The 221,552-nt window shown below is 64.9% G+C and carries 209 protein-coding genes, 1 tRNA gene, 1 other RNA gene, 5 pseudogenes and 1 riboswitch; of the genes and pseudogenes, 101 read left to right on the top strand and 115 right to left on the bottom strand.

Features of this window, described 5'->3' with window-relative positions:
* Positions 1-180: 180 nt before the first annotated feature.
* The 19 genes from recN to rsmH form a co-directional block, all read right to left on the bottom strand.
* Positions 181-1,851, bottom strand: a complete 1,671-nt coding sequence (recN, locus tag BRA1253DRAFT_RS30785; RefSeq protein WP_007600870.1) for a DNA repair protein RecN — start codon at positions 1,849-1,851, stop codon at positions 181-183.
* A 13-nt stretch (positions 1,852-1,864) separates the two neighbouring features.
* Complete coding sequence (locus tag BRA1253DRAFT_RS30780) at positions 1,865-2,770, bottom strand: outer membrane protein assembly factor BamD (protein ID WP_007600868.1); 906 nt, start codon at positions 2,768-2,770, stop codon at positions 1,865-1,867.
* Between the two features lie 298 nt (positions 2,771-3,068).
* A complete protein-coding gene (gene lpxC / locus BRA1253DRAFT_RS30775; protein WP_007600866.1) occupies positions 3,069-4,031 on the bottom strand; it encodes a UDP-3-O-acyl-N-acetylglucosamine deacetylase in 963 nt (320 codons plus the stop codon).
* Positions 4,032-4,392: 361 nt separating this feature from the next.
* Positions 4,393-6,198 carry a cell division protein FtsZ gene (ftsZ, locus tag BRA1253DRAFT_RS30770; RefSeq protein WP_007600865.1) on the bottom strand — a complete coding sequence of 602 codons (1,806 nt, stop codon included), beginning with the start codon at positions 6,196-6,198 and terminating at the stop codon, positions 4,393-4,395.
* 87 nt (positions 6,199-6,285) lie between these two features.
* Entirely contained in the window at positions 6,286-7,608 is a 1,323-nt protein-coding gene (gene ftsA / locus BRA1253DRAFT_RS30765; protein WP_007600863.1) for a cell division protein FtsA, read from the bottom strand.
* A complete protein-coding gene (locus BRA1253DRAFT_RS30760) occupies positions 7,605-8,645 on the bottom strand; it encodes a cell division protein FtsQ/DivIB (RefSeq protein ID WP_007600861.1) in 1,041 nt (346 codons plus the stop codon). The genes ftsA and BRA1253DRAFT_RS30760 overlap by 4 nt, the downstream gene beginning before the upstream one ends.
* A gap of 350 nt (positions 8,646-8,995) precedes the next feature.
* Positions 8,996-9,982 carry a D-alanine--D-alanine ligase gene (locus tag BRA1253DRAFT_RS30755; protein WP_007600859.1) on the bottom strand — a complete coding sequence of 329 codons (987 nt, stop codon included), beginning with the start codon at positions 9,980-9,982 and terminating at the stop codon, positions 8,996-8,998.
* Between the two features lie 110 nt (positions 9,983-10,092).
* Complete coding sequence (gene murB / locus BRA1253DRAFT_RS30750; protein WP_007600855.1) at positions 10,093-11,013, bottom strand: UDP-N-acetylmuramate dehydrogenase; 921 nt, start codon at positions 11,011-11,013, stop codon at positions 10,093-10,095.
* Positions 11,014-11,203: 190 nt separating this feature from the next.
* Positions 11,204-12,607: a UDP-N-acetylmuramate--L-alanine ligase gene (gene murC, locus BRA1253DRAFT_RS30745; protein ID WP_007600854.1), complete on the bottom strand. Its 1,404-nt coding sequence runs from the start codon at positions 12,605-12,607 to the stop codon at positions 11,204-11,206.
* A gap of 122 nt (positions 12,608-12,729) precedes the next feature.
* Positions 12,730-13,830 (bottom strand): undecaprenyldiphospho-muramoylpentapeptide beta-N-acetylglucosaminyltransferase, encoded by a 1,101-nt coding sequence (gene murG / locus BRA1253DRAFT_RS30740; RefSeq protein WP_007600853.1) that lies wholly within the window; start codon positions 13,828-13,830, stop codon positions 12,730-12,732.
* Positions 13,831-13,999: 169 nt separating this feature from the next.
* Positions 14,000-15,151 carry a putative lipid II flippase FtsW gene (gene ftsW / locus BRA1253DRAFT_RS30735; protein ID WP_035994241.1) on the bottom strand — a complete coding sequence of 384 codons (1,152 nt, stop codon included), beginning with the start codon at positions 15,149-15,151 and terminating at the stop codon, positions 14,000-14,002.
* 210 nt (positions 15,152-15,361) lie between these two features.
* Positions 15,362-15,574: a hypothetical protein gene (locus BRA1253DRAFT_RS30730; RefSeq protein WP_007600850.1), complete on the bottom strand. Its 213-nt coding sequence runs from the start codon at positions 15,572-15,574 to the stop codon at positions 15,362-15,364.
* 41 nt (positions 15,575-15,615) lie between these two features.
* Positions 15,616-17,016, bottom strand: a complete 1,401-nt coding sequence (murD, locus tag BRA1253DRAFT_RS30725) for a UDP-N-acetylmuramoyl-L-alanine--D-glutamate ligase (protein ID WP_007600848.1) — start codon at positions 17,014-17,016, stop codon at positions 15,616-15,618.
* A gap of 7 nt (positions 17,017-17,023) precedes the next feature.
* On the bottom strand, positions 17,024-18,127 hold the full coding sequence (gene mraY, locus BRA1253DRAFT_RS30720) for a phospho-N-acetylmuramoyl-pentapeptide-transferase (RefSeq protein ID WP_007600847.1): 1,104 nt from the start codon (positions 18,125-18,127) through the stop codon (positions 17,024-17,026).
* A gap of 163 nt (positions 18,128-18,290) precedes the next feature.
* A complete protein-coding gene (gene murF, locus BRA1253DRAFT_RS30715) occupies positions 18,291-19,670 on the bottom strand; it encodes a UDP-N-acetylmuramoyl-tripeptide--D-alanyl-D-alanine ligase (protein WP_007600846.1) in 1,380 nt (459 codons plus the stop codon).
* On the bottom strand, positions 19,667-21,124 hold the full coding sequence (locus BRA1253DRAFT_RS30710; protein WP_007600845.1) for a UDP-N-acetylmuramoyl-L-alanyl-D-glutamate--2,6-diaminopimelate ligase: 1,458 nt from the start codon (positions 21,122-21,124) through the stop codon (positions 19,667-19,669). The genes murF and BRA1253DRAFT_RS30710 overlap by 4 nt, the downstream gene beginning before the upstream one ends.
* 84 nt (positions 21,125-21,208) lie before the next feature.
* Positions 21,209-22,963, bottom strand: a complete 1,755-nt coding sequence (locus tag BRA1253DRAFT_RS30705; protein ID WP_007600844.1) for a penicillin-binding protein 2 — start codon at positions 22,961-22,963, stop codon at positions 21,209-21,211.
* On the bottom strand, positions 22,960-23,352 hold the full coding sequence (locus BRA1253DRAFT_RS30700; RefSeq protein ID WP_007600843.1) for a hypothetical protein: 393 nt from the start codon (positions 23,350-23,352) through the stop codon (positions 22,960-22,962). The genes BRA1253DRAFT_RS30705 and BRA1253DRAFT_RS30700 overlap by 4 nt, the downstream gene beginning before the upstream one ends.
* 3 nt (positions 23,353-23,355) lie before the next feature.
* Positions 23,356-24,345: a 16S rRNA (cytosine(1402)-N(4))-methyltransferase RsmH gene (gene rsmH / locus BRA1253DRAFT_RS30695; RefSeq protein ID WP_007600841.1), complete on the bottom strand. Its 990-nt coding sequence runs from the start codon at positions 24,343-24,345 to the stop codon at positions 23,356-23,358.
* Positions 24,346-24,868: 523 nt separating this feature from the next.
* Between rsmH and BRA1253DRAFT_RS30690 the strand changes: the two genes are divergently transcribed.
* A complete protein-coding gene (locus tag BRA1253DRAFT_RS30690; RefSeq protein WP_007600840.1) occupies positions 24,869-25,651 on the top strand; it encodes an N-acetylmuramoyl-L-alanine amidase in 783 nt (260 codons plus the stop codon).
* A 119-nt stretch (positions 25,652-25,770) separates the two neighbouring features.
* On the opposite strand, the gene BRA1253DRAFT_RS30685 is transcribed toward BRA1253DRAFT_RS30690, so the two are convergent.
* Both BRA1253DRAFT_RS30685 and BRA1253DRAFT_RS30680 read right to left on the bottom strand, forming a co-directional pair.
* Positions 25,771-27,003: an RNA polymerase sigma factor gene (locus tag BRA1253DRAFT_RS30685; RefSeq protein WP_007600838.1), complete on the bottom strand. Its 1,233-nt coding sequence runs from the start codon at positions 27,001-27,003 to the stop codon at positions 25,771-25,773.
* 22 nt (positions 27,004-27,025) lie between these two features.
* Positions 27,026-27,379 (bottom strand): YciI family protein, encoded by a 354-nt coding sequence (locus BRA1253DRAFT_RS30680; protein WP_007600836.1) that lies wholly within the window; start codon positions 27,377-27,379, stop codon positions 27,026-27,028.
* Between the two features lie 149 nt (positions 27,380-27,528).
* Here BRA1253DRAFT_RS30680 and rnpB point away from each other — a divergent pair.
* Positions 27,529-27,959: RNase P RNA component class A (rnpB, locus tag BRA1253DRAFT_RS40715), an RNA gene on the top strand.
* A gap of 56 nt (positions 27,960-28,015) precedes the next feature.
* Here the strand turns inward: rnpB and BRA1253DRAFT_RS30675 are convergent.
* The gene (locus BRA1253DRAFT_RS30675; RefSeq protein WP_007600834.1) at positions 28,016-28,729 is read right to left on the bottom strand and encodes an alpha/beta fold hydrolase; all 714 of its coding nucleotides are present in this window, start codon (positions 28,727-28,729) and stop codon (positions 28,016-28,018) included.
* A gap of 72 nt (positions 28,730-28,801) precedes the next feature.
* A complete protein-coding gene (locus BRA1253DRAFT_RS30670) occupies positions 28,802-29,266 on the bottom strand; it encodes a DUF983 domain-containing protein (protein WP_083869967.1) in 465 nt (154 codons plus the stop codon).
* 49 nt (positions 29,267-29,315) lie between these two features.
* Here BRA1253DRAFT_RS30670 and BRA1253DRAFT_RS30665 point away from each other — a divergent pair, with 49 nt between their 5' ends.
* Positions 29,316-30,686 carry a PLP-dependent aminotransferase family protein gene (locus tag BRA1253DRAFT_RS30665; protein WP_007600832.1) on the top strand — a complete coding sequence of 457 codons (1,371 nt, stop codon included), beginning with the start codon at positions 29,316-29,318 and terminating at the stop codon, positions 30,684-30,686.
* A 6-nt stretch (positions 30,687-30,692) separates the two neighbouring features.
* Here the strand turns inward: BRA1253DRAFT_RS30665 and BRA1253DRAFT_RS30660 are convergent, their stop codons facing one another.
* Positions 30,693-30,953, bottom strand: a complete 261-nt coding sequence (locus BRA1253DRAFT_RS30660) for a hypothetical protein (RefSeq protein WP_007600831.1) — start codon at positions 30,951-30,953, stop codon at positions 30,693-30,695.
* Positions 30,954-31,184: 231 nt separating this feature from the next.
* Between BRA1253DRAFT_RS30660 and BRA1253DRAFT_RS30655 the strand changes: the two genes are divergently transcribed.
* Positions 31,185-31,928: a sulfite exporter TauE/SafE family protein gene (locus BRA1253DRAFT_RS30655; RefSeq protein ID WP_007600830.1), complete on the top strand. Its 744-nt coding sequence runs from the start codon at positions 31,185-31,187 to the stop codon at positions 31,926-31,928.
* A 71-nt stretch (positions 31,929-31,999) separates the two neighbouring features.
* Here BRA1253DRAFT_RS30655 and BRA1253DRAFT_RS30650 read toward each other — a convergent pair whose 3' ends face one another.
* From BRA1253DRAFT_RS30650 to BRA1253DRAFT_RS30635, 4 genes are all read right to left on the bottom strand, one after another.
* Positions 32,000-33,406 carry an MATE family efflux transporter gene (locus tag BRA1253DRAFT_RS30650; protein WP_007600829.1) on the bottom strand — a complete coding sequence of 469 codons (1,407 nt, stop codon included), beginning with the start codon at positions 33,404-33,406 and terminating at the stop codon, positions 32,000-32,002.
* A gap of 58 nt (positions 33,407-33,464) precedes the next feature.
* Positions 33,465-35,264: an ABC transporter ATP-binding protein gene (locus BRA1253DRAFT_RS30645; RefSeq protein WP_007600828.1), complete on the bottom strand. Its 1,800-nt coding sequence runs from the start codon at positions 35,262-35,264 to the stop codon at positions 33,465-33,467.
* Positions 35,265-35,591: 327 nt separating this feature from the next.
* A complete protein-coding gene (locus BRA1253DRAFT_RS30640; protein ID WP_007600827.1) occupies positions 35,592-37,178 on the bottom strand; it encodes a DHA2 family efflux MFS transporter permease subunit in 1,587 nt (528 codons plus the stop codon).
* Positions 37,179-37,203: 25 nt separating this feature from the next.
* A complete protein-coding gene (locus tag BRA1253DRAFT_RS30635) occupies positions 37,204-38,523 on the bottom strand; it encodes an HlyD family secretion protein (RefSeq protein ID WP_007600826.1) in 1,320 nt (439 codons plus the stop codon).
* Positions 38,524-38,720: 197 nt separating this feature from the next.
* Between BRA1253DRAFT_RS30635 and BRA1253DRAFT_RS30630 the strand changes: the two genes are divergently transcribed.
* Together BRA1253DRAFT_RS30630 and BRA1253DRAFT_RS30625 are read left to right on the top strand one after the other, a co-directional pair.
* Positions 38,721-39,356 carry a TetR/AcrR family transcriptional regulator gene (locus tag BRA1253DRAFT_RS30630; protein WP_007600824.1) on the top strand — a complete coding sequence of 212 codons (636 nt, stop codon included), beginning with the start codon at positions 38,721-38,723 and terminating at the stop codon, positions 39,354-39,356.
* 44 nt (positions 39,357-39,400) lie between these two features.
* Positions 39,401-39,736 carry a DUF6665 family protein gene (locus BRA1253DRAFT_RS30625; protein WP_007600823.1) on the top strand — a complete coding sequence of 112 codons (336 nt, stop codon included), beginning with the start codon at positions 39,401-39,403 and terminating at the stop codon, positions 39,734-39,736.
* 41 nt (positions 39,737-39,777) lie between these two features.
* Here the strand turns inward: BRA1253DRAFT_RS30625 and BRA1253DRAFT_RS45550 are convergent, their stop codons facing one another.
* The 3 genes from BRA1253DRAFT_RS45550 to BRA1253DRAFT_RS30615 all read right to left on the bottom strand — a co-directional run bounded on the left by BRA1253DRAFT_RS45550 (position 39,778) and on the right by BRA1253DRAFT_RS30615 (position 42,327).
* A complete protein-coding gene (locus tag BRA1253DRAFT_RS45550) occupies positions 39,778-39,888 on the bottom strand; it encodes a hypothetical protein (RefSeq protein WP_245285996.1) in 111 nt (36 codons plus the stop codon).
* Positions 39,889-39,967: 79 nt separating this feature from the next.
* Entirely contained in the window at positions 39,968-41,173 is a 1,206-nt protein-coding gene (locus BRA1253DRAFT_RS30620) for an extensin family protein (protein ID WP_007600822.1), read from the bottom strand.
* Positions 41,174-41,478: 305 nt separating this feature from the next.
* On the bottom strand, positions 41,479-42,327 hold the full coding sequence (locus BRA1253DRAFT_RS30615; RefSeq protein ID WP_007600821.1) for a DUF2147 domain-containing protein: 849 nt from the start codon (positions 42,325-42,327) through the stop codon (positions 41,479-41,481).
* Positions 42,328-42,522: 195 nt separating this feature from the next.
* Between BRA1253DRAFT_RS30615 and BRA1253DRAFT_RS30610 the strand changes: the two genes are divergently transcribed.
* Both BRA1253DRAFT_RS30610 and BRA1253DRAFT_RS30605 read left to right on the top strand, forming a co-directional pair.
* The gene (locus BRA1253DRAFT_RS30610) at positions 42,523-43,296 is read left to right on the top strand and encodes a DUF2147 domain-containing protein (protein WP_007600820.1); all 774 of its coding nucleotides are present in this window, start codon (positions 42,523-42,525) and stop codon (positions 43,294-43,296) included.
* 320 nt (positions 43,297-43,616) lie between these two features.
* Positions 43,617-45,089, top strand: coding sequence for a FecR domain-containing protein (locus tag BRA1253DRAFT_RS30605; protein WP_035995532.1), 1,473 nt, complete (start codon positions 43,617-43,619; stop codon positions 45,087-45,089).
* A gap of 181 nt (positions 45,090-45,270) precedes the next feature.
* Here the strand turns inward: BRA1253DRAFT_RS30605 and BRA1253DRAFT_RS30600 are convergent, their stop codons facing one another.
* Both BRA1253DRAFT_RS30600 and asd read right to left on the bottom strand, forming a co-directional pair.
* Positions 45,271-45,834 carry an NUDIX hydrolase gene (locus BRA1253DRAFT_RS30600; RefSeq protein WP_007600816.1) on the bottom strand — a complete coding sequence of 188 codons (564 nt, stop codon included), beginning with the start codon at positions 45,832-45,834 and terminating at the stop codon, positions 45,271-45,273.
* A 66-nt stretch (positions 45,835-45,900) separates the two neighbouring features.
* Positions 45,901-46,764, bottom strand: a complete 864-nt coding sequence (gene asd, locus BRA1253DRAFT_RS30595) for an archaetidylserine decarboxylase (protein ID WP_007600814.1) — start codon at positions 46,762-46,764, stop codon at positions 45,901-45,903.
* 35 nt (positions 46,765-46,799) lie between these two features.
* Here asd and BRA1253DRAFT_RS30590 point away from each other — a divergent pair, with 35 nt between their 5' ends.
* Complete coding sequence (locus BRA1253DRAFT_RS30590; protein WP_007600813.1) at positions 46,800-48,464, top strand: aminotransferase class III-fold pyridoxal phosphate-dependent enzyme; 1,665 nt, start codon at positions 46,800-46,802, stop codon at positions 48,462-48,464.
* Positions 48,465-48,739: 275 nt separating this feature from the next.
* Here BRA1253DRAFT_RS30590 and BRA1253DRAFT_RS30585 read toward each other — a convergent pair whose 3' ends face one another.
* The 3 genes from BRA1253DRAFT_RS30585 to BRA1253DRAFT_RS30575 form a co-directional block, all read right to left on the bottom strand.
* Positions 48,740-49,399: a hypothetical protein gene (locus BRA1253DRAFT_RS30585; RefSeq protein ID WP_007600812.1), complete on the bottom strand. Its 660-nt coding sequence runs from the start codon at positions 49,397-49,399 to the stop codon at positions 48,740-48,742.
* A 124-nt stretch (positions 49,400-49,523) separates the two neighbouring features.
* The gene (locus BRA1253DRAFT_RS30580; protein ID WP_007600811.1) at positions 49,524-50,213 is read right to left on the bottom strand and encodes a methyltransferase domain-containing protein; all 690 of its coding nucleotides are present in this window, start codon (positions 50,211-50,213) and stop codon (positions 49,524-49,526) included.
* A 36-nt stretch (positions 50,214-50,249) separates the two neighbouring features.
* On the bottom strand, positions 50,250-51,302 hold the full coding sequence (locus tag BRA1253DRAFT_RS30575; protein ID WP_007600810.1) for a glycosyltransferase family 1 protein: 1,053 nt from the start codon (positions 51,300-51,302) through the stop codon (positions 50,250-50,252).
* 273 nt (positions 51,303-51,575) lie between these two features.
* Between BRA1253DRAFT_RS30575 and BRA1253DRAFT_RS30570 the strand changes: the two genes are divergently transcribed.
* Both BRA1253DRAFT_RS30570 and BRA1253DRAFT_RS30565 read left to right on the top strand, forming a co-directional pair.
* Positions 51,576-52,277, top strand: a complete 702-nt coding sequence (locus tag BRA1253DRAFT_RS30570; protein WP_007600803.1) for a L,D-transpeptidase — start codon at positions 51,576-51,578, stop codon at positions 52,275-52,277.
* Positions 52,278-52,378: 101 nt separating this feature from the next.
* Positions 52,379-52,810 carry a cytochrome c family protein gene (locus tag BRA1253DRAFT_RS30565; protein ID WP_035994237.1) on the top strand — a complete coding sequence of 144 codons (432 nt, stop codon included), beginning with the start codon at positions 52,379-52,381 and terminating at the stop codon, positions 52,808-52,810.
* Between the two features lie 13 nt (positions 52,811-52,823).
* Here BRA1253DRAFT_RS30565 and BRA1253DRAFT_RS30560 read toward each other — a convergent pair whose 3' ends face one another.
* Positions 52,824-53,219 (bottom strand): nuclear transport factor 2 family protein, encoded by a 396-nt coding sequence (locus tag BRA1253DRAFT_RS30560; RefSeq protein ID WP_007600801.1) that lies wholly within the window; start codon positions 53,217-53,219, stop codon positions 52,824-52,826.
* A gap of 132 nt (positions 53,220-53,351) precedes the next feature.
* On the opposite strand from BRA1253DRAFT_RS30560, the gene BRA1253DRAFT_RS30555 reads away from it, so the two are divergent.
* Complete coding sequence (locus BRA1253DRAFT_RS30555; protein ID WP_007600800.1) at positions 53,352-53,831, top strand: Lrp/AsnC family transcriptional regulator; 480 nt, start codon at positions 53,352-53,354, stop codon at positions 53,829-53,831.
* A gap of 2 nt (positions 53,832-53,833) precedes the next feature.
* Positions 53,834-54,355: a GNAT family N-acetyltransferase gene (locus BRA1253DRAFT_RS30550; protein WP_007600799.1), complete on the top strand. Its 522-nt coding sequence runs from the start codon at positions 53,834-53,836 to the stop codon at positions 54,353-54,355.
* Here the strand turns inward: BRA1253DRAFT_RS30550 and BRA1253DRAFT_RS30545 are convergent.
* Both BRA1253DRAFT_RS30545 and BRA1253DRAFT_RS30540 read right to left on the bottom strand, forming a co-directional pair.
* Entirely contained in the window at positions 54,352-54,627 is a 276-nt protein-coding gene (locus tag BRA1253DRAFT_RS30545; RefSeq protein ID WP_007600798.1) for a hypothetical protein, read from the bottom strand. The two genes, BRA1253DRAFT_RS30550 and BRA1253DRAFT_RS30545, sit on opposite strands and share 4 nt — an antisense overlap.
* Positions 54,620-55,414 (bottom strand): DUF899 domain-containing protein, encoded by a 795-nt coding sequence (locus BRA1253DRAFT_RS30540; protein WP_035994234.1) that lies wholly within the window; start codon positions 55,412-55,414, stop codon positions 54,620-54,622. Before BRA1253DRAFT_RS30540 ends, BRA1253DRAFT_RS30545 begins: the two co-directional genes overlap by 8 nt.
* A 147-nt stretch (positions 55,415-55,561) precedes the next feature.
* On the opposite strand from BRA1253DRAFT_RS30540, the gene BRA1253DRAFT_RS30535 reads away from it, so the two are divergent.
* From BRA1253DRAFT_RS30535 to BRA1253DRAFT_RS30500, 8 genes are all read left to right on the top strand, one after another.
* A complete protein-coding gene (locus BRA1253DRAFT_RS30535) occupies positions 55,562-56,794 on the top strand; it encodes a hypothetical protein (protein ID WP_007600796.1) in 1,233 nt (410 codons plus the stop codon).
* A gap of 30 nt (positions 56,795-56,824) precedes the next feature.
* Entirely contained in the window at positions 56,825-57,463 is a 639-nt protein-coding gene (locus tag BRA1253DRAFT_RS30530; protein WP_007600795.1) for a PQQ-binding-like beta-propeller repeat protein, read from the top strand.
* 138 nt (positions 57,464-57,601) lie between these two features.
* The gene (locus BRA1253DRAFT_RS30525) at positions 57,602-59,170 is read left to right on the top strand and encodes a DUF4403 family protein (protein WP_007600794.1); all 1,569 of its coding nucleotides are present in this window, start codon (positions 57,602-57,604) and stop codon (positions 59,168-59,170) included.
* A gap of 132 nt (positions 59,171-59,302) precedes the next feature.
* Positions 59,303-60,442: an ABC transporter ATP-binding protein gene (locus BRA1253DRAFT_RS30520; RefSeq protein ID WP_007600793.1), complete on the top strand. Its 1,140-nt coding sequence runs from the start codon at positions 59,303-59,305 to the stop codon at positions 60,440-60,442.
* 87 nt (positions 60,443-60,529) lie between these two features.
* Entirely contained in the window at positions 60,530-61,579 is a 1,050-nt protein-coding gene (locus BRA1253DRAFT_RS30515) for an ABC transporter substrate-binding protein (RefSeq protein ID WP_007600792.1), read from the top strand.
* 286 nt (positions 61,580-61,865) lie between these two features.
* Complete coding sequence (locus tag BRA1253DRAFT_RS30510) at positions 61,866-63,128, top strand: ABC transporter permease (RefSeq protein ID WP_035995528.1); 1,263 nt, start codon at positions 61,866-61,868, stop codon at positions 63,126-63,128.
* The gene (locus BRA1253DRAFT_RS30505; RefSeq protein WP_007600787.1) at positions 63,125-63,952 is read left to right on the top strand and encodes an ABC transporter permease; all 828 of its coding nucleotides are present in this window, start codon (positions 63,125-63,127) and stop codon (positions 63,950-63,952) included. The genes BRA1253DRAFT_RS30510 and BRA1253DRAFT_RS30505 overlap by 4 nt, the downstream gene beginning before the upstream one ends.
* Positions 63,953-64,245: 293 nt before the next feature.
* Positions 64,246-65,460: an ABC transporter substrate-binding protein gene (locus BRA1253DRAFT_RS30500; RefSeq protein ID WP_007600785.1), complete on the top strand. Its 1,215-nt coding sequence runs from the start codon at positions 64,246-64,248 to the stop codon at positions 65,458-65,460.
* Positions 65,461-65,630: 170 nt separating this feature from the next.
* On the opposite strand, the gene BRA1253DRAFT_RS30495 is transcribed toward BRA1253DRAFT_RS30500, so the two are convergent.
* Together BRA1253DRAFT_RS30495 and BRA1253DRAFT_RS30490 are read right to left on the bottom strand one after the other, a co-directional pair.
* On the bottom strand, positions 65,631-66,170 hold the full coding sequence (locus BRA1253DRAFT_RS30495; protein WP_007600783.1) for a PRC-barrel domain-containing protein: 540 nt from the start codon (positions 66,168-66,170) through the stop codon (positions 65,631-65,633).
* A 227-nt stretch (positions 66,171-66,397) separates the two neighbouring features.
* A complete protein-coding gene (locus tag BRA1253DRAFT_RS30490; RefSeq protein ID WP_007600781.1) occupies positions 66,398-66,976 on the bottom strand; it encodes a hypothetical protein in 579 nt (192 codons plus the stop codon).
* 180 nt (positions 66,977-67,156) lie between these two features.
* Between BRA1253DRAFT_RS30490 and BRA1253DRAFT_RS30485 the strand changes: the two genes are divergently transcribed.
* On the top strand, positions 67,157-67,912 hold the full coding sequence (locus BRA1253DRAFT_RS30485) for a response regulator (RefSeq protein ID WP_007600780.1): 756 nt from the start codon (positions 67,157-67,159) through the stop codon (positions 67,910-67,912).
* A gap of 13 nt (positions 67,913-67,925) precedes the next feature.
* The gene (locus tag BRA1253DRAFT_RS30480; RefSeq protein ID WP_007600779.1) at positions 67,926-69,251 is read left to right on the top strand and encodes an ATP-binding protein; all 1,326 of its coding nucleotides are present in this window, start codon (positions 67,926-67,928) and stop codon (positions 69,249-69,251) included.
* Between the two features lie 2 nt (positions 69,252-69,253).
* Here BRA1253DRAFT_RS30480 and BRA1253DRAFT_RS30475 read toward each other — a convergent pair whose 3' ends face one another.
* Positions 69,254-69,484 carry a hypothetical protein gene (locus BRA1253DRAFT_RS30475; RefSeq protein WP_007600778.1) on the bottom strand — a complete coding sequence of 77 codons (231 nt, stop codon included), beginning with the start codon at positions 69,482-69,484 and terminating at the stop codon, positions 69,254-69,256.
* Between the two features lie 244 nt (positions 69,485-69,728).
* On the opposite strand from BRA1253DRAFT_RS30475, the gene BRA1253DRAFT_RS30470 reads away from it, so the two are divergent.
* The 8 genes from BRA1253DRAFT_RS30470 to BRA1253DRAFT_RS30435 all read left to right on the top strand — a co-directional run bounded on the left by BRA1253DRAFT_RS30470 (position 69,729) and on the right by BRA1253DRAFT_RS30435 (position 76,966).
* Positions 69,729-70,277, top strand: coding sequence for a lytic transglycosylase domain-containing protein (locus BRA1253DRAFT_RS30470; protein WP_007600777.1), 549 nt, complete (start codon positions 69,729-69,731; stop codon positions 70,275-70,277).
* Between the two features lie 51 nt (positions 70,278-70,328).
* Positions 70,329-70,457: riboswitch (TPP riboswitch) on the top strand.
* Positions 70,445-71,470, top strand: coding sequence for an FAD-dependent oxidoreductase (locus BRA1253DRAFT_RS30465; protein ID WP_007600776.1), 1,026 nt, complete (start codon positions 70,445-70,447; stop codon positions 71,468-71,470). Its footprint overlaps the riboswitch before it by 13 nt.
* Complete coding sequence (gene thiS, locus BRA1253DRAFT_RS30460) at positions 71,461-71,658, top strand: sulfur carrier protein ThiS (protein WP_007600772.1); 198 nt, start codon at positions 71,461-71,463, stop codon at positions 71,656-71,658. Before BRA1253DRAFT_RS30465 ends, thiS begins: the two co-directional genes overlap by 10 nt.
* Positions 71,659-71,848: 190 nt before the next feature.
* A complete protein-coding gene (locus tag BRA1253DRAFT_RS30455; protein ID WP_007600770.1) occupies positions 71,849-72,631 on the top strand; it encodes a thiazole synthase in 783 nt (260 codons plus the stop codon).
* A complete protein-coding gene (locus BRA1253DRAFT_RS30450) occupies positions 72,618-73,226 on the top strand; it encodes a thiamine phosphate synthase (RefSeq protein WP_007600768.1) in 609 nt (202 codons plus the stop codon). The genes BRA1253DRAFT_RS30455 and BRA1253DRAFT_RS30450 overlap by 14 nt, the downstream gene beginning before the upstream one ends.
* 165 nt (positions 73,227-73,391) lie before the next feature.
* A complete protein-coding gene (gene thiC, locus BRA1253DRAFT_RS30445; protein ID WP_007600764.1) occupies positions 73,392-75,290 on the top strand; it encodes a phosphomethylpyrimidine synthase ThiC in 1,899 nt (632 codons plus the stop codon).
* A gap of 235 nt (positions 75,291-75,525) precedes the next feature.
* Positions 75,526-76,308 (top strand): hypothetical protein, encoded by a 783-nt coding sequence (locus tag BRA1253DRAFT_RS30440; protein ID WP_035994232.1) that lies wholly within the window; start codon positions 75,526-75,528, stop codon positions 76,306-76,308.
* Between the two features lie 88 nt (positions 76,309-76,396).
* Positions 76,397-76,966 carry a mismatch-specific DNA-glycosylase gene (locus BRA1253DRAFT_RS30435; protein WP_007600761.1) on the top strand — a complete coding sequence of 190 codons (570 nt, stop codon included), beginning with the start codon at positions 76,397-76,399 and terminating at the stop codon, positions 76,964-76,966.
* A 121-nt stretch (positions 76,967-77,087) separates the two neighbouring features.
* Here BRA1253DRAFT_RS30435 and BRA1253DRAFT_RS30430 read toward each other — a convergent pair whose 3' ends face one another.
* The gene (locus BRA1253DRAFT_RS30430) at positions 77,088-77,525 is read right to left on the bottom strand and encodes a VOC family protein (RefSeq protein WP_007600759.1); all 438 of its coding nucleotides are present in this window, start codon (positions 77,523-77,525) and stop codon (positions 77,088-77,090) included.
* A gap of 264 nt (positions 77,526-77,789) precedes the next feature.
* Between BRA1253DRAFT_RS30430 and BRA1253DRAFT_RS30425 the strand changes: the two genes are divergently transcribed.
* The gene (locus BRA1253DRAFT_RS30425; protein WP_007600757.1) at positions 77,790-78,452 is read left to right on the top strand and encodes a glutathione S-transferase family protein; all 663 of its coding nucleotides are present in this window, start codon (positions 77,790-77,792) and stop codon (positions 78,450-78,452) included.
* Positions 78,453-78,456: 4 nt separating this feature from the next.
* Here the strand turns inward: BRA1253DRAFT_RS30425 and BRA1253DRAFT_RS30420 are convergent, their stop codons facing one another.
* On the bottom strand, positions 78,457-79,185 hold the full coding sequence (locus BRA1253DRAFT_RS30420; RefSeq protein ID WP_007600747.1) for an SDR family oxidoreductase: 729 nt from the start codon (positions 79,183-79,185) through the stop codon (positions 78,457-78,459).
* A gap of 175 nt (positions 79,186-79,360) precedes the next feature.
* Here BRA1253DRAFT_RS30420 and BRA1253DRAFT_RS30415 point away from each other — a divergent pair, with 175 nt between their 5' ends.
* Entirely contained in the window at positions 79,361-80,053 is a 693-nt protein-coding gene (locus BRA1253DRAFT_RS30415; protein ID WP_007600744.1) for a glutathione S-transferase family protein, read from the top strand.
* A gap of 83 nt (positions 80,054-80,136) precedes the next feature.
* Here the strand turns inward: BRA1253DRAFT_RS30415 and BRA1253DRAFT_RS30410 are convergent, their stop codons facing one another.
* Positions 80,137-80,571, bottom strand: a complete 435-nt coding sequence (locus BRA1253DRAFT_RS30410) for a hypothetical protein (RefSeq protein WP_007600742.1) — start codon at positions 80,569-80,571, stop codon at positions 80,137-80,139.
* Between the two features lie 447 nt (positions 80,572-81,018).
* On the opposite strand from BRA1253DRAFT_RS30410, the gene BRA1253DRAFT_RS30405 reads away from it, so the two are divergent.
* The 3 genes from BRA1253DRAFT_RS30405 to BRA1253DRAFT_RS30395 all read left to right on the top strand — a co-directional run bounded on the left by BRA1253DRAFT_RS30405 (position 81,019) and on the right by BRA1253DRAFT_RS30395 (position 82,699).
* Positions 81,019-81,405: a RidA family protein gene (locus BRA1253DRAFT_RS30405; protein WP_007600740.1), complete on the top strand. Its 387-nt coding sequence runs from the start codon at positions 81,019-81,021 to the stop codon at positions 81,403-81,405.
* Positions 81,406-81,556: 151 nt separating this feature from the next.
* Entirely contained in the window at positions 81,557-81,817 is a 261-nt protein-coding gene (locus BRA1253DRAFT_RS44655; RefSeq protein WP_007600739.1) for a hypothetical protein, read from the top strand.
* 246 nt (positions 81,818-82,063) lie between these two features.
* Positions 82,064-82,699 (top strand): hypothetical protein, encoded by a 636-nt coding sequence (locus BRA1253DRAFT_RS30395; RefSeq protein WP_007600737.1) that lies wholly within the window; start codon positions 82,064-82,066, stop codon positions 82,697-82,699.
* A gap of 72 nt (positions 82,700-82,771) precedes the next feature.
* Here the strand turns inward: BRA1253DRAFT_RS30395 and BRA1253DRAFT_RS30390 are convergent.
* Both BRA1253DRAFT_RS30390 and BRA1253DRAFT_RS30385 read right to left on the bottom strand, forming a co-directional pair.
* A pseudogene (locus BRA1253DRAFT_RS30390) lies at positions 82,772-83,315 on the bottom strand (transposase).
* A gap of 61 nt (positions 83,316-83,376) precedes the next feature.
* A complete protein-coding gene (locus tag BRA1253DRAFT_RS30385; RefSeq protein WP_035994230.1) occupies positions 83,377-83,862 on the bottom strand; it encodes a molecular chaperone DnaJ in 486 nt (161 codons plus the stop codon).
* 111 nt (positions 83,863-83,973) lie between these two features.
* On the opposite strand from BRA1253DRAFT_RS30385, the gene BRA1253DRAFT_RS30380 reads away from it, so the two are divergent.
* From BRA1253DRAFT_RS30380 to BRA1253DRAFT_RS30370, 3 genes are all read left to right on the top strand, one after another.
* Entirely contained in the window at positions 83,974-84,741 is a 768-nt protein-coding gene (locus tag BRA1253DRAFT_RS30380; RefSeq protein WP_007600732.1) for an SDR family NAD(P)-dependent oxidoreductase, read from the top strand.
* Positions 84,742-84,963: 222 nt separating this feature from the next.
* Entirely contained in the window at positions 84,964-85,212 is a 249-nt protein-coding gene (locus BRA1253DRAFT_RS30375; RefSeq protein WP_027519697.1) for a helix-turn-helix domain-containing protein, read from the top strand.
* Positions 85,213-85,324: 112 nt separating this feature from the next.
* On the top strand, positions 85,325-85,834 hold the full coding sequence (locus BRA1253DRAFT_RS30370) for a collagen-like protein (RefSeq protein WP_007600730.1): 510 nt from the start codon (positions 85,325-85,327) through the stop codon (positions 85,832-85,834).
* A gap of 15 nt (positions 85,835-85,849) precedes the next feature.
* Here BRA1253DRAFT_RS30370 and BRA1253DRAFT_RS30365 read toward each other — a convergent pair whose 3' ends face one another.
* A complete protein-coding gene (locus BRA1253DRAFT_RS30365) occupies positions 85,850-86,065 on the bottom strand; it encodes a hypothetical protein (RefSeq protein WP_007600728.1) in 216 nt (71 codons plus the stop codon).
* A gap of 96 nt (positions 86,066-86,161) precedes the next feature.
* The gene (locus BRA1253DRAFT_RS30360) at positions 86,162-86,428 is read right to left on the bottom strand and encodes a DUF2277 domain-containing protein (RefSeq protein ID WP_007600726.1); all 267 of its coding nucleotides are present in this window, start codon (positions 86,426-86,428) and stop codon (positions 86,162-86,164) included.
* Positions 86,429-86,553: 125 nt separating this feature from the next.
* On the opposite strand from BRA1253DRAFT_RS30360, the gene BRA1253DRAFT_RS30355 reads away from it, so the two are divergent.
* From BRA1253DRAFT_RS30355 to BRA1253DRAFT_RS30340, 4 genes and pseudogenes are all read left to right on the top strand, one after another.
* Entirely contained in the window at positions 86,554-87,630 is a 1,077-nt protein-coding gene (locus BRA1253DRAFT_RS30355) for an alpha/beta fold hydrolase (protein WP_007600725.1), read from the top strand.
* A 171-nt stretch (positions 87,631-87,801) separates the two neighbouring features.
* Positions 87,802-88,146, top strand: coding sequence for a hypothetical protein (locus BRA1253DRAFT_RS30350; protein WP_007600723.1), 345 nt, complete (start codon positions 87,802-87,804; stop codon positions 88,144-88,146).
* Between the two features lie 60 nt (positions 88,147-88,206).
* Positions 88,207-88,419, top strand: a pseudogene (locus tag BRA1253DRAFT_RS45545) (hypothetical protein); the annotation flags it as partial.
* Between the two features lie 31 nt (positions 88,420-88,450).
* Positions 88,451-89,053 carry an MSMEG_1061 family FMN-dependent PPOX-type flavoprotein gene (locus BRA1253DRAFT_RS30340; protein WP_007600722.1) on the top strand — a complete coding sequence of 201 codons (603 nt, stop codon included), beginning with the start codon at positions 88,451-88,453 and terminating at the stop codon, positions 89,051-89,053.
* Between the two features lie 130 nt (positions 89,054-89,183).
* On the opposite strand, the gene bfr is transcribed toward BRA1253DRAFT_RS30340, so the two are convergent.
* From bfr to BRA1253DRAFT_RS30325, 3 genes are all read right to left on the bottom strand, one after another.
* Complete coding sequence (gene bfr / locus BRA1253DRAFT_RS30335) at positions 89,184-89,672, bottom strand: bacterioferritin (RefSeq protein WP_007600720.1); 489 nt, start codon at positions 89,670-89,672, stop codon at positions 89,184-89,186.
* A 132-nt stretch (positions 89,673-89,804) separates the two neighbouring features.
* Entirely contained in the window at positions 89,805-90,077 is a 273-nt protein-coding gene (locus tag BRA1253DRAFT_RS30330; RefSeq protein ID WP_007600718.1) for a bacterioferritin-associated ferredoxin, read from the bottom strand.
* A 161-nt stretch (positions 90,078-90,238) separates the two neighbouring features.
* On the bottom strand, positions 90,239-90,538 hold the full coding sequence (locus BRA1253DRAFT_RS30325; protein WP_035994228.1) for a hypothetical protein: 300 nt from the start codon (positions 90,536-90,538) through the stop codon (positions 90,239-90,241).
* Positions 90,539-90,673: 135 nt separating this feature from the next.
* Between BRA1253DRAFT_RS30325 and BRA1253DRAFT_RS30320 the strand changes: the two genes are divergently transcribed.
* Together BRA1253DRAFT_RS30320 and BRA1253DRAFT_RS30315 are read left to right on the top strand one after the other, a co-directional pair.
* On the top strand, positions 90,674-91,018 hold the full coding sequence (locus tag BRA1253DRAFT_RS30320) for a hypothetical protein (RefSeq protein WP_007600715.1): 345 nt from the start codon (positions 90,674-90,676) through the stop codon (positions 91,016-91,018).
* A 212-nt stretch (positions 91,019-91,230) separates the two neighbouring features.
* Positions 91,231-91,515, top strand: coding sequence for a hypothetical protein (locus tag BRA1253DRAFT_RS30315; protein WP_007600714.1), 285 nt, complete (start codon positions 91,231-91,233; stop codon positions 91,513-91,515).
* A gap of 89 nt (positions 91,516-91,604) precedes the next feature.
* Here BRA1253DRAFT_RS30315 and BRA1253DRAFT_RS30310 read toward each other — a convergent pair whose 3' ends face one another.
* Positions 91,605-92,828: a lytic murein transglycosylase gene (locus BRA1253DRAFT_RS30310; protein ID WP_007600713.1), complete on the bottom strand. Its 1,224-nt coding sequence runs from the start codon at positions 92,826-92,828 to the stop codon at positions 91,605-91,607.
* A gap of 7 nt (positions 92,829-92,835) precedes the next feature.
* Positions 92,836-94,485, bottom strand: coding sequence for an energy-dependent translational throttle protein EttA (ettA, locus tag BRA1253DRAFT_RS30305; RefSeq protein ID WP_007600707.1), 1,650 nt, complete (start codon positions 94,483-94,485; stop codon positions 92,836-92,838).
* Between the two features lie 232 nt (positions 94,486-94,717).
* Here ettA and BRA1253DRAFT_RS30300 point away from each other — a divergent pair, with 232 nt between their 5' ends.
* Positions 94,718-94,933, top strand: a complete 216-nt coding sequence (locus BRA1253DRAFT_RS30300; protein ID WP_007600706.1) for a hypothetical protein — start codon at positions 94,718-94,720, stop codon at positions 94,931-94,933.
* A 104-nt stretch (positions 94,934-95,037) separates the two neighbouring features.
* Complete coding sequence (locus BRA1253DRAFT_RS30295) at positions 95,038-96,000, top strand: D-2-hydroxyacid dehydrogenase family protein (protein WP_007600705.1); 963 nt, start codon at positions 95,038-95,040, stop codon at positions 95,998-96,000.
* Positions 96,001-96,004: 4 nt separating this feature from the next.
* Here the strand turns inward: BRA1253DRAFT_RS30295 and BRA1253DRAFT_RS30290 are convergent, their stop codons facing one another.
* Both BRA1253DRAFT_RS30290 and BRA1253DRAFT_RS30285 read right to left on the bottom strand, forming a co-directional pair.
* The gene (locus tag BRA1253DRAFT_RS30290) at positions 96,005-96,973 is read right to left on the bottom strand and encodes an NAD(P)-dependent oxidoreductase (RefSeq protein WP_007600704.1); all 969 of its coding nucleotides are present in this window, start codon (positions 96,971-96,973) and stop codon (positions 96,005-96,007) included.
* Positions 96,974-97,129: 156 nt separating this feature from the next.
* A complete protein-coding gene (locus BRA1253DRAFT_RS30285; RefSeq protein ID WP_007600703.1) occupies positions 97,130-98,317 on the bottom strand; it encodes a L,D-transpeptidase in 1,188 nt (395 codons plus the stop codon).
* Positions 98,318-98,639: 322 nt separating this feature from the next.
* Between BRA1253DRAFT_RS30285 and BRA1253DRAFT_RS30280 the strand changes: the two genes are divergently transcribed.
* Positions 98,640-99,482 carry a hypothetical protein gene (locus BRA1253DRAFT_RS30280; protein WP_007600702.1) on the top strand — a complete coding sequence of 281 codons (843 nt, stop codon included), beginning with the start codon at positions 98,640-98,642 and terminating at the stop codon, positions 99,480-99,482.
* Between the two features lie 2 nt (positions 99,483-99,484).
* Here BRA1253DRAFT_RS30280 and sseA read toward each other — a convergent pair whose 3' ends face one another.
* The 3 genes from sseA to BRA1253DRAFT_RS30265 form a co-directional block, all read right to left on the bottom strand.
* Positions 99,485-100,342: a 3-mercaptopyruvate sulfurtransferase gene (gene sseA / locus BRA1253DRAFT_RS30275; RefSeq protein WP_007600701.1), complete on the bottom strand. Its 858-nt coding sequence runs from the start codon at positions 100,340-100,342 to the stop codon at positions 99,485-99,487.
* Between the two features lie 222 nt (positions 100,343-100,564).
* On the bottom strand, positions 100,565-100,978 hold the full coding sequence (locus BRA1253DRAFT_RS30270; protein WP_007600700.1) for a rhodanese-like domain-containing protein: 414 nt from the start codon (positions 100,976-100,978) through the stop codon (positions 100,565-100,567).
* A gap of 217 nt (positions 100,979-101,195) precedes the next feature.
* A complete protein-coding gene (locus BRA1253DRAFT_RS30265; protein ID WP_007600698.1) occupies positions 101,196-102,371 on the bottom strand; it encodes a VWA domain-containing protein in 1,176 nt (391 codons plus the stop codon).
* A gap of 123 nt (positions 102,372-102,494) precedes the next feature.
* On the opposite strand from BRA1253DRAFT_RS30265, the gene BRA1253DRAFT_RS30260 reads away from it, so the two are divergent.
* From BRA1253DRAFT_RS30260 to BRA1253DRAFT_RS30245, 4 genes are all read left to right on the top strand, one after another.
* Positions 102,495-102,740, top strand: a complete 246-nt coding sequence (locus tag BRA1253DRAFT_RS30260) for a GlsB/YeaQ/YmgE family stress response membrane protein (RefSeq protein WP_007600697.1) — start codon at positions 102,495-102,497, stop codon at positions 102,738-102,740.
* A 92-nt stretch (positions 102,741-102,832) separates the two neighbouring features.
* Positions 102,833-103,675, top strand: a complete 843-nt coding sequence (locus BRA1253DRAFT_RS30255; protein ID WP_007600695.1) for a MoxR family ATPase — start codon at positions 102,833-102,835, stop codon at positions 103,673-103,675.
* Positions 103,676-104,362: 687 nt separating this feature from the next.
* Positions 104,363-105,667 carry a nicotinate phosphoribosyltransferase gene (gene pncB / locus BRA1253DRAFT_RS30250; RefSeq protein WP_007600693.1) on the top strand — a complete coding sequence of 435 codons (1,305 nt, stop codon included), beginning with the start codon at positions 104,363-104,365 and terminating at the stop codon, positions 105,665-105,667.
* Between the two features lie 245 nt (positions 105,668-105,912).
* The gene (locus BRA1253DRAFT_RS30245; protein WP_007600691.1) at positions 105,913-107,220 is read left to right on the top strand and encodes a GGDEF domain-containing protein; all 1,308 of its coding nucleotides are present in this window, start codon (positions 105,913-105,915) and stop codon (positions 107,218-107,220) included.
* 14 nt (positions 107,221-107,234) lie between these two features.
* On the opposite strand, the gene BRA1253DRAFT_RS30240 is transcribed toward BRA1253DRAFT_RS30245, so the two are convergent.
* Positions 107,235-107,855: a TetR/AcrR family transcriptional regulator gene (locus tag BRA1253DRAFT_RS30240; protein WP_007600688.1), complete on the bottom strand. Its 621-nt coding sequence runs from the start codon at positions 107,853-107,855 to the stop codon at positions 107,235-107,237.
* Between the two features lie 534 nt (positions 107,856-108,389).
* Here BRA1253DRAFT_RS30240 and BRA1253DRAFT_RS30230 point away from each other — a divergent pair.
* Positions 108,390-111,794 carry an acyl-[ACP]--phospholipid O-acyltransferase gene (locus BRA1253DRAFT_RS30230; protein WP_007600686.1) on the top strand — a complete coding sequence of 1,135 codons (3,405 nt, stop codon included), beginning with the start codon at positions 108,390-108,392 and terminating at the stop codon, positions 111,792-111,794.
* Between the two features lie 5 nt (positions 111,795-111,799).
* Complete coding sequence (locus tag BRA1253DRAFT_RS30225; RefSeq protein ID WP_007600685.1) at positions 111,800-112,474, top strand: triacylglycerol lipase; 675 nt, start codon at positions 111,800-111,802, stop codon at positions 112,472-112,474.
* Between the two features lies 1 nt (position 112,475).
* Here BRA1253DRAFT_RS30225 and tcuB read toward each other — a convergent pair whose 3' ends face one another.
* Genes tcuB through tcuA form a run of 3 tightly spaced genes read right to left on the bottom strand, consistent with a single transcriptional unit; the run spans position 112,476 to position 116,035 of the window.
* Positions 112,476-113,582, bottom strand: a complete 1,107-nt coding sequence (tcuB, locus tag BRA1253DRAFT_RS30220; protein WP_007600684.1) for a tricarballylate utilization 4Fe-4S protein TcuB — start codon at positions 113,580-113,582, stop codon at positions 112,476-112,478.
* Between the two features lie 4 nt (positions 113,583-113,586).
* Positions 113,587-114,615, bottom strand: a complete 1,029-nt coding sequence (locus BRA1253DRAFT_RS30215; RefSeq protein WP_007600682.1) for a hypothetical protein — start codon at positions 114,613-114,615, stop codon at positions 113,587-113,589.
* Positions 114,616-114,643: 28 nt separating this feature from the next.
* Positions 114,644-116,035, bottom strand: coding sequence for an FAD-dependent tricarballylate dehydrogenase TcuA (gene tcuA / locus BRA1253DRAFT_RS30210; RefSeq protein ID WP_007600680.1), 1,392 nt, complete (start codon positions 116,033-116,035; stop codon positions 114,644-114,646).
* Positions 116,036-116,195: 160 nt separating this feature from the next.
* On the opposite strand from tcuA, the gene BRA1253DRAFT_RS30205 reads away from it, so the two are divergent.
* Positions 116,196-116,891, top strand: coding sequence for a GntR family transcriptional regulator (locus tag BRA1253DRAFT_RS30205; protein ID WP_007600679.1), 696 nt, complete (start codon positions 116,196-116,198; stop codon positions 116,889-116,891).
* Between the two features lie 13 nt (positions 116,892-116,904).
* On the opposite strand, the pseudogene ybaK reads toward BRA1253DRAFT_RS30205, so the two are convergent.
* From ybaK to mobB, 8 genes and pseudogenes are all read right to left on the bottom strand, one after another.
* Positions 116,905-117,380 (bottom strand): annotated as a pseudogene (ybaK, locus tag BRA1253DRAFT_RS30200) (Cys-tRNA(Pro) deacylase).
* A gap of 234 nt (positions 117,381-117,614) precedes the next feature.
* Positions 117,615-120,383 (bottom strand): formate dehydrogenase subunit alpha, encoded by a 2,769-nt coding sequence (gene fdhF, locus BRA1253DRAFT_RS30195; protein ID WP_007600675.1) that lies wholly within the window; start codon positions 120,381-120,383, stop codon positions 117,615-117,617.
* On the bottom strand, positions 120,380-122,089 hold the full coding sequence (locus BRA1253DRAFT_RS30190; protein WP_007600674.1) for an NADH-ubiquinone oxidoreductase-F iron-sulfur binding region domain-containing protein: 1,710 nt from the start codon (positions 122,087-122,089) through the stop codon (positions 120,380-120,382). The genes fdhF and BRA1253DRAFT_RS30190 overlap by 4 nt, the downstream gene beginning before the upstream one ends.
* A 245-nt stretch (positions 122,090-122,334) precedes the next feature.
* On the bottom strand, positions 122,335-122,622 hold the full coding sequence (locus tag BRA1253DRAFT_RS30185) for a hypothetical protein (protein WP_007600673.1): 288 nt from the start codon (positions 122,620-122,622) through the stop codon (positions 122,335-122,337).
* A gap of 91 nt (positions 122,623-122,713) precedes the next feature.
* A complete protein-coding gene (locus BRA1253DRAFT_RS30180; protein ID WP_007600672.1) occupies positions 122,714-124,369 on the bottom strand; it encodes an OFA family MFS transporter in 1,656 nt (551 codons plus the stop codon).
* Between the two features lie 318 nt (positions 124,370-124,687).
* Positions 124,688-124,951 carry a sulfurtransferase TusA family protein gene (locus tag BRA1253DRAFT_RS30175; RefSeq protein ID WP_007600670.1) on the bottom strand — a complete coding sequence of 88 codons (264 nt, stop codon included), beginning with the start codon at positions 124,949-124,951 and terminating at the stop codon, positions 124,688-124,690.
* A gap of 66 nt (positions 124,952-125,017) precedes the next feature.
* Positions 125,018-126,274: a gephyrin-like molybdotransferase Glp gene (glp, locus tag BRA1253DRAFT_RS30170; protein ID WP_007600668.1), complete on the bottom strand. Its 1,257-nt coding sequence runs from the start codon at positions 126,272-126,274 to the stop codon at positions 125,018-125,020.
* A gap of 9 nt (positions 126,275-126,283) precedes the next feature.
* Positions 126,284-126,811 carry a molybdopterin-guanine dinucleotide biosynthesis protein B gene (gene mobB / locus BRA1253DRAFT_RS30165; protein ID WP_007600666.1) on the bottom strand — a complete coding sequence of 176 codons (528 nt, stop codon included), beginning with the start codon at positions 126,809-126,811 and terminating at the stop codon, positions 126,284-126,286.
* A 208-nt stretch (positions 126,812-127,019) separates the two neighbouring features.
* On the opposite strand from mobB, the gene fdhD reads away from it, so the two are divergent.
* Genes fdhD through BRA1253DRAFT_RS30150 form a run of 3 tightly spaced genes read left to right on the top strand, consistent with a single transcriptional unit; the run spans position 127,020 to position 128,822 of the window.
* A complete protein-coding gene (fdhD, locus tag BRA1253DRAFT_RS30160) occupies positions 127,020-127,910 on the top strand; it encodes a formate dehydrogenase accessory sulfurtransferase FdhD (protein WP_007600665.1) in 891 nt (296 codons plus the stop codon).
* Complete coding sequence (gene mobA, locus BRA1253DRAFT_RS30155; protein ID WP_088941160.1) at positions 127,891-128,532, top strand: molybdenum cofactor guanylyltransferase MobA; 642 nt, start codon at positions 127,891-127,893, stop codon at positions 128,530-128,532. Before fdhD ends, mobA begins: the two co-directional genes overlap by 20 nt.
* Positions 128,533-128,588: 56 nt before the next feature.
* Positions 128,589-128,822: a hypothetical protein gene (locus BRA1253DRAFT_RS30150; RefSeq protein ID WP_245285994.1), complete on the top strand. Its 234-nt coding sequence runs from the start codon at positions 128,589-128,591 to the stop codon at positions 128,820-128,822.
* Between the two features lie 26 nt (positions 128,823-128,848).
* Here the strand turns inward: BRA1253DRAFT_RS30150 and BRA1253DRAFT_RS30145 are convergent, their stop codons facing one another.
* Genes BRA1253DRAFT_RS30145 through BRA1253DRAFT_RS30135 form a run of 3 tightly spaced genes read right to left on the bottom strand, consistent with a single transcriptional unit; the run spans position 128,849 to position 132,805 of the window.
* Positions 128,849-130,798 carry a molybdopterin biosynthesis protein gene (locus BRA1253DRAFT_RS30145; RefSeq protein ID WP_007600662.1) on the bottom strand — a complete coding sequence of 650 codons (1,950 nt, stop codon included), beginning with the start codon at positions 130,796-130,798 and terminating at the stop codon, positions 128,849-128,851.
* Positions 130,799-130,810: 12 nt separating this feature from the next.
* Positions 130,811-131,917, bottom strand: coding sequence for a molybdopterin-binding protein (locus BRA1253DRAFT_RS30140; RefSeq protein ID WP_007600661.1), 1,107 nt, complete (start codon positions 131,915-131,917; stop codon positions 130,811-130,813).
* A gap of 54 nt (positions 131,918-131,971) precedes the next feature.
* Complete coding sequence (locus BRA1253DRAFT_RS30135) at positions 131,972-132,805, bottom strand: substrate-binding domain-containing protein (RefSeq protein ID WP_007600660.1); 834 nt, start codon at positions 132,803-132,805, stop codon at positions 131,972-131,974.
* Between the two features lie 406 nt (positions 132,806-133,211).
* Here BRA1253DRAFT_RS30135 and BRA1253DRAFT_RS30130 point away from each other — a divergent pair, with 406 nt between their 5' ends.
* Positions 133,212-134,105 carry a helix-turn-helix transcriptional regulator gene (locus BRA1253DRAFT_RS30130; RefSeq protein WP_007600659.1) on the top strand — a complete coding sequence of 298 codons (894 nt, stop codon included), beginning with the start codon at positions 133,212-133,214 and terminating at the stop codon, positions 134,103-134,105.
* A gap of 98 nt (positions 134,106-134,203) precedes the next feature.
* Positions 134,204-135,430 carry an ABC transporter substrate-binding protein gene (locus BRA1253DRAFT_RS30125; RefSeq protein WP_007600658.1) on the top strand — a complete coding sequence of 409 codons (1,227 nt, stop codon included), beginning with the start codon at positions 134,204-134,206 and terminating at the stop codon, positions 135,428-135,430.
* Positions 135,431-135,559: 129 nt separating this feature from the next.
* Here the strand turns inward: BRA1253DRAFT_RS30125 and BRA1253DRAFT_RS30120 are convergent, their stop codons facing one another.
* A complete protein-coding gene (locus tag BRA1253DRAFT_RS30120; RefSeq protein WP_007600657.1) occupies positions 135,560-136,537 on the bottom strand; it encodes a TAXI family TRAP transporter solute-binding subunit in 978 nt (325 codons plus the stop codon).
* A 107-nt stretch (positions 136,538-136,644) separates the two neighbouring features.
* On the opposite strand from BRA1253DRAFT_RS30120, the gene BRA1253DRAFT_RS30115 reads away from it, so the two are divergent.
* The 7 genes and pseudogenes from BRA1253DRAFT_RS30115 (at position 136,645) to BRA1253DRAFT_RS30090 (ending at position 142,037) form a co-directional block, all read left to right on the top strand.
* A complete protein-coding gene (locus BRA1253DRAFT_RS30115) occupies positions 136,645-137,619 on the top strand; it encodes a tripartite tricarboxylate transporter substrate binding protein (protein WP_007600653.1) in 975 nt (324 codons plus the stop codon).
* Positions 137,620-137,964: 345 nt separating this feature from the next.
* Positions 137,965-138,040: transfer RNA gene (locus BRA1253DRAFT_RS30110), tRNA-Ile, on the top strand.
* A gap of 110 nt (positions 138,041-138,150) precedes the next feature.
* Positions 138,151-138,800 (top strand): annotated as a pseudogene (locus BRA1253DRAFT_RS30105) (hypothetical protein).
* A 244-nt stretch (positions 138,801-139,044) separates the two neighbouring features.
* Positions 139,045-140,811, top strand: a complete 1,767-nt coding sequence (locus BRA1253DRAFT_RS30100) for an amidohydrolase (protein ID WP_245285993.1) — start codon at positions 139,045-139,047, stop codon at positions 140,809-140,811.
* Between the two features lie 100 nt (positions 140,812-140,911).
* Complete coding sequence (locus tag BRA1253DRAFT_RS30095; protein ID WP_007600648.1) at positions 140,912-141,145, top strand: hypothetical protein; 234 nt, start codon at positions 140,912-140,914, stop codon at positions 141,143-141,145.
* 107 nt (positions 141,146-141,252) lie between these two features.
* Positions 141,253-141,381: a hypothetical protein gene (locus BRA1253DRAFT_RS45920; RefSeq protein ID WP_007600646.1), complete on the top strand. Its 129-nt coding sequence runs from the start codon at positions 141,253-141,255 to the stop codon at positions 141,379-141,381.
* 422 nt (positions 141,382-141,803) lie between these two features.
* Positions 141,804-142,037, top strand: coding sequence for a hypothetical protein (locus BRA1253DRAFT_RS30090; RefSeq protein ID WP_007600644.1), 234 nt, complete (start codon positions 141,804-141,806; stop codon positions 142,035-142,037).
* 472 nt (positions 142,038-142,509) lie between these two features.
* Here BRA1253DRAFT_RS30090 and BRA1253DRAFT_RS30085 read toward each other — a convergent pair whose 3' ends face one another.
* The 5 genes from BRA1253DRAFT_RS30085 to BRA1253DRAFT_RS30065 form a co-directional block, all read right to left on the bottom strand.
* Positions 142,510-142,800: a hypothetical protein gene (locus BRA1253DRAFT_RS30085; RefSeq protein ID WP_007600642.1), complete on the bottom strand. Its 291-nt coding sequence runs from the start codon at positions 142,798-142,800 to the stop codon at positions 142,510-142,512.
* Between the two features lie 154 nt (positions 142,801-142,954).
* Positions 142,955-143,446 carry an Hsp20/alpha crystallin family protein gene (locus BRA1253DRAFT_RS30080; protein ID WP_007600641.1) on the bottom strand — a complete coding sequence of 164 codons (492 nt, stop codon included), beginning with the start codon at positions 143,444-143,446 and terminating at the stop codon, positions 142,955-142,957.
* Positions 143,447-143,613: 167 nt separating this feature from the next.
* Positions 143,614-144,486: an RNA polymerase sigma factor RpoH gene (gene rpoH, locus BRA1253DRAFT_RS30075; protein ID WP_007600640.1), complete on the bottom strand. Its 873-nt coding sequence runs from the start codon at positions 144,484-144,486 to the stop codon at positions 143,614-143,616.
* A gap of 25 nt (positions 144,487-144,511) precedes the next feature.
* A complete protein-coding gene (locus BRA1253DRAFT_RS42075; RefSeq protein ID WP_157158649.1) occupies positions 144,512-144,694 on the bottom strand; it encodes a hypothetical protein in 183 nt (60 codons plus the stop codon).
* Positions 144,695-144,815: 121 nt separating this feature from the next.
* Complete coding sequence (locus BRA1253DRAFT_RS30065; protein WP_007600638.1) at positions 144,816-145,367, bottom strand: TetR/AcrR family transcriptional regulator; 552 nt, start codon at positions 145,365-145,367, stop codon at positions 144,816-144,818.
* 115 nt (positions 145,368-145,482) lie between these two features.
* Here BRA1253DRAFT_RS30065 and BRA1253DRAFT_RS42070 point away from each other — a divergent pair.
* A pseudogene (locus BRA1253DRAFT_RS42070) lies at positions 145,483-146,341 on the top strand (oxidoreductase).
* 47 nt (positions 146,342-146,388) lie between these two features.
* On the top strand, positions 146,389-147,390 hold the full coding sequence (locus tag BRA1253DRAFT_RS30060) for an NADP-dependent oxidoreductase (protein ID WP_035995517.1): 1,002 nt from the start codon (positions 146,389-146,391) through the stop codon (positions 147,388-147,390).
* A gap of 28 nt (positions 147,391-147,418) precedes the next feature.
* On the opposite strand, the gene BRA1253DRAFT_RS30055 is transcribed toward BRA1253DRAFT_RS30060, so the two are convergent.
* From BRA1253DRAFT_RS30055 to BRA1253DRAFT_RS30040, 4 genes are all read right to left on the bottom strand, one after another.
* On the bottom strand, positions 147,419-148,216 hold the full coding sequence (locus BRA1253DRAFT_RS30055) for an adenylate/guanylate cyclase domain-containing protein (protein WP_007600635.1): 798 nt from the start codon (positions 148,214-148,216) through the stop codon (positions 147,419-147,421).
* A 133-nt stretch (positions 148,217-148,349) separates the two neighbouring features.
* Entirely contained in the window at positions 148,350-149,534 is a 1,185-nt protein-coding gene (locus tag BRA1253DRAFT_RS30050; protein ID WP_007600633.1) for an adenylate/guanylate cyclase domain-containing protein, read from the bottom strand.
* A 143-nt stretch (positions 149,535-149,677) separates the two neighbouring features.
* Positions 149,678-150,262, bottom strand: a complete 585-nt coding sequence (locus tag BRA1253DRAFT_RS30045; RefSeq protein WP_007600631.1) for a HutD family protein — start codon at positions 150,260-150,262, stop codon at positions 149,678-149,680.
* Positions 150,263-150,365: 103 nt separating this feature from the next.
* Complete coding sequence (locus tag BRA1253DRAFT_RS30040; RefSeq protein ID WP_007600629.1) at positions 150,366-152,456, bottom strand: adenylate/guanylate cyclase domain-containing protein; 2,091 nt, start codon at positions 152,454-152,456, stop codon at positions 150,366-150,368.
* A gap of 319 nt (positions 152,457-152,775) precedes the next feature.
* On the opposite strand from BRA1253DRAFT_RS30040, the gene BRA1253DRAFT_RS30035 reads away from it, so the two are divergent.
* From BRA1253DRAFT_RS30035 to BRA1253DRAFT_RS30020, 4 genes are read left to right on the top strand one after another with little or no spacing between them, the layout of a single operon-like run.
* Positions 152,776-153,081, top strand: a complete 306-nt coding sequence (locus tag BRA1253DRAFT_RS30035) for a DUF2282 domain-containing protein (protein WP_007600627.1) — start codon at positions 152,776-152,778, stop codon at positions 153,079-153,081.
* 46 nt (positions 153,082-153,127) lie between these two features.
* Entirely contained in the window at positions 153,128-154,042 is a 915-nt protein-coding gene (locus BRA1253DRAFT_RS30030; protein ID WP_007600626.1) for a DUF692 family multinuclear iron-containing protein, read from the top strand.
* Complete coding sequence (locus BRA1253DRAFT_RS30025; RefSeq protein ID WP_007600625.1) at positions 154,032-154,811, top strand: DNA-binding domain-containing protein; 780 nt, start codon at positions 154,032-154,034, stop codon at positions 154,809-154,811. Before BRA1253DRAFT_RS30030 ends, BRA1253DRAFT_RS30025 begins: the two co-directional genes overlap by 11 nt.
* Positions 154,811-155,320 carry a DoxX family protein gene (locus tag BRA1253DRAFT_RS30020; RefSeq protein WP_007600624.1) on the top strand — a complete coding sequence of 170 codons (510 nt, stop codon included), beginning with the start codon at positions 154,811-154,813 and terminating at the stop codon, positions 155,318-155,320. The genes BRA1253DRAFT_RS30025 and BRA1253DRAFT_RS30020 overlap by 1 nt, the downstream gene beginning before the upstream one ends.
* A 15-nt stretch (positions 155,321-155,335) precedes the next feature.
* Here the strand turns inward: BRA1253DRAFT_RS30020 and BRA1253DRAFT_RS30015 are convergent, their stop codons facing one another.
* Genes BRA1253DRAFT_RS30015 through BRA1253DRAFT_RS30005 form a run of 3 tightly spaced genes read right to left on the bottom strand, consistent with a single transcriptional unit; the run spans position 155,336 to position 157,422 of the window.
* Entirely contained in the window at positions 155,336-156,181 is an 846-nt protein-coding gene (locus BRA1253DRAFT_RS30015) for an SDR family NAD(P)-dependent oxidoreductase (RefSeq protein ID WP_007600623.1), read from the bottom strand.
* 1 nt (position 156,182) lies between these two features.
* On the bottom strand, positions 156,183-156,743 hold the full coding sequence (locus BRA1253DRAFT_RS30010) for a carboxymuconolactone decarboxylase family protein (protein ID WP_007600619.1): 561 nt from the start codon (positions 156,741-156,743) through the stop codon (positions 156,183-156,185).
* Positions 156,721-157,422 (bottom strand): TetR/AcrR family transcriptional regulator, encoded by a 702-nt coding sequence (locus BRA1253DRAFT_RS30005; protein ID WP_007600617.1) that lies wholly within the window; start codon positions 157,420-157,422, stop codon positions 156,721-156,723. Before BRA1253DRAFT_RS30005 ends, BRA1253DRAFT_RS30010 begins: the two co-directional genes overlap by 23 nt.
* Before the next feature lie 89 nt (positions 157,423-157,511).
* Here BRA1253DRAFT_RS30005 and BRA1253DRAFT_RS30000 point away from each other — a divergent pair, with 89 nt between their 5' ends.
* The 3 genes from BRA1253DRAFT_RS30000 to BRA1253DRAFT_RS29990 all read left to right on the top strand — a co-directional run bounded on the left by BRA1253DRAFT_RS30000 (position 157,512) and on the right by BRA1253DRAFT_RS29990 (position 159,994).
* The gene (locus BRA1253DRAFT_RS30000) at positions 157,512-158,501 is read left to right on the top strand and encodes a tripartite tricarboxylate transporter substrate binding protein (RefSeq protein ID WP_007600616.1); all 990 of its coding nucleotides are present in this window, start codon (positions 157,512-157,514) and stop codon (positions 158,499-158,501) included.
* A 25-nt stretch (positions 158,502-158,526) separates the two neighbouring features.
* Complete coding sequence (locus BRA1253DRAFT_RS29995; protein WP_007600615.1) at positions 158,527-159,063, top strand: VOC family protein; 537 nt, start codon at positions 158,527-158,529, stop codon at positions 159,061-159,063.
* A gap of 115 nt (positions 159,064-159,178) precedes the next feature.
* On the top strand, positions 159,179-159,994 hold the full coding sequence (locus tag BRA1253DRAFT_RS29990) for a class I SAM-dependent methyltransferase (protein ID WP_007600614.1): 816 nt from the start codon (positions 159,179-159,181) through the stop codon (positions 159,992-159,994).
* Between the two features lie 24 nt (positions 159,995-160,018).
* Here BRA1253DRAFT_RS29990 and BRA1253DRAFT_RS29985 read toward each other — a convergent pair whose 3' ends face one another.
* The 3 genes from BRA1253DRAFT_RS29985 to BRA1253DRAFT_RS29975 form a co-directional block, all read right to left on the bottom strand.
* Positions 160,019-161,575 (bottom strand): L,D-transpeptidase, encoded by a 1,557-nt coding sequence (locus BRA1253DRAFT_RS29985; protein ID WP_007600613.1) that lies wholly within the window; start codon positions 161,573-161,575, stop codon positions 160,019-160,021.
* A gap of 357 nt (positions 161,576-161,932) precedes the next feature.
* Complete coding sequence (locus BRA1253DRAFT_RS29980) at positions 161,933-162,958, bottom strand: fatty acid desaturase (RefSeq protein WP_007600612.1); 1,026 nt, start codon at positions 162,956-162,958, stop codon at positions 161,933-161,935.
* A 167-nt stretch (positions 162,959-163,125) separates the two neighbouring features.
* A complete protein-coding gene (locus BRA1253DRAFT_RS29975; RefSeq protein WP_007600611.1) occupies positions 163,126-164,562 on the bottom strand; it encodes a lipopolysaccharide biosynthesis protein in 1,437 nt (478 codons plus the stop codon).
* A gap of 305 nt (positions 164,563-164,867) precedes the next feature.
* Here BRA1253DRAFT_RS29975 and BRA1253DRAFT_RS29970 point away from each other — a divergent pair, with 305 nt between their 5' ends.
* Positions 164,868-165,935 (top strand): endo-1,4-beta-xylanase, encoded by a 1,068-nt coding sequence (locus BRA1253DRAFT_RS29970; RefSeq protein ID WP_035994220.1) that lies wholly within the window; start codon positions 164,868-164,870, stop codon positions 165,933-165,935.
* Positions 165,936-165,947: 12 nt separating this feature from the next.
* Here the strand turns inward: BRA1253DRAFT_RS29970 and BRA1253DRAFT_RS29965 are convergent, their stop codons facing one another.
* From BRA1253DRAFT_RS29965 to BRA1253DRAFT_RS29955, 3 genes are all read right to left on the bottom strand, one after another.
* Positions 165,948-166,898, bottom strand: a complete 951-nt coding sequence (locus BRA1253DRAFT_RS29965) for a DUF6492 family protein (RefSeq protein ID WP_007600608.1) — start codon at positions 166,896-166,898, stop codon at positions 165,948-165,950.
* 95 nt (positions 166,899-166,993) lie between these two features.
* Positions 166,994-167,788, bottom strand: a complete 795-nt coding sequence (locus BRA1253DRAFT_RS29960; RefSeq protein ID WP_007600607.1) for a protein-L-isoaspartate O-methyltransferase — start codon at positions 167,786-167,788, stop codon at positions 166,994-166,996.
* Between the two features lies 1 nt (position 167,789).
* Positions 167,790-171,254, bottom strand: a complete 3,465-nt coding sequence (locus BRA1253DRAFT_RS29955) for an AAA family ATPase (protein ID WP_007600601.1) — start codon at positions 171,252-171,254, stop codon at positions 167,790-167,792.
* Positions 171,255-171,396: 142 nt separating this feature from the next.
* On the opposite strand from BRA1253DRAFT_RS29955, the gene BRA1253DRAFT_RS29950 reads away from it, so the two are divergent.
* The 4 genes from BRA1253DRAFT_RS29950 to BRA1253DRAFT_RS29940 all read left to right on the top strand — a co-directional run bounded on the left by BRA1253DRAFT_RS29950 (position 171,397) and on the right by BRA1253DRAFT_RS29940 (position 180,118).
* The gene (locus tag BRA1253DRAFT_RS29950) at positions 171,397-177,852 is read left to right on the top strand and encodes a non-ribosomal peptide synthetase (protein ID WP_007600600.1); all 6,456 of its coding nucleotides are present in this window, start codon (positions 171,397-171,399) and stop codon (positions 177,850-177,852) included.
* A 141-nt stretch (positions 177,853-177,993) separates the two neighbouring features.
* The gene (locus BRA1253DRAFT_RS44645; protein WP_007600599.1) at positions 177,994-178,167 is read left to right on the top strand and encodes a hypothetical protein; all 174 of its coding nucleotides are present in this window, start codon (positions 177,994-177,996) and stop codon (positions 178,165-178,167) included.
* A gap of 245 nt (positions 178,168-178,412) precedes the next feature.
* On the top strand, positions 178,413-179,144 hold the full coding sequence (locus BRA1253DRAFT_RS29945) for a 4'-phosphopantetheinyl transferase superfamily protein (RefSeq protein ID WP_007600598.1): 732 nt from the start codon (positions 178,413-178,415) through the stop codon (positions 179,142-179,144).
* On the top strand, positions 179,141-180,118 hold the full coding sequence (locus BRA1253DRAFT_RS29940; RefSeq protein ID WP_007600597.1) for an LLM class flavin-dependent oxidoreductase: 978 nt from the start codon (positions 179,141-179,143) through the stop codon (positions 180,116-180,118). Before BRA1253DRAFT_RS29945 ends, BRA1253DRAFT_RS29940 begins: the two co-directional genes overlap by 4 nt.
* Positions 180,119-180,288: 170 nt before the next feature.
* Here the strand turns inward: BRA1253DRAFT_RS29940 and BRA1253DRAFT_RS29935 are convergent, their stop codons facing one another.
* From BRA1253DRAFT_RS29935 to BRA1253DRAFT_RS29925, 3 genes are all read right to left on the bottom strand, one after another.
* Positions 180,289-181,314 carry a histone deacetylase family protein gene (locus BRA1253DRAFT_RS29935; protein ID WP_007600596.1) on the bottom strand — a complete coding sequence of 342 codons (1,026 nt, stop codon included), beginning with the start codon at positions 181,312-181,314 and terminating at the stop codon, positions 180,289-180,291.
* A 126-nt stretch (positions 181,315-181,440) separates the two neighbouring features.
* The gene (locus BRA1253DRAFT_RS29930; RefSeq protein ID WP_007600595.1) at positions 181,441-182,382 is read right to left on the bottom strand and encodes an SMP-30/gluconolactonase/LRE family protein; all 942 of its coding nucleotides are present in this window, start codon (positions 182,380-182,382) and stop codon (positions 181,441-181,443) included.
* Complete coding sequence (locus tag BRA1253DRAFT_RS29925; RefSeq protein WP_007600594.1) at positions 182,339-184,411, bottom strand: PQQ-dependent sugar dehydrogenase; 2,073 nt, start codon at positions 184,409-184,411, stop codon at positions 182,339-182,341. Before BRA1253DRAFT_RS29925 ends, BRA1253DRAFT_RS29930 begins: the two co-directional genes overlap by 44 nt.
* Before the next feature lie 206 nt (positions 184,412-184,617).
* On the opposite strand from BRA1253DRAFT_RS29925, the gene BRA1253DRAFT_RS29920 reads away from it, so the two are divergent.
* The 3 genes from BRA1253DRAFT_RS29920 (at position 184,618) to BRA1253DRAFT_RS29915 (ending at position 186,888) form a co-directional block, all read left to right on the top strand.
* Complete coding sequence (locus BRA1253DRAFT_RS29920) at positions 184,618-184,851, top strand: hypothetical protein (protein ID WP_007600593.1); 234 nt, start codon at positions 184,618-184,620, stop codon at positions 184,849-184,851.
* Between the two features lie 9 nt (positions 184,852-184,860).
* A complete protein-coding gene (locus tag BRA1253DRAFT_RS44640) occupies positions 184,861-185,037 on the top strand; it encodes a hypothetical protein (protein WP_007600591.1) in 177 nt (58 codons plus the stop codon).
* Positions 185,038-185,298: 261 nt separating this feature from the next.
* Complete coding sequence (locus BRA1253DRAFT_RS29915) at positions 185,299-186,888, top strand: gamma-glutamyltransferase family protein (RefSeq protein WP_035995514.1); 1,590 nt, start codon at positions 185,299-185,301, stop codon at positions 186,886-186,888.
* Positions 186,889-187,112: 224 nt separating this feature from the next.
* On the opposite strand, the gene BRA1253DRAFT_RS29910 is transcribed toward BRA1253DRAFT_RS29915, so the two are convergent.
* Genes BRA1253DRAFT_RS29910 through BRA1253DRAFT_RS29895 form a run of 4 tightly spaced genes read right to left on the bottom strand, consistent with a single transcriptional unit; the run spans position 187,113 to position 190,589 of the window.
* Positions 187,113-188,399 carry an FAD-binding oxidoreductase gene (locus BRA1253DRAFT_RS29910; protein ID WP_007600587.1) on the bottom strand — a complete coding sequence of 429 codons (1,287 nt, stop codon included), beginning with the start codon at positions 188,397-188,399 and terminating at the stop codon, positions 187,113-187,115.
* A gap of 12 nt (positions 188,400-188,411) precedes the next feature.
* Positions 188,412-189,143, bottom strand: coding sequence for an amino acid ABC transporter ATP-binding protein (locus tag BRA1253DRAFT_RS29905; protein WP_007600586.1), 732 nt, complete (start codon positions 189,141-189,143; stop codon positions 188,412-188,414).
* The gene (locus BRA1253DRAFT_RS29900; RefSeq protein WP_007600584.1) at positions 189,140-189,793 is read right to left on the bottom strand and encodes an amino acid ABC transporter permease; all 654 of its coding nucleotides are present in this window, start codon (positions 189,791-189,793) and stop codon (positions 189,140-189,142) included. Before BRA1253DRAFT_RS29900 ends, BRA1253DRAFT_RS29905 begins: the two co-directional genes overlap by 4 nt.
* A 31-nt stretch (positions 189,794-189,824) precedes the next feature.
* Complete coding sequence (locus BRA1253DRAFT_RS29895) at positions 189,825-190,589, bottom strand: ABC transporter substrate-binding protein (protein WP_007600582.1); 765 nt, start codon at positions 190,587-190,589, stop codon at positions 189,825-189,827.
* Positions 190,590-190,770: 181 nt separating this feature from the next.
* Here BRA1253DRAFT_RS29895 and BRA1253DRAFT_RS29890 point away from each other — a divergent pair, with 181 nt between their 5' ends.
* Positions 190,771-191,445 carry a helix-turn-helix domain-containing protein gene (locus tag BRA1253DRAFT_RS29890; RefSeq protein WP_007600580.1) on the top strand — a complete coding sequence of 225 codons (675 nt, stop codon included), beginning with the start codon at positions 190,771-190,773 and terminating at the stop codon, positions 191,443-191,445.
* A gap of 106 nt (positions 191,446-191,551) precedes the next feature.
* Here BRA1253DRAFT_RS29890 and BRA1253DRAFT_RS29885 read toward each other — a convergent pair whose 3' ends face one another.
* Together BRA1253DRAFT_RS29885 and BRA1253DRAFT_RS29880 are read right to left on the bottom strand one after the other, a co-directional pair.
* Positions 191,552-192,817 carry a D-amino acid dehydrogenase gene (locus BRA1253DRAFT_RS29885; protein WP_007600579.1) on the bottom strand — a complete coding sequence of 422 codons (1,266 nt, stop codon included), beginning with the start codon at positions 192,815-192,817 and terminating at the stop codon, positions 191,552-191,554.
* A gap of 69 nt (positions 192,818-192,886) precedes the next feature.
* Positions 192,887-194,215, bottom strand: coding sequence for an aspartate aminotransferase family protein (locus BRA1253DRAFT_RS29880; RefSeq protein WP_007600575.1), 1,329 nt, complete (start codon positions 194,213-194,215; stop codon positions 192,887-192,889).
* Between the two features lie 149 nt (positions 194,216-194,364).
* Between BRA1253DRAFT_RS29880 and BRA1253DRAFT_RS29875 the strand changes: the two genes are divergently transcribed.
* Both BRA1253DRAFT_RS29875 and BRA1253DRAFT_RS44635 read left to right on the top strand, forming a co-directional pair.
* Positions 194,365-194,913: a cupin domain-containing protein gene (locus tag BRA1253DRAFT_RS29875; RefSeq protein ID WP_007600574.1), complete on the top strand. Its 549-nt coding sequence runs from the start codon at positions 194,365-194,367 to the stop codon at positions 194,911-194,913.
* 140 nt (positions 194,914-195,053) lie between these two features.
* Complete coding sequence (locus BRA1253DRAFT_RS44635; RefSeq protein WP_007600573.1) at positions 195,054-195,206, top strand: hypothetical protein; 153 nt, start codon at positions 195,054-195,056, stop codon at positions 195,204-195,206.
* A 43-nt stretch (positions 195,207-195,249) separates the two neighbouring features.
* On the opposite strand, the gene BRA1253DRAFT_RS29870 is transcribed toward BRA1253DRAFT_RS44635, so the two are convergent.
* Genes BRA1253DRAFT_RS29870 through BRA1253DRAFT_RS29860 form a run of 3 tightly spaced genes read right to left on the bottom strand, consistent with a single transcriptional unit; the run spans position 195,250 to position 199,047 of the window.
* Positions 195,250-197,505 (bottom strand): xanthine dehydrogenase family protein molybdopterin-binding subunit, encoded by a 2,256-nt coding sequence (locus BRA1253DRAFT_RS29870; RefSeq protein WP_007600572.1) that lies wholly within the window; start codon positions 197,503-197,505, stop codon positions 195,250-195,252.
* Positions 197,498-198,553 carry a xanthine dehydrogenase family protein subunit M gene (locus BRA1253DRAFT_RS29865; protein ID WP_007600571.1) on the bottom strand — a complete coding sequence of 352 codons (1,056 nt, stop codon included), beginning with the start codon at positions 198,551-198,553 and terminating at the stop codon, positions 197,498-197,500. The genes BRA1253DRAFT_RS29870 and BRA1253DRAFT_RS29865 overlap by 8 nt, the downstream gene beginning before the upstream one ends.
* Positions 198,550-199,047 carry a (2Fe-2S)-binding protein gene (locus BRA1253DRAFT_RS29860; RefSeq protein WP_007600564.1) on the bottom strand — a complete coding sequence of 166 codons (498 nt, stop codon included), beginning with the start codon at positions 199,045-199,047 and terminating at the stop codon, positions 198,550-198,552. Before BRA1253DRAFT_RS29860 ends, BRA1253DRAFT_RS29865 begins: the two co-directional genes overlap by 4 nt.
* Positions 199,048-199,287: 240 nt before the next feature.
* On the opposite strand from BRA1253DRAFT_RS29860, the gene BRA1253DRAFT_RS29855 reads away from it, so the two are divergent.
* Entirely contained in the window at positions 199,288-199,929 is a 642-nt protein-coding gene (locus BRA1253DRAFT_RS29855) for a TetR/AcrR family transcriptional regulator (RefSeq protein ID WP_007600563.1), read from the top strand.
* Positions 199,930-199,983: 54 nt separating this feature from the next.
* Positions 199,984-200,391 (top strand): DUF4864 domain-containing protein, encoded by a 408-nt coding sequence (locus BRA1253DRAFT_RS29850; RefSeq protein WP_007600562.1) that lies wholly within the window; start codon positions 199,984-199,986, stop codon positions 200,389-200,391.
* Here the strand turns inward: BRA1253DRAFT_RS29850 and BRA1253DRAFT_RS29845 are convergent.
* Positions 200,388-201,653 (bottom strand): MFS transporter, encoded by a 1,266-nt coding sequence (locus BRA1253DRAFT_RS29845; protein WP_007600561.1) that lies wholly within the window; start codon positions 201,651-201,653, stop codon positions 200,388-200,390. The genes BRA1253DRAFT_RS29850 and BRA1253DRAFT_RS29845 overlap by 4 nt on opposite strands.
* A gap of 152 nt (positions 201,654-201,805) precedes the next feature.
* On the opposite strand from BRA1253DRAFT_RS29845, the gene BRA1253DRAFT_RS29840 reads away from it, so the two are divergent.
* From BRA1253DRAFT_RS29840 to BRA1253DRAFT_RS29805, 8 genes are all read left to right on the top strand, one after another.
* Positions 201,806-202,252 carry a hypothetical protein gene (locus tag BRA1253DRAFT_RS29840; protein WP_035994215.1) on the top strand — a complete coding sequence of 149 codons (447 nt, stop codon included), beginning with the start codon at positions 201,806-201,808 and terminating at the stop codon, positions 202,250-202,252.
* 79 nt (positions 202,253-202,331) lie between these two features.
* Positions 202,332-202,616, top strand: a complete 285-nt coding sequence (locus BRA1253DRAFT_RS29835; RefSeq protein WP_007600560.1) for a hypothetical protein — start codon at positions 202,332-202,334, stop codon at positions 202,614-202,616.
* Positions 202,617-202,626: 10 nt separating this feature from the next.
* Positions 202,627-204,048, top strand: coding sequence for a TolC family protein (locus BRA1253DRAFT_RS29830; protein ID WP_007600559.1), 1,422 nt, complete (start codon positions 202,627-202,629; stop codon positions 204,046-204,048).
* Positions 204,049-204,061: 13 nt separating this feature from the next.
* The gene (locus BRA1253DRAFT_RS29825; RefSeq protein WP_007600558.1) at positions 204,062-205,399 is read left to right on the top strand and encodes a copper oxidase; all 1,338 of its coding nucleotides are present in this window, start codon (positions 204,062-204,064) and stop codon (positions 205,397-205,399) included.
* Between the two features lie 35 nt (positions 205,400-205,434).
* Positions 205,435-205,890, top strand: a complete 456-nt coding sequence (locus tag BRA1253DRAFT_RS29820; protein WP_007600557.1) for a cupredoxin domain-containing protein — start codon at positions 205,435-205,437, stop codon at positions 205,888-205,890.
* Between the two features lie 14 nt (positions 205,891-205,904).
* Positions 205,905-206,207 carry a copper-binding protein gene (locus tag BRA1253DRAFT_RS29815; protein ID WP_007600556.1) on the top strand — a complete coding sequence of 101 codons (303 nt, stop codon included), beginning with the start codon at positions 205,905-205,907 and terminating at the stop codon, positions 206,205-206,207.
* A 374-nt stretch (positions 206,208-206,581) separates the two neighbouring features.
* Entirely contained in the window at positions 206,582-208,723 is a 2,142-nt protein-coding gene (gene flhA, locus BRA1253DRAFT_RS29810) for a flagellar biosynthesis protein FlhA (protein ID WP_007600555.1), read from the top strand.
* Positions 208,724-209,017: 294 nt separating this feature from the next.
* Positions 209,018-209,218: a hypothetical protein gene (locus tag BRA1253DRAFT_RS29805; RefSeq protein ID WP_007600553.1), complete on the top strand. Its 201-nt coding sequence runs from the start codon at positions 209,018-209,020 to the stop codon at positions 209,216-209,218.
* A 996-nt stretch (positions 209,219-210,214) separates the two neighbouring features.
* Here the strand turns inward: BRA1253DRAFT_RS29805 and BRA1253DRAFT_RS29795 are convergent.
* The 5 genes from BRA1253DRAFT_RS29795 to fliI form a co-directional block, all read right to left on the bottom strand.
* Positions 210,215-211,174, bottom strand: a complete 960-nt coding sequence (locus tag BRA1253DRAFT_RS29795; RefSeq protein WP_007600550.1) for an AraC family transcriptional regulator — start codon at positions 211,172-211,174, stop codon at positions 210,215-210,217.
* Positions 211,175-211,525: 351 nt separating this feature from the next.
* Positions 211,526-212,581, bottom strand: a complete 1,056-nt coding sequence (locus tag BRA1253DRAFT_RS29790; RefSeq protein WP_007600548.1) for an anti-sigma factor domain-containing protein — start codon at positions 212,579-212,581, stop codon at positions 211,526-211,528.
* A 37-nt stretch (positions 212,582-212,618) separates the two neighbouring features.
* Complete coding sequence (locus BRA1253DRAFT_RS29785) at positions 212,619-213,164, bottom strand: sigma-70 family RNA polymerase sigma factor (protein WP_007600547.1); 546 nt, start codon at positions 213,162-213,164, stop codon at positions 212,619-212,621.
* Between the two features lie 179 nt (positions 213,165-213,343).
* Positions 213,344-213,763, bottom strand: coding sequence for a flagellar export protein FliJ (gene fliJ, locus BRA1253DRAFT_RS29780; RefSeq protein WP_007600546.1), 420 nt, complete (start codon positions 213,761-213,763; stop codon positions 213,344-213,346).
* A 121-nt stretch (positions 213,764-213,884) separates the two neighbouring features.
* Complete coding sequence (gene fliI, locus BRA1253DRAFT_RS29775) at positions 213,885-215,210, bottom strand: flagellar protein export ATPase FliI (protein ID WP_007600545.1); 1,326 nt, start codon at positions 215,208-215,210, stop codon at positions 213,885-213,887.
* 415 nt (positions 215,211-215,625) lie between these two features.
* Here fliI and ctrA point away from each other — a divergent pair, with 415 nt between their 5' ends.
* The 4 genes from ctrA to BRA1253DRAFT_RS29755 all read left to right on the top strand — a co-directional run bounded on the left by ctrA (position 215,626) and on the right by BRA1253DRAFT_RS29755 (position 218,450).
* A complete protein-coding gene (ctrA, locus tag BRA1253DRAFT_RS29770) occupies positions 215,626-216,327 on the top strand; it encodes a response regulator transcription factor CtrA (protein ID WP_007600544.1) in 702 nt (233 codons plus the stop codon).
* 166 nt (positions 216,328-216,493) lie between these two features.
* Positions 216,494-216,898 carry a DUF350 domain-containing protein gene (locus BRA1253DRAFT_RS29765; protein WP_007600543.1) on the top strand — a complete coding sequence of 135 codons (405 nt, stop codon included), beginning with the start codon at positions 216,494-216,496 and terminating at the stop codon, positions 216,896-216,898.
* A gap of 1 nt (position 216,899) precedes the next feature.
* A complete protein-coding gene (locus BRA1253DRAFT_RS29760) occupies positions 216,900-217,286 on the top strand; it encodes a hypothetical protein (RefSeq protein ID WP_007600542.1) in 387 nt (128 codons plus the stop codon).
* 3 nt (positions 217,287-217,289) lie between these two features.
* Positions 217,290-218,450: a glutathionylspermidine synthase family protein gene (locus tag BRA1253DRAFT_RS29755; RefSeq protein ID WP_007600541.1), complete on the top strand. Its 1,161-nt coding sequence runs from the start codon at positions 217,290-217,292 to the stop codon at positions 218,448-218,450.
* Between the two features lie 50 nt (positions 218,451-218,500).
* On the opposite strand, the gene BRA1253DRAFT_RS29750 is transcribed toward BRA1253DRAFT_RS29755, so the two are convergent.
* The 4 genes from BRA1253DRAFT_RS29750 to BRA1253DRAFT_RS29735 all read right to left on the bottom strand — a co-directional run bounded on the left by BRA1253DRAFT_RS29750 (position 218,501) and on the right by BRA1253DRAFT_RS29735 (position 221,550).
* Entirely contained in the window at positions 218,501-219,373 is an 873-nt protein-coding gene (locus tag BRA1253DRAFT_RS29750; protein WP_007600540.1) for a protein-glutamate O-methyltransferase CheR, read from the bottom strand.
* Positions 219,370-220,566: a chemotaxis response regulator protein-glutamate methylesterase gene (locus BRA1253DRAFT_RS29745; RefSeq protein ID WP_007600539.1), complete on the bottom strand. Its 1,197-nt coding sequence runs from the start codon at positions 220,564-220,566 to the stop codon at positions 219,370-219,372. Before BRA1253DRAFT_RS29745 ends, BRA1253DRAFT_RS29750 begins: the two co-directional genes overlap by 4 nt.
* 74 nt (positions 220,567-220,640) lie before the next feature.
* On the bottom strand, positions 220,641-221,006 hold the full coding sequence (locus BRA1253DRAFT_RS29740) for a PleD family two-component system response regulator (RefSeq protein ID WP_007600538.1): 366 nt from the start codon (positions 221,004-221,006) through the stop codon (positions 220,641-220,643).
* 73 nt (positions 221,007-221,079) lie between these two features.
* Positions 221,080-221,550: a chemotaxis protein CheW gene (locus BRA1253DRAFT_RS29735; RefSeq protein WP_007600531.1), complete on the bottom strand. Its 471-nt coding sequence runs from the start codon at positions 221,548-221,550 to the stop codon at positions 221,080-221,082.
* Positions 221,551-221,552: the final 2 nt, after the last annotated feature.

The following is a 221,552-nucleotide window of genomic DNA, read 5'->3' as shown; positions in this document are numbered from 1 at the left end:
TCATGCAGTCTTTGATGAAAGGCAAAGACTTCATGTAAGTGCTCGTCTTCAAAAGAATTAAGAATGGCGACCAATTGAGCTTTTCGAAGATGCGGATCAACGAGAAGCCAATCGTCGGCAATGTAATTTAGCGCGATGGCTTTATTATAGTTGCTTCGCTTTTGTGCCATGAGAGTCGTACTAGCTCGCCGCCTTGAGCAGCCGGTCCGCGGCAGCCCTCGCCTCGGCGGTGATCTCGGCGCCGGCGAGCATCCGCGCGATCTCCTCGCGGCGGTGGTCGGCGGCGAGCGCATTGACGCGGGTGGCGACGCGCTTGCCCTTGTCCAGCGCGTCCTTGGAGATCAGCAGATGCTGGTCGGCACGGGCGGCGACCTGCGGGGCGTGCGTCACGGCCATCACCTGGACCTTGCCGGCGAGCCGCGCCAGCCGTCCGCCGATCGCGTCCGCGACCGCGCCGCCGACGCCGGTGTCGATCTCGTCGAACACCAAAGTCGGCGCCGAGCCGCGGTCGGACAGCACGACCTTCAGCGCCAGCAGGAAACGCGACAGCTCGCCGCCGGAGGCGACCTTCATCATCGGCCCTGGCTTGGTGCCCGGGTTGGTCTGCACCCAGAACTCGACGCGGTCGAACCCTTGCGGCCCTGGAGCTGCCTCGTCGGTCTGGACCTGGGTCATGAACTTGGCGCGTTCGAGCTTGAGCGGCGCGAGCTCGGCATTGACCGCCTTGTTGAGCTTCTCCGCGGATTTCTGCCGCGCCATCGACAGCTTCTTGGCCGCCGCCGCATAGCGCGCATCGGCCTCGATCGCGGCCTGGTCCAGCTTCTTCAGCCGTGAGGCGCCGGCATCGATCAGAACGACATCGGCGGCATATCTGGCGGCAAGCGCGGCGAGCCCGTCGACCGGCGTCGAATATTTGCGCGAGGCGGCGCGCAACGCGAACAGGCGCTCCTCGATGCGTTCGAGCTCTGAGGGATCGAAATCGGTCGCGGCAAGCGCCGCCTGCAGATGCTGGTCGGCTTCCTCCAGCGCGTTGATCGCGATGTCGATCGCCCTCACCGCGGGCTCGACCAGCGCCGGCGCGTTGACGCCGCGGCGCTCCAGCCGGCGCACGGCGGCCGAGAGCGAGGCGACCGGCGAATGGTGGCCGCCGACCGCCTCCTGCGCCTCGCGCAGGTCGGAGGCGATCTTCTCGCCCTGCATCATGGTGGTCCGACGGGACGCCAGCGAGGTCTCCTCGCCATCCCTGGGCGCGAGCTGCTTCAATTCGTCGGAGGCGTGACGGAGGTAATCGGCTTCGCGCGCAGCGCGCTCCATGCCGGCGCGATGCTCCTCCAGCGCGGTGTTGGCGGTGCGGCGGGCGTCCCAGAGCGCCTCGACCGCCGAGACATCCTTTTCGAGACCGGCGAAGGCGTCGAGCAGGCGGCGGTGGGTGGCGGCATCGACCAGCGCGCGCTCGTCGTGCTGGCCGTGGATCTCGACCAGGGCAGCACCGACCGCCTTCAGCGTCTGCACGCTGATCGCCTGGTCGTTGATGAAGGCGCGGGTGCGGCCGTCGGCGAGCTGGACCCGGCGGAGAATCATCTCGCCGGTATCCTCCAGCCCGTTCTCCGCGAGGATCTTCGCTGCAGGGTGATTCTTGGGGATATCGAACACGGCAGTAACCTGCCCCTGCTCCGCGCCGTGGCGCACGAGGCCGGCATCGCCGCGGCCGCCGAGCGCCAACGCAAAGGCATCGAGCAGGATGGATTTGCCCGCACCGGTCTCGCCGGTCAAAACCGCGAGGCCGGTTGCGAATTCGATATCGAGCCGTTCGATCAGGACGATGTCACGGATCGACAGACGCGCCAGCATGGAACTCTATTTCCTAGCCGAGACCCATTTTCTTGAAGGTCTTGCTAATCCAGGACCCCTGATTCTCGCTCGGTTCGAGACCGCCTGATTTTACAAGATTATAGGCGTCCTTGTACCAGCGACTGTCAGGAAAATTGTGCCCGAGCACGGCGGCAGCCGTCTGGGCCTCGCCGACGATGCCGATCGCCATATAGGCCTCGGTCAGGCGGTACAGCGCCTCCTCGACATGGCGGGTGGTCTGGTACTGCGTCACCACGGCCTTGTAGCGGTTGATCGCCGCCGTGTAGTCGCGCTTCTGCGCGTAATAGCGGCCGACGTTCATTTCCTTGCCGGCGAGCTGGTCGCGCGCACCTTCGATCTTGGCCTTGGCCGAGGTCGCATATTCGGAGGTCGGATATTTGCGCACCACCTCTTCCAGCGAGGCGATCGCCTTCTCGGTGCGGGTCTGGTCGCGGCTGATGTCCGGAATCTGGTCGTAATGCGAGGCGGCAATCAGATATTGCGCGTAGGCCGCATCCGGGCTGCCGGGATGCAGCGTGACGTAGCGGGTGGCGGCGCCGATGCAACTGTCATAATCGCCGCCCTGGTAGGACGCGTAGGCCGACATCAACAACGATTTGCGGGCCCAGTCGGAATAAGGATGCTGGCGGTCGACCTCTTCGAACTTTTTGTTCGCCGCCTTCATGTCCTTCTTCTCGTTCATGAGGTACAGGCCCTCATTGTAGATCTTGTCAGCGGGCTCCTCGACGAAGGTGTCGTCCTTGGCGGTGAACTTGTCCCAAAGCGCGCCGGTGCCGCAGCCGGCCAGCGGCAGCGCGAGCACGAAGAGGGCGACAACCTGAAGCAGCCCGCGGACTCGAGACGAGACTTCTCGAGACGGAACTTGACGATATCCGCGCGTCATACGCTGTGCCGACATGAGTATTGCCCTGACGCCCTGTGGTGCGGTGTCCGCCAGCCCATGAACCCCGTCCTGGGCGCGAAATATAGCCGTGGTGCCTGCCGTGCGACCACGCCGGTGTAACCGAAAAACGATCTTCAACCAACCCGGATAGGCAGGCATTCCGCCCGGATTAAGGCGAACGCGCCGCAATCCTAGCCGATCATCGTTACCAGGAGTTTCCCGGGGAAAGCCGCCGCCAAACGCCTGTGGCGACGGGTCTGTTCAGGACCCGTCTCTCTTTTAGGAAACGTTCGCTTCAGGATCCGTCTCTCTTTTAGGAAACGTCTGGCCCGTAGACCGCGGCGACCCGGCCACCGACGATGCCGCGACCGGTTTCGGCCACCGGACGCGTGGTGCGGCGGGCTGCTTCGCCCTCGACCACCCGCCAGGCGGTGCGGTCGGCGAGCAGCGCGGTCAGGACGGCGTGATTGAGCTTGTGGCCGCCACGAACCGAGCGGTAGGCGCCGAGCAGCGGCAGACCCGCCAGAGCAAGGTCACCAATCACGTCCAGCACCTTGTGGCGGGCGCATTCGTCGGCGTAGCGCAGGCCTTCGGTGTTGAGCAGCCGCTCCTCGTCGAACACGACGGTATTGTCGAAGGAGGCGCCGAGCGCATAGCCGGCGCTCCAGAGCCGCGCAACGTCGCACATCAGACCGAAAGTCCGGGCCCGGCCGACTTCGCGGCGGAAACGCTCCGGGTTGAGGTCGAAGGCGTAGCTCTGCTGGCCGATGACAGGATTCGTGAAGTTAATCTCGACCTCGGCGCGGAACCCGTCGGCATAGGGCCGGATCTCGCCGAAGGAGTCGCCGATCTTGACCGAGATCGGCTTCAAAACCTGAACGAAGCGGCGCTGTGCCGGCTGGGTCACGATGCCGGCCTGGTCGATCGCCGCAACGAAGGCCGCGGCGCTGCCGTCCATGATCGGCACTTCCGGCCCGTCGATCTCGATGATTGCGTTGTCGACGCCCATGCCCCGCAGTGCAGCAAGCACATGCTCGGCGGTGGAAACCAGCGGACCGTCGCGATCACCGAGGACGGTGGCGAAATCGGTCGCGATCACCTGCTCGGCGGTGGCCTGAACTTCGCGGTCGCTTCCCTCAAGCCCGGTGCGGATAAAAACAAAGCCCGCGTCGACAGGCGCGGGTCCAAGCGTGAGCGTGACGGGAAGACCGGAATGAACGCCGACGCCTGCCACACTGGCTTGCGCACGAAGCGTTGTTTGCCGGCTAAATTTCATCAGGAACCGCCCCACTACGACCACCGCGACTTATACTGAACCCGACTGAGCGGCTGAGACCGCTCGCTTCCGAATCCGTATCCCCAAGTCACGGCAAACCATAGTCACTGCCTCAAACAGCGCCAACTCACGCTTTTTTACCGATTGTTACCCCAAACCCGCCGTATTAGCGCCAAGGCTTAACCAAATTGGACCGGAGTTCGGGACCGTTTTCGGTAGTTTTACTGAACCATCGAATATGTAATTAATTATTTAAAATCAGTTGCTTGGCTACGCAATCCGGGTATGCACGGGGCAAAAGAAAAGGTCCCGGCAAGCTTCCCGCCGGGACCTTTTTTCGTCGGCCTTATTGTAACAATCCTCAGGTCGCCTGCCGTCGCAGGAAGGCCGGGATATCAAGATGGTCGTCTCCCTGTGGCGCCGGGGCAACAGGCGCGGGACGGCCGTGCATGTCCAGGCCCTGCGGCGCGGGACGACGGGCATACTCGGACACCGGCTCGGCGGAAGCGATTTGCTGCGCCACGGTCTTCTGGGGGCGGCGATCGGGCAACGGCGGCATCGCGGGACCGGCGGTGCGGGCCGCGATCGGCGCTTCGCTCTCCTCGTCACGACGGCCGAGGCCGACATTGGCGAGGCGCTGCAGCAGCGACAGCCGGGTCTTCTGCGGGGTCTCTTCCTCGACCTCGCCGCGGGCCTGGCGAAGCTCAGCCTGGGCCGGCATCGGAAGTTCCTCGATCCGCGGCATCCGCGGTGTGCGGACCGGCGCACGCTCGGCCTGCGGCGGGATGAAGGTTTCCGGCGTCATGGGCTCATGCATGGCCATCGGCGCCTGCTCGGGCTCCGGGAACAGCGTGGGCTTCTGCGCGATCGGCCGCACGGTGACGTCGCCATAGGTCTGCATCGGCGCGGGAGCCTGCGGTACGTCGGCAACGGCGGCGGCGATGGCGGCAAGCGCAGCGCGCTCTACGTTCGGACGCGGAGCCGTGGGAGCGGCGGCAAACTGACCCGTTCCGGCGGCCGGGGTCTGCGCTTCGAACTTCTGGGCGCGCTCGGCCATGCGCTGATTGTCGGCGCGCAGCCGTGCGGTCAGATCGGCAAGACGGCTCTCGGCAGCCGCGGCCGGAGCAGCGGGAGCCTGCTGCGCCTGCGGAGCAGGATTCGCGACGGGAGCGCTGGTGGCCTGGCTGTTGCGCGCGATCGCGGCCTGTTCGATGCCGGTCGCGACGACCGAGACGCGGATCAGGCCGTCGAGGGCTTCGTCGAAGGTGGCGCCGACGATGATGTTGGCGTCCTGGTCGACTTCCTCGCGGATGCGGGTCGCAGCTTCGTCGACCTCGAACAAAGTGAGATCCTTGCCGCCGGTGATGGAGATCAGGAGGCCCTTGGCGCCCTTCATCGAGCTATCGTCGATCAGCGGGTTGGCGATCGCGGCTTCGGCGGCGGTCAGCGCGCGCTTGTCGCCGGAGGCTTCGCCCGTGCCCATCATCGCCTTGCCCATCTCGCGCATGACGGCGCGGACGTCGGCGAAGTCGAGATTGATCAGGCCTTCCTTCACCATGAGGTCGGTGATGCAGGCAACGCCCGAATAGAGCACCTGGTCGGCCATCGCGAAGGCGTCGGCGAAGGTGGTCTTCTCGTTGGCGACCCGGAACAGGTTCTGGTTCGGGATGATCAGCAGCGTATCGACGACCTTGTGCAGCTCGTTGATGCCCGCTTCCGCGGTGCGCATGCGGCGGCCGCCCTCGAAGTGGAAGGGCTTGGTCACGACGCCGACGGTGAGGATGCCCATCTCGCGCGCGATCTTGGCGATCACGGGAGCCGCACCGGTGCCGGTGCCGCCGCCCATGCCGGCGGTGACGAACACCATGTTGGCGCCCGAGAGATGGTCGCGGAGCTCGTCCATCACCTCTTCGGCTGCGGCCGCGCCGACGACCGGCTGCGAACCTGCGCCCAACCCTTGCGTGGCCGCCGTGCCCATCTGCACGATGCGCTGCGCCTTCGACATCGTCAGCGCCTGCGCGTCGGTGTTGGCGACCACGAAGTCGACGCCCTGGAGGCCCGCCGTGATCATATTGTTGACGGCGTTACCACCGGCGCCGCCGACGCCGAACACGGTGATGCGGGGCTTCAGTTCGTGAATATCAGGAACATTGATGCTGATGGTCATGTTTGCCTCTCGATCACGCGCGCGTGGGTTCGCCCCGGCCGGCGGCCGCGGGAGTTGGTGAAAATCGAATATTGCGGGAAGGAGTCATCAGAAGCCCTCGCGTAGCCATCGTCCGACCTTTCCGAAATACCCGCCGGTCCCCGTCCTGACCTGCTGCCGCGTATGCCGCGGTTCGACATGTTCGTGGTGAACATATTGCGGGTAGACGAGCAGTCCGGCCGGCACCGCGAAGGCGGCGTTCTTCGCCTCGTTGGGCAGCCGGCCGAAACCGAGCGGACGTCCGACCCGCACGGGCCGGCCGAGAATCTGCGTTCCGAGCTCAACGAGACCGGTGAGCTGCGAGGCCCCGCCTGAGAGCACGACGCGGCCGTTGGGCTCCGAGGCGAAGGGCGAATCCTTCAGCTTGTCCCGAACCATTTCGAAGACTTCCTCGGCACGATGCTTGACGATGTTGGCGATGGTAGCGCGGGAGACGATCTGCGGCAGATCCTGCTCGTCACCGGCTGTCGGTACAGACATCAGCTCACGCGAGTCCGATCCGCCGGTGATGACGGTCCCGTATAACGTCTTGATTCGCTCGGCATCGGCAATGGTCGCGGAGAGTCCGCGCGCCAGATCCATCGTGATGTGTTGCCCGCCGACCGCAAAACCCGCGGCATGCACGAAGCGGCCGCCGGAAAAGACCGCGATCGTGGTGGTGCCCGCGCCCATCTCGACGACGGCAGCGCCGAGGTCGGCCTCGTCGTCGGTCAGCACCGACAAGCCTGCCACATAGGGACTTGCCGCCATGGCTTCGACGTTGATGTGGCAGCGTTCCACCGCCAGCATCAGGTTCCGCGCCACCGTGGCGTCGCAAGTGACGACATTCATGTCGATGCCGAACTGATGCGCGACCATCCCGCGGGGATCGCGGATGCCCTTGACGCCGTCGAGCGTGTAGCCGATCGGCAGCGCGTGCAGCACGGTGCGGCCTTCGCCGGTGGCGTGGCGCATGCCGGTGGAGGTGACCCGGCTGACATCGGCCGGCGTCACGGCGCCGCCGCGGATGTCGGCCGCAGCTTCGACCAGCTGACCGGAGAGCCGGCCGCCGGACACCGACAGCAGCACGGACTCGACCCGCACCTTGGCCATTTTCTCCGCAAGCCCGACGGCCTGTCGCACCGCCTGCTCGCATTCGCCGAGATCGATCACGGCGCCGGCCTTCATGCCGCGGGACTGGATCTGGCTGTAGCCGATCAGCTCCACCGCATGGGTCCGGTCGCGCAGGGCTTCGCTCGGCGCCGACGGCTTCAGCCGCGCGATCATGCAGGCGATTTTGCTGGTGCCGATGTCGAGGCAGGCGACGAGGCCGCCGCGCTTGTGCGGCATCGGGCGTGTCTTCGGTGTCTGGGTGCGATCAAGACCGGTCATGCAGCGTCCCCGGCCTTTTTCTTCTTCTTGTCCTTGAACAAATCGTCGCGCGCCTTGGCGGCGTCCTCGGACAGCTGCACCACCAGCCGATCGGGCAGGCGCAGGTCGACCGCGACGATGTCGCGGGAGAACAGCTTGTCCTCCTTGTCGAGCCTGGACAGCGTCGCAAGCGCGTTGCCGACGTCTTGTTCGGGCAGGCGGATGTCCAGGCCGTCCTTAAGCCTCAGGTTCCAGCGCCGCTCCCCGACGAAGATCGCGGCCTTGGTGATGGAATTGACCTGCGGATAGCGCGCCAGCAAAGCGAGGAAATCGCGAGCCTGCGTCTCGGCACCCTTGCCGACCACGAGCGGCAGCGACAGGAAGCGGCGCGAGACATAGGGTTCGAGCACGGCGCCGTCATCGGCGATGACGGAGAGCCGGCCGGCCTCCTGCCACAGCGCGAACGCCTTGCGCTCGGTGAGCTCGATCATGAGCTGGCCGGGATACAGCTTCAGCACGGTCGCATCCGCGATCCAGGGATTGGCCTTGAGCTTGTCGCGCACGGCGTCGGCGTCGAGGAACAGCAGCGAGGATCGGCCGCTGACGCCGCCGATCGCAAGGATCTCGTCCTGGCTGAGCTGCTTGCGGCCGTTGATCACGACGGAGGTGATGCGGAAGCCGGCGGAATTGGCCAGCGCGTTACGGGTGTCGTTGACCGCCGTGATGAAATCCTGGAGATGGCCGCCTTTGACGATACCGAAGCCGCAGCTTCCGATCAGGAGCAGCACCGTCATGCTGATCCCGACCCGGCGCGGCAGATAGCGCTCGACCAGCGCGACCAACCGCGGCGGAGGCTCGCGTTCGATGACGGCTTTGGCCCGGGCTTTGGTTTTAATCTTTTCCTCGGCTGCAGCACGCGCGCCGTGAACTCGTTCCAGACGCTTGTCCTGCACCCACTCGCGCAGAAGCACGACCGCTCCGATAGCGGCCGCCTTCAGGTCAGCTTGGGGCCTCAGCGATCTGAAAAGCGACCGAGTGAGGCTTCCTGCTCCATCCATTGCACGAGCTCGTCAACAGTTTGCCCGCGACATCGCGCGGGTCCTGGCGAACATGACGTCTCGGACTTGCCGGGCCGGGTGCTGGTCTTCAGCAGAAGAAAACCTCTCCCCTTCAGAGCGTTCGCCGGAGGTGACAACACCCGCAACGGTCCACGCGCCGGCAGCCAAAGCGTCATATACGCCGCCAGCGTTAACCTTCGGACGTCCTGGTAAACAAAAGGTAAAGTTCGTTAACGACGTGAGCTTTTTGCCCAGGCCTGTGAGGCATTTATGCCGCAATATCCGGCATTTTACCGGTTTTGGGTTCCAAAACCGGCCGTTTCGCCGGTTCGGCCGTTAACCAGTCCTAATTATTTTCGCACACCGGCCACAGCGAGCTCGACCAGGCCGCGCAGGAAGTCGACGAACGCGATGCCCTCGGCCTTCAGCGCCTTGGGGTAGAGCGAGGACTTGGTCAGCCCGGGCAGCGTGTTGGTTTCGAGATAGATCAGCCCCTTGTCCGAGACGATGAAATCCGAACGGGAATAGCCGGTACACGACATCGCCCGGTGCGCCAGCATCGCCTGCTGCTTCAGTGCGGCGGTGATTTCGGGTGCGAAGCGGCCGGGACAGATCTCCTGGGTCGACTTCAAAAGATATTTCGCCGCGTAGTCGAAACTGCCCTCGCCCGGAATGATCTCGATCGGCGGCAGCGAGATGATCGAGCCATCCGGCCGCTCCAGCACGCCGCAGGTCGCCTCGACGCCAGCGATGTAGGGCTCGATCACGTACTCTTCGTGCTTGGCGGCATTGCGGACGGCGACGAGATCCTGCCTGGCGTTAACGAAGATCAGGCCGTAGCTCGAGCCATCCCTGGCGGGCTTTGCGATCAGCCGGCCGTATTCGGCGAAGGCCTCGTCGATCTGGTCCAGCGCAATGTTGGCCGGCGGCGACACGCCGCCGAGCGCGGCGAAATGTTTGGCCGCGAACTTGTCGAACGCGAGATGCGAGGAGGCCGAGCCCGATCCGGTGAACGGCACGCCGCGCGCCTCGCACATCACCTGCAATTCGCCGTTCTCGGCGCGCCCGCCGTGCAGGCCGAGCACCAGCACGCGGTTCTCCGCCCTGGCCTGGTCGAGCGCCTGCTGCAACGGAATGCCTGACGTGCCCGGCTTGAACTCGTCCTCGAATGGGCGGGCATGTTCGAGCAGCTGTCTGGACTGCACGACATGCACCTTGTCCTCCACATCCCACCACCAGAGATCGGCCTCGGGCAGCGCCTGATGCAGCGCCTGGGCTGAGGCGACCGAAACCAGACGTTCGCGATTGGAGCCGCCGAAAAGGATGGTGATGCGCATGTTCTTTGGTCCGTCACCTGTCTGTGTTCGTCATTCCGGGGGCGATGCGAAGCATCGAACCCGGAATCTCGAGATTCCGGGCTCTCGCTTCGCGAGCCCCGGAATGACACTCACGCGGGAATTCCGATCCGCTTGATTTCCCAGTGTAGCTCAATTCCGGAATTTGCCTTCACCCGTTCACGCACGGTCTCGCCCAGCGTCTCGATGTCGTGCGCGGTGGCGTCACCCGTGTTGATCAGGAAATTGCAATGCATCTCGGAGACCTCGGCACCGCCGACGCGCAGGCCGCGGCAGCCGGCAGCATCGACCAGCTTCCAGGCGGAATGGCCGGGCGGATTCTTGAAGGTCGAGCCGCCGGTCTTTTCGCGGATCGGCTGCGCGGTCTCGCGATGGGTTTGCACTTCCGCCATGCGTGCGCGGATCGCGTCGGCATCCCTGATCTCGCCGCGGAAACGCGCGGAGGTGAAGATGATGGAGGGATCGACGCCGCTGTTGCGGTAGACGAACTTCATGTCGGCATTGGAGAAGACGTGCTTGGTGCCGTCGCGCCCGACGCCTCGCGCCTCGATCAACACGTCCCTGGTCTCGCCGCCATTGGCGCCCGCATTCATGCGCAACGCGCCGCCGATCGTGCCGGGAATGCCGAAGTAGAATTCGAGCCCACCGATATTGGCCGACGCGGCGACTTCCGCCACGCGCTTGTCGAGCGCGGCCGCGCCCGCAGTGACGACATCGCCGCTAGCGCTCGCCTCGCCGAAGGCGCGCGGCGCCAGCCGGATCACCACGCCCGCAATGCCGCCGTCGCGCACGATCAGGTTGGAGCCGACGCCGACGACGTAGACGGGAATGTCGCTTGCGAGATGCGCGAGGAAATAAGCGAGGTCGTCCTCGTCCGCCGGCGTGAACAGCACCTGCGCCGGGCCGCCGACGCGAAACCAGGTGAGCTCGGCGAGCGACTGGTTCGCCAGCAGCCGGCCGCGAAGATCGGGCATCGCGGCTTTGAGGTCGGGTGTGATGTCGGGGAAGCTCATGCGAGCATGCTCACTGCGGGTGAGGAGCGCACACTTCTTCCGTTCCCTCCCCCCTTGTGGGGGAGGGTCAGGGAGGGGGGTAGCCCCAAGCGAGATCGGAGTTCGCGGCCACCCCTCTCCCCCGCCCTCCCCCACAAGGGGGGAGGGAGCGCAGCTTGCCGTGCGGCTGACTGCGGGCCCCTCAGCATCATCATTCCAGCGCCTTCAACTCGCCGGGCAAGGCATAGGCCCATTGCGTGATGTTGCCGGCGCCAAGGCACACCACGAGATCGCCCGATTTCGCTACGCGCTTGACGATGCCGGCGAGATCGGACGCCGCCGGTAGCGGGATCACCTCGCGGTGGCCGTGGGCGCGCAGGCCCGCGGCGAAATGGTCGCGATCGATGCCCTCGATCGGCGTCTCGCCTGCGGCATAGACCTCGGCGACGATCACCACATCCGCGTCGTTGAAACAGGTGCAGAATTCCTCGAACAGCGACTGCAGGCGGGTATAGCGATGCGGCTGCACGACGGCGACGATCTTGCCGTTGGTGGATTCCCGCGCCGCCTTCAGCACCGCCGCGATCTCGACCGGATGATGGCCGTAATCGTCGATGACGGTGACGCCGTTCCATTCTCCGGTCTTGGTGAAGCGGCGCTTGACGCCGCCGAAGCCGGCGATCGCCTTGCGGATTGCCTCGTCCGACACGCCGAGCTCGCGCGCGACCGCAATCGCGGCCGTCGCGTTGGAGGCGTTGTGGCGTCCCGGCATCGGCAGCATGAGATCGGAGATCTCGTGCACGGCGCCCGTCTTGCGATCGCGGAAGGCAACCTTGAACTTCGATCCGCCGCCCATCGGGGTGAGGTCGACGAAGCGCACATCGGCCTGCGGATTCTCGCCATAGCTGATGATGCGCCGATCCTCGATCTTGCCGACGAGAGTCTGCACCACGGGATGATCGATGCACATCACGGCAAAGCCGTAGAACGGCAGGTTCTCGACGAAATGCCGGAACGCGTCCTGCACCGCCTCGAAGGTCTTGAAGTGATCGAGATGCTCGGGATCGACATTGGTGACGATCGCGACCTCGGTCGGCAGCTTCAGGAACGTGCCGTCGCTCTCGTCGGCTTCGACTACCATCCAGTCGCCCGCACCGAGACGTGCGTTGGAGCCGTAGGCGTTGATGATGCCGCCATTGATCACGGTGGGATCAAGGCCGCCGGCGTCGAGCAACGTCGCGACCATCGTGGTCGTGGTGGTCTTGCCGTGGGTGCCGGCGATGGCAACGCAGCTCTTCAGCCGCATCAGCTCGGCCAGCATCTCGGCGCGGCGCACCACAGGGATGCGCCGCTCGCGCGCCGCCGTCAGTTCCGGATTATCGCGCTTGATCGCGGTAGAGACCACGACGACCTCGGCGCCGTCGACGTTCTCCGCCTTGTGGCCGACCGAGACCCTCGCACCGTTCTTGCGCAGACGATCGAGATTGTAATTGTCGGAAGCGTCCGAGCCCTGCACGGAATAGCCGAGATTGAGCAGCACCTCGGCAATGCCGCTCATGCCGATCCCGCCGATCCCGACGAAGTGGATGGGTCCGATCTCGCGCGGCAGTCTCATGCTCTATTCCCTGACCTCGCCGCCGGAGAAGGCGGCATCTGGCGAAGGTCACGGCAAATCAGCCGCGCGCCTTTCCTACTGGATGCCCCGCTTTAGAAGGCGAAGACAAGGGCTTTTTCGCGTCAGATTCCCGCGATTTTGGCCACCAGATCGGCCAGCCGCTCAGCCGCATCGAGCCGGCCGGCGCCGCGGGCGGCCTGCGCCATGGTGGCAAGGCGCGCGGGCTCGGCGGCGAAGGCGGAGATCTCGGCGGCGAGGCGATCGGAGGAAAACTCGGTCTGCGGAATGCGGATCGCACCGTCGACTTTGGCCAGCACGCCGGCATTGGCGAACTGGTCCTGGTCGATCGCGCCCGGTAGCGGCACCAGGATCGAGGGCCGCCCGATCGCGGCGAGTTCGGCCACGGTGCCCGCGCCTGAGCGCGACACCACCAGATGGTTGGAGGCCAGCCGTGCCGGTAGATCGGTGAAAAACGGCGCAAGCTCGGCCTTGATCTTCAGCCTGTCGTAGACCGCACGCACGCGCGCCATGTCCTCGTCACGCACCTGCTGGGTGAGGACGAGCCGGCCCCACAGTGCGGGCTCGAGGCGCTCGATCGCGCCCGGAACGATGTCGGCCATGATGCGCGCGCCCTGGCTGCCCCCAACGACGAGCAGCCGCAGCGGGCCGTTCACTTCAGGCGCAGCGTATGGCACGCCAGCTGCGGCGAGAATCGCCGGACGCATCGGCGTGCCGACCGTCGTGGTCTTGCCTGATAGCGCCGGATCGCGATCGAGCACGCCAGGCAATGAAGTGGCGATGGCGCGGACGCGGCTCGACAGGAACCGGTTGGCGCGGCCGAGCACCGCATTGGCGTCATGGATGATGCCGGGCACGCCCGCGAATTTTGCCGCGACCAGCGGCGGCAGCGTCGGATAGCCACCGAAGCCGACGACAGCGACCGGCTTCAATCGCTTGATCAAGCTGTAGGCGGACAGCGTGCCGGCCGCGAGCGTCAGGCCGGCATAGGCGAGCTGCAGCGGATTGCGTCCACGCGCAGTCTCGCTCGAGACGACGTCGATCATGTCCTTGGTGAACAGCCCACTGTAGCGCAGCGCGCGCTCGTCGGTGACGAGGCGGACACGGAATCCGCGCCGGATCAGCTCGACGCCGAGCGCCTCGGCCGGAAACAGATGGCCGCCGGTGCCGCCCGCGGCGAGAAGAATCAGGGGGGAGGTGTCCATGGAGAGGAGTTTTACAGGGACTTTCCCGCCATTGCGAGCCGGTGCTCGTGCCCCGGGCGCAGCGCAGCGCGCCGCCCTTCGCGGCGTGGTGCGCTGCTGAACCGGGGCCCATGGCTGCGGCATTCTGGGTCCCGGATCTGCGCTTCGCTTGTCAGGGACACGAGAGCAATCACGCGTAGCTGCGCATCGCCTCGGCGTGGCCGCTTGCCTCGACCTCGGTGCGCGGGCGCAGCCGCGTCAGCGCCAGCATCATGCCGACACCATAGGCCAGCGACACGATCGAGGAGCCGCCATAGGAGATGAAGGGCAGCGTCATGCCTTTGGCGGGGATGAGCTGGAGATTGACCGACATGTTGATCGCGGCCTGCACGCCGAACAGGATCGCAAGCCCCGAGGCCGCGAAGCGCGAGAACATGTCTTCGTTGGCATAGGCGCGCGACAGCGTGCGGATGACGACGAAAGCAAACAGTGCCAGCATTGCGAGGCACAGGATGATGCCGAACTCTTCGGCGGCAACCGCGAACACGAAGTCGGTGTGGCTGTCCGGCAGGCTGCGCTTGGCGATGCCCTCGCCCGGCCCGAGCCCGAACCAGCCGCCGTTGTAGAAGGCTTCCATCGCGGTATCGACCTGGAAGGTGTCGCCCGAGGCCGGATTCATGAAGCGCTTGATGCGGCCGGCGACGTGAGGAACAAAAAGGTAGGCGCTGAACAGTCCGGCGGCGCCGAGGCCGGCGAGCCCGAACACCCAGATCATCCGCATGCCCGCGATGAAGAACAGCGAGCCCCACACCATCAGGATCAGCATGGTCTGGCCGAAATCCGGCTCCATCACCAAAAGCGAAACCAGCATCAAGAGCAGCACCAGCGCCATCGAGGTCGCCGGCATTTCTGGCCGCCGAGTGGATTCCGCGAACAGCCAGGCGGCCATGACGACGAACGACGGTTTTGCGATCTCGGAGGCCTGGATGTTGACGCCGATCAGCGTGATCCAGCGCCGCGAGCCCTTCACCTCGGGACCGATCGCGAGCGTCAGCACGATCAGGATGATGCTGGCCGCAAAGATGATCAGCGCGCTGCGGCGGATCGCGCGCGGCGACAGGAAGGAGACCCCGAGCAGCACGATGCAGGAAGGCACCAGGAACAGCACGTGACGGCTGAAGAAATGGAAGGGATCGAGCCCGATGCGGGTCGCGACCGGCGGGCTCGCCGCCAGCGACAGGATCACGCCGGTCAGCATCAGCGCCAGGATGGCACCCATCAGCGGCTTGTCGACGGTCCACCACCACTCGGAAAAGGGGGTGCGTTCTTCACGGGAGAGCATGGCGGCCGCTTTCGGACAGAGGTCGGTCCATTGGTCGCCGAGGTTGGTTACCGGGTGGTTAAGGGAATCGATGAAGTTTTCGGGAGTCGTGCCCCGGACGCAGCGCAACGCCCTTGCGGTGCGCTGCTGAGCCGGGGCCCAGCAGGCTTCTGGGTCCCGGCTCTGCGGAGCGTCACTTCGTGCCGCACCGCGTCCGGGACACGAAGGTCATCATACCGGCGACTTCCTATCCGAAAGCAAACTGCGAGTCCTCTCCAGCGCTTCGATGAGCTGGTCGAGCTCTTGCGCACCGAAGAAGACCTCAATGTCTCCGTTCTTTCTGAGGGACAGCGCGAGGCCGGCGACCTCGCCAGCAGTGCGTACCACTACGACGGCGTCATCTCCGGAATCGCGATCAGGAAAACAAATTGTGGCAACCTGCATCGTCACCTCATCACCCTCTCAGCGCGTCGGGTTATAAACCGTCACACCACCGGCTTCACGCCAGGCAGCGCCTGCACCAGCTCGCGGAACTTGGTGCCGCGGATCTCGAAATTGCGATACTGGTCGAAGGAGGCGCAGGCGGGTGACAGCAGGACGACCGCGTCAGCGATGCCCGACGCCTCCGCATCGCGTGCGGCTTGCTCGACCGCCACATCGAGGGTCTGGCTGATCTCGTGCGGCACTTGGGTGCCGAGCGTGCCGGCAAACTCCTCCGCGGCCTCGCCGATCAGGTAGGCTTTGCGGATGCGCGGGAAGTAGCCGGTGAGGCCCGTGATGCCGCCGGCCTTCGGCTTACCGCCGGCGATCCAGAAAATGTCGGCGAAGGACGACAGCGCATGCGCTGTGGCGTCCGCATTGGTGCCCTTGGAGTCGTTGACGAACAGCACGTTGCCGCGGCGGCCGACCTGCTCCATGCGATGTGCAAGGCCCGGAAAGCTGCGCAGGCCGTTCTGCAAGACATCGAGGCTGATGCCCATCGCGAGCGCGGCGGCGGCCGCACACGCCGCGTTCTGAGCATTGTGCAGACCGCGCAGAGAACCGATGCCGCCGAGCTTGGCGACTTCGCTGCGGGCACCACCGGAGGTCCGCACGATATTGCCATGCTCGACATGGATGCCGCTGGCCAGCGGATTCCTGACCGAGATGCGCACGATGTTCTTGCCGGTGCGATCGAGCCGGTCGGCGATATCGCGGCAAAAACCGTCGTCGACGCCGACGATCGCGGTGCCGCCGGCCTGCACACCGGCAACGAGGCGTTCCTTCACCGCAGCGTAATGCGCGATGGTGCCGTGGCGATCGATGTGGTCCTCGCTGACATTGAGCAGAATGCCGACGGAGGGATCGAGCGAGGGCGTGAGGTCGATCTGGTAGGACGACATCTCGATGACGTGGACGCGGCCCATGCCCGGCGGCTCCAGCGACAGGATCGCGGTGCCGATATTGCCGCCCATCTGGGTGTCATAGCCGGCCACTTTGGTCAGGTGCGCGATCAAAGCCGTCGTGGTCGATTTACCATTGGTGCCGGTGATGGCGACGAACGGCGCATCCGGCGCGTGGCGGCGCCGCTCGCGGCAGAACAACTCGATGTCGCCGATCACCTCGATAGCGGCCTCGCGCGCCTTCAGCACGCTCCAATGCGGCACCGGGTGGGTCAGGGGAACGCCGGGCGCGAGCACCAGCGCCGCGAAATTCGCCCAGGAGACGTTGCGTAGATCCGCCGTGATGAAGCCCGCTTGCGCGGCCTTGGCGACGTTCTCGGCATTGTCATCGGCGGCGATCACCTCGGCGCCACCCGCTTTCAAGGCGTAACAGGAGGCGAGCCCCGAGCCGCCGAGGCCGAACACCGCGACCGTCTTGCCGGCAAAGGACGTGACCGGGATCATCGAGGGCTCACCGCAGCTTCAGCGTGGACAGGCCGGCGAGCGCCAGCATCACGGAGATGATCCAGAAACGGATCACGATCTGCGGCTCGGTCCAGCCGAGCTGCTCGAAATGGTGATGAATCGGCGCCATCCGGAAGATGCGCTTTCCCGTCATCTTGAACGACACCACCTGCACGATGACGGAGACCGCCTCCAGCACGAACAGGCCACCGATCACCGCGAGCACGATCTCGTGCTTCACCGCCACCGCGATCGCACCCAGCATGCCGCCGAGCGCGAGCGAGCCGGTGTCGCCCATGAAGATCGAGGCCGGCGGCGCGTTGAACCAGAGGAAGCCGAGGCCCGCGCCCAGCAGCGCGCCGCAGAGCACGGCGAGTTCGCCGGTGCCTGCGACATATTTGATCTGGAGATAATCGGCGAACACCGCGTTGCCGGCGAGATAGGCGATCATCGCAAAGCTCGCGGTCGCGATCATCACGGGCACGATGGCGAGGCCGTCGAGACCATCGGTGAGGTTCACCGCGTTGCCGGCGCCGACGATCACGAAGGCGCCGAACACGACGAAGAACCAGCCGAAATGCAGCACGGTGTCCTTGAGGAAAGGAATCGTCAGCGCGGTCGACGCCGGATCGCGGTTCAGCCGCACCAGCGCGTAGCAGGCAACCAGCGCGATTGCCGCCTCGATCAGCAGGCGAAGCTTGCTGCCGAAGCCGGTCGTGGTCTGCTTGGTCACCTTGAGATAATCGTCATAGAAGCCGACGAAGCCGAAACCGAGCGTCACCGCCAGTACGATCCAGACATAGGGGTTGAGCGGATTGGCCCACAGCACCGTGCCGACCGTGAGGCCGGACAGGATCATCAGCCCGCCCATGGTGGGCGTGCCTTTCTTGGCGAGATGCGATTGCGGACCATCGGCCCGGATCGGCTGGCCCTTGCCTTGCCGGATGCGCAGATGGTCGATGATCCAGGGGCCGAACAGGAACACGAACAGCGCGCCGGTGACGACGGCGCCGCCGGTGCGGAAGGTGATGTAGCGGAAGACGTTCAGGAAGGTGCGAACGGCACCGAAGCCCGGAAATGTGTTGGAGAGCTCGATCAGCCAGTAAAACATTCAGACGGTCCTATGGCGCCTTTGCACGCGCCTTGATCTTGGCCTTATCAACCTGCCTCACGCGCATTCGCTGGTCTTCATCATGGGTCGGGCGACCTCTAAAGAAAACGAACGGCTTCGCGCCGGAAAGGGTGGGATTCGGGAACAGCGCCTTCCAAGCAGTTTACGCCCTTGCCTGCAAGGCGGCCACTAGGCCCGGCACAAACTTGTTGACCCAGAACATCTTCTTGCTGCCCTTGACAACCACGACATCGCCTGCCCTCAGCAGATTTGCGACCTCGCCCGGCTTCAGCGTGACGGGGTCGTCGTGCCAGCCGAGACCCTTGCCTGCTGGAAGCACCTCGAACAGGTGACGCATCAGGGGTCCGACGCAATAGACGCCGTCGATGCCGTCGAGATGCTTGGCGAGGCCGGTGTGATAGCCGGGCGCGCCATCGCCCAGCTCCAGCATGTCGCCGAGTACCGCAATGCGGCGGCCGCCGGTCGTGTTGCGCGCTTGAAGGCTTTGCAGCGCGGCAGCCACGCTGGCCGGATTGCCGTTGAAGCTGTCGTCGATCACGGTGATACCGCCGACCGCCTGCTCGACGCCACGGCCGGTCATGATGCCGACCCGGTCGAGCTTGATCGCAAGCGTCGCCGCATCGAGGTTCGCCGCACGGATCGATGCGAGCGCGGCGAGCGCATTCTGCACGCGGTGCGGCGCGCCCGGCGTCAGGCTGAACGCGATCTCTTTCTTGCCGAGCGCGGCCACGACCTGCCAGCTGTCGCCATGCGGCGCGTGCGCGACCTCGTGCACCTCGGCTTTGTCGCCGAAGCGTATGACCTTGCCCTTCCAGTCCGGCGCCTTGATCCCGGCGGGCAGCACCAGCACGCCTTCCGCGGGCAGACCGAGTGCAATCGACACCTTCTCGCGACGGATGGCTTCGAGCGAGCCGAGCTTCTCCAGATGCACCGGCTGGACGTTGACGACGAGCGCGACTGTCGGCCGCGTCAGTTCGCTGAGCCGCGCGATTTCGCCGGCCTGGTTCATGCCCATCTCGACGACCCAGAGACTGGCATCGGGCCGCGCATTGCATAGCGTCAGCGGCACGCCCCAGAAATTGTTGAAGCTCGACGGGCTGGCATAGGCATTGGGGTAGGCCGCGAGGAATTCCTTGGTGCTGGTCTTGCCTGCGCTGCCGGTGAGCCCGATCACCGGTCCGTTGAAGCGCGCACGTGCCGCGCGGGCAAGACCCCAGAGGCCGTCGATCAGCGTGTCCTTGACGACGATCTGGGGAACGCGGACGCCCGCGATCTCGTGCGGCACGATCATCGCGACTGCGCCGGAAGTTTCCGCCTTTTCCGCGAACTCCCAGCCGTCACGCGCGCTGGCGAAGGCTGAGATGAAGCCGCCGCTCGGCGTGCCGCTCAGCGCGACGAACAGGCTGCCCGGTTTCACCAGCCGGCTGTCCTGGGTGACGAAGTCGATCGGCGTGTCCGGGAACGATCCGGCGGCGCCCAGCGCGCGCGCCACTTCGGCCACCGTCCATATGGGCGCGCTCATGCAATCCTCGACGCTAATGCGGCGGCGACCGCCTCGTGATCACTGAAGGGCAAAACCTCTCCGCCGACGATCTGCCCGGTCTCGTGGCCCTTGCCGGCGATGAGCAGCGCATCGCCATCTTCCAATTCCTCGATCGCCGTGCGGATCGCAACGGCCCGGTCGCCGATTTCGCGCGCGCCCCTGGCGGCGGCGAGGATTTCGGCGCGGATCGACTCCGGCTTCTCGCTGCGCGGATTGTCGTCGGTGATGATGATGCCGTCGGCGTTGCCGGCCGCGATCTCGCCCATGATCGGACGCTTGCCGGCATCGCGGTCGCCGCCGGCACCGAACACGACGACCAACCTGCGCTTCGCGTAGGGACGCAGCGCCTGCAGCGCCTTCGCCAGCGCATCGGGCTTGTGCGCGTAGTCGACGAAGATCGGCGCGCCGTTGCGCTCGCCGACGCGCTCGAGCCGCCCCTTGGCGCCTTCGAGGTGTTCGAGGCTCGCAAACACATTTGCGGCGTCGCTGCCGGTGCCGATGGCGAGACCGGCCGACACCAGCGCATTCTCGATCTGGAATTCGCCGACCAGCGGCAGCCGGATCGCATATTGCTTGCCGCGATGTTCGAGCGCGAGCACTTGCGAAAACCCTTCGACCTCCGCACCGGCGAGACGAATGCCCTCGCCTGCCCCGTCGCCCTTGCGACCGACCGCCATCACGCGCAAGCCGCGCGAATTCGCAGCGCTGATCGCCTCGGCCGAGCAATCATGATCGGCGGAGATCACGGCCGCGCCTCCCGGCGGAACAAGTTCGCGGAACAGCCTGAGCTTGGCCGCAAGATAATGCGCGACGGTCGGATGGTAATCCATGTGGTCGCGCGAGAGATTGGTAAAGCCGCCCGCCGATACGCGCACGCCGTCGAGGCGATATTGATCGAGCCCGTGCGAGGAGGCCTCGAAGGCGAGATGCGTGACGCCCTCGCGCGCGATCTCGTCCAACTGCCGGTGCAGCGCGATCGGATCGGGCGTCGTCAGCGAGCCGTAGACTGTACGTTTGGGCGAGACTAGGCCGATGGTTCCGATGCTGGCGGAGGCGTGCCCGAGCCGCTCCCAGATCTGCCGGGTGAATGCGGCGACCGAGGTCTTGCCGCTGGTGCCGGTCACCGCCGCAATGGTGGCGGGTTGCGCGGGAAAAAATCTTGCCGCGGCGAGCGCCAGCGCGCGGCGCGGATTGGCGACTGTGATGAACGGCACCTTGCAGCCATCAGGCACATGGTCGCCGACAACCGCCACCGCGCCTGCGGCAATCGCGGCATCGACGAAGCGCGCACCGTCGGTCTTGCTGCCCGCAAGTGCGAAGAAGAGATCACCCCGCTTGACCGCGCGGCTGTCGAGGGCAACGCCGGTCACATCGAGGGCCGCGATGGCGGGCTCGATTGCGGCGTCATTGCCTAGGAGGTCACGCAGCTTCATGGTCTTCCAGTCGACATGCCGGACCGGAACACCGAATCTGCAGGGAAATCCCGACTCAGCAGCGGCAACGGCCCACCCGGTTGATTACTGGGTTGTCCTGGATGCTGCAAGAATAAGGCGGTCCGCAGGCGGCAGGTCGAAGCGCGGCTCGATGCCGAGCAGCGGCGCGATCCGCTCAATCACCTTCCCGCCGGTCGGCACAGCATTAAAGCCGGACGTGATGAAGCCGTAGGTCTCCTTCAGCGGCTGCGGCTCGTCCAGCATGATCAGGATCTGATATTTCGGATCGTCGCAGGGCATGATCGCAGTGAAGGAGTTGAGCACGCGTTTCTTGGCATAGCGGCCGTTGATGACCTTCTCGGAGGTGCCGGTCTTGCCGCCGACATAGTAGCCGTTGACGTTGGCGGTCTTGGCGGTGCCGATCTCGGCATTGAGCCGCATCAGGAACCGCATCTTGTCGCTGGTCTCCGTCTTGACCACGCGCTTGGCCAACGCTGCCGCTTCGGACTCGCTGCGTTTCATGAAGGTCGGCGGAATTAGATAGCCGCCGTTCACGAGTGCGTTAATCCCCATCACCGCCTGGAGCGGCGCCACCGACAGACCCTGGCCGAACGCGATGGTGACCGTGTTCAGCTCACCCCAGCGGCGCGGGATCAGCGGAGCCGCGCTCTCGGGCAGCTCGGTGCGCAGCCGCGTCAGCTGGCCCATCTTGGCGAGAAACGCCTTGTGCGCCTCGACGCCCTGGCCGAGCGCGATCCGCGCCGCACCGATATTGGACGAGAACGTGAACACTTCCTTGGTGTTGATGAAGCGTCCGAGCGAGTGGCTGTCGTGGATGGTGAACTTGCCGTAGTGCAGGTTTCCGCGCGCATCCCACATCGAGTTCAGATTGATCTTGCCGGAATCGAGCGCCATCGCCAACGTAAACGCCTTGAAGGTCGAGCCCATCTCGTAGACGCCGGTGGTCAGGCGGTTGATGCGGTCGGGGTCGTGCGCTTCCTTCGGATTGTTGGGATCGAAATCCGGAAGCGAGACCATCGCCACGATCTCGCCGGTCTTGACGTTGGAGACGATGCCGGAGGCGGCCTTGGCGTGGTATTTCTCCTTGGCCTTCAGGAGCTCGTCACGCAGGGCGTGCTCGACGCGCAGATCGACCGAGAGCTCGATCGGCTTTTGCAGCCGGTCGGTGGCAAAGCCCGCGCGGTGGAGATCGGCGAGCCCCTGATTGTCGAGCCACTTCTCCATGCCGGCGATGCCCTGGTTGTCGATGTTGACGAGACCGATGAGGTGGGCGACCTCGTTGCCGGTCGGATAGACGCGCTTGTTCTCGCGCAGGAAGCCGATGCCGGGAATGCCGAGCTTGTGGATATCCTGCTGCTGCTTCGCCGTAATCTCGCGCTTGAGCCAGACGAAGCCCTTGCGCGTCTTCAGGCGCTCGCGCACCTCGGCCTCATCGAGGTCGGGCACGGTGGCGGTCAGAAGCTCGATCGCCTCGTCCTTGTCGATGATGCGGCGCGGCTCGCCGAACAGGCTCGACGCCTTGACGTCGGTCGCGAGAATTGCGCCGTTGCGATCGACGATATCGGGCCGCGCGGTCGCGACCACCTCCTGCGCCGCGGCGCGGCGTGCGCCGTGGGCGTCGGCGCCGATCGCGAACATCACGAGCCGGCCGCCGATCAGGGCGTAGACCGCGCCGAAGGCGAGCATCGCCAGGCCGACGCGCGCCCGCGCCTTGGCGGCGCGATCGACGTTGCGCCCGTACAGCAGACTGCGGATCAGCCGTTGCCGCCAGGGCTCGGTCGGCTTTCCTACAGGTTTGGCCGGGGTCACAGCACTCATGGCTTGTCCTCGGGCTGAGGCACGGAGCCCGTCACGTTATCGGGATCGCTCGCGGCTTCGATGGTATTGAGCATGGCGCCGATCGGATCCGGCTCGCCCGGCCTGAACATCCGCGGCGGACGCTCGGGCAAGTTCTTCAGTGAATCATATTGCGTGCCGTTGACCGGCTTGAGCTGCAGATGCCGGTCGGACAGGCCCTGCAGGCGCAGCGGCGCATCGAGCTTCGCCCATTCGGAGCGCAGCGCCGCGATCGCATCGCGCTGCTCGCGGATCTCCGCATGCAGCCGCAGCACCTTTTCGGTGCGCGCCGTGGAGTCCATCTTGATCCTATAGACATAGGCCGCCGCGAAGATCAGCGCGCCAATGACGAGCAGGTGGATGAAGCGCATGCGCTAGCCACCTCTCATGACGTCGGAGAGTTTTGGCCAGGACGATTGCTCGCGATCGTCCTGCGCAGGCGCCGAGGTGCGCTCGGCGGCGCGCAGCTTTGCCGACCGCGCCCGCGGGTTATGCGCGACTTCGTCCTCGCCCGCGATCACCGGCCGCCGCGTCAGGAGCTGGAAGCTCGGCACCGCCTGCGACACTTCCGGAAGATGGCGTGAACCGCCACCCGTCTTGCTGCGCTCGGCGAAGAAATTCTTGACGATGCGGTCTTCCAGCGAATGGAACGAGACGACCACGAGTCGACCACCGGGCTTGAGCACACGCTCGGCAGCGATGAGCGCGTTCTGGAGTTCCTCGAGTTCTTCATTGACGAAGATGCGCAGGGCCTGGAACGTCCGCGTCGCCGGGTGAATATCGCCGGGCTTGGAACGAACCACCCTGCCGACGAGATCGGCGAGCGCGCGTGTGGTCGTGAACGGCGTCTCCTGCCGGTCGGCGACGACGGCGCGGGCGATCCGGCGCGACTGCCGCTCTTCGCCGAGGAGATAGATGATGTCGGCGAGATCGCCTTCCGAGGCGCGCGCGACGACATCGGCCGCAGTCGGGCCCGCCTGCCCCATCCGCATGTCGAGCGGACCATCGAGGCGGAACGAGAAGCCGCGGCCGGCCTGGTCGAGCTGCATCGAGGACACCCCGACGTCCATCACGACGCCGTCGATGCCATCGACGCCTTGAGCCGCGCAGATTTCGGCGAGGTTGGAGAAGCGATCTTCAACCAGCGTCAGCCGGCCCGCCGAGCGTTCGACCAGCTCGGCGCCGCCTGCGATCGCAGTACGGTCGCGATCAATGGCAATCACCCGGGTTCCCGGCATGTCGAGGATCGCGCGGCTGTAGCCGCCCGCGCCAAAGGTCGCGTCGATGTAAAGGCCGCCCTCGCGTGGGGCGAGGTGGTCGATGGCCTCACGGCCAAGAACGGGGATGTGCGGAGCCGAGCTCATGCGCCAAGCCTGCCGATCGCCCCGCCGGACTCCCAAGTGAGATCGGGGACGAACAAGCTCATAACGCCTCGAATAATTCCGCGTCGCGGCGGTTCCACGACCCAATCCCCGTCCAGCATGGTTACCGTGCCCGATCGTCCCGGGCCACCAACCCAGTATTCCCTTTGGAATTTGTCGGGCAGCCATGGGATTTCGAGCCAAAATACGCTTTGGCCGCCTCCGGACGCGGGTCGGCTCTTCATCTCTCAGTAACGGCCCTTAGCGTTAAGAAAGCGTTGATCGGCTCGCGACAAGTCGAAAAGCTGACGCGGCGGTGATGCTTCATCCACACACATGCGCCAAAATGCATCCGTTAACCTCGTCGCGCGGTTGCGCACGGTGGAGGGTAAAGGAATAGTAAAGAGAAGGGCTTGGCCCACTCTCTGTCTGTCTCGAGCTGTTTATGTCGTCCGGTTCGTCCACGCCGTCTGGATCTGATTCGAAGCGTCAACGCGTTCTCCCGGTTCCCAAGGCCGCCGCGAACATGCGGACGTTCGAGCCGGATTCCTCGATCGTCTCCGACATCATCCCCTCACCGAACCACGGCGACCGCAACAAGGGCCGGCAGCCCGACATGATCGTGCTGCATTACACCGGCATGCCCGACGTCGAAGGTGCGCTGGCGCGGCTCTGCTCGGCTGGCACCGAGGTGTCGGCACATTATGTCGTGCTGGAGGACGGCCGCATCGTGCAATGCGTGCCGGAGGCCAGGCGTGCCTGGCATGCCGGCGTCTCGTCCTGGTCCGGCGAGGACGACATCAATTCCTGCTCGATCGGGATCGAGATCGTCAATCGCGGCCACGATTGGGGCTATCCGGAGTTTCCGCTGCGCCAGATCGCCGCCGTGATCGCGCTGTGCCGCGGCATCATGCTCCGCCGCAAGGTGCCCGCGCACCGGGTTCTCGGCCATTCCGACGTGGCGCCTGCGCGCAAGAAAGATCCCGGCGAAAAATTTCCGTGGCATTCGCTGGCCAATTCCGGGGTCGGCCACTGGGTCACGCCCGCGCCGGTCGTACGCGGCGAGAGCCTGATGCTCGGCACCATCAGCGACGAGGTGCTGAGCCTGCAGCAGGCGCTCGCCAGATACGGCTACGGCGTTCCCCTCACCGGCAAATACGACGGCGCGACCATGGAAGTCGTCACCGCGTTCCAGCGCCATTTCCGCCCGGCGCGACTGGATGGGGTCGCGGATCACTCGACGCTGTCGACCTTGCAGGCACTGTTGGGAAGCTTGCCGGCGGAGGGAACGACGGTCGCGTCGAAGTGACGGCGACTGCCACGCACCCCGTCATTGCGAGCGAAGCGAAGCAATCCAGACTGCCTCCGCGGAAGCAGTCTGGATTGCTTCGTCGCAAGCGCTCCTCGCAATGACGGAGTATGTGGCGACTACTCCATCTCCCGCATCCTTCGCGCATAAAGTCGTCGCAGCGGCTCGAGCTGCGTCGCTTCCGTCGCCGCGCGATAGGCCTCGCGCGCCTCCTCATTGCGGCCGAGCCGCCGCAATAGATCCGCCCGCACCGCTGGCAGCAGCTCGTAGCCATGAAGCCCGCCGCGTGCGGCGGTCGCATCCACGAGATCGAGTGCGCGCGCGGGCCCATCGACCATCGACACCGCCGCCGCGTGGTTAAGCTCGATCACCGGAGATGGGTTGATCCGCAGCAGGACCTCGTAGAGCCCGGCAATCTGCGGCCAGTCTGTCTGCTCATAGCTCGGCGCACGCGCATGCAGCGCGGCGATCGCGGCTTGTACTGCGTAGGGCTGCGGCCGGCCGGGCACGCGCAGCGCGTCGTCGACCAGGCGCAGACCCTCCTCGATCTGTGCATGGTCCCACCGCGAACGATCCTGCTCTTCCAGCAGCACGATGTCGCCGGCGGGGGTCTGGCGCCCTGCGCGGCGCGCATCGTGCAGCAGCATTAGCGCCAGCAGGCCCTTGATCCCGGCGCGATCGGGTAACAGCCGGTCGAGCAAGCGGCCAAGCCGGATCGCCTCGGCCGCAAGATCGGGCCGCATCAAATCCGCACCCGACGTCGCCACATAGCCTTCGGTGAAGACCAGATAGATCACGGCAAGCACACCGTCGAGCCGCGGCACCAGCGTGTCGCGCTCGGGGACCTCATAGGGAATGCCGGCGAGCCTGATCTTCTGCTTGGCGCGGACCAGACGCTGCCCCATCGCCTCCTCGCTGACGAGAAAGGCGCGCGCGACCTGCGCCGTGGAGAGCCCGCAGACGGTGCGCAGCGTCAGCGCGACCTGGACTTCGGGCGCAAATGCAGGATGGCAGCAGGTGAAGATCAGCCGCAGCATATCGTCGTCGAGCGTCGCCGGCGGCTCGGCGGGCGCTTGCGCGTTCAGCTCGAGCTCGTGCACGAGCGCCTGCTCCTTGCCGCGGAAGACGGCCTGGCGCCTGATACGGTCGATCGCCTTGTGCCTGGCGACATTGACCAGCCAGGCACGCGCATTGTCGGGGACCTCGCACGCCGGCCAGCGCTCCAGTGCCACCGCAAAGGCGTCCTGGAGCGCGTCCTCGGCAAGATCGAAATCGCCGACGAGGCGGATCAGCGTGGCCAGCGCCCGCCCCGCCTCGTCGCGGAAAATCTTGTCGATCTCGGACAGTGTCATGCGCCGATGCGCGGCTGCGCCGTCACTTGTCGTAGACCCAGATCGGCCGCACCTCGATCGAACCGATACGCGCCGACGGAATCCGCGATGCAATCTCGATCGCGGTATCGAGATCCTTGGCCTCCACGAGGTAATAGCCGCCGAGCTGCTCGCGCGTTTCGGCAAACGGGCCGTCGGTCGTCAGAGTCTTGCCGTCGCGCACGCGGACCGTCGTCGCAGTCGTGGTCGGCTGCAAACGGTCGCCCGCCTTGAAATTGCCGCTCTGAATGATGCCTTGCGTGAAGGTCTGATATTCCGCCGTCATCTGCTGGCCGGCCGCCGGACGCATATTCGCGTACTCGGCTTCGTTCTGGTAGATCATCAGCAAATATTGCATCGCTTAACTCCTGTTGTTCGGCGGGATCGCCGACATCCAGTCGAACGGGACACACACCAAACGACATCTTCAGGATAAATTATTTGCAGGCCGCATGCGCGGCGATATCAGCTTGACGGAACCGTCATAAATGCCCCATGCCTGCCCCGTCAGTCGGCCGGACGGCCGCTCCGGCAGGTGCCGAAAGGCCGCCGGGGAGGAAAGTCCGGGCTCCCTTGACATACGGTGCCGGATAACGTCCGGCGGGGGCGACCCCAGGGAAAGTGCCACAGAGAACGAACCGCCCGCCTTCGCAGCGCAAGCTGCGTAGGCAGGTAAGGGTGAAAAGGTGCGGTAAGAGCGCACCGCGGCTGCGGCAACGGAGCCGGCATGGTAAACCCCACCGGGAGCAAAACCGAATAGGGACGGCGTAGCGGGCTGTTCGCGAAAGCGATAACGCCGCGGGGCGATGTCAGGCCCGCCGTCCGGGTAGGTTGCTCGAGGCCATGTGCAAACATGGTCCCAGAGGAATGGCCGTCACGTATCGTTCGCGCAAGCGGACGGTGCCTTACAGAACCCGGCTTACAGGCCGGCTGATATCTTGCAACGAGGGGTTCGATGCTGACCGCATCGAGCCCCTCACCATTTGGGCGCTCACTATCCGACGATCTCTTGCAATACGCCCATCAGCGCGTCCGGCGCTGTCACGTTCGGCGCGTGGCTGGCGTCGAGCTCGACAAAACGCCAGCCGTCCTCGCTCCTCGTGCGCCTCGCGAATTGCCCGAACACGTCGCCCGGCGGAATGCGCGTGCAATAGATGTAGCTGCGCGGCATCGCCGGCTCGCTACCTTCGAGCTTCAGCTTTGTCTCGAAACATTTGATCGGCATGTTGATCCGGCGGGCGTTGAGCCAGTCGAGATCGGCCTGCGGCGTGTCCGGCGGCGGCGGGTTCGGCGGGATGCGGTAGCCGTCGCCTGAGCTTGCCGCCTTGCGCATCGGCTCGCGCCCGCCCTCATGGAGATCGAACAGCGACTGGCCGTCACGCGGCACGAAGGCGTCGAGGTAGATCAATTGCGTCACCCGCTCGCGCGCGCGATCGGCGACGCCGGTGGCGACCATGCCGCCATAGCTGTGGCCGAGCAGCACGATGTCGCTGAGATCCTCGAACCTGATGACGTTGAGAATGTCCTGGATATGCGTGTCGAGATCGATCGCGGCACTGGCCAGATGCGCGCGCTCGCCGAGCCCGGTATAGGTCGGCGCAATCAGGCGGTGGCCGGCCTGCGCCATCAGCGGATGCATCTTCTTCCAGGCCCACCCGCCAGACCACGCGCCGTGACAGAGCAGGAAGGTTTTTGAGCGTGCGGCCATCGCCGTTTCCATCGTTCTTGTTTGTACGATGGAGTGTAGCGGGCGAGCGCGCGATGTAAACGCTATGGCTTCTTAAGCCGCGCGAGTGGTCACCTTCACGAGGGCGGGTGCAGGCCGACCAGCTTCGCGCCGCAGCTTGCCCGTCTCAAAACCGTGCATGCCGATCTGCCATTGCAGCCCGACGATGGCACCCTTGGTCGGCTGCAACAGCGCGAGCGAAGCGAACAAGGTCACCGGCAGCCACACCGCCAGTTGCAGCCAAACTGCTGGGGCATAGGCGGTCTCCACCGCGAGGATTGCCGGGACCACGAGATGGCCGACGACGACCATCACGAGATAAGCCGGAAAATCGTCGGCGCGCTGGTGGAACAGCTCCTCGCCGCAATGGTCACAGGTATCCGCCACCTTCAGGAAACGGCCGAACGCATGGCCTTCGCCGCAGTTCGGGCACTTGCCGCGAAATCCGCGCCACATCGCTTTTGCCAGAGAGACTGAACCGGTCGCCATGACCCCACCTCTTCCTTTTCTACGATCCATACAATAATATCTTGTATCCATACATTCAAAGGATATAGGCCTTAATTGCATGGATTGGACCCCTACAATCTCGGAGCTGAGCGGGCCGCGCTATCAGCGCATCGTCGAGGCCATGGAGGCCGACATCGCCGCCGGCCGGCTGGTGCGCGGCCAACAATTGCCGACGCAGCGGGCGCTGGCAAAGGCGCTCGGCGTCGACCTCACCACGGTGACGCGCGCCTACACCGAGGCGCGGCGCCGCGGCATCATGGAGGCCCGGGTCGGCCAGGGCTCGTTCGTGTCGGAGACCAGCGCGCGCCGCGCGGTCGACCTGCCGCATCCCGTCGCGATTGACCTCTCGATGAACGTGCCGCCGCAGCCTCTCGAAGCGCAGCTCGACGAGCGCATCATCGCCGGGATGGACGCCATCCGCGCGCAATCGGGTCTGACGGCGCATCTCAACTACCAGCCGCCCGGCGGCAGCGCACATGAGCGCGAGGTCGCGGCGCGGTGGATGCGGGCACGCGTGCCGCATGCGCATGCCGACAGGCTCGTGATCTTTCCCGGCGCGCAGACGATTCTGTTCAACCTGCTCGCCCATCTCGCCCGGCCCGGCGACGTGGTGCTGACGGAGGCCCTCACCTTCCCCGGCATCAAGGCCGCCGCGGCGCGGCTCGGAGTCAAGCTCGTCGGCGTCGCCATGGATGACGGCGGCATCCTGCCCGACGCGCTGGCGGAAGCTTGCCGCACGCATAGACCGAAAGCGGTCTATCTCATTCCGACGCTGCACAATCCGACCACCGCGACGCTTCTTCCCGAGCGCCGCGGCGCCATCGCAAAAATCATCAACGATGCCGATACGATTCTGATCGAGGATGACGCCTACGGGCTGCTCGATCGCTCGGCATCGCCGATCGCCAATCTCATTCCGGAACGGACATATCTCGCGACCACGCTGTCGAAATGCATCGCGCCCGCGCTACGGGTCGCCTATCTGGTGACGCCCGACAGCAGCTCGCAGCGGGAGATGCGCAACTCTTTGCAGGCGACGGTGCAGATGCCGGCACCGCTGATGGTCGCGCTGGTGACGCATTGGATCGAGACCGGGATCGCCGACCGCATCATCACCGCCATCAGGAGCGAGGCGGTCGGCCGCCAGCAGCTCGCGCAACGGGCGCTCAAAGGATTCGAGTTCCAGGCCAAACCCGCCGCTCACCATCTGTGGCTACGGCTGCCTGAGGGCCGCGCCGACGTCGCGGCGCATCTCCTGCGGAATGGACTAGCCGTCGTCGCCGGCGAGGCCTTCACCGTCGACGGAACGCCGCCACACGCGGCACGCGTCTCGCTTGGCGCGGCGCGCAACAGGGCGGAATTGACGGAAGCGCTACGCATCCTCGTGAGCGCGCTGCACAGCCCCGCCGACACCAGACAGATCGTCTAGCAATACTTATCGATGCTGACGGCGATGCCGCGAGCGAACGACTGGTGCGACGGGGGACGGATAGGCCGCATAGGCTTCGCTCGGCGCGACGGACTCGCCGCGGGCCCCGCGCGCGGCGGGTGTGAGCTGGCCGCCATTCAGAACGTCGCGGTCGGGATGGGCAGCCTGATAGGCCGCGGGCTCGGAAAACTGCGCCTGCGCCATCGTCGGCATCAAGGCCGCCGCCGACACCAGCGCGGCCGCGACGGCAATCTTCGTGCGGATCATCGTCCTTCTCCATATGCTCAGCCGGGATGCTGGCCGATCGGACCGCATGATGGCGTCGAGCGGGCCCCCAGGTGGAAGTACGAGCATCATCTAGACCTGTCTTTCGCGAACGCCCGCCGCTGGGGATCACGCTTGCGTGCGGTTTTGAAATTGACCTGCACGGCCGCAGCTGTGCTATGCGAGCGATGGGGATCAACAATTCGGGATCGCCCAGGCGACAGGGACAATCTGTTGGAAATACTCACCTACGCGCTGCTGCTGCTCGGCGCACTGGCCGGGGGCTTCGTCTCGGGCCTCGCCGGATTCGGCACCGCGCTGATGGCACTCGGCATCTGGCTCTACGTGCTGCCGCCCTCGCTCGCGGTGCCCCTGGTGCTGATCTGCTCGGTGATCGCGCAGAGCTCGACGCTGCCGTCGATGTGGAAGAGTTTTGATCTCTCGCTGGTCTGGCCGTTCCTGATTGGAGGACTGATCGGCGTGCCGCTGGGCACCATGCTGGTCGCCTCCGCCGATCCAAAAGTGTTCAAGCTGAGCGTCGGCGTGCTGCTGCTGATCTTCTCGACCGCGCTGTACCTCAACAAGAAGCCGCTCGCCATCACCTTCGGCGGTCGCATCGCCGACGGCGCGATCGGGTTTGCCGGCGGCATTCTTGGCGGTCTCGCCGGATTATCGGGGCCGCTTCCGATCCTGTGGGCCAACATCCGCGGCTGGAACAAGCACGAGCGGCGCGGCATCTTCCAGCTCTTCAATTTCACCGTGCTCGCCACCGCTTTGGTGTTGCAGACGGCCTCGGGCCTCGTCGCGTTCAAGGTGGTCTGGCTCGCGGTGGTCGCCTTTCCGGGCACGCTGATCGGCGCATGGGCCGGCGCGCGCGTCTATCACGCGCTGAGCGACAAGCATTTCGGCGATGTCGTGCTCGGTCTGTTGTTCCTGTCGGGCCTCGGCCTCGTCTGGAACAGTCTTGGCACGCACTAACTCCGTATTTTCTTCACGGTGAGCGCCACGCCGCCGGCAACCCCGACGCCAAGCACGCAGATAAGCGATCGCTACGCGGGCGCGCGTACAGGAGTCGCCACAGGCTCGGGTGCAGCCTGCTCGGGGGGCTCCTCGTGCCGGAGCACCACAAGGCGCTTTCCGAACTCGCGGCGCAACAGCCACACGCTCAGGGCAGCCTGCAGCGTGGTCGTCGCGATCGACAGGTACCAGACATGCTCCATCCGGAAGCCCGGCCACGTCGAGAGCCAGATCGACGGCAGGGAATAGGTGAGGACCCGCGTTGCCGAGGTCAACAACACCGGCTTGGTATTGCCGAGCCCCTGAAACATGCTGGAGCAGGTGAAGATCAGCCCCTGCGCCACCATGTTGAGCGAGACGATGCGCAGAAAAAGCGACGCAACCGCCATCGTCTCCTGATCCTTCGAGAAGCCGGTAAGCAACAGACCAGGCACGAGCTGCGCCGGGATCAAGAAAACAATCATCACGGCGGTCGCGACAAGCGCCGCCTTGACAAAGGTCTCCCTCACGCGCGCTCCATTGCCGGCACCGAAATTCTGCCCGGCGATCGGCCCCGCCGCAAGAGCGATGGCGAGCGCCGGCATCTGCATCAGGCCGAGGAGACGCGTCCCGATGCCAAATCCGGCCTGTGCCGCCGAGCCGAAAACGCTCAGCACGTAATAGCCCACGGCCATGATGATGAAGACCATCGCGAACTCGCCGCCTGCAGGCAGGCCGACATTGAGGATCCTCTTCCACTGTCGAAGCTGCGGCCGCCATTGCGCGGGATTAAAGGCGACATAGCGTTCCAGTTTCAGGAAATACACCAGCAGCATGAGCACACCGATGAAGACGGCAATCGAGCTTGCGAGGCCCGCTCCGGCAACACCGAGCGCGTGCCCGGTGCCCCAACCCGAGATCAGGACCGGCGCCAGCGCGATGTTGATGGCCACTGCAAGCGCTTGAACCAGCATGCTCGGCCGCACGATTCCCGTGGCCCGCAACGCAGACGCCATGACCTGCGACGCAAACTGCAGCGCCAAAGCCGGCATGAACCAGAGCAGATAAATCGCGCCGGCTTCGACCGTGGCCTCATCGGCCGCGACCGCGCGCATATATGGACGCGACAATGCGAAGCCCGCGCCCAAGGTCAGGAGCCCGAACAGCACCGACAGGAGGACCGACTGGTTGAAGACGAGGTTGGCGTCGCCGCGATCCTTGCGCCCCACCGCGTGCGCCATCAGCGCCACGGTGCCGACGCCAAGCACCTGCATCAGCGCATTGACGAGAAAGCCGGCATTGCCGGCCGCGGCGACACCCGCGATTGCCGCATCGCCCAGTCCCGACACGAAATACAGGTCGACGAGCTGGCAGATCATGATCGTGATCATGCCGACCACGATCGGTGGCGCCATGCTCAGGATGTGGCCCACGATGGAGCCGCGTGTCAGGTCTTTCATGTCATTCATCCTCTGGCGGCGCGACGGCGGGACTTTCGTCCCGCCAGCCGCGCGCCACTCACTCCGCTGCTGCGATATGTCCGAGCTCCACCACCTGGCGCTCGAACAGGCCGCGATAGATGCCGCCGGGCTTGGCCGCGAGCCTGGCATGCGTGCCTTGCTCGACGATCTCGCCGCGGTCGAACACCAGGATGCGATCGAGGCTCTTCACCGTCGACAGCCGATGCGCGATCACGATCGAGGTACGGCCTCGCATCAGCCGCTCCATCGCCTGCTGGATCAGCGCCTCGGATTCCGAATCGAGGCTCGAGGTCGCTTCGTCCAGAATCAGCACCGGCGCATCGGCCAGGAAGGCGCGCGCCAGCGCCACGCGCTGCCGCTCGCCGCCGGAGAGCTTGACGCCGCGCTCGCCGACCAGCGTCCCGTAACCCTTGGGCAGGCGCAGGATGAAGTCGTGCGCGTTGGCCAGCCGTGCCGCCTGCTCGATCGCCTCCAGGCTGGCGCCGGGCCGGCCATAGGCGATGTTCTCGGCGAGCGAGCGGTGAAACAGGATCGGGTCCTGCTGCACGATCGCGATCTGGCTGCGCAGCGAGTGCTGGGTGGCCTTGGCGATGTCTTGCGCATCGATCAGAACGCGGCCGCCGGTCACGTCGTAGAGCCGCTGCACCAGCTTGACGAAGGTGGTCTTGCCGGAGCCGGAGCGGCCGACGAGACCGACGCGCTCGCCGGCACGGATCGTGACCGACAACCCGTCATAGAGCGGCGCGTGATGACCGCCATAGTGAAACGTGACGTCGTCAAAGAGGAGCTCTCCGCGCTCGATCGCGATCGGCCGCGCGTCCGGCGCATCCGCAATCCCGATCGGCTCGTCGTGGATCGCCACCAGCTCCTCCATGTCGTTGACCGAGCGCTGCAGGTTGTTGATGTGCATTCCGACGTCGCGCAAATAGGCATGGATGACGTAGTAGCTCGTCAGCACATAGGTGACGTCGCCGGGCGAGGCCCGCCCCGACATCCACAGCAGCACCGCGCCGCCGATCACGGAGGCGCGCAGGGCCAGCAGCACCGAGAGCTGCGCCAGATTGGTGTAGTTGTAGCGCAGCCAGGTCCGCCGCACGCGCACGCGCCAACGATTGACGACACGGGCAAGCCGCGCATCCTCGCGCGCTTCCGCGCCGAAGGATTTCACCACCGCGTTGCAGGTTAGCGCGTCCGCCAACGTGCCGCCGACCTTGGTGTCCCAGGCATTGGAGACGCGCGCGGCTGGCGCGATATAGCGCGTCGAGAACAGCACCGTCATCGTGACGTAGGCCAGCGCGCCCAGCGCGATCACCGCGCCAAGCGAGGCCCAGTGCACGCCGAGCAGGATCATCGACCCGATCAGCACCAGCAGCGACGGCGCCAGCGCCATCAAGATGGTGTCGTTCAACAGGTCGAGCGCCCACATGCCGCGGGTCACCTTGCGCACCGTGGATCCCGCGAAGGAGTTGGCGTGCCAGTCGGTCGAGAAGCGTTGCACGCGCATGAAGGCTTCCTGCGCGACCTCGGACATGATCTTGAGCGAGAACGGCACGATGGCTTGAAGGCCGGTCAGCCGCAGCACCATGGACGCAGCGCCCAGCGCCACGATACCGCCCAGGGCCATCAGCGCCGCGTGACGCGCGGCGAGATCTGATGGGCCGCGCGTCAGGGCGTCGACCAGATGTCCGGAGAAGACCGGCATGAACAGGTCGGCGACGGTTGCGCCCAACAAGCCGCCGGCCACGACGAGGGTACGCCCCGGCTGCTTCAGCCAGTGCCGGAACACGAATGGCAGCACCACGCGTATCGCCGCGGGCCTTTTTGACAGAGCGGTCATGGCGTCATCCGGCCGCTTCTGGCGCGGGCCGGCTCCATTGATGGACGCAGGCCGGCCGCGAGGGCCGAGACGGCGTCACTTAAAGTTGGCTTTGGACTTGGGGAGCGGAGCGATCGGGACTGGAAGCCCAATCGAAGCTGGCGGAAGAGGCCTCTAGGAGGCCGAGCAGATACCGAGCCAGAACATCATCGAGCGCGGGCGTGCGATCTGCGAATGCGACGAAATCATGCAAATCCTCCCAGTTCGATGGAATGAGTTGCGCTTTATAGATGTGTCACTGGTGATTTGCAACGGGGCTCGCGCGAGATCACGCACGAGTGTTGCAAATTAGTGCGCGTCGCCGCTGGCGCCGAACGGCGAGGCCGGCTTCTTCAACAGCGTGACGAGCAGGGTGAGGCCGAGATAGAACACCGTCAGGATGAAGAAGGCATCGCCGAAGCCCATCACCACGGCCTGGCGATGCAAGAGCTGCGACAGCTGCTTCATCGCCATCAGCGTGGAATCGCCGAGCCCCTGGAACTTCTGCATGAACATGGTCAGGGTTTCGGTCGCGGTCGCGTTGCCCCAGGTCACGCGCTCCTGCAGGCGCGAGATGTGCAGGTCGGTGCGGTCGTTGAGCACGGTGTTGATGACGGCGAGGCCCACGGCGCCGCCGAGATTGCGCATCAGGTTGAAGAGCCCCGAGGCGTTCTTCACCCGGTCGGGCGCGAGCGTGCCGAGCGCGATGTTGTTGGTCGGCACCATAGCGAACATCATGCCGACGCCGCGCAGGATCTGCGGAATCAACAGCTCGTAGAAATCGTAGTCGCGCGTGATCCAGGTCATCTGGTAGGAGCCGAGCGCGAATACGACGAGCCCGAACGCGATCATGTAGCGCATGTCGTACTTCGCCATGAGGCGGCCGACCACCGGCGCAACCAGGAACATGGTGATGCCCGAGACGAACAGGGTATCGCCGATCATCAGCGCGCTATAGCCGCGCACTTCGGCGAGATAACGTGGGTAGATGTAGGTCAGGCCGTAGAGGCCGATGCCGATGCAGAACTGAAGGACGCAGCCGATCGCGAAATTGCGATTGGAAAAGGTGCGCAAATTGACGATCGGCTCGGCCGCCGTGAAGACGCGCCAGAAGAAGGCGATCGCCGAGATGCCGCAGATCCAGGCGCAGATCGCGACCGAGGGGTCCTGCATCCATTCATATTGCGGGCCTTCCTCCAGCACGTATTCCAGCGTGCCCAGGAAGCTGGCCATGAACAGCAACCCCCACCAGTCGAAACGATCGAGCAATTCGAAATGCGGCTCGTCGAAATCGACCAGCGCCAGCACGCCGATTGTGATACCGATGCCGGGCACGATGTTGATGAAGAACAGCCAGTTCCAGGACATCAGGTCGGTGATGTAGCCGCCGACGGTCGGCCCGATGGTCGGAGCCAGCGTTGCGACGAGCCCGATGATGGGACCGACGATGTGGAATTTGGTGCGCGGGAAAACGGTGTAGGCGGAAGCGAACACCGTCGGGATCATGCCGGCGCCGAGAAAACCTTGCAGCGCGCGCCAGACGATCATCTCCTCGATGGTGGTGGCGAAGCCGCAGAGCAGGCTCGATACGGTAAAGCCGGCCGCCGAGATCGCGAACAACAGCCGCGTGCCGAACGCGCGCGACAGAAACCCCGACAGCGGAATCGCGATCACTTCGGCGATCAGATAGGCGGTCTGGACCCAGGAGACTTCACTGGAGCTTGCCGACAGGCCGGCCTGGATTTCACTCAGGGACGCCGAGACGATCTGGATGTCCAGGATCGACATGAACATCCCGAACGCCATGATGATGAAGGCGAACAGCCGCTTCGGCGCGATGCGCTCCGAAGCGGGGTCCGCCATCATGGCAGGTGAAACGGTCGTGGCGTTCGCCATCGTCTGACCTCGCGGCGCAGGCGCGCTACTGCGGATGGATCATGGTGGCGTCGTCGAGATCGACCTCGCTGTCGGCGTCGGCCGCGCCCTTGTTGGTATCGACGGTCGCAGTGACCGACATGCCGGCGCGGAGCAGGTTTTGCTTCGCGACTGACTTCGGCACGCGGATGCGGACCGGCACGCGCTGCACGATCTTGGTGAAGTTGCCGGTGGCGTTGTCGGGCGGCAGCAGCGTGAACACCGAGCCCGCGCCCGCCGCGATGCTGTCGACGACGCCGGAGAACTTGCGCATGCCGTAGGCGTCGACCTTGATCGTCACCGGCTGGCCGGGGCGGATGCGCTTGAGCTGGGTCTCCTTGAAATTGGCGTCGATATAGACGTTGTCGAGCGGCACGACGTTGCCGAGCCGCTGGCCAACCGCGACGAAATCGCCGGCACTGACGAGGCGGTTCGAGAACGTGCCGTCGACCGGCGCGCGCACCGCGGTGAAGGCGAGATCGCGCTCGGCCTTGGCCAGCGTGGTCTTGAGCTCGGCGAGCTGCGCCTGCGCTTCGGCCTGCTGCGCCTTGGCAACGTCGACATTGCTGAGCGCGACATCGTAAGCGGCCTGCGCAGCCTTGACGGCGGCGGCGCCCTGATCGCGTCCGGCTTCGGAGCTCTCGAAGGTGGCGCGCGAGGCAAAACCCTTGTTGCTCAGCGCCTGCTGGCGCTCGTAATCGAGGTCGGCGCGCTTGAGACCGGCTTCGGCGGAGACGAGTTGCGCCTTGGCCTGCGCGACCTGGCTGTCGAGCGCCACGACCTGGCGGCCGATGCGATCGATGGTGGCCTGCTGGGTCGCGATCCTGGTCGCGGCGGCGTCGACCGCGATCTTGTAGTCGCCGTCGTCGATGCGGAAGACGATGTCGCCGGCGCGCACCGTCGTGTTGTCGCCGGCGAGGATCGAGGAGACGTGGCCGGCAACGCGCGCGCCCAGCATGGTGTTGTTGGCGCGGACATAGGCGTCGTCGGTCGCGACGTAGAAGCGGCCAACCAGCGTGTAATAGCCGGCATAGCTCGCGGCCGCGAGCGCCAGCACCAGCCCCACTCCCATCATCACGAATTTGCGCTTGCCGGACTTCGGCGCGCCGGCGGCGGCAGGCGCGTCTGGGGCTGCGGCCGGCTTGTCGGTCACGGGCTGCTCCGGCGCCTCGCTGGGGCGGCGCTTGGTTTCCTCGGCCACATGAGAGCGCAACTGCTCGGCGAGAGCTACAGACGTCTCGGTGGCAGCATCACCACCCGCGGGCGTCGGCGTCTCCACGGCGTCCGGGCGAAGGACGCGCGCAGCCTGGTCTCTCACTACGGCCATGGAGGCCTCCCCCAACAAAAAAGCGCGATGAGGGACAGCCGCGTGCGGCCCGGTCCCTCTCGCTTATCCCAAATATCATTGACCGAACGGTTCGGTCAATATAGATAATATTCCCGGGCAGAGCCTACTGGCCCGAATCCTTTATTTCGGTTTCATGATCCTGGACCGATGCAAAAACCTTCCGAGACCCTGAACCAATGGTTGTAGCCGACCGCGAACATCTGCACGTCATCCAGGAGGAGGACAGCTCCAAACGCCGCCAGATCCTGGACGGGGCCCGCAAGGTGTTCATGGATCTCGGGTTTGACGGTGCCAGCATGGGCGAGATCGCTCGCGCGGCGCAGGTCTCGAAGGGCACGCTTTACGTCTACTTCGCGGACAAATGCGCGCTGTTCGAAGCCATCCTCGAGCAGGAGGCGCTCCAGCACGGTCAGGTCGCGTTCAACTTCGATCCGGTCCGCGATGTTGAAACCACGCTGAAGGATTTCGGCCGGGCCTACAACCGTCTGCTGTGCCGGACCGGCGGCGGATCCGCGATCCGCACCGTGATGGCGATCGCCGAGCGCATGCCCGATCTCGGCCGCCGCTATTATGCGCGGGTGCTGGACAAGTCCATCAACCGCCTCTCCGACTATCTCAACACCCATGTCGCCTGCGGCGATCTCGCGATCGACGATTGTGATCTGGCGGCGTCGCAATTCATGGAACTGTGCAAGGCCTCGCTGTTCCTGCCCTTCGTCTTCCAGGCTGCGCCCGCACCGTCGGAAGAGCGCATGAGCGAAGTCGTCGACAGCGCGACGCGGATGTTCCTGGCGGCGTACCGGGCGAAGTAACGGCACGCGTTGCAGGCCGTTCCGTCGGTCCTATATTGGGGCTCATGTCCCGTGATCTTCGCCCGCCGGTCGATATCCTCCATTACGAGATCGTTCAGGAACAGGCCTCCGCACTCGGACGGATGGGCCGCACGCTTGAACGGGCGCTGGCGCGCTTGCGCGAGTTCGACGCCGCTCACGCAAGCTCGGAAGTGCCGGCCGCGATGCAGCCGGCCAGGCGAAAGCTGGTGATGGAAGCCGGCCACGCGCTCTGGATGTTCGTGGTGCAGCGTGAGGCAACCGGCCTGCGCGACAGCCGCCACATCATGCGGACCTACAATGTCCCCGCCGAGGTACAGCTGTGCATGGGACTGGTCCCAGCACCGTCGAAGTCGACCTGAAATTTTTCTACGGCGCGGGCTCTAGTCGGTCACCTGCTTCCTCAACGCGGCGAGATCGTTGACGGCCGTCTTGGTCGGCCAGTCCAGACGATGCCGTCGTCCTGGAGGCGGCTGAGGATCAGGCTGATGGACAGGCGCGTCGCGCCGATCATGCGCGCGAGTTGGCCTGGCGTGATACGGCCGAGCGAGATCGGGCCCCTTTCCTCCTGGGCTACGCATCACGCGCAAGCCTCAATCGTCGGCGTACTCGTCCTCTTCGTGTTTTCGCGCCATGCTCTTGCGCGTACCCAGCGAGCCGGTCACGGAGGGATCACGCGCATTCGCATAGGGATTGCGCCCGCCCGCCCGCGCGGCGACCTCTTCGCCGGAGACGGCAGCGGGCTGGCAGATCAGGCGGCGGCTGGCGCGGCGCATCAGATCGACGTGGATGTGATCGTAATGATAGACGTTCGAGCCCGGCGCCAGCACCGTGGTGAAATGCACACACGCGCCCGACTGCACGTCGCGCAAGAACCCCTGCTCTTCCGGCATGCCGCGCCAGCCATCCTTCACGGTGACGCGGCGGCCGTCGGCGAGCACGAAGGCGGCGATGTCGAGCGCGTTGCCGAAGGCGTGCTCGGAGATATGGGCGTGCGAATTGCCGTTCATGCCGCGGCAGGAATAAGCGGAGATCTGCTTGATCTCCGCGACGCGGGTGCCGAACCACCGCATCGCCGAGGGCTGCACGGTGTCGGCGAGCCAACGATCGAGCTCGGACACGATCGGACAGGCCAGCGTCGCAACCGGCTTGATCGCAACGGGGCCAACGGCGGTGACGGGATTGCCCTGTGCCGGACCAAGGCGCGGCAGCGGTTGCTGCGCGGGCGCCTGCGAGTAGGGCGCCGGCCGTGCCGGATAGCTCGGCGCATTCATGTAGCGCGACGCGCCCGCGGCATCGGTGCCCTCGGGCGGCAAATCGATCTCGTCTTCCTGCTGCGCCACGCCGGGCGCATTCAGAGGCATTGGACCAGGGGAAGCGCCATAGCCGGACGGCTGACGCACCGCGCTCTCGGGATAGTTCGAGCGTTGCGGATAGGACGATGCCGGAGTGTTCTGGCTCTGCGGGTAATTCGATCGCGGCTGCGTCACCGGCCAGCGCGGCTGGCTGCCCACGCTCCCGGGCGGACGCAGTTCCTCATCGGCAAAGCCGTAGCTGCTCGAGCCTTCGCCGAGGGCGGCGACCTTGAGCGGAAACTCTGCGCCGCACATGCCCGGCCCGGAGATCGGGTCGATGCGGACGAGATCCGGCCCCTCTTTCACCGCGCCGGATTTCAGGCATGCGGCTTCGGCCTCGGCCCGCCACGGTTCACGTTCGGCCTGGAAGACGCCGCGTCCGCAACCTGCTAACGAAACAAGGACGATGGAGCCGACGAGATACAAACGAACTCCGCGCGTCATGCACGCACGTTCGGTGAATTTACTTAAAGACTCTTCAACGTGTGGATTTCAGTGTTCTTTAACCATATCGGCTCGCGCCAGCAGGAGCACCTGCCCGTGGCGAGTGACAGCAAGGCTGACTTTTTCGGAAAGAGACTTTCTGTTAACCATGACGCTCTCGCGCAAGGCGGCGCGACAGCGGGAGCGACATCATGACGTTCGCCGGGAGACTGAGCGTTATCACCGCGTACCTCGCCATGGCCTTTGTCGGTGCCATCGTGCTCGGCATGATCTAGCGGCTTCAGCCGAGGTATCGAACGCTTCCCTTACGACCGCGCGCTCCACTGCCGCGACGTCGTGATCAGCTTCTCCGGCCGCTCTTCGGCTCGCGTCCAGTCGTTTCCGGAACACCAGAAATGGCTGACTGCGCAGGCTTCCACGTGGAGCTTGCCGGAGCTCTTCAGCGTCATCGTCGCATAATAAGTGCTGCCGCTGGAGCGGCTGTAGATGTTGCCGGTCCAGACGTCGTGCGTTTTCGGCTTCATGTTGACGAGCACGCTCTCGCCCCTGGCCGACGCTTCAGTCAGCGCGAAGCCACACAGTGCCGGTCCACAGCGTTCGATGCGGACCGTGCCCTTGGCGCCTGCGCTCTCCCATTCGCCCAGCGGCAAATAGGCGGGCTCGTCGTCGCCACGCTCAGGGCTCGTCACGGGTTGCTCGAGCTCCGGCCTTGGCGCGACGACAGGTGCCTCCATGCGCGGCGGATCGAGCGCGACGGTCTTCGGCGGATCCATCCGCGGTAGCTCGACCCGCGGCGGATTGGAGCTTGGCGCCTGCGGCAGGACAATTGGCTGCGACGTCGTTGAGGCAAGGACAGGAGCCGTCTGCGCCGCCGCAGGCGCTACCGCAATCGCTTGCGCTGGCCTGACCGGAGCCGCGGGATAGAGCGGCTGCGGCGGCGGAAGCACCGGCGCAGGGGCCGGCGTCGTGTCATCGTCCGGCCGAAAGCTGCGATGGGAGGAAACCGAAACACAGGAAGCCGATCGGCAATGGCTGGGCGAGTCGACCTGGAATCGATGACCGCCGATCGAGAACGCGAAGGACCCGGCCTCGGCTGCGGGCGCAATCGCCATCAGCGCGATCAATGTGCCAAGCGAAGTCACAAGCCGCATCATCGGCGCCTCCCTCTCTGTGGCGACGACATTACACAGATGCAATCGCGGCTGAATGTGCGCGGCGTCACCCAGCACCGGGGAGCCGTTGTGACGCCCATCACAGAAGGTCCGACCGGCCCGGCGTAGGGTCGAACCACGCTTCATCCACCCGCGACTTCAGTCCCATCGGGACCCACACATTCTTCGGAGGTTGTCATGAACAAGCTCACCATCGCCGCCACCGCTCTCTTCCTCGCGTCCACCGCCGCCGCGCATGCCGGCAATGCGATCTCGTTCCAGATCGAAGGCCAGAACATCCGCATCGAGACGCCGCGCAACTGCGCCTCGCTCAATTGCGTGACCATCGTCGCGCCGGGCTTGTCCGACAAGCCGATCAAGCTGAACAACATCAACCTCAAGGGCCTTGGCTCGAAGGATGATGACGTCGACACCACGCCGGCTCCGGCCACGACCGCGCAGCCGGCGCCGGCTCCGGTGCAGCAGCAGCAGCCCGTGCAGCAGGCCCCCGTGCAGGCGACCGCGCCGGCAGCGCCGGCTATCGCGGTACCCAGCACGACGGTTGCCGCTGCTCCGTCCGCTGGCTACGACTCCACGACGCAGACCGCGCCCGCTGCGGCTCCCGCGCCCGTCGCGGTTGCTCCGGCCCCCGCTCCGGCGCCGGTGCCCGCCGCGCCTGTCGCGGTTGCCAACACGCCGATCGGCGTCTGGGCGACCGAAGAGAACAAGGGCAATGTCCGCGTCGAACAGTGTGGCGTCAATCTCTGCGGCTACGCCGCGAAGACCAACGAGCGTATCCTGATCAACATGAAGCCCGACGGCGCGAAGTGGAGCGGCCGCATCCACGATCCCGACTCCGGCCGCAACTACGACTCGACGATCGCGATGAAGGGCCCGAATGCAATGCGCGTGCAGGGCTGCGCCTTCGGCGGCATGTTCTGCGGCGGCCAGACCTGGAAGCGCGTGAGCTGACGCACCACCATCGTCCCATTCTATAGTCATCCCGGGCGATGCGAAGCATCGACCCGGGATCATGCGCGACAGTCTCAGTTTATCCCCTCACCCTGAGGAGCCTGCGAAGCAGGCGTCTCGAAGGGCAAAGGCCCGGATCGCGAGCGGGCCTGCATGGTTCGAGACGCGCGCAAGGGCGCGCTCCTCACCATGAGGGGAAAGAGTTGGATTTGAACGTTCACCGCCGCCGTGCGATAGACATTCATCCGCCGTTCAGCTGTACCCGGCTGATATCGGTCGATCTCGCCTCGCGTTTCTCACCGGGACTCTTCGTGACATTTATCGTGGCCTGGCGCCGCTTCATGTTCGCGCTTGTGCTGCTGGCGTTGCCGCCGGCCGGCGCGAGCGTTGCGTTCGCATCCGATGCGATCGAGCTTGCGCAGGCGCAGCCACAAGCGCAGCCGTCGCCCGCCCCCTCGCCGACGCCATCGGCTTCACCCGTTCCCGCGACCGAGGCGCAGCCCGCCGCCATCGAGCCGATCGGCAACGTCGCGACGGTGACGGGCATCGCGACCGTGATCCGCGACAAAAATTCCTATCCGCTGCGGGTACGCGACGACATCTATCTCAACGACGTCGTGCAGACTTCGTCGAACTCCTCGCTCGGCATCACCTTCAACGACGCGACCACGTTCAACCTCTCGGCCAGCGCCAAGATCACCATCGACACTTACGTCTATGAGGACGGCGGCAAACAGAACGCAGGAATCTTCGACATCGGCAAGGGCACGGTCGCCTTCGTCGCGGCGGCGGTGGCAAAGACCGGCGACATGAAGATCACGACGCCGACGGCGACGCTCGGCATCCGCGGCACCACCGGCGTCGTCGAGGTGCCGGAAGGCCCGGCCGCGAACAACGCCAACAACGTCAACATCAAGCTCTATCCCGACGCCGACGGCCGGGTCGGACACATCGACGTCGACGACCGCACGAGCGGGACGCGGCTCGGCGCGCTGACGCAAGGCGCGAGCGGTTTTGCGATCCGGCCGGGCGCGGCCGCGGCAGGCGTCATGCGCTTTGCCGCGGTGCCGATCACGATCGCACCACAGCAGATCGCACGCGACCGCGGCTTCGTCAGCCAGGTGCATCTGGCGCAGACCACGGGCCGGCAGATCGTCACCGAGCAGCGCGACTTCCGCCGTGCCAATCCGACCGCGAGCCCGCGCATTCCGCGGCCGTTCCAGCCGCCGCAACAGCAACAATTGCGGCCGAATACGGCGCCAGGACAACAGCCGCAACAGCCGCAGCGGCCGAACGGTCAGCCCGGTCAGAACAACCGTCCAGGCCAGCAGCAGCCCGGCACGCCAGGCCGCCAAGGCGCCCAGCCCCAGCGGCAGGGCCAAGGACAGGGTCAAGCGTCGGGCCAAGGCGGCGCCGTCCAGCCCGGTACGCCGAGCGCGGGTCAGGGTCAGCAACAGCAAGGCCAGAAGCAAGGCGCGGGACGTCCGGCAGGCCCACCGCGCACCGGTCAAGGCACGCAGCCTGACGGCACGCCGCAAACCCGGCCGCAACGCGGTGGGCAGATTCCGACCCAGCCCGGCGGAGTCGCGCCGCCGCAGCCGGGCGGAACGCACCAGCAGCCGGGCCTGCAGCCGCAGCTTCCGCGCACCGGCATGCAGCCCGGCCAGCCGCCCGCTGCTCGACAGCCGGGCATGCAACGCCCGGGCGGATTCCAGCAGCGCCTCCCCGCCGCGCAACGCCCCGCAGCGCCGCGAAGGCCAGCACCAGTTCCGAAGGAGAAGGAGCGGCGGTGACTTTCTTCCTTCTCGCCTTGCGGGAGAAGGCGGCGCGAAGCGCCGGATGAGGGGTTCTATCGGCGAAAACTCATCGACAGCTTGACGCGTGGAGAGAGACCCCTCACCCGGCTTTGTTTCGCAAAGCCACCCTCTCCCGCAAGGGGCGAGGGTGCACCGTCACGCTGCGCGCGAGGAGAACTCACGCCTCGCCGCGCAGCCAAGCCTTCACCTTCTGCAAGAGACCATGCCGCAACTCGTCCGAAGCCGCTTCGGCTGGCGTCAGCGTCTGCAAGGCTGCATCGACATCCTCGGTCGCGAGCGGCGGTGTGACGTCGGTATCCACCGGCGCAAGCCCTGCCGCCGCGAGCGCGATCGGGCCGACCTGGGTCAGAAACACGCGCTCGTACTCGCGCGACAGGCGCGCGAGCGCGTCTTCCAGCGTCAACCAGTCGACCGCCTTGATGTCGTTCATCAGCTTGCGGACGGGACCGTCCCCGGCCTCCATGCGCCAGAAATGCACGACCTTGGAGCGCCCGCCGGACTGATAGACGAGCGTGCCCAGAAATTCGTGGATGGCGACCTCGTGACCGGTCTCTTCCAGCACTTCGCGATGCGCGGCTTGCTTCGGCGTCTCGCCGTCGTCGAGCTTGCCCTTGGGCAAAACCCATTCGTTGCGCTTGCGCTGGCGCACGACGGCGATCAGCGGCGGCGCACCTCGCCGCAGCACAATACCACCCGCCGCCATCACCGGCGCCTGTGCCATCACCAAATCCGTCGTCGCAGAAACGTCCCAGGGACGATATAGGCGGCCGACGCGGCTGATTGAAGGCTAGTTTTTTCTCAGCAGCGCTTGACCTGCGCGAATGCGCGTGCCCTCGGCGATGTCGTCGCAGAAGGTGAAATCGCCGGGCGCGAGGATGATGATGGTCGAGCCATGCTCGAACCAGCCGAGCTCCTCGCCCTTGCTCACGTTGACGTCGCAGGGAAAATTGACCGGCCCTCTCGTCTGGGCATTCAGCACCATGTCGAGGAAATGCAGACGGATGCTCGCGACCAGGATCGCGGCGACCGGTACCAGCGTCACGGCTTCGCCCGTCGGCAAATGCGTGCGGATCACTGCGCGCTCGTTCTTGCAAAACAGACGCTCGACCCGTTTCAGCGCGATCGGGTTGACGTTCCAGACGTCGCCATGGATCAACGTGACACGCTCGATATGCGCGTCAAAGGGCGCGTGGAAGCGGTGATACATGCTCGAGGTCAGCCGCAGGGTGACGAAGGAGCCGTTGCGGTGCTGATCGACAAGGGCGGAATCGCCGAGCAGATCGAGCAGCGAGTACGGCGCGCCTTTGACCTGGAACAGCTCGGTGTCCGCGATCCGGCCATGGGCGCCGACAATGCCGTCGGACGGGCTGGCGACAATGGAGGGGTCCGGATCAAAGGGGCGCAAGCCGGGCTTGAGCTCCCGGGTGAAGCAGTCGTGCAGGCTCTTGAAATGCGTTTTCCGCGCCTCCGACAGATCGAGGTCGGAGAACAGCTTCCACAGCGCGATGGAGCCGTCCCGCACCAGCGGGTTCTCGATCTTCGAGAACCAGCCCATGAAGCGGGTTAGCGCCGCGCGAGGGATGCGGTTGGTCAGCAGGAAGTTGAGGTCTTCCTGCTGGGTGAAAGAGGCGATCAGGGCTTTGACTGTCATGAATCTGTCAGCTCGCAGTATTAGCGCTTGTTGTCATGGAAACGACACTCCCGATTCTTTCTTTGTCCGTGGCCGCCGCAGCGTCCGCTGCCGTCGCCTTCCCGAAAATCAAGGCGCGGATCGCATTGTCCCGCGCCAAGCACCGCTCGCTCGCCGGACACTCCAAGATGTCGCGCCGGGTGGCAAAGCTGCTCCCGTTCTACGAATTCGAAGGCGATGCGTACTTCGCCTGCGACGGCGCGCCGGCGAACGTCGCAACGCAGCGCAAGGACGGCTTCTTCCGTCTCGCGCGTCTCTACGCCGAGCGCTACCCCAAGGGCCGCGCGATGACGAAGGAAGCGGCGGAAAAGATCTCCGATTTGCACTTCACCGAAACCTACCGCGTGCCGTTCCAGTTCTCGCGCCTCGTCCGCGAGCATTTGGGCACCTCGACCTTCTTGGAGTCGTCGCGCGGCGTCACCGTCACGGATGTCGACGGCAACACCTCCTACGACCTCACGGGGTCCTACGGCGTCAACATCTTCGGCAACGACTTCTACAAGGAATGCATCGAGGGCTCCGAGAAGCGCGCGCACGCGCTCGGACCGGTGCTCGGCCCCTACCATCCCGTCATCCTCGAGAACGTGGCGCGGCTGTGCCAGATCTCGGGCCTCGACGAAGTCTCCTTCCACATGTCCGGCACCGAGGCCGTGATGCAGGCGGTGCGGCTCGCGCGCTATCACACCAGGCGCACCCATCTCGTTCGTTTCGCCGGCGCCTATCATGGCTGGTGGGGCGACGTGCAGCCTGGAGTCGGCAATCCGATTCCCGCGCACGAGACCTACACCCTCGCCGAGATGTCGGAGAAGACGCTGCACGTGCTGCGGACGCGCAAGGACATCGCCTGCGTGCTGGTCAACCCGCTGCAGGGGCTGCATCCGAATGGCAACGCGCCCGGCGACTCCTCGCTGGTTGATTCCTCTCGCGGCGGCAATTTTGACCGCACCGCCTACACCGAGTGGCTCAAGACGCTGCGCGAGGTCTGCGACCAGCGCGGCATCGTGCTGATCTTCGACGAGGTCTTCGTCGGCTTCCGTCTCGCGGCAGGCGGCGCCCAGGAGTATTTCGGCGTCAAGGCCGACATGGTGACCTACGGCAAGAGCCTCGCCGGTGGCCTGCCGGTCGGCGTGGTCTGCGGCAAGAAGGAGTTGATGCGCCGCTTCCGCGACGACCGCCCCGCCGACGTCTGCTTCGCCCGCGGCACCTTCAACTCGCACCCCTACGTCATGACGGCGATGGACGAGTTTCTGAGCCGGCTCGCCAGCCCGAACCTCCGCGCCATCTATGACGGATTGGACGAGACCTGGAACGGCCGCGCGCAAAAGCTCAACCAAATGATGGGCGATGCCGACCTGCCGGTGCGGTTCGCGAACTTCTCGTCGATCTGGACGGTGAAATACACCACGCCGTCCCGCTACAACTGGATGCTGCAATATTATCTGCGCGCCGAAGGCCTGTCCTTGAGCTGGGTCGGCACCGGCCGGCTGATCTTCAGCCTGAACTACACCGATGCCGATTTCACCGAGGTCGCCGAACGTTTCGTTCGCGCCGCCGAGAAGATGAAGGCCGACGGCTTCTGGTGGCACGATGGCGTCCTCACCAACAAGACCATCAAGCGGCAGATCCTGAAAGAGATGCTGGCCAAGCGCTTCGGACGCTAAGGTCGATTCTCCGCTCCAACACACAGTCGTTCCGGGGCGGCTCGAAGAGCCGAACCCGGAACCTCGAGATTCCCCGGTGCGCAATGCGCACCTGCGGTCTGGTCCTTCGGACCATCCCGGAATGACGGCGTCTGTGGCGGCGCTCAATTCCACTTCCCCGCACGCTGGGCGAGGCGAAGAAAACGCAGCGGCCGGGCCCAACACGTGGATGCCCGGGACGAGCCCGGGCATGACGCAACCATCAGACATCGGAGGCCTTGGTGAGAACGGCGCGCTCAGGCGTGCTGCTCTTCGAGTGTGGGCTCGCCGATCAGGCCCAGCGTGTGCTCGGGCTTGAGGTGCAGGCCGGGGTCCATCAGCTCGCCGCGCATCAGCGCCAGCGGCGCGTTGCGGTAGAGCATCAGATCGTGGAAGGGGTCGGTCAGGATCTTCGTCATCCAGACGAGGCCGGTCTCGACGTCGCGGATGAAGAACAGGTGCACCGTGCGGAACATCAGACCGCCGCCGCCGACCACGAGCCAGATCTTGGCGACCTGCCGCATGAAGTCGGTCGCGCCCGCCCAGGGCGTGAACAGTCCGAACAGCGTGGGATCGACCAACAGCACCACCGGGGACAGCGCCCAGATCGACATCAGCACCACCTTGCGCTGAAGATTGTAGCCGACCTTGATCTCTTCCTTGTGCTCGTGCGTCGCCTGGTTGATCTGGTCGTAGCCGTGCGGCTCGAAGAAGAAGTGACCCGCCTGGCGCGAGGTCATCGAGACCAGCCAGCCGACCAGCGCCGAGATCATGGGGTCGACGAACAGCCAGACATAGGCGAACAAGAAGCTCAGCGCGCTGACGAAGTGCAGGCTCTGATTGATGCGGCTGTGGTGATAGTAGCGGTGGTCGTCCCAGCGCTGGATCCGCAGCTGCTCGAGATAGTTCTTGATCATGCTCTCCCCCAAATGCTTTCGGGTTCAGGATTTACAGAGATTCGATGTAGGCCGTGTGACATCATCATTTTGTCATGTGACGATGCGCAGCGACGCCGTGACGCATGCGACGCGTGAGCTTGGGTTACGCCGCCTTGGCGACGTCGACCTTGCGGAAGCGCACCAGCGAGAAATGACCGAGCGGCGGGATCAGGCGGCGCTCGGCAAGCTCGATGCCGTTGGCGCCGGCGAGCCATTTGGCGTAACGCGACCAGGCGAACTCGGCGGTGCGGAAGCCGAGCGGACGCACCACCGGCTGCAGCTTCTGCTCGATGAAGCGGCGCATGCCGGTATCGGCGCTGACGCGGGTGAGGATGATCAGCTCGCCGCCGGGGCGCAGCACGCGGGCGAATTCGTCCAGCGCGACTTCCGGATTCGGCACGGCCGTGACGACGTATTGCGCCATCACGACGTCGAAGGAATTGTCGGGGAATTCGAGCTTCTCGGCATCCATCACCGCGAGGCCTTCGACGTTGTTCAGCTTGCCCTCGGCGACGCGCTGGCGCGCCTTGTCGAGCATCGCCTCCGAGATGTCGGTGCCGAAGATGCGCAGATGCGGCGCGTAGAGCGGCAACGAGATGCCGGTGCCGACGCCGACTTCGAGCACCCGGCCGCCGATCTTGTTGGTGGCCGCGATCGCAGCCTGCCGGCCCTTGGCGAACACGCCTCCGAACACCAGGTCGTAGACCGGCGCCCAGCGGTCATAGGCCTGCTCAACCGTGCCGCGGGTGAGGTCGAGCTGCTGGGTGCCGTCAAGGTTCATGATCTTAGCCATCGATGAGGTTCTCGCTGTGGTTCGAAACGTTTTGGGTCAACCGCGCACCGGCCGACGCGCCATGATCGGCGAGGCGCGCAAGGCACGGCTGGGCTGAAGTGAAGTGAGGTTGCCGACGAACTGGCGCGCGCTGTTTTCCCAGGAGCGCTCCAGCGCGAAATTGCGGCAGGTCTCGCGCGACATGGTGAGCGCGCGCAGGCACGCGGCGCGCAAATCGTGGTCGATCGCGCCGATCGGGTGATCCGCGATGACGTCCTTCGGACCCGTCACCGGAAACGCCGCAACCGGCGTGCCGCAGGCGAGCGCTTCGAGCTGCACCACGCCGAACGTGTCGGTCAGGCTCGGAAACACGAACACGTCGGCGGCGGCGAGATGCGCGGTAAGGTCAGCACCCTTCTTCTCGCCGAGAAACACAACGTCCGGATATTTCTTTTCGAGCGCAACCTTCTGCGGGCCGTCGCCGACGACGACCTTGGTGCCGGGCAGGTCGAGCGAGAGGAACGCTTCCAGGTTCTTCTCCACCGCCACGCGGCCCATCGTCATGAAGATCGGCCCGGGCAGATCGAGCTTCGCCGGAGAGTCGGGATGAAACAGCTCGGTGTTGACGCCGCGGGTCCAGAAGCCGAGCCGCTTGAAGCCGCGCTCGGAGAGCTCCTGCCGCAACGAGGGCGTCGCCACCATGGTCATGGCGGCGGCATCGTGGAAGTGGCGCAGCACGGCGTAGCCGACGCTCGCGGGGATGCCGGTCCGCACCGAGACGTACTCGGGAAAGCGCGTGGTGTAGGAGGTGGTGAAGGCGAGCCGGTTGCGACGGCAATAAGCCCGCGCCGCCCAGCCGATCGGCCCTTCGGTCGCGATGTGCAGCGCCTCGGGCGCCGCCCTCTCGATCCGCCGCGCAATCTCCTTGCCGCTCGGCAGCGCAATGCGCAGCCCCGGATATGTCGGTAGCGGCCACGACCGAAAACCGTCCGGGGTGAGGAAGTCGATCTCGACATCCAATGCCTTGGCCGCGCCAGCCAGCGAGGTCAGCGTCCGGACCACACCGTTGACCTGCGGATGCCAGGCGTCAGTCGCGATTAATACCCGCATGGGGAAATCCCGAGATTTTTATGATTCTCGGCTTTGGACCATCAACCACGGATATTTCAGGCGTGTGACGTCATGGAAGTGTCGGCCCGCTGTTTTGTTCGTTAACGGGTCCGCGCAGCCACGAAACCGTCATGAAACAATCCTTGCCGCCATGAAGCCGTTTTCGGTTTTCCGCGCAAACGTCCCGAAACTTCTTTCCGTTAGTGATTTCCGCAACAGAGCACCGAAATGGTGCCGGGTGACCAAAAAACACCGCGCAAACAGGGGCGACCAATGATCAATCCGGAGACGTTGAAGACTTATTCGCGCGCCGTTGCGTTTGGCGCAGTGGCTGTCACCGCGATCGCGTTCGCCGGCCCGGCCAAGGCCGCGCCTGTGCAGCTCTTCCCCTTCTTCCAGCCGCTGCCGCCGATCGCGGCGCCATACCAGCCTTATCAAGCCACACCCTATCAGGCCGCGCCGTCCGAAGATCAGGACGCCGTCGAAACGCCGGCCCGCTTCCGTCGCCAGACCGTCTCCTACGCAACGCGTGAGGCGCCCGGCACCATCATCATCGATACACCCAACACCTACCTCTATCTGGTGCTCGGCAACGGCCAGGCGATACGCTACGGCATCGGCGTCGGCCGCGACGGCTTCACCTGGTCCGGCACCCAGTCGGTGACCAAGAAGGCCGAGTGGCCGGATTGGACCCCGCCGCCGGAGATGATCGCCCGCCAGCCTTATCTGCCGCGCCACATGGCCGGCGGCCCCGGCAATCCGCTCGGCGCCCGCGCCATGTATCTTGGCGGCACCATCTACCGCATCCACGGCACCAACGCGCCCGACACCATCGGCAAGCACGTCTCCTCCGGCTGCATTCGCCTGACCAATGACGATGTCGCGGACCTCTACTCCCGCGTCAACGTCGGCACCAAGGTGATCGTGCTGCCGATGACGGAACGCCGCGCGGATCTCGGCGCCGCGACGCGGTAAGCGACAGGACATTGTGACGCAAACGGCCCCGGAACCCACCGGGGCCGTTTTCGTTTGCCCTCGGCATCCCCAAGCGCGCGCGTGCTGCGACGCGATCCCCGATGGAGGCGCGAGTGCAATCAAATCCGCAAACGCCGCAAGGCACTTGGCTGCGCGCGATCGTCGGAGCTGGCGCAGTGGCACTGCTGCTGACCGCGCCCGCTTCGCTCGCACAACAGCCGGCGAGCGACGACGCAGCCCAGCAGGCCTTCAACAATTCCTGCCGAACCTGCCACTCGGTGAAAGAGGGCGACAATCGTCTAGGCCCCAACCTCAATAAAATCGTCGGACGCAAGGCCGGCTCGCTGCCGAACTACAACTATTCCGCGTCGATGAAAGAAGCCGGCTTCGTCTGGGACAAGGACAAACTCATCCGCTTCATGGTCAAGCCGGACGAAATCGTATCCGGCAACAAGATGCAGCCCTATGGCGGCGTCTCGGCGGAGGAAGCGGCGAAGGTGATTGCCTATCTGGAGGCGATGGGCAGCCAGTAGGATCGCGGTGGCGCTACGTATCCGCCGGCTCATACCGTCGCTCCACGTGGAACGATTTCGCGGTAATCAGCCAGGTCCCATTGATGCAGTGGTACGCCAGATAGTCAACGTATTGGAGCACATCGATCCGAATGCGAACTTTCACCATGGCTTGCGCTGACGACGCCATATCGACCAGCAATATCTCCTGAAGGCGCGGGGCATTCTTCGATTTGGGCGACGCAGTCGACGCCAGCATCGTCCTGTAGTCGCGAACGGGCAGGATCCGCAATTCGGCGTCGCGAAATCCATGGAGTTGCGCAGTCGGCGCAAAGACGCGGTCGAATTGCGAAACGTCATTGTCGTACATCAGCACAAAGTAGCGTTCGACGGCCTCCAGCAGAGGCGCAAGGTTCGGGCTCTCGGTCATGGCTCGCTCCATCAGCAGCAAAGTCCGAGCAATCCATCCCACGGAAAACCGAGGCGTGTCCTTGCGAACTAGGCTAATCTCGAAGCCTCCGGCGCAACATTGCGCCCTTCTTGATCAAACGGGATGCGGTTCATGCCAAAATGCGAGCTGGATGCGATCGACCGGCGCATCGTCACCGAACTCCAGACCAACGCGCGACTGAGCAACATCGAACTGGCAGATAAGGTCGGATTGTCCCCGTCACCCTGCCTGCGACGGGTGCGACGGCTGGAGCGCGACGGCTATATCGACGGTTACCGCGCCGCCCTCCGGCGCGGCCGCCTCGGGCTCGGCTTCTCGGCCTTCCTCGGCGTCAAGATCAACGGCCATGCCAACGACCAGGCGCTGAGCTTCGAAAGGACAGTCGTTGCCATGCCCGAGGTCGTTGCCTGTCACCTCGTCTCCGGTGAAGCTGACTACCTCCTCGAAATCGTCGTGCCCGAGCTCGAGGACTACCAGCGCTTTCTCGTCGACAAGCTGCTCAACCTGTCCATCGTGCGAGAGGTTCGCAGCAGCATCGCACTCCAGACGCTCAAGGCCGGCGCACCCCTGCCGCTGGCACATCTCGCATAACCATGATCAGACTGCTGACACCAGCCGACGCCGCGCTCTACCGCCCCGTCCGGCTGGAGGCGCTCGCGAGCAATCCCGAGGCTTTCACCAGCACGCTTGAACGCGAACAAGACAAGCCACTCGCATGGTTCGAGGAGCGCCTCGCGATATCGGACGTGTTCGGCGCGTTCATCGCGGGCGAGCTCGTGGGGACCGCCGGCTTCCGCCGGGAGGACGGCGCGAAGACCGCACACAAGGGGGTGCTCTGGGGCATGTATGTGCGGTCGCGGGCACGGAAGTCCGGCACAGGGAGGCTCCTCGTCAACGCGGTCGCGGCGCATGCCGCAAAGCGCGTCGAGCAGCTTCATCTCGTCGTCGTCAGCGACAACGAGGCCGCGTTGCGGCTCTACGTGGCCGCAGGATTTGTCGAATACGGCCGCGGGATGAAGGCGCTGAAATACAATGGCCGATATTACGACGAGACCCTGATGGCCATGTTCTTCGACGGAAGCGACGCGGCCGCGGTGACGCGGCGGCCGTCTTAACGACCAACCGCCCTCCACCGCTCCGCAATCAGCCTCAGCCACGCCGCCGAATGAAACGCGCTCATCAGCAGATACATCGGCACCATCCCGCCGAGCATCGCCCCATGTCCGGAGCCGCACAGCATGTCCGCCGGGCCATCGACCATGGCCGTCAGCACGGCCATGATCGCGAAGGTCGGCGTCGCCGCCAGCGCCAGCCATCTGGCGAGGTGACGCGCGGCCACCACACCATTGCGGCTCGCGCCGGCCGTTGCGCTGACGGGGCTAGTCACGTCCTTCAGCCGCCTCCTCGCGAAACGCCTTCTCGCCGGCGGTCGAGATCTCGACCCATTTCTTGTCGGGCGCCGCGCCTTCGGTGTAGCTGTCGTGCCAGTTCCACCATTTGTAGGTCGGCGTTTGCGGATAGCCTTTCGGCGAATCCTCCCAGACCTCCTGCCGTCCCAGCGGCGTGATGTCGAGGTAATTCCAGGTGCCGCCCATCTGCTCGTCGCCCCGGCTCTTGACGAAATAGGTGCGGAAGATGCGCGTCCCGTCGCGGAAGAACACGTTGGTCCCGTGCCATTCGTCGACGCCGAAATCCGCATCGAAACTGTCGGTGACGGTGACCCATGGCATGGTCCAGCCCATCCGCTGCTTCAGCCTGATGATATCGCCCTGCGGCGCGCGCGAGGCGAACACCAGCGTGGTGTCGCGGGCATTGAGATGCGCGACATGGGCGACCTGGTCGGCGACCATGGAGCAGCCGCGGCAGGCATGATCCGGCCAGCCGAACACGCCCGGCTCGAAGAAGGCGCGGTAGACGATCAGCTGCCGCCGGCCCTGGAACAGGTCGTACAGACTGACCTTGCCGCCGGGCCCCTCGAACGCATAGGTTTTGGTCACTTCCATCCACGGCATGCGCCGGCGCTCGGCCGCCAGGGCGTCGCGGGCACGGGTATGCGCCTTTTCCTTCACGAGCAGTTGCTGACGGGCAGCCTCCCAGTCCTGCGGCGACACCACCGGCGGTGTTTGCATGGCGGCCTGTCCGTTATTTCCTGCGTTGTCAGCTGATGTCATCATGGCTCTCCAACTTTTCCCGGGCGGCCGTTCCGTATCTCGCTGTGCAAGATGCGGAACCGCTCGCCCCTCGCCGCACATTGTCGGCCGTCAACGATCTCTCGCACCGGACGGTTGCGTGGTGGGAGTAACAAGTGTGGCGGGATTTGAATGGAGTCGCTGATCACGGCCGCGGCGCGCGCGCTCCAAGCCGGCGATCCGCTCGGCGCGCTGAACCGCGTTGCGCTGCGCAATGATGCACCTTCGCTGGCGCTGCGCGGCATCGCGATGGCGCAGCTCGGCGATCTCGCCAAGGCGAAGACGTTGCTGCGCAGCGCCGCACGCGCCTTCGGCCCGAGAGAGGCGGTCGCGCGCGCCAGGTGCGTGGTCGCGGAAGCCGAGATCGCGCTCGTCTCGCGCGACCTGAATTGGCCGGCTAAGACGCTCGCGGCGGCGCGAGCGACGCTCGCAAGCCACGGTGACCTCGCCAACGCCGCCCATGCGGGTCACATCGAGGCGCGCCGACTTCTCCTTCTCGGGCGCCTCGAAGAGGCCGAGCGCACGCTGGCCGAGATCAACACCACGCCGCTGCCCCCGGCCGCGCAGGTCGCCCGCGAGCTCGTGATTGCCGGCATCGCCATCCGGCGGCTCCGAACGAAGGACGCGCGCGCGGCGCTCGGCCGCGCGGCGAGCGCAGCACGGCAGGCCGGCATTGCAGCGCTTGCAGCCGAGGTCGAAAGCACGAGCCGCGTGCTCGACACGCCCGCAGCGCGCCTGATCACGCGCGGGCACGAACGGCCGTTACTGCTCGAGGAGGTCGAGGACCTCGCGACATCGGAGGCGCTCGTGGTGGACACGTTCCATCACGCGGTTCGCAGGCAGGGCATCCTCGTGCCGCTCGGAACGCGGCCGGTGCTGTTCGCGCTGGCCCGCATCCTGGCGCAGGCCTGGCCCGCGGACGTCTCGCGGGAAACGTTGATCACGGGCGCGTTTCAGGCAAGGCACGTCGACGAATCGCATCGCGCCCGGCTGCGCGTCGAAATCGGACGGCTCCGCACCAAGCTCGAGCCTCTCGCCGACGTCAGCGCGACGAAGCAGGGTTTTGTGCTGGCGCCGCGCAAGACACCGCGCAAGACGCGGGAGGTTCTCGTGCTGGCACGACCCGTCGAGGAGAAGCACGCCAATGTGCTCGCCTTCCTCTCCGACGGCGAGCCCTGGTCGAGCTCGGCGCTCGCGTTGGCGCTGGGAACGAGCGCGCGCACCGTGCAGCGGGCCCTCGAAGAGCTGGCGCGATCGAACAAGGTACAGTCCTTCGGACACGGACGGGCGCGGCGCTGGATGACGCCGCCCGTGCCGGGTTTCCCGACAGGCTTGTTACTCCCCGGACCGCTCCTGAAGACGTAAAGTGGGATTCACACTACAGGGACCGAGCAGATGAAACGTTCAGCCGCCGAGATCGTCAGGGAATACGGGCCCTATGCTGGCGTCGAAGCCGTGCACGGCGTCACCTATGACGGCAGCCATATGTGGTTCGCATCCGGCGACAAATTGAACGCAGTCGACCCGGCCGATGGCAAGATCACCCGCTCCATCGATGTCGCTGCGCATGCGGGAACGGCGTTCGACGGCCGCCACCTGTTCCAGATCGCCGAGGACCGCATCCAGAAGATTGACGCTGCGACCGGCAAGGTGCTCGCCACCATCCCTGCACCTGGCGGCGGCGGCGATTCCGGACTGGCCTGGGCCGAGGGCTCGCTCTGGGTCGGGCAGTATCGGGAACGCAAGATCCATCAGGTCGATCCCCAGACGGGAAAAATTCTCCGCACCATCGAAAGCAAGCGCTTCGTCACCGGCGTGACCTGGGTCGAGGGCGAGCTCTGGCACGGCACCTGGGAAGGCGAGGACAGCGACATCAGGCGGATCGACCCTGATACGGGCAAGGTGCTGGAGCAGCTCGACCTGCCCGCCGGGACGATGGTGTCAGGATTGGAGTCCGATGGCGGCGACCGCTTCTTCTGCGGTGGCGGAGATCGCGGCAATGTGAGAGCGGTGCGCCGTCCGAAGCGCAGCTAGGGTGCGCCATGACGAATGCGCGACAATTGCGCGTTCGCAGCCGTTAATATGTTTGCCCCAATTCCACCCCATCGGTGGGCTCTAGCGCCCTCCTCGCCTGCCCTGTAGACTTCTGCCCTGGGGCGGCCTGGGGGATTGATGCGACTGACGCTGAACTTGAAAACTGTCCTGATCGCCGTCGCGGTGCTCGCGGCGTCGTTTTTCATCAGCCTCAAGGCGATGGACTGGCTGTCGCCGCGGGCGACGAATTCCGCGCCGCCGGTCGCGCAATTGCCGCCGCTGCCGCCGGTCTCGAAGAGCTCGATCGTGGTGGCGCCGGTCGCCATCGCGCTGTCGGCGATCCGCGAGCAGGCCGAGAAGGCCGCTCCGCGCAATTTCGCCGGCAAGGCCGAGAACCCGATCTCGCAAATCCTGGAGAACGGCGACATCGGCTGGTCCGCCGTGCGCGGGCCGATGTCGGCTGTCGGCGACAAGGACGTGCTGACGATCTCGACGCCGCTCACGGGCAAGCTGAACGTGACGGGCTCGCTGTCGTCGAAAGCCACCGGCGCGCTCGGCGAGGCGCTCGGCAGCGTGCTCGGCGGCAATGCCGCGAAACAGATCGGCGCGGTCAACATCAAGAATCTGAACGCCAGCGCCGAGATCAAGGGCAACGTCGTCGTCACCTCGCGGCCGAAGCTCGCGGCCAACTGGCATCTCGAGCCCAATCTCGGCGCCCAGGTCAACCTTGGCGACACCAACCTCAACATCTCCGGTGCCAAGGTCAACGTGCCGGCGCAGGTAAAGCCGCTGATCGACAAGACCGTCAGCGAACAAATCAACGCCGTCTCCGAACGGATGCGCAACGATCCGACCTTGCGGGAGAACGCGAAGCTGCAATGGGCCAAGGCCTGCCGCTCGATCCCGCTGCAAGGCTCGGACTCCTCGGCCGCACTGCCGCCGCTCTGGTTGGAGATGAAGCCGATCCGCGCCATCGCCGCGCAGCCGCGCGTCGACGCGCAGGCCGTGACGTTGCTGATGGGCCTGGAAGCGGAGACGCGCGTCACCTCCACGCCGACCAAGCCCGACTGCCCGTTCCCCGACAAGATCTCGATCGTGCCGCCGACCGGCACCGGCGTGAACATCGGCGTACCCATCGACGTGCCCTTCACCGAGATCAACAAGCTGATCGCGGCGCAGATGGTCGGCCATACCTATCCCGAGGATGGCTCCGGTCCCGTGGACGTCACTGTGAAAAGCGTCAACGTGATCCCGTCGGGCGAGCGCCTCCTGATCTCGCTGCTGGTGCGCGCCAAGGAGAAGAAGAGCTGGCTTGGTCTCGGCGCCGAAGCGACCGTGCACATCTGGGGCCGGCCGATGCTCGACCAGGCGCAGCAGACGCTGCGGCTCGCCGACATCCAGCTCGCGGTGGAGTCCGAGGCGGCCTTCGGCCTGCTGGGTGCCGCGGCGCGCGCGGTGGTGCCGCAGATGCAGCAGGCGCTGGTGCAGAAAGCGACAATCGATCTGAAGCCGATTGCCGCCAATGCACGCGAGAAGATCGCAGCCGCGATCGCCGATTTCCAGAAGAGCGAGGACGGCGTCAAGGTCGAGGCGAAGATCGACAGCCTGACGCTGGCCGACATCGCCTTTGACTCCAAGACGCTGCGCGTGATCGCGGAAGCTGGCGGATCGCTGAATGTGTCTGTGACGAAACTGTCGGGAATGTAGCGCGCCTTTCCTCGACGGGTCCGTGCGCGTCGTTACTTGCGCCGCTGGCATTCTGGTCGGAGGATGCTAAGCTGTTCCTCGCACACTCGGACGAGGTGCCGACAGCACTGTGGCTGATAACGCGAGGACGACATGGAAGCCGGCATGGTCACGCCTGCGCCGGCACTGGTGCGCTTTTCCGGCATTCAGAAGACCTACGATGGCGAGCACCTCGTGGTGAAGAACCTCGATCTCGACATCAGGAAGGGCGAGTTCGTCACCCTGCTCGGTCCGTCGGGCTCGGGCAAGACGACCACCCTGATGATGCTGGCGGGTTTCGAGGTTCCGACCCATGGCGAGATCTACCTCGCGGACCGGCCGATCAAGAATGTGCCGCCGCACAAGCGCGACATCGGCATGGTGTTCCAGAACTACGCCTTGTTTCCGCACCTGACGATTGCGGAGAATATCGCCTTCCCGCTATCCGTCCGCAGCACGAACAAGGCCGAAGCGCAGGATCGTGTCAAAGCGGCATTGCGCATGATCAAGATGGAAAACCTGGCACAGCGCCGGCCCGGGCAGCTGTCCGGCGGTCAGCAGCAGCGCGTGGCGCTGGCCCGCGCCCTGGTTTTCAATCCGCAACTCGTGCTGATGGACGAACCCCTGGGCGCCCTGGACAAGCGCCTGCGGGAGCAGATGCAACTGGAGATCAAGCAACTGCACGAGACGATGGGCATCACCGTCGTCTACGTCACCCACGATCAAAGTGAAGCGCTCACCATGTCGGACCGCATCGCCGTATTCAACGACGGCATCGTGCAGCAGATCGACAAGCCCGACAGGCTGTATGAGCATCCGGTGAACAGCTTCGTCGCCCATTTCATCGGCGAGAACAATGTGCTGGCCGGCACCGTCGAGACGGTCGAGAAAGATTATTGCCGCGTTGCGCTGGCTGGCGGCGGCGCCGTGACCGCACGAGCGGTCAACGTATCAGGCGCGGGCGCATCGACCTCGCTGTCGGTGCGGCCGGAGCGGATCGCTATTATCCCGAATGGCACCTCCAGCGACGAACCGAACCGACTGCCGGCCAAGGTGCAGAACACCATCTATCTCGGCGACCACGCGCTGGCCGTGCTCGACGTCGCCGACAACAGGGAGTTTATGGTCAAGCTTCAGCCGGGGACGCATGACAGCCTGAGAGCTGGCAGCCTTACAGCTGGCAGCCTGAGACCTGGCGATGACGTGTTCATCACCTTCCGCCCGGAGGACTGCCTCGCCCTCGATCCCGTCTGATCCAACCATGCAGCAACGCTCCAACGCGGGCGGACCTACATCGACCAAGCTCAACGCAAGTCACGTGAAGAAGAAGGAACAAAGACCATGCTGAAGCGCAAGATTGTACTGGGGTTCGCCGCGGCATTCGCCGCCAGCGCGGCGCTGGCCACGGTCGCGCAGGCGCGTGACCTCACCGTCGTGTCGTGGGGCGGCGCGTATCAGGATGCCCAGAAGAAGGTCTATTTCGAGCCGTTCAAGAAAGCGACCGGTGTTGCGATGAACGACGAGTCCTGGGACGGCGGGGTCGGCGTGTTGCGCGCCAAGGTGCAGGGTGGTGCCGCCACCTGGGACGTCGTGCAGGTCGAGAGCGACGAACTGGCGGTTGGCTGCGAGGAAGGCCTGTTCGAAAAGCTCGACTATTCGAAGATCGGCGGCGAGGCCGCCTATATCCCACCGTCAGTCAACGCTTGCGGCGTCGGCGCCATCCTCTACGATTTCGTTCTCGGCTACGACAAGGACAAGCTGAAGGAGGCTCCCAAAGGCTGGACCGACTTCTTCGACACCAAAAAGATTCCGGGCAAGCGCGCCTTGCGTCAGGGCCCGAAGACCACGCTCGAGATCGCCCTCATGGCCGACGGCGTCGCGCCAAAGGACGTCTACAAGGTGCTGGCGACCGACGAAGGCGTCGAGCGCGCGTTCAAGAAGCTGGACACCATCAAGGGCGACATCGTCTGGTGGAAGGCCGGCGCCCAGCCGCCGCAATTGCTCGCCTCCGGCGAGGTGGCGATGACCTCGGTCTACAACGGCCGCATCGACACCGCGAACAAGAACGAGAAGAAGAATTTCGGCATGGTGTGGGACGGAGCCCTCTTCACCATCGACACCTGGGTGATCCTGAAAGGCAGCCCGAACAAGGACGCGGCCTACAAGTTCCTGGACTTCGTCGGCAAGGCGGAGAACCAGTCGAAACTGTCGGAGAACATTGCTTATGGCACCTCGAACAAGGACGCAGCCGCTCTGCTCGCGCCTGCCGTTCTGAAGGATTTGCCGACAGCACCTGACAACATCAAGAACGCGGTCGAAATCAACGTTGCCTTCTGGCTCGAGAACATCGACCGCCTGACCGAGCGCTTCAACAAATGGGCAGCGAAATAGCGCGCGGCCGAACCGGCGTGCGGCGCGCATTGACAGCAGTTTCGTCGCGGCCATCCTTCGAGACGCCCACCTTAGGCGAGCTCCTCAGGATGAGGACGTGCGCGGCAGCGACTTCGGAGAGCCTCATCCTGAGGAGACCGCCACCGGGTCCGCGCAAAGCGCGGCCCGATGACAGGCTCCGCGGTCGTCTCGAGGGACGAGGCGCTTGCTCAGATCGCTCCGAAAGGCCGCACGCGATTGCCACAGCCAAAATGACGAGAGATGTCCAGTCACAATGGGGCTCCCGATGACGGCAGCCTCCTCAATCGGCGCCGACGCGTTGGCCAAGGTGCCGCTCAAGCGCCGGCTGAAGCAGGCGGAGCGCGCGCGCCAGACCAAGGCGCTGGCACTCATTCTGCCGCTTCTCATCTTCCTGCTCTTCACCTTCGCTGGGCCCATCGCCGGCATGCTGTGGCGTGCCGTCGATGACCGGGAGGTGCGTCTGGTTCTGCCTCAGACCATCGCGGCTCTCGCTAGTTGGGACGGCAGGGATCTGCCGGACGAAAAGGCCTACGCGGCGCTGGCAGGCGACATCATGGCGGCGCGCGCTTCCGGCACCATTGCGATTGCGGCCAAGCGGCTCAATTACGCGCTGAACGGGTTCCGTACGATCCTGACCAGCACCGCACGCAATCTGAAGACCGTGCCCGACCCCGGCACGGCGAGGGAGACACTGGGCAAGATCAACCCGGCCTGGCGCGAACGCGCCACCTGGACCACGATCAAGGACGCCAGTGGTCCCATGACCGGCTTCTATCTTTTGTCGGCGCTCGATCTGACGCGGAACGCGGACGGCACGATCGTCGCAGCCCCGCCGGATCAGGCCATCTACCGCGACGTTTTCGTCCGCACCTTTCTCATCAGCCTCAGTGTCACGGTGCTGTGCCTGATCCTCGGCTTCCCGGTCGCTTACTTGCTGGCGGCGCTGCCGCCCGGCCGGTCGAACCTGCTGATGATCTTCGTCCTGCTGCCGTTCTGGACGTCTCTGCTGGTCCGCACCTGCGCCTGGATCGTGCTGCTGCAGAGCAAAGGCGTCGTGAACGACAGCCTGCTCTGGCTTGGCATCATCGACGCGCCGTTGCGCCTGATCTACAACCGCTTCGGCGTCTGCGTGGCCATGACCCACGTCCTGCTGCCGTTCATGATCCTGCCGCTGTACAGCAGCATGAAGGCGATCTCGCCTGCTTACATGCGTGCCGCCGCCTCGCTCGGCGCGCCGCCGCTCACCGCCTTTCTGCGGATCTACCTGCCTCAGACGCTGCCCGGCATCGGCGCGGGAAGCCTGCTCGTCTTCATCCTGGCGCTCGGCTATTACATCACCCCGGCCCTCGTCGGGGGCGCCGCCGATCAAATGATCAGCTACTTCATCGCGCTCTACACGACCGAGACGGCCAATTGGGGTCTTGCTTCGGCACTGGGTGCGGTGCTGCTGCTCGCCACTATTCTGCTCGCGCTCGTCTACGGAAAGCTGGTGCAGGGACAGCAGGTGACGGGAGGGATGAAGAATTGAGCGACAATTCCTCCATCCGCACGCCGAGCCAGCGTATCGCGTGGACCGCGACCATCGTTATCTCCACGCTGGTGTTCATCTTCCTGATCGCGCCTATCCTTGCGATCATGCCGCTGTCCTTCAGCTCGGGCTCGTACCTCACCTATCCGCTGCCGGGCCTCTCCCTGCGCTGGTACGACGACTTCATCAATTCGCCGCGCTGGATGAATTCGCTGAAGAACAGCATGATCATCGGTGTGGCCTCGACCTTGCTGTCGATGGTGCTCGGCACGCTGGCGGCGCTGGGGCTGGCGCAGTGGAAGAGCCGGTTCAAGCCGCTCGTGCTGGCCTTCGCGCTGTCGCCGGTCGTCGTGCCCGGCGTTATCACCGCGGTCGGCCTGTATTTCTTCTTCGCGCCGATCGGACTGACCGGCAGTTATCTCGGCTTGATCCTGGCCCACACCGCGCTGGCGACGCCCTTTGTGGTGATCACGGTCGGTGCGACGCTGCAAAGTTTCGACACCAATCTGGCCCGCGCCGCTGCCTCGCTCGGTGCCTCACCGCTTGACGCGTTCCGCCGCGTGATCCTGCCTCTGATCCTGCCCGGCGTGGCATCGGGAGCCCTGTTCGCCTTCGCGACCAGCTTCGACGAGGTGGTGATCGTGCTGTTCATGGCAGGTCCGGAACAGCGCACCCTGCCGCGCGAGATGTTCAGCGGCATCCGCGAGAACATCAGCCCGACCATCACGGCAGCGGCGGTGATTCTGACAACGGTCTCGGTGATCCTACTCGCCACGCTGGAAGGCTTGCGCCGACGCAACGAACGGCTGAGGGGCGGCGCGTGAGCGCGCGGTGTCTTCTCCTTCTCCCCTTGTGGGAGAAGGTGGCGCGAAGCGCCGGATGAGGGGTCTCTCTCCGCACCTTCGATTACAGTGAGACTCGCGGAGAGAACCCCTCACCCGTCTCGCCGCTAGCGCGGCGAGCCACCCTCTCCCACAAGGGGAGAGGGCAAAAACACCGCCGCGCCCTGCTTATTTCTCAACCCTCATCTCGCATCCCGGGCTTTGCTCCCGCGTCCGTTTGTCGCTAGAACGTGCCCGCAACAACGCCCAAACAACAACGCAAGGGAGAAAAACAAATGCAAAAACTCATCGTCGCGATCGCGGCCGGTCTTGCTCTCGCCGCCACGTCGGGCGCCGCGCAGGCGCAGATTTCCGACGACGTCGTCAAGATCGGCGTGCTCACGGACATGTCGAGCCTCTATGCGGACGCGACCGGCAAGGGCTCGCTCGCCGCCGTGGAGATGGCGGTCGCCGATTACGGCGCCAAGGTCGCGGGCAAGCCTGTCGCAGTGGTCTCCGCCGATCACCAGAACAAGCCCGACGTCGGCGTCAACATCGCCCGCAACTGGTACGACAACGACAAGGTCGACGCGATCTTCGACGTGCCGACGTCGTCGGTGGCGCTGCCGATCTCGGCGCTGACGCGCGAGAAGAACAAGATCCACATCAACTCGGGCGGCGGCTCATCCGATATCACGGGCGTCGCCTGCTCGCCCAACACGGTGCACTGGACCTACGACACCTATGCGCTGTCGAACGTCGCCGGCAAGGCGATGGTCAAGCGCGGCGAGGACACCTGGTTCTTCGTCACCGCCGACTACGCCTTCGGCATGGCGCTGCAACGCGACGCCGCCAACGTCGTCAAGGAGAGCGGCGGCAAGGTGCTCGGCGAAGTCCGCCATCCGCTCAACTCGTCGGACTTCTCCTCGTTCCTGCTCCAGGCCCAGGCCTCAAAGGCGAAGGTGGTCGCGTTGGCCAATGCCGGCGGCGACACCACTAACGCCCTGAAACAGGCGGCCGAATTCGGCCTGACGCAGGGCGGCCAAAAGATGATCGCGTTGCTCATGGAGATCACCGACGTTCATTCGCTCGGCATCAAGTCGACGCAAGGCCTGATCATCACCGACGCGTTCTACTGGGACACCAACGAGGAGACGCGCGCCTTCTCCAAGCGCTTCAACGAGAAGGTCGGCCACATGCCGACCATGATCCAGGCGGGGCTCTATTCGGCGACCATGCATTATTTGAAGGCGATCGACGCCATCAAGTCGGACGAGGCACCGAAGGTGATGGAGCAGATGCGCAAAACGCCGGTCAACGACTTCTTCGCCAAGAACGGCAAGATCCGCATCGACGGCCGCATGGTCCACGATATGTATCTGTTCGAGGTCAAGAAGCCCGAGGAATCCAAGGGCGAGTGGGACCTCTACAAGCTGATCGCTACCGTGCCCGGCGACGAGGCCTTCCGCCCGCTCGACAAAGGCGGCTGCCCCCTGGTGAAGGGAAATTAGGGATATTCTCCGTCATTGCGCGCGAAGCGAAGCAATCCAGAAATGCATCCGCGGTGACAGCCTGGATTGCTTCGTCGCAAGAGCTCCTCGCAACGACGGCAGACGAAAAAACGCACGACAGCGCGCCCGGCAAAAACCGGGCGCGCTTCGTTTAGCCGTTCAGAACCGCGTTACTCCGAGTATTTGAACTCGGGCATGTTCTTCAGCTCGTCCTTGCTCGCATTGAACACGGCGTGGTCCGGATACCATTTCGACGAGGACGTGGCCGTCGTCGCGGGCTTGTTGTCGGTGCCGGTCGCGGCACCCGTCGTGGTGGTCGCCGCGGGCCGGTTGGCCGCGCTGTTCGGGTTGTTCCCGGCAGCGCCGGTGTAGGCAACGGCCTCGTTGACGAATTTCAGCTTCTCATAGGGCACCGCGACCAGATGCTCGCCCAGGCCGAGGAAGCCGCCGACGCCGATCACGGCGATCTTGATGTTGCCGCTCTTGTCCATCAGCAGATCGTTGATCGAGCCGATGTTCTCGTTGGCGTCGTTATAGACCTTGATGCCGTTCATCTTGGACGTACGCCACTGTCCCGACGCGGTCGTGGTCGTCGTCGAGGCGGCGGCAGCCGGCGCCTTGTCGGTGGTGGCGGTCGGATTTTGCGCGAACGCAACGGTTGCGAGCAGTGCGGTACCGGCGAGACCGGCCGCGATCGATTTCATCAACATATTGTCCTCTCCTTCAGCAGAAAACTCGTGCGGAGAAAACAGCTCGGATCAGTCCCAGTTCCGCGCGTGCTGCAATTTCGTCGCGTGCTGCGCGAGGATTGGAGCCGCGTGCGATTGTTCCTAAGTCACTCAGGAACATTTTGCAGCGCACTGTTCCTCGCGGACGATCGTGCGCCCTGGGTGAAGCAAGACCGCAGCGAGGAACGCGCCGATCTGCGTCACGCAGATCAGCTCCTGTAGTCGATCAGAAGCGCGGCGAAGTCCGAGCCGCCTGATGAGCTGCCGTTGGCGCCGTAAGACGACGACGACGATTGCGACTGCTGCAGCGCCTGGAGAAACTGCTGAAGGATCTCGGCCGTGGTGGAGGCGGTTGACGTGCTGCTGGTCGCGTCCGTTGACGACGAATCCGACGAGCTGTCGTCCGGCGGCGGACCTGGCGGGGGGCCGCCCGCACCCCCGGGACCGCCCGCACCACCGGGACCGCCGGCGCCATTGGCGAAGGCGGATTGGAATACGTTCTTCAGCTCGTCGGCCTGGTCTGACGTCAGCGTCCCGTTCGACACCTCGTTGGAGATGAGGTCGTCGATCTTCGAGTCGATGTCATCCTTGGAGGGACGCGCGCCGCTCGACTGATCGCTCGACCGGCCCTGCTGAAGCGCCGTGTCGATGTCGGTCAGCGCCGTCGAAAGCGCCGACTGGTCCGACGACGAGACCGTGCCGGCGGACACGTCCGATTGCAATTGCTGCTGCAGCCTCTGCAACGGCGACTGGTGGTGACCGGCGGAGGCCGCCGAAATCGAGGTCATGATGGCTCTGTGAGTTCTGCAGGGTTTCGTGGCCGACCAAGCCACGGTATGGTTAGCGCGCTTAACGAGACCTTGCCGCTTCCCTGCCCGGTGATGTCCTGCTGTTGCGGCATGGGCCATGGAAACAATCTGAAACAAATCTCTTCGCCATTTGGCCCGAACCTTGGACAAACAAAGCGCATGGCCCTTCCCAATCCCAACATCCTTGTCGTCGAAGACGACCGTGAAACCCGGACGTTGATTGCGAAATACCTCCGCAACAACGCCTGCAACGTCACCGCCGTGAGCGACGGCCGCGAGATGTCGCGCGCGATGGCCGATCATCGCGTCGACCTCATCATCCTCGACGTCATGCTGCCCGGCGAGGACGGCCTCAGCCTGTGCCGCAAGCTGCGCGCGGAAGGACAGACGCCGATCATCATGCTGACCGCACGCGGCGAGGACGTCGACCGCATCGTCGGCCTCGAAATGGGCGCGGACGACTATCTGCCGAAACCGTTCAACCCGCGCGAGCTGCTCGCCCGCATCAACGCGGTGCTGCGCCGCCAGGCGGCCGCGCAGGCGGCGAGCTCGATCGAGGGCGCCAGCACGCTCGCCTTCGAAAGCTGGCGCATCGATTTGCGCCTGCGCGAGCTGCGCAATCCCGACGGCGCGCGCGTCGCGGTGACCAGCGCCGAGTTCGACCTGCTGCGGACGTTCTGCGAGCGTCCCGGCCGCGTGCTCTCGCGCGACAGCCTGCTCGACCTCACGCAGGGGCGCAGCACAGGCTCGTTCGAGCGCTCGATCGACGTGCTGGTCAGCCGCATCCGCCGCAAGATCGAGCCCAATCCGGCCGATCCGACCATGATCAAGACGGTGCGCTCCGGCGGCTATCTGTTCACGCCAAGAACTGAAGCGGTCAGGACTGAAGCGGTCGCGGCGTCCCTGAGCAGCTGAGGGAACGCCGACGATGAAGCCGTTCGGGTTCTTCCACCTCAGGGGTATCGGCGGGCAGATCGCCGCGCTGGTGCTGGCTTCCACCGTCGCGCTGCATCTCGTCGTCACCGCCGCCTTCCTGATCGGCCGGCCGGACCGCCCGGACACGGCGCCGGACGGCGCGCCTCAATTGGCGGACGCCGCGGTGCTGCTCGGCTCGGCTGAGCAGGCCGAGCGGCCGCGCCTCATCGCAGATCTCGCGCGCGCCTTCCCGAAGCTCAACATCGAGACGTTCGCGCCCGGCACCGCGAACGTCGTCGACGACAGCGAAAGCCAACATTTGCACGGGATCCGCCGCCATCTCGGCCGCGGCTACAAGGTGGTGCAGCTCGCCCCCCAAGCCGGCGAGCACCGCATCGGCGTACAGCTGCCCGACGGCACTGTGATCGCCGGCCAGGTCCGTGGCGGCCCGCGGCCGTGGTTCTGGGGCGCACCGTGGCTGATGGCGCTGATGACCACCTTCATCTGCGTCACCGTGCTCGGCCTGTGGGCGGCGCGCGCGCTGGCGGCGCCGCTGTCGTCCTTTGCCAGGGCTGCCGAGAATTTCAGCCTGGACGGCGGGGCGGATCCACTTCCCGAGCGCGGCCCGGAAGAGATCCGCTCGGTCGCGCGCGCGCTCAACCGCATGCACGAGCGGATCGCGCGACTGATGTCGGACCGCACGCGGATGCTTGCCGCGATCAGCCACGATCTGCGCACACCGATCACGCGGCTGCGCCTGCGCGCCGAGTTCGTCGAGGACGAAGGCAACCGCAAGCGCATGCTGATCGATCTCGACCAGATGCGATCGATGCTGGAATCCGTTTTGTCGCTATTGCGCAACGACCGCCAGATCGAGGCGGTGACGCTGGTCGACATCGCGAGCACGCTGCAGCTCATCGCCGACCAGTTCGGCGACATGGGTCATGTCGTGCACTATGCCGGCCCGCAATCCGCGACCGCCGCCGCGCGTCCCGACGATCTGCATCGCGGCGTCACCAACCTCGTCGAGAACGCAGTGCGCTTCGGCGCCGAGGTGACGATCCGGCTCGACATCTCGAACGCCAAACTCGTCATCGACGTCGAGGACGACGGTCCCGGCATTTCGGATGCGCGCAAGCAAGAGATGCTGGAGCCGTTCGTGCGCGGCGACGACGCCCGCACCATGGACGAGTCCACCGGCTTCGGCCTCGGTCTGTCGATCGCACGCGCGATCGCCCTCGCCCATGGCGGCGAGCTGTCGCTGCACGACCGCGAGCCGCATGGGCTGATCGTGCGGATGCAATTGCCGGTATGGCAACAGCCGCGGCTTGCGGCCTAACTTCAGGCCGCGAGCGGCGGGTGCTCGAGGGCAGCCTCGTCGAAGATCGCAATCGCCTCGAAGCGATAATTGCAGGCCTGACAAGTCCAGAGATAGGAGACGCGCCCCTCGCCCGGCTCGACCCAGTCGGGCGTCGGGATCAGCGTGCCGCATTGGGCACAGGGATTGTTTCTGGGCAAATCGTGTTCTGACATGTCGCCGCTGTGGGCTTTGACCATGGTTGATTTTGTCATGGCACCTCTCCCGATTCGCTGGCCGTGACATACTCGCTTTCGTGCGCCCATGCGAATAGACAGGCCTGCTGTCGCGAGTTGTCCGCCTGAGGAAACTCTGACGCCAGCATTGAGTCGTCACAGCGGCTCGGCACCGCGAAAAAATTAACGGCGGCGTTTGGTCACATCATTGCCGCGTTCGGGAGGCCTAAACGGCAGCCGGGCGCAGGCCTTCAATCAGTCTCAGGGACCTCCGGGATATCTGATGAAAATTTTACGTATCGCCGCGCTGCTCGCGGCCGGACTGACGTTGCCACAGGCCGCATTCGCGGGCCAAGCGGAGTACGCCGAGATGGTCGCGGCCCACGCGCGCGCCAACGGCGTGCCGGAGGCGCTGGTGCATCGGGTCATCATGCGCGAAAGCCGCTATCAGCCCGGCCTGGTCGGCCATGGCGGCACCATCGGGCTGATGCAGATCAAGCTCGCGACCGCCCGCGGGGTCGGCTACACCGGCGACGCCGCCGGCCTGCGCGATCCCAACACCAACCTCACCTATGCCGTGAAATATCTCGCCGGCGCCTATCACGCGGCAAATGGCGACCACGCCCGGGCCGTTCGTTATTTCGCCGGCGGCTATTACTACGCCGCAAAGCGGCAGCGGCAGGAGGCCGTGCAAGTCGCCAATACGAACGAGGCCAATATGAGCGCCCCTTGGCTCGAGCCGAACGGCAATCCGCAGCCGATATTCGGCGCCGCGCCGCACCGGAAGCTCGCCCAGCGCGTTCGCAACGCTCGGGCACAGACGCCCAGGTAAGTGCGGTTCCCGCCAAACGCGTTGACACAGCCTGTCACTGGCATACATTAGAGCCGTTCCGAGGGGTGCTCCGAGGAGGAGCTGAGATACCGCTAAATGGGCAAATCCGCCCAGGACCGCGGTGACCCTTTGAACCTGATCCGGGTCATGCCGGCGAAGGGACAGGGATGTTGCAGACGACCAAGCGACCGGATTCCCCGGTATCCATCATCGGCGCAGGCATTGCTGGCGCCTGGCAGGCCTTGCTGTTCGCGCAGGCCGGCCACGCCGTCATCCTGCACGAGCGCGGTGACGCCGACATGACCGATGCCACCAGCCATTGGGCCGGCGGCATGCTCGCGCCTTATTGCGAGGCGGAGGTTTCCGAACCCATCATCTCCAGGCTCGGCCTGCGCTCGCTCGACATCTGGCGGCGCGAGCTGCCCGACACGCCCTTCAACGGCTCGCTGGTCGTCGCCCACCCGCGCGAGCGCAACGATTTCGAGCGTTTTGCCCGCATGACCGAGGGCCATTGCCGGCTCGATGCCGCCGGCCTTGCCGAGCTCGAGCCGTCGCTCGAAGGCCGCTTCCGCGACGCGCTGTTCTTCCCGACCGAGGGCCACGTCGAGCCGCGCCGCGTGCTGCCTAAACTGCACGAGCGCATCCGCGCCGCCGGCGGCACCATCAAGTTCGAAAGCGACGTCGCCGCGGCCGAACTCGCAAAACTTGATCCTAAAGGCATCGTGATCGACTGCCGCGGCCTTGCTGCGCGCGACGAGCAGCCTGGCTTGCGCGGCGTCAAGGGCGAGATGATCCTGATCGAAACCGCCGAGGTGCAGCTCGCGCGCCCGGTGCGGCTGATTCATCCGCGCTGGCCGCTCTATGTGATCCCGCGCGAGGACAATCTGTTCATGCTGGGCGCGACCTCGATCGAGGCCGAGGACACCGGCGTCAGCGTGCGTTCCGCGCTGGAGCTGTTGGGCGCGGCCTATGCCGTGCACCCCGCCTTCGGCGAGGCCCGCATCGTCGAATTCGGCTCCGGCCTGCGCCCTGCTTTCCCCGACAATCTGCCGCGCATCGGCATCCGCGGCAACACGATCAGCGTGAACGGCCTCTACCGCCACGGCTTCCTGATCGCGCCTGTTCTGGCCGAGCTGACGCTTAGCTTTGTCGAGCGCGGCCAGATCGACAATGAGGTGATGCAATGCGCGTGATCGTTAACGGCGAGCAACGCGAGATCAATTCGGCCAGCGTGGACGCGCTGCTCAGCGAGCTCGACTACGAGGGCACCCATTTCGCGATCGCGCTCAACTACGACGTCGTGCCGAAGAGCCGCTGGGCCGAAACCGCGCTGAAGGCCGGCGACGAGATCGAGATCATCACACCGCGGCAGGGAGGGTGAGGATGGCTCTCCATTTATCGCCTAGGCGCGCGCCACACATTCCGCTGTCATCGCCCGGCTCGACCGGGCGATCCAGTACGCCGCGGCGTCTCGGTTCTAGCCGCACCGCCTCTGGAATACTGGATCCCCGCCCCCCGTGCGCAATTTGCGCACTAGGCGGGGATGACAGTGTCATTTGGAGAGACACCACATGGTGACCTTCTACGGCAAAACCTTCCCCTCCCGCCTGCTGATCGGCAGCGCGCTTTATCCCTCGCCTGCGATCATGCAGTCGGCGATCCGCGCCTCGGGCTCGAACATTGTCACGGTGTCGCTGCGGCGCGAATCCGCCGGCGGCAAGACTGGCGATGCGTTCTGGAATCTGATCCGCGAGCTCGACGTCACCGTGCTGCCGAACACCGCCGGCTGCCGCAGCGTGCGCGAGGCGGTGACGACGGCCAAGCTCGCACGCGAATTGTTTGGCACGAGCTGGATCAAGCTCGAAGTCATCGCCGACAACGACACGCTGCAGCCCGACGTGGTCGGACTCGTGGAAGCAGCAAGCCTCCTGATCAAGGACGGCTTTGAGGTGTTCCCCTATTGCACCGAGGATCTCTCGGTCGCCAACCGCCTGGTCGACGCCGGCTGCAAGGTGGTGATGCCGTGGGCCGCGCCCATCGGCAGCGCGAAAGGCATCACCAACCGCGACGCGCTCAAGCTGATGCGCGAGCGGCTGCCCGATATTACGCTGGTGGTCGACGCCGGCATCGGCGCGCCCTCGCATGCGTCCGAGGCGCTCGAACTCGGCTACGACGCCGTGCTGCTCAACACCGCCATCGCCAAAGCCGCCGATCCCGTCGCGATGGCCAACGCCTTCCGCCTCGGCATCGAGGCCGGCCGCACCGCTTACGAAGCCGGGCTGATGAACGCCCGCGATTTCGCCTCTCCTTCCACCCCTGTCGTTGGGACACCTTTTTGGCATGCCGTATCCTGATCGTTTCTATCCCGTCGTCGACAGCCTCGCCTGGGTCGAGCGCCTGACCAGGCTCGGTGTCGGCACCATCCAGCTGCGCGCAAAAGACCTCGACGATTCGCAATCGCTGCAGATGGTCACCGATGCGCTGGCGATCACCGCGGGCACGCAAGCCAAGTTGGTCGTGAACGACTATTGGCGCGCGGCGATCGTCGCCGGCGCGAAATATCTTCATCTCGGCCAGGAGGACCTTGCGGACGCCGACCTCGCTGCGATCCGCGAGGCCGGCCTGTCGCTCGGCGTCTCCACCCATGACGATGCCGAGCTTGACACCGCGCTCGCCGCCGAGCCCGATTATGTCGCGCTGGGCCCGATCTTCTTCACCACGCTCAAATCGATGCGCTTCGAACCGCAGGGCATTCCGAAGATCACGGAATGGAAGAAGCGCATCGGCAATATCCCGCTGGTCGCGATCGGCGGCATCAAGTTCGAGCACGCCGCGGAGATCTTTGCCGCCGGCGCGGATTCCATCGCCGTCGTCAGCGACGTCACCCAGAATGCCGACCCGGATGCGCGGGTGCGGCAATGGCTCGGCCTGTCCGCGGAGGCGGCGTGATGCGCACTCTCTCCACCCGTCATTGCGAGGAGCACTTGCGACGAAGCAATCCAGACTGCCTCTGCAGAGAGATTCTGGATTGCTTCGCTGCGCTCGCAATGACGGAGCAAGAATTCACCGCCGTCGCTCAAACGCACGCACAACAGAATTAAACCGGAGGATCCCATGAACATCCGCTCCAACCCCGACAAGACCGTTCCCGCCGTCACCACCGGCCCGCTGCCCTCGTCGCGAAAAATCTTCGCCTCGCCCGATGCCGCGCCTGAGCTGCGCGTGCCCCTGCGCGAGATCATCCTGTCCGAGGGTGCCGGCGAGCCGAACCTGCCGGTGTACGACACCTCCGGTCCCTACACCGACCCGTCCGTGACCATCGACGTCAACGCCGGTCTCGCGCGCGGCCGCAAGGGCTGGGTGCTCGAGCGCGGCGGCGTCGAGGAATATCAGGGACGGCAGATCAAGCCGGAGGACAATGGCAGCGTCTCCACCGACAAGGCCGCGCGCGCGTTCTCGGCCTATCACCAGCCGCTGCGCGGCCTCGACGGCCACAAGATCACCCAGCTCGAATTCGCCCGTGCCGGCATCATCACCAAGGAGATGATCTACGTCGCGGCACGCGAAAACCTCGGCCGCAAAGAGCAGCTCGAGCGTGCGGAAGCAGCCCTTGCCGACGGCGAAAGCTTTGGCGCCGAAGTGCCCGCCTTCATCACCCCGGAGTTCGTCCGCAGCGAGATCGCGCGCGGCCGCGCCATCATTCCCTGCAACATCAACCACTCAGAGTTGGAGCCGATGATCATCGGCCGCAACTTCCTCACGAAAATCAACGCCAATATCGGCAACTCGGCGGTGACGTCATCGGTCGAGGAAGAGGTCGAGAAGATGGTGTGGGCGATCCGCTGGGGCGCCGACACCGTGATGGACCTCTCGACGGGCCGCAACATCCACACCACGCGCGAATGGATTTTGCGCAACGCGCCGGTGCCGATCGGCACCGTTCCGATTTATCAGGCGCTGGAGAAGTGCGACGGCGATCCGGTCAAGCTGACCTGGGAGCTCTACAAGGACACGCTGATCGAGCAGTGCGAGCAGGGCGTCGACTATTTCACCATCCACGCCGGCGTGCGCCTGCAATACATCCACCTCACCGCCAACCGCGTCACCGGCATTGTTTCTCGTGGTGGTTCCATTATGGCGAAATGGTGCCTGGCGCATCACAAGGAGAGCTTCCTCTACACCCATTTCGACGAGATCTGCGACCTCATGCGCAAGTATGACGTCTCGTTCTCGCTCGGCGACGGCCTGCGTCCGGGCTCGATCGCCGACGCCAACGACCGCGCCCAGTTCGCGGAGCTGGAGACGCTCGGCGAGCTGACCAAGATCGCATGGGACAAGGGCTGCCAGGTCATGATCGAAGGCCCCGGCCACGTGCCGATGCACAAGATCAAGATCAACATGGACAAGCAGCTCAAGGAGTGCGGCGAAGCGCCGTTCTACACCCTCGGGCCTCTGACCACCGACATCGCGCCGGGCTACGACCACATCACCTCCGGCATTGGTGCGGCCATGATCGGCTGGTTCGGCTGCGCCATGCTCTGCTACGTCACGCCGAAGGAGCATCTCGGCCTACCCGATCGCAACGACGTCAAGGTCGGCGTCATCACCTACAAGATCGCCGCGCACGCCAGCGATCTCGCCAAGGGTCACCCGGCCGCCCAGCTGCGCGACGACGCGCTGTCCCGCGCCCGCTTCGACTTCCGCTGGAGCGACCAGTTCAACCTCGGCCTCGACCCCGACACCGCCAAGAACTTCCATGACGAGACCCTGCCGAAGGAAGCCCACAAGGTCGCGCATTTCTGCTCGATGTGCGGGCCGAAGTTCTGTTCGATGAAGATCACCCAGGACGTGCGGGACTACGCGGCGACGCTGAACGATCCGAACGGCGTCGGCATGTCGATGAGCGGGACCGCCGAGGACGGCATGGCCAAGATGAGCGCGAAGTTCAAGGAGATGGGCGAGAACTTGTATCTGGATGCGGAGAAGGTGAAGGAGAGTAATCGGGTGTTGTGAGGATGATCGAACTGAACTTGCGTTGAAGGCCGGGCGAAAGCCCGGCCTTTTTGTTAAGACAATCGGCCATAGTTCGAAGAGCGAGGGCAGTATCATCAATCGCTTTCTTCTCCAACATGGAGGTTACACTTCGCTAACCTACCTTGTGAAGTCTCCACCTCCGTTGGTTGCGAGTTCGCTTCATATCGCTGTAAGATAGACAGCAGGCCCCTGTGGCGCGAGCGGTATCGCACCTTTGAAGTACAGATTACATGATCTGATATTCTTCTTCCTACTCGCCGAGATTTCAGGTGCGCCGGCGCAGGAGCAGCCACGCGTGGCCGGCGGGCCGATCGCGCCTGCAGAGGTCGTGCTTTACATCCAATCAGACTTGAAGCGCACCGAGTTCGTTCATCCGCTGGTTTGCGCGCTTCAGCGCGTGCTCACCGCGCCCGTCACCGTGCGGGCTCTCGACCTTCCACTCGGACCCGAATTGCGTGCAACGCCCACGCAGTTCGAGGTCACCAGGGTGGCAGACCGCTTCATCCAGCGAACAGAAAACGAAGGAAATTCGCCTTCGTTCAAGTATCTTCTTATTCCGGTCGATATGAAGGTCGAGGCTTGGAATTGGCGCTATGCATTTTCTACGAGCTTTGGCGACCCAACGACGTCCTACCACGCCGGCGTCGTCTCTACCGCGCGGATCGTTGCCGGCAATTGGTGGCTGCAATCCCCTTGGGACCACCAGATAACGGCGACGCGCGCTTACAAGTTGATACTCAAATCAATCGCACAGACCGCAGGACATCGCGGTACCGGCGCCTGCATTCTCGCAACTTCACTCAGCCTTGAGGAGTTGGATCGAAAATCTTCCGAATTTTGCCCGGATGATCGCGCCGCACTTGTTGCTGCCGGCATTCTCAAGGAGAAAGAAGAGCAGAATGGCCCCGGCTGCATGACCGTTGCAGGGCGATTGCTTATGCCGATGCTCGTGACAGCACGCAGGATGCTGGACGATTGGTGGGCTACGCTGCACTAACCTACCCTGCGCAGCGAGCAAGCGTAGCCCAGATGGAGCGCGAGCGAAGCCCAGCTCCCGCATTCCGCTTCGCTTCATGCGGACTACAATGCTGACGATCCTCCCGAGGCCTGATTTGCCCGACCCCGCCCTCCACCGCCTCCCCGACCAACTCCGCCCCAACCTCCGTCTCGTCTTCGTGGGCACCGCTGCCTCGACGCGTTCGGCCGAGCTGGGGCACTACTACGCCCATCCCGGCAATCGCTTCTGGCGCGCGATCGATGAGGCAGGGATCACGCCGCGGCGCTATCAGCCGGGCGAGTTCGCAAGCCTGCTCGAGCTCGGGATCGGCTTCACTGATCTGTCGAAGTCGGGCGCCGGAATGGATCACCAGATCGCGGCTGAGACAATCGACGTGCCGGGGTTCAGGGCCAAGATCGAAAAGTTTCGCCCGAGGACGATTGCATTCACGAGCAAGAAGGCGGCGAGCTTGTTTTATGGCAGGCCGTCGAGCGGGATTGCGCTGGGGCGGCAGCCGCGGGATGAGAGCTTGCCCGAGGTGTTCGTGCTGCCGTCGCCGTCGGGTGCGGCGTCCGGGCATTGGACGCTGGAGCCGTGGCGCGAGCTTGCGGCGTGGGTCGCTGCACTGGACACTCAACACCCACAGACCTCATCCTGAGGAGACCGCGTAGCGGGCGTCTCGAAGGATAGCCGCGGCGGGATGTGGGCCTGCATGGTTCGAGACGGCGCTACGCGCCTCCTCACCATGAGGAGTTGGCACCGTCACCACGGCCCGCCCCTCACCCCGCATACGCCCTGTCCAGGTCCGCAATCACGATCTTTCTCATCTGCATCATCGCCTGCACGACGCGGTTCGCCTTGCTGCGGTCGGGGTCGCCGAGATAGCGGCCGAGCGCTGATGGGATCACCTGCCAGGACAGCCCGAACTTGTCCTTGAGCCAGCCACAGCGGGATTCCTCGCCGCCGTCGGCGGTGAGCCTGTCCCAGAAATAATCGACTTCCGCCTGCGTTTCCACGCTGATGAAGAACGACACCGCCTCGTTGAACTTGTATTGCGGCCCCCCGTTGAGCGCGTTGAAGCGCTGGCCTTCGAGCTCGAACACCGCCATGAAGTCGCTGACGGTCTCAACCTTGGCATTGGGAAACACCGATTTGTAGAAGGCGACGGCCTCCGGCACGTTGTTGTCGAACCAGAGAAACGGCGTGATGGAGGTCATGAATGGAAATCCTTTTGTCTCGCGCGGACGCGCGGCGGCGCGCCGATGTTCCAAGGACGAGGCAGGAGGCAACGATCCGACAGTGGCGGCGGGTTTTTCTTGTAGCCCGGATGAGCGACAGCGACATCCGGGGCCGGCAGCTGCCCCGCATATCGCTATCGCTCATGCGGGCTACGGGGTCCACGAAAACCCATTAACCTGTCGGAATCCACTCATTCCATTCGTCCTCCGAACGCAAAACGCGATCAACCCCGGAGACCTCCGATGCCTCCCACCATCACCGCCTTCGCAAACTCGCCCGACCGCGGCCGCGGACAGGCCCGCGACATGCGGGTGCGCTGGGCGCTCGAAGAGGTGGGGCAGCCTTACGAGGTCCATCTGGTTTCGTTCGCGGACATGAAGGGGCCCGCGCATCTCGCGCTACATCCATTCGGGCAGATCCCGACCTACGAGGACGGCGACCTCGCCTTGTTCGAGACCGGCGCGATCGTGCTCCATATCGCGGAGCGCCATGCCGGGCTGCTGCCGACGGAGCCGCAGGCCCGGGCCCGCGCGATCGCGTGGATGTTTGCCGCGCTCAGCACACTGGAGCCGCCGATCGTCGAGCTCGGGATGGCCATGCTGTTCGAGCGCGACCAGAGCTGGTACGCGGAGCGGCTGCCCACGCTGCAGGATCGCGTCCGTGTCCGGCTCGGCGAATTGTCCCGCCGCCTCGGCGATGCCGACTGGCTCGACGGTGCGTTCAGCGCCGGCGATCTCATGATGGTGACGGTGCTGCGCCGGTTGAACGCGTCAGGCCTGCTGGACGAATATCCAGAAATCGCCGCCTATGTCGCCCGCGGCGAAGCGCGGCCGGCCTTCAGGCGCGCTTTCGATGCGCAATTGGCGATATTCACCGCTGCATCGAAGGGTTCGCAGGACCGTTAGCGCCCTAAAGATCGAAATTGGTCGGCAGCATGACCACGTCACGAATTGTCATGCCGCGTGGCCGCGTCAGCATGAACATCACGACCTCGGCCACGTCGCCGGCCTCCAGCAGGCTTCCCGAGTCCCTGGCTTCCTTCAGCTTCTCGGGTGGCCAGTCCGCAAGCAGGGCGCTGACGACCGGGCCGGGCGAGATCGAGCCCACGCGGATACCGTGCTTGAAGACCTGGCGCCGCACTGTCTGGACGAAGCAGTTGACCGCCCATTTGGACGACGCGTAGACCGGCTCCCATGGCGTCGGAAAATGCGCCGCCAGCGAGCTCGTGACGATGATGTCGCCGGTCCCGCGCGCGATCATGTGCGGCAGCACGTCGTGCACGTTCTTCATCACGACGTTGACATTCAGGTTCAGCATCCGGTCGATCGCCATGGTGTCAGCATCGACCAGATCGCCACCGACATACGTGCCGGCATTCGCATGCAGGATGTCGAGCTGGCCGGCCTGCTCCAGAACGCGCGGCAGCAGCGTTGCGCAGTCTTTTGGGTCCAGCAGGTCGACGAGCAGCGGGATCACGGCGTCGCCGTGCTTGTCGCAGAGCGACTTCAGCGCGGCCTCGTCGCGGTCGACCATCACCACGCGCGCGCCCGCGGCCAGCATCGCCTCGGTGCTGGCCAATCCGATGCCCGACGCGGCCCCGGTCACGGCCGCAACCTTGCCTTCCAACTCTCTCGCCATAGGGTCACCATCGCTGACGTCACGGGGATGCGGAGTATAACAATCCCGGATGGCGTTGTCGGGGCAAACCAGCAACGATGCAATCGTCCTCCGATCGAAGGAGGCGGCGCACAAAGCGCGGAACTGTTGCAAGCGCGTCACGGCGGCGATACGACTTCAGCGCGAGGAGCGTCCCATGCTGACCCTCTACTCCTATCCAGACCTGTTCGGTGTCGCCGACAACAACGGTTACGGCCTCAAGGTCTATGCCTTCCTGAAGCTCGCGGGCGTACCGTTCGCGCATGAGCATGTGTTCGATGCCTCCGCCGCGCCGCGCGGGCAGCTGCCCTATGTCGTGGATGACGGCGAGACGATCGGCGACAGCGAGACCATCATCGCGCATGCGACCGCGAAATACCGCCTCACCATCGACGCCGCGCTAACTGCGGAGCAGAGGCGGACCAACCACTTCGTCACGCGCATGCTCGACGATCTCTATTGGGTGATGTCGTATTCGCGCTGGAAGGACGAGCGTTATTATCCCGCGTTTCGCGACGCCTTCATCGCGCAGCACAAGCAGATCGATGCGGCAGGATTCGAGAAGGCGAAGGCGTATAATGCGCAGCGTTATCACTTCCAGGGCATCGGCCGCTACACGCCCGAGCAGGCCTATGCGCGGGGGCTCGCAGATCTGCAGGTGCTGGCGGAGATCGTGCCGGCGGCCGGCTTCGTGCACGGCGCGGCGCCGACTAGCGTCGATGCCGGCATCTACGGCTTCATCGCCAACATTTTCTTTCCGATCCCGACACCGCTGAAGGCGTTCGTCGATGCGCACGCAAATCTCGTCGCACATTGCGAACGGATTCACGCGGCGGTGACGGGAACGTAGCCCGGATGAGCGACAGCGACATCCGGGACCGAGGGTTGACCCGCATGTCGCTCTCGCTCATGCGGGAATTGAGCTGATCGCCCCTACCGCATCGTGATCGCGAGCCCGCTCAGATCCGCATTCGCCATCAGGCCGACTTGCGTGCCGGACAGCTCGAGCACGGCGCCCTTCTGGTTGGTCAGCACGATCGCACGCGCGCCGCGGCCCACTGCGATGCCGGCACCGGCGGCGCCGTAGACGCCGGCGATATCGGAGGGCCGGTTGATGTTGGAGACGCGGCCGCGCAGCACGGTCTTGGAGCCGCCGAAGACGAGGCCGTAGTCGAGACCGCCGGTCGAGAGCGAATAGGCGCGGCCGCGGAAGTTCAGTACGCCCGAACCGCCGGAGCCGCCGATGATCCAGCCCGCCTTGTAGATCGTCAGCACCACGGTGCCGCCGTCGGCCAGCGCCGAGGTCGAGAGGCCGGCAAGCGCGGCAATGCCGACCAGCGCGGCGCGGAAGGTGGATGCGAACTTCATGAGGGTCTCCGGGGGCTATTCTTCAAGGGGGAAACGAATCAGACGCGAATGTATCCGATGCATCGCGGCGGCAACATGATGGGCGCGGACGTGAGTCGGGGTCTGTAGCAACACACTCAACTGTCATCGCCGGTTTAACCGGGCGATCCAGTATTCCAGAGAGGGCGATGGTGAACCGAGAAGCCGCAGCGCCCTGGATGCCCCCGGTCAAGCCGGGGCATGACGGCGGAGTTTGGCGCGACAAGACGCTCACCCGCCATCATGCCATTCTGCCCCTGTTTTGCCCGACGGAGCAACGGTTATTTTGCTTTTCCCGAAGTCAAAAAGAAAGCTCAATGATTCCCGCCGGATGCCTACTGTGCATGGGGTTGTTTTCGCGTTTTTTGTTGGAGGCGCCCCGACCTGCCGCTACGCTTGCGCTTCCTGCCGTCCATCCGAGGTGATCTCATGCCGATCCAGCATTTCGCGCCCCCGCCCCACATCAAGGCGCCGCCGCTGTCCTTTGCCACGCGCACCGGCGATCTCCTGTTCGTCTCCGGCATTCCCGGCTTCGACGCGAGCGGCGCGCTGCCCGATGGCTTCGAGGCGCAGTTCGCCAACGTCGCCGTCAACATCAAGCGCGTGCTGGCAGAGGCCGGCGCCGCGATCCGCGATCTCGTCAAGGTCAACGTGCTGCTGACCCGCGCCTCCGACGTCGCCGCCATGAACGCGCTCTATGCCGGCGCCTTCGGGCCGCCGCCCTACCCTGCCCGCACCACCTGCGTGGTCCACGCACTGCCCGATCCGAAGATGCTGATCGAGATCGAGGCGGTCGCGTCGCTGGCCAAGGGGTAGACGTGTGATAGTCCGGCGACAGTCAAGGCATAAGGGGCATCCGAACAGCCGACCAACGACTGACATGTCCGTGAACGGTCGCCGCCCCGCTTGCCAGCCGCACCATTTTGCCGCACCAGTTTCCTCTCACGTTCCCATCAGGAGATATTTCATGCGTCGCGTTCTCGCCCTCTGTGCCGTTGCCGGCATCGCCACCTCCGTGTTCGCCGTGCCGGCGTCGGCGGCGGTCGGTTATTACGTGATCCGCTGGGACAACACCGGCATCTGCCAGGTCTGGAACGAGGACCTGAAGTACAAGCCGTTCCAGTGGGGCGTGTCGACCTACAAGGTCGTCAGCAAGCCGCTCCCGACCTTCACCGCCGCCTCGGAGCTCCAGATCAAGCTGCGCGGGGAGCGCCGCTGCACGCTCTAGGCCTGAGGCGACAGATCGGATTTCAAAGGGCGGATCGCGCGAGCGGTCCGCCTTTTTTCTTTTCGACGCGCCACTGGTTTTTCGGCCGAGATCGCGCATTTTCCGCGCACCCGCTTTGAACCTGGCCAGCTAGCGGACCTACTCACATCTTGTTCGGGGCGCCTCCCAGCGTCCCGCGCCAACCAGCATCCTTGCCCGCTTGTTTTTGCCCGCTTGTTTTTCACCTCGCGGCTTTGGAGCCAATCGATGCGCGCGCCGACGAAAGCCACGGTTCTGGCCGCATCGCTGCTGATCGCCGCAACGGCAAACGCACAGGCCCCGCAATCCTTCCGCGTGATCTCGCCGGTGTTCGGCCAGTTGGTCAGCTTCGCGATGCCGTCGAATTTTTCCGCGGTGTTCGAGAACACCAAGGGCGGCCACTACATCCGCGAGGCCGTACTGAAGGGCGAGACGCCTGAACGCTGGACCGAGATGATCACCGTGACCGGCGAGAAGGGCATGACGCTCACTCCAGGTTCATCGCCCGAGAAATTCGCGGGCTCGATCGCAAGCGGTTTCAAATCCGCCTGCCCCGACAGCTTTGCGGCAAGGCCGCTTGGCGCCACCACGTTCGGCCGGTTCGAAGGTTTCGTCGCCGTGATCGGCTGCGGCCGCGTCGACAGCGGTCCGACCCGGCACAGCGAAACCGCACTGCTGGTCACGCTGAAGGGCACGAGCGACTACTACACGATCCAATGGGCCGAGCGCGGCCCCGAAACCGACCAGCCGCCGGTGAACGACGACCGCTGGCAGGCCCGTCTGCGCGCGCTCAGCCCGATCGAGCTCTGCCCGATCGTAGCGGGCGAAGCCGCGCCCTATCCGAGCTGCGTGAACAAGAGCTGAGGCTCGACTCCAAGTCCGACGTCCGTAGCCCGGATGAGCGAAGCGATATCCGGGAATTCAACCTACGCCCGGTCAGCCTCCCTCGGCTCGCTCACCGAAAGCAATCCCGCTTTCGCCGGCATCGCCCGCCCAATCTTCCGGGAGCAATCCCGCCCGCACATATCGGTGAAAGGACGAATGCGGCCAATCACAAACGCGCTGGACGTAGCGATGTTTAATTGGGTTGAAGTGAATGTAATCCACGTGGCGGGCGAAATCATCTTCGTCGCGAACCGTGTGCTCCCAGTAGCGTCGTTGCCACAGAGCCAATTCTCCATTGGACTGGCGGGCTACGTCGATACCCGCATGCAGTAGTGCGCTGCTGAAATGCCCCTTGATCCTTCGCCAACGTCCCGCGAAATCGGCGTCATGCGGCGGGAGGTTCATGACGACATGCAAATGGTCCGGAAGGATCACAATCGCATCGACCTCGGACGGGCGCTCCCTGCGAGCGGCCCGAAAAGGCATCGCGCAGGGCGTCAACGTTCTCAATCAAAATGGTCGATCGGCGGTCGAAGAGCGCTACAGTAAAAAAGTAGGTGCCGCCGGGAAGAAAATTTCTGCGATACAGAACCATGGGCTAGACCCGTCCCGGATGTCGCTTCGCTCATCCGGGCTACAGGATAGCACATGAGCTCTCACGCGTCCTTGTAGGCGCGGGGATGGATCAGGATATCGCGCGCGGCGGCAAGGTCGATGAACGCTTGGGCGCTGCCGCCGTGGTCGGGGTGCATGCCCTTGGCGGCGCGGCGATAGGCCTGGTTGATGTCCTCGCAGGTGAGCTGCACCGCGAGCGGCAGGCCGAGCACCTTGCGGGCGCGATCCTCGCTGGACAATTTTTTCGGCGCAGCATTGCGGCGGCCGAAGCGCGGCGCGGTCAGGTCGTGGACAACGTCGAGCACCACGCCGAGACGGCGCCGGGCCGCCAGCGTGACGCTGTGATCGTCATTGTCCACGGCCTGGCGCAGCACCGGAAGCGCCTGCTCGGCGGCCTGACGCAGCATGGTATCGGTGCTCATCCGCGCGACCTCGGCGACCAGCCGGCCCGCCTCGGCCCAATCGGCGCCGTCCGCCGACCGCAGGCGTTCGAGTGCGAATTTCCAGGATTCGAGCTGTTCCATCATGCGCGCAACGTTTAGCAATCAAGACCAGTATGCCAAGGCCGCCGTTTCCGACCCCTTAATTTCGAGTTAGCCTTTCATGAAACTTCGAAAAGAAATCGGGAGGAAATTGTCATGGCATTGCTCGCGAACCACATCGCAATCGTCACGGGCGCCGGTTCGGGCATCGGCCGGGCCATCGCGGCCGGCTACGCCCGCGAGGGCGCGCAAGTGGTGCTGCTCGACGTCAACGCCGACACGGTCGCGGAAGCCGCCGAGGGGATCCGCAAGTCCGGCGGCAAGGCCGAGAGCTTTGCGCTCGATGTCACCAAACGCGACGACTGCTTCGCGCTCGCCAAGCAAGTCGCCGACGAGGTCGGGCAGGTCTCGATCCTCGTCAACAATGCCGGGATCACTCGCCGCAACGCCTTCACCGCGGAGACGGAGACGGTGGCGAAGGACTGGAACGACATCATCTCGCTCAACCTCAACGGCGTCTTCAACATGACGCAGGCGTTCCTGAGCCCGTTGCGCGTAGCGAAGGGCCGCATCGTCAATATCGGCTCGATTCAGTCCTTCGTGCATCTGCGCACGCCGAGCTCGGCGGCCTACACCACCTCGAAACACGGCGTGCTCGGCTTCACCAAGGCGCTCGCGGTCGAGCTCGGCAAGGAGGGCGTGCGCGTCAATGCGATCGGGCCGGGCTTCATCGAGACCAACATCAACGCCAATGTGCGCGCGACCAATCCGGCGCTGGTGCAGGCCTTCGTCGATCACACCCCGCTGGCGCGCACCGGCAAGCCCGAGGACATCGTGGGTCCCGCGATCTTCCTTGCGTCGGACATGTCGGCCTACGTCACGGGAACGATCGTGATGGTGGATGGCGGATACCGGACGGTGTGAGCGGGATGATGCCTGCTTGGCAATGCGGAGTATGCTCGCGGGAACATGCAATCCGTGCCAATCGCGGCGGTGCGGCGGCATTCCCAAGGTCAATTGGTGCGATCGCCCCGCGGTTAACCTTTCGTTAACCAAACCCGCCCACCGTAGATTTACGGCTTGGGGGTCGTTTGTTCTCGATCCGCTTCCAAAGAGGGAGGCGGGCGTTGATCGGGGAGTGTGTCGATGACCACTGTTCATGTCGCTGCGTCCGAACCGGGCGCATATTTCCTTTCACCGAACCAGATCGTTCCGCTGCTGATCGGCGCGACCGTCGACGAGGTCGAGCGTGAGCTCGTCCTGCAGACGCTCGCCCGTTGCGACGGCAATCGCACGCGCGCCTCGCGCGTGCTCGGCCTCTCGGTGCGCACGCTGCGCAACAAGATCAGGCTCTACGCCGCCTCCGGCATCGAGGTGCCGGCCTATCACGACTAGCGCGCGACGTGCGGCCGATTGGTGTTGATCAAGCCCAGGCGCGAGCCCGGCGGAATTGCCGCTGTCGTCAAACGCCGCTAATTAGCTTGCTTCCGGTCAAGGGAGCAGCGGCGTGGCAGACGAACAAAAACGGCAGGGACCTCAGGGACCGCGCGGACGGCAGGGCGAACCGGGGCGGCCGGGACCACAGGGCCATCCGGGCAAGCGGGGCCCCGATGGCGCGCGTGGCAAGCCGGGGCCGCAGGGCAAGCCGGGTCCGATCGGAAAGGCCGGACCACTGGGCAAGCCCGGCCCGCAAGGCAAGCAGGGCGAAGCCGGACCGCGCGGGGCAGCCGGTGCACAGGGACCTGTCGGACCGCAAGGGCCGGCGGGGCCGCAAGGCCCGCGTGGTGAGGCCGGTCCGCCCGGCCCATTGCCGTCGATCGAGCAGGTGCTGCCGTGGCTCGATCAACTGTTCGACGCCTGGGACGAGCGCCGTCGCCAGCGCGAGCGTGAAGCCGCCGAGCGCGAGGCGCTGGAGGCAGCCGTGCAGGAGACCGACGACGCGCCCCTCGGTGACGAGGACGAGGACAGCGAAGGCGACAATCACAGGAAGAAGAAGAAAAAGAAGAAGCACGGCTAGGACTGACAGACGAATCTATTTCGTCCCATTCTCGCGTCGCGGCAGCATGCCCATACGCTCGAACTGCCAGCGCATGGCGCGGTACCAGAGATAACCGACCGCTGCGCCGCACAAGGCCAGGATCACGACGTTCGCGCTCGAGAACGAACCGCTCCACCACGTCATCCACGCTGTCCACAGCAGCGTGAAAACGACGGCACCTGCTTTCAGCGGAAGAAGAGGGCGGCTCATGGTCGTGCTCCCGGGTGTCAAAAGCCCGGCGAACATCATCGCGCGTTGCGACCGCTTTCACCGTGAGCCAGATCACGGAACGGACCTTCGAGCCGCCTAGCCGAAGCGCAGCCGCGAACGTTCCTTGGCCTTTTCCGCCTCGGCCTCACGGTCGCGTGCCGGGGCGTGGGTGTGCAGCGACGTCAGGAGTTTTCGCGCAGCCTCCGCGACCTCCGCCACCGCACGATCGAAGGCCGCCTCGTTGGCCTGCGAAGGCTTGTTAAAGCCGGACAGTTTCCGAACGAACTGGAGCGCGCTGGCGTGGATCTCATCCTCCGTCGCCTCCGGCTCGAAGTTGAACAGCGTCTTGATGTTGCGGCACATGCACTCTCTCCTGACCTTTCCCTCAAGGACGACCGGCGAAAACGAAATCCTACATCCTTCCGGACAGTTCTGCTAAGTTCCGCCGCAACGCGGCCGCCGACCAGAGCCGCACGGGGGAAATAGACATGAAAGCTTCTTGCGCGGCGCTGTCAGCCATCCTGTTGTCCGTCTCTGTGTCGGCCATCTCGACGTTCGCATGGGCGGCCGATTATCCGGCACCGAAGCAGGGCGACTGGGTCGTCAGGGATTTCAAGTTCCACACCGGCGAGACCATGCCGGAGCTGAAGCTGCACTACACCACCGTGGGTGAGCCGAGCGGCCAGCCGGTCCTGGTGCTGCACGGAACCGGCGGCTCGGGCGCGAGCATGCTGTCACCAGCCTTTGCCGGCGAGCTGTTCGGCGCGGGGCAGCCGCTGGATGCCTCCAAATATTACATCATCATCCCCGACAATATCGGCCATGGCAAATCGTCAAAACCGTCCGACGGGATGAAGACGAGCTTCCCGAAATACGATTACGAGGACATGGTCGAAGCCCAGTATCGCCTGGTGACGGAAGGGCTTGGCGTCAAGCACCTGCGGCTCGTCATCGGCAATTCCATGGGCGGCATGCACACCTGGTTGTGGGGCGAGAAATATCCGAAGGCGATGGACGCGCTGATCCCGATGGCCTCGCAGCCGACCGAGATGGCGTCGCGCAATTGGATGCTGCGGCGGATCATGCTCGACACCATCCGCAGCGATCCCGACTACAATGGCGGCAATTACACCGGCCAGCCGCGCATGATGAAATACGCGATCACCGCCTACGGCATCGCGAGCATCGGCGGAACGCTGGCCTATCAATCGCAGGCGCCGACGGCAGCGAAGGCCGACAAGATCGTCGACGAGCGGCTGGCCATGCCGATCACGACAGATGCCAACGACTTCGTCTACCAGTGGGAGTCCTCGCATGACTACAATGCCCGCGAGAAGCTGGAGGCGATCGAAGCGTCGCTGCTGCTGATCAATTCCGCCGACGACGAACGCAACCCGCCTGAGACCGGCCTCACGGACGCTGCGATGACGCGGGTCAAGAACGGCAAACTGTATCTCATCCCAGCAAGCACGGAGACGCGCGGCCACGGCACCACGGGGAACGCCAAATTCTACAGCGAGCAGGTCCGGCAGTTTCTGCAAACCGCGCCGCAGCGGACGATGTAGGATTGCCAGGCTTGCCGCCATGTTCGCCATGCATCATATGCGGCGCCTCGACGCCGCATATTATTTGAGCATGCATTGCGCTGACAGGTCGGGCTTAATCGCATCAACGATACGAATCGACGCGCGGGGCAATCGCGCGCCAATGGCACGACACGCGATGAGGAGGATCGCATGCACAGGCTCGTACTGTGCGTTTGGCTGGCGGCGCTGACGGGCGCAGCGTTCGCGTTCGACAACGGGCAATATGATCACGTCCCGCCTGACATCCGCGCCTGGTTCAAGAGCGTGATCGCACCGAACGGCGTGCCCTGCTGCGACGTCTCCGACGGCCATCGCACTGAGTACGACGTGCGCAGCGGCGCCTATTGGGTGCCGATCGAGGGACAATGGATGGAGGTGCCCGAGCGCGCCATCATCCGCGACCGCGGCAATCCGGTCGGCCAGGCCGTGGTGTGGTACGTCCATCACCGCGGCGCCATCATCATCAGTTGCTTCGTGCCGGCGGATGCGGTGTAGCGCGATAGCGCCTCGACGCGGTGCTAGCTCGGCCGATGGTTCCTGTGAACGACAGAACGCGCGCTTGCGCTCTATGCGCTTTGCGTGTGGGCGGCAAACATCAAGCATGTCCTGGAGGGCATCGACCTTCCACGCATCCCCAACAGCTGGCTCTACCACGGGCCGCGGCTGGCGCTTCAGCCGGTCCTGATCGGGCGGGCTCTGTATTGCGCTGGCGTGATCGAGTGGCCGCGGCGGCGTGACAAGGGGGATAGCGATCGCGCTGGGAGATGATATTCTCAGGCATTCCACCAGGGAGACCTTCGTGACTGATCTTTGCGCCGAAGACCTCGCCACCATCTATGCCCAGCCGAGCCCACGCGTGATCGCGAAAGCGCGCCCCGCGATCGATGCGCATGCGAAGAAATTCATCGAGATGTCACCGTTCTGCGTGCTCGCGACGTCGGGAGCGGACGGCAGCGTCGATGCCTCACCACGCGGCGGCGGCGTTGGCTTCGTCCACGTCGCCGGCCCCAACCAGCTGCTGATGCCTGATCGCTCCGGCAACAACCGGATCGACAGTTTTCGAAATGTCGTCGAGGGCTCGGGCTTCGTGCATCTGTTGTTCTTCGTCCCCGGATTCGACGAGACGCTGCGCGTCGGCGGCCGCGGCACGCTGTCCGCCGATCCGGACCTGCTCGCCTCGATGGTGGAGTTTGGCAAGCCGCCGCGCGCGGTGCTGAACCTCGCCGTCAGCGAAGTCTATTTCCACTGCGGCAAGGCCCTGATGCGCTCGAAGCTGTGGTCGTCCGAGAAGGTGCCGCGCTCGGTGATGCCGAGCATCGTCGAGGTGGTCCACGAGCAAACCGGCCTTGGTGAGCCGCAGAGTCAGGAGATCGTGGAAGAGCTCTACAAGACGCAGTTGTAGCCGGCTTTCGAACCGCACACGGGCGTCATGCCCGTGCTTGTCCCGGGCATCCACGTCTTCGTTGCAGGGTAGCACGTGGATGGCCGGGACAAGCCCGGCCATGACGAATGGAGAGTGCGGAGTGAGGGACCTAGTGTCCCTCGCCCTCGAGCCCGCCAACGTGCTTCTGGGTGTAGAGTTCGAGGCCGATGCGGCCGATCAGGTCGAGCTGGGTCTCGAGGAAGTCGATGTGGTGCTCCTCGTCGCTCATCAGCTTCTCGAACAGGTCGCGCGTCACATAATCCTTGACGCTGTGGCAGTAGGTCGCCGCTTCCTGGTAGAGCGCCCGCGCGCTCATCTCGGCAGCGAGATCGCACTCGATGATCTCCTTGACGTTCTGGCCGATACGCAAGGGATCGAGCACCTGCATGTTCGGGAAGCCGTCGAAGAACAGGATCCGCTCGGTCAGCTTGTCGGCGTGCTCCATCTCCTCGATGGACTCCTTGCGCCAGACCTTGGACATATCCCGCAGGCCCCAATTGTCGAGGAAGCGGTAGTGCAGCCAGTACTGGTTGATTGCAGTCAGCTCGTGACGCAGTGCCTTGTTGAGATAATCGATAACTTTTGCGTCGCCCTGCATGGTTCACTCCAGCTCTTGCAGTCCAAATCGGCCGTAAACCGAATTTAGAACGCTTCTAAATGAGTTTGAAGACTGGAGCAACCGGCTACGGGACGCAGCCGGTGAAATGCTCAGCCATGGTTGCGGAAGATTTCAGCAGGCCGCGAGGGCGAACTCGGCCGGCTGGGCCGTCTCGTCATTGGCCGCCACAGTGTGGTTGTGCGGACAGCCGGAGCAGCAGGACGTGGCACAGGGGCCGAGTGCTTCGTCGATAATGGTCTTGATCGTCCGAGCGCAGCGGCCGCATTCGGCGCTACAGCCGAGACACCCATACACCTGCTTGGCATGGCGCACAGCGTCGTCGGACTCGGCGACGGCGGCGCGGATGTCGTCATCGCTCAGCACGTTACAGGAACAAACGATCATGGAAGCGGCAGGCCCTTTGGTGATGCGCCATCATCGATATTTAAGGGGCCGGCCGGATGCAAAAGGAAAAAGCGGAATTTGAAGCTATTCCAAACTAGCCCGGAAACAGCCTAGAACGGCTCTAAAATAGGGCCTTGCGCTGGATCAAGATTGCGGCGGATCTAGTCGCCCCCGCCGCCTCCACCATCGCCGCCGCCCCCGCAATCTCCGCCACTACTGCCGCTATCGCTGCTGGAACAGCTGCCGCCGTCGGTCGAGCTGCCGGAACTATCGCTGGAAAACCAGCTCCCCCACGAGAAGCCGTCGCTCGAGCCGGTGGCGGTGTCGCCACCGCCACTGCCGCCGGCCCCGGCGCGGGAGCGCCGCTGGCTGCGGTTCTGAAGATGGGTGATCCAGCCGTAGCCGATCGCGAAGACGACCCCGGCAGCGATCAATGCATTTATCATCGCGCTACCCATCATCGCCCTCCCCTGGCTGAGCTGCGGTCCATGTTAATTGGTCGCCCCCGGCAAAGGTGCCGTTCATTGATCATTCAATCGAAATATGGAACTTTACCCTCAAAGAGTTCCCGTGTGCTTTGTTCGAAAGGTCAGCCAATGAAGAAGTCGCTCCTGGCAATCGCTGCCGTCGCCGCGGTGGCCCTTAGCGCCGCTACACCAGCCCAGGCGCAACGCGGCGTCGCGGCGGGCGTGGCAGCCGGAATCATCGGCGGCGCCATTGTCGGCGGGGCGCTGGCCTCTCCGTATTATTACGGACCGAGCCCCGGCCCCGGCTACGCATATGGTCCGGGATATAGCCCGGGCTACTATCCGCCGCGCTACTACGCACCGGGCCCGGGCTACGTCGCCGACGACTATTATGGCGACGGCTGCGTCTGGCAGAAGCAGCGCTTCTGGGACGGTTATGCCTGGCGCGTCCGCCGCGTCAGAGTCTGTGGCTGAAGTCGCCCCAAGCAGATTCATTCCAGATGCGCCGTTCATCTCCGGGCCTGAAAAAGACCGCTTTTTCTCGTCACAGCTCCGTGTGCGTTTACCGGGGATTGACCATTTGCGCGCTTCCTAACTGCAAGGCCAATTCCATCAGAGTCTGCGTGAACCTTTGAACCCCGGACGCTCCTAACAAGGAGCATCCATCTCTCAGGAGAGCCAAGAGTATGAAGAAGACTTTAGTTGCCGCCCTTACGGTTGCGACGATCGCCGGTTCGCTGGTGACCGCCACTCCGTCCGCCCAAGCCCATGACGGCGTCGGCGCCGGCATCGCAGCCGGCCTGATCGGCGGCGCAATCGTCGGCGGTGCCATCGCATCGAGCCGTCCCGCCTATGGCGGACCGGTTTATGTGGCCGAGCCCGGCCCGCCGCCGCCGCCCTGCTACTGGCAGCGCCAGCGCTACTGGGACGGCTACGGCTGGACCGTCCGCCCGGTTCGCGTTTGCTACTGATCTGATCGCACGGCGTTCATGAGCGCCGCGATCGAAGCCCGGCCGAGCACCTCGGCCGGGCTTTTTCTTTGGCGAAGAACTGCGGCTCGCTATCGCGCCTGGATCGAGCGCAGCACCTCTTCGCTCGGCCAGCAATCAACCTTGAGGCCTGCCGACTTCTGGTAGGTGCCGAGCGCAGCGCGCGTCTGCATGCCGGCCTTGCCGTCGATCTTGTCCTTGTAGAGCCCGACGCGCGTGAGCCCGCGCTGCATCGCCTCGACATCCTTGGTGCGCAATTGCTTCGAGGCAGACCACGGCGTCGCGAACGGCTGCGTGCTCGTCATGCGGTCGGCGAGATGGCCGACGAACAGCACGTAGAGATCGGAGAAATTGTATTCCTTGATCACGAAGTAGTTCTTCGTGGTCAGGAAGGACGGGCCGTAGATGCCTTCCGGCTGCAGCAGCGAGGCCGGCTGCGCCTGCTCGGCGGCAGTGAGCTTTTGTCCGCGCACCGGCACAAAGCCTTCGCGCAGCCACTGGCCGATCGGCTTCGTCACCTCGGGCACGCCGGCGGTGCAATCGACCTTGGCCGGAGCTTGCACCTCGTAAGCCCAGCGTACGCCGCTCTGCCAGCCCTTGTTGACGAGCTGCTGCGCGGCGGAGGCCAGCGCATCCGGCACCGAATGCCAGATGTCGATGCGGCCGTTGCGGTCGAAATCGACGCCGTGCTTGTAATATTCGGACGGCAGGAATTGCGTGAGCCCGGTCGCGCCGGCCCACGACGAGCGCATGTCCTTGCGTGTCACCACGCCGTCACCGAGAATTTTCAGCGAGAGGATGAACTCGTTGCGATAGGTGTCCTTGCGGCGGCCGACATAGGCCTGCGTCGCCAGCACGCGCACGAGATCGTAAGGCAGCGTGTAGCGGCCATAGTCGGTTTCGCGGCCCCAGATCGCCAGCATGACGGTGGCGGGCACGCCGGAGTTTTTCTCGATCTCCGTCAGCGCGGGACGATATTTTTGCAGCAGCCGCTGCCCCTCGCCCGCGAGGCGCGCGATCGAGGCTTCCCTGACATAGTCGGCCGGCACCTGCACGAACTCGGCCTGCGACGGCGCCCCCGTTGCGGGCCGCCCCGGCAGGATCAGATCCGGCAGCTTGTAGTCAGGCTCGAGCCCGCGCGTCTCTCGCTCGAACGTCGCGCGCGACACGCCGGCGGCCTCCGCGTCCGGCCACAGCGAGGCGATGAACTGCGCGAAGGCGGCGTCGGCAGCGCGGGCGGGCGACAGGCCGCAGGTGATAGCGATCACCGCAGCTATGAGCACCCGCCGCATCATGCTGAGATCACCGCGTCAGCTTCTTGTACTTCACGCGATGCGGAATGATGCTGTCCTGGCCGAGCCGGCGCATCTTGTCCTTCTCGTAGTCCTGGAAGTTGCCCTCGAACCATTCGACATGGCTGTCGCCTTCGAAGGCCAGGATGTGGGTCGCGATGCGATCGAGGAACCAGCGATCATGGCTGATAATGACGGCGCAGCCGGCGAAATCCTCCAGAGCCTCTTCGAGCGCACGCAGCGTGTCGACGTCGAGGTCGTTGGTCGGCTCGTCGAGCAACAGAACGTTAGCGCCGGATTTCAGCATTTTCGCAAGGTGCACGCGGTTGCGTTCGCCGCCGGAGAGCGCGCCGACTTTCTTCTGCTGGTCGGCGCCCTTGAAGTTGAACGACGAACAATAGCCGCGTGAATTGACTTCCCTCTTGCCGAGCAGGATCAGCTCATTGCCGCCGGAGATCTCCTCCCATACGTTCTTGCTGCCATCGAGCGCGTCGCGCGACTGGTCGACGTAACCGAGATGAACGCTCTCGCCGACCGTGATGGTGCCCTTGTCCGGCTCTTCCTGCTTGGTGATCATCCTGAACAGCGTGGTCTTGCCGGCGCCGTTGGCGCCGATCACGCCGACGATTCCGCCGGGCGGCAGCTTGAAAGTGAGATCGTCGATCAGCATGCGATCGCCGAAACCTTTGCTGAGCCCTTCGAAGTCGACCACGTTCTGACCTAGGCGCTCGGCCACTGGAATCGTGATCTGCGCAGTCTGTGTCTGCTTTTCGCTCGCCTGCTTCAGCAGTTCGTCATAGCGCTGATAGCGCGCCTTGGATTTGGCCTGGCGGGCTTTCGGCGAGGACGCGATCCATTCCTGCTCGCGGGCCAGCGTCTTCTGATGCGCAGCGTCCTCGCGGCCCTCCTGCTCGAGCCGCTTCTGTTTCTGCTGCAGCCAGGACGAGTAATTGCCCTCGTAGGGAATGCCCTTGCCGCGATCGAGCTCGAGAATCCAGCTCGTGACGTTGTCGAGGAAGTAGCGGTCATGGGTGACGATCAGGATCGCGCCGGGATAGTTGCGCAGATGGCCTTCCAGCCACGACACCGATTCCGCGTCGAGATGGTTGGTCGGCTCGTCCAGCAGCAACAACTCAGGCTGGTCGAGCAGCAGCTTGCACAGCGCGACTCGGCGGCGCTCACCGCCAGAGAGTTTCGACACGTCGGCATCGTCAGGCGGACAACGCAGCGCGTCCATGGCCTGGTCGACCTTGCTGTCGAGATCCCAGAGGCCCTGGGCCTCGATCTCGTCCTGCAGCTTGGTCATCTCGTCGGCGGTCTCCTCGGAGTAGTTCATCGCCAGTTCGTTGTAGCGATCGAGGATAGCCTTCTGCTTGGCGACGCCCAGCATGACGTTCTCGCGTACGCTGAGTGCCGGATCGAGATGCGGCTCCTGCTCGAGATAGCCGACGCGGGCGCCCTGGGCGACCCAGGCCTCGCCGTTATATTCCTTGTCGAGGCCTGCCATGATCTTGAGCAGCGTCGACTTGCCCGAGCCGTTGACACCGAGCACGCCGATCTTGGCGTCCGGGTAGAAGCTCAGATGGATGTTATCGAGCACCTTCCGGGTCGGGTAGCTCTTGGTCAGGCCCTGCATGAAATAGATGAACTGGCGCGCCATCGGTCCCGAAAACCTTCGATTTGAGGAAATTTGCTTGCCGCCGATGTAGCGATCCCGCCCCCAAAGGGCAATGTTTTCCCTCCGTTCACCACGGATGAATACGGGCCGGACACCATCCCGCCACCGATCCGGACAATTGAAACTATCTTTTAATAAATCAGGCCAAAGCTCGGTTTCGCGCGGAAACAGCGCCACCCGCTCAGAATGAACGGGAGCACAGCGAGACAGCGTCATGGCCGTGATCGAGACCCATTCCCTTCCCGTTCCGGCGGAAGCCGGCAGCGCCTCCGCATTTGCCTCGGAGATCAAGGGCTTCTGGAAGCGCTTCTTCGCCACCGCTTTCAACCCCTACCGGCCCGAACTGCATTACATGCGCGGCCCCGGCCCCGCCTGGCGCGCCAAGCACGGCATGAATGCGCCGTTCCGGCTCAAGCCCCGCGACCTCTGAGCCCTTATCACCTGTCGGATTTTTGAAGACGCGAACGGCTTGCGCACGGTCCTGATTGCGCGCAACCATGGCCTGGTTCCACCTCTCGCCATGGAAGAACGCTGATGACGCGGCTGCGCTGTGCAATTCTGGACGACTATTTCAATCTCGCCCTCGAAGTCGCCGATTGGCAAAGCCTGTCCGACCGCATCGACGTCACCGTGTTCAGCCATCCCTTCGCCTCCGAGCAGGCCGCGGCGAGCGCGCTGGCCGATTTCGAGATCGTCTGCGCGATGCGCGAGCGCACCGCGTTCCCGAAGAGCCTGTTCGAGAGCCTGCCGAAGCTGAAGCTGCTGCTGACATCAGGCATGCGCAACGCCTCGATCGACATGGAGGCCGCCAAGGCGCGCGGCGTCACCATCGCCGGCACGCAATATTCACGCGATCCGACTGCGCCCCTCACCATGGGCCTCATCCTGGAACTGACCCGCGGCATCGGCCGCGAGAACGCGCGCATGCATGCGGGCGAGCCCTGGCAGACCTTTGCCGGCGTTGAGATCGAAGGATTGACGCTCGGCGTCGTCGGGCTCGGCAAGCTCGGCAGCAAGATGGCCGGCATTGCGAAGGCGTTCGGCATGAACGTGATCGCCTGGAGCCCGAACCTGACCCCGGAGAAGTGCAAGGATGCCGGCGTCGGCTACGCTACCAAGGAGGAGCTGTTCGCCAAGGCCGATATCGTCAGCATCCATGTGGTGCTGAGCGAGCGCTCGCGCGGGCTGGTCGGGGCTGCCGATCTCGCGCGGATGAAACCGACGGCCTTCCTCGTCAACACCGCGCGCGGGCCGATCGTGGACGAGCAGGCGCTGCTCGAGGCGTTGCAGCAGAAGAGGATTGCAGGCGCCGGCATCGACGTATTCTCGGTCGAGCCGCTGCCAACAGACCATCCCTTCCGCAAGCTCGACAATCTCGTGCTGACGCCGCATCTCGGCTACGCCACCGAGGACGGCTTGCGCATCCACTACAGCCAGATGGTCGAGGCGATCGACGCCTTCACCAAGGGCGGCGAGCTGCCGCGGAAGCTGGCGTGATGCCTCAGGCCGCCGAGCGGTGGCTGGTGGGCTGCCGTGCCGCATCGGCAAAGCCGTCGCGCCAGGAGGCATGCGCCGGCAGCCAGCCGAGCTCGCGCTTGGCCTTGCCGTTGGAGGCTCCGCGCACCTCCGTCATCATCGCAACCATATGCTCGCCCGCAAGCAGGCGGCCGAGCCAGGCGGGAATGTGACGCGGCGGCTTGGCACCGAGCAATTCGGCCAGCGCGGGCAACCAATCCTTCACCTGCGCCGGATGATCGTCGACGATATTGTAGATGCTGCCGGCGCGCCCGCGTTCGAGCGCGGCAAGCGTGGCAGAGGCGGCATCTTCGGTGTGAATGAACGACCACGTGCCGCCGCCATCGCCGATCACCGGCACACGCCGGTGGCGCAGCTGGTCGATCATCGCAGGCGAGAGCGTGCCCGTGCCGGGTCCATAGAAGAATCCATAGCGCAGCACGATACCCTCCGGCTTCGTCGAAGCGGTGACGCTTCGCTCCAGATACCGGATTGCCTCAAGCGTGCGTCGCAGCTCTCGCGGCGGATGCGGGTCGAGCTCATCGGTCTCGGTCTTCACCGTTCCCCCGGCGCGACTGAAGGTCCAGCCGCAGAAGCTTTGCGCGATGAAGCGCCTGGCGCCGGCCTCGCGTGCGGCATTCAGCAGAATGTCGGTTCCGCGGGTGCGGAGCTCGTTGGTTCGCGCGAAGGCCCGATCGAAATGCCGGAGGTCCGTGGCGGCCGCGAGATCCGTCATCTGGTGAATGACGGCGTCGGGCTTTGCCGCAATCACCGCAGCGTGCATGCTGCCGGCATCGAGGCCGTCGGCGACGACCGGCTCTGCACCCAATCGACGCACCAAATCTGTTTTTGCCGCATTCCGTGTCGTGCCGATCACCGAATGACCCGCGGCGACCAGCGCCGGAACAAGATACCGACCGACCGCGCCGGTCGCGCCCGCAACAAAGATGCGCATCCTGTGCTCCTCAATTCGTTGCAATCCTCCCGGACGTAATCGAGGTGCGGAGCCGTTCAAGTATGCGCAAGTAGGACTTGCGCGCATGCGTCAAATGATGACGGCGCGTGACCGAAGGTCACGCGCCGTCATCAGATCAATTCTTGCGAGGCCGATTCAGCGCACGGTGACCGGTGCGGGCAGCGGCGGCACCACTGTCGGCTGGGTGCCTCCGACCGGGCCGGCCTGCGCGGCCATCGGAGCGGGGCCGGCAGCGCCGGGCACGGGCGCGGCGGATGCGGTCGCAGTTCCCGGCGGCGGACCACCCGGCATCACGACCACGCGGGTGCCGACCTTGACGCGATCGAACAGGTCGGAGACGTCCTCGTTCAGCATGCCGATGCAGCCGGAGGACACGAACTTGCCGATGGTCGAGGGCTGGTTGGTGCCGTGGATGCGGTAGACGGTCGAGCCGAGATACATCGCGCGGGCGCCGAGCGGATTGCCGGGACCGCCGGCCATGAAGCGCGGCAGATAGGGCTGTCGCTCGATCATCTCGGTCGGCGGATGCCAATCCGGCCACTCGGCCTTGCGGGTGATCTTCTGCACGCCCGTCCAGGTGAAACCGTCGCGGCCGACGCGGACGCCGTAGCGGATCGCACGACCGTTGCCGAGCACGTAATAGAGGTAGGTATTCGGGGTATCGACGATGAGCGTTCCGGCCGGCTCCTTGGTCGCCAGCGAGACTTCCTGGCGGCGCAGATTCTGCGGCAGCTGCGCCGGAGCAGCGTCAGGCTGCTCCTCGGGCGGGAGCGAGGCGATCGCCATCGGCCGGCCGTCGGCACCCACGGGCGGCTGCCCGGCCTGGACCGTTCCGGTCGCGCCGGGACCACCGACTGCCTCGGGCGGACGCAGGCCGTCACTGCCGGGCGCCTGTGCCGGACGATCGGCGTAGATCACCGCAGGCGGGCCGGCAGGGCGGCCGTAGCGCGGATCGTCGGGTGATGTCACGGGACCCTGCGGCGGCGCGGCCGAGTAGACGGGGGCGCCGGCGGGACGGCCATAACGGGGATCATCGGGCGACATCACCGGCCCCTGCGGCGGCGCGGCGGAATACACCGGGGGAGCGCCGGGCGGACGGCCGTAGCGCGGATCCGGGCCGGGCGGCGGCAGCGCTGCCTGCGGCATCGCATCGTCTTCATCGTCCATAGCGTCGAAATTCGGCGCGCGGTCGCCGGGCCGATATTCGGCCGGCGCGCCATAGCTCGGCGCCTGCTGGACCGGATAGCTCTGGGCCTGCGCGAGCGAGGTTCCCGCCGCAGCGACTGTTGCGGCAGCGCATATCGTCAGAAAATGTTTGATCATCATCGCTCTTGTATAGTCCCCGGGCCCCGTCCGGACCGTTAACGGCCAGATGACGGAAGATAGCGGCACATTCAAGACATTACAGGCGGATTTGTGCCCGATTTGCCGATTTGTGATCCGCAAGACTACCGTTGCCTCCTTGCATCACGGGACGAAAATCAGCCCACGCCCGAGATTGCTGGACTAGCCGGCTCTGTTTTTTACGGAACGGCGCGGAATCGTTGCGGTATGTTCGAATCAGCCTGATTCGCCGCCGCTTTGAGCTTCGATCCCCCGCGTGGCGAACGCGGCAAGCAGTACAGTCACCGCGTTCAGATGGCTCATGGGCCCTGGCCACTTCGCCGCTGGGGCGGAAATTCGCAATCCCTCGATGCTTCCCGGCTTTCGCTTTCTGTTTGCCGCGATCCTGCTGTCAGCCTCCATCCTGGTATTCGGCCTGGGCGCCGCCGCGCTGCTGCGGGCGAGCCACGAGCAGTATGTCAGCAACCCCTCCTGGCGGAATGGTCCGCAGGAGCAGGTGTTTGCACAAGCTCCCGAGCCGGCCCAGCCGGTGCTCGCGGTCCTCCGCGCCGAGCCGGAGGCGGCCACCGATCCGACGCCGTCGCTGCGCGATCAAGTCCCGACCATCGCGCTGCCGATGAGCGAGCCCGAGCCGGTCGTCGTGGTGACAACCGAGACCGACGGTCAGCCGCAGGTCGTTGCAGCTCCGGCTGACGTCCCGGCCGAACCGGCCAATGTCGAGGCCAAGGCCGAGACGACGACGGACGCCGCGGCGCCGGCCTCAAGCAACACGCTTACTCCGGCCGACGCCAGCGCATCCATCGCCGAGGCCAAGCCGGTTTCGATCGCTCTCACAAGCAAACCAACACCTGCCGCCCCCAGCGCAGCCTCGGCTTCGTCCACGTTCGACATGGCGAGCGCGAAGTTCGCCGCATTGAATAACCTGGCGACCACGGCCTGGAAGGATCCGCCGGCGAAGGCCAAGGCCGACGCTAAGGCCGACAGCAGTTCGCCGGAGAGCAAGGCGACTAAGCCGCGGGCGCACCGGGTGAAGAAGCGCCGCCGCATTGTCCGGCGTCCGCCGCCGCCGGTTCAGCAACTCGATCCGTTCGGGCAGCCGCAACCCACGCTCGCCGCAACGACGACCGCGCGCGCACGCCAGTAGGGTTACGCCGGCCCCGTTGCGATTGGCGGTCCCTTTTCCTGGCCCCATTCTGACCATGAGCCGTCGTAGAGCGCGGTGTCGGTGATGCCGAGGCGATAGAGCGCCAGCGTCAGCACGCCGGCGGAGACGCCGGAGCCGCAGCTCGTCACGATCGGCGCATCGAGCCTGACGCCGGCGTTCGCGAAGGCCGCGCGGAGATCATCGAGCGGCTTCATCGTGCCGGTCGCGGCGTCGAACAGCAGGTTATAGGGCACGTTGCGAGCGCCCGGGATATGGCCGGAGCGAATGCCCGCGCGCGGCTCGGGCGCCCGGCCCTCGAACCGGTCGGCGGCGCGCGCGTCGATCACCTGCTCGACACGGCTTTCGACGTTGGCGATCAATTGCTGCATGCTACGCACGCGCTTGGAATCGTAGCTCGCCTTGAACGTCGCGGGCTTCGGCTTCGCCTCGCCACTTTCGACCGGACGCCCCTCGGCGCGCCACTTCTTCAGGCCGCCATTGAGAATGCGCACATTGCCGTGGCCGAAGGCCAGGAACATCCACCACGCGCGGGGAGCAGCGACCCAGCCGCCGGCATCGTAGAGCACGACAGTATCGGCATTGGAGATGCCGAGTTGGCCGACGTCGCGGCCGAACTGCTCGGCGCTCGGATACATGTGCGGCAGCGGGTTGGAATGGTCCGAGACCGCATCGACGTCGAAGAACAACGCGCCCGGCAGATGCGCGGCGAGGTAATCGTCCTTCGGCAGCGGCAGCACGCCCGGCAGCTTGAAGCTGGCGTCGAGCACCTTGACGTTGGCATCGTTGATGTGGGCGGCGAGCCATTCGGTGGAGACGAGGGGATCGGTGGGGGTGGTCATTGGCTTTTCCTTGCAGTCATTACGGTGCGCGCGCAGCGCGAGAGAGTTTGATACGGCGCGCGGCAAATTCCGCTGTCATCGCCCGGCCAGTGCGCAATTGCGCACTAGGAACGGGCGATCCAGTACGCCGAGACGATTGTGCTTCAATCGATAGGCCGCGGCGTACTGGATTCCCCGCCTTCGGGGAATGACGCCGAAAATTGGAGCGGCAGCGCAGGACCCTCACCCCTTCTTCTTCGGCTCCCATTGCTCCACCGGCCCGCCGGCGTCGCGCCAGGCGGCGTAGCCGCCGGCGATGTGGGCGACGGGCTTGAGGCCCATGTCCTGCGCGGTCTTGGCGGCGAGCGCGGAGCGCAGGCCGCCGGCGCAATGGAAGACGAACTTCTTGTCCTCCTGGAACACCGGCTTGGCATAAGGGCTCTGCGGATCGATCCAGAATTCGAGCATGCCACGGGTGCAGGCGAACGCGCCGGGGATGCGGCCGTCGCGTTCGATCTCGCGGGGATCGCGGATATCGACGATAACGACGTCGCCGTTCTTCGAGATCTCGATGGCGCCCTTGGCGGTGAGCGTCTCGATCTCGGCATTGGCCTCGTCGATCAGCGCCTTGATGCCGCGGGTGATGGTCTGGGGCATGTGGCTCTCCCTCTTGTTCTGTCGCCGATCCCAGGCGATCTGCCGGAGGCGGTGGTCACCTCTCCCGCTTGCGGGAGAGGTCGCGGAGCGAAGCGACGCGGGTGAGGGCTCTCTCCTCTAGGGGAGCGTCGCCCGTGGAGAGACCCTCTTCCCGACCCTCCCCCGCAAGCGGGGGAGGGAGCGCGATCCCATCGCCGATGGAGCGCCTCGTCATCAGCTAGTGCGTCAATTCCTTCATCGCACCCTCGAGCCCCTCGATCGTGATCGGATACATGCGGTTGGCGAAGATGCGTTTGATGATGGTGGTGGATTCCGAATAGTCCCAATGCTTCTGCTGCACGGGGTTGAGCCACACCGCATGCGGATAGGTGCGGATGATGCGGTCGAGCCAGACCGAGCCGGGCTCCTCGTTGACGTGCTCGACCGAGCCGCCGGGTACCATGATCTCGTAAGGCGACATCGAGGCGTCACCGACGAACACGATCTTGTAGTCGTGCGGGTATTTGTGCAGCACGTCCCAGGTCGGGGTGCGGTCGGTGAAGCGGCGCTTGTTCTGCTTCCACACGCCTTCATAGAGGCAGTTGTGGAAGTAGAAATATTCCATGTGCTTGAACTCGCTCTTCGCCGCCGAGAACAACTCCTCCACCTGCTCGATATGCGCGTCCATCGAGCCGCCGATGTCGAAGAACACCAGCAGCTTCACCGCGTTGCGGCGCTCGGGCCGCATGTGCACGTCGAGATAGCCGTGATTGGCGGTTTCGCGGATGGTGGTGTCGAGGTCGAGTTCATCAGGCGCGCCGGTGCGCGCGAATTTGCGCAGGCGCCGCAGCGCCACCTTGATGTTGCGGATGCCGAGCTCGACATTGCCGTCGAGGTCTTTGAACTCGCGCTTGTCCCACACCTTCACGGCGCGGTTGTTGCGGTTCTTGTGCTGGCCGATGCGTATGCCTTCGGGATTGTAGCCATGGGCGCCGAACGGCGAGGTGCCCGCCGTGCCGATCCATTTCGAGCCGCCCTGATGGCGGCCCTTCTGCTCCTCGAGGCGCTTCTTCAGGGTCTCCATGAGCTTGTCCCAGCCCATGGCCTCGATCTGCTTCTTCTCGTCGTCGGTCAGGTATTTCTCGGCGAGCTTCTTCAGCCATTCCTCGGGGATCTCGGCCCCCTCCATGGCGTCGAGCAGGCTTTCCAGTCCCTTGAACACGGTGCCGAAGACGCGATCGAACTTGTCGAGGTTGCGCTCGTCCTTCACCAGCGAGGTGCGCGACAGATAATAGAAATTCTCGACCGAATAGTCCGACAGATCAGCATCGAGCGCCTCCATCAGCGTGAGGTATTCGCGCAGCGTCACGGGGACCTGCGCATCGCGCAGAGAAGTGAAGAATTGCAGGAACATGGGTGACAGATTGCCCGTCGGGGGGCGAACGTCAAGGGGCGGAGGCCACTGCTCTGCGCTGGACCGGGAGGCTTTTTGCTCTAGAATTGGCGGTCTCACGGGGTTGTTTTGGGGACGTTTGCAATGGGAATTCTCGCAGCGCTCATCATTGGCGCGATCGCAGGCTGGCTTGCCGGCAAGATTGTCCACGGGGCGGGATTTGGGCTGATCGGCAACATCGTCGTCGGCATCATCGGTGCACTCGTGGCCGGCTGGATTCTGCCTCAGCTGCACATCCAGCTCGCAACGGGCACGGTCGGAGCCATCGTGGATGCCACGATCGGCGCGGTGATTGTGCTCGTCATCCTTTCGCTGATAAAACGGGTCTGAAAGCCTGACCGAACCAGGAACGGCCGCCACGCGCGGCCGTTCCCATGTCGCGACCGGGGCAATGCCGGGACGACGACCAACAAGGACGCGCGATGAAATTTACCGGCACCAAGGACTATGTTGCGACCGACGATCTCAAGGTCGCGGTCAATGCCTCGATCGTGCTGGAGCGCCCGCTGCTCATCAAGGGCGAGCCCGGCACCGGCAAGACGGTGCTGGCGGAGGAAGTGGCGAAGGCGCTGAACGCCCCGCTTCTGACCTGGCACATCAAGTCCACCACCAAGGCACAGCAAGGCCTCTACGAATACGACGCGGTGTCGCGCCTGCGCGACAGCCAGCTCGGCGATGCGCGCGTGTCCGACATCAAGAACTACATCAAGCGCGGCAAGCTGTGGGATGCCTTCACCGCCGAGCAGCGCCCGGTGCTGCTGATCGACGAGATCGACAAGGCCGATATCGAATTCCCGAACGATCTCTTGCTCGAGCTCGACCGCATGGAATTCCATGTCTACGAGACCGGCGAGACGATCAAGGCCAAGCAGCGCCCGATCATGATGATCACCTCCAACAACGAGAAGGAGCTGCCGGACGCGTTCCTGCGCCGCTGCTTCTTCCACTACATCAAGTTCCCCGATGCCGATACCATGACCCGGATCGTCGATGTCCACTTCCCCGGCATCAAGAAGCGGCTGGTCGAGGAAGCCCTGCGCATCTTCTTCGAGGTCCGCGAAGTGCCCGGGTTGAAGAAGAAGCCGTCGACCTCGGAGCTGCTCGACTGGCTCAAGCTGCTGCTCAACGAAGACATGAGCGTCGAGCAGTTGCGCGAACGCGATCCGCGCAAGCTGATCCCGCCGCTGCACGGTGCGCTGCTCAAGAACGAGCAGGACGTGCATCTGTTCGAGCGGCTGGCGTTTCTGAGCCGACGGGAAGTGTAGACAACGGCTCTGCACGCTCGCAATCGCAAGGCGAACGCGCGACGAGCGAACCTGCCAGGACCGGGGGCCCGATCACAGCAGGACAATTCCGTAGTCCTGGCGATCGCTGCTGTTTCGCAACGGGCCAGAAATCCGTCGCGGGCATATGCCGCAAGCCTTCGCGTTGCCGAATTCGTCACCCGGAGCTCAAGCTCGGACGTCCGGGCTGCGACGAGCCCTGGTGTTGCGTTGCCTGGCTTTCCGGCGATCACCAGCTTTTCCACAACGCTCTCGACATTGCGCGATACGCGCGCGAGCTTCCTTGGCGCCGGACCACTCATCGGTGTCGAAGGCCCGTTCCCATTTGCCGGCAAATGGTCGTTCGATATGCCGGCGACGCCGCCCTGCTCCTCGGCCGGCAACGGTCGGCGACCAGTTCGTCGAACCTGTTCTCGGTAACGCCGTCGGTCCTTTCTCTCCTCGTTCCAATCGCGAATACGCTCAACACGGGCAACGATCGGCACGGCCCCCGCGTCACGCTCGCGGGAGGTCCGAGGCCAGGTAGGCCACCCGGCCATCCGCAGACCGGTACGCGAACGGGATCTCTGGGCGATTTCGAGCCGCCCTCGCGCAACCGGATGCTCGGCGGTGACCTGCCCTTCGCCAAATCCACTGGTTGCGCACCGGGAGCCACGCTAGAATTCCCCCATGACAGTGACCGACATTGCGAGCCGAACCTATAATCACAGCTGGCGGCTGGATCCCATCATCCGCAGCCTGCTTGATACCGACTTCTACAAACTATTGATGTTGCAAATGATTCGGGAATCTTACCCGCATCAGCAGGTGACATTCTCGGTCATCAACCGATCGCGCCATGTGCGGCTCGCCGAAATCATCGACGAGGGCGAGCTGCGCGCCCAGCTCGACCACGCCCGCACCATCCGCTTCACCAAGAAAGAGCTGATCTGGCTTGCCGGTAACACTTTCTACGGCAAGACCCACATGTTCTCGGCGGACTTCATCCGCTGGCTCGCCGAATTCCGGCTGCCCGAATACGAGCTGCGCAAGGTCGAAGGCCAGTACGAGCTGCACTTCCACGGGCCGTGGAGCCATACCACGATGTGGGAGATTCCTGCGCTCGCCATTCTCAACGAATTGCGCTCGCGCGCAGCGATGAAGGGCCGCGGCCGCTTCGAGCTCGACGTGCTCTATGCCCGCGCCAAGGCCAAGCTTTGGACCAAGGTGGAGCGGCTGCGCAAACTGGATGGCTTGCGGCTCTCCGATTTCGGCACCCGTCGCCGCCATGGCTTCCTTTGGCAGCGCTGGTGCGTGGAGGCCGTGAAGGAAGGCCTGGGCCCGTCCTTCATCGGCACCTCCAACGTGCTGCTCGCGATGGACAATGATCTCGAAGCCATCGGCACCAATGCCCATGAACTGCCGATGGTCGCCGCGGCGCTCGCCAAGGACGACGAGGAATTGCGCTGGGCGCCCTATCGCATCCTCGACCAGTGGCGCCAGACCTATGGCGGCAACCTCCTGATCGCGCTGCCCGACGCTTTTGGCACCAAGGCGTTCCTGCGCGATGCGCCGGAATGGGTTGCAGACTGGACCGGCTTCCGCCCCGACAGCGCGCCGCCGATCCAGGCCGGCGAGGAGATCATCAAATGGTGGGAGCAGAAGGGCCGCAATCCCAGGGACAAGCTGCTGGTGTTCTCCGACGCGATGGACGTTGGCTCGATCGAGGAGACCTACCACCACTTCACCGGCCGGGTGCGGCTCTCGTTCGGCTGGGGCACCAATCTCACCAATGATTTCGTCGGCTGCACGCCGGACGGATCGTTCAATCTCGATCCGATTTCGCTGGTCTGCAAGGTGTCATCGGTCGACGGACATCCGGCCGTCAAGCTCTCCGACAATCCCGAGAAGGCGACCGGCCTGCCTTCGGAGATCGAGCGCTATTTGCGCGTCTTCGGCGACGCCGGCCGCGTGCGCAAGCCGGTGCTGGTCTAGCGGCAGGGCAATCTCTCCATCGGGTAAACCACTTGGGGCGAATGCGCGACATCGGCTCGCCGATGTCGCGTCAGTTCCGGTTCGACGGCATTTGCAACGATCTGCCAGCATCCGCTTCACAACGCCTTCACCCTGCGACGCAGTCTCCCGGCATTTTCAAGTCGAGTTAAGCACCTTTCGCGCGTAATCCGCGTTATGAGCGGATCGCTCCGCTGGGGTCGTTGAGCGACTTGGGGAAACGCAACGTGTTTCGCAGAACAGCGCCGTCAACGAAGGGACGCAACTTCCTTCACGTCGTCAAACTCGTCTCGCCTTTCGTCACGGTCGTTCTGCTGCAGGCGGCGATCGCCGGATTCAGCCTGGAGGTTATGTCCTCGGTCCGCGCCTATGTCGCGGGCGAAGCGCTATGGTCGCGCTCGCAGAAGAACGCCGTCTATTTCCTCAATCTCTATCTGCATTCGGGCGACGCCAGCCAGTTTGCGCAATATCAGACCTCGCTGGCCGTTCCCATCGGCGACGAGTTCGCGCGCTGGGCGCTCGAGCGCGATCCGGTCGACGTCGAGGCCGCTCGCATCGGCTTCCTGCAAGGCGGCAACCATCCCGATGACGTGCCGGGACTGATATGGCTGTTTCGCTACTTCAAACAGGTCAGCTTTCTCAAGGAAGCGATCCGTGAGTGGGCTGCCACCGACCCCATGCTGCTGGAGCTGAGCGTGTTCGGCGAGGTCATCCGGTCAGAGTCGAAGAACGGGCCGGTTCAGGACGGCAAGCGCCGGCAATTGTTGTCGTCGCGGCTGTCGGAGCTCAACACTCAGTTCACGGTGCACGCCAAGCGGTTCTCCACCGTTCTCGGTGAAGGCTCGCGCGCCATCAAGATGACGCTGACTGGCGTCAATATCGTCACAGCCGCGACGCTGATCCTGCTCCTGATCTGGCACACGCGGCGATTGGTGCTGCAACGACAGGCGTTCGAGGATGCCCTGCATGCCGAGAAAGAGCGCCTGGCCTGGCAGGCGTCGCACGACTGGCTGACCGGCCTGTCCAACCGTCGCGCCTTCGAGGCCCGCCTGCAAAGCGAGTTGGACGACACCGCGGCGGGTTCGGTGGGCCTGATCCTGCTCGATCTCGACCAGTTCAAGGACGTCAACGACAGTTGCGGTCACCTCGCCGGCGACCGTCTGCTCCGCCAGATTTCGCGCCTCCTGCTACAGGAGCGGCGGCCGCATGACCTGGTGGCCCGGCTCGGCGGTGACGAATTCGGCTTAATCCTTCCCCGATGCACGCCGTACGACGCCGTGGATATCGCCGAACGGCTGCGCCGGTCGCTCGAGCTATCCGTCTTCGCCTGGGACGATCGTTGCTTTGCAGTGACGGCCAGTATCGGCGTTGCCTGCATCACCGACGGCAACGCCACGCTCGAGGACGCGATGCGGCGCGCGGATGCCGCCTGCTATCGCGCCAAGGAGAACGGACGCAACCGTGTTCAGGTCGACAACGGGACGACGGACGTCGTCGTCGTCACCTCGCGGCAGCGCAAGGCCGCCAGCGCATAGCAGCGCTCAGCACGTTATCGCATTGGCAGAATCCCGAGCCCCGCGAGATGCGCATCCAGAAATTGTTCGACCTGCTGGCGCAGCATCTGCGGCGGTACGGCCACCATGCGCTCTTCGAGGCCGAGCGAGATGATCCCGTGCACGGCGGAAAACAGTGTGCGTGACAGCAGCGCGATCTGCACGTCGTCTGCCTTCGGAAGCAGCCGCACCAGGGGCGCATGCATCAGCGCGAAGGCCTCCATCACCATCTGAAGGATGTCATCGGGGTAAGGGCGGTCGTCCTCCATCCGATGTTCGAACAGCGAGCGCAGCAGATTGGCGTGCTCCGCGAAGAATTCGAGGTAGGTCGCAGCCAGCCCATAGAGCTGGCGAACCGGATCCTCGGCTGGAACTTGGCCCAGCCGCACCGTTAGGGCATTAACGGTCTCCCGATTCACGGTCAGGATTACGCCGTCGAAGTCGCCGAACTCGTTATAGACACTTCCAACCGAGCAGCCGGCGGCGTCAGCGACGTCCCGGACTTTCAACGATTTCAGCCCTTTAGTGGCAATAATGCTGCGAGCGATCTCCACGATCTGCTGCCGCCGTCGAGATTTTTTTCGGTCTCGCAACGATTCGTCTTGAACATTGTTCATTTTCAGGCTACTCATCTGAACAATGTTCAAGTTAGTCGGGAGACCTTCAAAATGCAAACCCTCGCTGTTGATATCGCCTCCACCTTCGTCGATGACGCCACAGCTCTCGTGACCGGATTTGGCCGCGCCCTCCTGCGGCTCGCAATGGGGCCGATCGATCGCATCGCAAATGCCTGCGACATTGCCGGCGTCCTGACCGAGCGCCGCGCGACCTTCCGGATGTGGCGGGCCAACCGCCGCGTTCGTCGTGAGGGCCGCCGCTTTAACCTGCTCGGCCGCCTCTCGCCCTTTCGCCGCCTCGCCCATCTCACCTGAGGCGCGCACGCCTCCTTGCCGGAGCGTGATAGAGCCGCGACCAACCATTTGCGAACCAAATGTCGCCACGCGGAGACCAACAGGATCGGAAGGCAAAGGCGTAGAGCAGGCCGGGGACGATCGTCGTCAACCCGCAAATGCCCGTCGCATCTCCTCCGGTCCCGACGCCCATCGGACAATGAAACAACCTCAGACAGCGTTTCCAAAACAGGACTAGTCATGATCAGGGATTTGATGTCGTCACGCCGCTTCGCGCCGCTGTTCTGGGCGCAATTCTTCTCGGCGCTGAACGACAACGTGCTCAAGAACGCACTCGTCATCATCCTGCTTTACAGTGCCGCGACCGGCCACGGAGATGCGCTGGTGACGGTCGCGGGCGCCGTCTTCATCTTCCCCTACTTCATCCTGTCCGGGCTCGGCGGCCAGCTCGCCGACAAATATGTCAAATCCGTCGTCGCAAGGCGGCTCAAATTCGCCGAGATCTTTGCCGCGGGCTTTGCCGCGGCCGGTTTCTTCCTGCACTCGGTGCCGCTGCTGTTCGCAGCGCTCGCACTGTTCGGCGTCATCGCCGCGCTGTTCGGTCCCGTGAAATATTCGATGCTGCCGGACCAGCTCGAGCTCGGCGAGCTCGCGACCGGCAACGCGCTGGTCGAAGGCGCGACCTTCATGGCCATCCTGCTCGGCACCGTTGCCGGCGGCCAGTTCGTGGCCGGCTCCGCGCATATGGGCTGGGTCGCATCGGCCGTGGTCGTGCTGGCCCTGCTGTCCTGGGCCTTCGCCTCCCGCATTCCCGCGACGACGCCGTCCGCACCCGATCTGCCGGTCAACGGCAATCCCTGGACCTCGACGCTCGGCCTGTTGAAGACCTTGCACGCCGACCATCGGCTGTGGGACGGCACCGTGATCGTCTCCTGGTTCTGGCTGGTGGGCGCCATCGTGCTCTCGCTGCTGCCGGCGCTGGTCAAGGAGGTCATCGGTGGCACCGAGGGCGTGGTGACGTTGTGTCTCGCGATCTTCGCAATCGGCATTGCCATCGGCTCGCTGTTCGCCGCGAATCTGAGCCATGTTCGCCCGAACCTCGCGCTGGTGCCGATCGGCGCCATCATGATGGGGTTTGCCGGCCTCGACCTCGCCTGGGCGATCGGCGTGACCGCCAAGGGCCAGGACATCACCGCCGCCGACTTCGCGACCTCGTTCGCGGGCCTGCGCATGCTGGTCGATTTCGTCGCCTTCGCATTCGGCGGCGGGCTGTTCGTCGTGCCTTCCTTCGCCGCCGTCCAGGCCTGGTCCGCCCCCTCCGAGCGCGCCCGCATCATCGCCGCCGGAAACGTGCTGCAGGCCGCCTTCATGGTAGCCGGCTCGCTGTTCGTCGCGCTGTTGCAGGCCGGCGGATTGCACATCGGCTGGATTTTCTTCGGCCTCGGCGTCGCCAGCTTCGGCGCAGTCTGGTTCGTGCTGACGAAGTGGGGCAAGGAAGGCGTTCGCGACTTTGGCGGGCTGCTGTTCCGCGCGCTGTTCCGCACCGAGGTCCGCGGGCTGGAGAACCTGCCGCCTGCTGGCACGCGCATGCTGATCGCGCCCAACCATGTCAGCCTGATCGACGGCCCGCTGCTGCACGCCGTGCTGCCGATCGACGCGAGCTTCGCGGTTGATACCGGCATCGCCAAGGCCTGGTGGGCCAAGCCGTTCCTGCGGGTGGTCAAGCACTACACCATGGACCCCAGCAAGCCGCTGGCCGCGCGCGACCTCATCAAGCTCGTCGCCGCCGGAGAGCCGGTGGTGATCTTCCCGGAGGGACGCATCACCGTCTCCGGCTCGCTGATGAAGGTCTATGACGGCACCGCGATGATCGCGGACAAGGCCGACGCGGTCGTCGTCCCGATCCGCATCGAAGGCGCCCAACGCTCGCATCTCAGCTATCTCAACGGCAGCCAGATCAAGCGCACGTGGTTTCCGCGGGTGACCGTCACCATCCTGCCGCCGGTTAAGCTGCCGGTCGATCCGTCGCTCAAGGGCAAGACGCGCCGCAATGCCGCGGGCGCAGCACTTCAGGACGTGATGATCGACGCGATGGTGAAGAACGCCATGCTCGATCACACTCTCTTCGAAGCGCTCGGACACGCCTATCGCGACCGCGACACCGGCAAGGTCATCGTCGAGGACGCGCTCGGCACCAAGCTGACCTATCGCAAGCTGATCCTGGGCGCCCAGGTCTTGAGCCGCAAGCTGGAGAACGGCACCGCTGTCGGTGAGAATGTCGGCGTGCTGCTGCCGAATTCCGCAGGCGTTGCCGTCGTCTTCATGGCGCTGCAAAATATCGGCCGGGTGCCGGCGATGCTGAACTTCTCGGCCGGCCCGGTCAACGTGCTCGCCGCCATGAAAGCCGCACAGGTCAAGACCGTGCTGACGTCGAAAGCTTTCATCGAGAAGGGCAAGCTCGACAAGCTGATGGCGGCAATCTCCGCGGAAGTTCGCGTCGTCTATCTCGAGGATGTCCGCGCCTCGATCGGCGCGGCCGACAAGATCAAGGGCCTGCTCGCCGGCACTGCGCCGCGCGTCGTCCGCCAGGCGAGCGATCCGGCCGTCGTGCTGTTCACGTCGGGCTCGGAAGGCACGCCCAAGGGCGTCGTGCTGTCCCACCGCAATATCCTTGCGAACGCTGCACAGGCGCTGGCGCGGGTCGATGCCAACGCCAATGACAAGGTGTTCAACGTGCTGCCGGTGTTCCACTCGTTTGGGCTTACAGGCGGAATGATGATGCCGCTGCTCGCGGGCATTCCGATCTACATGTACCCCTCGCCGCTGCACTATCGGATCGTGCCCGAGCTTATCTACCAGACCGGCGCCACGATCCTGTTCGGCACCGACACGTTCCTCACCGGCTACGCCCGCTCGGCGCATGCCTACGACTTCCGTACGCTGCGCCTGGTGATCGCCGGCGCCGAGGCGGTCAAGGATCGCACCCGGCAGGTCTTCATGGAGCGCTACGGCATCCGCATCCTCGAAGGCTATGGCGTCACCGAGACCGCGCCGGTGCTGGCGATGAACACGCCCATGGCCAATCGTCCCGGCACGGTCGGCCGCCTGTCGCCGCTGATGGAAAGCCGCCTCGACCCCGTCCCCGGCATCGAGGAAGGTGGACGCCTGTCGGTGCGCGGACCGAACGTGATGCTCGGATACTTGCGGGCCGAAAATCCGGGCGTTCTCGAACCGCTCGCCGAGGGTTGGCACGACACCGGCGACATCGTCGCGATCGACCCGGCCGGCTTCATCACCATCAAGGGACGCGCCAAGCGCTTTGCCAAGATCGCCGGCGAAATGGTCTCGCTGTCGGCGGTCGAGAACATCGCGACGACGCTGTGGCCGCAGGCCGCATCGGTCGCCGTGTCGATCCCGGACCCGCGCAAGGGCGAGCGCATCGTGCTGCTGACGACGGAAAAGAACGCCGAGCGTAGCGCCATGCAGGGCCACGCAAAGACGATCGGCGCGTCCGAGCTGACCGTTCCCGCAGCGATCATGGTGGTCGACAAGGTGCCATTGCTCGGCACCGGCAAGACCGACTACGTCACCGCAACGACGATGGCCCGCGAGCAGGCATCCGCGCCGGAGCGCGAGGTGGCGTAAGAGAGATGCACGAGGCGTCTCAATCAAGCGAGGCGCGATGCCCTGGAGTGGTTCTGCTTCACGGCATCGCGCGCACCTCGGCGTCCCTGATCAGACTGGAACGGGCGCTCCGGGCCAGCGGCTTTGCAACGCTCAACATCGACTATGCCAGCCGCCGCAAGACGATCACGGCGCTCGCGGACGATATTCACCTGGAAGTCGCCCGCTTCGCCGAGCGTGAGGCGCCGCTGCATTTCGTCGCGCATTCGATGGGCGGTCTGGTGACGCGCGCCTATATCGCGAAATATCGTCCGGACCGGCTTGCCGGCGTGGTGATGCTGGGCACGCCAAACGGCGGCAGCGAGGTCGCCGATCTCCTGAGCGGATATCGCCTCTACAGCGCATTCTACGGACCCGCCGGACTCGAGCTCACCACCACGTCCACGCCCCGGTCTGACGCCCTGCCCGCGGTGGACTATCCCGTCGGCGTGATCGCGGGAAACCGCTTCATCGATCCCGTCGCCGGCCTCTTGGTTCTGCCGAAGCCAAATGACGGACGGGTCTCAGTGCAAAGCGCGATGGTCGCCGGCATGGCCGACCATATCGTCGTGAAGGCGTCCCATACCGGACTTCCGCGTCACGCCGCCGCCATCGAACAGACCATCGCTTTCCTGCGCGATGGCCGCTTCCGCACCATCTGAATCAAGAACCGGCATCGCTGCGTCGCTCCTGCGCGTAACGCACCAGTGCCGCGAAGCGATAGATGCCGTGCACGAACTTGCCGTACGGCATGGTGACGAACAGCGCGAACACTGCACCCAAATGCAGCGTCAGCAGCGGCCCCATGGCTGCAGTCTCGCGCAGAATCAGAAGCAGCATGCCGGTGAAGCCGGTGAGGAACAACATGGCGATAAAGCCGACATCCATGCCATAGCGCTGCTCGTCGAGCAGCGCCGGATCGCGCCGCATCTTGGCGACGAACAGGCCGATCGGCCCGATGATCAGACCGATGCCACCGAGCGTGCCGAGCACCACCGGCAGATCCCACCACGGATACGGCGCCTCGCGCCCGAGCAGATAGTGATACAGCGTGGCGACCGAGGTCGCGGCGAAGCAGAGCAGGAAGCCGTAGAAGGTCAGGTGATGGAAAAGCTTGCGCCGGTCGGTCGGCTTGTCATCCTCATTGTAGCAGCCGACGCCGCCACCATGGAGATAGCGCAACTCACCAGCGTCCCGCATCGCCTGAAAGATCGAGCCACCGTCCGGACGGCCGCCGATCGGTGGACCGATATCCCGCCAGAACGCGCGCACGCTCATCACCAGCGCGAAGATCGCATAAAGGAAGGCCGCGCTGAACAACGCCGCCATCGCGTTGTGCGGCATCAACTTGTAGAAAGCGCCGGGGCCGGTGTGCACGCCGAACAGCACGGTGCGGTCGTTCAGGGCCGCGAAGCCGAGGATGAAGGCGGCCATGCTGAGCGCGGCGACGATGCTGATGACGAGACCGTTACGCGCGAAGACACCGGACAGCGCCTGTGGCCAGGCATAGGCCGCGTAGGATTCCGCGCGCGCGATCGCCAGCGTCTGCGGAACGTTGACGTTGAATTCGTGCGGCGGCGAGAACTGGCAGTCGACGTAGCAGGCGCCGCAGCCATGGCAGAGATTGGCGAGATAATTGAGGTCGCCGTCGGAAAAGGCGCGACGCATCTCCATGGCGGGAAATACCGCGCAAAGACCCTCGCAGTAACGGCAGGAATTGCAGACCGTCATCAGGCGGTCGGCTTCGTCCAGAATTTTGGTTCCGTGCATGGCTTTACTTCGTCAGGCCTTTGCTCTCGAGCCATTTCTGGATCAGGGCTGCGACCTCGAGGTTGTTCTTGTCCATCATCACCATATGCGAATTGCCCTTGATGCCGGCCTGCGGGAGATCGACGATGCCGACGCTGCCCCCGGCCGCCTTGACGGCGTCCGCAAAGGCGATGCCGTTGGCGCGGATCTTGGGCCAGCGCGAATCGCGCTCGATATAGTCGCCGTAGATGATGAGGGTCGGAATGTTCTTCAGCACATCCGCTTTGGCGGGATCGCCGATGCCGGCCGGCTCGATCGCAATCAGCGCCTTCACCTTGTCGGGGCGGGCTTGCGCGACCTTGAAGCCGAAGGTGCCGGCTTGGCTGTGGAACAGCAGCACCGAGGGGCCGACGCGATCGATCTCGGCGATATAGGCGGCGATGGTCGCATCGTCGGTCGTGGTCCAGCGGGGCACGTTCTGCTTGACGAAATTCTCGTAACCCTCGACGGGGAATTGGTTGCCCGGCAACAATTTTCGCTTGGCGGGATCGGGATCGTAGGAGTTCGGTCCATCGCCGATGCGGAAACGCTCGAACGGATTGGCCGTGGTCAGGAAGACCGGCTCGCTCTTGAAAATATCGGGGTACTGCGCCCAGCCCGCGCGTCCGCGCTCTACCGCGTCGGAGTTATAGACCGCCCACCCCTTGCGCAGAAAATAATTCAGCCAGCCTTCGCGTCCGTCAGGCGTGGTCTCGTAGGTGACGCCGGTCAATCCGCCGCCGTGCCACATCAGCAAAGGATAGGCACCCTTCTCGTTTGCCGGCAGGAAATACTGCACGTACATCTGCTCGACCTGATACGTGCCGTTGGGATCGACCTTGGCCGGCACTCCGCCGGGCGCGAACACGACCTCCCTCACCGGCTTGCCGGAGATTTCGACAAGACGCCCACCGACATGGAACGAACCCATGTCTCGCAGCGTGATCGGCTCGGCCGCGTGGGCGTGGCCGACGATCAGCAGCGCCGCGATCGAGGCAATGGCAATGCGTGACATGGTTCCTCCCTCGTGTCTTTTCTTCGTCCTAGTTCTTGGCGTGGCGTGCCGCTTCCCGTCCTGCGATCCGCCCGAACACGCTGCCGATGGTCATGCCTATGCCGGCGGCATAGCCCTTGCCGAGCACGTTGCCGGCCATGATCTCGCCGGCCGCGAACATGTTGGCCGACGGCTTGCCGTCAGCCATCAGCATCCGCGCCTCCCTGGTCACGCGCGTGCCGAGATAGGTGAAGGTGATGCCGGGCCGCACCGGATAGGCAAGGTAGGGCGGCGTCTCGATCCGCCGCGCCCAATGGGTCTTCGGCGGTGTGATGCCTTCGGTGCGGCAATCGTCCAGAATGGTGTGGTCGAAGGTGCCGGGCCGCACCGCGGCATTGAATTCGGTGATGGTCTTTTCCAGCGCGGCCGGATCGAGCTCGAGCTTGCCGGCGAGCTCGGCAATCGTCTGCCCTGCGATCGGCGGGAACAGCGTCGGCATGAAGCTCGTGACCACGGTGGAATCGAATATGATGTAGGCGATCTGGTCGGGTTGCGCGGCCACCAGCCGGCCCCAGATCGCGTAACGCTTCGGCCAGATGTCCTCACCTTCATCATAGAAGCGCTGCGCGTGCTTGTTGACGACGATGCCGAACACAACGGAGTCGTGGCGCGTGATGATGCCACCGTCGAATTTCGGCGCGCGCGCGTCGATCGCGACCGCATGGCATTGGGTGGGATCGCCGACCTCCTGCACGCCCTTGGCGAGCAGCATCTTCAGGATCGAGCCGCGGTTATAGGGCGTGCCGCGGATCAGGAAATTGTCGGCGGCTTCGCCCCAATATTGCTTCAGCCATTCGATGTTGGCCTCGAATCCGCCGGCGGCGGCGACCAGCGACGTCGCGCGGATCTCGGTGTCGCCCTTGATCGGCCGCTTGAGGCGGGCGGCGAGAAACATGCCATCCTCGATCACGAGGTCGGTGACCTCGGCGTCGTATTCGATTTCGACGCCGAGCCGCTCGGCGGTCAGATACAGGGCGTTCAACATCGCACGGCCGCCGCCGAGGAAGAAGGAGTTGGTGCGGCCGAGGCTCAGCGTGCCGCCCAGCGAGGGCTGCCAGCGCACCCCCTGCTCGACGATCCAGTTCAAAATGTCCTTGGACTCGCGGATCATGTGCCGGGCGAGTATCTCGTCGGTCTGGCCGCCGGTGACGCGCAGGAGATCCTCCCAAAACTCCTCCTCGGTGTAGGGCCCGGTCAGGATTTCGGTCGCCTCGTCATGGGCGCAGCGCATGTTGCGGGTGTGACGCGTGTTGCCGCCGCGATAGAATTTTGGCGCGCCTTCGAGCACCAGCACCGACGCCCCACCACGTCGGGCGCTGATCGCCGCACACAGCGCCGCGTTGCCGCCGCCGATCACCAGCACATCGTATTTGCTGCTCATGCCGTCTGCCCGATGCGACGAAGTTGGAGACATTCTGCCCCGCAGGCGGCCCCGGTCAATCCGGTTCGCCATTGCGCACTTTTGTATACAAAGATATACAGAAATCCAGCAAGCGCCATCGCTGCATGGGCAGGATGCGCGTGGCGAGCACGAGGATTGCATGGCAAGGCGCCCGACAAAGGCAGGCGGCTCGGTCGCGCGCGGCGGCGGCGTGGCGCTCGGCGAAGCCGTGTTCCGCTCGCTCTGCGAGGCGCTGCAGGCCGGCAGCTATCGCGCTGGCGACCGCCTGCGCGAGGAAGAGGTCGCCCAGCGGCTGAAGGTCAGCCGCACGCCGGTGCGGGAGGCTCTGGGCCGGCTTGCGGCACGTGGGTTCGTCGAACCTGCCGGCGGCCGCGGCCTGATCGTACGCAACCTCGACATCTCCGAGGTACTCGAACTCTATGCGATGCGCGAGATCATGGAGGGCGCCGCCGCCCGACTTGCCGCCGAGCACGCGTCTGCGCCCGAGATCGATGCGCTCAGGGACATCGAGCAGGCCTTTGTCGAAGCGTCCGGGGCCGACGCGACCGACATGGCAGGAGAAATGGCAAGGCTCAACCGCGCCTTCCACGAAGCGATCTGCCGCGCCGCGCGCAACCGCTATCTCGACAACGCTTCGCGGGAATTGCAGGACTGGATCGCTCTGCTCGGTCCGACTACGTTCACCGTATCGGGCCGCCCTTCGACCAGCCACGGCGAGCACCAGGCCATCATCGACGCCATCGCGGTTCGCGACGGCGGCAAAGCGGAGCAGCTTGCGCGTGCACACATCGGCGAAGCGCTGCGCTGTCGGCTGAAGCTGTTGCAAAAGCAGTAGCAGAACGCCGCGCTCAGGCGACCAGTTCCGCGACGATCGCCTTCAACACGTCCCGCACATCGCCTGGACTGAGCCGCACCTGCAGTCCGCGCTGACCGCCATTGACGTACACTTGGTCATGTGCGAGCGCGCTCTGCTCGATCACGGTGCGTACGGGCTTCCGCTGCCCGAACGGGCTGATGCCGCCAACCTTGTAGCCGGTGAGTCGCTCGGCCTCCGGGGCGGCTTCATCATCTGCGCTGACTTGCCGCTAACAGCAGCGGCAAGCTTCTTCATCGAGACTTCCTGGTCGGATGGGACGATCACGCAGACCGGCTTGCCGTCGACCAGCGCCATCAGCGTTTTCAATACACGCGCGGGGTCTTCGCCAAGCGCAGCAGCCGCCTGGAGGCCGATGCTCTCGGCATCGGAATCGTAGTCATAAGCGTGGACGGTGAAGGCAACCTTTGCGGCTGTGAGCGCGCGTGTGGCTGGGGTGGCTTTGGACATATGCGATGTCTAGCACCGCCGCTGCGAGGAGCGAAGGGACGAGTACGGCGCAGTCTCTCCCCGAGTCGTCCTGGCGAAAGCCAGGACCCATTACCCCAGGGAGGCGTTGGCGAAGACCTGTCGTTCGATACTACTATCACCCGAAATCGATAGATTCCGCGGTATGGGTCCTGGCCTTCGCCAGGACGACACTGAGGGTTGGCAACGCCGTGCCGCCACAACACCACCGAGCGCCTACTCGGCCGCGTCCCGCAACTCGGCGCGCTCGGCTCTCGCCGCGCAGAACTTGAACTCCGGGATCTTGCCGAATGGATCGAGCGCCGGGTTGGTCAGGAGATTGGCCGCCGCCTCCGCGTAGCAGAACGGCATGAACACCATGTTCTCGGGAACGTCGCGGTCGGAGCGGACCTTGACCTCGACCGCGCCGCGGCGGGTCTCGAGCCGGATGAAATCGCCCGGCGCGAGCTTCTTCCTGTGCATGTCCTTCGGCGACATGAACGCGACCGCCTCCGGCTCGATCTGGTCGAGCACCTGCGCGCGGCGGGTCATCGAGCCAGTGTGCCAATGCTCGAGCACGCGGCCGGTCGAGAGCACCATCGGATACTCGGCGTCGGGAATCTCGTCCGGCGGGATGACGTGGGCCGGAACGATCTTGCCGCGGCCGCTCGCGGTCGGAAATCCCGTGGTGAAGATGATCTCGTTGCCGGGCACGTCGGGACCGTCGACGGGATAGGTGACCGCGCCCTCGCGGACCAGACGTTCCCAGGTGATGTTCTTCAGCGACGGCATCAACTCCGCCATCTCGGTGAAGACCTCGCCGGGACCAGCATAATTCCACGGCAGCCCCATGCGCTTGCCGATCTCCTGGATGATCCAGAGATCCTGCCGCGCATCGCCCGGCGGCTTGATCACCTGGCGCGCGAGCTGCACGCGACGATCGGTGTTGGTGAAGGAGCCTTCCTTTTCGGCAAACGCCGAGGCCGGCAGGATGACGTCGGCGTGGAATGCGGTCTCCGTGACGAAGAGGTCCTGCACCACGAGATGATCGAGCATGGCAAGCGCCTGGCGCGCGTGCTGGAGATCGGGATCGGACATCGCGGGGTTCTCGCCCTCGATATACATGCCCTTGATCTCGCCGGCATGGATCGCGTTCATGATCTCGACCACGGTCAGGCCGCGCACGGGATCGAGATCCTGGCCCCACAGCTTCTCGAAGGCACCGCGCATGTCGTCGCGGCCGACCGGCTGATAGTCCGGCAGGAACATCGGGATCAGACCGGCATCGGAAGCGCCCTGCACGTTGTTCTGGCCGCGCAGCGGATGCAGGCCGGTGCCGGGCCGGCCGACCTGGCCGGTGATCAGCGCCAGCGCAATCAGGCAGCGCGCATTGTCGGTGCCGTGGACATGCTGGCTGATGCCCATGCCCCAGAAGATGATCGACGATTTTGCCCGCGCATAGGTTCGCGCGACCTCACGCAGGGTCTGCGCCGGGACACCGCAGATCGGCTCCATCTTCTCCGGCGTGAACTCCTTGATCTTCTCCTTGAGGTCCTCGAACCCCTCGGTGTAGCCGGCGATGTACTGATCGTCGGTCAGCCCTTCGGTGATGATCGTGTGGATCATCGCGTTCAGCATGGCGACGTCCGAGCCCGGCTTGAACTGCAGATGCTTGGTCGCATGACGCGACAGCGTCTGACGGCGCGGATCCATCACAAACAGTTTCGCGCCGTTCTGCTTGACCGCGTTCTTGATGAAAGTCGCAGCGACCGGATGGTTCACGGTGGGGTTGGCGCCGATTACGATGATGACCTCGGCGTCCATCGCCGCCGAGAACGGCGCCGACACGGCGCCCGAGCTCAGGCCTTCGAACAGCGCCGCGACCGACGAGGCGTGGCACAGGCGGGTGCAATGGTCGACGTTGTTGGAGCCGAAGCCGGTGCGCACCAGCTTCTGGAACAGATAGGCCTCCTCGTTCGAGCCCTTGGCCGAGCCGAAGCCGGCCAGCGCCTTCACACCCTTCTCGTCGCGGATCTTGACGAGGCCCCTGGCCGCGATGTCGAGCGCTTCTTCCCAGCTCGCTTCGCGGAAATGCGTGAACGGATTGGCGGGATCAACCTGGTCGTTGGAATCCTTCTTCGCATTCGGCAGCCGCACCAGCGGCTTGGTCAGTCGATGCGGATGGTGGATGTAGTCGAAGCCGAAGCGGCCCTTGACGCAAAGACGGTTGCGGTTGGCCGGGCCATCGCGGCCCTCGGCATAGATCACCTTCTCGTCCTTGACCTCATAGGTCACTTGGCAGCCGACGCCGCAGAACGGGCAAAGCGAATCCACCTTCTTGTCGGCATAGACGACACGGGTCTGCTTCTCGTCCAGCATTACGGCCGGCATCAGGGCCCCGGTCGGACAGGCCTGAACGCATTCGCCGCAGGCGACGCAGGTGGACTCGCCCATGGGATCGTCGAAATCGAACACGATTTTCGAGCCGTGGCTGCGATAGGCCATGCCGATGACGTCGTTGACCTGGACCTCGCGGCAAGCGCGCACGCAGAGGCCGCACTGGATGCAGGCATCGAGATTGACGCGCATCGCCGGATGGCTGGCGTCGGTCGCCCAACGCTCGGCGGCGGGGAAGCGGCTCTCGGTGACCCCAGTGGTTTCGGCCCAATGCCAGAATTTGGACTCCGGATCGTGCGAGGTCTCGCGCGCCGGCTGATCGGCAACCAGCAGCTCCATGACCATTTTTTGCGCGGAAACCGCGCGCGCGCTCTCCGTCTTCACCTTCATGCCGACCGATGGCGTGCGCTTGCAGGACGCCGCGAGCACGCGCTCGCCCTCGATCTCGACCATGCAGGCGCGGCAATTGCCGTCGGGACGATAGTCCGGCGCGGGCGAATAGCACAGATGCGGAATCTCGCGACCCTGGCGTTTTGCGACCTGCCAGATCGTCTCGCCTGCATTGGCCTCGACCTGCTTGCCGTCGAGCTCGAACGTAATCTTCGTCATTCGGCCGCTTCCTTGAACTCGTCAGGGAAATATTTAATCACGGTGGCAAGCGGATTCGATGCCGCCTGTCCAAGCCCGCAGATCGAGGCATCGCGCATCGCCTGGCTCAATTCGTCCAGGAGAGCGCGGTTCCAGACCGGTTGCTGCATCAGCAGTGCGGCCTTCTGGGTTCCGACGCGACACGGCGTGCACTGGCCGCAGCTCTCGTCCTCGAAGAACTTCATCAGGTTCAACGCGGCCGCGCGCACGCTGTCCTTTTGCGACAGGATCACGATCGCGGCAGAGCCGATGAAGCAGCCGTATTTTTCAAGCGTGCCGAAATCGAGCGGGATGTCGTCCATCGCCGCCGGCAGGATGCCGCCGGACGCACCACCCGGGAGGTACGCATAGAATTGATGGCCGTCGGCCATGCCACCGCAATATTCGTCGATCAGCTCGCGCACGGTGATGCCAGCAGGCGCGAGCTTCATGCCGGGGTTCTTGATGCGGCCCGAGACCGAGAAGCTGCGTAGGCCGTGCCGCTCATGGCGGCCGTGGCCCTTCCACCAGTCGGCGCCCTTCTCGACGATATCGCGCACCCACCACAAGGTCTCGATATTGTTGATCAAGGTCGGCAGGCCGAACAGGCCGACCTGGAATGGATAAGGCGGCTTGTGCCTCGGCAGGCCGCGCTTGCCCTCGATGCTTTCCAGCAGCGAGGATTCCTCGCCGCAGATATAGGCGCCGGCGCCGCGGCGCATATGCAGCGTCGGACCGCCCGGCGGCAGCTTTGCTATCTCGCGTTCGAGGATTTCGCGCGATGCCGGATATTCGTCGCGCAGGTAGATGTAGATATCCGAGGCCTGCACCACATGGGCGCCGATCAGCATGCCCTCGAGGAAGCGGTGCGGATCGCTTTCGAGATAGACGCGATCCTTGAACGTGCCGGGCTCGCCCTCGTCGCCGTTGATCGCCATCAGCCGCGGGCCGGGTTCACCAAGCACCGCGCGCCATTTGCGTCCCGTCGGGAAGCCGGCGCCGCCGAGACCGCGCAACGAGGCGTCGTCGAGCGCCTTCAGCAGGTCGTCCGTCGGCAGCACGCCCGAGCGCAGGCGATTGAGCAGCTTGTAGCCGCCGCCGGCGACATAGGCGTCATAGCCGATATAGTCGGGCAGATGCGCGTGGGTGTCGCCAGCCTTCGCCGCCGCCATGACATTGGCCACCGTCGCGTGGTCAACAAAGTTGTGTCCGACCTCCGCGGCAGGCGCCGTATCGCAGCGGCCAACGCAGGGCGCACGCACGACGCGAATGCCGGGGCCCGACGCGTCCTGCAAATCGGCGAGCAGCTTCTCTCCGCCGAGCATCGCGCAGGTCAGCGAATCGCAGACGCGGATCGTCAGCGGCGCGATATCGGGCTCGCCTTCCTTCACCACGTCGAAATGCGCGTAGAAGGTTGCGGTCTCGAACACCTCGGCGAACGCGAGCTTCATCTCGTCGGCGAGCGCGGCGAGATGCGCGGCCGAGATCTGGCGGTACTTGTCCTGGATCAGGTGCAGATATTCGATCAACGGGTCGCGACGCCGCGGCCTGTCGCCGAGCAGCTGCGCGATCTCATGCGCGGCGGTGGGATCAACCTGCCGTCCCTTGGGGGTGGATTTGGCGCGCTTCCGTCCCTGGCCCGGATGCTCGAATTCTCTGACCTTGTGAACGTCGTCGTTGCTGCTCATGGAGACGTCGCGTTCTCTTCAAATGCGTAATGACTTTAGGCCGGATCGCCAAGCGATGCGCCTTCGTTTCCTGATTCGATCAGCGGAACGACCGGTTCCCGCGTCGCGCCACCAAGCCAAATTCGAAGCAACTCTAGTCTCTGGTATGCCAGATGCAAGACAATTTAGAGCGTGTCTAGAGTGATTTAGGAGGCAGGCGGTCGCCCGCCATGCCCCTTTACGCAAGCGTCGGACGGAACCCGATCTCAGGTCTTGCTCATGCACTCTTCGATGTAGAACCAGCGGTCATCGCCGGCGAGGCCTTTGGCTTTCACGTCGGCGCGACAGGCCTTGAGCTTCGGTTTGTTGGCCGCCCATTTCGCCTTCATGTCTTTCAGCTTCTGCATGGTGAGCTTCATCTTGCCAGGCTTTGCTTCCGTCGTTGCAGTGGGCGCCGCAGGTGTCGTTGTCGTCTGCGCGGATGCGGTATGAAGTCCAGCGACGAGCAATACGGCCGCAAGGCCAATTCGAATACAAATTCGGGTGCGAATCATTTCAATCCCCCTAAGTCCCATTCCTGATGATGTCTGAAAGGCCAACGAAGCGGGACGCCTGATGAGCATCCCGCTTCTGTCTCGACGGCGGTCAGAAGATCTTGACCGCGCTCTCCAATGTCTTCCAGACACCCCAAAGCAGGGGAACGCCGACGAAGGCCCAGAACAGCGCCGCCTTGGCGTCAAGCCCGCCAAAACCGATGCCGTAGGAGCCGTGCGGCCCCGCGGCTGCGGCGCTGGCGCTTGCCGCCTGCAACTTGGCGACATCGGCCTCCTTCATGTGCCATTTCGAATCGACCGGCTTGATCAGGTAGTTGCAGATCAGACCGGCGATCAGCATCGCGCAGAGAATGTACATGGTCGTGTTGTAGAGCTGGTCGCGCGGCACGCCCGCCGCGAGCTGGAACTCGCGGATGTAGTTCACCACGACGGGGCCGATGATGCCCGCGGTGGACCACGCCGTCAGCAGCCGGCCATGGATGGCGCCGACGAACTGGGTTCCGAACATGTCGGCGAGATAGGCCGGCACGGTGGCGAAGCCGCCGCCATACATCGACAGGATGATGCCGAAGCCAAGCACGAACAGGAGCTTCGAACCCATCGCCGCAAAAGTCGGCGCCAGCGCGTAAAGCGCGATGCCGAGGATGAAGAACGTATAGTAGGTGTTCTTGCGCCCGATCTTGTCCGACAGCGATGCCCAGAAGAAGCGGCCGCCGATGTTGAACAGCGACAGCAATCCGGCGAAGCCCGCGGCGATCGCGGCGATCTGCGCCTTCTGTCCCGCATCAAGCGCGTTGAAGCCGACGTTAGGCAGGCCGATCAGCTTGCCGGCGAAGATCTCCTGGAGCATCGGCGAGGCCATGCCGATCACGCCGATGCCGGCCGACACGTTCAGGCACAGCACCCACCAGATCAGCCAGAACTGCGGCGTCTTGTGCGCGTCGTTGAGATGGACGTTGGCCTTTGAGATCATCGCGTTGGCCTTCGACGGCGCGGTCCAGCCCTCGGGCTGCCAGCCGGGCGGCGGCAAGCGATAGCGGAACGCGCCGATCATCATGAACACGAAGTAGATGACGCCCATCGTGAAGAAGGTCTCCCAGACGCCGACCGAGGTCGGGGTCTTGAAGTAGTTCATCAAGAGGTTCGCCAGCGGCGCGCCGATCATGGCGCCGCCGCCGAAGCCCATGATGGCCATGCCGGTCGCCATGCCGCGGCGGTCCGGAAACCATTTCACCAGCGTGGACACCGGCGAGATATAGCCAAGGCCGAGACCGATGCCGCCGATCACGCCCGAACCCAGCCACAACAGCCAGAGCTGATGGGTGTAAACCCCGATCGCACCGAGGAAGAGGCCGCCGCACCAGCACAGCGCCGAGACGAAGCCGGCCTTGCGCGGGCCTACGCGCTCCAGCCAGCCGCCCCAGACCGCAGCCGCGATACCGAGCAGCACGAAAAAGAGCGTGTACATCCATCCCATGCTGGCGACCTTCCAGTCGCAGCTGGTCGTGAACAGCTCCTGAAACAGCGACATGTCTGCGCACGCCTTCGGCGCGGTCACGCCGATCGCGCGCGACAGCGGCAGCCAGAACACCGAGAAGCCGTAGGCCATGCCGATGCAGAGATGGATGCACAGCGCAGCCGGCGGCACCAGCCAGCGATTGAACCCGGCGGTCGCGATGGTCCGCTCGCGATCCAGAAAACCTGCGCCGGCACCCGAAAGTGTTCCCGCGCTCTCGATGGTAGACATGCATTCCTCCCCTAAAGCCGCGCTTCTGAACGGCCTGCCACGACGGTCCTGTTCCTCAGCCTGCAGCGCAGCCTTTGTCCCTGCTGCTCCGCACAATGATCGACGCGCGCCAGGATCGTCACGCGCATCCGAGACGTTAAACCCCTAACCTTGGGGGCTATGCCCGACGCCACGGTCGGGCTTCTTTCGATGGCCCATTTGCTCCGCATATCGCAGGCAAGACTCGACCTCCGCGTCTCGGCGGAGGAAGTCAATTGGGGCAGAAGTGATGATCGATGTCGATAGACAAAAGGTAGGTATCAACCGAGTGACCGCCGGCTAAGTGGGCGGCGCACCATTGATGTTTTCTATCGACCGATCGGCCTTCTCAATCAAGAACACGATGCGCGCGTCGTTGCGCTCGGTGATCTCCACCGTGTCGCCGGTCTCCCGGATCAGGTTTGGAATGTCAATCACCGACAGGGGATCCGTGCAGTGCACTTCGAGCTGATCGCCCGGCTGCAAGGGCTTCAGCGCTTTGCGCGTCTTCAGGGCGGGCAGCGGGCATTTCAGTCCGGTGAGATCGAGCGTCGTTCTGGTCATCGGCGCAACATGGCGGGAGGGGCCGATGGCGTCAACGCCAGGACAGCGCCAACGCAACGCCAAGACTCAGAGCAGATCGGCATAGGACAAGAAACCCACGCTCTGCCCCGGCTCGACACGCGTGACCTCCTCATCGAGCTCGATGAGGCCGTCGGTGTCGACCAGTGAGGACAACAGCCCAGCGCCCTCGCGTGGAAACTTGATGGCCTCGAGTGCACCGTCCGGCGTGCGCCGCAAGGAAGCGCGAACATATTCGCGACGCCCCGCCTTCTTCTTGTAGGTGAATGCCGCGCGCACCGGGATCGGCAACGGCGGCTCCGGCAGGCTGCCCGCAAGCGCGAGCACCGTCGGCCGCACCACATGCACGAAGGTGACGAAACTCGCGACGGGATTGCCCGGCAATCCGATCAGCGGTGTGCCCTCGATGATGCCCATCGCCACGGGCCGTCCCGGCTTGATCGCCATCCGCCACAACACCAGCGAGCCGATGCTCTCGACCGCCGCCTTGACGTGATCCTCCTCTCCGGTCGAGACGCCGCCGGTGGTGAGGATCAGATCGTGACTGCCTGCGACTTGCTTCAAGCCATTCGCGAGCAACGTCCGCTCGTCGCGCAAGATGCCGAGATCGCTGACTTCGCAGCCGAGCCGGCGCAGCATCGCCATCAGCATGAAGCGATTGGAGTCGAACAGCTGCGAGGCCGCGCGCGGCTCGCCGGGCGAGGCCAGTTCATCACCAGTCGAGAACACTGCGACGCGGATGCGCCTGACGACGTCGAGCCGGACCAGGCCGAACGCCGCCGCGAGCGCGACATGTTGCGGCAGCAAGCGCTGGCCTGCGCGCAGCGCGATGTGGCCCTGGGGAATGTCCTCTCCCGCAGGGCGGACATTCGCGCCCGGCTTCAGCCCCGGCGGCAGCACAATTCGACCGGCCTCGTCGATGCGGACATCTTCCTGCATGAAGACGGTTTCGGCATCCGGCGGCATCGGCGCGCCGGTGAAGATGCGCGCGGTGTGGCCGGCCTTGATCAGCGCCAGTGCCAGACCGCCGGCCTGGATGCGGCCGTCGAGCGGGAATGCCCGCTCAACGCTATCAGGAAGATCTGCGTTGCGCACGGCGTAGCCGTCAACAGCGGAATTGGTGAAGGGCGGCAACGGCAGCGGCGCCGCGATATCGCGGGCCAGCACGCGCCCATCTGCATCGATGAGCGCCACGGTTTCGAGATCGACAATCGCGTTGACGCGCGTCGTGATCAGGCCAACGGCCTCGTCGACCGACATCATCGGTCCGCCGAAGGCAAAACAATCGTCCGACAATTGCGCCATGGTGCCTCGTCAGCGCATCGCAGCGCTTTTCGCGACCGCTTCCTCGACTGGCATCGCGGCGCGCAGCAGCAATTCCGCGGCGGCGGCGATATCGTCGAGATGGACGGTCGGCAGTCGGGTTTCAATGGCAACGTCGGCCGCGATCCCGAAAATTCCGGGATCATCGGGAAACAGCAGCGGCTTGTCGTTGGCGGCGCGATGCACCTCGATCTTGCGATGCGGCTCGCGCTTGAAACCCTCGACCACGACGAGATCGACGGCCGACAATTTGCTCAACAGTTCCGGCAGACGCGGCTCCGCCGCCCCGCGCAATTCGTGCATCAGCGCCCAGCGATTTGACGAAGCAACCAGCACCTCGGCCGCGCCGGCCTCGCGATGGCGCCAGGAATCCTTGCCGGGCACGTCGACGTCGAACTGGTGATGCGCATGCTTGATGACCGAGACGCGCAAGCCAAGCGCATTGAAATGCGGGATCAGCCGCGTCAACAGCGTGGTCTTGCCCGCACCGCTCCAGCCTGCAAGGCCGATGACTTTCATTCCAGCTCCGTCTCCGCGAGCGACCCGGTCCTTGATGGAACCACTCTCTTCTCCGTCATTGCGAGCGCAGCGAATCAATCCAGGAATGCATCCACGGCGGCAGCCTGGATTGCTTCGCTTCGCTCGCAATGACGAATAGGCGGCATTTCGTTCTCTCGCTAGCATGCTTATATCGGCTTGACCCGAATGTCATGCTAACGTCGCGGCCATGATGAAGATCGACAAAGCCCCCGTGCCCCTGATCGTCCCTGACACCGAGGACCCGCGCCTCACCGAGAGCGTGACCGGGACCGACCAGTCCGGCGCCAGGATCGAAATCAAGGTGCCGGTGGAGCGCCCGCTGACGCTCTACCTGAATTCGCAGGAGATCGTCACCATGATGACGATCGGCGACTATCCGGAATATCTGGCCCTGGGCTATTTGCTCAACCAGAATATGCTGAAGTATAATGACGCGGTCACCGAGGTCGAATACGACGACGACCTCCAAGTGGTGGTGGTGCGCACCGAGCACCACACCAATTTCGAAGCCAAGTTGAAGAAGCGCACACAGACCTCGGGCTGCGCGCAGGGCACCGCCTTCGGCGATCTGCTGGAGGCGGTCGAGAGCGTGGCGCTGCCGAAGGCCGAGCTGCGCACCTCCTGGCTCTACCAGATGACTCAGACCATCAACACCATGCCCTCGCTCTATCTGGAGGCTGGTGCGATCCACGGCTGCGTGCTGTGCAGGGAGGGCGAGCCGCTCTGCTACACCGAGGATGTCGGCCGTCACAACGCCGTCGACAAGATCGCGGGCTGGATGTACCGCCACGGCGTCGATGCATCCGACAAGATCCTCTACACCACGGGACGGCTCACCTCGGAGATGGTGATCAAGACGGTCCGCATGGGCATTCCGATCCTGGTGTCGCGCTCCGGCTTCACCGCCTGGGGTGTCGATCTCGCCCGGCAGGTGGGCTTGACGCTGGTCGGCCGCGCCCGCGGCAAACGGTTCATCGCGTTGTCGGGGGCAGAGCGCATCGTCTACGACCAGAACCTCGCTTACGTCGAGGAAGAATCGGCCAAGCACAAGCGCAAGGGTGAAGGTGGTGACGACTAGCTTTCCGACCACGCAAGGCGTGCTGCTCGCCGGCGGCCTCGCGCGGCGTATGGGCGGCGGCGACAAGCCGATGCGTACCATTGGCGGCCGCACCATTCTGGAACGCGTGATCGCGCGCCTATCGCCCCAATGCAGCGGGCTGATCCTCAATGCCAACGGCGATCCCGTCCGCTTCGCCGCGTTCGGTTTGCAGGTCATCGCCGACGACGTGCCCGGCTTTCCCGGCCCGCTCGCCGGCATCCTTGCCGCGCTCGACTGGACCGCGGCGAACCGGCCCGAGGTGAAGTGGGTGCTCAGTGCCGCCTGCGATTGCCCGTTCCTGCCGCGCGATCTGGTCGCGCGCTTGCATGAAAAACGCATCGCGGCGAATGCCGAGCTCGCCGTTGCGGCATCAGGCGATCAATCGCATCCGGTGATCGGCCTGTGGCGCGTTGGCTTGCGCGACGAACTGCGTCATGCGCTGGTGGTCGAAGACCTCCGCAAGATCGACCGCTGGACCGCGCGCTACCCGCTCGCGACCGTGACGTGGCCGACGGAGCCGCTCGATCCGTTCTTCAATGCCAACACCGTTGAAGATATCGCGGAAGCGGAACGGCTGACCGCACTGGATGACGCCGCTTAAGGCCGCGTGAGCTTGGGTTCGCGGGCCGTGAACCGAGACGAGAACGCGAGCGACCAATGATCGGGACATTGCCCGGATCAGCCATGACGGACCCCCTCTTGAACGTTATCTTCGAAGTGATCGATTTCGCACTCGATTGCTCGGTCGCAGTCGACGACACGAAGTGGCGGAGCAAGCCTGAAATCGTTGAGGGCCCGCTGCCACCCGCCGCGCAGCGCGCACTTGCCGAAGCCGAGGAGCGGCAGCGCGTGCGCGAACAGACCGGCGGGGAGACAATCCAAACCTCGTAGCGGAGCGCTGACCGAACGACGCCAGACTACGCCGGTCGGAAGCCGGCGCGCTCCAGCGCGGCGCGCGCTTCGTCCGAGCCGAGCGCATCGAGAAAGGCCCGCACTGCCGGACGCTGCTTGCGCGCCGTCACCAGCGCGAAGTCATAATGTTCCTCCGCGAGCGGAATGAAACCGAGGCCAACCGCGTTGGCGACCGGCGCAATGGTCATGCCCCAATCGGCGCGGTGCTGTGCGACCGCCGCGGCCACCGCATTGTGCGAGCGTGGCTGGTTCCAATAGCCCTCCGGGCGCGCACCACCGAGCAACCGGTCGATCAGGATGCGCGTGCCGGCGCCTTGGTTGCGGTTGACCATGATGCAGGAGGGATCAGCGAGCGCCGCGGCCACGGCATCCTTCGCGCTGTGGCCTTCAAAACGCTTGTCGCCCTTGCGGAACACGATGCCCTGCATCCGCCGCCAGCCCGGCACGAGCTCGAGTCCTTCGGCGAGGTAAGGCGTATTGTAAGTCTCGCTCTTTTCGTCGAGCAGATGGATCGGCGCCAGATCGCATTCACCGCGCCGCGCCGCCGCAAGTCCGCCGAGGCTGCCGACGGCGATCGAGCGCACGGTCAGGCCGGCATGCGCGAGTTGCGCCGTGACGAGATCGAGGCCGGTGCAATGGCTGCCGACGATAACGAGATCGGGCACCCGCACATGCGGCGTAAACAGCGTCACCTCGGCCTCGGTCCCGGCCGGCATCTTGTCGGCGAGTGCGTCGATGCGCAGAAAGCCGTCGGCCTGCGCGAACGACGTGATCGCACCGGACCCCTTGCCGGAGGGATAGGCGATCAAGCCGTCCTTGCCTTCGACCAGCGAGACCATGACGAATTCGGTGCGGCCGAGCTCGGAAGCAATGCGCACCGGCACGGTCGCGTTCACCTTGGCATCGGAACGCGGCGGCAGTCCGGCCATTTTGCGCAGCACCGGTACGATCATGTCGTGAAAGGTGAACATCGCCGAAGTCGGAAAACCCGGCAGGATCACCACCGGCTTGCCGTCACACACCGCAAGGCACAGCGGCTTGCCGGGCTTGAGCGCAATGCCATGCGCGATGATGCCGGGCTGGCCGAGCCGGCCGATGATGCGATGGGACAGGTCGCCCGCGCCTTTCGACGTGCCGCCGGAGAGCACCAGCATGTCGGCGTCCGCCAGCGCACCCCTCATGGCGGCTTCGAGCTGAGCTTCGTCGTCCGGAATGGCGCCGAGGAAAACCGCCTCTCCGCCGTTCTCGTCGATCGCAGCAGTGACGATCGCGCCGTTGGTATCGTAGATCGCAGCGGGCGCGAGCACCTCGCCCGGCTGAACCAATTCGTCACCGGTGGAGATCACGGCAACACGAGGTTTGCGCACGACGCTCACCTCGGCAATACCACAAGCCGCCAGCATGCCGACCTCGCGTGAGCCGATGATGGTGCCGGCGCGCAGCAGCGCCTCGCCACGCGCGATATCGGATCCTGCGTAGGATATGAATTGCCCGGGCGAGGCCGCGCGACGGACGTCGATCGCACCGGACCCCGCCGGCTGGGTATGCTCGACCATGATCACGGCATCGGCACCGCGCGGCAGCGGACCGCCGGTGGCAATCGGCGTTGCCGTTCCCGCCGCCACTTGCACCGCCGGTACGGTGCCGCAGTGAATGGTCTCGCCATTCAGCCCGAGGCGAACCGGCGCGCCTTCGCCGGCTGTCGCAAGATCCGCAGAGCGCACCGCAAAACCATCGACATTGGAACGGTCGAACGGCGGCACGTCGATCGGCGCAGTGATGTCTTCAGCGAGCGACGCGCCAAGCGCAGCACCGAGCTTGCGCGTTTCGCTCGAAAGAGCGCGCGGGAACAGCGCGGCCTCGAAGCGTGCCAGCGCCTCCTCGCGGGAAAGGATTTTGAGGAACTGTTCCTGTTCGAGCGCGCTGCGGACTTGCGATTGCGGGATCATGGTCATGCTAAACCCATATCATTCCCGCATCAGATAGGCATCGACCGGCGCGCCCGCTGCAAATCCCTCGTGACTGGCGGGAACAAGCAGCCATGCATCCGCGCGGGCAATTGCCTGGAGCGGCCATTCTCCTACCGCAAGTGGCACCCACGCATGATGTTCCTCGGCCAGCAGGACCATTTCGGCGATGCCGACGCTGGATGCAATTTTTCGCGCGAGCGACAAGGCTATCGGTCGGCGCGGCAGCCGCGCTGACAGACGGTCGAGGAGCGGCAGCACGAGCGCAAGCCAGACCGCAAGCGCATGTTCCGGCGATCCGGGCAAGGCGACGACAGGAATGGTTCCGAGCCGCCCGATCGCGGCGGTGCGTCCGGGCTGGAGCGCAAGACCATGGGCGATCACGTCACCACGCTGGGCCAGCGCCGTGACCGCTGCATCGTTGCGACCGACACCGCTGCCGCCGATCGTCAGCAGGAGATCGCAGGTGGGCGCCCCGATCGCCTCCGCGATCGATCCCGCGTCGCGCGCGCCGGCCTCGTGCGTTTGCACATCCAGCCCTGCGGTGCGTGCGATGTCCGCAATCAGATGCATGGTCAGCGTTGCACCTGGTACATTGACAATGCGCAGTCGCGGACGCCGCACGCTCAGTCGGTCCAGTCCGGCGGCGCGCGCAAGCAGCAGAGCGCCAGGACCGACCGGATACCCCTCTGCCGCGGCAGGCGTGCGTCCGTCGATGTCACTTCCGGCGCGCCTGACGCCCTGCCCCGGTGCGCTCTCCGCCAACACCTGGACGAGCGGACCAGACATCTCGACTGCGTCGGCATCGAGCACACAGTCGCATCCCGCCGGCATCGCGTCGCCGGCATCGACCCAGGCGGGCGCTGTTGCGAGAGGCAGCGGTGAATAGGAGGACGCGCCGACCAGATCGTTGGCCCAAAACGCCCAGCCGTCGGCGGCAGCGACGTCACGGGACGGTCGGGCCGCGAGCAGCGGATTGCCCGCCGCGATGCAGCCGGCCGCTTCAGTCAGCTGCAACTCCACCGGCGCGAGCGGATCGAGCCCCTTCAGCAACGCGGCGAGCGCGGCGTCGAGCGGCGTCAGCAAGGGCGGCAGGCGCTGGGTCATGCGCCATGATGGACCATGCATCGCCCGGTTTGGCAACCGCTGGCGATACGAACGTCAGCCGCCCGACTTGTCCGCATTGGGGAAGAACAGTTGTTGTCCGTCCACCTTGTATCCGGCGATCGCCGCCTGCCCGTCAGGCGAGATCAGCCAGTCGACGAAGTCTTGCCCCAGCTCCTTCTTCACGTTCGGAAACTTCGCGGGGTTCACCAGCATCACGCCGTACTGATTGAGCAGACGCTTGTCGCCTTCGACGACGACGTCGAGATCGCCGCGCTCCCGAAAAGCGATCCAGCTGCCGCGGTCGGACAGCACATAGGCGTTCGCTGTGCGCGCTGCATCGAGGGCGGAGGCCATGCCCTGCTTGGCCTCGCGATACCAGCCGCCTTTGGTGCTCGCGATGTCGATGCCGGCGACGATCCAGAGCGCGAGCTCGGCGGCATGGGTGCCCGAACGGTCGCCGCGCGTCACGAACGGCGCGCCCTTGGCCTCGATCGCCTTCAGCGCGGTCGCGATGTCCTTGCCCTTCACGCCGGCGGGATCGCTCTTCGGCCCGATCAGCACATAGTCGTTGTACATCACGTCAAAGCGCTTCACCGCAAAACCGTCGGCAACGAATTTCTCCTCCTGCGGCCGTGCATGCATCAGCACGACGTCGACTTCGCCCCTTCGTGCCCCCTCGAGCACCTCGTCGGCGCGCCGCGCGATCACGGTCACGTCGATGCCGGTCTTCTCACGGAAGATCGGCAGCAGGTAATCGAGCAGGCCGGACTCCTGCGTCGCTGTGGTCGTGGCAAGCACGATCGCGCGGTCCTCCGCGGATGACGCCGCAACGCCTGCGGCAAGGCCGCAGAGAAGCACGAGTGCAACGGAGAGGCGGCGGACGGCCATGATCGGGTTCCCACTGGCTATGACGCGATCATGATGATGATCGATTGCGCCGCACTCGTGACGCGTTTGCTCGTTGCCGCGCCGGATGCAGACAACAACAGATAGAGCGCAGGTCAAGCCACTACCGGCCACAGACTTTACCCTCCGCGTCCGCGCGCCGACGACTCGGGAAATCTCGGCAACACGCGGAGCGGCATATGCCCATTGCAGTTGCGCGCGCGACAGCCCGCAAGATGGGCACCACGCGAGCGATTCAGGATCGTTCACCAAAGCAGAGATCGCGCGTGAGGATGTGTTGCAAAGCAGCGAGATGATCAGGCATGGTCGTGGCGGACAAAACTTGAAATGCAGAATTCCACCTGCGTCGACCGTCAAAAAGAAGCAAGAATTTGCATAGGAATGCAGGATGGAATTCCTGACGACCAGCGAAGCCGCCGATTATCTTCGGCTCGGCGAACGCAAGCTATACGAACTCGTCACCACCGGTGCGATCCCCTGCACCAAGGTGACCGGAAAGTGGCTCTTCCCGCGGCACGAACTCGACCTCTGGGTGCTGTCCGGACTGGCGCGCCCGGCCGGCATGCTGATCGCGGAGCCGCCGCCGGTCGTCGGCGGCAGCCAGGACGAGCTTCTGGATTGGGGGCTGCGCGAATCCGGCTCGGGCCTGGGCTCGATGAGCGAGGGCAGCGCGCGCGGGCTCGAGCGGTTGCAGCGTGACGAGGTGATGGCCGTGGCGATGCACTTCCACAGCCTCGATGCCGACGGCAATCTTGCCGCCGATGCCAATGCAACCGTCCTGCGAGACGCTCCGGACCTGCATGATGCATTGCTGGTCGCGTTCGTGCGCCGCGAGCAAGGTCTCGTGCTGCCGCCGGGCAATCCCAAGCGGCTGCGCGGCCTTTCCGACGTGCTCGCGCTCGGGGCCAGGATGGCGGTGCGGCAACAGGGCACGGGCGCGCAGATGCTGCTCGATGTGCTGCTCAAGCGCGCCGCCGCGTCGACGCGCGATTTGCGTCGGATCGAGACGCCGGCCCTGACCGGGCCGGATCTCGCCGAGATCGTCCGCGCGGGACAAGCCGATTGCGGAATCGCGACGCGTGCGTCCGCGCGCTCGGCCGGCCTCGATTTCGTGCCGCTGGTCTGGGAAAACTTCGACCTCGCGATGCGGCATCGCAGCTATTTCCGGCCCGCGATGCAGGGCCTGATCCGGTTCCTCAGCGAAAAGCGGTTGCTCCAGCGCGCCGCGGAGCTGACCGGCTACGATCCCTCGCCGGCCGGACAAATCCGCTTCGCCGGCTGACGTTGACGCCCGCCCCCAAATAGTTGCAAAAGAAACCAATTCAGCCGGGCCATACCCGGGACACACCGGCCAACGCGCCGGATCAGGGGAGGACAAGCATGAAGCCAACGAGATTTGGACTGCCGGTCGCTGCCGGCTTTGCAGCGACATTCCTGGCGACGCTGATGCCGGGCGCCGCAATGGCGCAGGTGTCCGACGACGTCGTCAAGATCGGCGTGCTCACCGACATGAACGGTCCGGCCTCGGCGCCGACCGGCCAGGGCTCGGTGACGGCAGCGCAGATGGCGATCGACGATTTCGGCGGGACCGTGCTCGGCAAGCCGATCAGCATCGTCGTCGGCGACCACCAGCTCAAGGCCGACATCGGCGGCGCGATTGCACGGCGCTGGTACGACGTCGACCAGGTCGATCTGATCGTCGACGTGCCGGTCTCCGCGGTCGGGCTCGCGGTGCAGAACATGGCCAACGAAAAGAAGCGGCTGTTCATCACCCACTCGACCGGCACCGCCGATTTCCACGGCAAGTTCTGTTCGCCTTACGCGATCCAGTGGGTGTTCGACACCCGCGCGCTCGCGGTCGGCACCGCTGACGCGGTGGTCAAGCGCGGCGGCGACAGCTGGTTCTTCATCACCGACGATTATGCGTTCGGCCATTCGCTGGAGCGCGACGCCTCGGCGGTCGTGACCGCCAATGGCGGCAAGGTGCTGGGCTCGGTGAAGCCGCCGCTGGCAACGCCCGACCTCTCTTCCTTCGTGCTGCAGGCGCAAGCCTCCAAGGCCAAGATCATCGGCATCGCGGCGGGTCCGCCCAACAACATGAACGAGATCAAGACCGGCTCCGAGTTCGGCGTGTTCAAGGGCGGCCAGCAGATGGCGGCGCTGCTGGCGCTGATCACCGACATCCATGGCCTCGGCCTGCAGGCGGCCCAAGGGCTGTTGCTGACGACGTCGTTCTATTGGGACCTGGACGACAAGACCCGCGAATGGTCGAAGCGCTACTTCGCCAAGATGAACAAGATGCCGTCGATGTGGCAGGCCGGCGTCTATTCGAGCGTGATGCACTATCTCAACGCCATCAAGGACACCGGCACCGACGATCCGCTCAAGGTCGCAGCCAAGATGCGGGAAAAGCCGATCGAGGATTTCTTCGCCCGCAACGGCAAACTGCGCGAGGACAATCTGATGGTGCACGACCTCTGGCTGGTGCAGGTGAAGACGCCGGAGGAAAGCAAATATCCGTGGGACTATTACAAGATCCTCACGACGATCTCGGGCGACAAGGCGTTCGGTCCGCCGGACCCAGCGTGTGCGATGGTGAAGAAGTGACCGCGTAGAGGTCATCCCGGGACGGTCCGAAGGACCAGACCCGGGATCTCGAGATTCTCAGGTGCGCAAGTGCGCACCGGAGTTCGCGCCGTGCGCGCCCCGGAATGACGGCCGCTTAAGGAGCGACCGTCACTTCACCACCCCGATCTCGCGAAAATACTTGATCACGCCGGGATGGATCAGCTCGGGCTTCGGCGCGGCGGCGACGGTGTTCGCGGCCGTGGTCTCGCAGGCTTGCGCGAGCTGCTTGCAGAATGTCGGCTCGACGCCGTGAAGCGTCTTCGCGAGCCGATAAGCGACATCGTCGGGCAGATCTTCGCGCGTCAGCACAAAACTCCAGGACCCCAGCGAGGCGATCGGCTCGGACTGGTTCGGATAGCTGCCGGCCGGCACGGTCAGCGGCTTGAGGAACGCGTGCTTGGCGCGGATGCGCGCGATCTCCTCGCTGTCAGGCGCGATGAAGCGCGCGCCTGACGCGCTCGAGGCCACCGCCGCAAAACCGGGCCAGCCGATGCCGGCGCCCCAGAGTGCGGCGACACGGCCATCCTCGACCATCGCGGGGCCGTCGCCGGCGCGGTCGAGATAGACGGCCTTGAAGTCCTCGTCCTGCTTCAACCCGAGACCATCCAGCACGTAGCGCGCCAGGATCGGCAGGCCGGAGCCTTTGGCGCCGAATGCGACGGGCTGACCGACGAGATCGCGAATGGTCTTGTATGGACTGTCCGCGCGCACCACGAACATGCCGGGGTTAGAATAGATCGCGGTGAGAATCTTCAACCGTACCGGCGCGCGGCCGATGCCGGCGAAGGCTTCATAGGCCGGCTCGCCCGCGACCAGAGCGAGATCGAGTTCGCCCTTCTCCAGCAGCGGAATGTTCTCGTTGCTGCCCTTGGTGTTGCGCGGGGCGATGATGGCTTGCGGATCGGCGGCGTTCATCGCTTGCGCAAAGGCGTTGCCATAGAGCGGAAAGCCGCCGCCGGGCGTCGCGGTGCCCAAGCTGATCGCCAGGCCGGGTGTCGTGGTCGGAATGGCGTTGCCTCCGGTTTGAGCGGCCGCGGGGCTTGAAAGCAGCGCCGCGCCGAGAACAAGGGTGATCGCGAATCTCATGGTCGGTCCCGGCGGGGGCGCGTCAACATCGACTTGCGGCGATGTAGGCAGCGCCCCGATTTTGTGAAAGCATGCAGCCCAACGACAATAGAACAATGGGAGGCGTCATGTTGCGAATTTTGCGTAACAGTGTTTTCGGGCTGGTTTTCCTTTCAACGCTGTTGGGCGCCGCACCTCCCGCCTCCGCCGCTTATCCCGACCGTCCCGTGCACTGGATCATCGGCTTCTCCGCCGGCGGCCCGGTCGACATCGTGGCGCGGATCATGGCGCAGTGGCTGACCGACCGCCTCGGCCAGCAGTTCATCGTCGAGAACCGCACCGGCTCGGGCGGCAACATCGCGGCCGCTGCCGCGATCACCTCACCGGCGGACGGCTACACGCTGCTGTTCGTCGCGCCCAACAACGCGATCTCGACCTCGCTCTACAAGAAGCTGCCGTTCGACTTTTTGCGCGACACCGTGCCGGTCGCCAGCATCATGCAGCTCACCAACATGCTGGTCGTCTCCAATGCGTTTCCCGCCAAGACGGTTCAGGAGTTCATCGACTACTGCAAGGCCAACCCGGGCAAGATCTCCTTTGCCTCGTCCGGCAACGGCACCTCGGTGCACATGTCGGCGGAGCTGTTCAAGGTGATGTCCAAGTGCGACATGGTGCACGTGCCCTATCGGGGATCTGCGATCGCCTTCCCCGACATCATCTCCAACAAGGTGCAGCTGATCTTCGACAACCTGCCCTCCGCGATGGAGCAGGCCAAGGGCGGCAACGTCCGCGCGCTCGGCGTGACCTCGCCGCAGCGCTGGCCGAGCGTGCCCGATGTGCCCGCGATCGCCGAGACGTTGCCCGGCTTCGAATCGGTCGGCTTCTACGGCATCTCCGCGCCGAAGGGCACGCCGGCCGACGTGATCGAGATCCTCAACAAGGCCGTCAACGAGGCGCTGAAGGACCCGAAGCTGGTCGCGCGCCTCACCGAGACCGGCGGCATCCCCAAGCCGATGACGCCGGCCGAGTTCGGCAAGCTCGTCACCGACGAGACCGAGAAGTGGCGCAAGGTGGTGGAGTTCGCCGGCGTGTCGGTGGACTAGGCCTGTGGAACTGCCGCGAGTCTGCAGCGCGCCAACGCGACATCGGAGGGGATCGGAAGACCCCTCCCAACAAATGTGCGAAAACAACCCCATGCACAGTAGAAAGATGTAGGGATCACAAGGGGTTACGGAATCGAAAACCGAGTCCCGGGCGGAGGCGGCTTGCGCCGTCGGGCAAAACAGGACTATAAGGGCATCATCGCCAATTTCGGTTATTCGTAAATGGTCAGGCCCTGCAGCGCCGGCGTTTGCATCCGCCCGAGCCAGCATTGCACCCCCGCCTCCGTCCCTGTAAACGAACCGCGCACCGTTGCCGGCCGCCGCTTTCGCGGCCGTCTCGCGGCGGGGCCTGTAGCTCAATGGTTAGAGCCGGCCGCTCATAACGGTCTGGTTGCAGGTTCGAGTCCTGCCGGGCCCACCAGCCTTTGCTCTGCGAGCTGCGCTTGGCGCAGCCATGCAAGCGGCCGAGTAGACGCGGATTGGTACGCAAGAAGTCGAAAAGTGGACCGTAGATGCCTATGAGAATGCTCGATGGCTAGACGCATTCATATTTCGGAAATGATCGCCAACAAACTGAGCAATGCTTACACCCATGCGACCCTCCCGGCGATTGGAGAAGAGTTCGGCCTGACTATGCCGTCGGCAGCCGATGGCAGCAGCAAGAAAGAGCGCGCTTTACAGGCGCTTGCTGGCAAGACCGAATATGAGCTGGCCGAGATCGCGCGAGATCTTGGTCGTCAAAGCCGCGCCTTTGGATTGGAAGAGGAAGCGCTTGCGATCCTAGAAAGGAACACGCCCGCGATCAGTGAAATTACACGGCGCGACATCGCCAAATGCTTCGGCGACGATCTCTGCGGCGAGCGCGACGTCGTAGCGCTGGTCAAGGAGCTATTTCCGATCGAGATGATGACGTTCGGGACATTCTCGTTGCGCATCCTTGAGGAAGAGATTCAGCAGCATATGGTCAACTTCCCGGGCGACTGGAGTGTCGAACTTTCGAGCAGATCGGAGCCCTGACATGCTCAATTGATCGCTTTGGCCGGCTTCTCGAGGCTGCCCTGCACCCCCTCGGACGACGGGGTCCTGAACTGCCGATACTCGTGACCGCAATCAACGAGGTCTTGAGGCTCGACGGCTACCGACTTGCAATTGAAAGCGAACTGTCCGGTCATGCCCCCTGATGAATCATCGATTGCGGCCGCGTTGATAGAGAGCAGGGTCTCTCATCCGAGAGCGATCGCGGATCGCAATCGTAGCGCCGCGTATGCTGCTCCGGACCCCCAATCATCCAAATGCACTGGCGTTGCCGCGTCTGACTTGCTCGATATTCGCGAACCTCTGGATTGGGCGATGCATAAGGTTCGATACGTGTCCAAGAAGGCCTACCAATGAAAGCGATTGCCTGAGCCGTGACCGGATTTACCGGTGGATTTCGTTGGAGCCGGACATGGTCAATATCACAACACTCCCATTACGATGCGCGATGTCCGCGAGCGCATCCAGCGGCGGACGCGTGGCGCCGCTTCGGCCTCTCTCATGTCGGGACTGATGATGCGAAAGCTTCTGGCGATTTTGGTGATCTCGTGCTGGGCCAGTTTGGCTCACGCACAAAAGGCCGACCTCATTGTCACGAACGCAAAGCTCGTGACGCTGGATCCTGCTTCGACGATCGCGCAGGCTCTCGCCGTCCGCGACGGCAAGATCGTCGCGATTGGCGGCAACGATGCCATGGAAGGCATGATCGGGCCCGCGACGCGCCGTGTCGACGCGGGTGGCCGCACGATCATTCCGGGATTGATCGATTCCCATATTCACGCGGTGCGCGCCGGCCTCACCTACGCAACCGAGGTCAACTGGATCGGCGCAAAGACTATCCCCGAGGCCATGGAACGCTTGCGCCAGGCGGCACAAGCGCGGCCGGCGTCCTGGATCATCGTGGCCGGTGGCTGGAGCGAATTGCAATTTGCGGAGAAGCGGCGGCCAACGCTCGCCGAGGTGATGGCGGCCGTTCCCGACAATCCGGCTTACATCCAGCTGTTCTATGCGGCGGTGCTGATGACGCCAAAGGCGCAACAAGCCCTCGGGATCTCCGCGGATCAATTGCCGGCCGGTATCACAGCCGCATCGGGCGACGCCACGGGCTGGCTCAATGGCTCCATTGTCAGCATCTCCGCGCTGTTCGATCGGCTGCCGAGGCCGAATTTCGAAGAGAATGTCGCCGGGACCCGGCAGTTCTTCACGGAGCTCAATCGTCTCGGCGTGACCGGGATCGTGGATCCCGGCGGCTTCAGCATCTATCCCAGCCATTACGCCGCCTTGCAAAAGCTCTGGCGCGAGAAATCACTTTCGGTTCGGGTTGCCTACAGCCTGTTCGCGCAGAATGTCGGCGCGGAATTCGAGGAGTACAAGTCCCTCACGCCGTTCCTGCCGATGGGATTCGGCGACGACATGCTGCGGTTCAACGGACTGGGCGAGCGGATCACCGGCGCCATGTACAACAACAATGCGCCCGACGCGGCCGCCAAGGACAAGTTTCGCGAGATCATTCGCTGGGCGGCCAAGCAAGGGCTGACCGTCACCATCCACTGGCAGGAAGACAAATCCGTCCATCACCTCCTGGACCTCTATGACGAGGTCAACAGGGAGACGCCGCTCGCGCCGTTGCGCTGGTCGATCGCCCATCTCGACAACACCTCGCCCGAGACGTTGGCGCGCATGAAAGCCCTTGGTGTCGGCTGGACCATGCAGGATGCGATGTATCTCGGAGGCGACCGTATCGTGGCGCAGGCCGGCGAAGCCGCGCGCAGCATGCCACCCCTCGCCACGGCGCTGCGCATGGGGGTCCATGTCGGGGCCGGCACGGATGCGCATCGGGTCGCATCCTACAATCCGTTCGTGGCGCTGCAATGGATGCTCGACGGCAAGACCGTCGGCGGACTGTCGACGCGCGGCCCGGACGAAACACCCAGCCGCGAAGATGCCTTGCGCCTTTACACGGTGGGAAGCGCGTGGTTCTGCTTCGACGAGACGCGGCGCGGCACGTTAGAGACCGGCAAGCTCGCCGACTTCGCGATTCTCGATCGGGATTTCATGTCCGTCCCCGTCGAGCAAATTGGCGCCACGGCGTCTCTGCTGACGGTCGTGGGCGGCAAGGTCGTCTACGCAGCGGATGCTTTCTCGAGCGCGAAATAGGAGCTGGAGACCTGGTGTGCGGCGCAGCCTGAACCGGGTGAGAGCAACTAAATCGCCGATCCGGCATTATCCCCGCGAGCCGTTTCGCGGAGGTCTCACGATGGAAGACCAGAATCGGATGACCCTGGTTTTGAGTGCGATCGCCCTCGCCGTTGCCATCGTGGTTGCATCTGCGATCACGATGGAGCGCGTCAACATGCCTGCGGTCAGCAACGACGCAGCTCCCGGAACAGTCGGACTCGCCAGGCCGCACCCACCGCTGGACCGCGCCGCCGGTGAGCCGATCCAGACGGTCGGCGGCCCCTCCGGCGCGAATATTCGCGGACGTCCCTGATCGAACGCCGGATTACGGGGGCAGCACTCTTGATGATTTCTGCCGCTTTCGCGGGGTCAATATCCTATACAAGGCGCCCGTCCCCCCTTCCGCGGCAGGAGCCATCCATGACCAGTGAAAAAGGCCCGAACATCAAGAAGAAGCAGAAATGCAAGAACTGCGAGGGCAAAGGCCTGCTCAAGAAGGGCGACAAGGTGGTGAAGTGCCAGCGCTGCAAGGGCACGGGCGTGCGGTGATATTGGGCTGGCGGCCTCTCCGATGCCGAGGTGGAGGCGGTCAGATTGCGCAAACCTTCAGTCCGGCGCGAACACCAACCTGATGTTCGCCCCGATCAGCCGCCTCGCTCCAACCTCGATTGGCACTTCCTGCGGCAAGGCGCGTTGCGGTCTTTTCAGGGAGGTGCAGATGACCAAGACCGGCGCGCAAGGCGTAAGGACCAGGACATCAGGTTTGTAGGAACGACTTTGTAGGAACGACTTTGTAGGAACGACCTGGGGCCGTCGCGTATTGGGCCGCGCCGGGTCCTTGCGAGTCCGGCAATGGCGGTCTCGGCTCGAAGCCCCGCCCCCGGGCCACAGGCCGGGGCCGCCTGACGGGGATCGGCCCGTCATCTCAGCCCGTCATTTCAGGGCCGTCTTGGAGGACTGCGCGAGAGACCATGGAGGCGCCCACACCAGGGATGCAAAACCCGCTTCGACAGGCGCGGCTCTACGGCTACCTGATCGAACGCGAGGGCGCGCTGTTTCATCCCGGCGGCAGCCACCCGCTGTGCAGCGCAGGCATGACGCGACGCATGATCGAGGCGGGCTGGCTGATGAAAGCCGACGATCGCTACGAGCTGACGCCGCAAGCGCAGGAACGGATCGCCCCGGGCGCGATGAGTTCGGGATGACTTCATCGTCGCTGGTGCCGGATTTGCGCTGCCCCGCAGGAACAGGTGCGTCCCCAAATCTTTGCCTCGGCACGGCATGTGACGACGTCAAGCATAGGAGCGGACATGAAAAAGCTGGTTCTCGCAGGGCTCGTTGCGGCTCTCGCATTTCCCCCTTCCGCATTCGCGCAAGGCGGCACGGGTGCGTCCAGGACCGGGTCGAGCATCGACTCCTCCAGCACCGGCGGCACGACGGGAGCGGGAGCCTCCAGCCTCAACACATCATCGGACAACAATGGCGGCGGCGCGAACGCACCGGCCAAATCGTCGACGACGCGGCCAGGCGATAACGACACAAGGCAAACGCAAGGAGGCCAGCAGGCCATGCCAGGTTCCGGCTCCACCGGAGCGAACCGCAAATAGGCGCGCCACGAACGATTGACCGATTGCGCTCACGCAGGAAGGCCCGGATGATGGTCCGGGCCTTGTCTTGTCACCACCAGGGATCCCAGTAGGGCGGAGGAGCGTAGGCGTAAGGCACATAGTAGGCCCGCCGCACGACGCGCGGTCCATAGTAGCCGTAGGGCGGGCCATAGTAGCGCGGGCCATAATAGGCATCGGCCGCGAGCCCCGCCGCAAGCGCACCGGCAACAAGACCGAAGCCGATACCCGGGCCTCCCCAATGGCCGTGCCAGCCGCCGCGCCAAGCATGGGCTTCCGCCGGCGAAGCCGCCGCCACGAACAGGGCCGAGATCATCGTCAGGACTAAAGCAAGTTTCTTCATGTGCGACTCCCAGAACTTGGAAACCGACCGCAAAACGCCAGACCGGAATTGAAGTTTCCGGGCGTTCCGGAAAATTTTGCAGCGAGCCGACGGACGCGAATGCGGCCGCCGGCAGGACGCGGGCGAGAGAGACGACTCCCGCCCGCTTCATGCTTTACTTGCCGTTGATCGCGATCCGCTTCACCTTCTGTTGTGCCGCCGGTGACTTCGGCAGGGTGACGGTAAGAACGCCGTTGTTGAAGGAAGCCGCGACCTTGTCCTGGTCGACGTCATCGACCGGAATGCGCCGCTCGAAACGGCCATAGTAACGCTCGCTGAAGAGACGCTCCTTGTCTTCCGTTTCGCTCTTCTTCTCGCCGCTGATCGTCAGCACCCCGTTTGCAAGCTCGACGTTGACGTCCTTCTGTTCGAGACCGGGAAGCTCGGCGACAACCTTGACCTCCTTGTCGCTCTCGTCGAGTTCGACGTTCGGCCAGCCCATTGCGGTCGAGGAACCGAACGGGCCGAGATCAAAGCTGCGGAAAGCGTCGTCGAACAGCCGGTTCATCTCGCGGTGAAGCGCAAGCAGCGGATTGCCGGCTTCGCCGCGCTGAGCGGCCATGTTGCGTGAGCCGTTGTTCCACGGAATGAGATCACGTAGTGCCATTGTCGTTTCTCCTTATCTCCTGTCTTGGTTGTCGATTGGCGCAGCTCAGCGCGCGGCGAGGGCCACGCACGCGCTGCAAAACCCGGACGATCAACTCGTCAGGCATCTGCTTGTGCTCGATGTTTCGGTCGGGGCTGCCAAAAGAATTAGGAGACGGCGATTTGGTTTCAAGAGCCGGCTGCCAAGCGCCCCCCGATGGCAGCCCGAACCTTTTCGAACGCGCGCATTTCGATCTGCCGCACCCGCTCGCGTGAAACGCCATACCGTGCCGCGAGCTGCTCAAGTCTCAGCGGCGGCTCGGAGAGCCAGCGCGCCTCGAGAATGTCGCGCTCGCGCGGCTTGAGGACGGCCAGCGCGCCGGCGAGGGCGTCACGCCTCCGTCTGGTTTCTTCCCGCTCGGCGTATTCGGCTTCAGGACTGGATGCGGGGTCGACCACCCAGTCCTGGACTTCGCCGCCGTCGGCGTCGCGCACCAAAGCGTTGAGCGACAGGTCGCCGCCGAGGCGCCGGTTCATCTCGATCACGTCGTTCTCCTGCACGCCGAGCCGCCGCGCGATCTGGCTGGCGTGCTCGGGGCGGAGATCACCATCCTCCAGGGCGGAGATTTCCGCCTTGGTCCTGCGAAGCTTGAAGAACAGCTTCTTCTGCGCCCCGCTGTTGGCGATCTTGACCAGCGACCAGGACCGCAGGATGTATTCCTGGATCGACGCCTTAATCCACCACATCGCGTAGGTCGCAAGCCGAAAGCCGCGCTCCGGCTCGAAGCGCTTGACGGCGTGCATCAGGCCGACGTTTCCTTCGGAAATGATGTCCGCAACCGGCAGGCCGTAGCCGCGATATCCCATCGCAATCCTGGCAACGAGCCGCAGATGGCTTGTGACCAGATGATAGGCTGCCTCACGGTCGCCCTGCTCGCGCCAGCGCTTGGCATAGGCGATTTCCTGGTCGGGCCGCAGCATCGGAAACTTGCGAATTTCCGCCAGGTAATGTGTCAATCCGCCCTCAGGCGACAGCATCGGAACAGTTGCAGTGCTTCCCATTGCCCACCTCTTCGAGTTTGTCTGCTTACGCTGCAAAATCGACATGACAAAAAATGGTTTCGGCCGACGATGTTACGACCGGTGGGGCCGGTGCGTGAGTTTGCGGCGGCTCCGGTCGCGTCACGAGATAGAGCTCGCCCGCCACCAATAGGAGGGCAGCGACGGCCAGGGCCAACATGCCGAGCACCAGATCGCTGTCATCATCCATGCGCGTTCGAAACGTGTGTCGATGTCGAAGATCGGCAGCCATTGCCATTGGCTATCCGCGACATCGAACGTCGACACCGGAATTTTGTTCCGGACTTTCGGCGTCCCGCCGAGACGCGGTCTCACCCTCCCAGCGAATTCCTCGTCGCGCGAAGAATATCGTCCGACAGCTTGGGATCGTCCACGGCGCGGGCGAGCACGAGGGCGCCGACCATGGATGCGGCCGCTGCGAGCGCCTTGTCCTCGCGCTGGCGTGGCTTCAGCGTGGAAGCCATCCGGCTGCTCAGCAGGGCGATCGTGCTGCGCACGCCGGCGGTGAAGCGCTGCCTCAGGCCGCCGCCTTGACGTGACACCTCACAGGCGAGCGCAGCAAAGGGGCAGCCGGCGGCGGGATCGTCGCGATGCCCCGGCGAGAGATATTCCGAAAGATAGTCCTCGAGCGCGAAGGCCTCGGGCAATTCCTGGCCTTTGGCCTTGATCGCATGGGCCACGGCTTCCTCGACCAGCCGCTCCTTGGAGCCGAACTGGCTGTACAGGCTGCCGTGCGTCATCCCGGCCGCCTCGGCGAGCGCGTCGACACCGACGCCGGCGATGCCGCGCTCCCGCAGCAGGCGCGAGGCGGTCTCGAGAATATGCTCGCGATTTTTGGCAGCCTGTTCCTTTGAGACGCGCATGGGACCGATCCTCGGATACGGGGCTTGACTTTTATAATTACGATCGTCATGTACATCAATAGTTACGATCGTAATCAAACGATTTCAGGCCCGGTAGTGGCGTCGGAGAGGCATTATGAACAGGATTACACCGAAGATCGCGCTGGTGACCGGCGCCTCCTCAGGCATCGGCCAGGCCACGGCGGAGCGGCTCGCGAACGCCGGCTATAAGGTGTTCGGCACCAGCAGGCGGGGCGCACAGTCTGGCAAGCAGGCCTTCGAGATGCTGGCCCTCGACGTCACCAGCGATGCGTCGGTGGAAGCCGCCGTCGGCGAGTTGATCCGGCGCGAGGGCCGCATCGACCTGCTGGTGAACAACGCCGGCTTCGGCGTTGCCCCCGCCGGCGCGGAAGAGAGCTCGATGGAGCAGGCGCGCGCGATTTTCGAGACGAACTTCTTCGGCCTGATCCGGATGACGCGCGCCGTCGTGCCGCACATGCGCCGCCAGGGTAATGGCCGCATCATCAATATCGGCTCGGTGCTCGGCTTTCTGCCGATGCCTTATGGCGCGCTCTACGCCGCGACCAAGCACGCGGTGGCAGGCTATTCGGAATCGCTCGACCATGAACTGCGCACGCGGGGCATCCGGGTCTCCGTGGTCGAGCCCGCCTACACCAAGACGCCGTTCGACGCGAACTTCATGGAGCCCGACGCCACGCTCGAGGAATATCGCGAGGCGCGCGCCGGCGTGACCAAGCGGGTGAACGAGGTGATGGCGACGGCCGAACAGCCCGGCGTGGTGGCCGAGACCGTGCTGAAGGCGGCAAGCGCGGCAGCGCCCGCAACTCAAATACGCGGCCGGCAGCCTTGCGAAGCGCCTGCGGTTTCTGCGGCGGTTTGCGCCTGCAGCCCTGGTGGATGCCGGGCTTCGAAAAGATTTGCGGCTCGATGCGACTGCGGCGCCGCAGCCCGCCCGCACCGCGCGGGCTTTCTGAGGGCGGCAGGCTTGCCAGTGCGAAGAACCTCCGGACCGAGAGAAAAAATGAAAGCACTCGTCTTCAAGCGCTACGGCAAGCCGGACCAGATCGCGTTGGCCGAGATCCCGCGGCCGACGCCGAAGCCGAACGAAATCATGGTCCAGGTTCACGCCGCGGGGTTGAACCCGATCGACAACATGATTCCGAAGGGAACGTTCAAGCCGATCCTCAAGTTTCAACTGCCGGCCACACTGGGCAGCGATCTCGCGGGCATCGTCGTCGAGGTCGGAAGCCGCGTGACCCGCTTCAAGCCCGGCGATGCCGTCTTTGCCAGCATCTTCGATCTCGGCACCGGCGCTCTCGCCGAATTCGCGATCGTGCCGGAGGATGCCGCCGCGCTCAAACCTGCGAATCTGGACTTCGTGCAGGCGGCCTCGATCCCGATGGTCGGCCTGACATCGTGGCAGGCGCTTAGGGAGCGCATACGTCTCAAGCCCGGCCAGAAGGTGTTCATTCCCGCGGGCGCCGGCGGGATCGGCACGTTTGCGATCCAGCTCGCGAAATATCTCGGGGCAAAAGTGGGGACGACGACCAGCACCGGCAATATCGATCTGGTGCGTAGCCTCGGGGCTGACGAGGTGGTCGACTACAAGACGCAGCAATTCGAAGCGGTGCTGCGGGACTACGACGCGGTGCTGGGCACGCTCAGGGGCGACGCAGTCGAGACATCGCTTCGGATCCTGAAGCGGGGGAGCAGGATTGCTTCGCTGGTCGGGCCGCCGGACGCCGCGTTCGCGCGCGCCCGCGGGATGAACTTCGTCATGGTGTTCCTGTTCGGATGGCTGAGCCGCAAGATCATTCGCCAAGCCGGCAAAATCGGTGCTGAGTACTCGTTCGTGTTCGTGCACCCGGACGGCAGCCAACTCGCCGGGATCGGCGAGCTGCTCAAGTCCGAGCGTATCCGGCCGGTGATCGACAAGGTCTTTCCGTTCGCACAGGCGAAAGAGGCGCTGGCATATCTGGAAAAGGGACGGTCCAAGGGCAAGGTCGTCGTCCAGATGAGATGATCGCGTCTATGCGGCCCCCCCAATCGCCTCAGCCCTCCACCCGCCACAGCCGCCAGCGCTCCGGCACGCCCTTGAGCTGGTGCACGCCGTGTTCCCTGAGGCGGATCCCGGACTGCGGCGCCAGCAGCTCCTTCACCGCGCTCGACACCAGCACCTCGCCGGCGCGCGCCTTTGCGGCGACGCGGGTGCCGATGTGGAAGGCGAGGCCGACCGCCTCAGTGCCGCTCACGGTGTATTCTCCGGCATGCAGGCCGACCCTGATCTCGAGGCCGAGCGTACGCACGGCCTTCTGAATCGCGGTCGCGCAATTGATTCCGGCAGCCGGCGTCTTGAACGTCGCCAGCACGCCGTCGCCCGTCGTCGTGACTTCCTTGCCGCGCGAGCTCTTCAGCTCCTTGCGGACCGCCGCGTAATAATGGCCCATGATCTTGGTCCAGCGGACATCGCCGAGCTTTGCGGCTTTTGCCGTGGAGCCGACGATATCGACGATCAGGATCGTGGCGAGCGCCCGCTTGAGTTCGGTGCTGCCTGCGGCCGGTCGGCGCCGGAGCACGATCGCGCCGGCCAGCGGTTCATAACGATGGTTGCGGCGTCGCGCGATCGCGGCCTTGGCGTAATCCTGGGCCCGCTGCGCGCTGCCGCAGCGAATTGTCTTCTGCTGCGGCAGACGCGTCCAGTAGACCTTTCGTCCGTCACCGGCGCCCTGGACTTCCACGGCGCCCCATTTCAGGAGGATCGCGGTGCCAACGCGCCGGACACACCACGCCTTCGACGTGTAGCCCGATACATTCGACTGATGGATTCCGATGCGGAGGAATTTTGGCATGAACGTGCGGCCGATCGATGACACGCTTGGACGAAACGCTTGGGCGGCGTCGCACCGAGCGTAGTCACACAATCCCGGGTTGGCAACAGGACTCGAACCTCGCCCGCTGCTGGGCCGGGGGCCGCCGTCATCTTCAAAACGCAAAAAGCTCGATCGGGTCGCTGAAGCCGCGCACCTCATATTTGCCGACATGCTCCAGCTCGAACTCTCGCTCGACCAGCTCGGCGAAATCGCGTGACAGCAGCACTTTCTTTCCCAATTGCTTGGTCAAAGCTTCGAGTCGCGAGGCCATGTTGACGGCGGGACCGATCACGGTGAAGTCGAGCCGGGTGGACGATCCGATATTGCCGTACATGACGTCGCCGACATGGACGCCGATGCCGTAGTTCAGCGGCGCTCGGCCGGTGCCGTCGTTGCGCGCGTTCAACGCGATCATCGCCTGACGGGCTTCGGTCACGGCATGCAGCAGGTTTGCGCAGGCCTTGGGCTCGCTCAGCGGAAAGATGGCGAGCAGGCCGTCACCGATGAATTTCAGGATCTCGCCGCCATGCCGCGCGATCGGCTCCGACATCGCGTCGAAATAATCGTTGAGCAGATCGATGACGTCGTCGCGCGGCCAGTTGTCGGAAATCTTGGTGAAGTCGCGCAGATCGCAGATCATGATCGCGGCGCGCACCGTCGTGCCGGTGCCGCGCCGCGTGGCGCCGGCGAGGATCAGCTCGCCGGCATGTGAGCCGACATAGGTCTCGAGCAGCGTTCGCGCCAGCCGGTTCTTGATGCGAATCTCGCTGACCAGCGCCAGCACCGGCAATAGGTTCTTGAGGGCGGCGACGTGCGCGTCGTCGAACCCGCCGGGCCGGTTGGTCGCGAAGGTGACGAGATGGCGCTTGCCGAGCGTATGATAGAGCGGCCAGGCCACATAGTCGGTGAGGCCCTGCGCGCGCATCTCGCGGTAGAGCGCGTGCTTGCGGCCGAGCGCTGGGTCCTGCTCGAGATTTTCGCGCAACTCGGTCGCGCCGTCGAACATTTCGTTGGCGGGACTGCCGATGAACTCGGACCGCTCGCGGACGTCATGGTCGACCCGTGCAATCTCCGCCTCGCGCATGCCGTCGGACCACATGAAGCGGGCGCCCAGCCATTGCGGATGGTGGATCAGCACGTGAAGCGTCGACCGCGCCAGCGGAATGCCGGCCTGCTGAAGCCGGATGCACATCTCGGCAAAGATATTGTCGATGAAGCGCTGGTCGCGCGTGCCGTTGATCAGCCAATCGACGACGCCGTCGGACAGCGTGGCGGATTTCTTCTCTGGCGCGGTCATATCTGCCCGTTCATATCCTGGCCGTCCACATCGTGTTTTGGGCGGCGGTCTGCATCAAGGCAGATATCGTGCTCCGGCGCGACGGCGTCAACCTAGCCAGTTGCATGGATTGTACGCATCGCTCTGATCGGCGGGAACGCCGTTCAGCCGACGACCTGGATAGACCCCAGCACGGCCAGCCCCGAGACGAGCGCAAGCGCCGATGCTCCGGTCAGTTCGACCTTCAAGGTGTTTTCGTGCGAAATCGCAAAATCCGTGCCGTCGAGACGGATGTCGCAGTCGCCATGCGCCGCGTAGATGAGATGCGTGCCGGCGGGCAATCGCCGGTCACCGGGCGCCCTGAGCGCTTCGAGCTCAAGCGCGACCGCACCGCGCCGGCCCATCAAATTCACGACTTCGACTGGCCCTTCCTGGAGCTCGGTGACGATCTCGAGCTCGCCGGTGAAACGCACCGTGGTGAACGGCTCGCGCTCGTCGAATTCCTGCGTGGGCGACTTCAGCACCAACCCGCGGCCGCCGACCACCATCTGCAAACGGTCGATGCCGGGCATATGGGAGAATGGCCCGGCCGCCACGATGGGCGTGGAAGCAAAGCGCCACAGCAAGCTGTCCCAATCCCTCACGCTGGAATCGGCGCGATGGGCATCCGCGATATCGGTGAAGATGCCGCCGCCGTTCTTCCAGGGCGAGCGGGCGTAGTCTTCGGACTTCAGCAGTGTGGTTTTCATGTCTTGAGGTGGTCCGGGAGCGTAGGAGGGCGGGTGTCAGCTGCGTATCATGCAGATAGGTTTGTAGCCAGCTCACTTCCGTCAGCGCGCCAATCTTTCGCGACTACTTCGTCGTCAGTGCCGCGACCGGGCGCCACGCAACATCAGGCGCGCTCTCAACCAACTGCCGGCAGCGATCGCGCATCAATTCAGCCGGACGATCCGAGCCGCGCATGTTCAGCACGGCTTCAAAATCAGCGAGTGCAGCCGCAAACCGGCGCGCGCGATAGTTCGCGAGGCCCTGTTCATAGCGGACGATCCAATCTTGCGTCTCGCCGCCGTCCTCTCCGACGAGTCCGACCAACTCGTAGACCGCAAACCCCTCCTCGCGTCCATACACGGCGATGCTGTCGATCTCGCGCGTGACGATGGCGCCGCGTGCGAGACGTTCGGTCGCTTCGCCAATGAGGATTTGCGTGCCGTAGGATTTGTTGGCGCCCTCGAGGCGGCTTGCGACGTTCACGGCATCCCCGATCACGGTGTAGTTCAAGCGCAGTTCCGAGCCGATATTGCCGACCAGCATGCGGCCGGAGTTGATCCCGATCCGGATCTGGAGCGGCTGGCCGAGATCGTCGGCAAGGCCCGACGCCGAGATTGCCCTGCAACAGCCGAGCGCCGCGCGGCAGCAGCGCAGCGCGTGGTCGGCCTGCGGCTGCGGCGCGCCCCAGAACGCCATGACGGCGTCGCCGATGAACTTGTCGATGGTGCCGCCATTCGCGACAACGGCCTCGGAGGCGAGGTCGAGATAGCGCGACAGCAACGGCACCACGCGATCGCCGAGCCGCTCGGACAGCCCGGTGAAGCCGGCGATGTCGACGAACATCACGCTGAGCTCCTGCATGCTGCCACCGGGTCTTGCCTCGACGCCCTGGCGCAACAGCGAGCGGACCAGATCGGCCGGGATGAACTTGCGAAACGCCGACAGGCCGGCCGCCATCTCGGCGATCGCGCCCGACAGGCTCGCGATCTCCTTCAGCCGCGACGGATGGCGGCGGACCTGCTCCAGCGCGAAGGCTTCGACATGACGGAGCTCGCCGACGACACGCGACAGCGGCGCGGCGATGACGGAACGCGCCAGCATCGCCGAGGCCAGCGCTGCGAGCACGGCGCCGATGGCAAGGCCGAGGATCAGGCGGCGCAATGTCGTCTCGACCGGACCGAGAAACTCGGCCTCGGGGATCACGGTCGCCAGCGACCAGCCGGGAAACGGCAGCGGCGTGAGCGCCACTTCGTAAGCCGCGCCACCCGATGTCAGCCGGCTTCGCCAGGCTTCCTTGCGACCATCCTCGCCCGCCTTCACGAGCGCCATCCGCGCCAGCGGTAGCAGCGTTGTATCGCCCTTCGCAACGTGCAGCTCGTCGGCATCCTTGTCGGGCGCCGCGATCAGCTCACCACTGCCGTCGATGATGAAAGCCGTTCCGGTGCGCCCGACCTCGAGCTGCGACAGGAAGCGTGCGAGCCTGGTGTATTCGATGATGACCGCGAGCACGCCTTGCCGCTCCTGGTACACGTCGATAGGTCCGGCAAAGGCAATCGACGGCCGCTCGCCGGTCGGATGGTCCATGACCTTGAACCACTCCGGCTCCCCGGCCGCCAGCCCGGTCTTGAACCAGGTGCGATCGGCGACCCGAAAATCGGTCGGCTCGAAACGGCGATTGGCGAATTCGATGTCGCCGGGCACCACATCGTATTCGTCGATGCGGCGCTGGCCGGCATGATCGGTCAGCGAGATCTCCATCATTTCGAGGCGGCGGTCGCCGAGCTTGTGCGCGGCGAAGAAGGAGCCGTCGGGCCAGCCGAAGGCGACCCAGGAGATCGTCGCCTGCGATTGCAGTTGCGACAGGAACACGAATTCGCGCTTGTCGGCGTCGCGGGTGTCGAGCACGTTCTGCAGGAACAGTGTCCGAATGGCAGTGTGCGCGGCACGCGCCTCGTCCACGATCGCGGCGACCTCCTTGCGGACAGCGGCCACGATTTGCTCGTTGATGGTCGATGCGAGCTGCCGGCTCGCCGCCTCGGCCGTGCGCCACCACAACAGGCTGGAGAGAGCCGCGGTCAAAAGGATCGCGGTCAGGACCAGCGCCGAGACGGCGAGCCGAATGCTGACCGTCAGCTTCGCGATCGCGCGCAGGTGCCGTCCGGGATCAACATTCATCGCTGTTTCCGTTCTCCGGCAAAGCGGCGACTGGCCACCTCCTGTTACCGCTCTACGCAGCGCGTATGCATTCGTTACCTGTGGCAGCCATCGCGCCCCGCCGCCAATGCTCTCCGGCTAAGGTCTCGATAGAGACTAGGCATTGGATTGACCGGCCAGTCACCCGCTAATCCGATCCAAGCGCACAGCCCGTGCGCCCATCTAACCGCCTCACGAACTCGTGACCTACTTGATTGGTAACGCGAGCCGGGTGCGGGGCGAACCGAACAAGGCGCTCTTCGCCTGCCAGGCCATGCCATCTCGAACAGGAGAAACTTCAATGTCTGCCAAACTTGCCGTGACCACGCTCGTTCTCGCCGGCGCCATGTCGACCGCACTGGCGACTCTGGCCACTGCTGCTCCGCTGACCAAGGCCGAGGGCGACGCGGCCGTCGCCGCCAAGAAGGAAAAATGCTTCGGCGTCGCCCTCAAGGGCCAGAACGATTGCGCGGCCGGACCAGGCACGACTTGCCAGGGCACCTCGACCGCCGACTTCCAGGGCAATGCCTGGAAATTCGTCCAGGGCGGCACCTGCACCAGCATCGAGCTGCCGGGCGGCAAGAAGGGCTCGCTCAAGCCGGTCTGACGCGCTGCGTCGCGACCACCACAACAGGGAAGAGCGGAGAGAAACCATGACGACGGCAATCGCGCCTGACATGTCTGCGGTGCCCCTCCGCTATTCCGCGTCCCTCGGCGGCGTCGCCGGGACGAGCTTCAAGCCCGAACACCTTCAGGCGATCCTGAGCACGAAACCGCAGCGCGGCTTCTTCGAGGTCCACGCCGAGAACTATATGGGCGCAGGCGGACCGCCGCATCGCGCACTGGAAGCGATCCGCCGCGACCATCCCGTCTCGCTGCATGGCGTGTGCATGTCGATCGGCGGACCGCAGCCGCTCGACAAGGCGCATCTGGCCCGCTTTCGCGGACTGGTGGCGCGTTACCAGCCCGCGCTGGTATCCGAGCATCTCGCCTGGTCGACGCATGAGACCAGCTTCTTCAACGATCTGTTGCCACTGCCCTATACCGCGGCGACGCTCCGAAATGTCTGCGATCACATCGATCAGGTGCAAGACGCGATCCGTCGTCCGCTACTGCTGGAAAACCCGTCGACCTATGTCGCTTTTCGCGAATCGTCCATGAGCGAGACCGATTTCATCCGCACTGTTGCCGAACGCACCGGCTGCGGACTGCTGCTCGATATCAACAATGTCTTCGTATCAGCAACCAATCACGGGTTCTCGGCGCTCGACTGCCTCGCGGACTTTCCGCTGTCCCGCGTCGGAGAGATTCATCTCGCCGGCCATGCCGAGCAGGCCGACGACGAAGGCGACCTGCTGCTGATCGACAGCCATGACGGCCCGGTCCCGGACGCCGTGTGGAAGCTGTACGAGATCGTCATCCAGCGCCGCGCTCCGGTGCCGACGCTGATCGAGTGGGACAGCAAGATCCCGGATTGGCCGGTCCTGCAAGCGGAAGCCGCCGCTGCGCAGGCGATCCTCGATCGTTACCGCCCGGTCGGGCTGACGGGAGATCGTCATGCCGCCTGAGCCTGACCTTTGCTTTGCCGCAGCCTTTGCACCGGCGCTGCTCGACCCGGTGCGCCCTGCGCCTGAGATCGTGGCCGGTCCGAACGGCAAGGCCCCCGGCAAGCGCTACGATGTCTACCGCAACAATGTCACGGTCAGCCTGATCGACGCGCTCGCCGCGATCTATCCGGCGGTGCAGCGCATCACCGGCACCGACTTCTTCCGTGCCATGGCGCGCTTCCATGTTCGCCAGACGCCGCCGATCTCACCGCTGCTGTTCGACTACGGCCGCGACTTCCCCGTCTTCATCGCGCAATATGAACATGCGCAGATGATGCCATGGCTCGCAGATGTCGCACGCATCGAGCGGGCCTGGCTCGATGCCTATCACGCCGCCGACGCAGCACCGCTGTCGCCGGCGCAGCTCGCCGCGGTTGCGCCGGAGCGGCTGGGCGATCTCGTTCTCATACCGCACCCGGCAGCGGGAATCGTGCGATCGCAATTCGCGGCGGTGACGATATTCGCGGCCAACCGCGATACGTCGCCGGTCGGGCGCATCGACGCTGCGACACCGGAGGACGCGTTGGTCACGCGCGCCGAATTCGACATCGAGGTCCGGCACCTGCCGCCCGGCGGTGCGGCATTCGCGAGCAGCCTGATGTCGGGTCGGCCGCTCGGCGAGGCCGCTGCACGCGCGCTGGACGCGGCGGCCGAGTTCGACCTCGCTTCGAACGTCACCGGCCTGATCCAGGCGGGCGCCTTCACCTCAATCACTTTCGGAGACGTCTGATGATCACGGATCAACGCATGCAGGCGGGCGGCGGCCTGCCCTCGCTCGGGGTCCTCGTCGACAAGGCCAATCATCTCGTGCAGACCATCGCGTCGCCGTCGCTCGTTCAGCTCGTGCTCCGCGTCGCGCTGGCGGTGCCGTTCTGGCGTTCCGGCATGCTCAAATGGGCAGGCTTCCTCAGGCTCAACGACACCGCGGTGACGTTGTTCAGCGACGAGTTCATGCTGCATCTGCCCGGCGGGCCCTATCACTATCCGGCGCCGACGGCGATGGCATTCCTCTCCGGATGCGGAGAGGTCATGTTTCCGATCCTCCTCCTGCTCGGCTTCGGCACGCGGTTTGCGGCGCTCGGACTGCTGTTCATGACCGTCATCGTCGAGCTGACCGTACCTGACGGCTGGCCGATCCACATCACCTGGGCGGCGATGGCGCTCGCCATCATGGCCTACGGGCCGGGCCGCGTCTCGCTGGACCACCTGATCTGCCGAGCGCGCAGGCCCGAGCCATAGGCGCGAGGCGCCCTCTCACATCCCGCTCAGGCCGCTATCGACCGCGAGCGCGTGCGCGGTGACGTAGACGCTCTCGTCCGAGAGGAAGAACAGCACGGCATAGGCGATTTCCCAGGCGGTGGCCTGGCGGCCGAACGGGATTTGGCCCTTGCCGCGCGAGGGTCGGCCGGCGCCGGCCTCGCGGCCGTTCGGCGTGTCGACGAGGCCGGGATAGACCAGGTTGGCGCGGATGCCGCGGCGCGATCCGAGATGGGCGATGTTGCGCATGAGGCCGCCGAGCGCGGCTTTCGAGGAATCATACACCGCCATCTGCGAGCCGGCCTTCAGCGCGGCGATCGAGGAGATGAAGACGATCGATCCGCCGTCGTCGAATTTCGGCAGGCCCGCGCGGCAGCACAGCATGGGCCCGCGAACGTTGACGTCGTAGATCGCATTCCACTCCTCGGGGCTGACGGCATCGAGCCCGACCTTGCCGAAGGTGCCGATGTTGAGCACCATGCCGTCGAGCCCGCCCATGGCGCGATGCGCCTCCTCGATCATGCGCACGATTTCGGCCTCCGAGGTGACGTCGGCGGCAATCGCAAAGGCTTCGCCGCCTTCGTCGGTGATGCGCTTGACGGTGTGCTCGGCCGAGGTGCGGTTGCGATCGGCGACCGCGACCTTGGCGCCCTCGCGAGCGCAAAGAATGCTCATGGCGCGGCCGTTGCCGATCGGATCGGTGGCGGCGTCGAACACGCGCTGGCCACCGCCGACGATCAGGATGCGGCGCCCCTTAAGGCGCCCCCTGCCCAGCGCTTCGCCCAGCGATTCCGCACTTGGCGGGCGGACGTAGCGGTCCCGCTTGCTATCGGTATCCGTCATCTCAGGCGCCCGGCTTCTTGCCGCCGTCATAGACCGCCATGCCGGCCGCGGGATCGAGATCCGTTTCGGTCGCCTCGGTGACGCGCGCCATCATCATGTAGAAGCCGAGCGCGACGATGGATTCGACGATCTCCTGGTCGCTGAAATGCTCGCGCATGGCGGCGAAGATCGCCTCGGGAACGCGGACGTTCTCGACCACTTCGCGGCCGAATTTCAGCAGCGCGCGCTCGGCCTCGCTCAAGCCGGCGGCATCGTAGTCGGCGAGCTCGACCGCGTCGATGTGTGCTTGCGTGCAGCCGACGCCAAGCGCGATCGGCACGTGCTGGCGCCATTCATAGGCGCCGCCTTCGAGCTGGGCTGCCTGGAGGATCAGGAGCTCGCGATTGACCGCACTGAGCTTCTGTTTGTGCAGGATCGAATTGCCCAGCCGCATCGCCGGGATCATGTTGGCTTCGGCGTGCGCCATCATGCGGAAAATATTCAGCTTGACCGGCATGCGGTCGAACGAGGCGCGGATGTCGCCGCTGGTCGTCTCCGGATCAATCAGGGGCAGCCTTGCCACGATTCTCTCCCTTGGCTTTTCGTTTCTTGTTGTCGTTTGTCCCCCCATCCGCCGCGATCAGCGACAGGAAGAAGGCGAGATAGCGGTCGATCGCCTCGATCACCTTCGCCCGCGACGACGGTGCCGCGCCCATCACGTAATGCTCGAGACGGATGTAGATCAGCCCGGCCGCAAACAGCCGCGCGGTCTCACGCGGATCCGGCGTCGAGACCAGACCGGCGAGCGCAAAGCCGCGGAAATAATCCGTCATCATGCTCTGCTCGCGCGCGTAGAAATGATCGGCGAATTTGGCGCGGATGCCGGGCACGCGGTTGCGCTCGGCGGTGATGACTTTCTGGAACTGGTGCTCGCGCGGATCGGACCATTGCTCGACGAGGTCCAATGCAAACTGCCGGCAGAACGCGGCGGGCTGGCGGGCGAGCTGCTTGTAGCGCGGCTCTTCCAGCCGGCTCGCCGAGCTGGCCGGACCGTGCTCGCTGACGATCGCCTCGAGGATCGCGGCTTTGCCGGCGAAGTGATTGTAGAGGCTGCTCTCGCGGATACCGACGCGACGCGCGAGCTCGCGCATCGAGGCGCCGCCATAGCCGCTCTGCGCGAACAGATCGAGCGCCTCGGCGAGGATGCGCTCGCGCGTCGTGGGCGCAGCCGCTTCCGCCGCGCTGGTGGTGTGAACAGCCATTCGGCTTGACTAACGAACGATCGTTCGCTAGTCAACCGCTTCAACTCCGCTCTCAAAAGAAGCGGAGAGCAATCTGGGGAGACCAGGTCATGGCGCGCTTCGTCCATTTTCGTCTGCTGCGCGCCGCAACATTGTCATTGGTCGTAACGTCCTCGGCAATGCTGCCTGCGCGCGCCGAGGATCCGGCCGCCTATCCCACCCACAAGATCAGGATGCTGCTGCCCTATGCGGCCGGTGGCGGCGGCGACGTGATCGGGCGGCTGCTCGGCGACAGGATGGGCAAGACGCTCGGACAGAGCGTCTATATCGAGAACCACACCGGGGCCGCCGGCACGCTCGGCACCCAGATGGTCGCGGCGTCGGCGAATGACGGCTACACTATCACCGTCGGCGGCATGACCACGCATGTGCTGGCGCCGGCGATCTATCCGAAACTGCCCTACGATTCGATCAAGGATTTCACCACGATCGGGCGCATCGGCACGTCCTCGATCATGCTGGTGGCGACCAAGGATTTTGCGGCCGACGACATCAAGGGCCTGATCGCGTTGGCCAGGAAGGGCGAGCCGATCCAGTACGGAAGCTGGGGCGTCGGCTCGACCGGACAATTCTGCGCGGAAATCCTGATGCAGCAGACCGGAATCAAGATGGACCACGTGCCGTTCAACGGCATCGCCAAATTGGCCGGCGATTTGCTCGGCGGCCACATCTCGCTGGCGACACTCGACATGGCGACCGCGACTCCGCTGGTGAAGGACGGCTCGATCAAGGCGCTGGCCGCCTGCGGCGAACGCTCGCCGAGCCTGCCGGATGTCGCAAGCTACAAGGAACAGGGCGTGCCGTTCGACCGCAGCCTGTCCTGGGCGATGTATGCGCCTGCGGGCCTTGCCGAACCGATCGCAAGAAAGCTGTCGGCGGCATTGAAGGACGCGCTCGCCGATGCCGAGGTCAAGGAGAAGCTGCTGGGGCTCGGCATCACGCCGCAATTCGTACCCGGCGACGAGCAGCGTGACATCAACGCCCGCGACATCGCGGCCTGGAAGCAGGTTGCCAAGGACGCGGGCATCGAGGTCAAGTGATCAAGCTGACAAGAGGAGCGCTGGCATGAGCCGCATCTTCGGCGCGGTGCGCCAGAACGGATATGTGGTGCGGGACATCCACACCGCGATGAAGCACTGGATCGAGGTGATGGGCGTCGGTCCCTGGTACTACATGGACCGCGTCAAGACCGACTGGTTTCGCCATCGCGGCGAAAACTCCGCGGTCGAGATGAGCATCGCGCTGGCCAATTCCGGCGACCTCCAGATCGAGCTGATCCAGCAGCGCAACGACGCGCCCTCGCTGTACAGGGAATTCCTCGAGTCCGGCCACGAGGGCCTCCAGCACATGTCCTACTGGAGCCACGACTACCAGGCGCTCTATGACAGGGCGCTCGGGCTCGGCTACAGGATCGGCCACGAGGGCCAGATCGGCGGCGACAAGGGCCGCTTTGCCTATTTCGACACCCAGGCCCATCCTGGGACCGTAATCGAGATCTCCGACATCAGCGGCACCAAGGGGCCGTTCTTTGAGAAGGTCCGGCAGGCGGCTTTGAGCTGGGACGGCACGCGGCCGATCCGGGAGGTCGGCGGGAGCCGATGACGCCGGCGGCCGGCAAGGCGATGCAACAACCGGCCGGGTTCACCGCGCTGCTGGCGCGGGAGACGGCAATCCATGGTAACGTGAGCTTCGTGTCCGAACCTTCAGCGAGGCAAGCATGTCCAACACTGACAAGGTTTTCGCCGGCTCGATCCCGAAACTCTACGACGAATATCTGGTCCCGCTGATCTTCGCCGTCTACGCCGAGGACATCGCAAGACGTGTCGCGGCCCGGTCTCCCTCCGTGCTGCTCGAGATCGCGGCGGGCACCGGCGCCGTGACGCGCGCGGTCGCGGCGGCGCTGCCGCGCGGCGTCCGTTATGTCGCGACCGACCTCAACGAGCCGATGCTCGCCGTCGCGGCGCAGCGCCAGGCGGATGACGATCGCATCTCGTGGCGTCAGGCCGACGGATCGGCCCTGCCCTTTGACGACGCCGAATTCGACGTGGTGTGCTGCCAGTTCGGCGCCATGTTCTTTCCGGACCGCGTCAAGGCCTACGGGGAAGTGAAGCGCGTCCTCAACGGCAATGGCACGTTCGTGTTCAACGTCTGGGATCGCATCGAAGACAATGTGCTGACGCATGAAGCCACGGTCGCGCTCGAAAAGCTGTTTCCCGACGACCCGCCCCGTTTCATGGCCCGGACGCCGCACGGCTATCACGACAAGGCCGTCATCAGAACCGACCTCGAACGCGCAGGCTTCCGTGATATAAAGATCGAAACGCGACCTGAAATAAGCCGCGCGCCGTCGCCCGAGCACGTCGCGATCGCGCTCTGCCAGGGCACGCCGCTGCGAAGCGAGATCGAGGCACGCGATGCCAGCAAGCTTCAGGCTGCGACCGACATCGTTGCCGAGGCGATCCGGACGCGCCATGGGTCCGGACCGATCGAGGGCAAGATCCAGGCTATCGTGATCGAGGCGCGGCGGTCGTGACGGGCTTCGATCTGCCGCCGCCTCTTACCAGAAGCCCCGCTGCATCGGCTGTGCCGGCTGATAATATTGATACTGGCCGCGTCGGCGCGGATTGACGGGCTGCGGATTGGGATCGCGCTGGAAGAAGAAGCCGAAACCGTTGCCGCCATTGTCCCAGCCGTCGTCGCTCGCCATGGCCATCGGAGGTGCGGTCGGCTTGCGCGTGATGAAACCGCCCTGGGGCTGGTTGCTCAGCACCGCGACGAACTCGGTGCGGTAGTTGGTCTCGCTGCTCAGCGGCTCATCCGAGATGATGATTGAGGAGCGCGGCAACGCGGTCGGCGCAATGCGATCGAGCACCTCCTGCGGGATGGTGATGCGATCGAGCGCGTTCCTGGCGTTGTCGCCGTCGTCGATCGTGACCACGCTCCAGCGCAGACCCGTGTCGTTCTTCGCCATCGCCGTGAAGATATGCGTTCCGAGCGGCTGATCCGGATTGCGGATCGTGACGGGAACCTCGATGCTGGTGTCGAACACCTCGCCGCCGCCGTCCGGTGCCGGCTTGTGCGTGTTCCGCCGCACATAGAGCTTCTGCGTCGCGCGGCTGATGTAGACCGAGACCGGCTCGAGCGCGAGCTTTGCGTCGGTCGCAGCCTTCACGGCGTCGGCCTTCCTGGCCGCTGCCGCCCTGGCCGCCTCTTTCGTGGCAGCGACCGCATCGCGCTTCGGCTGTGCGGCGGCCTTGGCGGCATCGAGCTGCGTCGCCGCGTCGCCGGCCTTGATGGCGGCCTTCTGCTTCAGCTCCTCGGCCTTGACGCGGGCCTGATCGGTCTTGGCCGCCGCGAGCTGCTTGTCGGCAAAGGCGAGCTCGGCGTCAGCGCGGGTCTTCTGCTGTTCCAGCTTGCGCAGCGAAGCCGGCAGCGATGCCGCCTCTTTCGCGGCCAAAGTCGCCTCCTTCTTGGCCTCGTCGGCCGCCCTTGTGGCCTCCTCGGCCTCACCGGAGAGCTTGCCGATCCGGCCCGGCGCCGCCGCAATGGCGTCCCGCTTCGGCATGAACAACGCGGGATGAACGATGTCGATCGGCGCCGCGTCGTTCGGCGAGATGATCACCCGCATCCCGATGTTGGTCTTGTCGAACAGGCCCTCCGCGAAGCCGAACGGCATCCGCACGCAGCCATGCGAAGCGGCGTAGCCGGGCAGCGGCCCGCCATGCAGCGCGATCCCGTTCCAGGTGATGCGCTGCATGTTCGGCATCCAGGCGTCGTCATACATGGTCGAGTGGTGGTCCTTGTCCTTCTCGACGATGGCGAAGACGCCGGCCGGCGTCTCGCGTCCCGTGGTGCCGGTGGACACCGGCGCGCGGAAAATCCAGCCCTCGGCGTCGTAGAAGGTGACCTGCTGGCTTTTGATCGACACGATCGCCATGATCGGCTCGCCGGCCTCGCGCGGCGCCACCGCCTCGACCGGCTGACGCGCCTGCTTGGCCGCATTGGCCGGGGCCACAGCCGCAAAGGCGAGCATTGCCGCCAAGGTCGCAATTCCGGGAGGCCCCCAACGCCGCATCGCCACGGTAGATTGCGCCGTTGTCGTCAGGTTTCTCATGCCATCCTCGGTCGAAATGCCAGTCCGCCGGTCATTGATCAGATTGCGATCTTTGAATTAAGAAATTGCAGCCGCCTTACGTTCCGTCTGTGGCGACATTCGGCACGTTCCGGCGATAAATCTCATATACGACGGTTGACGCAGGCGGAAGGGCGGCGCGCGGCCGAAGCTGGCGGTCTATCGCTGCGACAGAATGACCGGGGGTCGGTGACACGGCTGCCAGCGCCCGGCGTCGGACGGCGAAGCCACCTTGAACGGGCGCAGAACGCCCATCGCCTTCCGATCGCGCGGATTCACGCCATTCGGCGGCCGCGCGGGGGCGGTGTAAGCGAAACCGCTGGGGCCAAGGCCGCCTTTTCAAACAAGCTTGGCTCCCTTGCCAAACAAGGCTGCCTCTCCAAAGGAGACGAGCCGCTGCCGCTCCTCGTCCCACAAGGTCAGCCGCACGGTCCGCAAACTCTGGAGCAGCGTAATCCGCCCGACACCAGCGAACTGCGGATTGTCGCGCAACACGTCCTGCAAGCGATAGTAGGGAATTCGACTGGACAAATGATGGATGTGGTGGACGCCGATATTTGCCGTGAACCATCGCAGGACGCCCGGCAATTGATAGTGAGAGCTGCCGTGCAGCGCAGCGTCGTGAAAATTCCAGGTCTCGTCGTGGGCCCAATGCGTGTGCTCGAACTGGTGCTGGACGTAGAACAGCCAGACGCCGATCGACGCCGCCAGAACAATGATCGGCAGATGCACGAGCAGGAACGGCCCATAGCCGACCAGCTGGATCATCGTGACGACGAGAACCGCGAGGGCGATGTTCGTGCCCATCGTGCTCAGCCAGGGTTTCCAGCCGCGACCCATCATCCCGACCGGCAATCGGTGCTTCAAGATGAACAAATACGAGGGACCGACGCCAAACATCACCAGGGGATGTCGATACAAACGATATAGCGTCCGACGCCATCGCGACCGCCCGAGAAATTCCCGCGTGGTCAACGTGTCGATGTCGCCTAAGCCCCTTTGATCGAGATTGCCGGAGTTCGCATGATGGCCTGCATGGTTGCGCCGCCAGTAGCCGTATGGCGTCAGTGTCATCACGCCGAGGGCACGGCCGACCCAATCGTTCGCAAGGCGGCCGCGGAAGAAAGAGCCGTGTCCGCAATCGTGCTGGATCATGAAGAGGCGGACCAGCAAACCCGCCGCAGGCACCTCCAGCAGGAGGGCAAACCAATAACCCTGGTCAAGAGCGGCCCAGATCAGAGCCCAGATGACGACGAACGGTATCGCCGTAATCGCCAGTTCGAGGATACCCCGCGCATTGTCGGGCTCGCGATAGTGGGCAAGCAACTGCGCCGATGCGCGGATTTCCGGTATTCCTTGGCTCATATCTGCTCTGCTCCCGACATGCGGCCCAAGAAGCACGGTTATGGCCATGGACGCAACAAAAACGCCCTCCGCCTGGAGCGCTTCCGGTCGGAACCGAGCCATCGCCAGGCCAAGCGGCGCTCTCGGAGCTTCAGACGGTGAGGCCGAGCCTCGTCAGATATTGCGGCTTAAACGCCCAGCGCCTTGCGGTTGAAGGTTCGCAGGAAACGCAGCGACAGCGTCCGGACGTTTGCGACGTTCAGCAACCAGCCGGCAGCGGCATAAGCGAGCCCGCCGGCGAGGCTCACGACCATGAGCGGGACGAGGCCGATCCCATTGACCTGGGATCGTGCTACGAGGATCGCAGCCGCCATCGCTGCGGCGGAGACGGCAACGCCGGCCAGGCGGTGGAGGTCGAACGGGACCGGATGGGCGCGATGCATCAGGACGACGGCAACGAGGAAACCGATCGCTTCGGTCGCAAGCGTCGCCAGCGCCGCGCCGTAGAGACCATGGCTGGCCACCAGCACGAACATCAAAGCCACGCTCACGACCAGCGTCAGGAACGACTGCGCCGCCAGCATGAACGGTCGCTCGGCAAGCTGGAAGCTGATCTGCACGTAGAATTGATTGGCGATGCCGAATAAGCGCGCGAGCACCAGCGTTGGCAGCAATACCGATACGCCGGTGCGGAAGTCGACGCCGACGAGCGTGCCGGCGACCTGATCGGCCGCAAGCGCAAGCCAGACGGCGACGGGCGCGACCACGACGAGCAGAAGCTCGAGGCTCTCGGTCAGCCGCTCCCGCGTCGTCTCGATGCTTTTGTCCGACAATGACCGGAACACCAGTGGCACGGTCGCCGCGGCGACGCTGGAGGCGATCATGACCATGAACTGTCTCGGCAGATCGGCGGCGACGCCAAAGATGCCGGCGGCGTCCTTCCCGAGCAAATAAGCCACGATGAGCCGGTCGCAGGCCGAGTAGACCGCAACCGACAACCCCGCCAGCGTCAGCGGCAGGCCGTAGCGCGCGAGCTGCACGAACTGGCTGCGCTGAAAGCGCGCGATCCTGGTGCGGTCACCGACGAGGTTCAGGATGATCCCGGCGAGCGAACCCAGGCCGAATGCGGCGAGCAGTCCCAGTCCACCCCAGCCGAACCAGATGCCGAGCAGGCCGAAACCCACGCTCGATACGCTGCGCACGATCGAGATCGCCGCGAACCTGTAAGGGCGCAGCTTTGCGCGCTCGAACTCCTGGCCGACATCGACGGCATTCGCCATGATCGCGACGAACATGCTGGCAAGCAGCAGCCCAACGCTGAGATCGCTGCGGAACAGGAAGACCAGCGGCGTGGTGGCGCAGAGGACGGCAACGGTGAGCGCGAAGGCGACCATTGCAGTGCCTCGAAAATCCACCTCGGCCGACATCGCCTGATAGCGCGACACCGACAGCTTGATCCAGGCGAAGAAGATCGCGCCCACAATGCCGGCCAGGCTGATGCCGACGACATAGACGCCGTACTCCGCCGGCGTCAGCAGCCGGGTGTAGGCCGTGACGGCGAAGAAGCCCACCGCCGCAGGCAGGATGTAGGCGACGAGATAAATCGAGAAATGGCGGTTCAGCATGCGAGCACGGGACCGGCAACGTTATTGCGAGTGTGACGGCCGTTCATCAATTGGACCATGGCGGGGCGAACGAAATGCGCCGCAGCATCTCTCAAGAATGTCACATAAGTCTGGAGATCGGGCGGCGAATGCGGCTTTGAGGCCGCTTTCGCGGGTTAGCGTTAAATTTGCCCTTCCCTGGTGGGGGCACGACCACTGAAAGGAACCGTAATTCGGAGATGGCAAAGTTAACCCAAGGAGGGAAAACCCCGGCGTTGCAAGGCGTCGCTTGGTACGATGGCGCGTTGGCTCCGATAAGGAATGCCGTGACCAGGCTCGACAGACGCGAATTTCTCCTCGGCAGCGCCGCAGCACTCGCGGCGGGCGCGTCGGCGTCCGCAGCGCCGGCGTCGAAACTCGCCCAGCGCCATCAGGGATTTGGTGCCGCGGCCACGCTCTGGGATCTGCAAGCCGATCCCAGGCTTGGCGAAGCCATCAGCACCTATTGTACGCAGGTGGTTCCGGTGCTCGAGCTGAAATGGCCGATGCTGCGTCCCGACGCGCACACCTTTGCTTTCGAACGTGCCGACGCGATCCTGGATTTCGCCCGGCAGAACGACCTGACGATGCGCGGGCACGCGCTCGCCTGGTATCACGACATTCCGGACTGGACCAAGCAGATCAAGGATACCGAGGGCGTCGAGCGCGCCTACATCGACCACATCGGCACCGTCGTCTCCTATTACAAGGACAAGCTGACGTCGTGGGATGTCGTCAACGAGCCGATCCCGGACAATCCACGCAGCCCGAAAGACCGCCGCGAGTCGTTCTGGACGCAGCATCTGGGCAATCGCTGGATTCCGCTGGCGTTCCGCACGGCGGCCGCGGCCGATCCCTTGGTCAAGCTCGCGATCAACGAATACGACATCGAGTCGGCAAAGGACACGTTCATTGCGAAGCGCGCGGCCTACCGCCATCTCATCATGGACCTGCTCGACCAGGGCGTGCCGTTGCACGCCGTGGGATTGCAATCGCATCTGCATGCCGAGCTCGAGATCGACACCCATGGGCTCGCGGAATTCGCCACCGAGCTGCGCGCCTGGGGGCTCGAGGTGCTCGTCACCGAGCTCGATGTCGACGACCAGAAGCTGACGGGGACGCCGGCAGAGCGCGATGCCATCGTCGCCAAGCGCGTCGACGATCTCTTGACCGCGATCTCGACCAGCGGACCGGTGCGCTCGATCCTGACCTGGGGTCTCTCGGACCGCTACAGCTGGATCAACGGCACCTTTGCCCGGCCCGACAAGCAGCCGAACCGTCCTTTGCCGCTTGACGGCGAGTTCAAGCCGAAGCCGTTCATGAACGTGATCAGCAAGTTCACGAGAGACGCGTGAAGGCGCCGGGTCTCAGCGCGTCTTCGGAGCCTCGAACTGAACCTCGTCCCCCATGTCCTCCGGAGACAGGCTCGGACCGCGACGGTCGCGCGAGCTGAGACGGAACACGTCGCGGATGTCGTCGATCGAGGTCGACGAATAGGATTGGATGCACAGCGCCACCTGGTCGGGCGAAGCGGCGCGCATCATCGCTTCGATGGCCGGGCGGTCGAGGCGCGTGTCGTCCCAATGCGAGACCGCGATGCTGTCTTCGGTGACCCGATGGGCGGCCAGATGCGCGGGCGCGTTCGCGACGAAATGGCCGTACATGAGATATTCCGAGAACTTCTTCTTCCGGCACAGTGCCAGAACCCAGTTCAATCCCGTCGCCGACTTGATCGCCTCAGTCATCGCACGCGCGGTGTCCTTGTCCCAGACCAGCGCGTTGCCGACATAGTCGTCCGCAGGGAAGGACCGGTCCTTGATGCCAAGGAGCTGATCGACGGTGCGGAGCCACAGGACATGCAAGGGGTGGGCGGCGTCGATCCCGTTGCGCGTGACGAATAGCGGCGTCTTCTCGGCGCCGGCATACTGGCCGACGTCGAATTCGCGGAAGAACAGATTGTCCGAATCCAGGATGCAGACGCGCTGCTCCGGCGCGTTGAGGACGCCGGCGATCTTGAGAATCTGCTGAATGTGCCAGCCATGAACAGGTGACGACAGCAGCGACAGCCAGACGCGCCGTTTGCTGATGAACTGCAGAGCCGGCGGCAGCGCCCACAGCCATTTCGGCAAATAGCGCGAGGCCGGAACGATGACGCGCTTGTCGGAAGCGAACCGCGCGAACAGCGGCAGATCCTCATGGTTAACGAGAACATAATGCCGCGTGTAGCCCGTCAACCAGGTGTCGATGCTTTCGCTGAGCAGCGAAAAGCGCTCGATATCCTTGGCGTAGCTGGCGGTCAGCAGGGCAACGGAATGCATGGCGCGCGCTCGTATGGCGATCAGGCCGCAGTCATAGCGGCGCCGAGGCGTGTTGAATACTTACATTCGCAATCAAGGTAAAATGAAACGAAGCATTAGCCATCCGACGGCAGCCCCTGCTCGATGCCGCGAAAACGCAGCGTCGCCAGTGCGGAGGCGCGCTGCCACCAGTCGGCGACGCGGTCGTCGAGCGCGGTCACGCCTCGACCCTGACCGGGGAAGATCCGGATCTGCTGCACCGCCTCGGCTTCGAACCCCTTGCCCTTGCGGGTGATCTTGAGCGCGGCGCCTTCGCGGTCCCGCTGGGTCAGCGGCACCAGAAGGCGGCCGCGCGGACGAAGCGACCGAAGCCACAGCGGATGCGGCTGCGAGAAGCCGGCATGAACGATGATCACGTCGGCGGGCTCGCCGATGTCCTCGCATCCGTCGCCATGGACGACCGCGACGTTGCGATAGGCGCCAAGATAGGTTGCGGCCCGCGCCGCAAGCCGCTCGTCGCATTCGATTGCCTGCACCCTGCCCTTCGGGCCGACGATCTTCGACAGCACGGCCGAGAAATAGCCGAGCCCGCAGCCGATCTGGACCACACGATCTTTTTCCCCGACGTCGAGCAAATCGATGAAGTGCGCCCACAGGCTCGGCAGTCCGGTGTCGAGCTTGCGGCGCGCATCGATCGCGACCAGCACATTGTCCTGGAGATGAACGGGATCGGCATCCGGCGTCAGCCGATAGTTGCGCGCCGCCTCGCTCTTGATGCGCCACGGTCCCTTCGCCAGAAACTTTTCGCGCGGAACAGTGCCGAGGGCTTCGAGCAGGCGCGTTGAAGAGATCCGCTCGCGCCTTGCGATCAGCTCCACGTAACGCGCACGCGCGGCGGCAAGATCGCTCATCTCAGGGATCGGCCTGTTCACGAACGAGCGCGCCCGCGCCGAGCTCGTCGATCAGTTGCATCGCCTGTTTCAGGTCCGGCGTGGAGAAGCCCTCGCTGAACTTGCCGAGGATCGGTACGAGCAGGAGACGAGCGTGCTCGCGCTTGCCGCCTTCGTGCGACAGGCGCGCGAGGCTGACGGCCGTGCGAAGCTCCCAGGACAGCGCGCCCTGTTTGCGCGCGATCTCCAGCGACAGGTTGAACAGGTCCTCGGCCTCCTGCACCGAGGCCGGATTCCCGTCCGACAGGGTGATCTCGCCTTGCAGGCGGTAGACTTCGGCGAGGTAGGAGTGGTCGCCGGTCCGTCTTGCGGTCGCGAGCGCACCGTCCAGCGCGCGCAAGGCGGCATCGCGCATCCCGACCTTGGCGTAGGCCTCCGCAAGCAGGCAGCGAAACCAGCAGCCGGCGAGCCAGGAATCCATCGCTTCGTATTCGTCGAGGCCGAACCGCATCTGGCTGAGGCCTTCGTCGGCCTCGCCGAGCTGCGCCAGCGCCCAGCCGCGCAGGATCGCCGCCTGCTGCTTCCAGTGCAGGAAGTTGTGCTCGGTGGCGATGATCATGGCACGGTTGGCGTGGTCGCGCGTGCCCTCGACATCGCGCAAATGCTGGCAGAGATAGGCGCCGAACACGAGCGCGAAGGCGAGCGTGAAGGGGTGGCGGATCTTCTCGGCGTTCGCGATCGCCTGCTCGCTGTGCTGGCGCGCCGCGTCGGGCCGGCCGAGGAACCACAGCAGATAGCCGAGATAGGACAGCGAGACGACGCCGGGATCGGTGCCGTGCCGCTCCATCAGATCGGAGTGCAGGTCGGGGCTGTAGAGGTCGATGCAGCGGTGCAGATGATGCTGGGACGCGGCAAAGCGCCCGCGATAGAGCATGGTCATCGCGATCGAGCGATGCGCCTCGATCAGATAGCCGGTCTGCTGCGCCGGCTGTGTCCCCTCGTTCAGCCGCTCGCGCTTGGCGAACTTCAACAGCTCGACGCTGAGATCGTGCGCGCGGGTCAGATCGGCGCGGATGAAATGACAGACCCAGAGCCCGCGCGTGGCGGCGAAGGCCTTTTCGTCGTCGTCGAGCTGCTGGCCGAGTTCGAGGGCGCGAACGTAGTTCTCCTCGACCTCCTGCACGGCATAGCCCTTGGCGGCGATCAGCGCGTTGCCGAGCGCGATGCGCAGTTCGAGCTCCATCTCGTCGGCGCCCTGCATGCGCGCATTGGCCTGCACGACGCTGAGGCCGCGGCCCAGATGCCCGATCGCCTCCAGATTGGCGCCACTCTTGGCCGCCTGCTTGCCGGCCTTGAGCCAGAAGCTGGCGGCGCTCTCGCTCTGGCCGGATTCGGTCATATGATGGGCGAGCAATTCCGGTTCGCGCTCGGTCTTCTCGGGATACATCTCGGCGAGCACCTGGGCGATCCGGGAATGCAGCTTGCGCCGCTCGCTGTGCAGCAAGCTCGCATGCGCGGCGTTCTGAATCATCACGTGCTTGAAGGAGTAGAGCGCGTCGGGCGGATGGCCGCGGCGCATGATCAGTCCGGCCTCCTCCAAATGATTGAGCGCGGCCTCGATCTGTTCGGCGGGTGTGTTGGCGACCGCGTGCAGAGTCTCATAGGAGAATTCGCGGCCGATAGTGGCGCCGATCTGCGCGATCCGCTTGAACGGCCCCATCCGGTCCAGCCGCGCCATCAGCGAGTCCGTCAGCGTCGCCGGGATCGCGAGCTGCCGCCACGGGCCCGACAGGACGTAGCGCCCGTGCCGTTCGGTCAGGAGGTTGGATTCGAGAACCGTCTTGGTCAGCTCCTCCAGGAACAGCGGCACGCCGTCGGTCTTGACGATGATCTCCTCGATGACCTCCTTGGGAAGCTCGCGTCCCGCCACGCGCTCGACCAGCGTCGCGCGCAACTGCCGGCTCAACCGGCTCAGCACCAGGGTCGTGATATGCGAATGGGCGTTCCAGCTCGGCTGGAATTCGGTGCGCGCGGTGATGATGACCAGGATTGCCCGGTTCTGTGCCCGATCGACCAGGAGATCGATCACCTCACGGGACGTCGGGTCGATCCAGTGCAGATCCTCGAATGCGATCACCAGCGGCTGCTCGCGCGCAAGGCCGAGGAAATGATTGACCAGCGCCGCGACGGTCGCATCCTTTTGCTGCTGCGGCGACAGCTCCAGTGGCGGATAGCGGTCACCGGTCGGAATGGACAACAGCGCGGCAAGCAGCGGCGCAACCTGCTCGATGTCGCCATGAGCGGCAGCGATCGCGGTCTCCAGGCTCGCCAGCGACTGCACGGACGCATCCTCGCGATCGAGACCGAGAGAGTATTTGAGCTGCTCGGCGAACGGATAGAACGCCGTGGAGGTGTAATAGGGCGAGCACTGGAACGAGACCTGTCCATGGCGGTCACCGGCGATCCGTTCGAAGATTTCCTGGATGATGCGCGACTTGCCGATGCCGGGCTCGCCGAACTTGACCACGACCTGGCCCTCGCCCTCCTTGGCCTGCTGCCAGCGCCCCATCAGCAGCGCAATCTCCTCCTCGCGGTTGACGAGCGGGGTCAGCCGCGTGCCCATCGCGGCGGCGAAGCGGGTCTCCACCCGCGAGGCGCGCATCACGTGCCAAGCCTGGGCCTTCTCCGAGATGCCCTTCAGCGCGTGGACGCCGAGATCGCGGTAGTCGAACTTCCCCTTCAGCAGCGACTGGGTCGACGTGGAAATCACCACGCCGTTGGGCGGCGCCAGACTTTGCAGCCGCGCGGCGAGATTGACGGTTTCTCCGACCGCGGAGTCGCGCTCTTCGGTGCCCTGTCCGACGAGGTCCCCAACCACGACGAGACCGGTCGCGATGCCGATGCGGACGGCGGGTGAGTGGCTGAGCGCACCACGTGGCTCGATCGCGCGGGCGGTCGACAGCACCCGGACGATTTCCAGCCCCGCTCGCACGGCGCGCTCGGCGTCGTCCTCATGTGCGGTCGGATAGCCGAAATAGACCAAAATACCGTCCCCGACGAAGCGGGCGGCAAAACCTTCGTAATGCTTCACCACGCGGACACAGGTTTCGCGGAAGCTCGCGATCATGTCGCGCACGTCTTCCGGATCGAACTGCACCGAAAGCGAGGTGGAATCCACCATGTCGCAGAACATGGTGGTGAGCTGACGCCGCTCGGCGCCGACCTCCGTCCGGACTTGCGGGCGCGCCGTCGCGTCGGGCTTTTCAGCGGTTTCGGCCCGGAACAACGCGGTCATGGCTCGCTGGAGCCGCTTCCGATCGCCGAGCGGCAATCCAAGCTCGACGAGATCGGATTCGGTCAGGTCTCCCATGACGTCGAGATCGAGACGGTGCTGCGCGAAGAGATCGGTATAGTGGCTAAGACCGATACCCTCGAGCCAGCGCTTCAGCCCGCCTTCCGCTCCCGTGCCCGGCTCATTCTCCAGCATGGTGATTCCGCCCGACCAATCACTCCGTCGAAGGGCTTAGGGCCCCGCAACCACAGATTTTGGGGCCAAAACTTCACCTCAGACTGGACGCGTTCCCTAACTTCTTGGAAGAATAGCCCAATCGGATCAAAAGGGAACGGAATTGTCGGACGCCACACGCCCAGCGCCGCAGGAATTGGCCGGCACGACGGCCGAAACGGAGATATTCGCGGATATCGGCGGTCTTCTCGATTTCCATGCCCGCAAGACGCCGGCGGCCCCCGCCCTCCTCGCCCCCGGCCGGCCGGTCCTCAACTACGGCGGGATTGGCGCGCGGACGCAGGATCTCGTCCGCACGCTGCGCGGGTTTGGCATCGCCCCTGCCGACCGCATTGCGGTTGCGCTGCCGCGCGGTGCCGACAGCGCACTGGCCCTGATCGCGGTCGCCTCGAGCTGCGCTTGCGTCCCCGTCAATCCCGATCTGACGGTGGACGAGCTGCAACGCTATTTCAGCGAATTGAAGCTGACGGCGCTCGTCACCCGGGCCGACACGAACTCGGCGGCCCGCGATGTCGCCAAGGCGCTCGATATTGCCATGATCGATTTCGTGCCGGGGGCGCAAGACGATCTCGGCGGCTGCACGTTCGTCGGGCCGGCTGTTGGACCGGCGAGCAGCAGCGGCGCCTCGCGCGGCGACGATGACGCGTTCATCCTGCTGACCTCGGGCACCGCGGCGCGGCCGAAGATGGTGCCGCTGACGCATCGCCATGTGTGCCTCTCCGCCTACAATGCCGGCCGCGTGCTGTCGCTTGCGTCCCACGATCGTCTGCTCAACGTCCTGCCACTGTTTCACGCCCATGGTTTGATCTCCGGCCTGCTAACGGCGCTGGCCGCGGGCTCCAGCGTGATCTGTACCGAGGATTTCGACGCAGCCTCCTTCTTCGGCTGGATGCGGCAGCTGCAACCGACCTGGTACACGGCCGTGCCGACCATCCATCGCGCGCTGCTGACGGCGGCGGAGGCCGACCCGGATCTTGCCCGATCGTCCTCGCTGCGCGTGATCCGCTCCGCCTCGGCGTCGCTTGCGCCTGCGATCCTCGACGGACTGGAGGCGACGTTCGGCGTTCCCGTGCTCGAAACCTACGGCATGACGGAGGCGGCCTCGCAGATCGCGGCCAACCCGTTCGAGCTGCGCAAGGTCGGATCGGTCGGCCGCGCCGCGGGCCCCGAGATCGCCATCATGGACGAGACCGGCCGCGCGCTCGCCAGCGGCGAGCACGGCGAGATCATGCTGCGCGGACCCAATATGAGCCACGGCTACTATAATGACGAGGCGGCGACGCAGGCCGCATTCCGCAACGGCTGGTTCCGGACCGGCGATCTCGGCTATCTCGACGCCGACGGCTATCTCTTCATCGTCGGCCGTATCAAGGACGTCATCAACCGCGGCGGGCAGAATATCTCGCCCCTGGAGGTCGAAGATGTCCTGCTCAGCCATCCGGCGGTGCTGGAGGCCGGCGTGTTTGCCGTCCCGCACCCGAAGCTCGGCGAGAACGTCGCCGCAATCGTGGTGCTGCGGCCGAATTCCGAGGCGACCTCGGACCAGTTGCGCCAGTTCGCCCGGAAACGGCTTGCGGCCTACAAGGTGCCGAGCCTGATCCGTAGCGTGGCGACGCTGCCGAAAGGCGCCAGCGGCAAGGTCAAGCGCAATGCGCTGGCCGAGCTGATCGCAACAATGGGCGGCGGCGAGGAGGAGGCCCGTCTGCCGCGCAACGCGCTGGAGACTGAGCTCGCCGGGATCTGGGCCAATTTGCTGGAGCTGCCACAGGTCGGGGGCGATCAGGACGTCTTTGCGCTGGGTGCGGACTCGCTCGCGGTGACGCAGATGCGCTCGCGCCTGCGCGAACGCTTCAATGTCGATTTCTCGTTCGAGGACGTTTTCGATTGCGCCACGCCCGCCGCGCTTGCGGACCGGATCGAGACCGCCGCAAGCCATCGCGAAACGATGCTGCCGGCCTGGCGCCAAGCCGGCGAAGCAGACGCGCCGCTGTCGTTCCAGCAGCAGCGGATGTACGTGCTCTCGCGGCTCGACCCCACGCGCTACAATTATAACGTCGTCGAAGTCGCGCTCCTCAAGGGTGGGCTCGATGTCGCCGCACTTTCTGCGAGCCTTGCCGCGGTCTCTGCCCGCCATGAGGCGTTGCGGTCGGTCATCATCGAACGCGAGGGCGAGCCGGTGCAGCTTGTGCTGCAATTGCCGCCGCAGTTCGAGCGGATCAAGCTCAAGCCCTGCCCGGCGGACAAGCGGGCCGCTGTTGTCAGGCGCGAAGCGCTCCGGCTCGCGCAACATCCGTTCGACCTTGCGCACGAGGCGCCGCTGAAGGTCACGCTGCTCTCGTTCGACAAGAGCAGCCACGCGCTCGTGGTCAACGTCCATCATCTCGTCACCGACGGCTGGTCGCAGCGACTGTTCTGGGAAGAACTCGCCGTCCATTATTCGGCAGCGCGCAAGAACGACGTGGCAACACTGCCTGCGCCCGCCTTCCAGTACCGCGACTTTGCGCTCTGGCAGCAGAGCTGGGCCAAGACGCCGGCGGCCAAGGAGCAGCTCGATTACTGGCGGACGCAACTGGACGGCGTCACCACGCTGCCGCTGCGGACCGACCGGCCAAGGCCGGAGGTCTGGAGCGGCCACGGTGCCCGTCACTATCTCGAATTCTCCAAGACTCTGTCGGCCGACTTGCGTGCGCTGAGCCAGAACCAGGGCGTCACGCCCTTCATGACCCTGCTCGCAATGTTCCAGTGCCTGCTGTTCCGTCACACCGGACACGAGGATGTCGCGACGGGATCGCTGATCGCCAACCGCAACCAGATCGAGAGCGAGCGCCTGATCGGACTGTTCGCCAACACTCTGATCCTGCGCAATGATTTCGGCGGCGATCCGAGCTTCGGCGACATGTTGCGCCGGGTCCGGCAGGTCACGCTCGATGCCTATCGCAACCAGGACCTCCCGATCGAAGAGGTCCTGCGCGCGCTTCAGATCGCGCGAAGGAGCGACGGCAATCCGCTGTTCCGGATCATGTTCATCCTCCAGAACGCCTCGATTGAGGCGGCACGATTCTCCGGTCTGTCGACGCGGCGGATCGAGATCGATCCACAAGTGGCGCGATTCGACATCACGCTCGAACTGGTCGAGGCCGACGGCCGTTTCACCGGCTTCTTCGAATACGCCACCGATCTGTTCGACGCGGCGACGATCGAGGGCATGGCCGCTCAGTTCAAAACCCTGCTCAAATCCGTCATCGCCGATCCGGAGCAGCGCATCTCGCACCTGCCACTCCTGAGCGAGACCGAACGCCGGCAGCTGCTGGCGCAGGGCCGGGGCGTGCCGGCCGATTTCGCCACGCGCGGCAATTTGAGCGAAGGTTTCGACCGCCAGGCCAAGAAGACGCCGAACGCGATCGCCGTGTCGGACGGCCGCACATCCCTGAGCTACCGCGAGCTGGCGCGCCGCAGCCAAGCGGCCGCGCGCTGGCTTGCCCTCGAAGGCGTCGGCGCCGAGACCGTGGTCGCCTTGCTTGCAGATCGCGGGGCCGACCTGCTCGCCGCGATGATCGCCGTGCAACGCGTGGGCGCCGCCTTCCTCAATCTCGATCCCGACCAGCCGCCGGCACGGCTCGCAACCATCCTCGGATCGAGCGGCGCCCGCATGCTGCTGACCGGACGGGCGCAGTCGTCCATGGTCGAGGCGCTGCTCGAACCGCTGGTCGAGCGCCTTCAGGTGGCCGAGCTCGAGGACGCGATCGCGCCGGCGTCGACCAAGCCGGCCCGTGCAACGCGGCGCGCGGCGTCGAGCCTTGCCTATCTCATCTACACTTCCGGGTCGTCCGGCGCGCCGAAGGGCGTCATGATCGAGCAGCGCGGGCTTTCGAACCATCTGGCCTCGCTCATCTCCGAGCTGAAACTCACGTCCCGGGACGTGATCGCGCAGACCGCGCCGCAGAGTTTTGTCATCTCGGTGTGGCAGTTCCTCGCGGGGCCCATAGTCGGTGCGCGGGTCCATGTGTGCGGTACCGCGATCGTGCAGGACCCGATTTTGCTCGCGCGCGAGATCGAGCGCGAGGGCATCACGGTGCTCGAGATCGTCCCATCGCTGCTGCGTGTGATCCTCGATCGCATGGACGAGGCACAGGTCCGACGCGCCTTTGCGAGGCTGCGCCTTCTGATCTCGACGGGCGAACCGCTGCCCGTCGATCTCTGCAAGGCCTGGTTCGCCCGCTGTCCGAAAGTGCCGCTGATCAACGCCTATGGTGCCTCGGAATGTTCCGACGACGTCTCGCTGCATCGCCTGACCAGGGCACCGACGACCCGGACGGGCAACGTCCCGGTCGGCGCGCCGCTGCCGAATACCCAGCTCTACGTGCTCGACGCAAGCCTGCAGCCGCAGCCGGTCGGCGTGACCGGCGAGCTCTGCATCGGTGGCGCCGGTGTAGGCCGCGGCTATGTCAACGACCCCGCGCAGAACCGGCAGCGCTTCCTGCCCGATCCGTTCTCGCGCAAAGCAAGCAGCCGGCTGTACCGGACCGGCGATCTCGCCCGCCGCCGCGCCGACGGAACGATCGAATGCCTCGGTCGCGCCGACCATCAGGTCAAGGTTCGCGGCTACCGTATCGAGCTCAAGGAGATCGAGAACGCGCTTGCCGACCATCCCAGTGTGCGCGCCGGCATCGTCGAGCCGCGCCGCGAAGCAACCGGCGATGTCAGGCTGATTGCCCATATCGTCGCAAGATCGGGCAGCCGGAGCAGCGCCAGCGAGCTGCGCGACTTCCTGCAGAGCCGGCTGCCGGGCCATGCCATCCCCTCCGCGTTCCTGTTCCTGGATCAGGTGCCGCTCAATGCCCATGGCAAGATCGACCGCACCGCGCTGCTGGCGCCGGCGCAGCAGGAAACGTCCGGACCGGATGCGGCCGTGCCGGCGCGGCGCTTCACCGAAAAGGTGCTGTCCGACATCTGGATCGACCTGCTGAAGATCGAGAGCCTCGGCGTCACCGATAATTTCTTCGACCTCGGCGGTCATTCGCTGCTGGCGGGCCAGGCGATGGCGCGCATCGCTCGGGCGCTCGGCGTGTCGCTGCCGATCAAGACCATCTTCGAGGCACCGACGATCGACGAGCTTGCCCGGCGGGTCGACGAGGCCGTGGCGGCAAAGCCGCGCAAGCCGGCCGCAAGTTTCGCAAGGCTGGCTACAGCGAGCCTGGCCGAAGGCAGCCCTCCCACGCTCTCGATCGCGCAGGACCAAATGCTGCGGATCGAGCAGAATCTTTCGGGTTTGCCGCTGTTCAACCTGCCTTTCGCCTTCCGTCTCCAGGGGCCGCTCAATCTGGCCGCCCTGGCGCAGACGATCGACGACATCGTGCGCCGGCACGAATCGCTGCGGACCCATTTCGGCTGGAGCGGCGGGGAGCCCGTCAGCCACGTCGCCGCGCCCGGCGCCCTCGGCCGTGTCATGAGTGTCGAGACGATCGGCGACGGTCAGCCCCACAACAACAAGCGGCGCAAGGCGCTGGAGCTCCGCAAGATCGATCTCCTGATCGAACAGGAGACCTATGTCCCGATCGACACCACGCGCGCGCCGCTGCTGCGCGCCCGGCTGTTGCGGCTCCACGATGACGATCACGTCTTGCTGCTGACGCTGCACCACGCCGTCGTGGATGGCTGGTCGATCGGCGTGCTGTTCGAGGAATTATCCAACCGTTATGCGGCGCTGGCCGGATACCCATCGGTGCCGCTGCCGAAACCGCCGCCGGCCTTTTCGGATGTAGCGCGCTGGCAGCGCTGGTGGTGCGGCACCGATGCCGCCCGCCATCAGGCGGCCGACTGGACGGAGAATTTGCGCGGGGCGCCTCCCCTCTTCGAGGGCGGATCAAGTCCGGGCCCGTCCAGGGGACACCATCTCGTCAGCCTGGATCGTGAGCTGATCGGCCGGCTCGCGGCTTTCGCCGGCCAGCACAATTGCACGCTGTTCATGTGTCTGCTGACCGGCTTGAAAGCCGTGCTGCTGGCGCGGACCGGCCGCCACGACATCTCGATCGCCACCGCCATGGCCAATCGCGCCCAGCCGGACACCGACCGGATCGTCGGTCCGTTCGAGAACACGGTGATCGTTCGCACCAAAATCACGCCGGAGCTGTCGTTCGTGCAGGCCGTGGTCCGGGTCCGCCAGAGCGTGCTTGACGCGCATGCGCGCCAGGAGCTGCCGTTCAACATCCTGGCCGACCATCTGGAGCAGGAGGGGGTCAATCCAGCCTCGCTGCTCCAGGTCTATTTCACCCTGCAAAATCCGCTGCGCCAGCCGCTCGATTTGCCTGATCTCACGACAGGATCGATCGGCAACATCGCCCGCGAAGGCCAGCCGGTGCTGCCGATCGACCAGACCTGGCTGTCGCTGATGCTCAAGGAGCGGCCGACGGGAATCACCGGTTCATGCAACTACAAGAGCGAGCTGCTCGACCGCGCTACGGTCGGCCAGTGGATGGAGTATCTCGTCGCGCTGCTCGGGGCGGCCCTCGCCCAACCCAACGCACCACTCGGCCGATTGCTCAATCGCAGGGCGGCATGACCGGCCGTACAGCACGGGCGAATACGGGGTCACCCGTCAAAGCTGTGAATGACCAAGTTGCATCTTGATTATTTGGCGCCATCGCGCAAGATTATTCTCGCGTTTTGATTTGGACGATTATTTTCAACCGGGGAGTTCGTTATGGGTTTCATCAAATTTACCAAGGGCACCTCGTTGAGTGACAAGGACCGCAAGGCCCTGCAGAAGTTGCTCGGTGCCGAGAAGAAGAAGCTGCAGTCCGCGCTGAAGGACGTCGACGCCAGCATTTCGATGCTGGGCGGCTCCAAGAAGTCCAAGAAGAAGAAGAAGACGTAAGACTCGTCGGCCGGGACGCCGCACGAATCTTCAGGCTTCAGTTTTCGGGCTTCAGTTTTCAGATTTGGCCGCTCGCCTGTCGAGTTGGGGTCTCGCACAAGCTTGCGCCCGTAAACCGGCCAGCAATCGACAAGGATTCGCCGGAGTGGACCGCTAGAAGCGGTCCGCTCAGTTGATTCTTGCTCAGTTGATTCTTCCGTCATGGCAGGGGATTTGGCCCCGGCCTGACGCCATGGGCCCAATTGATGGCAGACGACAGAATTGAACTGTTTGTCGGACTGATCGAGACTTTTGACGCGCCGGATGCGGTTGATACGTGCCGGCGCCTGCTCTCGGTCGACGAACGGGTACGAGCCGACCGCTTCGTGTTCGAGCGGCACCAGCGACAGTATATTTTCGCGCACGCGATGTTGCGCCTTGCGCTCTCCCACGTCGCACCTGAGGTCGCACCGACCGACTGGTCATTTGCGGCCGGGCGTTACGGGCGGCCGTTTGTCGCATCGCCCAAGACCTCGAGCACGCTGCATTTCAGCCTGTCGCACGCCGACGGCTGCGTCGCCTGCGTCGTGTCAGGGCATGAGACCGTCGGCGTCGACGTCGAGACCGTGTCGCGTCGGGTGGCGCCGCTGTCGACCGCGCTTCGGTTCTTCGCGCCGGAAGAGGTCGAAGCGCTGCGCGGGCTGCCGGAGCCCGCCGCGACCGAGCGCTTCTTCGACTACTGGACGCTGAAAGAAGCCTATCTGAAGGCCAGAGGTTTCGGCCTCAATTTGCCGCTCGACGCCTTCGCCATGCAGGTATCTCGCGAGGCCATCGAGATCAGCTTCAAGCCCGATATCGCCGACGATCCGCAAGGGTGGCGATTCCAGCTGATCTCGCCGTCGCCCTCGCATCGTCTCGCGATCGCCGACGGCTCCCGCGCCAGCGGCGGCCTTCCCATCACGCGCAATGCGTGGCCGCTGCAGGAGGCAGCTGAATGACGCCGCGGCTGCGTGTCTTTCCCGCGATTTCGCGCAACCGCGACCCCAAGAAATATGTCGGTGAGTTGATGCGAGTGGCGCAGTTCGCCGACCGCAACGGCTTCGAAGGCATCCTGCTGTTCGAAGGCAACGACGTGTTCGTCGAGCCCTGGGCGATGGCCCAGCACATCATCGGCGAGACGACGAGGTCCTCGCCGCTGATCGCGGTCAATCCGGTCTACATGCACCCGTTCACGGCGGCAAAATTCGTCTCGTCCTTTGCGCAGCTCCACAGCCGCAAGGTCTATCTCAACATGATCACGGGAACTGCGGTCAGCGATCTGCAGGGGCTGGGCGACGAGCAGTTGCATGCCGACCGCTATGTCCGGCTCGGCGAATTCGTCTCGCTGATGCGCCAGCTGCTGGCAAGCCCGCGACCGGCGAGTTTCGAGGGCCGGTTCTACCGCGCAAGCAATCTGCAACTGCGGCCGCGCCTGCCGCCGGAGCTGATGCCGGAATTTCTGGTCGCGGGCCAGTCCGAGGCGGCACGGCGCGTGGCGAAGGAGACCGGCTGCATCAAGATGCAGATGCTACCGCCCGATCTCGACCGCGGCCTCGACGCACCAGGAATGAATTTCGGCATTTTTGCCCGCGAGGGACGCGACGAGGCACGGCAAGTGGCAAAGGCGCGGTTCCGCGATAATGCCGACGATCGCGAGCTGCTCGCGCTCACCGTGGAAAACAGCGACTCGGTGTGGAAGCGGCGCCTCTACGAGGGCCAGAGCGGCGAGCTCGCAGACAATGGCTACTGGCTGCTGCCGTTCCTGACCTTCCAGGCCGACTGCCCCTACCTCGTCGGCAGCTACGCGGAGATCGGCGCGAAGCTGAAGGAGTTTGCCGCCAAGGGGCTGACCACGATCATGCTCGACATGGTCGCGGACGAGACCGAGATGCAGCACGTCTGCAAGGCGCTCGCGGTAAGCGGGATGTTTTGAGATCGAATTATCAAGGAAGTGCCTCTTCTCCCTCTCCCCGTTCTTACGGGGAGAGGGTCGGGGTGAGGGGCTCTCTCTGCGGGCGAGATATGCCTGAGACCTGTACCCCCTCACCCGGAATTTGCTCGCGCAAATTCCGACCTCTCCCCGCAAGCGGGGAGAGGTAAACTTCACCGCGCCTCTTCGAACCCCGCCAGCACCGAGGTCAGGTTCGCGCCGAGGATGTCAGAGAGATAGCCGCCCTCCTGCACGAACACGGTCGGCAGGCCCAACTTCGCGATGGCCTGGCCGATGCGGCGGAAGCCGCGCGTGGTGACGGCGAGACCCTTCAGCGGATCGTGCTCGGAGGCGTCGAGGCCGAGCGCGATGACGAGGGCGCCAGGCGCAAAGGACTCGATCGCCTTGCGTGCGACGTCCATCGCCTGGATGTAGCCGTCATCTCCGGTGCCGATCGCCAGGGGAATGTTGAGATTTGTGCCGAGGCCGGGACCTTCACCGCGCTCATGTGCGTAGCCCCACACGTAAGGATAATACGCGACGGGATCGGCATGGATCGAGACCGTGTAGACGTCCGGCCGCGCGTAAAAAATTCCTTGCGTGCCGTTGCCGTGATGGACGTCGACGTCGAGGATCACGACGCGCTCGTGCTTCTGCCGCAGATGCGCCGCCGCGATCGCGCTGTTGTTGAGGAAGCAGAAGCCGCCGGCCATGTCGCGATAGGCGTGATGACCGGGCGGACGGCAGAGCGCATAGGTCGCGTCCTCGCCGTCCATCACCATCTGTGCCGCGGTGACCGCGACGTCGGTCGCAGCGCAGGCCGCGGCCCAGGTGCCCGGGCCGATCGGCGCCGCGGTGTCGGCGGTGTGCCAGCCGAGCTTGCCGGTGATATGGGTGGGATAAGTCGCGGCATGGCGCACCGGATGGATGTTGCCGATCATCTCCGGACCGGAATCGCCGAGCGCGGTCCAGGCGTCCCAGGCCTCGCTCAGGAACGACAGATATTCCGGACTGTGGATGCGCGCACGCGGCCCCTGCCCGAATGTGGTTGGTTCGACCAGTTGGTGCTTGCCGTCCTTGAGGCCTTTGAGCAGGCGGTCGGCACGTTCGGGCTGCTCGGTGGTACGCTTGACGACACCGCGAACCAGGAAGAATTGCGGATCGTGGCTGCGATGCAGCTCGGTATGGACGGCTTTCACTCGAACACTCCGTGGTCGCTTTGAGGGTGCCACAGATGTCTAAATCCCCGCGGCGGCGAGATGCAAGCAAGAAGAATGCCGTCCCTTTCGCACCGCCCTGCGCCTGAAGCAGATCGCTCGTGAAGCTCAGCAACGCCCGCGCTGGAGGCAGTGCTCGCGGCCCTGCTGGTCGGTGCGAAAGGACTCGACGAAGCCGCCCTGACGCTGGGTGACGAAGATCGTCTTGCCGTCGTGGCCGCCGAAAGCGAGGTTGGTCGGCTCCTTGGCCCTCAGCGCGATCTCCCGCTCGACCGCGCCATTGGCCTTCATCAACGTGATGGTGCCCTTGAGGATGCGCGCGACATAGAGGCGGCCAGCCATGTCGGTGCGCAGGCCATCGACGCTGTCGGGCTGAAACGCCTTGACGAGTTTTGGACTGGTGAGCTCGTTGCCGCCGATCGTGTAGGACCAGATCTGGCCGCTGCTGGATTCCCCGACATAGAGCGTCTTGTCATCGGGGCTGAGATCGATGCCGTTGGTGGTGCCCATCGCGCGCGGCGCCGACATGAGCTGTCCCTGCACCGTTCCGTCGGCTGCCTTCGCGATGCGCCAGATATGGCCTTCGCGACCTTTCCAGTTCGGATCACTCGCGTAGATCGTGCCGTCGCGGGCGATGGTGATGTCGTTGGGCTGGTTCATCTCGTCGGAGTGAAACCAGATGGCGGGCTCGGTCGATCCCTTCGGGATCGCGAAGATGTTGTGCTTCTTGTAGTCGGCAATGAACATGGTGCCGTCGCGCGCGAAGCGGATGGCATTGCCGACGCTGCCCTCGGGCAGCGCCGTGAAGGGCTCGGACGCCGCGCCGCCGACAGGCAGCTTGCCGATGGTGCCGGGCTTGCCGAAATTGACGACGAAGAGATTGCCGTCGAGATCGGCGGCCGGCCCTTCGATGCCGAAGGTGTATTCGCCTGATGGCGTCACCTGCACGCTTTCGAACAGTTTTGTTTCTGCTCGTGCCTGTGCCGTCGCAAGGACGAGAACAACGCTACTGCACAGGCACCAGAAATTCCTGCCGGATGTAATAGCCATCGCCGTCGCTGCACTCGCCATTCAGGTAGGGATCGGCCGGCCGGAAGAAGCGGCTGAAGCCGGGTTTGTCTACAGCGTTCCTTTGTGTCACGACGACGACCTTGGCAGCCGGTATTTCGCCGCATTCCCTGTTGGTTTTCCCAAAGAACTTGCGCTGCGGCGGGCCGGACTTGATCCGCATCCGGATGCCTGGAACCATTTTTGACACCAGCAGATCCGCCGTGTCGAGCAGGCGCGTGTAACCAGGCTCGGCCTTCGGCAGGCCTTCGCCACCCGGCGGCATCAGCTTCTCCGCGCCTAACCCACGAAGCCGCGTGCGCAACTTTCCGGAGTCGGGATCACCAGGATAGATCCAGCCATCCTGCGACAGCATGAAGCGAAGCACCGTCGCGTCCTTCTGAGCGTCAGATAGGCCCGGCTTCAGGCCGAAGTCCGAGTGACAGCCGACGCAGTGCTTTTCGACGAGGCCTTTGCGCAAATTGATGAGCCGGACGCTGTTCTGCGCATCTCTGGCCACGAAGACAGCCAGTTGATCGATCAGCGCCTGGCTACGCATGTCGCAGGGCAACGGCGGCGGCGCATCGCCCGCGGCGCGGTCGATCCGGATCACGGTCTGGTTCTTGTCCTCGACCAACCAGATTGCGCCGTCCTCCGCGACCGTCATGCCGACGGGCGCACCTTGCGGCCGCGCGCCGTTGACGCGGTGCCAGCCTGCGACCAGCTCCTCGAACGGCGCGGCCGCGACGTCGCCACCCTCGGTCTGAAAGCTGTGGGTCGGATCGGCCGCGCAGCTGACATGATAAGACACCGGCGCCGGGGCGGGCTTCGGGAAGCCGTGGTCGTCGACGTCATAGACGATGACGCGGCTGCCGGTCGGGCGATAGCCATGCAGGCCGACCAGCAGCTTGCCCTCGAGCTCCGGAAATTTCGCGCCGTGATAATAGAGCATCGCGAGCGGCGCGCCGTGCGGCGGCAGCAGCGAGAACGGCGCCTTGTAGAGAGCGTTGGCGGTGCACAGCGATTTGTAGATCCCCGACTGCAATACGATCCTGAATTCGGGACTCGGCGTCGACAAATCGTAGCAATAAGGCCAACCGTAATGCCTGCCCTGCTCGATGGCGTTGATCTCCTCGTTCGGCTTGAAAATGTCAGGCAGGTCGCGGCCGTTCTCGCCTTGCAGGAAGGCATAGCCCGCATCGGGAAAGTTCGGGTGCAGCGCCAGCGCCATCGAGTTGCGCAGGCCGCGCGCATAGACGCCGTGCGGCGGGTCGGGTTCGCCAGGCTTCAACGCCGGGAAGATACCGCCCGGGGGCGGCGTGAACAGCCAGATCGACGCCATCGCGGAAGCACCCTCGGCCGCCGCGCAAGGTCGCGTGATCGGCGCCGGCGTGATGCAGTCGTCGCTGTGCGAGCCGATGTTGACGAACAGCCGGCCGTTCCTGTCGAACACAAACTGCTTGAGCGGGTGCGCGCTCTCCTCGAGCCTGGTGCCGTCGGGCAATGTGATCCGGCGGCCCGGCATCTGACGGACGATGGTCTCGACCGTGTCGCGCGGATTGTCGGCGAGCGGATCGAACCGGAAGATCGTCTCCGCGCTCGAGGCATAGAGCTTCTTGTCCGGACCGATCACGAGGCCAAACGGATATTCGATTGCAGTGAGCAGCTCCTTGAACCGCCGTCCCTGGGGCGCGCGCGGGTCGAGCAACAGCAGTCGGCCATCGGTATGGCCCCAGCCCGCCATGTCGGCGACCACGAACAGGTCACGACCGGGCACCTGGATGATCGCCCGCGGGAATTTCAGCCGATCCTCCTCGCTGGCGACGAGGCCGGCGCAAAATCCGGCCTTCATGTCGATCTGGATTCTGGGAAAAGCCAGATCGGCACTGCCGCAGGTCTCCGTGCCGATCGCATAGCCGCTCTTGCGGACCGGTTCTGATGAGCCTACCGAGGGGAGGGTCAGGAGCACCACCAAGGCGCCCGCGCATGCGCGCAGGCTTCGGCTTTCACGCCAAAATGTGAGGTGGTTCACGGCGCCTCCCGGACTTTCCGTCCAGGGTTGTTCCATGCCGCGGGAACGCCGTCCAGTTGATCAACACCCCCTTGTGATCAAACCAGCAGGGGGCTTGGCGCCGACCAATCTCCGTAGATTCCCTTACCGGGCTCGACCCGAATGTTTCGCGAAGGCTTGGAATGGTATCGGTTTGCCGTCCCAATCGCTCCCAATAGGAGACGCATATGGTCCAGGTCTATTTTCACTGCTCCAATACCGAGGGCACGCTGATCGATCGCAGCGGCACAGCCGTGACCAACCTGACCGAGGCGCGCGACCGTGCCGCCCAGATCATGAACGCGATGATCCTGACGCCCGGCGCTGAGGATTGGCGCGACTGGGTGATCCATGTCAGCGGCTCCGACGGCGAGGAGATCTTCGACCTCCCCTTCACTGCCATGCTCGGCAAGCCGCACTGAGGTGATGCCATGTTGCTCGCGTCACTGACCCTGCTCCGCCAGCCCCTGAGCTTCGTCGCCGGCAAATGGCAGACGCTGATCCGGATCGCGGGCAATCCCTACCGGCCCGAGCTCCACTACATGCGCGGGCCTGGCCCGAAATGGCACGCCAAGTATCAGGCCAGCCGGCTGCATCGCGCGCGCTGAGCTCTGCGGCTTCCGCTTCCCACTGATCGGTCTCTCAACTCGTGATGCCCGAGCATAGCCGTCCGAAGGACGGCGTCGCTTCCGCTCGCCTATGCCCCGGGCATTCACGCGTTGGCGCCTCCCCCGCCTGCTTCACACCAGCCATGTCGCGCCTCCCTTTCGATATTCTCGGTGGGGACGATGTGCCATTGTCCGCGCACTCCGCCGATTGCGGAGCTCAGCGCAACGAAGCCAAACCGAAGACAGCACACAGACATCATCATGCCGCACCAGTTCAGCCACGCCCAAACCGTCCGCAAGCCCGCCATCACAACCAAAGGCGGCATCGTCGCCGCGCAGTCGCGGCGGGCGGCCGAAGTGGGGGCGCAAGTGCTGGCGGCGGGCGGCGACTGCGTGGATGCGATCGTCGCCACCACCTTCGCGCTCAACGTGCTGGAGCCCTGGAACAGCGGCATGGGCGGCGGCGGCGCGATGGTGCTCTACCGTGCCGCGGAAAATCGCTACGAAGTGATCGACTACGGCATGTGCGCGCCGCAAAGCCTGCGCGCCGCCGACTATCCGCTCAGCGGCGAAGGCGCGGCTTCCGATCTGTTCCCCTGGCAGCGGGTGAAGGACGACCGCAACATCCACGGCCCCGCCGCGATCGCCGTGCCCGGCGTCGTCGCCGGCATGGAGGAGGCGCATCGCCGTCACGCGAAGTTGCCGTGGAAGGATCTGGTCGCGCCGGCAGCGGCCCTCGCCGGCGAAGGCCTGCTGGTTGACTGGTGGACCACGCTGACGATCGCGGCATCGGCGGCCGATCTTCGGCGCTATCCCGCGAGCGCGACAACGTTCCTGAAGGACGGCCTGCCGCCAAGCGCGCCATGGGGCATCAAGTCCGAGACGCGACTGCCGCTGGACACGCTGAAGGCGACGCTGTCGCACCTTGCCGACGCCGGTCCGCGCGATTTCTACCATGGCGATCTCGCCAGAAGCATCGCATCCGATATCAAGGCCGACGGCGGCGCGCTGTCGGTGGAGGACCTCGTCGCGTTCCGAGCTCATCTGCGCGAGCCGCTGGCGATCCCCTATCGCGGCGGCAAGGTGTTTGCGACGCCGGAGCTCACGGCCGGACCGACCATGGCGCATGCGCTGCGCCTGTTGCAGCAGAACCTGAAGCCGGGAAGCGCGCCAGACGCGGCCGCCTATGCCGAATATGCGCTCGCCCTGCAATCGGCTTATCGCGAGCGGCTCAAGGATATGGGCGATGCCGACGGCAAGCGCTCGCTCGGCGCGGACTATCTGGCGCCCGCCTGCACCACGCACTTCTCCGTGGTCGACCGCCACGGCAACATCGCGGCGGTGACGCAGACGTTGCTGTCATCCTTCGGCTCGAAATACGTCACGCCGCACACCGGCATCGCCATGAACAACGGCATCATGTGGTTCGACCCGACGCCGGGCACCACCAACTCGCTCGCCCCAGGCAAGCGCTGTCTCACCAACTACACGCCTGTCATCGCCGAGACCGCGGACGGCAAGCGGCTCGCGGTCGGCGCCTCCGGCGGTCGCCGCATCCTGCCGTCGGTGATGCAGATCGTGTCGTTTGCGATGGATTTCGGCATGGATCTCGATGCCGCGATCCACCAGCCGCGCATCGATGCAAGCGAAGGCGCGATCGTGATCGGCGATACCCGGTTGCCAGCGGAAGTCCGCAAGGCACTCGCCGCGCGCTTCGACTACGAGGAGACGCGGGTGCAGTCCCTGCCGCAGAAGTTCGCCTGCCCGAGCGTCGTGATGCGCAACGGCGGCACCAATTCCGGCGCGGTCGAGATTTTTCATCCTTGGGCCGATGCGGTGGCGGAAGCCTAAGGCTTAACGAAAACCGATTGAGCCGCGAGCACCGCTGCACCTCTTCCGCTTGCGGGAGAGGTCGACGCGCGCCGGGCGATGCAAAGCATCGTCCCGAGCGCGGCGGGTGAGGGCTCTCTCCTCTTGGGGATTCCCTGTATGGAAACACCCTCTCCCCAGCCCTCTCCCGCAAGCGGGAGAGGGAGCGCACCTGTGCTGCGGCAACAGTAAATCTAATCGCGCCGTTAGATCCCGAGCCGGTCGCGCACCCGGCCTGCGATCACTGCCGTCGTCACGCCCACCGGCCAGAATGCGTGCATCGGGATCGGCTTGATGCCGGTGACGGGCATGTCGAGCTCGGCCTTGGCGCCTCCGATCAGACGTCGTGCGAGCTGTGCGCCCATCGCGGTCGAGAGCGCGACGCCGCGGCCGTTGCAGCCGAGCGAGATCAGGACGTTGTCCGCGGGCTCGTGCACATGCGGATAATGATCCCCGGTGATGGCGAGCCGGCTGTTCCAGCCATGGGTCCAGGCGACGCCCTCGAGTTGCGGCCATAGCCGCTCGGCGTATCGCATGAGATAGGCGACGTCGCGCGGCGAATTGATCCAGCGCATCGGACCACGACCACCCATCAAGAGGCGGTTCTGCTGATCGACGCGGTAATAGACGGTGATGTGGCCGCTCTCGTAAAGGACGGGACGCGTCGGCATGATCGAACGGGCCACATCGTCGGACAACGGCGCGGTGGCCGCGATCGAGGAGAACACCGGCACGATGGTTCGGCGAAGCGCCGGCCAGAGATCGTCCGTAAAACCGTTGGTCGCGAGCAGCACCTTGTCGGCATGCACCACCGCGCGCGGCGTCCCGATGCGCCAACGGCTGCCCTCGCGGCGTAGCGACAGCGCCGGTGTCTCGCCGTGCACCTTTGCGCCCGCGGAGATCGCGGCGCGCGCGAGACCGCGGGCATAACTGAGCGGATGCAGATCGCCGCCGCGGGTATCCAGCATGGCGCCGACGTAGCGATCGGTGCCGGTCATCGCGCGCAGCTGCTCGCGGTTCAGGTACGACACCGGCATGCCGCGGGCAGTGCATTGCCGCGCGGTTGTCTCGATCGCGGCGGCGCTGGCCTGGTTATAGGCCGCGCGCAGCGTGCCGTTCTGCCGCGCCTCGCACGGGATCTGGTAGCGGCGGATCAAATCGTGGGTGAAGTTCGTCGTGCCGTAGGAGAAGTCGATCATGCGGCGGCCGAGCTCAGTGCCAAAATCGGCTTCGATCTGATCGGGGTCGTGCTTCAGTCCCGGATTGGTGTGGCCGCCATTATTGCCGGATGCGCCCCAGCCCGGCTCCTGCGCCTCCAGCACCAGTGCCTCCACGCCCTGCTCGGCCAGATGCAACGCCGTGGACAGACCGGTGTAGCCGCCGCCGACGATGGCGACCGAGACCGTCTTGTCGATTTCGAGCGGCGGCGTGGCCACCGGCGCGACGGCGGTGTCGGCATAGAGGGACGGCGGCAGAGGCAGGCGCGTGGTCATGGCAAGGACCGGTCAGAGCGGATGCAGCACGCGGCGCAAAAAATCCTGCGTGCGCGGATGCTGGGGTTGATTGAGCAGCGCCTTGGCCGGCCCCTGCTCGACGATGACACCGCCGTCGATGAACAGCACGCGGTCGGCGACGTCGCGGGCAAAGCCCATCTCGTGCGTAACGACGACCATGGTCATGCCGTCGTCAGCAAGCTTGCGCATCACGCCGAGAACGTCGCCGACCAGTTCAGGATCGAGCGCCGAGGTCGGTTCGTCGAACAGGATGGCCTTGGGCTGCATCGCCAGCGCCCGCGCGATCGCGACGCGTTGCTGCTGGCCGCCGGAGAGCTGCGGCGGATGTTCGTTGGCTTTCTCGGCAAGGCCCACCTGGGCGAGCAGCGCGCGGCCACGCTCGAATGCGGCAGCGCGCGGCTCCTTCTTCACATAGAGCGGACCTTCGACCACGTTCTCCAGCACCGTTCGGTGCGGAAACAAATTGAAGCGCTGGAACACCATCGAGACCTGGGTGCGGACTTGCACGATCGACGGCGCGTCGCGGTCGACCTTCAATCCCTCGACGCTGATCTCGCCGCGGTCGTAGCTTTCGAGACCGTTGATACAGCGCAAGATGGTGGACTTGCCGGAGCCGGAGGGCCCGACGATGCAGACCACCTCGCCCTTCTGCACGGAGGCCGTGATGCCCTTGAGCACCTCGTTTTCGCCAAAGCTCTTGTGGACGTCGGTCAGCTCGATCATTTCTTGCCGGCCCGCTTCTCGAAATGACGGACCAGCAGGATCAGCGGAATGCTCATGGTGAGATACATCAGCGCAACCATCGTGAACACGTTGGTGTTCTTGAAGGTCGAGGACGCGATCAGCTTGCCTTGCAGCGCGAGCTCGGCGACCGTGATGGTCGAGGCCTGCGAGGAATCCTTCAGCATCATGATCATGACGTTGCCGTAAGGCGGCAACACGATTCGCACCGCCTGCGGCAGCACGACGCGGCGCATGGTCAGCCACCAGCCCATGCCGATCGATTGCGCCGCCTCGATCTGCCCCTTGTCGATGGCCTCGATGCCGGCGCGGAAATTTTCCGCCTGATAGGCCGAGTAGGCGATGCCGAGCCCAAGGATCGCAGCCTGCAACGCGGACAGCGTGACGCCGAGATCCGGCATCACGAAGTAGAGGTAGAACAACAGCACGATGATCGGAATGCCGCGGATCACATTGATCAGGCTGGCGCTGAGCAGCGACAGGACGCGGATGCCGGAGACCCGCATCATCGCCCAGACGAGGCCAAGCACCGTCGACAGCAGCAGCGAGCCGATGGTGACGACGATCGTCAGCACGACGCCGCTCATCAGGATCGGGAAGAATTCCGCCGCGTCGTGCCAGAAGCCTTTCATCGATCAGCCTTCATCGATTGACCTCTCGCGATCAACCCTGCGCCTTCAGGCCCCATTTATCGAGGATCTTCTCGATGGTTCCGTTGGCCTTGAGCTTGGCGAGCGAGGCGTTGATCTTGCCGAGCAGCGCGCTCTCGCCCTTGCGGACGCCGATGCCGACCGAGCCGACAGTAGCAGGCTTGTAGCTGTCGACGAGCCGCACCTCGGGGAAGCCGCCCTGCTTCAGATTGTAGGCGAGGATCGGATAATCGGCATAACCGGCCTTGAGGCGGCCGGTGTTCACGTCGCGCAGGATGTCGGGAATGGTATCGTAGGCCTTGACGTCGGCGAACAGGCCGGACTTCTTCAGCGCATCGACGAAGGCGGTGCCGACCTGGGCGCCGACCGTCTCGCCTTTCAGATCGTCCTGCGTGGCGTAGGCCTTGGTATCGCCCTTCGGCACGACGAGGCCTTCCCCGTAAGTGTAGATCGGATCGGAGAAGTCGACGACCTCCTTGCGCGGCGCGGTGATGAACATCGCGGCCGCGATGATGTCGATCTTGCTGGAGGTCAGCGACGGGATCAGCGCCGAGAACGCCATCGGCTCGATCTGCACGTTGAGGCCGGCATCCTTGCCGATCTCGGTGATGAGATCGACCATGATGCCCTGGATGGTGTTGGTCTTGGTGTCGAGGAAGGTGAAGGGAATGCCTGTCGGCGTCGAACCAACCTTCAGCACCTGCTGCGCCGAAGCCGGCGCTGCTGCGGCAATCGCGAGTGCCGCGACCGCGGCCTGGACAAAACGCTTCAACGCCATCGCATTCCCCTTTGGGCTCGGCCGATGGCGGCGCTCGCAGATGTCGTGATCGCAGACATTGCGGGCCGAGCCGTTTCGGCCTATTTTCACCAACATGAAAATTTGGTCACACTTTCGCGGGTCATGCAAGCGGTTTTCATGCACATGAAGGAAGCGGTTTGACGTGAGCGGTGGCAAAAGAATGCGCAGACCGGCCGCCGCAAAGCCGGTGAAGAAGGTGCAGATAAAGGCGAAGGCGAAAGCCAACGCCAACACCAAGGCTATCGCCAAAGCCGCCGAGCCCGCGATGGACATCGCGGTCGGCCGCCGTATCCGCGATCTCAGGCGCATCAGGCAATTCTCGCTCGAGACGGTCGCTTCGCGCACGGATCTGTCGATCGGCTTCCTCAGCCAGATCGAGCGCGGCCTGTCGTCGCCGTCGCTGCGTGTGCTGGCCACGCTCGCCGACGTGCTCGGCGTCGGCATCGCCGCGCTGTTCGGCGCGAGCCCGAACGCCGACGGTGCATCCAATCAAATCGTCACGCGCGGGCTTCAGCGGCCCGAGCTGAAGCTCTGGCGCACCGGCGTGTCCAAGCAATTGCTGAGCCCGGCCAGCGCCGACAACCGGCTCAACCTGTTCCTGGTGCATCTGGAGCCAGGCGGCTCCACCGGCGACGAGCTCTACACTCATGACGGCGAGGAAGCCGGCCTCGTCCTCGAAGGCGAGATGATGCTGACGGTGGACAGCGAGACATGGTCGCTGAAGACGGGCGACAGTTTTCGGTTTGCAAGCCGGCGGCCGCACCGGTTTTCCAATCCGGCCAATGACGCGAAGTCCGTGGTGCTGTGGGTGAACTGCGTGACAGGGACGGCGTAGCCGCAGTTGTCATTGCGAGCGAAGCGAAGCAATCCAGACTCTCACCGCGGAGACACTCTGGATTGCTTCGTCGCTTCGCTCCTCGCAATGACGGGAGGATAGAGTCTTAGCCGAACCGGTACTTGTACCGGTCCACCGTCAGCGCGCTCACGTCAATGTCCGGTTTCTTGCCCGACAGCATGTCGGCGAGCACGCGGCCGGAGCCGCAGGACATGGTCCAGCCGAGCGTGCCGTGGCCGGTGTTGAGGTGAAGGTTGGCGTATTGCGTCGGGCCGATCACGGGCGGGCCGTCCGGGGTCATCGGGCGCAGGCCGCTCCAGAACGTCGCCTTGGAGAGATCGCCGCCGCGCGGGAACAGATCGGTCAGCGAATGATCGAGCGTGGCGCGGCGCGCATCATAGAGCTGGCTCGAGAAGCCGGAGATTTCGGCGGTGCCGCCGACGCGGATGCGATTTCCCAAACGGGTGATGGCCACCTTGTAGCTCTCGTCCATCACAGTCGATTCCGGCGCGCCGGAAACGTCCTTGATCGGCACCGTGATCGAATAGCCCTTCACGGGATAGACCGGCAGCGAAATATCGAGCGGCGCGACCAGCCGCGACGACCAGCTTCCGAGAGCGAGCACGTAAGCGTCTGCCTGCAACATTCCGGCGCTGGTCACGACGCCGCTGACGCGCGCGCCGTCGGTGACGATGCGGTCGATGCCGGTGTTGAACATGAAGCGCACGCCGAGCGCCTCGGCATGCTTGGCCAGCGCCTGCGTGAACATGTGACAGTCGCCGGTCTCGTCCTGCGGCAGCCGAAGTCCGCCCGCGAACTTCTCCTTCACGCCCGCCAGCGCCGGCTCGGCCGCAATGCAGCCCTCACGGCTCAGCACCTCGAAGGGCACGCCGTACTGCTTGAGCACGGCGATGTCCTCACCGGTGCCGTCGAGCTGGGCCTGGTAGCGGAACAGCTGCAGCGTGCCCTGGGAGCGCTCGTCATACTGGATGCCGATGTCGCGGCGCAGATCGCGCAGGCAATCGCGGCTATATTCCGCGATCGGAATCATCCGGCTCTTGTTGATCGCGTAGCGTTCGCTGGTGCAATTGCGCAGCATCTTCAGCAGCCAGACCCACATCACGGGATCGAGCTTCGGCCGGATCACAAGGGGGCCGTGCTTCATCAGCAGCCATTTGACCGCCTTCACCGGTACGCCGGGGCCGGCCCAGGGCGAAGAATAGCCGGGCGACACTTCGCCGGCGTTGGCAAAGGAGGTCTCGAGCGCCGGTTCGGGCTGACGGTCGACAACCGTCACCTCATGGCCGGCACGCGCGAGGTAGTAGGCAGAGGTGACACCGATGACACCGCTGCCGAGGATCAGAACTTTCACGCTTGGTCAAACTCCCGCGGCATCACGCTCGCCGCTGCAAGAGGAACTCCGCAACGGCGAGAGCAATTATCAGGCCACCCGCTTGATGGCATCGCCGAGGATCGACACGATATCGTCGATGTGGCTCTTCTCGACGATGAGCGGAGGCGACAGCGCAAAGCTATCGCCGCTCATGCGGAAGTACAGCCCGCGATTGAAGCAATCGACCATGACGTCGTAGCCACGCACGCCGACGGTACCGTCACGGGGTGACAGCTCGACCGCGCCCATCAGGCCGCAATTGCGGATGTCGACGACGTTGGGCAGGCCCTTCAGCGAATGCAGCGCATCGCGCCAGTATTCGGAGATCGACGCACCGCGCGTCAGCAGGCCCTCGTCCTTGTAGATGTCGAGCGTCGCGATGCCCGCGGCGCAGGCGACCGGATGCGCCGAATAGGTATAGCCGTGGAACAGCTCCATCGCGTTCTCCGGGCCGACCATCAGGCCGTCATGCACCTTGCGGCTCGCGAACACGGCGCCGCAGGGAATGGTGCCGTTGGTGATGCCCTTGGCCGTCGTCATCATATCGGGCGTGACGCCGAAGAAGTTGGCGGCGAACGGCGTGCCGAGGCGGCCGAAGCCGGTGATGACCTCGTCGAAGATCAGGAGGATGCCGTGCTTGTCGCAGATCTCGCGCAGGCGCTGGAGATAGCCCTTCGGCGGCGGCAACACCGCGGTCGAGCCCGGCACGGGCTCGACGATGACGGCAGCAATGGTCTCGGCGCCGTGCAAGGCCACCAGCCGCTCGAGATCATCGGCGAGCTCGGCGCCATGCTCGGGCTGATCCTTGGCGAAGGCGTTGCGGGTGAGATCGTGGGTGTGGCGAATGTGGTCGACGCCCGGCAGCAGGGTCGCGAAGGCACGACGGTTGGCGACCATGCCGCCGACCGAGGTGCCGCCGAATCCGACGCCGTGATAGCCGCGCTCGCGGCCGATCAGGCGGGTGCGGCTCGCCTGGCCGTTGGCACGGTGATAGGCGAGCGCGATCTTCAGCGCGGTGTCGACCGACTCGGAGCCGGAATTGGTGAAGAAGATGCGATCGAGGCCCTTCGGCGCGATCTCGGCCAGACGCTCGGCGAAGTCGAATGCCAGCGGATGGCCCATCTGGAACGACGGCGCGAAGTCCAGCGTCATCAGCTGGCGCTCGACGGCGGCGGCGATCTGCTTGCGGCCGTGGCCGGCATTGACGCACCAGAGGCCGGCGGAGGCGTCGATCACCTTGCGGCCGTCGACGGTGGTGTAGTGCATGCCCTCGGCCGAGGAGAACAGGCGCGGCGCCTTCTTGAACTGCCGGTTGGCCGTGAACGGCATCCAGAACGAGTCGGTCTTGATGGTGTTCGGAATCTGATGAAGGGTCACGGGCCACGCTCCTTTGCTGACCTGCTACCAGAGGCACGGCTTGAAAAGCGCAACAAGTCCTTTTCTGACCGGCTGCAAGCCATTGATTTGACTAGGGCTGCCGGTCCATATTTGCGCGATCCGCAACACCTGCAACACGGGACAGGGACATGAGCGTCGATATCGGTGGACGGCTGCGATTCATCCGGGCGCGCCAGAAGCTGTCGCAGCGCGAACTCGCCAAACGCGCCGGCGTCACCAATTCGACGATCTCGCTGATCGAATCCAACCAGATGAACCCCTCGGTCGGCGCGCTCAAGCGCATCCTCGACGGCATTCCGATGGGGCTCGCCGAGTTCTTCGCGCTGGAGCCGGAGAGCCGGCGCAAGATATTCTACCGCGGTGAAGAGCTGACCGAGGTCGGCAAGAAGCCGATCTCGTATCGGCAAATCGGCGACAATCTGTTCGGTCGCAGCCTGCAGATCCTGAAGGAGCGCTACGAGCCCGGCAGCGACACCGGGCGCGTTCATCTCGTCCATGACGGCGAGGAAGGCGGCATCGTGATCTCGGGCAAGCTCGAAGTCACCGTCGAGGACGAGCGCCGCATCCTCAATCCGGGCGATGCCTACTACTTCGAGAGCCGTCGCCCGCATCGCTTCCGCTGCGTCGGCGGCAAGCCGTGCGAGGTGATCTCGGCCTGCACACCGCCGACGTTTTGAAGTTGTCCGCAATCCTACGGAGCCACCGGTATCTTACGGAGCTTGAGCCATCTCAATTTCCGCAGCCTGATCCTCTATATGTTTCGAGCCATAGCCAAGCAGCCTCCGCTTTCCGGAGGCGCTTCGTAACAGGGCTCGCTATGAAGATCACGCTCGCAAATGCAGAGGCCGCGCTCGATGAAGTGCAGCGCGACAGCGACAAGCTCCATTCGGAGGAGCTGCGCAAGACCATCGCGAATTACATCGAGGCGCAGCGAGAAGCGCTCAAGGCTCTACGCAAGAAGCTGCATTAGCACGCGGCGGAGCAAGACGGCCTCGCCGGCCGCTGCTAAAAGCCTACGTCAGCAACTCCTCCATCCGGATCGGGAAACGGCGGACACGTACGCCGGTCGCATGCCACACCGCGTTGGCGACTGCCCCTGCACTGCCGGTGATGCCGATCTCGCCGACACCCTTGATGCCGAGCGCGTTCACGTGCGGGTCGTGCTCATCGACCGTGATCACGTCGAGCGGCGGCACGTCGGCATTCACCGGGATATGGTACTCGCCGAGATTGGCGTTCATGATCCGGCCGGTGCGGCGGTCGGTGATGGCTTCCTCGTGCAACGCGAAGGACAGGCCCCAGATCATGCCACCGAACAGCTGGCTCTGCACCATGCGCGGGTTGACGATGCGCCCCGCGGCGAAAGCGCCGACCATGCGGGTGACGCGGACCTGGCCGAGCTCGGGATCGACCTTCACCTCCGCGAATACCGCGCCATGGGCGTGCATCGCATACTCCTCCATCGCGGCCGGATTCGGCGCGCCGGTGCCGCGCGCCTCGACCTCGGCGACGCCGGCACGCGCGAGAATCTCGGAATAGCTTTCGCCGCGGCTCTCGTCGTCGCGCCGGATCAACCTGCCATCGCGCGCGATCACGCCGGCATTGCCGGCGCCGAACAGCGGCGAGCGCTCGTCGCCGGTGGCGAGATCGGCGAGCTTCGCAACCACGGCCGCGCCTGCGCTGTGGATCGCAGCACCCGCGGTTGCCGTATGTGCCGAGCCGCCGGCAATGCCGGCATCGGGCAGGTCGGATGAACCCGCCTTGAACTCGACGCGATCGATATCAAGCCCGAGTTCGTCGGCCGCAATCTGCGCAAGCGCCGTCCAGGCGCCCTGCCCCATGTCATGCGCGCCGATTTCCATGGCACCGGAGCCGTCGCGGCGAAGCACGGCACGCGCTTCGGCCTGGAACATCAATGCCGGGAAGGTCGCGGTACCCATGCCCCAGCCGACCAGAAGACCATCGTCGTCCCGCATCTGCCGCGGCTGGAGCGTTCGCTTCGCCCAGCCGAAGCGCGCCGCGCCCTGCTCGTAGCAGGCGCGCAGCGCCTTGGACGAGAACGGCTTGCCGGTGATGGGCTCGACCTCGGCATAGTTCTTCAGACGAAAGGCGAGCGGATCGATGCCGCAGGCCCAGGCCATCTCGTCGATCGCGCTCTCCAGCGCGATCGAGCCGGTCGCCTCGCCGGGCGCGCGCATGAACAGCGGCGTACCGGTGTTGACGCGCACGGCATCATGCGACGTGCGGATCGCAGGCGCCGCATAGAGCGTGTGCGAGGCATCGGCCGCGGGCTCGTAGAAATCGTCGAAGGTGCTCGACACGGTGCGCGCGTGGTGATCGAGCGCGGTCAGGCGCCCCTCGCCGTCGGCGCCGATGCGCAGCCGCTGCCGCGTCGGCGCGCGGTGGCCGACCGGGCCGTACATCTGCTCGCGGCGCAGCACCAGCTTGACTGGTTTGCCGACGAGCTTTGCCGCCATGATGCCGAGGACCGGAGGGCCGGCCATGAGCCCCTTCGAGCCGAAGCCGCCGCCGAGGAACGGGCTGCGGATATGGATCTTGTCGTGCGCGATGCCGAACAATTCGGCAACGCGCGCCAGCGACAGCATGAGGCCCTGGGTCGGCATGTCGATCTGCAGATTGTCGCCGTTCCAGGCAGCCACGATCGCATGCGGCTCCATCGCATTGTGATATTGCGGCGGCGTTTCGTAGACCGCGTCGATCCGCTTCTCGGCCGACGCAAGCTCCGCCTCGACATCGCCGCGGTAATTTTCCGTCGGGTTGCCGACGCCGACGACCGGCGGCACGAAGCTCTCACCCGCGTCGAGACCGATGAGCGCGGGCAGCGTCTCGTAGTGCGGCGCCAGCAGCGCCGCGCCTTCCGTCGCCGCCTCCAGCGTCTCGGCGATTACGACGGCGATCGGCTGGTTGGCGTAGCGGACCTCATTGCTCTGTAGCACCTCCATCCGGAATACGAATGGATTGGTCTTGATCTCGGGATCGATCGCGAGCTCAGGCTTGTGATCCGACGTCATGACATCGACGACGCCGGGATGACGTTTGGCAGCGCTGATATCGAGCGAGGTCACACGGCCACGCGAAATGCTCGCGACCGCCATCACCGCAAACAGCATGCCGGGCGGATGGTTGTCGGCGGCGTAGGTCGCCTGGCCCTTGACCTTGAGAACCCCGTCGCGGCGGGTCAGCGGCTGGCCGATGTTCGAGCCGTGGCGCAGATGAGCGGGCGCGCTGGTGAGATTGAGTTCAGGCATGGATCGCTCCGGACGTCGAGGCAAAGGGAGAGGCCGGCAGCGCGGCGATGCGCGCGGGCGTACCGGCGGCGGCAAGGCTCAGCGCGCGCACGACGACGCGGCGCGCGAGCTCGATCTTGAAGGCGTTGTCGCCGGACGGTTTTGCGTCGGCGAGCGCGCGCGAGGCGGCTTCCTGGAAAGCGTCCACCGTGGGCGGGACGTTCCTGAGCATGTCCTCCGCGGCGCGGGCGCGCCAGGGCTTTGCGGCGACACCGCCGAGCGCAAGCCGCGCCTCCGCGATCTTGCCGTTCTCGATCCGCAGCGCAGCGGCAGCCGAGACGACGGCAAACGCGTAGGACGTTCTATCGCGGACCTTGAGATAGCGCGCATGAGCCGCAAAGCCGCGCGCAGCGGGCGGCAGGCGCACCGCGACGATGAGATCACCCGGTTCGAGCGCCGATTCACGCTCGGGCGTATCGCCGGGCAGGCGATGCAGGTCGTCGAGCGCGATCTCGCGCCGCCCGCTCCTGCCCTCGATCTCGACGATGGCGTCGAGCGCGACCAGCGGCACGCAGAAGTCGGATGGATGCGTGGCGATGCAGTTTTCGCTCCAGCCGAGCACGGCGTGGGTGCGGTTCTCGCCGTCACGCGCGTCGCAACCGCTGCCGACCTCGCGCTTGTTGCAGCGGCTGGCGGTGTCGTAAAAATACGCGCAACGCGTCCGTTGCAGCAGATTTCCGCCGACGGTCGCGGCGTTGCGCAGTTGCGCCGACGCGCCGGAGAGCAGCGCTTCGGCGACAGCCGGGTAGGCCTTGGCGAAGTCGGCGTCATGCGCAAGATCGGCGTTGCTCACCAGCGCGCCGATACGCACACCACCGTCGGCAAGGCGCTCGATCTGATCGAGCCCGTCGAGATGCGTGACGTCGACCAGACGATCCGGACGGCTGACGCCGCCCTTCATCAGATCGAGCAGATTGGTGCCGGCGGCGAGATAGACGGCGCCCGGCTGCGCCGCGGCCGCGACGGCTTCGGCGACCGTGGCCGGCCTGACGTAATCAAATTGCTTCATGCGGAGCGCCTCTGATTGGATTCGTCCATCCCGGCCTGCGCGTCGAGCACGGCATCGACGATGCCGGCATAGGCGCCGCAGCGGCATAGATTGCCGCTCATGCATTCGCGGATGCGCTCGGGATCGTTGCCGGCCTGTGCCTCGCTCATCATGCCGATCGCGCTCATGATCTGGCCGGGCGTGCAGAAGCCGCACTGAAAGCCGTCATGGGCGATGAAGGCGGCCTGCACGGGGTGAAGCTGGTCGCCGCGCGCCACGCCCTCGATGGTGAGAATGTCGGCACCGTCATGGCTAATGGCCAGCGCGAGGCAGGAGTTGATCCGCTTGCCGTCGACGAGAATGGTGCAGGCGCCGCATTGACCGCGGTCGCATCCCTTCTTGGTTCCGGTCAGGTGGAGGCGCTCACGCAGGAGATCGAGCAACGTGACGCGCGCATCGTCGAGGACGAAGTCGCGCCGCGCACCGTTCACGGTGAGGCTGATGGAGTGGTTCATATAAGGCTCCGATCAGATATGGACATGAGTCGTCGCGCAGCGCGCCACCGCCGTGGCCGCCGTCGATTCCGCGCCGCCCGAATATCATCCGAGCCAACGTCTTCAGCGAAGATACGGAGGCAGCCTCCGCTTAACAAGGGCCGCCGAAAAATTTTGGAATTCGTCAAAAGCCCGTGCGCATCAACGCGATGCAGCCCCACAAGGGTTCAATCTAACCAATTCGTGATCTACAGTGCCGGCATGGACGACCACACCGATCAGATCCGCAAGCCGCGTGCCGATGCCGTGCGCAATCGCGAGCGCGTGCTCGAGGCGGCGAAAGCCGTGTTCAACGCGGGCGGGCCGGAGGCGAGCCTGGAGGCGGTGGCAAAACGCGCCGGCGTCGGCATCGGCACGCTCTATCGGCATTTCCCGACGCGCGAGGATTTGTTCGAGGCGGTGTACCGGCGCGAGGTCGAGCAGCTCAGCGAACTCGCCGAGCAGTTGAAGAATGCGAAGGACCCGGTGGATGCGCTGCGGCGCTGGCTGCGCTCAGGTGTCGAATTCGTTGCCACCAAAAAGGGCATGGTGGCAGCCCTGGCACTCGCGGTGCAGAGCGGGTCGGAGTTGCATGCCTTTTCCTTTGAGCGCCTGAGCAAGGCGATCGGCTCGCTGCTCGATCGGGCAGCCGCGGCCGGCGCGATGCGCGCGGACGTCAGCCCCGAGGACTTGCTGCGCGCGTTCTTCGGCATGTGCTACATGCACGACCAGCCCGGCTGGCAATCCTCGGTGCTGCGGATGCTCAACGTGTTCGTTGACGGTTTGCGGGTGCAGCCTGTCGTGAAAGCCAAGGCCCGCGTGGCCGCCAGGCCCGCGAAGCCGGCTGCAAAGCGGAAGCGATAGCCCGCGAGATGTGCTAGGATCGGCGCCGCCCGGGATTTCAACGCGGAGCCTGTCATGCGCATCGCCGCCTTGCTGGTCTTTCTCAGTGTCGCCTTCGGTCCGATCTCGGCGCGTGCCGACGATGTCGCGACGGCACAGGATATCATCCGCGCCCAGGAGCAGGCATTCGGCCGCGACGACGCGCGCGCGGCCTATTCCTACGCCGCACCGGCGATCCGGGAGATCTTCCCCGCGCCCGACATCTTCATGTCCATGGTGCAAAACGGCTACCCGCCGGTCTATCGGCACAAGAGCTTTGAATTCGGCGACAGCAAGAGCGAGGGCAGCCGCATTGCCCAGCACGTCCATATCATCGACGCCAATGGCGAGGCCTGGGAAGCGCTCTACACGCTCGAGCAGCAGGCAGACGGCAGCTACAAGATCACGGGTTGTTCGCTGCTGAAGGCGGGACAGGCAGTCTAGGTCGCAAAACCTGGACCGGTCCTGACTGCATTCATCCGCGAGCGGATCAGCAACGTCAGCACGATGCCGATATTGAGCGCGTTCCACGCCACACCGTTGGCGAACGCCGCTGCATAGGAACCTGTCGCGTCGAAGATGACGCCCGAGACCCAGCCGCCGAACGACATGCCGAACACGGAGGCGAAGATCACGATGCCGACGCGGGTTGCGGCCTCGCTCGCCGGCATCGCCTCGCGCACGATGATGGCATAGCTCGGCACGATGCCGCCCTGGAACAGGCCGAACATCGCGGAGATCAAATAGAGCGAGGTCAGGCTGTCGAAGAACAGGTAGAATACGAGCGCAAAGCCTTGCGCCAGGGCGCCGATCAGAAGCGTCGGGATGCCGCCGATCTTGTCGGCGAGGTAGCCCGAGCCGATCCGACTGACGATGCCGCAGGCCATCATCAGCGACAACATCTCGGCGCCACGCGCCACGCCATATCCGAGATCGCCGCAATAGGCGACGATATGCACCTGCGGCATTGCCATGGCGACGCAGCAGGAGATGCTGGCGATCGAGAGCAGCACCGTCAGCGTATTGGTCGAGAGCTTGAGGTCGACCCGCGGCGGCGCTGCATTGGCATGATCGTGAACCTTGTCGTCGCCCATCTGCGCGCGCAGGACCAGCACCAGGATGGTCATCAGGCTGACGCAGACGAGGCCGATGCCGATGTGCGTGTAACGCCAGCCGATCGTCTGCATGCCCGTGCTCACGAGCGGCGGCCACATCGTGCCGGCGACATAATTACCGCTCGCGACGATGGTCACGGCCAGGCCGCGATAGCGCTCGAACCAGTGGGAGGCCTCCGCCATCAGCGGCGCGAAGGTCGCCGACGTGCCGAGCCCGATCAGGAAATACGCCGCCACGAACTGCCAGAGCTGGGTCGACAGACCCGCCAGCACGTTGGCGACGCCGAGGAAAGCGATGCTGATCGCCATCGCCGCCACGATGCCGAACCGGTCGGTGATCCTGCCGGCGATGACGCCGCCAAGCCCGAAGCCGAACATCATCAGCGTGAAAGCCAGCGACACCGCGCCGCGCGTCGCGGAGAATTCGGCCTGCACCGCGGGAATCATCACCACGATCGCCCACATGCCGACGCCGCCGATCGAACCGATCAGAAGCGCAATGACGAGGCGCATCCAGGCCTGACGCGAATCAGGGGTGAATGTTTCAGGTGTTTGTCCCGATTGATTTGGCGCGTGCACGGGCGGGACCATGGCCCGCGGATCGCCACAGGGTCAACCATTGTGGCGCGATATTGGGCATGCACGGTGCACTGCGGTAAGAAGGAGCTTGGCGAACGCGCGTTTTGTCATTATTTTGCAAATCAGCGCGTGCAACATCGCCGCGCGAAGGGCATGTCGGCGGAATGTTGCTGCGATTGACACGATCGATGCGGATCAGGGTGGGGCGTGTGATTGCCCTTGCCTATTTGTTCTGCGTGCTCGCGCCGGCCGCAAGCCTCGCCTGGGGTAGCGGTCCAGCGCCGTGCCTCGACGACGCGCTCCTCGCCGACCTCGTGCCGGTGCATCACCAGATGCAGGCCGGCCACACGCATGACGGCGCCTCGCATGACCACGCCGGGCCGCATGCGCATCACCAGACCGCCGCGCAGGACGCGCCCACCGTCCCTCATCATCACGACGGCAAGGGTACGCCGGGACCGTGCTGTGCGATGATGTGTGTGAGCGCGCTGGCGGCCGACCTGCCCAGCGTCGCAAAGCCGCTTCAGCCGGTTTCCGCCTGCTCGCCCGAGATCGTGGCCAGCCTGCACAGCGCGGCGCCGCCCCTGCTCTACCGCCCTCCCATCGCCTGATCTGACGCGCGACGACGTCAGGCCGAGCGCGCACCCGCGCGCGCGAACCTGTGGTCTCCAGACAGATCAGGGATGACTCATGCTTACGCTTTCCGGGGCGAAGTCCGCCGCTGCATCCGCGGCGCGGGGACGACACTTTCGATTCAATTGGCCGCTGCTGGCCGCGACGGCATTGGCGCTGTCCGGCTGCGTGCCGGCAACGACACAAGTCGCGGGCGCTGATCCTGCCGATCCCGCGACCAAGGTCGCGCGCGCCGGCTATCATTCGACGATTGCGCCCTACACCAGCCTGCGGCCTGCGACGCCGGCACCATGGCGCCAGCGCAACGAGAACGTCGCGCCGCAGCCCAAGCAAGACCGGTAGGAGCGCGTCATTGACACACCGTCTCGCGCAAAGCCTGCTCGTTCTTGCCTCGCTCGGCCTGTCAGGCTGCGCCGCCTTCTCGCCCGACAGCGGCATGAATGCCGTCTCGGAGCTGACGAGCCAGACCCTCAAAAAGGATGTCGCCTTCGTGCGGACGGCCGAGGGAGCCGGCGCGGTCGACGCGCGCGTTCGCCAACTGCTGTCGCGAACACTCAACCCCGAGACCGCCGTGCAGATCGCCCTGCTCAACAACAAGGGGCTTCAGGCCGCCTATAACGAGCTGGCGCTGGCCGAGACCGATCTCGTCGAGCAGAGCCTGCCGCCCAATCCCGTGTTCTCGGTCTCGCGGATCTCGGGCAACGGCGCCAGCGAAATCGAGCGTCAGGTCGTCGGCGACATCCTCGCGCTCGCCACTCTGCCGTTTCGTTCGGAGATCGCCCGCGACCGTTTTCGTCAGGCGCAATTGCGCGCGGGTCTGGCGACGTTGCGGCTTGCCGCCGATGTCCGCCGCGTCTATTGGCGCGCCGTGGGCGGCAACGAGATGGTGGCGTTGCTGACGGATGCGAAGGCGACGGCGGAATCGACCGCACAGCTCGCGGTCAAGCTCGGCGAAACGGGCTCGATCAACAAGCTCGATCAGGCTCGTGAACAGGTGTTTTACGCCGAAACCACCGCCGACCTTGCCACCGCGCGACAGACGGCGACGAGCGCGCGCGAAAAGCTGGCGCGCCTGATGGGACTGTGGGACGGCGGCCTCGACTTCCGCCTGCCCAACCAGCTGCCGCCGCTGCCGCGCCGGCCGCAGGCTTTGCCGTCGATTGAAGCCGACGCGGTCGCCCATCGCATCGACCTTCAGATCGCGCGGCTCGAGCTGACCGCGCTCGCGAAGTCGCTGAACCTCACGGAGGCGACGCGCTTCGTGACGCTGCTCGATCTCGCCGGCATCTCCCGCCGCACCCGGGATCCGGAAGGCGCGCCGTTCCGCGAACGCGGCTTCGACGTGCAGTTCCAGATCCCGATCTTCGACGGCGGCGAGGTGCGGGTGCGGCAGGCGGCGGAGACTTACAATTTCGCCTTCAATCGGCTGACCGAGCGCGCCGTGAACGTACGCTCCGAGGCGCGCGATGCTTACCGGATCTATCGCTCGGGCTACGACATCGCCAGCCACTATCAGCGCGAGATCATCCCCTTGCGAAAGATCATCACCGAGGAGATGCAGCTCCGCTTCTCCAGCATGCAGGTCGATATCTTCGCGCTGCTCAACGAGGCGCGGCAGCGACTTGCGTCGCTGCGCGGTGCAATCGATGCGAAGCAAAGATTTTTCCTTGCCCAGTCCGACTTGCAGACCGCCGTCAATGGCGGCGGCGCGCCTGCTGACGGCGACAATTCAACCACTCTCGCCGCGGCAGCGCCTGCCGATGGCGGTCACTGACATGGAGGCCAGCATGTTTTCCCGCCGAGGATTTTTGGGTAGCGCCGCGCTCGCCGGCGCATCCGTCGTCAGCGGCCGCGCGCAGGCCGCCTCGATTCCGGAAGCCCCGCACATGGACAAGGCGGTGATGCAAGCGCCGCTGCATCCCGCCGGTGGGCCGGACTATCGCCCCGTGGTCACGCTGAACGGCTGGTCGCTTCCGTTTCGGATGAACGGCGACTGGAAGGAATTCCATCTCGTTGCTGAGCCCGTGGTGCGCGAATTCGCCGAGGGCATGAAGGTGAATCTGTGGGGCTATAACGGCCAGTCGCCGGGACCGACGATCGAGGCCGTCGAGGGCGACAAGGTCCGCATCTTCGTGACCAACAGACTGCCCGAATACACCACCGTGCACTGGCACGGCATGATCATTCCCAGCGGCATGGACGGTGTCGGCGGGCTGACGCAGCCTCACATCCAGCCGGGAAAAACCTTCGTCTACGAGTTCGAGATGAAGAAGAGCGGGACCTTCATGTACCACCCGCATTCCGACGAGATGGTGCAGATGGCGATGGGCATGATGGGCATGGTCGTCGTGCATCCGCGCGACCCGAACTTTCGGGCCGTGGACCGCGACTTCGTCTTCGTCATGAGCACCTATCGCGTCGATCCCGGCACCTATCTGCCGCAGGTCAACGAGATGACCGACTTCAACATGTGGACCTGGAACGCGCGCGTGTTTCCCGGCATCGATCCGCTGCCGGTCAGACTCGGCGACAAGGTGCGCGTGCGCATCGGCAATCTCAGCATGACCAACCATCCGATCCATTTGCACGGCCACAGCTTTGCAGTGACCTGCACCGACGGCGGCTGGATTCCGGAGAGCGCGCAATATCCGGAGACAACCACGGACGTACCGGTCGGCGCTGTCAGGGTGTTCGACGTGCTCGCCGACAACCCCGGCGACTGGGCGTTCCACTGCCACAAGTCGCATCACACCATGAATGCGATGGGACACGACATGCGCAACATGATCGGGGTGTCGCGCAAGGATCTCGCCAGGGCCGTCGGCAAGCTCGCGCCTGACGGCATGGCGATGGGCTCGACCGGCATGGCGATGGGCAACATGGAGATGCCCGCGCCCGACAACACGCTGCCGATGATGACCGGCACCGGCCAGTTCGGCCCGATCGAGATGGGCGGCATGTTCACGGTGATGAAGATCCGCGAAGGCCTCGCGCGCGACGATTATCGCGATCCCGGCCCCTACCAATTCCCGCAAGGCACCGTCGCCTACGAGGTCACCCCGCCGGCCCCGGAGCCCGTGCGCCAACAACCAGGCGGGCCGCCGATGAAGAACATGAAGATGTGAGCGTTTCGATGAACCACCACCAACTGGAGATACCAATGAAGACGACGATCAAGCTCGGTCTGGCGCTGGCCGCGCTTTCCACCGCGCCGGCCTTTGCCCACGACCAGCACGGGCACGGCACCTTTTCGGCCGGCGAGCCCGGCGATTCCAAAAAGCCCGCGCGCACCATCGAGATCCTGCTGAACGAGATGGACTACACCCCCGCGAGGATCGAGGTCAAACGCGGCGAGCAGATCCGCTTCGTGCTGCGCAATGTCGGCAAGGAGGACCATGAATTCCTGCTCGCCACCACCAAAGAGAATCTCGCGCATGCGGTGGAGATGAAGAAGCATCCGCACATGGAGCACGACGATCCCAACGGTGTCAGGCTCGCACCGAGCAAGACAGCCGAGATCCTTTGGAAGTTCAGCAAGACCGGCACGTTCGAATTTTCGTGCCTGATTCCCGACCACCGCGACTACGGCATGGTCGGCCACGTCACCGTGAAGTAACGCAAGGAGCTCCCATGAACCGCATCATCCGTATCGCCGCAGGGCTGTCGCTGGCCGTCGGCCTTGCCACAGGTGCCCTGGCAGCCCAGGGCGCCGCGATCAGCGGCGAGGTCAAGAAGATCGACGAGGGCGCCGGCAAGATCACGCTCAAGCACGCGGCCGCGAAGAACCTCGGCATGGATGAACCCATGACCATGGTCTACCGCGTCAAGGACCCGGCCGTGCTCAAACAGGTGAAGGTCGGCGACAAGGTGACTTTCGAAGCCGAGGAGGCGGCTTCGGGGTACATGGTGACCCGGATGGAGAAGGCGAAATAGGGCTACTGCCTCCGTCCGCCGAATTTCGGCGCCAAACGCTTCCACAACGTCATGGCCGGGCTTGTCCCGGCCATCCACGCCTACCGCGCGGCATGAAGAACGTGGATGCCCGGGACAAGCCCGGGCATGACGACTGCTTGCCTGCCAGATGGCCGAAATACCCGGCCAGCCCCCATGCCGCACCCTTTATTAACCGTTTGCTAACCATACACCCGGCAAGAATTGCCCAGTGGAGTCGAGTGTCGTCAGCCGCGTAGAACGGGGAGTGCCCTGTGGACGCCAGTGCGGTGCCTCACTTTCGGAACGGCGGCCCTTCGGCCGTCGGGCAGACGTTTGGGGCGCGCGGACGGCAGTCGCGCGGAGGGGCAGCTACCATGGTCGACGTCACCGCGGGACAGGGCGTAGGCGGCACAAACGCCGGTTTCCCCACCCTTGCCGAGATCGGCAACATCCTCAAACGCGGCGATATCGCGCTGGCGCTCGGCGTCCTCACCATCCTGGTGGTGCTGATCCTTCCGCTGCCCGCGATCGTGCTGGACCTGTTCCTGGCGATTTCAATCACGCTCTCGATCCTGATCCTGATGACGTCGCTGTTCATCCAGGCGCCGCTGGAATTCTCCGCTTTCCCGACCGTCCTGCTGATCTCGACCATGCTGCGGCTGTCGCTCAACATGGCCTCGACCCGCCTGATCCTGTCGCACGGGCACGAGGGCACGGATGCCGCCGGTCACGTCATCGAGGCCTTCGGCAGCTTCGTGATGGGCGGCAATTTCGTCATCGGCATCATCGTCTTCGCCATCCTGATCATCGTCAACTTCGTCGTCATCACCAAGGGTTCGGGCCGCATCGCCGAAGTCGCCGCCCGCTTCCACCTCGACGCCATGCCCGGCAAGCAGATGGCGATCGACGCCGACCTCTCCGCCGGACTGATCGACGAGGCGGTCGCCAAGCAGCGGCGCAAGGATCTGGAGGACGAGAGCGGCTTCTTCGGCGCCATGGACGGTGCCTCCAAATTCGTCCGCGGCGACGCCATTGCCGGCCTTCTGATCGTCTTCATCAACGTCGTCGGCGGCATGATCATCGGCGTGGCGCAGCAGGGCCTGTCCTTCGCCGACGCCGGCCGCAGCTACACGCTGCTGACCGTCGGTGACGGCCTCGTCACCCAGGTGCCGGCGCTGATCGTTTCGACCGCGGCCGGCCTGCTGGTCTCCAAGGCCGGCGTGTCCGGCGCCGCCGACAAGGCGCTGATGAAGCAGTTCTCCGGATATCCGCAGGCGCTCGCGATGTCCGCGGCGGTCATGCTGGTGCTGGCGGCCCTGCCGGGCATCCCGACCATCCCCTTCCTGGCGCTCGGTTCCGGTGCCGGCGCGCTCGCCTGGCACGCCCGCAACCGCAATCGGGCGACTGCCAGGGCTGCCGAACTTGCAAAGACCGCACCTGCGCCGGGAACGCCGGGCGCAGCCGGCTCCGCTGCGGCGGAGGAGCCGATCTCCGCGGCGCTGAAGATCGACGACCTCAAGATCGAGCTCGGCTATGCCCTGCTGCCGCTGGTCAACGGCCCCGACGGCACCGACCGCCTCACCGAGCAGATCAAGGCGCTGCGCCGCTCGCTCGCGATCGAGATGGGTTTTGTGATGCCGGCCGTGCGCATCCTCGACAACGTCCAGCTCGAAGCCAACACCTACATCATCAAGATCAAGGAGGTCGACGCCGGCACCGGCAAGATCTGGCCGAACCAGTTCATGGTCATGGACCCCGGCGGCAGCCAGGTGCAGGTGCCCGGCATCCACACCACCGAGCCGACCTTCGGCCTGCCCGCGACCTGGGTCGATGCCAGCCTCAAGGAGGAAGCCTCGCTCAAGGGCTACACCGTCGTCGATGCCGCGACCGTGCTCTCGACCCACCTCACCGAGCTGCTCAAGGCCAACATGTCGGACCTGCTCTCCTATGGCGAGGTGCAGAAGCTGCTCAAGGAGCTGCCGAAGGAGCAGGGGGAGCTGGTCAAGGACATCGTGCCCGGACAGGTCACCGTCTCCGGCATCCAGCGCGTGCTGCAGCTGCTGCTCGCCGAGCGCATCTCGATCCGCGACCTCTCGACCATTCTAGAAGGCATCGCGGACTCGCTCGCCTTCTCGCGCAATCCGGCCACCATGGTGGAGCACGTCCGCGCCCGCCTGGCGCGGCAGATCTGTGCGCAGAACACCTCCTACAGCGGTTATCTGCCGCTGATCGCGCTCTCGGCGCGGTGGGAACAAGCCTTTGCCGAATCCATTATCGGCCAGGGCGAGGAGCGCAGCCTCGCGATGCAACCCTCGAAGCTGTCGGAGTTCATGACCGGCGTGCGCGAGGCCTTCGAGCGCGCCGCGCGTGAAGGCGAGGCCCCGGTGCTGGTCACCTCTGCGGCAATTCGTCCCTTCGTGCGTTCCCTGGTCGAGCGGTTCCGGGCGCAAACGACCGTGCTGTCGCAAGCTGAAATCCACCCCAGGGCGAGATTGAAAACGGTCGGAAGCATCTGATTTGCCTTAAGAAGCCGTGTGTTTTTCGGCCACAGGCAAATGGTTTTTCAGTTTCTGGCGCCTTGCCGATCAATGGCCGGCAAGGCGCCCGGCAGACACATTACAGCTTTGAAATAATTGCCAAATTGCACGATCAAGGATCGTTTTTGATCGCGGCTTCTCACGTCATGTCACGCTCTTGTGATCGCCTCTTGGGAACGAATCCCCCCAATACTAGGTTGTTGGGCACCGGAAGCATGAACCTGCCCAAACACGCAGGCGACTACTTCGGGTAGATGGCGGCAGGAGCCTTCCATGAACCACTCGATTTACAGCGCAGATCGCTCGACCCACCTCAAGATCGTGGTTGTCGCGCTCGTTGCCGGCATCGCGGTGGCGGGTCTCGGGATCACCGCGCGTACGAGTTCAGACGAAGGCCTGACCCAGACCGCTCGCGTCATGAAGGCGGGCAAGCCGATCGCCATCACCAGCTCGAACGTGTCCCTCGTTCGCTAAGGAGATTTGAGTTTCAGGAATTCACGCGGCTCTTTATCAGCCCCCCAAAGTCGCCACGTGGATATGTAGACGACCCCAACCCCAAGTCGACTACAGAAAGCGCCCGCCCCCCACGGGCGCTTTCTCATGTCTGGGGTATGTCGTCATCGTGAGCGCACGCGCGTCCAGCTCCGTCATTGCGAGGAGTTCTTGCGACGAAACAATCCAGAATCCCTCCGCCGAGACAGGCTGGATTGCTTCGCTGCGCTCGCAATGACGGAATCTGTGGGTGGCAGCGTCGCTCTTTAAATTCGCATCTCACTCGCAGACACACCTTCGCCATCTCGCGGCTTGTTCGCCCGAGCTTTGCTTCGTCGCCTCACCCCCGAAGAAAGAGGGCGCAGGGAAGACCGGGTGCCGGCTGGCACCCGCGGTCCACTGTGCGAGATTGTCGTAAGAACATTGCACAGCGGCATACAGGTGAAGCCTGAACATCCGGCCTTCCCTGCGCAGTGGCTTTACGGCTTATGTCGCGCTCTCCCCGGGGAGCGATGCACTATTGCCCCCGTCGCCTTGCGGATGGCTGATGCACGCGCCCCGGTTGGGCCGCGACGTCACCGCAACGCTTGGCGCACAGACCCCGGGCGCCAGGACCACACGATTTCGCCGTACGCAGATCACACCGGTCGTGTGCGCGGCGGCTTCGCTCACGGTTGCCCGCCCTGCGAAACCCTTCGCGCCGATGTGACTAACGTCCACCGCCGTCCGGCCCGCGTTCGTGACGATCGCGACACGCCCCTCTTCCTTGGGCCGGAGTGAGGCGAAATATACGCAATTCCGAATTTCGGTAAAGTGGAATATTTTGAGCCACGCGGGTTGACCGGCAGCTTGGGTGTCTTGCCCGACGAGCAACGCGATATCTTGTAGCCCGGATGAGCGCAGCGATGTCCGGGATGTCTCCGCGAGCGACCCCGGGTGTCGCTTCGCTCACCCGGGGCTACGCCTACGCGGCGCGGCTCAGGCCTCGCGCAGTTCCGACGGCGTCGCGGCAAAGCGCTTGCGGAAGGCGCGGTTGAAATAGGACAGATCGGAGAAGCCCGACGAATGCGCGATGTCGCTGATCTTGCGGGTCCTGGCGCGAGGATCGCTGAGCAGCTTGCGCGCCTGCAGCAGGCGCTGCTCCAGAACGAATTCGGTGAAGGTCGTTCCGGCCTGCTCGAACAGGCGCTGTGCCTGGCGCGGGCTCAGGCCCGAGCGCGTGGCAATCTCGGACAGGCAGAGATCGTTGCGGCCAAGTGCAGCCATCACGTCGGCGCGCATGAGATCGAGACGGGCCGCCGCATGACCTCGCCCGCGCGCAAGACTTGCATGCTCGGCGTCAGTGCCGAGCAGGAGCCCGACGAGATCGACCATGTGCTGCGCGGTGAGGCGCTGGCCGACGGCGTCGAGATGCGGCGCGTGATGGGCCGCAAGGGAGTGGTAGCGGAAGATCGTCTCGGCGACCGCGCCGTCCGAGAGCACTTGCGACAGCTTGTCCTCGGCGCGTGGACTGATGTCGAGGAGTGCGCGGCGCGGCATGCGGATGGTGGTGAAGCGATCTTCCTCGGTGTGGCCCACGGTGCCGGTGATGCCCATGTCGACGAGCACCATCTGCGCGGGCGCAAGCTCCACGGCATGGCCGTTCTGCCCAACGCGGACGAGACCCGCGTGTGCCGCGATCAGGACGAGATCGTCGCTGCCGTCGGCAAGGTGGCTCTGGGTGCGTGAATATTGCGCGGAGGCGCCTTCGGGAATGGCGAGTGCGATATTGTCGACCACGCTGACTTGGAGCCGGCAATCGATGCTGTCGCCCCGGCTCGGCCCGATATCCAGGCCGCAGGCCCCGAAAGTCCGCTCGCGCCAATGTTCGAAGGCCTGGCCGTGTGGCAGCCCCGCATATTGGTGAATGAAGATGCCCGACGTTTTCGCTGCATCCATCTGATTTCTCGCCCCTCTCCGGCGCCATGCTTGGGGGCGCCGACTGCAAATTCCGGGCATTTGACGCCACGAAACGGATGGAGGTTCAAATCGGGGGAGGATTCGGCGGGAATTGTCGGGATGCGACGGAGAGGTGGACGGTGGCGACAGAAACCGATCAGGCATTGCCACGACGATGTTGAAGCGTCCAATGCCCCCGGTGTCGTCCTGGACAAGCGAGCAGAGCGAGCGCCGATCCAGGACCCATTACCCCGGGATTGAGTGGTTGCTCACCCGTGTGGCCACGGCTCACTCTTGCAACAAGCTCTTGGGGTAATGGGTCCTGGCTTTCGCCAGGACGACAATAGAAACCTACTTCTTCGCGGGCGCCTGCGGCTGTGACGGCGGCACGGTCTCGATCAGCTTGCCGGAAAATATGGGCGCCGAGGTCGGCTGGCCATTGGGCGAGCCGCCCGCCTGCTCGACGGTGACCGCGTAGGTCGCGCTGTTGACGACGTCGGCATCGTACGAACCGAGCACCGGTCGTGCGGTGAAATCGCCGGCGCCGATCACGCCGAGCGAGCGCGGGCGCGGCAGCTTGTCGGAGATCAGCCAGAGCTCGAAACTCTTGCCGGGCTCCGGTGTCGCGCCCACTTTGCGCACGGTGAAGTTCTTGGTCGCACCGTCGATGGTGAGGATGAAGGCAGGACCTCCGCCCTGGCCCTGCAACAGCGCGACATATTGCGACGACACCGGGAGCGGCGCCGGTGTCTTCACCTCGACCGTCTGGATGCGTGGCGCCGGTCGCAAGCCGCCCGGGAGCGCCTCGGGCTGGAATATCTGAAGCGACAGCGTCACGAGCAGCGCGGCCGCGAGCGCACCGACGGCGGATGCGATGGTGCGCCAGCGCTTCACGCGCCCCTCGAGCCGGATCACGTTACTGTTGTCGGCAACCGGCGGCGGTGGCGTACGCGCGACCTCCGGGTCTGGCGCGTGGACCTGCGGCATGAAGATCGGCACGACATCGGGAAGCGCATCGGGCGCCGGTGGCGTCGTTTCGGGCTGCTCCGCTTCGGGAGGCTGCGGCGCCGGTTGCTGCATAGTCTCCGACGGCACCGGCGGAGGCACGGTGTCGGGCGAGGAAAACTCCGGCACAGGTGGCGGCGCTGCGTCCGGCAGCGCTGGCGGATCCTGCGCAAAGCCCGTCCGCGCGAGCTCGGACCTGATGTTCTCCCACACGATCGGACGCGGCTCGATCGAGCCGACCATCTGGTTGAGGACGCCGAGCCGGAATGCCCACGCCTGCACGACATCGGCGAACGCCTTGTCCACCGCCATCATGGTCTCGACCTGCGCGCGCTCGCCGGCGTCGAGCGTGCCGAGCGCATATTCCGCGGCGAGCGCGATATGGTCCTCCGTATAGGCCATCACTTGCGATCCAGACTCGCCCTCACCGTCGAAGCCCTCATAGTCCGAGACATTCGCGAATATCCATCATGCTGCGCCGAAGCCACGTCTTCACCGTGTTGACGGGCGCCGCGAATTTCTCCGCCAGTTGCTCGCGGCTCCAGCCGTTGTAATAGGCGAGAAGCACGAGCCTCTGACGGTCCGGCTCGAGCCGGCCGATACATTCCAGCAGCCGCCTCAATTCCTCGGTCATCTCGCGCCGCGCCAACGGATCGGGGCTATCGCTTGCGACTTCCATCGCCTGCGGCTCTTCCTCGATGGAGACTTCCGTCTTCTTGCGCACGACGTCGATCGCGCGGTTGCGCGCGATCGACGCCATCCATGTGATCGGCGACGCGAGAGCGGGATTGAACTGGCCGGCGCTGTTCCAGATCTTGACGTAGGTCTCCTGAATGACCTCCTCTGCGAGATCCTGTCGGCGCAAGATACGGAGCACGACGCCATAGAGTTTCGCGCGCGTGGCGACGTAGAGGCGCTCGAACGCGGCCTGATCGCCCTGCGCCACTGCCCCAATCAGCCCGACCAGCTCTGCTGGCGTCAGCATTCAGCCCCCCAATGCGCGGCCCGTCGCATTCCGCGCAGGTCCTGGCACGCCGCCACCATAGCGCGCGACAAAGCCGACCACCAAGGGGGCGCGGCGGCACACTGTGGCCAGCACATGCAAAAACCCGGACCTTTGGGGTCCGGGTTCTGCAAATTCTCGCAGGTCTGGCGGCTAGCGCCTCAGGCGACGGCGCCCATGCGGGCACGCATCAGGCCGATGCTGTCGAGATCGGCCTGCTCGCGGGCGTTTTCCTCGGCGCGTTCGCGGGCCTGATCGCGCTCGTCGAGGAGCTCGACCTTCTTCAGCTCCTCGAAGGCTTCGGCCAGCGCTGCCTTGGCCTCGTCGAGCTGGCCCTTCAGCTCGTCGGCCGAGCGGGTCAGGTTCTCGCGACGCTGGATGGCAGCCTTGGCATAGGTCGGATAGGCGAAGTGCGAGGGATCGTTGATCCCGGCGCGCTCCTGCTCGGTCGAGATCTCGCGTTCAAGATCGGTCGACATCCGCTGGAAGTCGGCGATCATGGTCTCGATCTGGCTGACCCGGCGGCGCTTCTCGTCGACCTGAAATTTCTTCAGGCGGATGAGGGTATCACGTGACTTCATCGACTCGTACTCCCCAGAAGTCCCTTGGCTGCACGTGGGACAACACCGGTCTCCCCACAGGCCCGACTGGGGCCAAGACCGGCTCTGCTACTCTGTGGGATGGGATGATGACCGGACAAAGTTAGCGTTCCGTTTCCAAATCACCGAGGATTTGCGCCAACTGGCGGTAGCCGTCCGCCAGCGATGCATTTTCGTCCTTGCGCTGGCGCAGGAAGGCCTCCAGCGGCTCGTGCAGGCGGATCGCCTCGTCGACCTCCGGGCTGGAGCCGGCGCGGTAGGCGCCCAGACGGATCAATTCCTCCATGTCGGCATAGGTCGCCATCACCGCCCGCGCCTTCTGGATGGTCGGCCAGAACTCCGGGTCGGCCGATTTCGGCATGGTGCGGGAGACGGATTTGAGGATGTTGATGGCGGGGTAGCGGCCGCGCTCGGCGATCGAGCGCTGCATCACGATGTGGCCGTCGAGGATGCCGCGGACGGCATCCGCAATCGGCTCGTTATGGTCGTCGCCATCGACCAGCACCGTGAAGATCGCGGTGATGGCGCCCTCGCCCAGGCCCGGACCGGCGCGCTCCAGAAGCTTCGGCAGTTCGGTGAACACGGTCGGCGTGTAGCCCTTGGCGGTCGGCGGCTCGCCCGCGGACAGACCGATCTCGCGCTGGGCCATGGCAAAGCGTGTCACCGAATCCATCAGGCAAAGGACGTCCTGCTCCTCGTCGCGAAAATATTCGGCGATCGCGAGCGTCAGATACGCGGCCTGACGGCGCATCAGCGCCGGCTCGTCGGAGGTCGCGACCACGACGACGGAACGCGCCAGGCCTTCCTCGCCGAGGTCGTCCTGCAAGAACTCCTGGACCTCGCGGCCGCGTTCGCCGATCAGGCCGATGACGCTGACCGCGGCATCGACGTTGCGCGCGAGCATCGACAGCAGCACCGACTTGCCGACGCCGGAGCCTGCGAAGATGCCCATGCGCTGGCCGCGGCAGCAGGTCAGGAACGTGTTCATCGCGCGCACGCCGAGATCGAGCGGCGCGCCGACGCGCTTGCGCGAGTGCGCCGGCGGCGGCGAATTGCGGTACGGCATCGGCGCCGGCCCCTGGGGGAGCGGCCCCTTGCCGTCGATCGGCTCACCCAGCGCATTGACGACGCGGCCGAGCCAGGCCGCGCAAGGCCGCACCTGATTTGCGGCATTGGCGATGACCGCCTTGCAGCCGCGCCGCACGCCGTCGAGACCGGCGAACGGCATCACGACGGCGTTGTTGCCGGAGAAGCCGATCACCTCGCAGGGGATGGAACGGTTGCCGCCGGTCTCGATCACGAGCCGCGCGCCGACCGACATCGCATGGATCGGGCCGGCCACCTCGACCATCAGGCCGCGCACGCCGACCACACGGCCATAAATATTGATGCCGTCAATGTCGCCGATCTGTTCGGCAAGAGCCTTCACAAGAGGGCCTTCATGAGGTGATCGCCTTCATAACCCGGGGTTTCGTGGCGAGAACCTTAAGTTTCGCCATATTTCTGAACGGCGCTTAACTTCGTGTTTACCCGCATCGTTAATCATTGCGTCACTGTCTTTGTGACTGAGCGTGGCTCCCCTTCAGAAGAAGGCTGAGTCGCGGGAGTCGGTTAGGCCCGTCTCTTAAAGTGGAACTTGAACGCAACCGGATAACGAAAGCTGCTTCGCACACAAGACCTTAGGGCGATTCGACGAAAATTGCATCTACAGGGCTTGCGTTCCAGAAACAGAATTTGTTAACCATCTGTTGTCAGGATCCGAATCAGTTGTTCAAAGGCGTTTTGTTGTGTGCCGCGAATGCGGCCGACCTGACGCCCAGGAGCGGCGACTATGGGGAACTGGCATGCGCGTTTTGCTGATTGAAGATGACAGCGCCGTCGCGCAGTCGATCGAGCTGATGTTGAAGTCTGAGAGCTTCAACGTCTACACGACCGATTTGGGGGAAGAAGGCGTCGATCTCGGTAAATTATACGATTACGACATTATCCTTCTCGACCTCAACCTGCCCGACATGTCCGGCTACGACGTGCTCAAGCAGCTCCGGGTCTCCAAGATCAAGACACCAATTCTGATCCTCTCCGGCCTCGCCGGCATCGAGGACAAGGTCAAGGGTCTCGGCGTCGGCGCCGACGACTACATGACCAAGCCCTTCCACAAGGACGAGCTGGTTGCCCGCATCCACGCGATCGTGCGCCGCTCCAAGGGCCATGCCCAGTCGGTGATCCAGACCGGTGACCTCGTCGTCAACCTCGACACCAAGACGGTGGAAGTCGGTGGCCAGCGCGTGCATCTGACCGGCAAGGAATACCAGATGCTGGAGCTGCTCTCGCTCCGCAAGGGCACGACCCTCACCAAGGAAATGTTCCTCAACCACCTCTATGGCGGCATGGACGAGCCCGAGCTGAAGATCATCGACGTCTTCATCTGCAAGCTCCGCAAGAAGCTCGCGAATGCCTCGGAAGGCCGCAACTTCATCGAGACCGTGTGGGGCCGCGGCTACGTGCTGCGCGAGCCGCATGAGGTCGAAGAGCGCATTCCCGCCTGATCAGTTTACTGTGCGAGCCCTTCGGGCTTGCTCCTCCCAGCCTGGACCCCGCCGCAAATGGCGGGGTTTTGTTTTTTGGGGACGTGAACGCGGCCTCATCGTCCTTGCGCCGTTGAACCGCTATCCTTCCCCAGCCGACGAATGGTCGCTGCACGATGGGGGAACGATGATCCTGCAATCACTCGCCGGCCTGCCCGCCTTCCTGGTCTATTTCTGCACCGGGCTGATCGCGATCGTGGCGTATCTGTTCGCCTATACCCGCATCACGGCGCACAACGAATTCCAGCTGATCCGCGACAACGATCCGGCTGCGGCGATCGCGCTCGGCCTCAGCCTGCTGGGCTTCGTGGCGCCGCTGGTCAGCGCGATCGCGCATTCGGCCAATGTGCTGGACTGCCTGATCTGGGCGATGATCGCGCTGATCGTCCAGATCGTCGTGTTCTTTCTGGTGAGAGTGCCGGTGCCGAATCTGTCGGCGCGGATCGCCGCCGGCGAACTTGCAGCTGCCATCTGGCTCGGGCTGTCCTCGCTCGCCGCGGGGCTGCTCAACGCCGCCTGCATGATCTACTGACATGGCCGACAAGCCCTCCAAAAAGGAGTTCGGCAAGCGCCGGCCGGCGGCCGGACCGCCGCCTGCACAACAGCCGGTGAAGCGCTCCGGCCACGTCGCGCTGCTGGTGATGGGCACGATCGCGGTCGGCACCACCGCCTACACGCTGATGCCGCGGCACAATTGCGAGCCCTCCCCTGTCGGCACGGACCCGGCGGTGCAAGCGAGCACCTCGTGCAGCAGCAGCCGCAGCTCCTCCGGGGGCGGCGGCGGCTCATCGCGATCGAGTTTCTTCAGCAGCGACTCCTCGAGCCATTCCTCGTCCGGAGCGTCGTCCGATTCAGGCTCCGGCGGCGTGAGCCGCGGCGGCTTCGGCTCGTTTGGCCATGGCTTCTCCGGCGGCGGCTGACCCATGCGACGCATCGTCTGCCCCGAGCGCGACGACTGGCGGCAGACCGCCGAACAATGCGGCTTCGCCTTCCACACCATCGAGGGCGAGCGCTATTGGGACGAGCGCGCCTATTACGCCTTCACGCTCGACGAGATCGAGCGTGGCATCGAGGCACCGACCGGCGAGATCGACGCGATGTGCCTGGAGCTTGCCGGCCGTGTGATCGGCGACGAGCGCCATCTGCAGCGCTTGAAGATACCGGACGCGTTCTGGAGCCTGATCGCCGAGAGCTGGGCGCGCGACGACCGCAGCCTCTATGGCCGGCTCGATCTGAAATTCGACGGCAGGGGACCGGCAAAGCTGCTCGAATACAACGCGGACACGCCGACCTCGATTTTCGAAGCCGCGGTGTTTCAATGGACCTGGCTCGAACAGGCGATCGAACGGCGCATCATCCCGTCGCGGGCCGACCAGTTCAACTCCATCCACGAACGCCTGATCGAAGCGTGGAAGCAGATTGCCGCTAGCCGCCATGTCCATCTCACCGGCACCACGGCGAATGAGGAGGACGCCGGCACGCTCGCTTATCTCGAAGACACGGCGCGCCAGGCGGGACTGGCGACCACGCTACTCGATATCGAGGCGATCGGCTGGCGCGATGATGCCGGCGGCTTCGTCGATCTCGACAACCGCGACATCGCGCTCGCCTTCAAGCTCTATCCCTGGGAATGGATGTTCCACGACGCCTTCGGCGCAAAGCTCAAGGACGCACAGACACGCTGGATCGAACCGCCGTGGAAGGCGGTGCTCTCCAACAAGGGCATCCTGCCGCTGCTATGGGAGATGTTTCCGAACCATCCCAATCTGCTGCCGGCTTTCTTCGAGGACGATCCGCGGGCAGTCGAGCTCGGCAGTTCGTATGTGCGCAAGCCGCTGCTGTCGCGCGAAGGCGCCAACGTCACGCTGGTATCAGGCGGAATGCCGCTCGACGAGCAGGCAGGACCCTACGGCGCCGAAGGCTTCGTGCGACAGGCGCTCGCACCGCTGCCGAACTTCTCAGACTTCTATCCGGTGGTGGGAAGCTGGCTGGTCGATCACGAACCCTGCGGCCTGTCGATCCGCGAGGACGAGAGCCCGATCACCGGCAACGGCTCGCGATTTCTACCGCATGCGATCTTGTGAGGTGCGCTCTTCTTCCCTTTTCCCCTCGTGGAAGAGGAGAAGAACGCATCTCAGCGCGCCGCTGCCACCTTTAACGACGGCGGCATCAATCCGCCCATCGGGCGGCCGGAGCGCGTCGGGTTGAGCTGATAGAGACCACGACGGTCGGCGATCGGGCGGAACGCATCGGTGATGCCGACGACGGATTCGGCAGCGCCGAGCAGCAGCGTACCGTCGGCTTCCAAAACCTTGGCCATGCGCTCGAAGATCACGGCCTTGGTGTCCTGGTCGAAGTAGATCAGCACGTTGCGGCAGAAGATCACGTCGAACGTGCCGAGATGGGAGAAGTCCTGCAACAGATTGAGCTGGCGGAACTGCACCATCGCGCGGATGTCGGCGTTGAGCTGCCAGACCTCGCCCGCTTGCGTGAAGTATTTCATCAGGTGCTGGATCGGCAGGCCGCGTTGCACCTCGAACTGGCTGTAGACGCCGGCCTTGGATTTCTCCAGCACCTCCTGCGACAGATCGGTAGCGACGATCTCGATGCGCCAGCCGGCGAAGGCTGCGCCCATCTCCTTCACGCACATTGCGATCGAATAGGGCTCCTGTCCCGTCGACGATGCCGCCGACCAGATGCGCAGCGACTTGCGCGCCGCGCGCGCCCGAAGCAGCCCCGGCAGGATCGTTTCGCGCAAATGATCGAACGGGATCTTGTCGCGGTAGAAGAAGGTCTCGTTGGTGGTCATCGCTTCGACCACGTCGCTCGCAAGCCGCCCGTCGCCGTTCCTGATCTTCAGCACGAGATCGGGAATCCCGCTAAGGCTCGCCTTGCGAGCCAGCGGCAGCAACCGGCTCTCGACCAGATACTGCTTGTCCGGGGAGAGATCGAGGCCGGAGCGCTCCTTCAGGAATCTGCGCAGATAGTCGTAGTCAACAGGCGTCACGAGCGGTCTCCCGCGAACAGGCGATTGACCCGGGCGCCGATCTGGTTGAGCGGCAGGATCGCTGCGCAGATGCCGGCATTGGCCGCTGCGCCCGGCATCCCCCAGACCACGCTGGAGGCTTCGTCCTGCGCGATCACGCTGCCGCCGGCGGCGACGATGTCCTTGCCGCCACGCATGCCGTCCGAGCCCATGCCCGTCAGGATCACAGAGAGGATGGCGCCATGCCAGATGTCGATGGCGGAGGTGAACAGCGGATCGACCGCGGGCTTGCAGAAATTGACGGCGGGACCGTCGTCGAGCGCGATCGCCACGTCGGCGCCGCTGCGCACGACGCGCATGTGCTTGCCGCCCGGCGCAAGGTAGATGCGGCCCGGCTTCACCGGCTCGCCATCGACCGCCTCGGCCGCCGGCTTGCGGCTCGTGCGTGCCAGATGCTCGGCGAGAATGGTGGTGAAGGTCGGCGGCATGTGCTGGGTGATCAGCACCGGGACGCGGTCGATCACGGCGCCAAGCTCGGCGACGAGCGCCATCAGCGCCTGAGGACCGCCGGTCGATGAGCCGATCAGCAGCACCTTCGGTGCCTGGGTCGAGAACGGACGCGTGGACAGCACCGAGGACGACGACGGCGCATGCACGGCCGGAGCCGGCGCGGCAGGCCGCGCGACAACCGGTCCACGTGCGGCCGGGGCCGGGCTCGCAGGCGCCAGCGGCGGGCTCGCAACCGCGGGCTTGCGGCGAAGCCGTGCGCCGAGGTGGCGGATTTTCTGGATCAGGTCGTGGTGGAAGATGTCCGCAGCCGACGCCTCGCGCGTCGATTCCGGCTTCGGAATGTAGTCGGCGGCGCCGAGCGACAGCGCCTTGAAGCTGATCTCCGCGTTACGGCGGGTCAGCGTCGAAGCCATGATGATGACGAGATCGCGCTTCTTCGCCAGGAGTTGCGGCAGCGCCGAGATGCCGTCGAGCTCGGGCATTTCGATATCGAGCACGGCAACGTCGGGGTTGATGCGTTCGATCTGGTTGACCGCCTCGAGCCCGGTGCGCAGCGACGCCGCGACCTCCATGTCGTGCTCGGCACCGATCCAGCGCGAGATCAGACCGCGGATGACGACGGAGTCGTCGACGACCATCACCCGCAACGGTCCGGCTTCCCGCGACGAGCCCGGGGTCGAATTACCTGCGAACGCAACACTCATTACTCACCAACTCAGACTGAAACGGTCAGTTGAAGACAAACGCCGAAGGAGCCGTTCAGCCTCCGGGCGGTCGCTCAGATAAGGCCGACTTCCTGGAATTTCGCCGTCACGATGTCCTTGTCGAAGGGCTTCATGATGTACTCGTTGGCGCCGGCGTGCAGCGCGCGCGCGATATGCGCGACGTCGTTCTCGGTGGTGCAGAACACCACCTTGGGCTGGTCGCCGCCGGGCATGCGGCGGAGATGGCCGAGGAACTCGTAGCCGTCCATCACCGGCATGTTCCAGTCCAGTAGCACAGCGTCGGGCAGGCCGCGCTTGCAGGCCTCCAGCGCCTTCTCACCGTCCTCGGCTTCGAGGATCTGGAAGTCGAGACCCTCCAGGATCCGGCGCGCAACCTTACGGATGACGCTGGAATCATCAACGACGAGACAAGTTCGCATGTGAACCTCTGCTTCTCCCCGCTTTTGCGGGGACACTTCCAATTGCAGGTACGTCGGCGGATGTGCCGGCGTATCAGGCCGCCATCATCTCGGGCGCGAGCTCGAGGACGCGGTCGACGTCGAGGACGACCATGAGCTGGCCATCGAGGCGGTGGACACCGCCGGCGAGCTTGGCCATGCGGGGGTCGAGATTGACGGGGTTTTCTTCCATGCCGTCCTCGGCGAGCCGCAGCACTTCGCCGATCTGGTCGATCAGGAGGCCGTAAGATTCACCGCGCAGGTCGACGCCGACCGCCATCGGGATCTTGCCGTCCTCGGGCTTGGGCAGGCCGAGCCGGGCGCGCATGTCGACCACGGTGACGATGCGGCCGCGAAGGTTCAGCACGCCCGCGATCTCGCGCGAGGACAGCGGCACGCGGGTGACGCGCTCGGGCATGAACACGTCCTGGACGCGGGAGATCGGCGGGCCGAACAGCTGGCCACCGATCATCGCGGTGACGTATTCGACCATGGCGCCTTCGCCGGACTGGGTCTTCTTGGTCATGT

Origin of the sequence: Bradyrhizobium sp. WSM1253 (assembly GCF_000244935.1) — a bacterium.
GTDB lineage: Bacteria > Pseudomonadota > Alphaproteobacteria > Rhizobiales > Xanthobacteraceae > Bradyrhizobium > Bradyrhizobium canariense.
This window is presented reverse-complemented; position numbering and strand designations above follow the sequence as displayed.

What these genes read in the sequence shown, in the direction of transcription:
- BRA1253DRAFT_RS30120 (WP_007600657.1), bottom strand. Translation starts at nt 136,537, where the DNA reads ATGAGATTCGCGATCACCCTTGTTCTCGGCGCGGCGCTGCTTTCAAGC.
- BRA1253DRAFT_RS29855 (WP_007600563.1), top strand. Translation starts at nt 199,288, where the DNA reads ATGGACGACCACACCGATCAGATCCGCAAGCCGCGTGCCGATGCCGTG.
- murD (WP_007600848.1), bottom strand. Translation starts at nt 17,016, where the DNA reads ATGATCCCGGTCACGTCCTTTGCCGGCAAGACGGTCGCGGTGTTCGGC.
- BRA1253DRAFT_RS29985 (WP_007600613.1), bottom strand. Translation starts at nt 161,575, where the DNA reads ATGAGAAACCTGACGACAACGGCGCAATCTACCGTGGCGATGCGGCGT.
- murB (WP_007600855.1), bottom strand. Translation starts at nt 11,013, where the DNA reads ATGAGCTTCCCCGACATCACACCCGACCTCAAAGCCGCGATGCCCGAT.
- BRA1253DRAFT_RS30780 (WP_007600868.1), bottom strand. Translation starts at nt 2,770, where the DNA reads ATGTCGGCACAGCGTATGACGCGCGGATATCGTCAAGTTCCGTCTCGA.
- BRA1253DRAFT_RS29785 (WP_007600547.1), bottom strand. Translation starts at nt 213,164, where the DNA reads ATGCTGACGCCAGCAGAGCTGGTCGGGCTGATTGGGGCAGTGGCGCAG.
- rsmH (WP_007600841.1), bottom strand. Translation starts at nt 24,345, where the DNA reads ATGAGCTCGGCTCCGCACATCCCCGTTCTTGGCCGTGAGGCCATCGAC.
- BRA1253DRAFT_RS29945 (WP_007600598.1), top strand. Translation starts at nt 178,413, where the DNA reads ATGGCAGACGACAGAATTGAACTGTTTGTCGGACTGATCGAGACTTTT.
- BRA1253DRAFT_RS30150 (WP_245285994.1), top strand. Translation starts at nt 128,589, where the DNA reads ATGATCGGGACATTGCCCGGATCAGCCATGACGGACCCCCTCTTGAAC.
- BRA1253DRAFT_RS30130 (WP_007600659.1), top strand. Translation starts at nt 133,212, where the DNA reads ATGGAATTCCTGACGACCAGCGAAGCCGCCGATTATCTTCGGCTCGGC.
- fliJ (WP_007600546.1), bottom strand. Translation starts at nt 213,763, where the DNA reads ATGAAGTCACGTGATACCCTCATCCGCCTGAAGAAATTTCAGGTCGAC.
- BRA1253DRAFT_RS29740 (WP_007600538.1), bottom strand. Translation starts at nt 221,006, where the DNA reads ATGCGAACTTGTCTCGTCGTTGATGATTCCAGCGTCATCCGTAAGGTT.
- BRA1253DRAFT_RS30395 (WP_007600737.1), top strand. Translation starts at nt 82,064, where the DNA reads ATGCGCGCGCCGACGAAAGCCACGGTTCTGGCCGCATCGCTGCTGATC.
- BRA1253DRAFT_RS29835 (WP_007600560.1), top strand. Translation starts at nt 202,332, where the DNA reads ATGCTTACGCTTTCCGGGGCGAAGTCCGCCGCTGCATCCGCGGCGCGG.
- BRA1253DRAFT_RS30540 (WP_035994234.1), bottom strand. Translation starts at nt 55,414, where the DNA reads ATGATGACATCAGCTGACAACGCAGGAAATAACGGACAGGCCGCCATG.
- tcuB (WP_007600684.1), bottom strand. Translation starts at nt 113,582, where the DNA reads ATGCACGGAACCAAAATTCTGGACGAAGCCGACCGCCTGATGACGGTC.
- fdhD (WP_007600665.1), top strand. Translation starts at nt 127,020, where the DNA reads ATGATGAAGATCGACAAAGCCCCCGTGCCCCTGATCGTCCCTGACACC.
- BRA1253DRAFT_RS29840 (WP_035994215.1), top strand. Translation starts at nt 201,806, where the DNA reads ATGTTGCTGCGATTGACACGATCGATGCGGATCAGGGTGGGGCGTGTG.
- BRA1253DRAFT_RS30290 (WP_007600704.1), bottom strand. Translation starts at nt 96,973, where the DNA reads ATGCGCATCTTTGTTGCGGGCGCGACCGGCGCGGTCGGTCGGTATCTT.
- BRA1253DRAFT_RS30280 (WP_007600702.1), top strand. Translation starts at nt 98,640, where the DNA reads ATGGGCCCTGGCCACTTCGCCGCTGGGGCGGAAATTCGCAATCCCTCG.
- BRA1253DRAFT_RS30760 (WP_007600861.1), bottom strand. Translation starts at nt 8,645, where the DNA reads ATGGATGGAGCAGGAAGCCTCACTCGGTCGCTTTTCAGATCGCTGAGG.
- BRA1253DRAFT_RS30270 (WP_007600700.1), bottom strand. Translation starts at nt 100,978, where the DNA reads ATGCCCCAGACCATCACCCGCGGCATCAAGGCGCTGATCGACGAGGCC.
- BRA1253DRAFT_RS30705 (WP_007600844.1), bottom strand. Translation starts at nt 22,963, where the DNA reads ATGAGTGCTGTGACCCCGGCCAAACCTGTAGGAAAGCCGACCGAGCCC.
- rpoH (WP_007600640.1), bottom strand. Translation starts at nt 144,486, where the DNA reads ATGGGAAGCACTGCAACTGTTCCGATGCTGTCGCCTGAGGGCGGATTG.
- BRA1253DRAFT_RS30360 (WP_007600726.1), bottom strand. Translation starts at nt 86,428, where the DNA reads ATGTGCCGCAACATCAAGACGCTGTTCAACTTCGAGCCGGAGGCGACG.
- BRA1253DRAFT_RS42075 (WP_157158649.1), bottom strand. Translation starts at nt 144,694, where the DNA reads ATGGATGATGACAGCGATCTGGTGCTCGGCATGTTGGCCCTGGCCGTC.
- BRA1253DRAFT_RS30085 (WP_007600642.1), bottom strand. Translation starts at nt 142,800, where the DNA reads ATGAAGAAACTTGCTTTAGTCCTGACGATGATCTCGGCCCTGTTCGTG.
- BRA1253DRAFT_RS30205 (WP_007600679.1), top strand. Translation starts at nt 116,196, where the DNA reads ATGGCAAGGCGCCCGACAAAGGCAGGCGGCTCGGTCGCGCGCGGCGGC.
- BRA1253DRAFT_RS30755 (WP_007600859.1), bottom strand. Translation starts at nt 9,982, where the DNA reads ATGCGCATCACCATCCTTTTCGGCGGCTCCAATCGCGAACGTCTGGTT.
- BRA1253DRAFT_RS29995 (WP_007600615.1), top strand. Translation starts at nt 158,527, where the DNA reads ATGAGCCGCATCTTCGGCGCGGTGCGCCAGAACGGATATGTGGTGCGG.
- BRA1253DRAFT_RS30090 (WP_007600644.1), top strand. Translation starts at nt 141,804, where the DNA reads ATGGAGGCGCCCACACCAGGGATGCAAAACCCGCTTCGACAGGCGCGG.
- BRA1253DRAFT_RS30495 (WP_007600783.1), bottom strand. Translation starts at nt 66,170, where the DNA reads ATGTTGATGAAATCGATCGCGGCCGGTCTCGCCGGTACCGCACTGCTC.
- flhA (WP_007600555.1), top strand. Translation starts at nt 206,582, where the DNA reads ATGGTCGACGTCACCGCGGGACAGGGCGTAGGCGGCACAAACGCCGGT.
- BRA1253DRAFT_RS30625 (WP_007600823.1), top strand. Translation starts at nt 39,401, where the DNA reads ATGTCCCGTGATCTTCGCCCGCCGGTCGATATCCTCCATTACGAGATC.
- BRA1253DRAFT_RS29745 (WP_007600539.1), bottom strand. Translation starts at nt 220,566, where the DNA reads ATGAGTGTTGCGTTCGCAGGTAATTCGACCCCGGGCTCGTCGCGGGAA.
- BRA1253DRAFT_RS30215 (WP_007600682.1), bottom strand. Translation starts at nt 114,615, where the DNA reads ATGTCACGCATTGCCATTGCCTCGATCGCGGCGCTGCTGATCGTCGGC.
- BRA1253DRAFT_RS29815 (WP_007600556.1), top strand. Translation starts at nt 205,905, where the DNA reads ATGAACCGCATCATCCGTATCGCCGCAGGGCTGTCGCTGGCCGTCGGC.
- BRA1253DRAFT_RS29920 (WP_007600593.1), top strand. Translation starts at nt 184,618, where the DNA reads ATGGTCCAGGTCTATTTTCACTGCTCCAATACCGAGGGCACGCTGATC.
- ftsZ (WP_007600865.1), bottom strand. Translation starts at nt 6,198, where the DNA reads ATGACCATCAGCATCAATGTTCCTGATATTCACGAACTGAAGCCCCGC.
- thiC (WP_007600764.1), top strand. Translation starts at nt 73,392, where the DNA reads ATGAACATCCGCTCCAACCCCGACAAGACCGTTCCCGCCGTCACCACC.
- BRA1253DRAFT_RS30065 (WP_007600638.1), bottom strand. Translation starts at nt 145,367, where the DNA reads ATGCGCGTCTCAAAGGAACAGGCTGCCAAAAATCGCGAGCATATTCTC.
- BRA1253DRAFT_RS29990 (WP_007600614.1), top strand. Translation starts at nt 159,179, where the DNA reads ATGTCCAACACTGACAAGGTTTTCGCCGGCTCGATCCCGAAACTCTAC.
- BRA1253DRAFT_RS30515 (WP_007600792.1), top strand. Translation starts at nt 60,530, where the DNA reads ATGCTGAAGCGCAAGATTGTACTGGGGTTCGCCGCGGCATTCGCCGCC.
- BRA1253DRAFT_RS30680 (WP_007600836.1), bottom strand. Translation starts at nt 27,379, where the DNA reads ATGCAATATTTGCTGATGATCTACCAGAACGAAGCCGAGTACGCGAAT.
- BRA1253DRAFT_RS29820 (WP_007600557.1), top strand. Translation starts at nt 205,435, where the DNA reads ATGAAGACGACGATCAAGCTCGGTCTGGCGCTGGCCGCGCTTTCCACC.
- BRA1253DRAFT_RS29980 (WP_007600612.1), bottom strand. Translation starts at nt 162,958, where the DNA reads ATGAGCCAAGGAATACCGGAAATCCGCGCATCGGCGCAGTTGCTTGCC.
- BRA1253DRAFT_RS30240 (WP_007600688.1), bottom strand. Translation starts at nt 107,855, where the DNA reads ATGAACAATGTTCAAGACGAATCGTTGCGAGACCGAAAAAAATCTCGA.
- murC (WP_007600854.1), bottom strand. Translation starts at nt 12,607, where the DNA reads ATGAGACTGCCGCGCGAGATCGGACCCATCCACTTCGTCGGGATCGGC.
- BRA1253DRAFT_RS29875 (WP_007600574.1), top strand. Translation starts at nt 194,365, where the DNA reads ATGAGCGTCGATATCGGTGGACGGCTGCGATTCATCCGGGCGCGCCAG.
- BRA1253DRAFT_RS30700 (WP_007600843.1), bottom strand. Translation starts at nt 23,352, where the DNA reads ATGCGCTTCATCCACCTGCTCGTCATTGGCGCGCTGATCTTCGCGGCG.
- BRA1253DRAFT_RS30415 (WP_007600744.1), top strand. Translation starts at nt 79,361, where the DNA reads ATGCTGACCCTCTACTCCTATCCAGACCTGTTCGGTGTCGCCGACAAC.
- BRA1253DRAFT_RS30180 (WP_007600672.1), bottom strand. Translation starts at nt 124,369, where the DNA reads ATGTCTACCATCGAGAGCGCGGGAACACTTTCGGGTGCCGGCGCAGGT.
- BRA1253DRAFT_RS29900 (WP_007600584.1), bottom strand. Translation starts at nt 189,793, where the DNA reads ATGAAAGGCTTCTGGCACGACGCGGCGGAATTCTTCCCGATCCTGATG.
- mobB (WP_007600666.1), bottom strand. Translation starts at nt 126,811, where the DNA reads ATGAAAGTCATCGGCCTTGCAGGCTGGAGCGGTGCGGGCAAGACCACG.
- BRA1253DRAFT_RS30470 (WP_007600777.1), top strand. Translation starts at nt 69,729, where the DNA reads ATGAAAATTTTACGTATCGCCGCGCTGCTCGCGGCCGGACTGACGTTG.
- BRA1253DRAFT_RS44635 (WP_007600573.1), top strand. Translation starts at nt 195,054, where the DNA reads ATGAAGATCACGCTCGCAAATGCAGAGGCCGCGCTCGATGAAGTGCAG.
- BRA1253DRAFT_RS30690 (WP_007600840.1), top strand. Translation starts at nt 24,869, where the DNA reads ATGCGGACGTTCGAGCCGGATTCCTCGATCGTCTCCGACATCATCCCC.
- BRA1253DRAFT_RS30565 (WP_035994237.1), top strand. Translation starts at nt 52,379, where the DNA reads ATGGAGGCGCGAGTGCAATCAAATCCGCAAACGCCGCAAGGCACTTGG.
- BRA1253DRAFT_RS30315 (WP_007600714.1), top strand. Translation starts at nt 91,231, where the DNA reads ATGAAGAAGACTTTAGTTGCCGCCCTTACGGTTGCGACGATCGCCGGT.
- BRA1253DRAFT_RS29755 (WP_007600541.1), top strand. Translation starts at nt 217,290, where the DNA reads ATGCGACGCATCGTCTGCCCCGAGCGCGACGACTGGCGGCAGACCGCC.
- BRA1253DRAFT_RS29930 (WP_007600595.1), bottom strand. Translation starts at nt 182,382, where the DNA reads ATGGCTATTACATCCGGCAGGAATTTCTGGTGCCTGTGCAGTAGCGTT.
- BRA1253DRAFT_RS30730 (WP_007600850.1), bottom strand. Translation starts at nt 15,574, where the DNA reads ATGCAGGTTGCCACAATTTGTTTTCCTGATCGCGATTCCGGAGATGAC.
- BRA1253DRAFT_RS30455 (WP_007600770.1), top strand. Translation starts at nt 71,849, where the DNA reads ATGGTGACCTTCTACGGCAAAACCTTCCCCTCCCGCCTGCTGATCGGC.
- BRA1253DRAFT_RS30635 (WP_007600826.1), bottom strand. Translation starts at nt 38,523, where the DNA reads ATGGCCGTAGTGAGAGACCAGGCTGCGCGCGTCCTTCGCCCGGACGCC.
- asd (WP_007600814.1), bottom strand. Translation starts at nt 46,764, where the DNA reads ATGACAGTCAAAGCCCTGATCGCCTCTTTCACCCAGCAGGAAGACCTC.
- BRA1253DRAFT_RS30020 (WP_007600624.1), top strand. Translation starts at nt 154,811, where the DNA reads ATGATCACGGATCAACGCATGCAGGCGGGCGGCGGCCTGCCCTCGCTC.
- BRA1253DRAFT_RS29765 (WP_007600543.1), top strand. Translation starts at nt 216,494, where the DNA reads ATGATCCTGCAATCACTCGCCGGCCTGCCCGCCTTCCTGGTCTATTTC.
- BRA1253DRAFT_RS30260 (WP_007600697.1), top strand. Translation starts at nt 102,495, where the DNA reads ATGGGAATTCTCGCAGCGCTCATCATTGGCGCGATCGCAGGCTGGCTT.
- BRA1253DRAFT_RS30520 (WP_007600793.1), top strand. Translation starts at nt 59,303, where the DNA reads ATGGAAGCCGGCATGGTCACGCCTGCGCCGGCACTGGTGCGCTTTTCC.
- BRA1253DRAFT_RS30640 (WP_007600827.1), bottom strand. Translation starts at nt 37,178, where the DNA reads ATGGCGAACGCCACGACCGTTTCACCTGCCATGATGGCGGACCCCGCT.
- BRA1253DRAFT_RS30485 (WP_007600780.1), top strand. Translation starts at nt 67,157, where the DNA reads ATGGCCCTTCCCAATCCCAACATCCTTGTCGTCGAAGACGACCGTGAA.
- BRA1253DRAFT_RS30610 (WP_007600820.1), top strand. Translation starts at nt 42,523, where the DNA reads ATGAACAAGCTCACCATCGCCGCCACCGCTCTCTTCCTCGCGTCCACC.
- BRA1253DRAFT_RS30425 (WP_007600757.1), top strand. Translation starts at nt 77,790, where the DNA reads ATGCCTCCCACCATCACCGCCTTCGCAAACTCGCCCGACCGCGGCCGC.
- BRA1253DRAFT_RS30005 (WP_007600617.1), bottom strand. Translation starts at nt 157,422, where the DNA reads ATGGCTGTTCACACCACCAGCGCGGCGGAAGCGGCTGCGCCCACGACG.
- tcuA (WP_007600680.1), bottom strand. Translation starts at nt 116,035, where the DNA reads ATGAGCAGCAAATACGATGTGCTGGTGATCGGCGGCGGCAACGCGGCG.
- BRA1253DRAFT_RS30175 (WP_007600670.1), bottom strand. Translation starts at nt 124,951, where the DNA reads ATGACCAGAACGACGCTCGATCTCACCGGACTGAAATGCCCGCTGCCC.
- BRA1253DRAFT_RS30550 (WP_007600799.1), top strand. Translation starts at nt 53,834, where the DNA reads ATGATCAGACTGCTGACACCAGCCGACGCCGCGCTCTACCGCCCCGTC.
- BRA1253DRAFT_RS30080 (WP_007600641.1), bottom strand. Translation starts at nt 143,446, where the DNA reads ATGGCACTACGTGATCTCATTCCGTGGAACAACGGCTCACGCAACATG.
- BRA1253DRAFT_RS29960 (WP_007600607.1), bottom strand. Translation starts at nt 167,788, where the DNA reads ATGAGCGATCTTGCCGCCGCGCGTGCGCGTTACGTGGAGCTGATCGCA.
- BRA1253DRAFT_RS30135 (WP_007600660.1), bottom strand. Translation starts at nt 132,805, where the DNA reads ATGGCCGTCCGCCGCCTCTCCGTTGCACTCGTGCTTCTCTGCGGCCTT.
- BRA1253DRAFT_RS29760 (WP_007600542.1), top strand. Translation starts at nt 216,900, where the DNA reads ATGGCCGACAAGCCCTCCAAAAAGGAGTTCGGCAAGCGCCGGCCGGCG.
- BRA1253DRAFT_RS30330 (WP_007600718.1), bottom strand. Translation starts at nt 90,077, where the DNA reads ATGATCGTTTGTTCCTGTAACGTGCTGAGCGATGACGACATCCGCGCC.
- BRA1253DRAFT_RS30095 (WP_007600648.1), top strand. Translation starts at nt 140,912, where the DNA reads ATGGAAGACCAGAATCGGATGACCCTGGTTTTGAGTGCGATCGCCCTC.
- BRA1253DRAFT_RS30185 (WP_007600673.1), bottom strand. Translation starts at nt 122,622, where the DNA reads ATGATTCGCACCCGAATTTGTATTCGAATTGGCCTTGCGGCCGTATTG.
- BRA1253DRAFT_RS30600 (WP_007600816.1), bottom strand. Translation starts at nt 45,834, where the DNA reads ATGGCACAGGCGCCGGTGATGGCGGCGGGTGGTATTGTGCTGCGGCGA.
- mraY (WP_007600847.1), bottom strand. Translation starts at nt 18,127, where the DNA reads ATGTTTTACTGGCTGATCGAGCTCTCCAACACATTTCCGGGCTTCGGT.
- BRA1253DRAFT_RS30665 (WP_007600832.1), top strand. Translation starts at nt 29,316, where the DNA reads ATGGATTGGACCCCTACAATCTCGGAGCTGAGCGGGCCGCGCTATCAG.
- BRA1253DRAFT_RS30310 (WP_007600713.1), bottom strand. Translation starts at nt 92,828, where the DNA reads ATGATGCGGCGGGTGCTCATAGCTGCGGTGATCGCTATCACCTGCGGC.
- BRA1253DRAFT_RS30510 (WP_035995528.1), top strand. Translation starts at nt 61,866, where the DNA reads ATGACGGCAGCCTCCTCAATCGGCGCCGACGCGTTGGCCAAGGTGCCG.
- BRA1253DRAFT_RS30465 (WP_007600776.1), top strand. Translation starts at nt 70,445, where the DNA reads ATGTTGCAGACGACCAAGCGACCGGATTCCCCGGTATCCATCATCGGC.
- bfr (WP_007600720.1), bottom strand. Translation starts at nt 89,672, where the DNA reads ATGCAGGGCGACGCAAAAGTTATCGATTATCTCAACAAGGCACTGCGT.
- BRA1253DRAFT_RS30300 (WP_007600706.1), top strand. Translation starts at nt 94,718, where the DNA reads ATGGCCGTGATCGAGACCCATTCCCTTCCCGTTCCGGCGGAAGCCGGC.
- BRA1253DRAFT_RS30000 (WP_007600616.1), top strand. Translation starts at nt 157,512, where the DNA reads ATGGCGCGCTTCGTCCATTTTCGTCTGCTGCGCGCCGCAACATTGTCA.
- BRA1253DRAFT_RS30365 (WP_007600728.1), bottom strand. Translation starts at nt 86,065, where the DNA reads ATGAGCCGCCCTCTTCTTCCGCTGAAAGCAGGTGCCGTCGTTTTCACG.
- BRA1253DRAFT_RS30265 (WP_007600698.1), bottom strand. Translation starts at nt 102,371, where the DNA reads ATGTTCCTGCAATTCTTCACTTCTCTGCGCGATGCGCAGGTCCCCGTG.
- BRA1253DRAFT_RS30685 (WP_007600838.1), bottom strand. Translation starts at nt 27,003, where the DNA reads ATGACACTGTCCGAGATCGACAAGATTTTCCGCGACGAGGCGGGGCGG.
- BRA1253DRAFT_RS30580 (WP_007600811.1), bottom strand. Translation starts at nt 50,213, where the DNA reads ATGGCTAAGATCATGAACCTTGACGGCACCCAGCAGCTCGACCTCACC.
- BRA1253DRAFT_RS30710 (WP_007600845.1), bottom strand. Translation starts at nt 21,124, where the DNA reads ATGAAGCTGCGTGACCTCCTAGGCAATGACGCCGCAATCGAGCCCGCC.
- ettA (WP_007600707.1), bottom strand. Translation starts at nt 94,485, where the DNA reads ATGGCGCGCCAGTTCATCTATTTCATGCAGGGCCTGACCAAGAGCTAC.
- BRA1253DRAFT_RS30320 (WP_007600715.1), top strand. Translation starts at nt 90,674, where the DNA reads ATGAAGAAGTCGCTCCTGGCAATCGCTGCCGTCGCCGCGGTGGCCCTT.
- BRA1253DRAFT_RS30060 (WP_035995517.1), top strand. Translation starts at nt 146,389, where the DNA reads ATGAAAGCACTCGTCTTCAAGCGCTACGGCAAGCCGGACCAGATCGCG.
- BRA1253DRAFT_RS30570 (WP_007600803.1), top strand. Translation starts at nt 51,576, where the DNA reads ATGATCAATCCGGAGACGTTGAAGACTTATTCGCGCGCCGTTGCGTTT.
- BRA1253DRAFT_RS30035 (WP_007600627.1), top strand. Translation starts at nt 152,776, where the DNA reads ATGTCTGCCAAACTTGCCGTGACCACGCTCGTTCTCGCCGGCGCCATG.
- BRA1253DRAFT_RS30435 (WP_007600761.1), top strand. Translation starts at nt 76,397, where the DNA reads ATGCTGACGATCCTCCCGAGGCCTGATTTGCCCGACCCCGCCCTCCAC.
- BRA1253DRAFT_RS30475 (WP_007600778.1), bottom strand. Translation starts at nt 69,484, where the DNA reads ATGACAAAATCAACCATGGTCAAAGCCCACAGCGGCGACATGTCAGAA.
- BRA1253DRAFT_RS30140 (WP_007600661.1), bottom strand. Translation starts at nt 131,917, where the DNA reads ATGACCCAGCGCCTGCCGCCCTTGCTGACGCCGCTCGACGCCGCGCTC.
- thiS (WP_007600772.1), top strand. Translation starts at nt 71,461, where the DNA reads ATGCGCGTGATCGTTAACGGCGAGCAACGCGAGATCAATTCGGCCAGC.
- BRA1253DRAFT_RS29790 (WP_007600548.1), bottom strand. Translation starts at nt 212,581, where the DNA reads ATGGCCTATACGGAGGACCATATCGCGCTCGCCGCGGAATATGCGCTC.
- BRA1253DRAFT_RS30590 (WP_007600813.1), top strand. Translation starts at nt 46,800, where the DNA reads ATGGAAACGACACTCCCGATTCTTTCTTTGTCCGTGGCCGCCGCAGCG.
- BRA1253DRAFT_RS30530 (WP_007600795.1), top strand. Translation starts at nt 56,825, where the DNA reads ATGAAACGTTCAGCCGCCGAGATCGTCAGGGAATACGGGCCCTATGCT.
- BRA1253DRAFT_RS30115 (WP_007600653.1), top strand. Translation starts at nt 136,645, where the DNA reads ATGTTGCGAATTTTGCGTAACAGTGTTTTCGGGCTGGTTTTCCTTTCA.
- glp (WP_007600668.1), bottom strand. Translation starts at nt 126,274, where the DNA reads ATGGCGCAATTGTCGGACGATTGTTTTGCCTTCGGCGGACCGATGATG.
- BRA1253DRAFT_RS30525 (WP_007600794.1), top strand. Translation starts at nt 57,602, where the DNA reads ATGCGACTGACGCTGAACTTGAAAACTGTCCTGATCGCCGTCGCGGTG.
- BRA1253DRAFT_RS29955 (WP_007600601.1), bottom strand. Translation starts at nt 171,254, where the DNA reads ATGCTGGAGAATGAGCCGGGCACGGGAGCGGAAGGCGGGCTGAAGCGC.
- BRA1253DRAFT_RS30645 (WP_007600828.1), bottom strand. Translation starts at nt 35,264, where the DNA reads ATGACCGCTCTGTCAAAAAGGCCCGCGGCGATACGCGTGGTGCTGCCA.
- BRA1253DRAFT_RS29890 (WP_007600580.1), top strand. Translation starts at nt 190,771, where the DNA reads ATGCGCAGACCGGCCGCCGCAAAGCCGGTGAAGAAGGTGCAGATAAAG.
- BRA1253DRAFT_RS30055 (WP_007600635.1), bottom strand. Translation starts at nt 148,216, where the DNA reads ATGCCAAAATTCCTCCGCATCGGAATCCATCAGTCGAATGTATCGGGC.
- fdhF (WP_007600675.1), bottom strand. Translation starts at nt 120,383, where the DNA reads ATGACGAAGATTACGTTCGAGCTCGACGGCAAGCAGGTCGAGGCCAAT.
- pncB (WP_007600693.1), top strand. Translation starts at nt 104,363, where the DNA reads ATGACAGTGACCGACATTGCGAGCCGAACCTATAATCACAGCTGGCGG.
- BRA1253DRAFT_RS29735 (WP_007600531.1), bottom strand. Translation starts at nt 221,550, where the DNA reads ATGACCAAGAAGACCCAGTCCGGCGAAGGCGCCATGGTCGAATACGTC.
- BRA1253DRAFT_RS29895 (WP_007600582.1), bottom strand. Translation starts at nt 190,589, where the DNA reads ATGGCGTTGAAGCGTTTTGTCCAGGCCGCGGTCGCGGCACTCGCGATT.
- BRA1253DRAFT_RS29860 (WP_007600564.1), bottom strand. Translation starts at nt 199,047, where the DNA reads ATGAACCACTCCATCAGCCTCACCGTGAACGGTGCGCGGCGCGACTTC.
- BRA1253DRAFT_RS30145 (WP_007600662.1), bottom strand. Translation starts at nt 130,798, where the DNA reads ATGACCATGATCCCGCAATCGCAAGTCCGCAGCGCGCTCGAACAGGAA.
- BRA1253DRAFT_RS30225 (WP_007600685.1), top strand. Translation starts at nt 111,800, where the DNA reads ATGCACGAGGCGTCTCAATCAAGCGAGGCGCGATGCCCTGGAGTGGTT.
- BRA1253DRAFT_RS30385 (WP_035994230.1), bottom strand. Translation starts at nt 83,862, where the DNA reads ATGATGGAACAGCTCGAATCCTGGAAATTCGCACTCGAACGCCTGCGG.
- ctrA (WP_007600544.1), top strand. Translation starts at nt 215,626, where the DNA reads ATGCGCGTTTTGCTGATTGAAGATGACAGCGCCGTCGCGCAGTCGATC.
- BRA1253DRAFT_RS30295 (WP_007600705.1), top strand. Translation starts at nt 95,038, where the DNA reads ATGACGCGGCTGCGCTGTGCAATTCTGGACGACTATTTCAATCTCGCC.
- BRA1253DRAFT_RS45920 (WP_007600646.1), top strand. Translation starts at nt 141,253, where the DNA reads ATGACCAGTGAAAAAGGCCCGAACATCAAGAAGAAGCAGAAATGCAAG.
- BRA1253DRAFT_RS30480 (WP_007600779.1), top strand. Translation starts at nt 67,926, where the DNA reads ATGAAGCCGTTCGGGTTCTTCCACCTCAGGGGTATCGGCGGGCAGATC.
- lpxC (WP_007600866.1), bottom strand. Translation starts at nt 4,031, where the DNA reads ATGAAATTTAGCCGGCAAACAACGCTTCGTGCGCAAGCCAGTGTGGCA.
- BRA1253DRAFT_RS30125 (WP_007600658.1), top strand. Translation starts at nt 134,204, where the DNA reads ATGAAGCCAACGAGATTTGGACTGCCGGTCGCTGCCGGCTTTGCAGCG.
- BRA1253DRAFT_RS30285 (WP_007600703.1), bottom strand. Translation starts at nt 98,317, where the DNA reads ATGATCAAACATTTTCTGACGATATGCGCTGCCGCAACAGTCGCTGCG.
- BRA1253DRAFT_RS30230 (WP_007600686.1), top strand. Translation starts at nt 108,390, where the DNA reads ATGATCAGGGATTTGATGTCGTCACGCCGCTTCGCGCCGCTGTTCTGG.
- BRA1253DRAFT_RS30045 (WP_007600631.1), bottom strand. Translation starts at nt 150,262, where the DNA reads ATGAAAACCACACTGCTGAAGTCCGAAGACTACGCCCGCTCGCCCTGG.
- BRA1253DRAFT_RS29850 (WP_007600562.1), top strand. Translation starts at nt 199,984, where the DNA reads ATGCGCATCGCCGCCTTGCTGGTCTTTCTCAGTGTCGCCTTCGGTCCG.
- BRA1253DRAFT_RS29825 (WP_007600558.1), top strand. Translation starts at nt 204,062, where the DNA reads ATGTTTTCCCGCCGAGGATTTTTGGGTAGCGCCGCGCTCGCCGGCGCA.
- BRA1253DRAFT_RS29845 (WP_007600561.1), bottom strand. Translation starts at nt 201,653, where the DNA reads ATGGTCCCGCCCGTGCACGCGCCAAATCAATCGGGACAAACACCTGAA.
- murG (WP_007600853.1), bottom strand. Translation starts at nt 13,830, where the DNA reads ATGGACACCTCCCCCCTGATTCTTCTCGCCGCGGGCGGCACCGGCGGC.
- BRA1253DRAFT_RS30575 (WP_007600810.1), bottom strand. Translation starts at nt 51,302, where the DNA reads ATGCGGGTATTAATCGCGACTGACGCCTGGCATCCGCAGGTCAACGGT.
- BRA1253DRAFT_RS44655 (WP_007600739.1), top strand. Translation starts at nt 81,557, where the DNA reads ATGCGTCGCGTTCTCGCCCTCTGTGCCGTTGCCGGCATCGCCACCTCC.
- BRA1253DRAFT_RS29795 (WP_007600550.1), bottom strand. Translation starts at nt 211,174, where the DNA reads ATGGATGCAGCGAAAACGTCGGGCATCTTCATTCACCAATATGCGGGG.
- BRA1253DRAFT_RS30420 (WP_007600747.1), bottom strand. Translation starts at nt 79,185, where the DNA reads ATGGCGAGAGAGTTGGAAGGCAAGGTTGCGGCCGTGACCGGGGCCGCG.
- BRA1253DRAFT_RS30410 (WP_007600742.1), bottom strand. Translation starts at nt 80,571, where the DNA reads ATGAAGTTCGCATCCACCTTCCGCGCCGCGCTGGTCGGCATTGCCGCG.
- BRA1253DRAFT_RS44640 (WP_007600591.1), top strand. Translation starts at nt 184,861, where the DNA reads ATGTTGCTCGCGTCACTGACCCTGCTCCGCCAGCCCCTGAGCTTCGTC.
- BRA1253DRAFT_RS30325 (WP_035994228.1), bottom strand. Translation starts at nt 90,538, where the DNA reads ATGATGGGTAGCGCGATGATAAATGCATTGATCGCTGCCGGGGTCGTC.
- BRA1253DRAFT_RS29865 (WP_007600571.1), bottom strand. Translation starts at nt 198,553, where the DNA reads ATGAAGCAATTTGATTACGTCAGGCCGGCCACGGTCGCCGAAGCCGTC.
- BRA1253DRAFT_RS30675 (WP_007600834.1), bottom strand. Translation starts at nt 28,729, where the DNA reads ATGGCCGCACGCTCAAAAACCTTCCTGCTCTGTCACGGCGCGTGGTCT.
- BRA1253DRAFT_RS30040 (WP_007600629.1), bottom strand. Translation starts at nt 152,456, where the DNA reads ATGAATGTTGATCCCGGACGGCACCTGCGCGCGATCGCGAAGCTGACG.
- BRA1253DRAFT_RS30630 (WP_007600824.1), top strand. Translation starts at nt 38,721, where the DNA reads ATGGTTGTAGCCGACCGCGAACATCTGCACGTCATCCAGGAGGAGGAC.
- BRA1253DRAFT_RS29915 (WP_035995514.1), top strand. Translation starts at nt 185,299, where the DNA reads ATGCCGCACCAGTTCAGCCACGCCCAAACCGTCCGCAAGCCCGCCATC.
- BRA1253DRAFT_RS30450 (WP_007600768.1), top strand. Translation starts at nt 72,618, where the DNA reads ATGCCGTATCCTGATCGTTTCTATCCCGTCGTCGACAGCCTCGCCTGG.
- BRA1253DRAFT_RS30500 (WP_007600785.1), top strand. Translation starts at nt 64,246, where the DNA reads ATGCAAAAACTCATCGTCGCGATCGCGGCCGGTCTTGCTCTCGCCGCC.
- BRA1253DRAFT_RS44645 (WP_007600599.1), top strand. Translation starts at nt 177,994, where the DNA reads ATGGGTTTCATCAAATTTACCAAGGGCACCTCGTTGAGTGACAAGGAC.
- BRA1253DRAFT_RS30375 (WP_027519697.1), top strand. Translation starts at nt 84,964, where the DNA reads ATGACCACTGTTCATGTCGCTGCGTCCGAACCGGGCGCATATTTCCTT.
- BRA1253DRAFT_RS29965 (WP_007600608.1), bottom strand. Translation starts at nt 166,898, where the DNA reads ATGCATTCCGTTGCCCTGCTGACCGCCAGCTACGCCAAGGATATCGAG.
- BRA1253DRAFT_RS29905 (WP_007600586.1), bottom strand. Translation starts at nt 189,143, where the DNA reads ATGATCGAGCTGACCGACGTCCACAAGAGCTTTGGCGAAAACGAGGTG.
- BRA1253DRAFT_RS30255 (WP_007600695.1), top strand. Translation starts at nt 102,833, where the DNA reads ATGAAATTTACCGGCACCAAGGACTATGTTGCGACCGACGATCTCAAG.
- sseA (WP_007600701.1), bottom strand. Translation starts at nt 100,342, where the DNA reads ATGACCACCCCCACCGATCCCCTCGTCTCCACCGAATGGCTCGCCGCC.
- BRA1253DRAFT_RS30015 (WP_007600623.1), bottom strand. Translation starts at nt 156,181, where the DNA reads ATGACGGATACCGATAGCAAGCGGGACCGCTACGTCCGCCCGCCAAGT.
- BRA1253DRAFT_RS30585 (WP_007600812.1), bottom strand. Translation starts at nt 49,399, where the DNA reads ATGATCAAGAACTATCTCGAGCAGCTGCGGATCCAGCGCTGGGACGAC.
- BRA1253DRAFT_RS30350 (WP_007600723.1), top strand. Translation starts at nt 87,802, where the DNA reads ATGCACAGGCTCGTACTGTGCGTTTGGCTGGCGGCGCTGACGGGCGCA.
- BRA1253DRAFT_RS30190 (WP_007600674.1), bottom strand. Translation starts at nt 122,089, where the DNA reads ATGAGCAGCAACGACGACGTTCACAAGGTCAGAGAATTCGAGCATCCG.
- BRA1253DRAFT_RS29940 (WP_007600597.1), top strand. Translation starts at nt 179,141, where the DNA reads ATGACGCCGCGGCTGCGTGTCTTTCCCGCGATTTCGCGCAACCGCGAC.
- BRA1253DRAFT_RS30660 (WP_007600831.1), bottom strand. Translation starts at nt 30,953, where the DNA reads ATGATCCGCACGAAGATTGCCGTCGCGGCCGCGCTGGTGTCGGCGGCG.
- BRA1253DRAFT_RS29975 (WP_007600611.1), bottom strand. Translation starts at nt 164,562, where the DNA reads ATGCTGAACCGCCATTTCTCGATTTATCTCGTCGCCTACATCCTGCCT.
- BRA1253DRAFT_RS30380 (WP_007600732.1), top strand. Translation starts at nt 83,974, where the DNA reads ATGGCATTGCTCGCGAACCACATCGCAATCGTCACGGGCGCCGGTTCG.
- BRA1253DRAFT_RS30650 (WP_007600829.1), bottom strand. Translation starts at nt 33,406, where the DNA reads ATGAAAGACCTGACACGCGGCTCCATCGTGGGCCACATCCTGAGCATG.
- ftsW (WP_035994241.1), bottom strand. Translation starts at nt 15,151, where the DNA reads ATGCTCTCCCGTGAAGAACGCACCCCCTTTTCCGAGTGGTGGTGGACC.
- BRA1253DRAFT_RS30050 (WP_007600633.1), bottom strand. Translation starts at nt 149,534, where the DNA reads ATGACCGCGCCAGAGAAGAAATCCGCCACGCTGTCCGACGGCGTCGTC.
- murF (WP_007600846.1), bottom strand. Translation starts at nt 19,670, where the DNA reads ATGAGCGCGCCCATATGGACGGTGGCCGAAGTGGCGCGCGCGCTGGGC.
- BRA1253DRAFT_RS45550 (WP_245285996.1), bottom strand. Translation starts at nt 39,888, where the DNA reads ATGATCGGCGCGACGCGCCTGTCCATCAGCCTGATCCTCAGCCGCCTC.
- BRA1253DRAFT_RS30615 (WP_007600821.1), bottom strand. Translation starts at nt 42,327, where the DNA reads ATGATGCGGCTTGTGACTTCGCTTGGCACATTGATCGCGCTGATGGCG.
- BRA1253DRAFT_RS30555 (WP_007600800.1), top strand. Translation starts at nt 53,352, where the DNA reads ATGCCAAAATGCGAGCTGGATGCGATCGACCGGCGCATCGTCACCGAA.
- BRA1253DRAFT_RS30620 (WP_007600822.1), bottom strand. Translation starts at nt 41,173, where the DNA reads ATGACGCGCGGAGTTCGTTTGTATCTCGTCGGCTCCATCGTCCTTGTT.
- BRA1253DRAFT_RS30355 (WP_007600725.1), top strand. Translation starts at nt 86,554, where the DNA reads ATGAAAGCTTCTTGCGCGGCGCTGTCAGCCATCCTGTTGTCCGTCTCT.
- ftsA (WP_007600863.1), bottom strand. Translation starts at nt 7,608, where the DNA reads ATGACCGGTCTTGATCGCACCCAGACACCGAAGACACGCCCGATGCCG.
- BRA1253DRAFT_RS30670 (WP_083869967.1), bottom strand. Translation starts at nt 29,266, where the DNA reads ATGGATCGTAGAAAAGGAAGAGGTGGGGTCATGGCGACCGGTTCAGTC.
- recN (WP_007600870.1), bottom strand. Translation starts at nt 1,851, where the DNA reads ATGCTGGCGCGTCTGTCGATCCGTGACATCGTCCTGATCGAACGGCTC.
- BRA1253DRAFT_RS29805 (WP_007600553.1), top strand. Translation starts at nt 209,018, where the DNA reads ATGAACCACTCGATTTACAGCGCAGATCGCTCGACCCACCTCAAGATC.
- BRA1253DRAFT_RS30430 (WP_007600759.1), bottom strand. Translation starts at nt 77,525, where the DNA reads ATGACCTCCATCACGCCGTTTCTCTGGTTCGACAACAACGTGCCGGAG.
- BRA1253DRAFT_RS30405 (WP_007600740.1), top strand. Translation starts at nt 81,019, where the DNA reads ATGCCGATCCAGCATTTCGCGCCCCCGCCCCACATCAAGGCGCCGCCG.
- BRA1253DRAFT_RS30535 (WP_007600796.1), top strand. Translation starts at nt 55,562, where the DNA reads ATGGAGTCGCTGATCACGGCCGCGGCGCGCGCGCTCCAAGCCGGCGAT.
- BRA1253DRAFT_RS30490 (WP_007600781.1), bottom strand. Translation starts at nt 66,976, where the DNA reads ATGACCTCGATTTCGGCGGCCTCCGCCGGTCACCACCAGTCGCCGTTG.
- BRA1253DRAFT_RS30025 (WP_007600625.1), top strand. Translation starts at nt 154,032, where the DNA reads ATGCCGCCTGAGCCTGACCTTTGCTTTGCCGCAGCCTTTGCACCGGCG.
- BRA1253DRAFT_RS30560 (WP_007600801.1), bottom strand. Translation starts at nt 53,219, where the DNA reads ATGACCGAGAGCCCGAACCTTGCGCCTCTGCTGGAGGCCGTCGAACGC.
- BRA1253DRAFT_RS29910 (WP_007600587.1), bottom strand. Translation starts at nt 188,399, where the DNA reads ATGACCACGCGCCTGCCTCTGCCGCCGTCCCTCTATGCCGACACCGCC.
- BRA1253DRAFT_RS29870 (WP_007600572.1), bottom strand. Translation starts at nt 197,505, where the DNA reads ATGCCTGAACTCAATCTCACCAGCGCGCCCGCTCATCTGCGCCACGGC.
- BRA1253DRAFT_RS30030 (WP_007600626.1), top strand. Translation starts at nt 153,128, where the DNA reads ATGACGACGGCAATCGCGCCTGACATGTCTGCGGTGCCCCTCCGCTAT.